This window comes from Pseudomonas sp. JQ36 (assembly GCF_053851495.1).
Map to the genome: position 1 here is coordinate 1,305,129 of NZ_CM132642.1, position 230,686 is coordinate 1,535,814.

The following is a 230,686-nucleotide window of genomic DNA, read 5'->3' on the forward strand; positions in this document are numbered from 1 at the left end:
TGACGCAACGGCGGTTGGAAGTGCGCGACACCAGATTGCACTGGTGCACGCTGTGCTGCGGATGGCGGGGCTGTAGTGAGGCTTTGAGTTGAATCAGCAGGGAGTCATTCATCTCGATCATCTTCTGCAACAGCGGATGATCGTCCGGGCGCGGCAACGAGTCCGGCGGCGGGAAGGTCTGCGGCAGGCCCGCGCTGCCCAGCGCCTTGATCTCGACCACGCTGGCCTGGCGCTCGTCCAGCGTCCATTCGCTGAGATCGACGCGATTGACCGGCACCAGAGTGTCGACCAACTGAAACAGGTTGCTGGCGAAATGATCGTCGCCGGTGCTGGCAATCAGTTCACCCAGTTGCCAGTAGAAATGCGGGTTTTCCATGTTGCGAATGCTGCCGGTCAGATTCATATCCTTGTCATCCCTGGTTCCGAGTCATCACCGAGTCGTCCGCTGTTTATGCAAAAGCCGCCCACGCAATCGTCTCTCCTTGAAACTGATCTGGGGCGGGATTTAAGCCTATGGATTTGTCCTACGTCTGTAGGGGAAAACAGGGACACAAAGTGCCATCATTTCTGAAAGTTGGCGCCGGGCTTCTGACGCCGTTTGGTACAGATGTCGCGCATTGCGTGACTGTTTGGTCACGGCAAGACCCTGAAAACCGGGGCTATTGCGTTTTTGTGAGGTCATCACGCAGGTCGATGGCAGCGCTGGTGTGTGGCATTTTTCCTACAAGATTTTCAGTCTTTCCTCTCCGAACTTTTAGAGGGTTCCCGCCCAATCAGGGTCAACAAGTGCTGACAGGCGTGCACCGGGGGCGGGGTTGTCCGGGTTTTACGTGTCATGTCGGCATCGGGGCCGATGCTTGAATAGGCGCAAAATCACCTGAGAAGGATCTTATGCCGCCTATTTCTGCCCCTGCGGTGGCCACGCCGTCCGCATCGCTCCAGACGTATCCGCTGACCGCTGCGCAGCTGGATATCTGGCTGGATCAGCTGAGTCGCGGTGATTCGCCGCTGTACAACATCGGCGGCTACCTGGACCTCAGCGGGCCGCTGGATCCGGCACGGATGCAGGCTGCGCTGCAAGCGCTGGTGGCCCGGCATGACGCGATGCGCACGGTTCTGCTGCCGGGCGCCGGGGCTGATGGCTTGCCGTTGCAGCAGTTCGCCCGGTCAGTAGCGGTGCCGATGCCGATCAACGATGTGTCGACGCACAGCGACCCGGAATCGGCGGCGCGGGCATTGGTGCAGGCACGCATCGATCAACCCTTCGTGCTGGACGGCGGCTGCCTGTTCCGCTTTCTGTTGATCCGCCTTGATGAGCAGCGACATTGGTTGTCCGTGCAGGCTCACCACTTGATCGTCGATGGCTGGGGTTTCGGCGAAATGTTCAAGTCGCTGGACGAGATCTACAACGCGCTGGCGAGCGGCCAACCGGCACCGGTCGCCGCGCCGTCGTACATCGACTTCATTGAGGACAATGCGCGCTATCACGCGTCGCCGCGTTATGCGCAGGATCGCGCCTACTGGCTGGACAAATACCAACACTTGCCCGAGCCGCTGTTGCTGCCGCGGCATCAGCAGAGCCTGGCCGGCCAAACCGCGCAGACGCAGGTCTACGCGCAGCCTTTGCCGGCGCTGCTGCACGAGCGCATGCAGCAGGTGGCCCGGGTGTTCGGCGCCTCGGCATTCCATGTACTGCTGGCGGCGCTGCATGTCTACTTCAGCCGCACTGAGCAACGGGACGAATGGGTGGTGGGGCTGCCGATTCTCAACCGCTCCGGCGCGCGCTTCAAATCCACCCTCGGGCTGTTCGCCCAGGTCAGTGCGGTGCGCATGGGCTTCGGTCGCCAATGCACGTTCGCCGAACTGATCACGGCGATCCGTGATGAGTTGCGCCAGGACTTTCGCCATCAGCGCTACCCGGTGAGTGAGATGAACCGTGCCTTGGGTTTGCTGCGCGAGGAGCGCTCGCAGCTGTTCGAGGTCACGGTGTCCTACGAGCAGGGCACTCACGATTATCGCTACGGCGAGGCGTCGGGACGGATCATCAAGGCTTCGAACGTCGAAGAGGCCACACCGCTGGCGGTGCACCTGCTGAGCAATCTGGCCAATGACGACGCGCGGCTGTACCTGATCTACAGCGAGGCGTATTTCAATGCCGATGAAGTCAAGGCATTGACCGAGCGCTGGTTGCTGATTCTGGAGCAGGGGCTGGAAGCGGTGAATCTGGCGGTGGTCGATTTCGATCTGAGCACGCCGGAAGAAATCGCGCTGCTGCAGCAGTGGAATGCCACGCGGGTGGACTACCCGGCTCCGACGACCATTCAGCAGCGTATCGAAGCGCAGGCGACGCTACGGCCGCAGGCGCTGGCGGCGGTGGATCAAGGGCAAGGCCTGACCTATGCCGAACTCAATCAACGCGCCAACGCGCTCGCTCATCATCTGCTCGATCTCGGGGTGCGCGCGGATGACCGGGTGGCGATCGTCGCCCGACGCGGCCTCGACACACTGGTCGGGCTGTTGGCGATCCTCAAGGCCGGGGCCGCGTATGTACCGCTGGATCCGGCGCATCCGGGCGAGCGCCTGAGCTATCTGCTGGAGGACAGCGCGCCAATCGCGGTGCTGACCCAGCGTGCGTTGCGCGGGCATTTGCCGGCGCTGTCGGTACCGGTGATCCAGCTGGATCAGCCGAGCTGGTCCGCCGCCCATGTCGGCGCGCCGAAGGTGCCGGGGCTGCCCCCGGCCAACCTCGCTTACGTGATTTACACCTCCGGCTCGACCGGTCTGCCCAAGGGGGTGATGGTCGAGCACCGCACCCTGTGCAATCTGGTCGATTGGCACGCTGATGTCTTTGACCTGCATGCCGGCAGCCATACCTCAAGCCTGGCTGGTTTCGGTTTCGATGCGATGGCCTGGGAAGTCTGGCCGGCGCTGTGCGTGGGTGCGACCCTGCACCTGGCGCCGGTCAGCGAGGGCAACGAAGACATCGATGCGCTGCTCGACTGGTGGCGTGCGCAGCCGCTGGAGGTGAGCTTTTTGCCGACGCCGATCGCCGAATACGCGTTCAGCCGCCAGCTCGATCACCCGACGTTGCGCACGCTGCTGATCGGTGGCGATCGCCTGCGCCAGTTCCCGCGTCAGCCATCGTTCGAAGTGATCAACAACTACGGCCCGACCGAAGCCACGGTGGTGGCGACCTCGGGGCGCATCAGCGCCGGGCAGGCGCTGCACATCGGCAAACCGGTGAGCAACGCCACGGTGTATCTGCTCGACGAGCAGCAGCAACCGGTGCCGCTTGGCGTGACGGGCGAGTTGTACGTCGGCGGGGCCGGGGTAGCCCGTGGTTACCTGAACCGCGCCGACCTGAGCGCCGAGCGTTTCCTGCGCGACCCGTTCAGCGCTGAGCCGGGCGCGCGCATGTATCGCACCGGCGACCTCGCGCGCTGGCGCGCCGACGGCAATCTGGAGTATCTGGGGCGCAACGATGATCAGGTGAAAATCCGTGGCATCCGGATCGAGCCGGGGGAGATCGAGAGCGCACTCGCCAGCCATGCGGCGGTGCGCGAAGCGGTGGTGCTGGTGCGCGACGGGCAATTGCTGGCGTGGTTCACCGAGCAAGCGCCGCTGGACATCAACGAGCTGCACGCGCAGCTGAAAACCCGCCTGAGCAGCGCCATGCTGCCGAGCGCCTACGTGCGTCTTCCGGCTCTGCCGCTGACCGCCAACGGCAAGGTCGATCGCAAGGCACTGCCGGCGCCCGGGCCGGAAGATTTGATCCGCCACGAATACGAGGCGCCGCAGGGCGAGGTCGAAATTGCCCTGGCGCAGATCTGGGCCGAAGTCCTGCAAGTCGAACGGGTCGGGCGTCACGACCATTTCTTCGAACTCGGCGGGCATTCGTTGCTGGCGGTGATCTTGATCGAGCGCATGCGTCAGCTCGATCTGAGCAGCGACGTGCGCGTGCTGTTCAGTCAGCCGACTCTGGCGGCGCTGGCTGCTTCCGTCGGCAGCGGTCGGGAAATCGAAGTGCCGGCCAACCGCATCGCCGCCGATTGCACCTGCATCACGCCAGAGATGCTGCCGCTGGTACAACTGCAGCAGGCGGACATCGAGCGGATCGTCGCCACGGTACCGGGCGGCGCGGCCAACGTGCAGGACATCTATCCGCTGGCACCGCTGCAGGAAGGCATTCTCTACCACCACATCACCGCTGAGCAGGGCGATCCGTACCTGCTGCAATCGCAACTGGCGTTCGACAGTCTTGAACGCGTCGAGGCTTTCGCTGCAGCACTGCGCGAGGTCATGGCGCGCCACGACATTCTGCGCACTTCGGTGCTCTGGGAAGGCCTGAGCACCCCGGTGCAAGTGGTGTGGCGCGAGGCGATTCTGCCGGTGCAGGAGGTCGAACTGGATCCGGCCAACGGCCCGGTCATCGAGCAGTTGCACGAGCGCTTCAACGCCCGGAGTTATCGCCTCGACGTCAGCCAGGCGCCGCTGATGCGCCTGGTGTTTGCCCGTGACCCGGCGCTGGATCGGGTGGTGGGGATTCTGCTGTTCCATCATCTGGCCATGGATCACATCGCTCTGGAAGTGATGCGCGGCGAGATGCAGGCCAGCCTGTCGGGGCAGGTCGTGGCGCTGGCGCCGCCGGTGCCGTATCGCAATTACGTGGCGCAGACGCGGCTGGGCGTCAGCGAGCAGGAACATGAGGCGTTTTTCCGCGCGCAACTGGCGGACATCGACGAGCCGACCCTGCCATTCGGGCTGCAGGAAGTGCAGGGCGACGGGCGAGGCATCGACGAAGCGCAGCAGGCGCTGCCGGCTGACGTCTATCAGCGCTTGCGCACCCAGGCGCGACAGGCCGGGGTCAGTGTGGCGAGCCTGATTCATCTGGCGTGGGCGCGGGTGCTGGCAGCGACTTCGGGCCAGCAGCGCGTAGTGTTCGGCACGGTGCTGATGGGGCGTATGCAAGGCGGCCAGGGCGCCGACCGGGCTTTGGGCGTGTTCATCAACAGCTTGCCGCTGCGCATCGATGTCGACGCCGGGGTGCTCGACGCGGTGCGCGCCACCCATGCGCGGCTGACCGCGCTGCTCGGGCATGAGCATGCGTCGCTGGCATTGGCTCAGCGCTGCAGCGGCGTGGCCTCGCCGTCACCGTTATTCAGCGCGCTGCTCAACTACCGCCACAGCGATGAGTCCGAACTGCTGGAGCCGTCCAGCCAAGCCTGGCAGGGCATCGAGACCCTGGCCAACGAGGAACGCACCAACTATCCGCTGACCATGAGCGTGGATGATTTTGGCAACGGCTTGCGCCTCACCGGCCGGACCGTGGTGCAGATCGGCGCGCAACGGATTTGCGGTTACATGCAGGCGGCGTTGAGCGGCCTGGTGCAGGCGTTGGAGCAGACCCCGCAACAGCCGTTGCACCGTTTGCCGATCCTGCAAGCCGAGGAGTTGCAACGCTTGCTGATCACGTTCAACGCCACCGACGTCGATTGTCCGCTGGAGCAGCCGTTGCACAGGTTGTTCGAAGCACAGGTGCGGCGTAAACCTGAAGCTGTCGCGCTGCAATCCGCGCAAGGCAATCTGACTTATCGCGAACTCAACGAGCGCGCCAACCGTCTGGCCCATCACCTGCGTGAACTCGGCGTGCAACCGGACTCGCGCGTAGCGATCTGCGTCGAGCGCGGGCTGGATCTGATCGTTGGTCTGCTCGGCATCCTCAAGGCTGGCGGCGCCTATGTGCCGCTGGATCCGGACTATCCGCTGGAGCGCCTGAACTACATGTTGCAGGACAGCGCGCCGGTCGCACTGCTGGTGCATGGCGCTACGCGGCAATTGCTGGGCGAGCCGGGTGTGCCATTGATCAATCTGGATCACGGCAGTTGGGAACAGCAGCCGTCAGGCGATCTGCAGGTACCGGGCCTGAGTGCTTCGAACCTCGCGTACATGATCTACACCTCGGGTTCTACCGGGTTGCCGAAAGGCGTGATGATCGAGCATCGCAGCGCCTGCAACATGGTGCATTGGGGTTCGCAGCTCAGTCAGCCGACCGAACACGGTGCGTTGCTGCAAAAGGCACCGTTCAGCTTCGACAGTTCGGTGTGGGAGATCTTCTGGCCGCTGTGCTCCGGCATGCGTCTGGTACTGGCGCGGCCGGACGGCAACCGCGATTCGGCGTATGTGGTGCAGACCATTTGCGAGCAGCAGGTCACAGTGGTCAAGTTCGTCCCTGCGTTGCTTCAGCAGTTCATCGAGCAGGACGGTGTCGAGCAGTGCACCAGCCTGACCGATGTGCTCAACGGTGGTGGCGAGCTCAGCGCGGCGCTGGCCCGCCAAGTGCGTGATCGCCTGCCGTGGGTGCGTTTGCACAATGTTTACGGCCCGACTGAAACCACAGTGGACAGCACGAGCTGGACGCTGGAGCCGCACATCCCGGTGCCGGACAACGTGGTGCCGATCGGTACAGCCTTGAGCAATACACGGCTTTACGTGCTTGATGCGTACGGTCAACCGGTACCACAAGGCGTCAGCGGTGAGTTGCACATCGGCGGCGTCGGCGTGGCGCGTGGTTATCACGGACTGCCGCAAATGCAGGCCGAGCGCTTCATCAATAACCCGTTTGTTGCGAGTGATCGCCTGTATCGAACGGGGGATCTGGCGCGCTACAACAATCATGGGGAACTGGAATTCCTCGGCCGCAATGACTTCCAGATCAAGCTGCGTGGCTTGCGTCTAGAACCGGGGGAAATCGAGGCACGGTTGATCGAACATCCGGCGATTCGCCAAGCGGTGGTGATGGTGCGCGATGAGCGTCTGGTGGCCTGGTACACCGTTCGCTCGGGTGTAGAAGCACCCAGTCTGGAGGCCTTGCGCGCGCATGTGCTGGAGCGTTTGCCCGAGTACATGGTGCCCGGCGCGTTCGTACTGCTCGACGCGTTGCCGCTGACACCGAACGACAAGATCGACCGCAAAGCCCTGCCGGAACCGGGGGCAGATGCAGTCATCAATCGCCCATACGTGGCGCCGCAGGGGGATGTCGAAACCGCGCTGGCGCAGATCTGGAGCGAGGTGCTTGGCGTCGAACAGGTCGGTCGCCATGACAACTTCTTCGAACTCGGTGGGCACTCGCTGCTGGCAGTGAGTCTCGTAGCACGGATGCGTCAGAGCGGCCTGCACACCGACGCCCGGGCGCTGTTCAGCCAGCCGACGCTGGCGGCACTGGCGCTCAGCACCGCACCCGAGGCGCAGCAAGTGTTCATCCCGCAAACCACCATCCCGAGCCTCAATCGCAAACGGCGGCTCTGACGCCGAACCCTGTAGGAGCTGCCGCAGGCTGCGATCTTTTGATTTGGCTTTAACAGCAAGATCAAAAGATCGCAGCCTGCGGCAGCTCCTACAGGGGGGTATTGCGGCGGCCGAGCCGGCGGCTTGTCCCCGCTTCCCATGTCAGCCCCCCAGGCCCCGATGTTTTAGTTTTTCCAGGCTGCGCACAGCAGGCACGGACTCGCGGCTGCGCGCTCCTTTTTCTCGTATTTACAGCAGGTTATCCCATGCATTTCAGCGAACTGATGGCTGTTCTTTCCACCCATGCGATCCGCCTTCAACAGGAAGATGAAGACCTGGTCATTCTGGGCAGCGACGACGCGCTGGACGATGCGTTGTGGGACAGCCTCAGCGAACACAAAGCGCAGCTGCTGGAGCTGGTCGCCCGGCACGGTGGCGACTGGTTGAGCCCGGCGTTTCGCATCACCCCGGACATGCTGCCGCTGGTGACCCTGGATCAGCCGACCATCGACCGGCTGGTGGCCAATGTGCCTGGCGGCGCCGCCAACCTGCAGGACATTTACCCGCTGGCGCCGCTGCAGGAAGGCATGCTCTATCTGCACCTGTCGGCGCCCGCCGGTGACCCCTACGTGTCGCAAGCGCGATTCGCCTTCGACAGCCGCGAACGGCTGGAGGCCTTCGCCGAGGCGCTGCAATGGATGATCGAACGCCACGACATTCTGCGCACTTCGTTCGTCTGGGAACGCCTGGACGAACCCCTGCAAGTGGTGCAGCGGCAGGCTCGTCTGCACTGCGAGGAAATCGTCCTCGCGCCGGGCGCGGATGCACTGACGCAGCTGCTGGAGCGCCACGACCCTCGGTTCTTCCGCCTCGACATCCAGCAGGCGCCGCTGCTGCGTCTGGTGTACGCCATGGACCCGGCCAACGGTCGCGTGGTCGCGCTGTTGCTGTTCCATCACCTGATCATGGACCACGTCGCCCTCGACGTGGTGCGCCGCGAAACCCGCGCGCACCTGCTCGGCCAGACCGCGCAGGTCGGGCCGCCGGTGCCGTATCGCGATCACCTGGCCAAGGCCCGTCTGCGTCTGGACGAGCAGGTTCACGAAGGGTTTTTCCGCGAGATGCTCGCCGACATCGACGAGCCGACCTTGCCCTGTGGTCTGCAGGATGTGCAAGGCGACGGGCAAAGCATCGAAGAAGCCTTGCTGATGCTCGACACCGATATCAGCCGGCAACTGCGCGGCCAGGCGCGTCAGCTCGGCGTCAGTGTCGCAAGCCTGATGCACCTGGCGCTGGCGCGGGTGCTCGGCCAGTTGTCTGGCCGCACCGCCGTGGTGTTCGGCACCGTGCTGTTGGGGCGAATGGAGGCGGGCGAGGGCGGCGAACAGGCGCTGGGAATGTTCATCAACACCTTGCCGCTGCGGGTGGATGTCGGGCAGGACGGCGTGCGCGCCGGGGTGCTGGCCACCCATCGACGCCTGACCGCGTTGCTCGGCCATGAACAGACCTCACTGGCACTGGCTCAGCGTTGCAGCGCGGTGGCAGTGCCGACGCCGTTGTTCAGCGCGATCCTCAACTATCGCCACAGCAGCAGTGAAGAGATCGCCGAGGTCAGTGAACTGGCCCCCGGCGTGCAAGTGCTGGGCGCCCGCGAGCGCACCAATTACCCGCTGACGATCAACATCGACGACCTCGGCGAAGATTTGCGCATTACCGCGCTGGCCGATGCGGCGCTGGGTGCCGAACGCATCGCCGCTTATCTGCACACCGCGTTGCACAGCCTGCTGCAGGCCTTGCAATCGACCCCGGATGCGCCGCTGCAACGCCTGAATATTCTGCCGGCGACCGAGCGCGATTATCTGCTGCACGGGGTCAACTCGCCGTTGCCGCAGTTCCCGGAAACCCCGCTGATTCACCAGCAGTTCGAAGCCCACGCGGCGGCACGCCCCGAGGCCACAGCGCTGCTGTTCGAGGAGCAGACGTTGAGCTACGGCGAACTCAATCGCCGCGCCAATCAACTTGCGCATCACCTGCTGGCGCGGGGGATTCGCCCGGATCAGCGCGTGGCGATTTGTGTCGAGCGTGGCCCGCAAATGCTCATCGGCCTGCTCGGTGTGCTCAAGGCTGGCGCCGGTTATGTGCCGATCGACCCGGCGTATCCACTGGAGCGCATCGCCTACACCTTGCAGGACAGCGCCCCGGTGGCGGTGCTGACCCAGGCCGATACGCTGGACCGGGTTGGCGCGCTCAATGTGCCGATCATCGATCTGGACAGCCTGCAGTTGCAGGCTGAACTCGGCAGCAATCCGCAGATCCCCGAGCTGACTCCAAGCCATCTCGCCTACGTGATCTACACCTCCGGTTCCACCGGGTTGCCCAAAGGCGTGATGGTCGAACACCGCAACGTGGTGCGACTGTTTTCGGCGACCCACGACTGGTTCAACTTCAACCAACAGGACGTGTGGGCGCTGTTCCATTCCTTCGCCTTCGACTTCTCGGTGTGGGAAATCTGGGGTGCGCTGGCGTTTGGCGGACAATTGTTGCTGGTGCCGCAGGCCGTCAGCCGCTCGCCGGACGACTGCTACGCGCTGCTGTGCCGCACTGGCGTGACCGTGCTCAATCAGACCCCGAGCGCCTTCCGCCAGTTGATCGCGGCGCAGGGCCGCAGCCCGTTGCAGCACTCGTTGCGCGAAGTGATTTTCGGCGGCGAAGCGCTGGAACCGGGCCTGCTCAAACCGTGGTACGCGCGGGTCGGCAATGCCGGTACACGGTTGGTGAACATGTACGGCATCACCGAAACCACGGTGCACGTGACCTATCGGCCACTGGAAGCAGCGGACACGCAACTGGTCGGGCGCAGCCCGATCGGTGTGGGCATCCCCGACCTGCAACTGTACGTGCTCGACGCGCAGCGCGAACCGGTGCCGGCCGGCGTGATCGGCGAGTTGTACGTCGGTGGCGCCGGGGTTGCACGGGGTTACCTCAACCGCGAGACGCTGACCGCCGAGCGCTTTATTGCCGACCCGTTCAGCGGCCGTGCCGAGGCGCGCCTGTACAAGACCGGTGATTTGGCGCGCTGGACCGCCGATGGCAGCCTCGAATACCTCGGTCGCAACGACGATCAAGTGAAGATCCGTGGTTTCCGCATCGAACTCGGTGAAATCGAAGCTCGCCTGGCAGCCTGCGCCGGGGTGCGCGAAGCGGTGGTGATCGCCCGCGAAGACAGCCCCGGTGACAAGCGTCTGGTGGCCTACTGGCTGGCCGCCGCAGGAACTGAGCCGAGCGCCGCGCAACTGCGCGACGAGTTGCTGCTGTCGCTCGCCGACTACATGGTGCCGAGCGCGTTTGTGCACCTCGACGCGTTACCGTTGACCACCAACGGCAAGCTCGATCGCAAAGCCTTGCCGCAACCGGACAGCGATGCGTTCGCCCGGCGCGGTTTCGAAGCCCCGCTGGGGCCGGTGGAAACCCTGATCGCCGGAATCTGGCAGACCCTGCTCGGTGTCGAGCAGGTCGGGCGGCACGACAACTTCTTCGAACTCGGCGGCCATTCGCTGCTGGCGGTGAAACTGATCGAACGCATGCGCCAGCACGACTTGCAGTGCGACGTACGTGTTCTGTTCGGCCAGCCGAGTGTGGCGGCACTGGCGGCGACCCTGAGCCACAGTCACGCCCTGCGGGTGCCGGACAATCTGATTCCTGCCGATTGCATGCGGATCACCCCGGACATGCTGCCGCTGGCCACGCTGGATCAGGCCGCCATCGACCGCGTGGTCGCCAGCGTGCCCGGCGGCGTTGCCAATGTGCAGGACATCTATGGTCTGGCACCGTTGCAGGCGGGGATTCTCTACCACCATCTGGCGACCAGCGCCGGTGACCCCTACGTGCTGCAGGCGCAATTCGCCTTCGCCGGTCTGGCGCAGATCAAGGCCTTCGTCCGTGCGTTGAACGCGGTGATCACACGCCACGACATTCTGCGCACCAGCGTGATCTGGGAAGGGCTTGAGGAGCCGGTGCAAGTGGTCTGGCGCGAGGCGCCGCTGGCGCTGGAACGAGTCGATGCCGACCTGCTTGAGGGTGATGTGCTGGAGCAGATGCAGGCGCGCTTCGATCCACGGCACTACCGCCTCGACCTGTGCCGGGCGCCGCTGATGCGTCTGGCCTACACCGAAGACCGAGCACAGCAGCGCTGGGTCGGCATCCTGTTGCTGCACCACATCGTGCTCGATCACACCGCACTGGAAGTGCTGCTCGCGGAAATGAACGACAGCCTGTACCCGAACGGTGCTGATCTGCCGGCGCCGGTGCAGTACCGTAACTACGTGGCGCAGGCGCAACAGCACGCCGATACCCAGGCGCATGAAGCGTTCTTCCGCGACATGCTCGGCGACATCGACGAGCCGACCGTGGCCTTCGGTGTGCAGGACGTACATGGCGATGGCAGCAGCATCGTCGACAGCGAGCAGGCGCTGGATTCGAGCGTGGCCGAGCGGTTGCGCGAGCAGGCGCGCCGCCTCGGCATCAGCGCGGCCAGCCTGGTGCACCAGGCCTGGGGCCAGGTGCTGGCGCAGGTTTCGGGGCGTGAAGAGGTGGTGTTCGGCACCGTGCTGCTCGGGCGCATGCAGGGTGGCGAGGGCGCCGATCGCGCACTCGGCATGTTCATTAACACCTTGCCGTTGCGGGTCAGTGTCGGTGCGACCGCGGTGGAGCAAGGCGTGCACGCTACTCATGAGCGTCTGGCGCAACTGCTGGCGCATGAGCAGGCCCCGCTGTCGCTGGCACAGCGTTGCAGCGGTGTTGCCGCATCGCTGCCGCTGTTCAGCAGCTTGCTCAACTATCGCCACAGCGCGGCCGAACCGGCAGGTGTGGCCTGGGACGGGATCGAGATTCTCAGCTCGCGCGAGCGCAGCAACTATCCGCTGGTGGTCAGCGTCGATGACCTCGGCACAGGTTTCCGCCTGAGCGTGCAGGCAGTGCCACAAGTGGACGGCGTGCGGGTCTGCGATTACCTGCAGACCGCGCTGCACAATCTGCTGACCGCCCTCGAGCACAATCCGGCCACGCCGCTGCGGCAGATCTCGGTGCTGTCGCCGAGCGAACGGCAGCGGGTCCTGGTCGGGTTCAACATCACCGGTCGCGACTACCCGCAGGCGCAGACCGTGCAGCGTTTGTTCGAGGCCCGGGCGGCCGCGCACCCTGAAGCGTTGGCGGCGGTGCAAGGTACCCGGCAGTTGAGCTATGGCGAGCTCAATCAGCGGGCCAATCGCCTGGCGCATCACCTGATCGGCCTTGGCGTGCAGCCCGATGACCGGGTCGCCCTGTGTGCCCGGCGCAGCCCGGACATGCTGGTCGCGCTGCTGGCGATCCTCAAGGCCGGCGCCGGTTATGTGCCGGTTGATCCGGCGTATCCACCAGAACGCATCGCCTACCTGTTGCAGGACTGCGCCCCGGTGGCCGTCGTGGCGCAGGCATCGACCCGCGATCTGCTCGGTGGCGTGCCGGTCATCGATCTGGACAACGACCTCTGGCAGCACCTGTCGGATGCCAATCCGCAGCTGCCGGCATTGACGCCGAAGCATCTGGCTTACGTGATCTACACCTCCGGCTCCACCGGCCAACCGAAAGGCGTGATGGTCGAGCATGCGACCCTGGAAAACCTTGTGCACTGGCACGCTGAAGCCTTCGACTTGCAGGCCGGCAGCCAGACCGCGAGCGTCGCCGGCTTCGGTTTCGATGCGATGGCCTGGGAAGTCTGGCCGGCACTGTGTGTCGGCGCGACCTTGCACCTGCCGCCGCAGTCGATCCGCAACGAGCACCTCGACGAGCTGCTCGACTGGTGGTGCGCGCAGCCGTTGCAGGTCAGCTTCTTGCCGACGCCCGTGGCCGAATACGCGTTCAGCCGGCAATTGCAGCACCCGACCTTGCGCACGCTGCTGATCGGTGGCGACCGCCTGCGTCAGTTCAGTCGTCAGCAAACCTTCGCAGTGATCAACAATTATGGCCCGACCGAAGCCACGGTGGTCGCCACCTCGGGGCCGGTCGAACTGGATCAGCCGCTGCATATCGGCCGCCCGATCGCCAACGCCAAGGTCTATGTACTGGACGCCGAGCAGCGCCCGGTGCCGGTGGGTGTGGCGGGCGAGTTGTATGTCGGCGGGGCAGGCGTGGCGCGCGGTTATCTGAATCGCCCCGAGCTGAGCGCTGCGCAGTTTCTCTTCGATCCGTTCAGCGACGAGCCACAGGCGCGCATGTACCGTACCGGCGATCAGGCGCGTTGGCTGGCCGACGGCAACATCGAGTACCTGGGGCGCAACGATGATCAGGTCAAACTGCGTGGCGTGCGTATCGAACTCGGTGAAATCGAAGCCGCGCTCGGCAGCCACGCTGCGCTGCAGGAAGCGGTGGTGCTGGTTCGCGACGGGCGACTGATTGCCTGGTTCACTGAGCGCACGGCGGTCGATATTCAGCAGTTGCACTCGCATTTACAAGCACGCTTGCCGGATGCGCTGTTGCCGGCGGCTTACGTGCGGCTGGACGCATTGCCGTTGACCGCCAACGGCAAGATCGACCGCAAGGCCTTGCCGGAACCGGAGCAGGGCGCGTGGCTCAGCCGCGAATATGAAGCGCCACAAGGTGCGGTGGAAACCGCGCTGGCACAGATCTGGATCGACGTGCTGAAAGTCGAGCGAGTCGGGCGTCACGACAACTTCTTCGAACTGGGCGGGCATTCGCTGTTGGCGGTGAGCCTGATCGAGCGCATGCGCCAGATCGACCTCGCCGCTGACGTGCGCGTGCTGTTCAATCAGCCGACCCTGGCCGCACTGGCCACCGCAGTCGGCAGCGGTCGCGAAATCGAGGTGCCGGCCAACCGCATTCCGCCGGGCTGCACGCACATCACCCCGGACATGCTCAGCCTGACCGAACTCGATCAGGCCAGCATCGAGCGCATCGTCGCCACGGTGCCGGGCGGGGCCGCCAACGTGCAGGACATTTATCCGCTGGCACCGTTGCAGGAAGGCATTCTTTACCATCACTTGAGCGCCGAACAGGGCGATCCGTACCTGCTGCAATCGCGGCTGATCTTCGACAGCGTCGAGCGCTTGCGCACCTTCAGCCAAGCCTTGCAGCAGGTCATCGCGCGTCACGACATTCTGCGCACCAGTGTGGTCTGGGAAGGGCTGGCGAGTCCGCAGCAAGTGGTCTGGCGTCAGGCGCCGCTGGTGGTGCAGGCGGTGCCGCTGGATCCGGCGCAGGGCGACGTTCTCGAACAGTTGCACGCGCGCTTCGATGCCCGGCACAACCGCCTCGACCTGAGCCAGGCGCCGCTGATGCGCATTGTCTATGCCGAAGACCCGGCACAGCAACGGGTGGTGGCGATCATCCTGTTCCAGCACTTGATTCTCGACCACACCGCCATGGAGGTGGTGGGCCAGGAAATGCGTGCTTTCATGTTCGATCAGGCCGACAGCCTCGGCACGCCGATGCCGTACCGCAACTACGTGGCGCAGGCGCGTCTGGGTGCCAGCGAGCAGGAACACGAAACGTTCTTCCGTGACATGCTCGGCGATATCGACGAACCGACCTTGCCGTTCGGTCTGCACGACGTGCAAGGCGATGGCGGCGACATTGAGGAGGCGCAGCAAGCCGTCGATGCCGGGTTGACCCTGCGCCTGCGTGAACAGGCGCGGCAGTTGGGTGTCAGCCCGGCGAGCGTGATGCACCTGGCCTGGGCGCAGGTGGTGGGGGTACTTGCCAACCGCCGCGACGTGGTGTTCGGCACGGTGCTGTTGGGTCGTTTGCAGGGCGGTGAAGGCGCGGATCGCACCCTCGGCGTGTTTATCAACACCTTGCCGCTGCGGGTGGATGTCAGCGAAGGTGTGCGCTCTGCGGTCAAGACCACCCACGCTCGGCTGACCGCGCTGCTGGCCCATGAACACGCGCCACTGGCGCTGGCCCAGCGCTGCAGCGCAGTGTCCGGGGCGCCGCTGTTCAGTGCACTGCTCAACTACCGGCATACCGCTGCCGAGGCGCAGCCGCGTGACGGTCAGGGCATCTGGGAAGGCGTGCAATTGCTGGGTGGCGAAGAGCGCAGCAACTATCCGCTGACCCTCAGCGTCGACGATCTCGGCGAAGACTTTTCCCTGTCCGTGCTGGCGCTGGCGCAGATCGGCGCGCAACGGATCTGCGGCTACATGCACACCGCGCTGGAGCATCTGGTGCACGCGCTGGAACAGGCGCCACAGCGTGCGCTCAACCGCTTGCCGATTCTTGCGGTCGAGGAATACGAACGCCTGGTGGTCGGTTTCAACCCGACGGCGGCGGCATACCCGCGCGGCGCAACGATTCAGGCGCTGGTGCAAGCGCAGGCCGAGCAGCAGCCACAGGCGCTGGCGGTGGTGCAGGGCACGCAGCAACTGACCTACGCGCAGCTCAATCAGCAGGCCAATCGCCTGGCCCAGCACTTGCTCGGCCTCGGCGTGCAGCCGGACGACCGGATTGCCGTGTGCCTGCAGCGCAGCCCGCAGATGCTGGTGGCGCTGCTGGCGATTCTCAAGGCCGGCGCCGGTTATGTGCCGGTCGATCCGGCGTACCCGGCCGACCGCATCGCCTACCTGTTGCAGGACAGCGATCCGGTGGCGGTGCTGGCGCAGGGTTCGACCCGCGAGTTGCTGGGCCGGGTGCCGGTGATTGATCTGGACAATGTCACTTGGCAGCACCTGTCCGATTGCAATCCGCAACTGCCGACGCTGACCCCGGCGCATCTGGCCTACGTGATTTACACCTCGGGCTCGACCGGTCAGCCGAAAGGCGTGATGGTCGAACACGCGACCCTGGAAAACCTTGTGCACTGGCACTGCGAGGCATTCGACCTGCGCGCCGGCAGCCACACCGCCAGCGTCGCCGGTTGCGGTTTCGACGCGATGGCCTGGGAGGTCTGGCCGGCGCTGTGTGTCGGCGCGACCCTGCACCTGCCGCCGCCGTCGATCAGCAACGAACACCTGGATGAACTGCTCGACTGGTGGCGCGCGCAGCCGTTGCAAGTGAGCTTCCTGCCGACGCCGATTGCCGAATACGCCTTCATTCGTGAGCTGGGTCACCCGACCTTGCGCACGCTGTTGATCGGTGGCGACAAGTTGCGGCAGTTCCCGCGTGAGCAGACCTTTGCCGTGATCAACAACTACGGCCCGACCGAGGCCACGGTGGTCGCGACATCAGGGCAGATCCATGTCGGGCAATCGCTGCACATCGGCCGGCCGATGAGCAACGCCAGGGTTTACCTGCTCGATGAACAGCAACGTCCGGTGCCGGTGGGGGTTGCCGGTGAACTGTACGTCGGTGGCGCGGGTGTCGCCCGTGGTTATCTGAACCGTCCCGAGCTGACTGCCGAACGCTTCCTCGAAGACCCGTTCAGTGACGAACCGCAGGCGCGCATGTACCGCACCGGCGATCTCGCGCGCTGGCTGGCCGACGGCAATATCGAGTACCTGGGGCGCAACGACGATCAGGTCAAACTGCGCGGTGTGCGGGTGGAACTGGGTGAAATCGAAGCTGCGCTGTCCAGCCATGCGGCGGTGCAGGACGCGGTGGTGCTGGTGCGCGAGGCGCGGTTGATCGCCTGGTTCACCGCCCGCACAACAGTCGATATCGAGGCGCTGCGCGCGCATCTGCAGGCGCGTCTGCCACAGGCACTGGTGCCGGCAGCTTACGTGCGGCTTGAGGCGCTGCCGCTGACCGCCAACGGCAAACTCGACCGCAAGGGCTTGCCCGAACCGGATCAGGACGCCTGGCTCAGCCGCGAATACGCAGCCCCGCAAGGGCCGGTGGAAACCGCGCTGGCGCAGGTCTGGGCCGAGGTGTTGCAGGTCGAACAGGTCGGGCGGCACGACAACTTCTTTGAGCTGGGCGGGCATTCGCTGCTGGCGGTGACCCTGATCGAGCGCATGCGTCAGCTCGGCCTGAGCACCGACGTACGCGTGCTGTTCAGCCAGCCGACCCTCGCCGCGTTGGCAGCTGCGGTGGGCAGTGGTCGCGAAGTCGCGGTGCCGGACAACCTGATTCCGCTTGGTTGCACGCATATCACGCCAGACATGCTGACCCTGGTGCAACTGGATCAGGCCAGCATCGAGCGTATCGTTGCCACGGTGCCGGGCGGTGCCGCCAACGTGCAGGATATTTATCCGCTGGCGCCGTTGCAGGAAGGCATTCTTTATCACCACTTGAGCGCCGCGCACGGCGATCCATACCTGCTGCAATCGCGCCTGGCATTCGACAGCCTTGAACGCTTGCAGGCCTTTGCCGCTGCGCTGCGTCAGGTCATGAGTCGCCATGACATCCTGCGCACCGGGGTGGTCTGGGAAGGGCTGGCGACGCCGGTGCAAGTGGTCTGGCGTGAAGCTGAGCTGCCGGTGCAGGAGGTTGCATTCGATACGGCGGGCGGTGATGTTCTGGCGCAGTTGTATGAGCGTTTCGACGCGCGGCATTACCGCATCGACCTCAGTCAGGCGCCGCTGATTCGTCTGGTGTATGCGCAAGATCCGGCCAACAATCGGGTGGTCGCCATGCTGCTGTTCCATCACATCGCCATGGATCACACGGCGCTGGAAGTGGTGCAGCAGGAACTGCAGGCGCTGCTCTTCGGTCACGGCGAAGTGCTGATACCCGCCGTGCCGTATCGCAATTACGTGGCACAAACCCGGCTGGGCGTCAGCGAGCAGGAACACGAAGCGTTCTTCCGCGCGATGCTCGGCGAGATCGACGAGCCAACGCTGCCATTCGGTCTGCTGGACGTGCACGGTGACGGCCATGACATCGAAGAAGTCCGTCAGCGCGTGCCCGACGCCGTGGCGCAGCGCCTGCGCAGCCAGGCGCGGCAGATGGGCGTGAGTGTCGCGAGCCTGTTCCATCTGGCATTTGCCCAGGTATTGGCGGCGACTTCCGGACATGCGCGCGTGGTGTTCGGCACCGTGTTGCTGGGGCGGATGCAGGGCGGTACCGGCGCTGATCGTGGTCTGGGAATGTTCATCAACACGCTGCCGCTGCGGGTGGATTTAGGCGATGTTTCGGTACGGGCCGGGGTGCGCGCCACTCATGCGCAACTGACGGCATTGCTCGGCCATGAACATGCGTCACTGGCGCTGGCCCAGCGTTGCAGCGGGGTGGCGGCGCCGTCGCCGCTGTTCAGCGCCATGCTCAACTACCGGCACAGCGTCAGCGCGGAACAGTTGCAAGCCAATCGCCTGGCCTGGCAAGGCATCGAGAACCTGTCCAGCGAGGAGCGCACCAACTATCCGCTGAGCTTCAACGTCGATGACCTGGGTCAGGGTTTTGACCTCACGGCCATGATCTCTTCGCAGATTGGCGCGGCGCGGCTGTGTGGCTACATGCAGCAGGCGTTGGCGGGGCTGGTCGAGGCGCTGGAGCAGACTCCGCAGCAGGCCTTGAACCGCCTGCCGGTGCTGGCGGATGCCGAGCGCCAGCAGGTGCTGTTCGGTCTCAATGCCACTGACGTCGATTACGACCTTGAGCAGACCATTCACGGCTTGTTCGAGGCGCAAGTGGCGCGCTCGCCGCAGGCGCCCGCCGTGGTTGCGGGTGAGCAGCAACTGAGCTACGCCGAACTCAATGCCCGGGCCAATCAACTGGCACGGCATCTGCGTGAATTGGGCGTAGGGCCGGATGCGCGGGTGGCGCTCTGCGTCGAGCGCGGTCTGGACATGGTGATCGGGCTGCTGGCGATCCTCAAGGCCGGCGGCGGTTATGTGCCGCTGGATCCGGCGTATCCGCTGGAACGTCTGGCCTACATGCTGGAGGACAGCGCGCCGCTGGCGGTGCTGGTGCAGGGAACGACGCGTTCGTTGCTCGGTGACGTTGGCGTGCCGGTGATCGACCTGGATCAGCCGCATTGGCAAGCGCTGCCGACAGACAATCTTGCGATAGCCGAACTGGCCCCGCAGCACACCGCTTACGTGATCTACACCTCCGGTTCCACCGGCCAACCGAAAGGCGTGATCAACGAACACAGCGGGGTGGTCAACCGTCTGCTGTGGATGCAGGACGCTTATCAACTGACTTCTGCCGACACGGTGTTGCAGAAAACCCCGTTCAGCTTCGACGTCTCGGTCTGGGAATTCTTCTGGCCGCTGATGACTGGCGCTCGATTGGTCATGGCCCGGCCCGAGGGGCACAAGGATCCGCAGTACCTCAGTGAAGTGATCGAGCGTGAACACATCACCACGCTGCACTTTGTCCCATCGATGCTCGACGTTTTCCTCGCTCACGCCGACACCGCACGCTGCAACAGCCTGCGGCAAGTCATGTGCAGCGGCGAAGCCCTGCCGGGCAGCGTGGTGCGACGCTTCAAACAGCAACTGCCGGGCAGCCAATTGCACAACCTCTACGGCCCGACCGAAGCGGCGGTGGACGTGACCGCGTGGAACTGCGCCGGGCCGCTGGAACAAACGCCAGACAACACGCCGATCGGCAAACCGATCGCCAACACCCGCATGTACATCCTCGATGCCCAGCAGCAACCGGTGCCGCACGGCGTGGTCGGCGAGCTGTACATCGGCGGCGTGCAGGTGGCGCGTGGTTATCTGAATCGCCCGGAACTGAACGCCGAACGCTTCCTCACCGATCCGTTTCACGCCAATGGGCGGATGTACCGCACCGGCGATGTCGCCCGCTATCTGGCGGACGGCAATATCGAATATCTGGGCCGCAACGACGATCAAGTGAAGATCCGTGGCCTGCGCATCGAACTCGGTGAAATCCAAGCGCGCCTGACCCAGATCGACGGCATTCAGGAAGCCGCCGTGCTCGCCCGCGAAGACGCATCCGGCGACAAGCGTCTGGTGGCGTACTACACCGGGGCACGCCTGGAAATCGACGTGCTGCGCAGCCATCTGATGGAAAACCTGCCGGACTACATGGTGCCCGCGCTGTTCGTGCATCTCGATACACTGCCGCTGAGCCCCAACGGCAAACTCGACCGCAAGGCGCTGCCGGCGCCGGATCAGGGCGCATTGCCGGTGCGCGAATACGAAGCCCCGGTGGGCGACGTCGAAATCACCCTCGCACGGCTCTGGGCCGAGTTGCTCAACGTCGAGCGGGTAGGGCGCCACGATCATTTCTTTGAACTGGGTGGTCACTCGCTGCTGGCGGTCAGTCTGATCGGCCGGCTGCGTCAGGAAGGCATGGAAGCCGATGTCAGGTCGCTGTTCGAACATCCGACCCTGGCCGGCTACGCCGCAATTACCGAACGAATGGAGATCGTCCTGTGAACGTGATCGAACTGTTGGCCACATTGAAGGCTAAAGATATTCAGCTGGCGGTCGCGGACGACCAATTGCGGGTCAACGGCAACAAGCAGGCGTTGAACGACCCGGCGTTGCTGGCGCTGTTGCGCGAGCACAAACCGGCGCTGATCGAACTGATCAAGGCCGGGCAGTACTCGGCCAGCAAGCATGGTCAGGTCGAGGTGCCGGCCAACGGCATCGTCTCTGGCACCACGCGCATCACCCCGACGATGCTGACGCTGGTCGAACTCGATCAAACCACCATCGACCACCTCGTCGCACAAGTCCCCGGCGGCGCAGCCAACGTGCAGGACATCTACCCGCTGGCGCCGCTGCAGGAAGGCATCCTGTATCACCACGTCAGTGGCGGTGACGGTGATCCGTATGTCATGCAGTCGCATTTCGCTTTCGCCAGCCGTGAGCGTTTTCAAGCGTTCGCTCAAGCGCTGCAAGCGGTGATCGATCGCCATGACATTCTGCGCACCGCTGTGCATTGGGCAGGGCTGGACGCGCCGGTGCAGGTGGTCTGGCGCCGGGCCGAACTGCCGGTGGAAGAGGTGACGTTGCCTGATGCAAATGGCGACGTGCTGGCGTATCTGCACGAGCGCTTCGATGCCCGGCATTTCCGCCTCGACGTTACCCAGGCGCCGCTGATGCGTCTGGCCCACGCCTGGGATGAGGCCGGGCAACGGGTGATCGCCACGCTGCTGTTCCATCACATGGCCCTCGACCACTCGGCGCTCGACGTGGTGCGCCACGAAATGCGCGCCTGCCTCACCGGGCAGCGTGAACTGCTCGGGCGCCCGGTGCCGTTTCGCAACTACGTGGCGCAGGCGCGTCTGGGTGTCAGCGAGGCCGAGCACGAGGCGTTTTTCCGCGAGATGCTCAGCGACATCGACGAACCGACGCTGCCTTACGGCCTGCAGGATGTGCAAGGCGACGGCAGCGAAATCGTCGAACTCAGTGTGCCGGTTGCGGCGCTATTGGGCCAGCGTTTGCGGGCGCAGGCACGAACGCTCGGCGTCAGTGTCGCGAGCCTGTTCCATCTCGGCTGGGCGCAAGTGCTGGCCGCGCTGACCGGCAAGCAGCAAGTGGTGTTCGGCACGGTGCTGATGGGTCGCATGCAGGGCGCCGAAGCGATTGACCGGGCGCTGGGGATTTTCATCAACACCTTGCCGTTGCGGGTGAACATCGACGGCCAGGACGTGCGCGCGGCGGTCAACGCCACCCACGCCCGGCTGACCACGCTGATGCGTCACGAGCACGCACCGCTGGCCCTGGCTCAGCGCTGCAGTCACGTGGTGGCGCCGACGCCGCTGTTCAGCACGCTGCTCAACTATCGCCACAGCCACAACATGGCCACCGCCAGCGCCGAAACCCTCGCGGCGTGGGACGGTATCTCCACGTTGCACTCCGAAGAGCGCAGCAACTATCCGTTGACGATGAGTGTCGATGACCTCGGTGACGCCTTCAGCCTGACCTTGCTGGCCAGCACCCAGACCGATCCGCAGCGTATCTGCGATTACCTGCACTGCGCGCTGGAAAACCTCGTGCTTGCGCTGGAGCAGGCGCCGCAGACACCGATCAACCAACTGCCGATTCTGCCGGCGGCAGAGCTTGAACAGGTGCTGCTCGGCTTCAATGCCACCCATGTGGATTTCCCGACGGCACAGACCATCCAGCAGCGTTTCGAGGCGCAGGTGGCCGCACGGCCGGACGCGCTGGCGGCAGTGTTTGCCGACGCGCAACTGACCTACGCCGAACTCAATCGTCAGGCCAACGCCTTGGCGCAGCACCTGATCGGCTTGGGCGTGAAGCCTGACGACCGAGTCGCCATCGTCGCCCGTCGCGGGCTGGACACCCTGGTCGGGCTGGTGGCGATCCTCAAGGCCGGCGCCGGTTATGTGCCGATTGATCCGGCGCATCCGGCGGAGCGCTTGAACTACCTGCTCGGCGACAGCGCGCCAGTCGCCGTACTGACCCAAAGTCATCTGCGCGAGCGACTGCCGGCGCTAAACGTCCCGGTGCTCGACCTCGATCACTGCAACTGGCCACTGACTGCCACACAAAACCCGCAGGTACCGGGCCTGAGTACCGCGCACCTGGCCTACGTGATCTACACCTCCGGTTCCACCGGCCTGCCCAAGGGGGTGATGGTCGAGCATCACACCTTGAGCAATCTGGTCGACTGGCACTGCAGCGCGTTCGACCTTTGTGCCGGGCGCCACACCTCAAGCCTCGCCGGCTTCGGCTTCGATGCGATGGCCTGGGAAGTCTGGCCGGCGCTGTGCGCGGGCGCGACCCTGCATCTGGCGCCGACTCAGGAGGGCGGCGAAGACATTGATGCCTTGCTCGCGTGGTGGTGCGCGCAGCCGCTGGACGTGAGTTTCCTGCCGACCCCGGTGGCCGAATACGCCTTCAGCCAGAACCTCGAACACCCGACCCTGCGCACGCTGCTGATCGGCGGCGACCGCTTGCGTCAGTTCAACCGCAACCAGCATTTCGACGTGATCAACAACTACGGCCCGACCGAGGCCACAGTGGTCGCGACCTCAGGGCGGGTAGCAAGCGGCGACGCGCTGCACATCGGCAAACCGCTGAGCAATGCCACGGTGTACCTGCTCGACGAACAACAGCGCCCGGTGCCGCTTGGCGTTGCCGGTGAGCTGTATGTCGGCGGTGCCGGGGTCGCCCGTGGCTATCTGAATCGCCCGGACATGACCGCCGAGCGCTTTCTGCGCGACCCGTTCAGCCCCTTGCCGAATGCGCGGATGTACCGCACCGGCGACATTGCACGCTGGCGCGAGGACGGCAACATTGAGTACCTGGGGCGCAACGACGATCAGGTGAAAATCCGTGGCGTGCGCATCGAGCTGGGCGAGATTGAAACCTGCCTCAACCAGTTGCCGGGCATTCAGGAGGCGGTGCTGCTCGCTCGCGAAGATCAACCCGGTCAGCCGCGACTGGTGGCGTACTTCACCGAGCAGGCGCAGGTCGAAGCGCTGCCGGTGGGCGAGTTGCGCGCGCAACTGCTCAGCCGGTTGCCGGAGTACATGGTGCCGACCGCGTTCGTCAAACTCGCCGCGTTGCCGCTGACCGCCAATGGCAAGGTCGACCGCAAGGCCTTGCCGGCGCCGGATCTGGCAGCGCTGTTCACCCGCGAGTACGCAGCGCCCGAAGGCGAGGTGGAAACCGCGCTGGCGCAGATCTGGGCCGACGTGCTGCAGGTCGAGCGGGTCGGGCGTCAGGATCACTTTTTCGAACTCGGCGGGCATTCGTTGCTGGCGATGCGCATGGTCTCGCAAGTGCGCCAGCGCCTGGGTGTCGAGCTGGCGCTGAGCGATCTGTTTGCCAACGCCGAACTGGCGGCGGTCGCGTCAGTGCTGAGCGAGGCCGGCCGCTGTGCCCAGCCGCAGATCGTGTCCGTCCCGCGTGACGGCGCGTTGCCGCTGTCGTTCGCCCAACAACGCCTGTGGTTCCTCGCGCAAATGGAAGGCGCCAACACCGCCTACAACATTCCCGTGGCCCTGCGCCTGCGTGGCCGTCTCGACGACGCGGCGCTGCAACGCGCACTGGCACGGATCGTCGCGCGCCACGAAACCCTGCGCAGCCGCTTCGCCCAATTCAACGACGAAGCGCAGGTGCTGATCGCCCCGGTGGACACCGGCCTGCTGCTGCGGGTCGAAGACCTGCGCCAGCACCCGCAACCCGAGGAAACCCTGCAGGCGCTGATTCAGGGCGAAGCCTCGGGGCCGTTCGACTTGCAGGACGATCCGTTGATTCGCGGGCGACTGGTACGCCTGGCGGATGATCACCATGTGCTGTTGCTGACCCTGCACCACATCATCTCTGACGGTTGGTCGATGGGCGTTTTGACCCGCGAACTGATGGCGCTGTATCAGGCGTTCAGTCACGGCCAGCCGGATCCACTGCCGCCGCTGGCGCTGCAATACACCGACTACGCGGTGTGGCAGCGGCGCTGGCTCAGCGGCGAGGTGCTGCAACGCCAGAGCGAATACTGGCAACGGACCCTCGCTGGCGCCCCGGCGCTGTTGATGCTGCCGACCGATCGCCCGCGCCCGGCGCAGCAGGACTATGCCGGCAGCAGCGTTGCCGTAGTGCTCGACGAGCGTCTGAGCGCCGGGCTCAAAGCCTTGGGCCAGCGCCACGGCGTGACCCTGTACATGACGCTGATGAGTGCCTGGGCGATGCTGCTCAGCCGCTTGTCCGGGCAGGCTGAAGTGGTGATCGGTTCGCCAGTGGCCAACCGCACCCGCGCCGAGATCGAAGGCCTGATCGGCATGTTCGTCAACACCCTGGCGCTGCGCATCGACACCTCGGGCGAGCTGAGCGTCGAAGCGCTGTTGGCGCGGGTCAAGGCGCAAACCCTGCAAGCGCAGGCGCATCAGGATCTGCCGTTCGAGCAAGTGGTGGAAATCACCCGGCCCTTGCGTAGCATGGTGCACAGCCCGTTGTTCCAGACCTTGCTCAGTTGGGATGGCCTCGAAAGCCCGGCGCTGGCCCTCGGCGAACTGACGCTGGAAGGCGTGGCCGAGCCTAGCCATTTTGCCAAGTTCGACCTGTCGCTGAGCCTCAGTGAGTCCAACGGCATCATTCGCGGATCGCTGGAATACGCCACGGCGTTGTTCGACCAGAGCACGGTCGAGCGCTTCGTCGGCTACTTCCAGCGCCTGTTGCAGGCGATGGTCGCCAACGATCAGGCGCTGCTGGAACAGGCGCCGCTGCTGGCGCCGGAAGAAGAGCAGCGTTTGCTGGTCGAGTTCAATGCCACCGAGGTCGATTACAACCTTGAGCAGACCATTCACGGCTTGTTCGAGGCGCAAGTGGTGCGCTCGCCGCAGGCACCAGCGGTGGTCGCTGATGAACAGCAACTGACTTATGCCGAGCTCAATGCCCGGGCCAATCAACTGGCGCGGCATCTGCGTGAGTTGGGCGTAGGCCCGGATGCGCGGGTGGCGCTCTGCGTCGAGCGTGGTCTGGACATGGTGGTCGGGCTGTTGGCGATCCTTAAGGCCGGCAGCGGTTACGTGCCGCTGGATCCGGCGTATCCGCTGGAGCGTCTGGCTTACATGCTCGAGGACAGCGCGCCGCTGGCGGTGCTGGTGCAGGGTTCGACGCGTTCGTTGCTCGGCGAAGTCTCAGTGCCGGTGATCGATCTGGATCAGCCGCACTGGCAAGCGCTGCCGACGGAAAACCTTTCGCTCGCTGAATTGACCCCGCAGCACACTGCCTACGTGATTTATACCTCCGGTTCCACTGGCCAACCGAAAGGTGTGATCAACGAACACGCCGGGGTGGTCAACCGCCTGCTGTGGATGCAGGACGCCTATCAACTCACCGCCAGCGACACGGTGTTGCAGAAAACCCCGTTCAGCTTCGACGTCTCGGTCTGGGAGTTCTTCTGGCCGCTGATGACCGGCGCCCGATTGGTCATGGCTCGGCCCGAGGGACACAAAGATCCGCAATACCTCAGCGAAATCATCGAACGCGAACACATCACCACGCTGCACTTCGTACCGTCGATGCTCGATGTATTCCTCGCTCATGCAGACACCGCACGCTGCACCAGTCTGCGCCAAGTGATGTGCAGTGGCGAAGCGCTGCCGGGCAGCGTCGTGCGGCGCTTCAAACAGCAACTGCCGGGCAGCGAACTGCACAACCTCTACGGCCCGACCGAAGCCGCGGTGGACGTGACCGCATGGAATTGCGCCGGGCCGCTGGAGCAAACCCCGGACAACACACCGATCGGAAAACCGATCGCCAACACCCGCATGTACATCCTCGATGCCCAGCAACAACCGGTGCCGCACGGCGTGGTCGGCGAGCTGTACATCGGCGGCGTGCAGGTGGCGCGTGGTTATCTGAATCGCCCGGAACTGAACGCCGAACGCTTCCTCACCGATCCGTTCCAGTCCAATGGGCGGATGTACCGCACCGGCGACGTCGCCCGCTATTTGCCGGACGGCAATATCGAATACCTGGGCCGCAACGACGATCAGGTGAAGATCCGTGGCCTGCGCATTGAACTCGGTGAAATCCAGGCACGCCTGACCCAGATCGATGGCGTGCAGGAAGGCGCCGTACTCGCCCGCGAAGACGTTCCGGGCGACAAGCGTTTGGTCGCGTACTACACCGGCGCACCGCTGGAAATCGAAACGCTGCGCCGCCATCTGCTGGAAAACCTGCCGGACTACATGGTGCCCGCGCTATTCGTGCATCTCGATGCACTGCCGCTGAGCCCCAACGGCAAACTCGACCGCAAGGCGCTGCCGGCCCCCGATCTGGCGGCGCAGACCGCCCGTGAATATGAAGCGCCGATCGGCGAAGTGGAAATCGCGCTCGCGCAGCTTTGGGCTGAACTGCTCAAGGTTGAGCGGGTAGGGCGCCACGATCATTTCTTCGAACTCGGTGGCCACTCGCTGTTGGCGGTGAATCTGGTGGCGCGGATGCGCCGTGCCGGCCTGAGCGCCGACATTCGCGTGCTGTTCAACCAGCCGACCCTCGCCGCGCTGGCCGCTGCCGTGGGCGGTGAACCGGAGGCCGAAGTCCCGGCCAACCTGATCACTGCGGACTGCACGCGCATCACTCCCGAGCTGCTGTCACTGGTGACGCTCGACCAGCCAAGCATTGACCGCATCGTCGCCAGCATCCCCGGCGGCGTGGCCAACGTGCAGGATATTTATCCGCTGGCGCCGTTGCAGACCGGCATCCTGTTCCACCATTTGTCCGCCGCACAGGGCGATCCGTACGTGTTGCAGGCGCAGTTCGCGTTTGCCGATGAGCAACGCCTGAACAGCTTCACCCAAGCCTTGCAGAACGTAATCCAGCGCCACGACATCCTGCGCACTTCGCTGTTTTGGGACGGGCTGCAAGACCCCGTGCAAGTGGTCTGGCGTGAGGCGCCGCTGGCGTGCGAAGCGCTGGAGCTGAATGGCGCGAACGGCGATGTACTGGAGCAATTGCGCCGGCGTTTCGACGCCACGCAGTACCGCATGGCCGTCAATCAGGCGCCACTGATGCGCGTGGTGCACGCCTGGGACGCAGACAATCAGCGGGTGGTGGCGTTGTTGCTGTTCCATCACCTGGTGATGGACCACGTTGCGCTGGAAGTGCTGCAACATGAAATGCAGGCGTTCCTGAGCGGTCAGCCGCAACGTCTGGCCGAGCCGGTGCCGTATCGCAATTACGTGGCGCACACCCTGTCGGGGATGAGCGAACAGCAGCACGAAGCGTTCTTCGGCGAGATGCTCGGCGACGTCGACGAACCAACCTTGCCTTACGGGCAGAGCCCGGCGCAGGAAGGGCTGGCCACGCAGGCACAGTTGAGCCTCGACACCGCGCTGAGCCGCGACCTGCGCAGTCAGGCGCGGCGTCTGGGTGTCAGCGCGGCGAGCCTGATGCACCTGGCGTGGGCGCAGGTGCTGGGGCAGTTGTCCGGTCGCGATGACGTGGTGTTCGGCACGGTATTGCTTGGTCGTTTGCAGGGCGGCGAGGGCGCGGAACGGGCGCTCGGGGTGTTCATCAACACCTTGCCATTGCGCATCGATCTGCGTGCGCACAGCGTCAAGGGCGCGGCACTGGTGACGCATCAACGGCTCAGTCAGTTACTGCAGCACGAACACGCGCAACTGGCGCGCATCCAGCTTTGCAGCACCATGGCGCCAAGCACGCCGCTGTTCAGTTCGTTGTTCAATTATCGTCATGGTGCCTCGGCGCAGGGCAGTTCTGCCGAGGCCCAAACGGCTTGGCAGGGCATGCAATTGCTTGAGGCCGAGGAACACAGCAACTATCGCCTGACCCTCAGCGTCGACGATCTCGGCGAAGGCTTCAGCCTGACCGCACTGGCCGGTGCCGGTATCGATGCACAGCGCACCTGCGACTATCTGCAATGCGCCTTGCACAGGCTGGTGGATGCGCTGGAGCACGCGCCGCATCAAGGTTTCGAGCACCTGTCGATCCTGCCGGACGCGGAGCGCGAGCAGTTGTTGCACAGCTTCAACGCGACCCGCGCCAATTACCCACAGGGACTGACGATTGCCCAGCGTTTCGAGCAGCAAGCGCTTGAGCGACCGCAGGCGCTGGCGGCGGTGTTTGCCGATGCTTCGCTGAGCTATGCCGAGTTGAACCGCCAGGCCAACATGCTGGCGCATCACCTGATTGCGTCGGGTGTACAGCCTGACGACCGCGTGGCCATCGTCGCCCGACGCGGCCTTGATACGCTGGTCGGGCTGGTGGCGATTCTCAAGGCCGGCGCCGGTTATGTGCCGGTGGATCCGGCGCACCCGGCAGAGCGCCTGAGCTATCTGCTGCAAGACAGTGCGCCCGTCGCGGTGCTGAGCCAAAGCGATCTGCGTGAACGCCTGCCGGCATTGTCGGTGCCGCTGATCGACCTTGATCTGCACCAGTGGCCAAACGAGCCAATCGACAACCCGTCGCTGTCGGCCCTGACCCCGCAGCACCTGGCTTACGTGATCTACACCTCCGGCTCCACCGGTCTGCCGAAAGGCGTGATGGTCGAGCACCAGACGCTGAGCAATCTCGTGGACTGGCACTGCGCGGCCTTTGATCTGCACGCCGGCAGCCATACCTCAAGCCTGGCCGGGTTCGGTTTCGACGCCATGGCCTGGGAAGTCTGGCCGGCGCTGTGCGTGGGTGCGACCGTGCATCTGGCGCCAAACCATGACGGCAACGAAGACATCGACGCGTTGCTCGCCTGGTGGCGGGCGCAGCCGCTGGACGTGAGCTTCCTGCCGACCCCGGTGGCCGAATACGCCTTCAGTCAGGAGCCGGCGCATCCGACCCTGAAAACCCTGTTGATCGGTGGCGATCGTCTGCGCCAGTTCAACCGCAACCAGCCGTTCCGGGTGATCAACAACTATGGCCCGACCGAGGCTACGGTGGTCGCCACCTCCGGTTTGATTGCGGCGGGCGACGTGCTGCATATCGGTAAACCGGTGAGCAATGCCACGGTGTATCTGCTCGACGCACGGCAACGCCCGGTACCGCTGGGGGTGATCGGCGAGTTGTATGTCGGTGGTGCCGGCGTGGCCCGTGGTTACCTGAACCGTCCGCAGATGACCGCCGAACGCTTCCTGCGCGATCCGTTCAGCAGCGTGCCGAATGCACGTATGTACCGCACCGGTGACCTTGCGCGCTGGCGCGAGGACGGCACGCTCGAATACCTCGGGCGCAACGACGATCAGGTGAAAATCCGTGGCGTGCGTATCGAGTTGGGCGAGATCGAAACCCGGCTCAATCAGCTCCCCGGTGTTCAGGATGCGGTGTTGCTGGCCCGTGAGGACGAACCCGGTCAGCCACGGTTGGTGGCGTATTACACCGAGCAGGGCGCATCGTTGAGCGTCGCTGATCTGCGCGCGCACCTGCTCACGCAATTGCCTGAGTACATGGTGCCGGCGGCGTTTGTCCGGCTCGACGCGTTACCCCTGACCGCCAATGGCAAGGTTGATCGCAAGGCATTGCCGAAACCTGACCTGACTGCGCTATTCACCCGCGAATACATCGAGCCGCAAGGTGAGCTGGAAACCGCGCTGGCGCAGATCTGGGCCGAGGTGCTGCAGGTCGAACGGGTCGGCCGGCATGATCACTTTTTCGAACTCGGCGGCCACTCGCTGCTGGCCATGCGCATGGTCGCGCAGGTGCGTCAGCAACTGGGACTGGAGCTGGTGCTGGCTGATCTGTTCGCCAACCCTGAACTGGCGGCGGTCGCCGAATGCCTGGCGCAAGCTGGCCTCAGCACTCAGCCGCCGATCGTGTCAGTCACCCGTGACGGCACGCTGTCCTTCGCCCAGCAACGCCTGTGGTTCCTCGCGCAAATGGACGGCGGCAATTCGGCGTACAACATTCCGCTTGGCCTGCGCCTGCGCGGGCAACTCGATGTCGAAGCTTTGCAGCGCGCGCTGACGCAGATCGTTGCGCGCCACGCAACCCTGCGCAGCCGCTTCGTCAGCGTCGACGATCAGGCACAGGTGATGATTGCACCGGTCGATAGCGGCCTGCTGTTGCAGGTGGAGGACCTGCGCCAGGATCCACAGGCCGAAGCTACGGTGCAGGCACTGCTCGCGCAGGAAGCCGCGACTGCCTTCGATCTGCAACACGATCCACTGATTCGCGGACGCCTGCTGCGTCTGGCTGACGAGCATCATGTGCTGTTGCTGACCGTGCATCACATCGTCGCCGACGGTTGGTCGATGGGCGTGTTGACCCGTGAGCTGATGGCGCTGTATCAGGCCTTCAGTCACGGTCAGCCGGATCCATTGCCGCCGTTGACCCTGCAATACGGCGACTACGCCGTGTGGCAGCGGCGCTGGCTCAGCGGTGAAGTGTTGCAGCGACAGAGCGATTACTGGCAGCAGACCCTCGACGGCGCGCCGGCCTTGCTGACCCTGCCCACCGACCGTCCGCGTCCGCCACAGCAGAACTTTGCCGGCAGCAGCGTCGAAGTACGCCTGGATGAGCGTCTGAGCACCGGGCTCAAAGCCTTGAGTCAGCGTCACGGCGTGACCCTGTTCATGACCCTGATGAGTGCCTGGTCGCTGTTGCTGAGTCGTCTGTCCGGGCAGTCCGACGTGGTGATCGGCTCGCCGGTGGCCAACCGCACCCGGGCCGAGATCGAAGGCCTGATCGGCATGTTCGTCAACACCCTGGCCCTGCGCATCGACACCTCGGGCGAGCCGAGCGTGGCCACGCTGCTGGCGCGGGTCAAGGCGCGCACGCTGGAGGCACAGGCGCATCAGGATCTGCCGTTCGAGCAAGTGGTGGAAATCACCCGGCCGGCACGCAGTCTGGCGCACAGCCCGTTGTTCCAGAGCACGCTGAGCTGGGACAGCAGCGTCGGCCCGCACCTGGCGCTGGGCGATCTGAGTCTTGAAGGGGTGGCCGCGCCGGGCCGGGTGGCCAAGTTCGACCTGACCCTGACCCTGGGTGAGGTCAACGGGGTGATTCGCGGTTCGCTGGGATACGCCACGGCGTTGTTCGATCAAGCGACCGTCGAGCGTTATGTCGGCTACTTGCAGCGCCTGCTGGCGGCGATGGTCAACGATGAGCACACCGTGTTGGAGCGGGTGCAATTGCTCGCCGAGTCTGAGCGTCAGCGCTTGCTCTACGACTTCAACGCCACTGCATGCGATTACCCGCAAACCCTGACCGTGCACGGGATTTTCCAGCAGCAGGCAGCGGCGCATCCTAAAGCGGTGGCGGTGGTGCATGGCGAGCATTCGCTGAGCTACTTTGAACTGAACGCCCAGGCCAACCGTCTAGCGCATCACTTGCTCAGCCAAGGCGTGCAGCCGGGCGACCACGTGGCGATCCTGTTGCCGCGTTCGCTGGAATTGCTGGTGGCGCAACTGGCGATTGCCAAGTGCGCGGCGGCCTATGTGCCGCTGGATATCAATGCGCCGAGCGAGCGGCAGGCGTTCATGGTCGAGGACTGTCAGGCCGCAGCGTTGCTGACCCTCAGCAGCGAAGTCATCGACTACGCCGCACCACGCATCGACCTCGACCGCGTGACCCTCAGCGGCCAACCGACGCACAACCCGAACCTGGCGCAGTCCTCGGAGTCGCTGGCGTACATCATGTACACCTCCGGCTCCACCGGCACCCCGAAAGGCGTGATGGTGCCGCACCGCGCCATCGGCCGCCTGGTGCTGAACAACGGTTACGCCGATTTCAATGCGCAGGACCGCGTGGTGTTCGCCTCCAACCCGGCGTTCGATGCGAGCACCATGGACATCTGGGGGCCGCTGCTCAACGGCGGGTGCGTCGTGGTGATCGATCACCAGACCCTGCTTGATCCGAACGCGTTCGGCCATGAGTTGAGCGCCAGCGGGGCGACCGTGCTGTTCGTCACCACTGCACTGTTCAACCAGTACGTGCAGTTGATTCCGCAGGCGCTCAAAGACCTGCGCATTCTGTTGTGTGGCGGTGAGCGTGGCGATCCGGCGGCGTTCCGTCGACTGCTGGCCGAGGCGCCGGCACTGCGTATCGTGCATTGCTACGGCCCGACCGAAACCACCACTTACGCGACGACGTTTGAAGTGCGTGAAGTGGCGGAAAACGCCGAGAGCGTGCCGATTGGCGCGCCGATCTCCAACACTCAGGTGTATGTGCTCGACGCGCATCAGCAACCGGTGCCGATGGGCGTGACCGGCGAGTTGTACATCGGCGGGCAGGGCGTGGCGCTGGGTTATCTGAACCGCGCCGATCTGACCGCCGAGAAGTTTCTGCGTGATCCGTTCAGCGAGCAGCCGGGTGCGTTGCTGTATCGCACCGGCGACCTCGCACGCTGGCTGGCCCCGGGGCAGCTCGATTGCATCGGGCGCAATGACGATCAGGTGAAGATTCGCGGTTTCCGTATCGAGTTGGGCGAAATCGAAAACCGCCTGCTCAACTGCCAGGGGATCAAGGAAGCCGTGGTGCTGGCGCGCCGCGATGGTCAGGACATCACCCGCCTGGTGGCGTACTACACCGCGCACGCCGGGCGCCTGGACAGCGCCGATCTGCATGCGCAGTTGCTGGCGCGACTGCCGGAATACATGGTGCCGAGCGCGTGGGTGCAACTGGATGTCCTGCCGTTGAACAACAACGGCAAGGTCGACCGCAAGGCGCTGCCGGCGCCGACGCAGGCAGCGATGCTCAGTCGGGTGTATGTCGCGCCGATCTCGGCGCTGGAACAACATTTGGCGCGGATCTGGGCCGGTTTGCTGCAGCTCGAACAGGTCGGTCGTCACGACAACTTCTTCGAACTGGGCGGGCATTCGTTGCTGGCGATGCGCATGCTGTCGCAGGTGCGCCAGCAGTTGGGCGTCGAGCTGACACTCGCCGAGCTGTTCGCCAACCCCGAGCTGGCCGCTGTCGCCGAGGTGTTGAGCCGGGCGGGGCGCAGCACCTTGCCGGAGATTTTGCCGGCACCGCGTGATCAGCTATTGCCGCTGTCCTTCGCCCAGCAACGCCTGTGGTTCCTGGCGCAGATGGACGGCGGCCACAGCGCCTACAACATCCCGGTCGGTTTGCGCCTGCGCGGTCGGCTGGATGAAGACGCGCTGCAACGGGCACTGGCACGCATCGTCGCCCGTCACGAAACCCTGCGCAGCCGCTTCAGCCAGATCGACGATCAGCCGCAGGTGCTTATTCTGCCGGCCGAGAGCGGTCTGTTGCTGGCGGTAGAAGACTTGCGTCAGCACCCGCAGGCTGACAACGCCTTGCGCGGTCTGATCGAAGAGCAGGCCTGCGCCTCCTTCAATCTGCAGCACGATGCGCTGCTGCGCGGACGTCTGGTGCGTCTGGCTGATGATCATCATGTGCTGTTGTTGACGCTGCACCACATCATCGCCGATGGCTGGTCGATGGGCGTGCTGACTCGCGAGCTGGCGGCGTTGTATCAGGCCTTCAGCCGTGGCGAAGACGATCCGCTGCCGCCGCTGGCGCTGCAATACACCGATTACGCGGTGTGGCAGCGGCGCTGGCTCAGCGACGAGGTGCTGCAGCGTCAAAGCGATTACTGGCAGCAGACCCTGGCCGGCGCCCCGGCCTTGCTGACCCTGCCCACTGATCGTCCGCGTCCGCCCCACCAGGACTACTCCGGCAGCCGCGTCGATATGCTGCTCGATGAACAGTTGAGCGCCGGTTTGAAAGCGTTGTGTCAGCGTCGTGCAGTGACGCCGTACATGGTGATCATGAGCGCCTGGGCGATGTTGCTCAGTCGTTTGTCCGGGCAGAACGACGTGGTGATCGGCTCGCCGGTGGCCAACCGCACCCGGGCCGAGATCGAAGGCCTGATCGGCATGTTCGTCAACACCCTGGCGCTGCGCATCGACACCTCGGGCGAGCCGAGCGGCGAGGCGCTGCTGGCGCGAGTCAAAGCGCAAACCCTGGACGCTCAGGCGCATCAGGATCTGCCGTTCGAGCAAGTGGTGGACATCAGCAAACCGCTGCGCAGCCTGTCGCACAGCGCGTTGTTCCAGACCATGCTCAGTTGGGACAACAACGACGGCCCGAGCCTGACCCTCGGCGACCTGACCCTGGAAGGCGTGGCCGGCGACAGCCACTTTGTGAAATTCGACCTGTCGCTGAGTCTTGGCGATTCGCACGACGGGATTCGCGGCTCATTGCGCTACGCCACGGCGTTGTTCGATGAATCGACGGTGCAGCGTTTCGTCGGCTATTTCCAGCGGCTGCTGGCCGCGCTGATCAACGACGATCAGGCCGTGCTGGCGCAAGTGCCGTTGCTGGCACCGCAGGAGCAGCAGCGCTTGCTGATCGATTTCAATGCCAGCGCCGTCGATTGCCCGCTGGAGCAACCGTTGCACGGCTTGTTTGAAGCGCAAGTGCGGCGCAAACCGGAGGCTGTCGCGCTGCAATCCGAGCAGGGAAACCTGACCTACCGCGAGCTCAATCAGCGCGCCAACCGCCTCGCGCAGCATTTGCGCGAACTCGGTGTGCAGCCGGATGCGCGGGTGGCGATCTGCGTCGAGCGTGGGCTGGATCTGGTGGTCGGTCTGCTCGGCATCCTCAAGGCCGGTGGTGCCTTTGTGCCGCTGGACCCGAGTTACCCGACGGAACGCCTGGCGTACATGCTCAAGGACAGTGCGCCGACCGCGGTGCTGGTGCAGACCGCTACTCGCGGGTTGTTCGATGACGCGGTCGCCACGGTGATCGACCTTGACCGCTGTACATGGCAGCACCTGCCGGATCACGATTTGCCAGTGCCGGGCCTCAGTGCTTCGAATCTTGCGTACATGATCTACACCTCGGGTTCTACCGGGTTGCCGAAAGGCGTGATGATCGAACACCGCAGCGCCTGCAACATGGTGCATTGGGGTTCGCAGCTCAGTCAGCCGACCGAACACGGTGCGTTGCTGCAAAAAGCGCCGTTCAGCTTCGACAGTTCGGTGTGGGAGATCTTCTGGCCGCTGTGCTCCGGGATGCGTCTGGTACTGGCACGACCGGACGGCAATCGCGATTCGGCGTATGTGGTGCAGACCATTCGCGAGCAGCAAGTGACGGTGGTCAAGTTCGTCCCGGCGCTGTTGCAGCAGTTCATCGAACAGGACGGTGTCGAGCAGTGCACCAGCCTGACCGATGTGCTCAACGGTGGCGGCGAACTCAGCGCGGCGTTGGCGCGGCAGGTGCGTGATCGCCTGCCGTGGGTGCGTTTGCATAACGTTTACGGGCCGACTGAAACCACGGTCGACAGCACGGGCTGGACGCTGGAGCCGGACATGCCGGTGCCGGACAACGTGGTGCCGATCGGCAAGGCTCTGAGCAACACGCGTTTGTACGTGCTCGATGCTTACGGTCAACCGGTGCCACAAGGTGTCAGTGGTGAGTTGCACATTGGTGGCGTCGGCGTGGCGCGTGGTTATCACGGTTTGCCGGAGATGCAGGCCGAGCGCTTCATCGACAGCCCGTTTGTTGCGGGTGATCGCCTGTATCGAACGGGGGATCTGGCGCGCTACAACAACCACGGGGAACTTGAATTCCTCGGCCGCAACGACTTCCAGATCAAGCTGCGTGGCTTGCGTCTGGAGCCGGGAGAAATCGAGGCGCGGTTGATCGAACATCCGGCGATTCGTCAAGCGGTGGTGATGGTGCGCGATGAGCGTCTGGTGGCCTGGTACACCGTGCGCTCGGGTGTAGAAACACCCAGTCTGGAGGCCTTGCGCGCGCATGTGCTGGAGCGTCTGCCGGAGTACATGGTGCCGGGCGCGTTCGTATTGCTCGACGCTTTGCCGCTGACACCGAACGACAAGATCGACCGCAAAGCCCTGCCGGAACCGGGGGCAGATGCAGTCATCAATCGCCCATACGTGGCGCCCGAGGGTGAAGTCGAAACCGCGTTGGCGCAGATCTGGAGCGAGGTGCTTGGCGTCGAACAGGTCGGCCGTCACGACAACTTCTTCGAGTTGGGCGGGCATTCCTTGCTGGCGGTGAAGCTGGTCAATCTGCTGCACCGGGCCGGACTGCAATTGTCGCTGGCCGAACTGTTCCAGCATCCGAGTATCGAGTCTGCCGCCGCGCTACTCAGTCAGGGCGAGGCGCCCGGCCAGCCTGACGGGCTGGTCGTGGTGCGTGCCGGGGCGCACGGTACGCCGCTGTTCCTGCTGCATGAATTCAGCGGCAGGGACGTGTACTTCCCGACGCTGGCCCAGCACATCGGTGGCGAGTTCCCGATTTACGGCCTGCCCGGCGTCCCCTTTGGGCAGGCGCAATTGCGCACGCTTGAGTGCATGGCGCAGCGCATGGTCGGGATCATCCGCGCGGTACAGCCACACGGCCCGTATCGTCTGGCAGGCTGGTCGTTCGGCGGGGTGCTGGCGCATGAGGTCGCGCAGCAATTGCTCGGCCTCGATGAGCCGGTGGAATTCATCGGCATGCTCGACAGCTATGCGCCAAACCCTCTCGCCCAGGACAAGGCCATGTGGAGCGGCGAGGGCCTCGACAAGCGTCAGTTGCTCGGCCATTGCCGTGGGCGTTCGTTGATGCTCGGTGCCGAAAGCGAGGCAGCATTGGCGGCGGTGCAAGCGCTGGAAGCGCAAGTCGAACAACTGGATTTCCCCGAGCTGTTCAAGCGCTGTCAGGCGCAGCAACTGACCGATCCGGAACTGGCCACGGTCAGCGCGGCGGACGCCTGGCATTACTTTGATCGCGAAGCGGCGCATCGTCTGGCGCTGGCGCATTATCGGGTCAGCCCGGCGAGCCAGCCGATCCACCTGTTTCGTGCCCAGGAGCTGATGGACGGCCAGTCATTGCCGAGCCCGACTCGGGGCTGGGAAGAGCGCTTCGACATTGGCTTGCTGCGTTGCATCGACATCCCCGGCGATCACCGGACCATGATGAAGCACCCGCACATTCAGGCACTCGGCCAGGCCATCACTCAGGCGCTGGAAACCCTGGTGACGCCGGAGCCGACACCGTATCAACCGCTGCTGACGATTCAGACCGGGCAGCCGGGGCATGCGCCGATTTTCTGTGTGCCGGGGGCGGGTGACAGTGTCACCGGGTTCATTCACCTGACCGAGGCCATCGGCCCGGAATGGCCGATCATCGGCCTGCAACCGCGCGGGCTGGACGGCGTCAGTGTGCCGCACAGCGCGGTCGAAGCCGCTGCGGCGTTCTACCTGCAAGCCATCGAGCAGATTCACCCGCAGGGGCCGCTGCACCTGATCGGTCATTCGTTCGGCGGCTGGGTCGCGCATGCCATGGCCGCGCAGTTGCAGGCGGCCGGGCGCGAGGTGGCTTCGCTGACGTTGATCGACAGCGAGGCGCCGGGCGGTGACGGCACGGCGGGCAAGCCGTACACGGCCACTGCCGCGTTGCAACGGCTGATCGACACCCTGCAATTGTCCTGTGGCAAATCGCTGGGCATCGATCCTGCGTCCTTCGCCAACGCCGACGACACCACGCAATTGCGTCTGCTGCACACAGGCATGGTGCGCGCCGGGGTGTTGTCGGAGCGGGCGGCGCCGGACGCGATGCACGGCCCGGTACGCACATTCGCCAGCGCCTTGCGCACGGTCTATCAACCGCGTCTGGCCTACACCGGGCCGGTGCGGCTGGTGCTGGTCGATGACCCGACGCTGGACGAGTGGGGCAATCAGCGCGAACAGGCGGCGGTGCTTGAAGGCTGGCAGCGGCAGGTCAGCGATCTGGCGGTGTGGTACGGGCCGGGCAACCACTTCACGATTCTCAAGGCGCCCAACGTCTTCAGTTTCGCCGCGTGGTGGCATGACGGTCTGACGCTGGCGGTCGACCAAGTGCTGTCCTGAGTGTGGTTGTTCTATCAAGACCCGGCCGCTGGCCGGGTTCATCCCTGAACGGACTTGTGGTTATTTATGGAAAAGTCGAAGTTGCGCAAAGTCGGTATGGGGTTGGCGTTGGCGGCGGTGGCCGGGTTGGTGCTGTACACGGTGCAGGCACCGGCCGAAGCGCCGAAATACCAGACCGCCCCGGTCGAACGCTCGGATATCGAAAACACCGTGCTCGCCACCGGTTTACTGGAAGGCGTCAAGCAGGTGGACGTCGGCGCTCAGGTGTCGGGGCAGTTGAAGTCGCTCAAGGTCAAGGTTGGCGACAAGGTGAAGAAGGGCCAGTGGCTGGCCGAGATCGATCCGCTGGTGCTGCAGAACACCCTGCGTCAGGCGCAGGTCGATGAGGAGAACCTGCAAGCGCAAAAGCGCGCCACGCAAGCCCAGCTGAAACAGACCAAAGCGATCTACGAGCGCTATCAGAACCTGCAGGAAGATGCGTCGATCTCGCGTCAGGATTTCGAGACCGCGCAATCGAACTACGAGGTGCAGCAAGCCAATCTGTTGTCGCTGGACGCGCAGATCAAGAGTGCGCATATCCAGATCGACACCGCCAAGGTCAACCTCGCCTATACGCGGATCATCGCGCCGATTGATGGCGACGTGGTCGGCATCGTCACCCAGGAAGGCCAGACCGTGATCGCCAACCAGTTGGCGCCGGTGCTGCTGAAACTGGCGGATCTGGACACCATGACCATCAAGGCCCAGGTCTCGGAGGCGGACGTGATTCATATCGCGCCGGGACAGCAGGTGTATTTCACTATTCTGGGGGAGGACAAACGCTATTACGGCAAGCTGCGCGGCACCGAACCGGCGCCACAGAACTTCCTCGAAACGCCACCGGCCGGTACGCCGAAACAAAACACCGCAGTGTTTTACAACGCGCTGTTCGAGGTGCCCAATCCCGACCATCGTTTGCGCATTTCGATGACCGCGCAGGTGCGCATCGTCCTCGACACCGCGCAATCGGTGTTGACCGTGCCGGTGGCCGCGCTCGGCCCACGCAACACCGATGGCAGCTTTCCGGTGCGGGTGCTGGACGCCAAGGGCCAGGCGCAGTCACGCAACGTGCAGACCGGAATCAACAACAACGTCAAAGTGCAGATCAATCAGGGCCTCAGCGAAGGCGAACGGGTGGTGATCGGTGATCCGCTGCCCGCCGTGGCGGGGGCTTGAGCATGACGCAGCCGTTACTGCAATTGACCGGCATCACCCGCAGTTTCACCGCCGGCGACCGCGAGTTTCTCGCGCTGAAGGACATCAACCTGACGATCAATGCCGGGGAAATGGTGGCGATCATCGGCGCCTCCGGCTCCGGCAAATCAACCCTGATGAACATCCTCGGTTGCCTCGACTATGCGACCGCCGGCAGTTACAAGATCAACGGCCAGGAGACCCGCGACCTCGACGATCAGGCGCTGGCCGAACTGCGCCGCGATTACTTCGGTTTCATCTTCCAGCGCTATCACTTGCTGCCGCACCTGAGCGCGATGCACAACGTCGAGATGCCTGCGATCTACGCCGGCATCCCCGCGCCGCAACGCCACGCCCGCGCCCGCGAGTTGTTGGCGCGACTGGGTCTCGATGGGCACCTGACCCACCGGCCGAGTCAGCTCTCCGGCGGTCAGCAACAACGGGTGAGTATCGCCCGGGCCTTGATGAACGGCGGCGAGGTGATCCTCGCCGACGAACCCACCGGCGCTCTCGACACCGCCAGCGGCAAGGAAGTGATGCGCATCCTGCTGGAGCTGCACGCGGCCGGGCACACGGTGATTCTGGTGACCCACGACCCGAAAGTCGCGGCCAACGCCGAGCGCATCATCGAAGTCAGCGACGGTGAAATCCTCAGCGACCGCCTCAACGAGCGCGATAGCGGGCAACTGGCCGGCGAAGAGGACGTGCCGCCCAAGCCTGCGGCGACCCGCCGCCTGGTCGCCAGTCTCGGGCTGTTCAAGGAAGCCTTCAACATGGCCTGGGTGGCGCTGATTTCGCACCGCATGCGCACTTTGCTGACCATGCTCGGGATCGTCATCGGCATCACCTCGGTGGTGTCGATTTCGGCGATCGGCGAGGGCGCCAAACGCTACGTGCTCAAGGACATTTCGGCAATCGGCAGCAACACCATCGATATCTATTCCGGCACCAGTTTCGGCGACAAGCGCGCGGCCTCGATCGAAACGCTGGTGCCGGCCGACGTCACCGCGTTGAATCAGCTGTACTACGTCGACAGCGCCACCCCGGTGGTCGGTCGCAGCATGCTCTTGCGCTATCGCAACATCGACCTCGACGCGCAGATCAACGGTGTCAGCGACCAGTATTTTCAGGTGCGCGGGATCAAACTGGAGGCGGGCATCACCTTCAGCGAAAACGACGCCCGGCGTCAGGCGCAGGTGGTGGTGATCGACTACAACACTCGACATCGGCTGTTCGCCGAGGGCGTTGATCCGCTGGGCCAGGTGATCCTGATCGGCAACCTGCCGTGCACGGTGATTGGCGTGGCAGCGGAGAACAAAAATCTGTTTGCCTCGGGCAAGACCCTCAACGTCTGGGTACCCTACGAAACCGCCGCCGGCCGTATCCTGGGCCAACGCTTCCTCGACAGCATCAGCGTGCGGATGAAGGACGGGCAGTCGAGCAAAGTGGTGGAAGAGCACGTCAACCAGTTGATGCTGCAACGCCACGGCATCAAGGATTTCTACACCAACAACCTCGACAGCGTGCTGCAGACGGTGCAGAAAACCAGTCGTTCGCTGGCGCTGCTGCTGTCGCTGATCGCGGTGATTTCGCTGGTGGTCGGCGGCATCGGGGTGATGAACATCATGCTGGTGTCGGTCACCGAGCGTACGCGCGAGATCGGCATTCGCATGGCGGTCGGCGCGCGCCAGTCGGACATTCGTCAGCAGTTTCTGGTGGAGGCGGTGATGGTCTGCCTGCTCGGCGGGGTCATCGGCATTTCCCTGTCGTACGCCATCGGCCACCTGTTTTCGCTGTTCATCAAGGAATGGGAAATGGTTTTCTCCATGGCCTCGGTGTTGACGGCGGTGATCTGCTCGACGCTGATCGGCATCGTCTTCGGCTTCGTCCCCGCGCGTAATGCATCGCGCCTCGATCCGATCGAAGCGCTGGCGCGGGACTGATTGCCGGAGCTGATTGACCGGGCTCGTGCACTGAAGTGCACAAATCGAAAGGGACGGGTCACGAACCCGTCCCTGTTTTTCGTCCTCATTCCAACTGTGGGAGCGAACCTGCTCGCGAAAGCGGCCTCACAGCCGACCAATCCCTGACTGAATGCACTCGGTCAAATGGTGGGAGCTGGCTTGCCAGCGATGGCGGCCTACCAGCCGACCAATTCCCACCTGAATGCACTCAATCCAACTGTGGGAGCGAGCTTGCTCGCGAAAGCGGCCTCACAGTCGACCAATCCCCAACTGAATACACTCGGTCAAATTGTGGGAGCTGGCTTGCCAGCGATGGCGGCCTACCAGCCGACCAACCTCCCACCTGAATGCACTCATTCCAACTGTGGGAGCGGGCTTGCTCGCGAAAGCGGCCTACCAGACAAAATCAAAACAACAGAGCAAACCCCGCAAATAAACATAACCCCGCAACCACGTTTAAAGTACACGAACCGTTACGCCATAACGGCTACAACGCCTTGCGCCGTTACCTACGCGTACGCCAGAATCCGCCGGCTTACACGGCTATGCGTTGGGCTTATCGTTTCCCTGTCACTGGAAAGCAGTGATCGGGTTTGGTAGCCCATTTCGGTACGGTCGTATGGCGTCACCTTATGCAGCCTCTTTTTTGCGGCTCAGTTTTATATGGTGGACATGCGTGGGGCTCATTCGTGAGCGCCGGGTTCCGTATCGACCGGTCTACCAACCCGCGCATGGCCGCCACCCATCGTTTGGTAGCGAGGGTGATGGCTCCTATTTCTCGATACGGAGTTTCATCCATGTTCAAAGCCACACCCAACCCCCCGGACACCTCGATCCCGTACGACCCGGCCCTCGACCCGCAGAAGATAAAAGCGGCAACCGACCGCGCCATCAACTTCTACCTCAACCCCGGCGCACTGAAGATCTCGATCCCTTCAGCCTCGTCACGCCAATCGAACAGAATCTTCCTCATCGACCCCACCGTGGACGAAGAAACGTTGCTCGTCGAAGCCTGCGAATCATTAGCCGCCGCCAGCGACATGGCCCGCGATATTGGCGACACCGTCGACCACCCACAGCGCCGGGCCATGCTGATGCTGCATCAGGTGATCATGCTCAGTGAACTGATGGTCAACCGGGTACTGGACGGCCGCCGCGTGCCGAACTAACTGCCCGGTCCCCCTGTAGGAGCTGCCGAAGGCTGCGATCTTTTGATGTTGTTTTTTAAAAGCAACCTCAAAAGATCGTCCGAACGCGGCCCGAACCTTCGGCAGCTCCTACAGGGAGTCATTCTTCCAAAGTGCCTCGATCGGAGTTCCATCTGATGTCCGAAACCCCACCTAATCCGCCAGTCACAGACCCGCTATCACCCTACGAAGCTCTCAACTCCAGAAAACTCCACGAAGCCGCCGAACGCGCCCTCGACCACTACCTCGCGCCCGCGCAAATCATGGCAACGCCATACACCCCTAGCAGCATGTTCCTCGTCAATCCACAAACCGACACCGAATCCCTGCTGGCTAACGCCTGCGAATCCCTGGCCTCGGCCACGGTCATGCTCGGTGATTTCGCCGGCACGCTGGAGGGGCCGAGTCGTAATACGGTGTTGGGCATTGCGCAGGTGGTGATGCTGGGGGAGTTGGCGGTGAATCAGGCGCTGGATAATGTTGTGCCCAAGGAATAGGCGCTGACAGTTCTGGCCTCTTCGCGAGCAAGCCCGCTCCCACAGTGGATCTTCGTTGGTCACAGGTTATGTGCCCGGCAAAGATCCCTTGCAGGCGTGAGTCTATTAAATAAATTCGTCCCCTTCTCCCGCCTTATTCCAGATTGTTTTTCGCAGGCCAAGAATTGGCCTGCATATGTTTTGAGTAATGTAGGTGAGTATTCGGATACAGCTGTGCTCGGGTCAATTGATCGGGGTAACACTATCGTGGGAAATCGTTACCCCGGCCAATAACCTCCTGGGTTCACTTCAGTTCATTGAAAACACACCAGCTTTAGGCGAAAGTGCTAAGCACCTCCCCACCAAGGAGAGGTGCCTAGCGTGGATTACCCGTTTTCGGGCAGTGATGCTCTTGGATAGGTCACGGGAACTGTTTAGCTTTTGAATGTGACCCTACCGATGTCAATCCAATGCGCGGATTCATTCCCAAAATTCGTAGTCACCACGAACCTGAGTGTATCGAACGCTTGGCCATTGTCTGGGGCGACGTCCCGTTCATAATATTCTTCAGGTGGCTTACCCTCGTAATACAACATTGAGTACACCACAACATTGTTCCGTAGGAACTCAAGCTGGACGCGGATAGAAAGAGTTATGGAAAAGATGCCGTAGATTGTTGCGCTCTTGGCACTCCCTTGTTTCAATCCTAAGGAGTACGCAAGTGTGGCTGAACTATTCGCGCCATGCATACTGCCCCGAAACCACAGTGTCGAACCCATGTCGGTCACCAAAACGCCCTGGTGCCGCATCCCCCCTGTATTTGTATTCAACGTTACTTTGGTGTGCGTCCCCTCGAGAGATCCCCCTGGATTTGAAATCAGTACTTCTTTTGGATATGACTTAAAGTCTTCGACGAGGTCAACGAAATCGACCACGTTCACTATCCACTCTCCCGACTCCGTCCCGCTGCCATATAACGCCTTGGCTTTGAACACATGCTTTGTACGCGTCAGCCCGGTCAGTTCAACGGTCCATATGCCATTTCCATTGGCCTCGACCCTTTTGCCTGTGGAGCTGTTACCGTCGAAAATTTCCACCTCAAGATACTTGGTCGCCGTCCCCCTCAGACGAACAGTGGTGTCACCGGTGCTTCCATCATTGCTGATTGGCTGCCCTTTGGAATCTTCCGCACCGGTGATGGCCGGCCGGACCCCATTCAATACGGTCAGGCGCCAGGTATTCGACGGCGGGTTATTTGCGTATTGACCAATGGCCTTGAAGGTATGCAACACGTCCAGCGATAACCCGCTCACGGTACGGGTCCAGATGGAGTTGCTCTCTGCCTTGGCCTTGCCTTTGGAGACCGCACCGAGGAAAACTTCCACCTCCTGGCCGGCCGGCGCGGAGCCAGTGAGCGTGACGCTGGTGTGCACGGTGTAACCGTTTTCGCGGATGTTCCAGTTGCTCTCGTCTTTTACTGATGTGATGGCCGGTGTGTCGGCAGCCACCACGACCACGATCCGCGGAAGCGATACCTCCTCATTACCATACCGCGCAGTAGCGGTGAAACTATGGGTGTCGGCGCTCAGCCCCGTCACCGGGAACTCCCAGTCACCACTCTGTGGATCGACGTCGGCAATGCCTATCTCGATATTGCCGTCTTTGATCAGGACTTTCTGGCCTTTAGCCCCTTTGCCTTTAAGCGTGATCGAGGTGTCAACGGTCGTGGCGCCTGGGAGAATTTCTTCCCCTTTGGAGTTTTCCACCCGAGTGATAGTTGGCGCGGTAGGAGCGGTCACGACCACGACCCACGGATCCGATATCTGCCCATTGCCGTACTGGGCAGTGGCGGTGAAACTATGGGAGACAAGGGCCAGCCCCGTCACCGGAAACTCCCAGTCACCACTTTGTGGATCGACGTCGGCTGTACCTTTGACGGTGGTGCCATCCTTGATCAGGACTTTCTGGCCTTTAGCCCCTTTGCCTTTAAGCGTGATCGAGGTGTCAACGGTCGTGGCGCCCGGGAGAATTTCTTCCCCTTTGGAGTCTTCCACACGGGTAATTTCTGGCCGCACATCCTCAATCGCTTTGATCGTATAAGTGCGCACTGGAAACTCCACCGCCTCACTCTCCACCGTGCTCTGACCAAGCGCCGCTTTAAACACCAATTCCAGATCGCTGCCATCCTGCAGAGCTTTGAGCTCATCGGCTGGAAGCGGAGCAGTGAAGAACTGGTCAGCGATCCAGTCGGGGTTGGTGCCGGCTGTCGGCGCACTCCAGATCTCGCGCAGGTAGGCGCTGCCGTCGGCATTGGTCCCGTGCAAGCGCAACCAGACGTACTGGCCGAGGGCGATCAGCGGCCAGTCACCCATGCGTACGGAAGCTTGGGTCAGGTTGCCGGTATGCAGTTCCGGGCCGGCGCCGTCGTTGTCGGCCTGCTCGATGGTGGGGCTGGCCAGCGCGCTCTGCGGCATTGCTTGCACCGTCAGGTCAAATACCCGGGACGGTGTTGGATGACCATCAATGATGACGACGTAGGAGATTTTTACCTGCTTACCCAGATTGAACGCCACCACGCTGTTGGGGATCGCAAACTCAAGCCCTTCGCTTACCGCGCGCGGCACTGAGGTATGCGACCCGCCGGCCGGCGTGCCGTCAGCGCCAGTCCAGGTGACGCTGATTTCATCAGTTGGCAGCAACGCGCTGTTGTCCGGCACCACGATGGTCAAGGTGTCCCTGACCAGCAGCGGGTTGAGTGCGCTGTCGCCGTTGTTCTCCTTGATCCAGGGGGCGAGCAGTTCCAGCGCGACGCCCACGGTGAACACCAATGGATTCGAAAGGCTGGTCTCATCTGTGGCATGGCGCCAGAGCTGGTAGCGGACGGTGATCTTGCTGCCGCGGTTCGGTTCGATGTGTTGGGCGACGAAGGCGGCGTCCAGGTTGATGACCCAGTCTTGCTGGGCGGTTACGGCATTGAATGTGCGGAACCCGGGTTCTTCGCCGGAGATGTCGCCCACCCACTTCCAGGTGGCCTCGTCGTTGGCTACCCATGGCTTCACCACAGGCCTGGGGATGGTCAGTCTACTGGTACCGCCGGGCAGTGTGGCCGGGTCGAGGAAGCCGTTCGCCACCCCGAGGACAATCGGGGCGTCCAGCTCGAATTTCGGTTCACCCACATTGAGCAATTTCGTGTGCAGCGACTCGCGTCTGAGGATCTCGTCGCCTTCGGCTATCAGCAGGTCGTACCACCCCTTCAGGGTGCCGCCGTCAAGGAGCTTGAGGTTGTAGTCATCGACGGTGATGACGAAACCTTCGGGATTCTCGACTTCATACTCCTCCGGAATGTGCCACTCCAACTCAGGCAGGAAGGTGCTGCCGTCCGGACTTTTACCCAACAGGAACAGCTCAATGCCCATGCCGTACTCAATGGCCGGATCGAACGGAATGCGGACGTTGATGGGGGTCTTCGTGGGATCGATGAAGTCACCCTCGGCTTCTTCGATGATCGGTGCGGCCAGGCGGTGGGCTGCGCCGGTGACTTGTACAAATTGCCCTTTTGAGCGTAACGGGTCACTGCTGCCGCTGCGTTCCAGCCGATAGAAGAAACTGACCTGGGTATTGACCAGTTTACGCACGGCCGCAATGGACAGCTTGAACTCGTAGTTATGCGGAATATTGTCGACGGTCTGGGGCAGGGCGGTGACTTCGACTTTTTCGCCCTCCAGGGTGGTGCCGAGCATGGTCAAGTGAATGATGTCATCCATCTCGAAGTCTGGCCGTGTGGCCGTGACATGCACCGTGATGTCGTTATCGCCCTGTTTATCGGCGTCGAGTTCATTATTGACAGCCTCCTGAACAATCGGTGCGGCCAGCAGGTCGATGCCGGTGGTGACGACGATGCGGGTTGCCTTGCACCAGTCTTCCGATTCATTGCCGACGATGTCGCGCACCTTGAAGGTGACCGCCAGACCGAAGAGGTCGGTGTCACCAGCCCGTTCAATAGTGGCTTTGGAGACCGTGATCAATATCGGGTTTGCCGCTGGATCGTTGATCTGCTCCAGGGTCACCGGTGTGGAATACTCAAAAAAGCCGCCCCAACTGAGATGAATGACGTCGCCCTGCGCGATGTCAGGGTAAGGCAAGCCGCCGGCTGCGGACCTGATGACAATCGGCACTCCCGCTTCGGCAACGTCTTTGTCCACGCCGCCGTTGACGATTTCCGGGGGAATGTACATGTACAGGTTGGAGTGACCAGGGCCCGGGTCGATGTCCTGGCCAGCGGGGAGTTCCAGTTTGACGAAGAGGTTGAGGGGCTTGTCCGGACGCTCTTCTTTTTGATTGGGCTGTTTGATTTCGTAGGTGAGTTCGTAAGGACCTGTCTGCAGATGACGAGGAGCCACCCACAAGAGGGTCGGTTGCTTGAGCTCGGCCGCGTCAATGATGGGACGCCCGTCGACCTCACGGTCATTGAGCAGCAGCTTGACGGTATCTCCAACGGCCTTGCTGGCCCAGATGGGGATCACGACTTGCAGACCGTCATCGGGAAAGGTGAGCAGCGCCGCCCGGTTGATCCCCCACTGGCCGGAAGGCAGGAGGCGCCCGGGGACTAGCGGGTCCAGCAGTGAATGGAGGGCAGAGATTTTCATCTTGGGCTGAACGAGCATGGACGGAACTCCGTGCGAACTGTCGGGAGACAAAGGGCGTGGAGTTATTCAGCGCTGAAGATGACGGCTCTGGCTACTGTCAGAAATTACAGGTACGAAGCCTTTTCGGATGAGCGGTAAGACGCGGCCCGACGGATAAAAAGACGCTGCCCGGCATCCCCTCGGAGACTTCTGTGCCCGTCGCGGGCAGTGCCTGCAGGACTTGAATGAGAGGGTTGCCAGCCGTACCGGCCTCTTCGCGAGCAAGCCCGCTCCCACAGTATTAGCCGGGTGTTGCCGTAACCATTGGCTCAGCGCATACCAATGTGGGAGCGGGCTTGCTCGCGAATGCGGTGTGCCAGCCAACACCTTAAGTGCCTGACACGGCCTCTTCGCGAGCAAGCCCGCTCCCACAGTTTTAGCCGGGTGTTGCCGTAACCATTGGCTCAGCGCATACCAATGTGGGAGCGGGCTTGCTCGCGAATGCGGTGTGCCAGCCAACACCTTAAGTGCCTGACACGGTCTCTTCGCGAGCAAGCCCGCTCCCACAGTTTTAACCGGGTGTTGCCGTAACCATTGGCTCAGCGCATACCAATGTGGGAGCGGGCTTGCTCGCGAATGCGGTGTGCCAGCCAACACCTTAAGTGCCTGACACGGCCTCTTCGCGAGCAAGCCCGCTCCCACAGTTTTAACCGGGTGTTGCTGTAACCATCGGCTCAGCGCATTTCGATGTGGGAGCGGGCTTACTCGCAGTGGCAGTTCCTGCAGATCGGGCACTATCAGGCGGCGTGGGGTGAGCCGGGCAGGGTGGCGGTATGTTCGGGCGAATACATCCAGCGCATCAGTGAATGCCGGCCGCTGATCCCCAGTTTGATCGCGGCGCGCTTGAGGTAGCTTTCCACCGTGTTGACCTTCAACTGCAACTGTTCGGCCAGCTCCGGCGCGGTACGCCCGGCGAGCAGGCCGATGCACACTTCGGTTTCGCGATTGGACAGGCTCAGGCCCAGTTGCTGCAAACGCTCGTTGAAGCGCAGCCGCAGGTTTTCCAGGCCCTGTTGCGCGCCGTCAGCGCCGGGCGACAGGTCTTCTGTACTGGTCTGCTGAGGTTGCAGGGCGTGAATATGTTTTTCCACCATTGGCAGCAGTACTGGAGAAATATCCTGCAACAAACTTCGTTCCTGAGCCGAGAAGTGTTGTGACTGATCGTGGCGATACACCGAGATCACATAGCGGTAGCCGTCCTTGCGCCGGGTCAGGTGCAGTTGCGAGGCGTCGGTACTGGCCGGTTGCGCGTCGACCGGCTCGGCGCTGCGCGCGGCACTGTGCTCGGAGAACACCGTTTCGGCCAGTTGCGACGGGTCTTTGCCGATCTCCGGCTGGCTGCGATTCGCGGTACGACCCACCGGCTCAACGCGCATCTGGCGAATGTGCATGGCGTCCACTGCCAGTTGAGTCTGGATCAGGTCATGCAGCATTCGCGGAAAGTGCCGGCTGCCGGTGCTGGCGATGACTTTACCGATGTGGGGAAACAGGTATGAGTTCATAAGCGTCATCCATGATTTACAGGTGAAACGATCCTTTCCTGACGCTGTGCCATCCGTGTTCCGTTGGACGACGCAATGTCGGGAATTGGATCCTATCCTAGTACAACGATTGAAAGACGGTTTAATGAAGGTGTTATTAGCTCATAACCTTTGACTGTCCGCTTTGGGTTGACAGTGAAACGCTTTTCAACCGATTTATCCGTTCAGGCGGTATCCGTAATCTGTGCCCATGTTCAACGCAACGCCCACTACCTCAACCAAGAAAAGGGATTCAAACATGAGCACTGCAACCTACAACCGCCTGAACAAAGACGACGCCGTAGTCCTGCTGGTCGACCACCAGACCGGTCTGATTTCTCTGGTTCAGGACTTCTCGCCGAACGAGTTCAAGAACAACGTGCTGGCTCTGGCCGATCTGGCGAAATTCTTCAACCTGCCGACCATCCTCACCACCAGTTTCGAACAAGGCCCCAACGGCCCGCTGGTCCCGGAACTGAAAGAAATGTTCCCGGACGCGCCGTACATCGCCCGCCCAGGCCAGATCAACGCCTGGGACAACGAAGACTTCGTCAAGGCGATCAAGGCCACCGGCCGCAAGCAGATCATCATCGCCGGCGTGGTGACCGACGTCTGCGTCGCATTCCCGACCCTGTCGGCACTGGCCGAAGGCTTCGACGTCTTCGTCGTCACCGACGCCTCGGGTACCTTCAATACCACCGTGCAGCAAGCCGCCTGGAGCCGCATGACTCAGGCCGGCGCCCAAATGATGAACTGGTTCTCGGTCGCCTGTGAGCTGCACCGCGACTGGCGCAACGACATCGAAGGGCTGGGCAATCTGCTGTCGCAGCGGATTCCGAACTACCGGAACCTGATGAACAGTTACTCGGCGTTGACCGCGCAGCAGAAGTGATTGCAGTGTTGTGAACGTGAAGGCCTGCCCTGAAAAGCAGGCTTTCTTTGTTTGCGCCGCGGCATCAGCGTTACTACCCGGCGCGATGAACCGAGCGCTGGCTTCTGCGTTTTTTTGATCAGACTCAGCTGGGTTTTCCGTGACGTTTACGGCTAATCTGCGCACTCGCTGATGACAACAAGATAAAAACAGGAGTCACTGATGCAACCGATCCGTCTCGGTCTGGTGGGCTACGGCAAGATTGCCCAGGATCAACATGTTCCGGCGATCAACGCCAATCCCGGATTTCGTCTGGTGGCGGTCGCCACGCAAGGTGCACCCTGTGCCGGGGTGGAGAACTTTCACTCGTTGAGCGAGTTGCTGGAAAACGGCCCCGAGGTGGATGCGATTGCGTTTTGTACGCCGCCGCAAGGTCGGTTCGCACTGGTGCAGCAGGCGCTGGCCGCCGGCAAACATGTGTTGGTGGAAAAACCGCCGTGCGCCACGCTGGGCGAGGCGCTTGCCCTGGTCAGTCAAGCGCAGCAGCAGGGCGTCAGTGCGTTGTTCGCCTGGCATTCGCGCTACGCCCCCGGTATTGAAGCGGCCCGCGACTGGCTCGCCAGCCGCACGTTGCAAAGCGTGCAGATCGACTGGAAGGAAGACGTGCGCAAGTGGCATCCCGGTCAGACGTGGATCTGGCAACCCGGTGGTATGGGCGTTTTCGATCCGGGCATCAATGCCTTGTCGATTGTCACTCATTTGTTGTCGCAGCCACTGTTTGTGAAGTCTGCCGAACTGCGCGTACCGGACAACTGCCAGTCGCCGATTGCCGCGTCGATCAAGATGTCCGATGCGCACAGGCTCGACGTGCAGGCGGAGTTCGATTTCGACCATGGTCACGACGAACTCTGGAGTATCGAGATTCGCTGCGCCGAAGGAGTGCTGCGTCTGGACAACGGCGGGGCGCTGCTGAGCATCGACGGCGTGCGCCAAACGGTGTCGGAAGAGGGCGAGTACACGGCGGTGTACCGACACTTCCGGCATCTGATTGGAGACCGGGCCAGCGACGTCGATCTGCAGCCGCTGCGGCTGGTGGCTGACAGTTTCTTTGTCGGCAGCCGGGTGGCAGTCGAGGCTTTTTATGACCCGGCACGTTGATCCGTTGAAGCGCGATTAGCATTGTGAAAAGGTCGGCGCTCAGGAAAGCGCTCAGTTCATCCAGCACTGCGTCGGGATGACTGCAAACCTGAGCGTCAGGCCTAAGCTAATGCAAAAAGGGTATTTGTTCGTGGTTTTTAAGATCGTTTAGTTTTGTCTCACGACGAATCAAACGCATCAAACCGATAGATCCCCGATTGCCATGACGGCACACGCTGAATCGATCAAAGGCTCTTCAGGTTTGGTTCACACGGGAGTGAATCATGCCGCATACCCTGGATATCACTGCACTGCCGACGCTGGACCTTTCGTTGTTCGAAGGCACCGCGCAACAGCGTTATGAATTTCTTGAAAACCTGCGTCACGCCGCGCGTGACGTCGGCTTTTTCTATCTCACCGGCCATGGCATCGACAGCGACCTGCTCAAGCAGGTGCAGGATCACGCCCGGCAGTTCTTCGCCTTGGCCGAGCAAGAAAAGACCGCCGTCGGCATGATCAATTCACCACATTTTCGCGGTTACAACCGTGCCGCTTCCGAGATCACCCGTGGTCAACCCGATTGGCGTGAGCAGTTCGATCTCGGCGCCGAGCGCGAAGCGTTGCCGCTGGACGCGGACAGTCCGTTGTGGGCTCGGTTGCAGGGGCCCAACCAATGGCCGGCGGCGCTGCCAGAACTGAAAACGCTGCTGCTCGAATGGCAACAGGCGATGACGCGCATGGCGTTGCGTCTGTTGCGTGCCTTTGCCCAGGCGCTGTCGCTGCGGGCGGACGCGTTCGATCAGTTGTACGGCGACAAGCCCAACGAACACATCAAGTTGATGCGCTATCCAGGCCAAGCCGCCAACGCGAGCCAGCAGGGCGTCGGCGCGCACAAGGATACCGGGTTCCTCAGCTTTCTCCTGCAAGACCAGCAGGCCGGGTTGCAAGTGGAGGTCGAGGAGGGGCGCTGGATCGATGCGCTACCGCGTGAAAACACCTTGGTGGTGAACATCGGCGAACTGCTGGAGCTGGCCACCAACGGTTATCTGCGCGCCACAGTGCATCGCGTGGTGTCGCCGCCCGCAGGCAGCGAGCGCTTGTCCATCGCCTTCTTCCTCGGCGCGCAACTCGATGCCGTGGTGCCGCTGTATCCGTTGCCCACCGCGCTGCTGCGCGAAGCGCGTGGCCCGGCGAGTAATCCGCTCAATCCGTTGTTTCGCGATGTCGGCTGGAACTACCTCAAGGGTCGGTTGCGTTCGCACCCCGACGTCGCCCGCCGCTTCTATGCCGATGCGCTGATGCCCGCCGCATCCGTTCGCAAGACCGCCAACGCCTGATTCATCCCTCGCTCAAGGACTCCGCTCATGTTGAAGAAAGCAGGTATGACCCTGGCCGTGCTCGGCGCGCTGGTGACTTCGTTCGGCGCGCAGGCACTGGAGCCGTTGCGGGTGGCCGCTGACCCGGTGCCCCACGCGCAGATTCTCGCGTACATCCAGACAATCGATCCGCAACTCAAGCTCAAGGTCATCGAGATTCCCAACGGCGTGAACTCCAACGAGCTGTTGGTGCATGGCGATGTCGATGCCAATTACTTCCAGCATCTGCCGTACCTGAAATCCCAAGAGCAAGCGCTGGGGCAGAAACTCGCGGTGGCCGCCACGGTGCATATCGAGCCGTTGGGCATCTATTCGCGCCGACACAAAAGCTTCGCCGACTTGCCGGAAAAAGGCACCGTCGCCGTGCCCAACAACGTCACCAACCTGAGCCGTGCGCTGTACCTGTTGCAGGACAACGGGTTGATCAAACTCAAGCCCGGCTTCAAGGATCCGGCAGCCGATCAGGCCACACCCAAGGACATCGCCGAAAACCCGAAACAGCTGAAGATCCTTGAAATCGAATCGCCGCAAATCCCTCGGGCACTGGACGATGTCGACTTTGCGGTGATCAACGGCAACTACGCACTGGAGGCCGGACTGGTGCCCACCCACGATGCGCTGGGGCTGGAAAAGGCCGAGCACAATCCGTACGCCAACATTCTGGTGACCACGCCGACACTGCAGAACGATCCGCGCATTGCGCAACTGGCCAAGGACCTGACCTCGCCGCAAGTGGCGAAGTACATCAGCGATAACTTCAAGGGCTCGGTGATTCCGGTGGAGGATGGCAAGCCATGATCGTCGTCGAGCAGTTGCGCAAGACCTACCCGACTGCGTCGGCACCGGCACTGGATCAGGTGTCGCTGAGTATTCCCGACGGCGCGATCTACGGCATTCTCGGGCGGAGCGGGGCAGGCAAGTCGACCCTGTTGCGCTGTCTCAATCTGCTCGAACGCCCAGACAGCGGGCAAATTCTCATCGACGGCGTGGACTTGCTGACCCTGTCGCCCAGCGACCTGCGCCGCCAGCGGCAGCGCATCGGCATGATTTTCCAGGGTTTCAATCTGCTGCATTCGCGCACCGTGTTCGACAACATCGCCGTGCCGCTGGAAATCGCCAACGTTGGCAAACCGTGGCGCCATGTGCGGGTGCGCGAACTGCTGGAACTGGTTGGTTTGACGGACAAGGCGCAAGCCTTTCCCTCGCAGTTGTCCGGTGGGCAAAAGCAGCGGGTGGGGATTGCCCGCGCCCTGGCCGCCGAGCCTGCGTATCTGCTGTCGGACGAAGCCACCAGTGCACTGGACCCGGAAACCACCGCGTCGATTCTTGACCTGCTGCGCGACATTAACCGGCAACTGGGTGTGACCATAGTGCTGATCACCCATGAGCTGGAGGTGGTCAAGTCGATCTGCGATCACGCGGCGTACATGGCGGACGGGCGTCTGGTGGAGGCCGGCCCGGTGCCGCGTTTGCTCGCCGATGCGCAATCGAATCTCGGCACTTCGTTGCGTCCGACCTGCGGCCTGCCGCTGGGCCACGACATCCCCGGGCTCAGCTTCCTCAAGCAATACGGCGTGCGGGCGGCCCAATCATGAACCGCACGATCAACTGGGATGAATTCCTGCAACTGCTGTTCAACGCCACTGGCGAAACCCTGTACATGGTCTTGCTCGCCGGGCTGTTCACGCTGCTGATCGGTTTGCCGCTGGGGGTGTTGCTGTTTGTCAGTCGGCGCGATGGACTGTGGCCGCTGCCACGCCTCAATGCCGCGCTGGGTTCGCTGGTCAATCTGGGGCGTTCGCTGCCGTTTGTGGTGATGCTGATTGCGCTGATTCCGCTGACCCGACTGGTGGTCGGCACGACGTTGGGCAGCACCGCTGCGGTGGTGCCGATCACCATCGGCGCGTTTCCGTTTTTTGCACGGATCGTCGAGAACGCCCTGGATGAAGTCGACAAGGGCCGGATCGAAGCGATCCTCGCCATGGGCGGCGATATCCGTCATGTGATTTTCAAAGTGCTGCTGCCCGAAGCGCTGCCCGCGCTGCTGGCGGGGATCACTTTGACGCTGGTGATGCTGATCGGTTTCTCCTCGATGGCCGGCGTGATTGGCGGTGGCGGCCTCGGTGATCTGGCGATCCGTTATGGCTATCAGCGTTTCAACAATGAAGTGATGGTCGCCACCGTGGTGGTGCTGGTCATTCTGGTGCAGGGTGTGCAGAGCCTGGGCGACCGGCTGGTGCGTTCGCTGGCCCATCGACGTTAAGGAAATTTATGAGTGTAGCGGTGCCCGCCAGGCCGCCGAGAACACTGTGGGAGCGGGCTTGCTCGCGAAAGCGCTGTGTCAATCGCCGGAGATTTTGCCTGTGCCGACGTCTTCGCGAGCAAGCTCGCTCCCACAGTGGATTTTTGCCAGCCAGCGAGCCAGTGGTTGCCACGAAATCCTGTGGGAGCTGGCCTGCCAGCGATGAGGCCAGGTCAGCCAGCACAATGTCTGGGCTGATATCCATTGTAAGGATCACCGCTAACCCCTGTGGGAGCGGGCTTGCTCGCGAAAGCGCTGTGTCAGTCACCGGAGATTTTGCCTGTGCCGGCGTCTTCGCGAGCAAGCCCGCTCCCACAGTGGATTTTTGCCAGCCAGCGATCCAGTGGTTGCCACGAAATCCTGTGGGAGCTGGCCTGCCAGCGATGAGGCCAGGTCAGCCAGCACAATGTCTGGGCTGATATCCATTGTAAGGATCACCGCTAACCCGTGTGGGAGCGGGCTTGCTCGCGAAAGCGCTGTGTCAGTCGCCGGAGATTTTGCCTGTGCCGGCGTCTTCGCGAGCAAGCCCGCTCCCACAGTGGATTTTTGTCAGCTAGCGATCCAGTGGTTGCCACGAAATCCTGTGGGAGCTGGCCTGCCAGCGATGAGGCCAGGTCAGCCAGCACAATGCCCAGGCTGATATCCATTGTATGGATCACTGCTAACCCCTGTGGGAGCGGGCTTGCTCGCGAAAGCGCTGTGTCAGTCGCCGGAGATTTTGCCTGTGCTGACGTCTTCGCGAGCAAGCCCGCTCCCACAGTGGATTTTTGCCAGCCAGCGATCCAGTGGTTGCCACGAAATCCTGTGGGAGCTGGCCTGCCAGCGATGAGGCCAGGTCAGCCAGCACAATGACCAGGCTGATAGCCATTGTATGGATCACCACTAACCCGTGTGGGAGCGGGCTTGCGCGCGAAAGCGCTGTGTCAGTCACCGGAGATTTTGCCTGTGCCGACGTCTTCGCGAGCAAGCCCGCTCCCACAGTGGATTTTTGCCAGCCAGCGATCCAGTGGTTGCCACGAAATCCTGTGGGAGCTGGCCTGCCAGCGATGAGGCCAGGTCAGCCAGCACAATGCCCAGGCTGATAACCATTGTAAGGATCACCGCTAACCCGTGTGGGAGCGGGCTTGCTCGCGAAAGCGCTGTGTCAATCGCCGGAGATTTTGCCTGTGCCGGTGTCTTCGCGAGCAAGCCCGCTCCCACAGTGGATTTTTGCCAGCCAGCGATCCAGTGGTTGCCACGAAATCCTGTGGGAGCTGGCCTGCCAGCGATGAGGCCAGGTCAGCCAGCACAATGTCTGGGCTGATATCCATTGTAAGGATCACCGCTAACCCGTGTGGGAGCGGGCTTGCTCGCGAAAGCGCTGTGTCAGTCGCCGGAGATTTTGCCTGTGCTGACGTCTTCGCGAGCAAGCCCGCTCCCACAGGGGGGGCTGTTACGGGGCGGCGGCTGGTTTCGCCAGCGCAATCCCCGCATCCCCCAGCCGCTTGAGTATCTCGAACAGCAGATCACTCTTGGTCCCGCCGACAATCCGCGGGCTGCCGACGTAGCCCGTCACAGTCAAGGTGATGCCATCGGGTGACAGCTTGCTGAAGCGCACGTACGACGCCGGTTTGTCGAGGATGTTTTCGTTTTCGCGGTAGGTGTTCAGCAACAGTTCCTTGACCTGTTCGGGGTCGATGTCCAGCGGGAACATCAGCTCCAGGCTCGCCACCCCTTGGGCGCTGCCGCCGAGGGTGACGTTGCGCAGGTTTTGCGAGATCAGTTGCGAGTTGGGCACGATCACGATGGAGCGGTCGCTGAGCTGGATTTCCGTGGCGCGCACGTTGATCCGGCGGATATCGCCTTCGACGCCGCTGATACTGATCAGGTCGCCGACCTTCACCGGCCGTTCTGTGAGCAGGATCAGCCCGGAGACGAAGTTTTTGACGATCTCCTGCAAACCGAAACCGATCCCCACCGACAGAGCACTGACGATCCATGCCAGATTGGTCCAGCGCACGCCCAGCGACGACAAGGTCAGGAGGATGACGGTGGCATAACCGATGTTGGAAAACAGCGTGCTCAACGACGCGCACATGCCCGGGTCCATGTCGGTCTTGGGCAGGAATTCGTTGTCGAGCCAGCGGCGCAGGGCGCGGATCAGGTAGATGCCGATCAGCAGCGCCAGTACCGCATTGATCAGATGCGCCGGGACGATGTTCAGCTTGCGCAACCCGGCGCCGCCGAGAATGCCCATGACATTGGTGGTCAGTTGCCCGAACGTGGTGCCGATGCCGCCGACGAACAGGGTGATCACCGCCAGCAACAGCAACCCGGCACGGCTGGCACCGGACAGCACAATCGATATCTGCTCCAGCCGCCGGTCGCCCATGCCCAGGGTCTGCTTGATGGTCTTGCCGGCGGAGTAGCGCGGCGAGAACAGGTATTCGCAGGCATCCTTGACCACTTGATTCAGCAAATAGAACCCGGCCAACACGATATAGGCCCATACCAACTCATAGGTGACAAAGCGGGCCAGCGACACGTAGCCGGTGAGCAAGGCCAGCGCCGACACGCACATGCACACCGTGGCAATGCTGTAGATTGCCCCGGCAAACGTGCTGCCGGCCTCCGGGTCATTGGCGGTGAGCAACGCCTTGCGCACTTTACCGACGCGCAACAGCAGCGGCACCAGAATCACGATCACCACGATGGCGATCACCCCGCGCTGGGCGATCACGATCTGGCCGCTCATGCCGGTGGCATTGCTGACCTGCACCAGGGTCACCAATACCAGCAGGGTGGCGGCGAGAATCCGTGGATAGGGTTGAAGCGCCAGTGCCACCGAGTCGGCAATCGCCGGCAGCCGCCACGATGGATGCTGGGTCGACAGCAGTGCGCGGCTCAGCGCGGTGATCAGGACGCAGGCGTAAACGGCTTTTTCGAACTCCTCGGAAAAAGTCTGCAGCATGGGCGTCAGTGGTTCGTGGCGGGTGCCGGCATAGAACAGCAGATGCAGAGCGATGGCCGTGGTGCCCAGGGTCGCCAGCGCCGAAGCGAATGCCAGCGCGCTGCGGCGCAGGCGCCCCTCCGGCATGCGGTGGATGCACAGCCAGGTCAACCCGCGCTCGGCGAGCCGGCGGCCGACCGTCCAGAAAGCCAGCGCCAGCAGCACCAGCACGCAGGTGAAAAAACGCTGCCCGGGTGCCCAGACCGTGGCCCAGGTGACGCTGACCTGATCGATGAAAAACTTCAGGCGCTGACGGTCATCCGGCTCCGGCACCACCAACGGCGACCAGAAGGCCGGACTCAAAATGCTGTCGGTACGCAGCGTCAGTTCGCTTTCGAGCAGCGTGCGGCGAATGCCGGCGATTTGCGTGATCAGCTCGGCGGCGCTTTGTTTGAGCGCGGCAAGGCTTTTGAGCGTGGCATCGACCTTGTTTTTCTGCTCGTTGAGATGCGCCCGTTGTGCGGCGATTTCCGCCTGTTCGGCGGCAATCTGCGTATCCGGCGCCGCGCCGAGAACCCCCAACTGCACTGCCAGTTGCGCCTGCTGCGGCAACAACGACGCCGACAACCGATCGACATCGAGAATGAACGTCTGTACCCGGTCCTGCGGGCCTTCGAGCTGGTTGTAGTTATTGGCAGCGGAAATCTGCTGCTTCAACCCGTCGAGGCGCAGTTGCAGCGCTTGCAGATCACTTTGCGAAACCTCCACCAGTGGCGCCGGAGTCGTCGCCGAAGACGCCGGCAAATCCGCCGCCCACAACGCCGAACTGCTCGGAGCGAGCAGGAGCAGCGCGATAAAAAACAATGACTTCAATGTGTTGCGCATGAGAGGGGCCGGTTCTTGTAGATCACACAAGCTATGAGGTTAGGTGATCGAACCGGGCGCGGCGGAAAATTTCAGGGCCCGTGGCGGTGCCCTGGCTGGCGGCGTCCTCGGCGCATTTCTTGCCAACTTGTTCGAACTGCAGAGAGCGTGGCATTGAATGTCCTTATACGTTGAATCAGGAAAGGTCTTTTACGCGGATGGATTCGGATCACGGCAGCTGGTTGTCAGGTGCCTGGTTCTGGTCGCTGTCCACGACATTTCGATATGCGTTTCCGTCGCGCCAGTCTGGCGAAAGCCCAGCCGTTCATAGAGCTTCTGCGCCAAAGTGTTCGTACGAAAAGCGCCCAATTGCAACGGCACTTGACGTGCGGCAGCTTCCAGCTGGAGGTTCTTCAGAATGCGCGAGCCAATGCCCTTGCCTTGGTATTCGGGCGAAATAGCGATGTTCTGAATATGGATTTGATCTTCCTTATCCAGAATCTGCACGTATCCAACAATCCCGCCGTCTTGTTCAATAACCGAAGTGGCTGCGCATGCGAATTCCGCTGCGAAATTTGCGCGTTGCCAACTCTCATTCCAGCCCCATATTTTCTCGATGTGTTCGCGCAAGACTGCTCGATGCAAGTCGAAGAGGGCTGTCAGATCGCTATCGGTGGCGGGGCGTACCGTCATGCTGATCTCCGATTTGTGCTTTTGGATTGGTGAGGCTAGTGGCTGCAACAATAAACGGCAATTCGGATCGATATGCCCCGCAGCATCTGATTGCCCCAAGTACGTCGAATGACGAAGACAGTTGCGCGGCGTGGAAGCGCAGGGTGGTCTGTCGATAAAGCGGCCCGGGGGAGAACGGCGCCAGCGCGGCCAGTGTTTTCAGCAGGAGCGAGGTGATTGGGCTTTCAGTACCCAGGCTGCCAAATGCCCGTCGATGTCGGATGGTAATGTACCCATGACAATTTTTTGATTGTGATGAGCGGCAGATTTTACGATGAGTCATCGCCCATTTAGAGACTCACCATGCACATCGCCATCCTGACCTTTGAAGGCTTCAACGAACTCGATTCGCTTATCGCGTTCAGCATTCTCAACCGGGTGAAACAGCCCGATTGGCGCGTGTCGATCGCCAGCCCGACGGAAAAAGTGCGTTCGATGAATGGCCTGGTGATCGAGGCTCAGGTGTCATTGGAGGAGGCGAGCGACGCGGACGCGGTGTTGGTGGGCAGCGGAAGTCTGACCCGGGATATCGTGGCGGATACCGAACTGATGGCGCGGCTGCGGCTCGATCCGCAGCGCCAGCTCTTGGGCGCCCAGTGCTCGGGTACGCTGATCCTGGCAAAACTCGGCCTGCTTGAAGATGTACCGGCCTGTACCGATCTGATCACCAAGCCCTGGGTGGAGGAGGCCGGCGTGGCAGTGCTCAATCAGCCGTTCATGGCCAAGGGCAATGTCGCCACCGCTGGCGGTTGCCTGTCCTCACAATATATGGCGGCCTGGTTCATTGCCCGCCTGGCCGGTGTGGAGGCTACCCGCAACGCGTTTCATTATGTGACGCCCGTTGGCGAGAAAGAGCTCTACATCGATCGGGCGATCGCGAACATCGAGGCGTATCTGTAAAGCACGTTTAATTGAGGCCTGATGCAGCGAATCAGCTCTCGCTGGTCTCAACCGGTTCTGCCGCCGCTTCGGCAGCCAGTTTCGCGCGGTCAGCCTTGCTGATGTACTTAGGCTTTTTCGGCGCCAGTTTGGCGCTGGCCTTTTTGGCCTTTTCCTTGAACAACTGCTGCAGTTTCTTTTGGCGGTTCATGTTTCTACTCAATTTGAAAGTACGGTGATGAGGATGGCAGCCTGAGCACTAAGCCCGAGGCTCGAGGCTCGAGATAAGGCTTCACGGCGTCCTCAAGAATGTCCACCAGCTCGGGATCCATGAAGCGATAGTCATCTGGAATATTCAGCGTGTGGATCGGCTTGTGCTCAAGTAATCGGGCGTATTCGGCTTGCAGGCGATTGAGGTGCTTGCGTTCCATGACAAAGATGACATCGGCCCAGCGGATATCCGCCGGGCCGATGGGTTTGCGTGCGTTGGGGCTGGTGCCTGCCGAGCGGGCTTCGAACCCGGGCCGACGGCGCCAGATCGCTTCCGCCGTCGGACTGCGCCATTGGTTGCGGCTGCAAACGAACAGGAGATTGGTCACACTTGATCCAGCAATTGGCGGGTGGTGCGGATGGGATAGCTCATGCCCAGTTGACGTGCCCTGGCCAGTTTGTCGGCACGGGTATACATCAGCTTCCAGTTCTTTTGCGGTTTGAACTTCAGCGGATCAGCCGCTTTGCCGTTGCCGCGTTTACGGGCCTGATGACGTCTCCAGGCGCGGGTTCTTTCCATGCTTCATTTCCTCGTGAGTACCGGGTTCAGCAGCCGCGGTAATACGAGTTGTGGGTATGGTAAGCGTGAATCGACGCAGTGGCTAGGTGGTTGAGCCGTTGAAGCCTTGCCTCTGCAGCCACTGGTCACACCAACGCAGTAAGGCGCTTGCCCGGATTTGAAATAGCCACTGATGCCCGCTAGAGTCGCGCCCCTTGTCCGGCAGCAGCGCCGGCGATGGCTGGGGAAGAGGGCGGCAGTTGAACGAACACACATTGTCCATGCGACTGGAACGCGTCGCGGCGCATGTACCGGCCGGCGCGCGCTTGGCGGATATCGGCTCGGATCACGGCTATCTGCCGGTGGCGCTGATGCGCCGTGGCGCCATCGTTGCGGCGGTGGCCGGCGAGGTGGCGTTGACGCCGTTCCATGCCGCGGTGCGCACGGTGCGCGACAACGATCTGCAGCAGCACATCAGCGTGCGTCTGGCCAGTGGTCTGGCGGCGATCGAACCTGATGACGGAATCACCGCGATCAGCCTCTGCGGCATGGGCGGCGAGACGATTCGCGACATCCTCGACAGTGACAAGGCGCGCTTGAGCGGGCACGAACGGCTGATCCTGCAACCCAACGGCGGCGAGCAACCCCTGCGCCAATGGCTGATGGACAACGGCTACCGCATCCTCGACGAGGAAGTGCTGCAGGAAAACCGTTTCTTCTACGAAATCATCGTCGCCGAGCGCGGCGGGCCGGTGCGCTACAGCGCCGAACAGCTGTACTTCGGCCCGTTGCTGATGCAAGCACGCAGTCCGGCATTCCTCGTCAAATGGCAACGTTCTTTAAGGCAGCAACAGAAAACCCTGAACAGCTTCAAACAGGCGCGCCAGGCTGTGCCCGAGGAAAAGCTGGAAGAGGTCGCGCGGCAGGTGCAGTGGATTACTGAGTTGCTGGCGTGATGGATGTTGCGGTCAATCTGCCGATAAACGCAGCGATCTGCCGGTTACCTCGCAAGTGCACCACGGGAACGTCCGGACCGATGGCCTGACGTACCTTTTCAATTCCCGGCCGGTAGCCGCGATCAAACGTCCAGACGAATTTCAGAAAGCCGAGGAACGCGCGGTCAAGTTTCTCTTCACAGCCTATCGGTTGATCAGGGCGAGGGCGGTTCATCACACTGCGCAAGATCACTCGGGTGAAACAGGTGAGGCGCGGGGTATCGAGCCAGATGATCAGATCAGCGCGAGGCAGGCGCAGATCGAAGGTTCGCCGCGCGTAGTTGCCTTCGCAAATCCATGCATCTGCTGCAACCGCTTCGCTGACCCGAAGGCGGAATTGCTCGGCGTCCGGCTCGACCCAACCTGGTTCCCAGAACAAAGGATCGAGGTGAACCACCGGCAGGTTCAGGCGCTGCCCAAGGGTGCGGGCGAGGGTGGATTTGCCGCTACCGGCGTTGCCCAGAATCACAATCCGTTGCATGGAGACTTCCTGTCGAAAAAAGCCGGCCATTGTGCAGGTTCCGAGGCGGTCAATCAAAGGTGATGGCGGATTGTTGGCTACCGGCGCGTCGATTGGCCGTCAATCCCTTTAGGTTTACAGTCAGCTTCAATATCAACACTTTTGCGGAGTGGAAAATGAGAATCGGTGAACTGGCGAAAATCAGCGGGTTGACGCCTTCTCGCATCCGCTTCTACGAAGCGAGCGGGTTGATCACTTCGGTCGCGCGCAAAGCCAATGGCTATCGCGATTACGCCCCCGAGACACAGTGGGTATTGCAGATCATCACTGGCGCGCAGGCGGCGGGTTTCTCACTGGAGGAAATCCGTCAGTTGATGCCGATGAATGCCAGCGGCTGGCAGCACGACCAGTTGCTCAGTGGGTTGAAGCAAAAGGTCGAAGAAATCGAAGTCCTGCAGCAACGGCTGGCGCAGAACAAAGCGCAACTTCAGCTCGTCATCCAGGGCATTGAAGGCAAACCCGTGGGAGTGGCTTGCGCGGACAATGCGCAAATGCTGATAAATCGACTGCGCGAACAAGGTGTGGTGGGCGCTGCAGAGCGTCGCGATGTGGCGCGTTGAAGCGCGAATCAGCTAAAAAGGCTATTGACCTTAAAGTTGACTTCAATCTTATGGTGGCCTCATCTCCAGTTGAGGACTGCCCCATGAACGTGTTCGACCCCCTGACCTTACCCAACGGTTCGACCATCAAGAACCGCATCGCCAAAGCCGCCATGGAAGAAAACATGGCGGACGCCGAGCAGGCGCCCTCCGCAGAGCTGATGCGTCTGTATCAGGCGTGGGCCGACGGTGGTGCCGGGCTGATCATCACCGGCAATGTGATGGTCGACGGCCGCGCCATGACCGGGCCGGGCGGCGTGGTGCTGCAGGACGATCTGCAACTCGACAAGTTCAAGCGCTGGGCGCGGATTGGCCGTTCTGCCGGTGCGCAGTTCTGGTTGCAGATCAATCATCCGGGCCGCCAGATGCAGTCCAACCTCGGGCAGAAAACCTGGGCGCCATCAGCGGTGCCGCTGGAGCTGGGCAAACTGTCCAAGCGTTTCGCCACACCCCACGCGATGACCGCCAGTGTGATCGAGGACGTCATTCAGCGTTTTGCCAATACCGCACGCCTGGGTGAACAGGCCGGGTTCACTGGGGTGGAAATCCACGCCGCTCACGGCTATCTGTTGAGCCAGTTTCTCTCGCCTCTGACCAATCAAAGGACGGACGAGTGGGGCGGCTCTCTGCAGAACCGCGCGCGATTGTTGGTCGAGATCGTCAAGGCCGTCAGGGCAGTGGTTTCCGCGCATTTTGCGGTGGCGGTGAAGCTCAATTCCGCCGATTTCCAGCGCGGCGGATTCACCGCCGATGACGCGAAAAAGGTGGTTGAGCTGCTCAACGAATTGGGCGTAGATCTGGTGGAACTGTCCGGCGGCAGCTACGAAGCTCCCGCCATGCAAGGTGAGGCGCGCGATGGTCGCACCCTGGCTCGCGAAGCCTATTTCGTCGAATTTGCCCGGGATCTTCAGACCGTTGCCAAAATGCCAGTGATGGTCACCGGCGGCATCCGTCGTCGTCCGGTTGCCGAAAGCGTCGTGCAGAGTGGTGTGGACATGGTCGGCATCGGTACCGCGTTGGCCATCGATCCGTACCTGCCGCGTGACTGGCAGCAGGGCAAGGACAACGCCCCGCAGTTGCCGCCGATTACCTGGAAAAACAAGGCAATTGCGGCCTTGGCGAACATGGCGGTGGTGAAGTTTCAGCTGGGTAAACTCAGCCGGGCGAAAAAGCCTGATCCGAGTGTGTCACCGTTGCGCGCGCTAATTTTGCAGCAGATCGCCATGGCGTTTCGCACCCGGCAATATCGGCGCTGGGTGGAAAAGCGTTCGGCGTGAGTCGGAAGGCATTTCAATCGTGACGTTGGCGGACTCTCTGACGAGAGTCCGGCATCGCCCAGTCGAAAATGGCCGCGACATCAAACTTTGCGCATGACCTCCCCATGGCATTTGCTGTTCGGCAAACTGCCTCGACTCGCCCGCAACGCGACCCAGACAATAAAAAGCCAAGCTGCACCGCAAAAGATTCAATGGTTGGCAGCGTCGCTCAGTTGTTGAAGCTCAAGTTGCCTGGCAGCACTCGCTTCGAGGGCCGCACGCTCTACATCCAGATATCGATGAATGCTTTGGAGGTTGGCAATTTTCTGTTTGATTTCGGCCATCTTCTTTTCAATCAGCTTCGCGCCGTCAGCACAATCGATCAGCTTGTTGCGCTGCGCATCGAGAATCTCGCCTATTTCCCCCAAAGAAAACCCCATGCTTTGGGCGCGCTGGATAAAGTCCAGATCCTGCAGGGTTTGCTCGGTATAGACGCGATAGTTGTTGGTTTGCCGCAGCGGGGAGATCAGGCCGATTTGCTCGTAGTAACGCAACGTATGACGGCTGGCGCCACTGCGGATTTCGAGTTCGCCGATTTTCATGAAAACACCGCTTGACTGTAGAGTTGGGTCGATACTTTACGCTTGATTTCTCACCTTCAACAAGGAACAGGGAAATGAGCGTGGAGTGTTTTGTCACAGGGGGTACTGGCTTCATCGGTCAACATTTGCTGGCGAACCTGAGTGCAAAAGGTCACACCCTTCGGGTGTTGATGCGTCGCCCGGAGCGGCTGGCTGCGTTACGCGAGCAAGTTGATAATCTGGGCGGGTGCGCGGCACGGGTATTTGCCGTCGCTGGCGATCTGGAACAGGACAATCTCGGGCTGAGTCTGGCTGACCAGCAAGTGCTGAGGCGCGCCAGCGTCGTATTCCACTTGGGCGCCCACTTCGCATGGGGGCTTTCAGTTGAGCACTCGCGCGCGGTGAATGTGCAGGGGGCAAAGCGTGTGGCGCTGTTGGCGGCTGAGCAAAAGAGCCGTTTAGTGATGATCGGCGGCTACATGCTGAACAATCATGAACATCTGCAACGCATCGGCATTGATCCTCGTCATCCGGAGTTGACGAACTGGCCCGCCGTCTACCGGCGTGTCGGTGGTTACGAGGCAAGCAAACTGGAGGCGCATTTTGCGACTCTGGAAGTCATGTCGGCCAAGGGCGGGGAGATGACTGTTGTGCACCCTGCGACGGTCTGTGGCCACAGCCGCACGGGGCATATCCTTGACGGTCAGCCGCTGGTGGCGCTGATACGCAACCTGGTGCAGGGCAAGATGACTGCAGTGCCCGGTACCGCCGAGCACTGGCTGCCACTGGTCACCGTGGATTATCTGGTCGAGCTGGTGGCCGCTTGTGCTTTTGATCCTGCCATGGTGGGCGAGGAACTGCTGGCGCTTGATGATCAGACTCCAAACTTGCGAGAACTCCTGGCGCAGGTGGCTAAACCTTTGGGCTTGAAGTCCCCGAAGCATCACGTTTCACTCCGATTGCTGAAGTGGCTACTGAGTATTCCCCCGGTCGCGTGGTTTTTGAATACCAGACCCGAAGCCTTGGACTTTATCCAGACCACTCGTTTTAACACTGCGGCAGTCGAGCAATTTGCCAACAGGCATGGAATCGCCAAACCGGATATACGTCAGGCGTTGCAGCACACGGCAACATTCGTTAACGCGTATTGCATAGCCAAGGGCAGGGCGCTCTGACGTTCAGCTCTATCTCGGTCGACGACAATTGGTCAGCATGGCGGGCAGTTATAGCTGACGCGTAACGATTAAAATCGAACACCCTTGCTTCACCTTGCCAATTGATGGCCAGGTTGACGGTGCCCGCGGTAAAGCGGGCACCGTTTCCTATATGGAAAAAAGGCTTACACGCCGGCTTACCAGTTGTAACTCACTTTGGCGGTAATCTCCCGACCCGGGTTGTAGAAGTTCGCTGTGCCGGAACCGACCACATGCTGCTCATCCAGCAGGTTGCTGACATTCACTGCAAGGTCGGTACCCTTGGCGATCTTGTAGTTGAAGGCGGCGTCGAACAGTGTGGTGCCATCGCTTTTGCCGGAGTTGGCTGCATCGAAGTAATAAGAGCCGACGTAGCGCGCACCCAAGCCAACGCTGACATCAGTGCCGGGTACGTCGTAATAACTCCAGAGCGAAGCGGAATGCTTGGGCGCCGTGGAGAACTCATTACCCTTCAGAGAACTGCCGTCGTACAGCGAACCGCGCAATACCTCGGACTCCATATAGGAATAGCCACCGATCAGGCTGAGGTTCTGCGTCACCTGCGCCTTGGCCTCCAGGTCGAGGCCGCGCGCCCGCGACTCGCCCACTGTCTGTTGCTCAATGATGCCGCTCGGCAGCACCACGGCGATGGTGACGTTTTCTTGGGTCAGGTCGTAAACGGCTGCGGAGAACAGTGCGTCCATCCCCATCGGCGCATACTTCACGCCGATCTCGTACTGCCTGCCCGTCTGCGGTGTCACCCCAACCTGCGGTGGCGAGACGGATTCCACCATGCTCACATAGGTGGACACCTCGTCGTTGACGATATAGGTCAACGCACCTCGGTAGGAGGTTTCGGAGAAGTTGTCCTTCTCAGTGGATTGCAAGCCTTTGCTGGTCAGGTCCATCGAGTCGTTGCGCACACCGCCGGTAACGATGAAACGCTCATAGAACGACAGATTCTGTTGGAGGAATACGGCCTTGGTGGTCGCGTCTCGCTTGTTGACGGCATACGGCGTGATTGAGCGTGAAACGCCAGTAAACACGGGATTGGCAATGTCAATCGAGGTCGTCGGGGCGTAGACCGAGCTTTCCCTGGTGGTCGAATCGAGGTACTCCACGCCCACCAGGCTGCTGCTGTCGATGTTCTCGAAGCGGGCATCGTATTGCAGCATCAGATTGCCGTTGAACTGGTCGGCTTCGGTGTCCGTGCCAAACTGATACCGGTCAACGGTAGTACCGACACGTGCGGCGCTGTCGCTGAGGTAAACGTAGCCGAAATCATCGGTCAACTTGCTGTAACGCAGGTTGCTGCGCAGCACGAAGCCGTTGTCGAAGTCATGGGTGATGTTACCGCTGAGGCTGGTGCGCTCGACATCGTGAAAGTTATAGCTGGGTTCGCCATAGAACTTGCTGCGGTCGTATTCCTTGTCCAGCGGATAGCCACCACTGTTTGGCGAACTTTCGGTCTTGAGATAGTCCAGAATCATCGTCGCCGACGTGTAATCCGTTGGTGCCCAAGTGAGGCCACCCATAAACAACTGGTTGTCGTCCTGCGAGTGATCGTACTCGCGGTCGCTGTTTTGGCCTTTGGCAGTAAAGCGCCCAGCCAGGGTTTTCTCGTCGTTCAGCGCATCTCCGACATCGATGCCTGTCTCGACATGGTTAAACGAACCGTAGGTCACGTAGCCTTGGCCAAACTGCTCGAAACGCGGCTGTTTGGTCACGAAGTTCACCGAACCGCCCGGATCCGCGGGGCCAAACAGCGTGGAGTTGGCGCCACGCAGAATCTCGATGCGCTCATAAGCGAATGGATCTTCGCGTACGCCGCGCATCGAACTCAGGGTCAAGCCGTCGCGGTAGGTGGTGGCCTGGAAGCCGCGGATCTGGAAATAGTCGTTGCGGTCATCCGTACCGTAGAAGTCACTGATCACGCCCGGCGTGTATTGCAGCGCCTCTTCCGTGGTGCTGACGCTGCGTTGCTGCATTTCCTTGTTGGTAACAACCGACACCGATGCCGGTGTATTGAGAATGCTGGTTGCCACCTTGCCGCCCACCCAAAGTTCCTTGGCGACCACCGAGTTGGCATCGTCGTCGGCACTGACCCTGACCTTGGCATTGATGATCAGGGGGGCAAGGCGATAGTCCTCGACGTCCGTTGCGTCGAGCTCCAGCGGGCCGGCGGTCTTTGCTTGAGGGACCAGCAGGTACGCATTCGGGTCTTGCTGTTCGATCTGCAACTCGCTCCCCTGCAACAACGATGACAGCGCTGCCGACGTATCGAGCGTGCCATTCACGCCAGCAGTGGTGCGGTTCGCGACACTCGACGCGTCGAAGGAAAGACTGATGCCAGCCTCGCGCGCAAAGCGGTCAAGCGCCGGCGCCAGTGGGCCCGCAGCGACGTTCCACTGTTTGACTTGATTGCGCGGGGCAGCGCTTGATGTTTGCGCCAGCGACGGCAATGCGTAGCTGCTGACGATCACACCCAAAATCGCACCGTGCAAGGCACGATTTAGTGGATGGCGCTGTGAAACCGGGGACGAACTCATTTTCTCGCTCCAAGAAAGGACATCGGCAGACTGGCCTGTATTCCGGCCTTCCTTAGAGGTCGAACGAGAATGAGAAACCACCTCATTAATTTTCAGATAGCAAAAAGTTTTGATTTACTCAGGTGGCAGCGGTCACGGTGACCCAATAACGGGTCCGGTAATCTAAGTGCAAGTGCAGTGACTGCGCGATCAATGCCAGAACCTGATCGTTGTCTGCGAGCTGGAAGGTGCCGGAAACGCGACGATCAGCGACCTCTTCGGCGCAACGCAATACCCCGGGGCGATAACGCGACAACTCCACGATGAAATCATAGAGGCGCATATTGCGCGCACTGATCACCCCGTCACCCCAGCTCCATAGATCAAGGCCCATGTCACTGAACGTTCGAACGCCACTGGTTGTGAGCAGCAGCTGATTTCCTGCCTCGACGCTGCGGCTCGCAGGCGTTTGACTGGAGCCGGGGAACAGCGTGACTGATCCTTCCTGAGCCGCGACAAGGGTGCCATCGTCACGTTCGCGCGCCAGAAAGCGGGAACTCTGAGCGCGCATGATCCCGTCACGTGATTGCACCCAGAACGGCCGTGCTTGAGGCGAGTGTTGATCCGCGCCGACATTCACGATGATTTCACCACGTCGCAGGATGATCAGGCGTCGCCGGGCGTCGAAATCGCTGTCGACCGCGCTATCGCTATTGAGCTGGATACGGCTGCCATCATTGAGCTGGAAACTTCGTTGCTCGCCGGTGCTGCTGCGCTGCTGCGCAAGCATGGCTGGTACGGGTGTGTAGTCTCGGCCGAGCCAGGCTGCAGTGCCAACAGCAGCAAATATGCCCAGTAGCTTCAGGCTTTCCCGCCGCCGGATTCCATGATTGGTGCCATTAAGGGTTTGTCGGGCCAGTTGAGGTGGCACGCCGGCGAATTCATCCCCAAGCGTTTCCACACGCTGCCACGCCAACGCATGCTCTGGGCGCTGCTGCAGCCAGTGCTCAAAAGTGTGCTGTGTTTGTTCATCGGCTTGATTGAAGCGAAGGCGCACCAGCCATTGAATCGCCTGCTCAACGATGGCCGGATCCAGCGCCTGCGGCTCACGCCTCGACATAACGCAAGCGATAGCAGTGCTGCAGAGCCGTGGCAAGGTCGCGTTCCACGGTCGCGCGGGAAACACCCAGCTTTTCGGCTATTTGCGCGCACGTCAGACCGTCGAGTCGGGCAAACAAAAACGCCTGACGAACTCTTGGTTTAAGCATACCGAGCATGCGGTCTATGCGCTCGAGCGCATCAAGAATCATCAGCCGGCTTTCCTCCGAGGGAACCTCGTGTTGAGGCAGCAACATGACGCTTTCCAGGTAGGCGCGTTCGAGTTCACGACGACGATACTGATCAATCATCAGCCCGCGGGCGATACTGCTCAAATAGGCGCGTGGTTCGCGCAAGGGGCTGGACTGACGGGATTTGAGCAGTCGCACGAAGGTGTCCTGCGCCAGATCTGCTGCGTTATCGCGACATCCAGTGCGTCGGATCAGCCAGCCGTGTAACCACGAGTGGTGGGTGCGATAGAGCAGCCCTAGATCTGCAGTGCCTAGTGTTTCATCGCTGCGCATCGGAATCCCGGCAAGTACACAATTGATAATTAATCGCATTCTACTCAGGGGATAGGTCTTAGGCAAATACGTGGCGCTCAGTGTTCGCTCTTGGGCAAACGTCATCATTCTGTAGAGGCTGCGAGTGGACGCGCGCAATGAATGGGCTTGACTGCCGCGCAGCCTCGGACGCGCGGCAGGAGCTTGTTTCGATACTCAGGAACTATCGCGAGACTCGCGTTGTTTCTACAACGCAAACGTCGTCCCACGAGTGTTCACAAACAGCGAGTAGATCGAGTGACTACTGGCCATGAACAGGCGATTGCCTTCGCGCCCGCCGAAGCACAAGTTCGGGCAGCGCTCTGGCAGGGAAATGTGCCCGATGGCCTTGCCCTGCGAATTGAAAACACGCACGCCGTCGAGTTTTTCCAGGTCGGCCTTGGGATCACCATTGCCGCCCCAGCCGCACCACAGGTTGCCCGCTTCGTCGCATTTGATGCCGTCAATCGCGGCATAGTCCAACCCCTCAATGTGCTTGCGGCGTTCGCCCAGGGTGCCGTCGTCCTTCACCGCGATCGCCCAGATCAGGCGATTGGGCTTGGCGCGACCTTCGACGACATACAGGGTCTTTTCATCGGGAGAAAAGCACAGGCCGTTGGGGCCGTTGAGGTCGTCGATTACCCGAGTGACTTTTTGGCTCTCGCCGTCGATGCGGTACACCGCGTGGGGTTGGGTCGGGGTGACTTTGTGGCCTTCGTAGTTATTGCTGGTCTGGAATGGCGGGTCGGTGAACCAGATCGAGCCGTCACTTTTGCAGACGATGTCGTTGGGCGAGTTGAAGGGCTTGCCGTCGAAACTGTCGGCCAGCACGGTGATCGTGCCATTGTGTTCGGTGCGCGTGATGCGGCGGCCTTCGCTTGTGGTCGTGGAGCCTTCGCAAACGATCAGACGCCCTTGGCGATCCCGGCACATGCCGTTGGAAAAGTTTGAGTGTTCGCGGTACACGGTGAAGGTGTCGGTTATTTCGTCCCAGCGCATGATGCGATTATTGGGGATGTCGCTGACTAACAAATAGCGGCCATCACCGACCCACACCGGCCCTTCGGCCCAGCGCATGCCGGTGGCGAGTTTTTCCACACTGGCGTTGAAAACCCGTAGCTCAAGGAAGCTGTCGTCGAGGATGTGAATCAGTGGGTCAGGGTAGCGTTGACTCAAGGGTTCGGCGGCATCGGAGAAGCGGGGTAGTGCGGCGCTGCCGACGGTGGCGAGCGTGGCGGAAACAGCGAGAGATTTTTTCAGGAAACTGCGGCGGGTATTGCCTTTCGCTTGGTCAAGGCTTTCAGGCTTGGCGGACAGGAATGAATCCATGTAGCGATCTCCGTGGTTTTATTTTTGTTGAGGAGACGTAGTAATACCTTGTGATAAGACATCGTACAAGTCGGCATGCCATCGCCAGCGCTGCATTTTATCGCGGGAGAGTTGCTCAAGCCGGTGATTGGAATCGATCTGGCCGACACGGCGCTAACGCGGTCGCAAAGCCCCCCGACGATCTCCTCGGCCACCAGTCGTCCTACGACTGCCGCCAGTGTCACGCCCGGATGCATGACGCAAACATAGGCACCGCTGAGGTTCGGCAGATAGCCAATGACTGGAATGCCATCGACCGGCATCGGTCTCAGGCCGACGCACGCCAGTTGCGGCTCTATGGATAGCACCCTGTGCAGCGCGTGCTGGATGGCGTTGGCCGTTCTCTGCGCGATGGCTTGCGCACTGTTTTGCGGCGCTTCATCTATATAGTCTTCCGCAGCGAGCAGATTACCGTCGGCGTCGTGCCTGATTTCCATGTCAGGGCTGGAGATGATCGTGTTCACTCGCTGCGGTTGGGTTTGGTAACGGATGAATATTGCGGGTGAGGCGTCGATGGGCAGGGTGACGTTCAGTTGATCTGCCAACAGCGGGGTCGCAGTTCCCGCTGCCAGCACGACAACGTCGGCGTCGTGCTTGCCGGTCGCAGTGACCACGCCAGTGACGGTGCGGTCCAGAATCTGCCAACCGAGCACTGGCGTATGGGTGAGGAGAGTCGCTCCATGCACCTGCGCACCCGCAATCAAGGCCCGCGTTGCCTGCACGGCATCCAGCGCGCCTTCTTCGGCGGCAAAGAACGCTCGTTCTGGAGGATGTTTGAGGTTGGGTTCAAGCTCGAGAATCTGCGCGCTATATATAGAAGGCGCTTGAAACCGGCCATCGCCGTAAGACAGCGCACCGGTCCAGCGCACCTTCAGCCCCGGCAGTTCGGATTCAAGTCGGCGGTATTCTGCGATGGCCGCTGCGCGCAGCGGCGCAACGGAGTCGTGACCGCCGTGCGAAGTGTTGATCCAGGCAAATGAGCAGCCCGTCACACCGGAGGCAATCTCACCGGCCTCGATCACAACCACTTTTGCACCTTTTGCGGCGAGGTGATACGCCAGTGACGCGCCGACGATTCCCGCGCCGATGACGATGATTCGTTTACTCATATCAACCTCCGTTGTCGAGGCGCTGACGTTACTACATCGCGGCCCTTTGGCGCAGGCTTGCCTGGCCCGGTGATATCAGGGAAGCTGCGCCGAACCCGGTTATGGGCAGAGTTGAATCGTTCAGGGAAGCGTTGATGGCAGTCAGGGTGTTGGTGGTTGGCGGGTATGGAAACTTTGGCAGTATCGTTTGTCGGCATCTGATCGACATGCCGGGCATCGAACTGGCGATCTCGGGGCGCGATCCGCAGAAGCTGGGGCGCAAGGTCGCTGAATTGGGGGCGAGCTGCGAAAGCTGGTGTGGTGATGCGATGGGCGCCGGTTTCACCGCTGCTCTGCGCGCAATGAATATTCAACTGGTGATTCACACGGGCGGCCCGTTTCAGGGGCAATCCTATGCGGTGGCCGAAAGCTGCGTCGAGGCGGGCGTCAACTATTGCGATCTGGCGGACTGCCGGACGTTCGTCAATGGCATCGGCATACTCGATGCCCGAGCGAAAGAGGCCGGTGTCGCCATCCTCAGTGGTTGCAGTTCGGTGCCGACGCTGTCGTCGGCGATCATCGATGAGCAGCGCTATCGCTTCAAACGCATCGATTCGATCGAACACGGCATTTCCTCGTCAGCGAAAATGCCGGGATTGTCGACGATCGAGGGTGTGCTGGCGTATGCGGGCAAACCGATCCGCCAGTTGCGCAATGGTCAAGTGCATGAGGTGATGGGCTGGGAAGACCTGACCCTGCGCAAGCTGCAGAACCTGGGCACTCGCGCGCTGGCCAATGTTGATGTACCGGACATGGACATCTTTGCCAGCCGCTTTGGTGCGCACACGCTGAGTTTCAAGGCAGGCGCTGGCCTCAAGCTCGGCGGCGTGGCCAATTATCTGTTTGCACTGGCGATGAGGAAAGGGCTGGTGCGTGACCACAGGGTGTGGGCGGCCCGGTTGCATCGGTGGGGGACATGGTTTGAGCGTTTCGGTGATGGCAAAAGTGCAATGTATATAGATGTGCGGGGTGTCGGCTTAAACGACCAGCCGTTGTCGATGATGGCGCAACTGACCGCGCTGAATGACAAGGGGCCGGAGATTCCTAGTTGTGCTGCCGTCGCTCTGGCCGCGAAGATCGCCCGAGGTTACTTGCCCGAACCGGGGGCTCGTCCATGTGTTGGTGAGATCAGCGTCGACGAATACATGGCAGCGATCAACGATCCGCAGAATCTTGGCCTGTCCGTGATTTTCTCTGGCGGGATGCGTTGAGCATGCTTTATCTGAGCGTGAAGTACTTGCATGTCATCGCTGCGATTTTCCTCTTCGGCTTCGGCATGGGTTCCTATCTATACCTGATCGCCGCCAGTCGCACGGCCAATCCGCAAGTGATTGCGCATGTGGCGAAAATGGTCGTGCGCTATGACGCCTGGATCACCACGCCGGCGGGCTTCATCCAGATCGCGACGGGTTATTGGCTGACAAGGCTTTCCGGGTTGCCCTTGACCACGGACTGGGTGCTGATGTCGCTGATCCTGCTCTTTATAGTGGGCTCGCTTTGGCTGCCGGTGCTGTTACTGCAGAAACGTTTGCAAGGGATGGCGGCGGGCGCGGTGCAATGTGGTTCAGGGACTGATGCTGATTACCGGGCTGTTTATCAGCAGTGGTTCTGGATGGGCGTTTGCGGGTTTCTCGGGATGTTTGTGATTGTCTTGATGATGGTTACGAAGATGACGCCGGGGCAGTGGCTGCAGTTGATGTTGTAGGTGAGCAGTCACACTGGCGACTTGAGAAAGCGTCGTTCGTGATCGGGGTCGGGTAACAGGCAGCTGTCGTACTTGCCGAAGATCCGATAGCGATTCAGTGCGACGCGGTCGTAGGCCCAATCTCTAAGTGCTCGTGGGAAAACTCGCAGAAGCCTGACCGGCGACCAACGAGCCGGCAGTTGTGCAATGACTTCGAAGAACGCATCGGAGCGCACCCAGTAATGCTCGTCGCGGATCACCGCCATAGTGTCGAATTCGTCCACCGGGAGACCGGCCCATGCCAGCAAGGCCTGACCTTCTGGCGATTGCACTGCCGCCAGGCGCACTCGCTGTTTGTTGTCGTGGCGAATCAGAAAACGCGCCCAGCCGTTGCATAGCTTGCAGACGCCGTCGAACAGCACCACGGTCTCGCCTGGATTGAGTAGGGGGGCGGGGGTAGGGCGGACTCGGGAGCCGGGCATGGGGGAAGATCCAGGAAGTTGGGCTGTCATTGTGAGGCATCATCGCAAATTGTTTCAGGCGATGGACCGTATGCTGCGCATCCGCTGACGGTGCGTCTATATATAAGCAGGCTTTTTCGGTGCATTGATAGAAAACTGAAATTAACGGTTGACGGCAGATTCAGGAGGTCTATAATTCGCCCCACTTCCGGCGCAGTCGAAACGGAAAACTCCTTGAAATTCAATGAGTTACGTAGTTTTTGGCAGCAAGTTGCTTCAGTTCATCGAAGCCAAAAGGAAGTTGAAAAAGAGGTGTTGACAGCAGCGTGTAACGCTGTAGAATTCGCCTCCCGCTGACGAGAGATCGGAGGCGCAAGTGGTTGAAGTTGTTGAAGAATTCTTCGAAAACTTCTGAAAATAATCACTTGACAGCAAATGAGGCTGCTGTAGAATGCGCGCCTCGGTTGAGACGAAAGATCTTAACCAATCGCTCTTTAACAACTGAATCAAGCAATTCGTGTGGGTGCTTGTGGAGTCAGACTGATAGTCAACAAGATTATCAGCATCACAAGTTACTCCGCGAGAAATCAAAGATGTAACCAACGATTGCTGAGCCAAGTTTAGGGTTTCTTAAAAACCCAAAGATGTTTGAACTGAAGAGTTTGATCATGGCTCAGATTGAACGCTGGCGGCAGGCCTAACACATGCAAGTCGAGCGGATGAAAGGAGCTTGCTCCTGGATTCAGCGGCGGACGGGTGAGTAATGCCTAGGAATCTGCCTGGTAGTGGGGGACAACGTTTCGAAAGGAACGCTAATACCGCATACGTCCTACGGGAGAAAGCAGGGGACCTTCGGGCCTTGCGCTATCAGATGAGCCTAGGTCGGATTAGCTAGTTGGTGAGGTAATGGCTCACCAAGGCGACGATCCGTAACTGGTCTGAGAGGATGATCAGTCACACTGGAACTGAGACACGGTCCAGACTCCTACGGGAGGCAGCAGTGGGGAATATTGGACAATGGGCGAAAGCCTGATCCAGCCATGCCGCGTGTGTGAAGAAGGTCTTCGGATTGTAAAGCACTTTAAGTTGGGAGGAAGGGTTGTAGATTAATACTCTGCAATTTTGACGTTACCGACAGAATAAGCACCGGCTAACTCTGTGCCAGCAGCCGCGGTAATACAGAGGGTGCAAGCGTTAATCGGAATTACTGGGCGTAAAGCGCGCGTAGGTGGTTTGTTAAGTTGGATGTGAAATCCCCGGGCTCAACCTGGGAACTGCATCCAAAACTGGCAAGCTAGAGTATGGTAGAGGGTGGTGGAATTTCCTGTGTAGCGGTGAAATGCGTAGATATAGGAAGGAACACCAGTGGCGAAGGCGACCACCTGGACTGATACTGACACTGAGGTGCGAAAGCGTGGGGAGCAAACAGGATTAGATACCCTGGTAGTCCACGCCGTAAACGATGTCAACTAGCCGTTGGGAGCCTTGAGCTCTTAGTGGCGCAGCTAACGCATTAAGTTGACCGCCTGGGGAGTACGGCCGCAAGGTTAAAACTCAAATGAATTGACGGGGGCCCGCACAAGCGGTGGAGCATGTGGTTTAATTCGAAGCAACGCGAAGAACCTTACCAGGCCTTGACATCCAATGAACTTTCCAGAGATGGATTGGTGCCTTCGGGAACATTGAGACAGGTGCTGCATGGCTGTCGTCAGCTCGTGTCGTGAGATGTTGGGTTAAGTCCCGTAACGAGCGCAACCCTTGTCCTTAGTTACCAGCACGTAATGGTGGGCACTCTAAGGAGACTGCCGGTGACAAACCGGAGGAAGGTGGGGATGACGTCAAGTCATCATGGCCCTTACGGCCTGGGCTACACACGTGCTACAATGGTCGGTACAGAGGGTTGCCAAGCCGCGAGGTGGAGCTAATCCCACAAAACCGATCGTAGTCCGGATCGCAGTCTGCAACTCGACTGCGTGAAGTCGGAATCGCTAGTAATCGCGAATCAGAATGTCGCGGTGAATACGTTCCCGGGCCTTGTACACACCGCCCGTCACACCATGGGAGTGGGTTGCACCAGAAGTAGCTAGTCTAACCTTCGGGAGGACGGTTACCACGGTGTGATTCATGACTGGGGTGAAGTCGTAACAAGGTAGCCGTAGGGGAACCTGCGGCTGGATCACCTCCTTAATCGACGACATCAGCTGCTCCATAAGTTCCCACACGAATTGCTTGATTCATTGAAGAAGACGATAGAAGCAGCCCGAAATTGGGTCTGTAGCTCAGTTGGTTAGAGCGCACCCCTGATAAGGGTGAGGTCGGCAGTTCGAATCTGCCCAGACCCACCAATTTTTGTGTGGGAAACCTGTAGAAATACGGGGCCATAGCTCAGCTGGGAGAGCGCCTGCCTTGCACGCAGGAGGTCAGCGGTTCGATCCCGCTTGGCTCCACCACCACTGCTTCTGAAGTTTGAAAGCTTAGAAATGAGCATTCCATCGCTGTGATGGTGAATGCTGATTTCTAGTCTTTTGATTAGATCGTTCTTTAAAAATTTGGGTATGTGATAGAAAGATAGACTGAACGTTACTTTCACTGGTAACGGATCAGGCTAAGGTAAAATTTGTGAGTGACTCTTAAGAGTTTTGCGAATTTTCGGCGAATGTCGTCTTCACAGTATAACCAGATTGCTTGGGGTTATATGGTCAAGTGAAGAAGCGCATACGGTGGATGCCTTGGCAGTCAGAGGCGATGAAAGACGTGGTAGCCTGCGAAAAGCTTCGGGGAGTCGGCAAACAGACTTTGATCCGGAGATGTCTGAATGGGGGAACCCAGCCATCATAAGATGGTTATCTTGTACTGAATACATAGGTGCAAGAGGCGAACCAGGGGAACTGAAACATCTAAGTACCCTGAGGAAAAGAAATCAACCGAGATTCCCTTAGTAGTGGCGAGCGAACGGGGACTAGCCCTTAAGTGGCTTTGAGATTAGCGGAACGCTCTGGAAAGTGCGGCCATAGTGGGTGATAGCCCTGTACGCGAAAATCTCTTAGTCATGAAATCGAGTAGGACGGAGCACGAGAAACTTTGTCTGAATATGGGGGGACCATCCTCCAAGGCTAAATACTACTGACTGACCGATAGTGAACTAGTACCGTGAGGGAAAGGCGAAAAGAACCCCGGAGAGGGGAGTGAAATAGATCCTGAAACCGTATGCGTACAAGCAGTGGGAGCCCACTTTGTTGGGTGACTGCGTACCTTTTGTATAATGGGTCAGCGACTTATTTTCAGTGGCGAGCTTAACCGAATATGGGAGGCGTAGCGAAAGCGAGTCTTAATAGGGCGTCTAGTCGCTGGGAATAGACCCGAAACCGGGCGATCTATCCATGGGCAGGTTGAAGGTTAGGTAACACTGACTGGAGGACCGAACCGACTACCGTTGAAAAGTTAGCGGATGACCTGTGGATCGGAGTGAAAGGCTAATCAAGCTCGGAGATAGCTGGTTCTCCTCGAAAGCTATTTAGGTAGCGCCTCATGTATCACTGTATGGGGTAGAGCACTGTTTCGGCTAGGGGGTCATCCCGACTTACCAAACCGATGCAAACTCCGAATACCTACAAGTGCCGAGCATGGGAGACACACGGCGGGTGCTAACGTCCGTCGTGAAAAGGGAAACAACCCAGACCGTCAGCTAAGGTCCCAAAGTTATGGTTAAGTGGGAAACGATGTGGGAAGGCTTAGACAGCTAGGAGGTTGGCTTAGAAGCAGCCACCCTTTAAAGAAAGCGTAATAGCTCACTAGTCGAGTCGGCCTGCGCGGAAGATGTAACGGGGCTCAAACCATACACCGAAGCTACGGGTATCACGCAAGTGATGCGGTAGAGGAGCGTTCTGTAAGCCTGTGAAGGTGAGTTGAGAAGCTTGCTGGAGGTATCAGAAGTGCGAATGCTGACATGAGTAACGACAATGGGTGTGAAAAACACCCACGCCGAAAGACCAAGGTTTCCTGCGCAACGTTAATCGACGCAGGGTTAGTCGGTCCCTAAGGCGAGGCTGAAAAGCGTAGTCGATGGAAAACAGGTTAATATTCCTGTACTTCTGGTTATTGCGATGGAGGGACGGAGAAGGCTAGGCCAGCTTGGCGTTGGTTGTCCAAGTTTAAGGTGGTAGGCTGAGATCTTAGGTAAATCCGGGATCTTAAGGCCGAGAGCTGATGACGAGTTACCCTTTGGGTGACGAAGTGGTTGATGCCATGCTTCCAAGAAAAGCTTCTAAGCTTCAGGTAACCAGGAACCGTACCCCAAACCGACACAGGTGGTTGGGTAGAGAATACCAAGGCGCTTGAGAGAACTCGGGTGAAGGAACTAGGCAAAATGGCACCGTAACTTCGGGAGAAGGTGCGCCGGTGAGGGTGAAGGACTTGCTCCGTAAGCTCATGCCGGTCGAAGATACCAGGCCGCTGCGACTGTTTATTAAAAACACAGCACTCTGCAAACACGAAAGTGGACGTATAGGGTGTGACGCCTGCCCGGTGCCGGAAGGTTAATTGATGGGGTTAGCTAACGCGAAGCTCTTGATCGAAGCCCCGGTAAACGGCGGCCGTAACTATAACGGTCCTAAGGTAGCGAAATTCCTTGTCGGGTAAGTTCCGACCTGCACGAATGGCGTAACGATGGCGGCGCTGTCTCCACCCGAGACTCAGTGAAATTGAAATCGCTGTGAAGATGCAGTGTATCCGCGGCTAGACGGAAAGACCCCGTGAACCTTTACTATAGCTTTGCACTGGACTTTGAATTTGCTTGTGTAGGATAGGTGGGAGGCTTTGAAGCGTGGACGCCAGTTCGCGTGGAGCCATCCTTGAAATACCACCCTGGCAACTTTGAGGTTCTAACTCAGGTCCGTTATCCGGATCGAGGACAGTGTATGGTGGGTAGTTTGACTGGGGCGGTCTCCTCCTAAAGAGTAACGGAGGAGTACGAAGGTGCGCTCAGACCGGTCGGAAATCGGTCGTAGAGTATAAAGGCAAAAGCGCGCTTGACTGCGAGACAGACACGTCGAGCAGGTACGAAAGTAGGTCTTAGTGATCCGGTGGTTCTGTATGGAAGGGCCATCGCTCAACGGATAAAAGGTACTCCGGGGATAACAGGCTGATACCGCCCAAGAGTTCATATCGACGGCGGTGTTTGGCACCTCGATGTCGGCTCATCACATCCTGGGGCTGAAGCCGGTCCCAAGGGTATGGCTGTTCGCCATTTAAAGTGGTACGCGAGCTGGGTTTAGAACGTCGTGAGACAGTTCGGTCCCTATCTGCCGTGGACGTTTGAGATTTGAGAGGGGCTGCTCCTAGTACGAGAGGACCGGAGTGGACGAACCTCTGGTGTTCCGGTTGTCACGCCAGTGGCATTGCCGGGTAGCTATGTTCGGGAAAGATAACCGCTGAAAGCATCTAAGCGGGAAACTTGCCTCAAGATGAGATCTCACTGGAACCTTGAGTTCCCTGAAGGGCCGTCGAAGACTACGACGTTGATAGGTTGGGTGTGTAAGCGCTGTGAGGCGTTGAGCTAACCAATACTAATTGCCCGTGAGGCTTGACCATATAACACCCAAGCAATCTGAATGCTCGAAAGAGACCAGATTGCGGTGTGTGAAGACGCAATGAACCGAAAGTTTGCGATGCTCACAAGACACCTGTATCACATACCCGATTTGCTGAAGCGAGGCCAACGTGCCACGAGTCAGTACCCGAATTTCTTGACGACCATAGAGCGTTGGAACCACCTGATCCCATCCCGAACTCAGAAGTGAAACGATGCATCGCCGATGGTAGTGTGGGGTTTCCCCATGTGAGAGTAGGTCATCGTCAAGATTAAATTCCGAAACCCCAATTGCGAAAGCAGTTGGGGTTTTGTTTTGCCCGCAGGAAAGTGGTTTGCCTGCCAATACAGGCCCTAACTGCTTGTTTTTGCCCCGATCTGACGTGAAAGCCACGCCCGGCTATAGGCCAAAACACGGCTAGCCATGGTGGTCGGAAAATGGATAAAGCCATGGGCGGACGAGGGCAGCAGATGTACTTCAACCGGTGCTGATTGTTGCCAGCGCTCAGCCAGTTCCAGCGTGTCATCGCGCAGAGGATCCAGTTCACCGGTGAACATCAACGCCGGTGGCAATCCGCTCAAGTCGCCGTACAGCGGAGACAGTGGCGGCTGCCGGCGTTCATCATCGCTCAAACCTGGCGTCAGCAGGCGCAGCGCCTCGGCCATGCCCGGGCCGTCGAGTACCAGCGTTTCAGCAGAGGCCGAGTGCACGCTCGGGGTGCCCGCGAGATCGTAGACGCCGTAATAGAGCAGGGCACCGCTGACCCGCTGCAGCAAATCGGGTGATGCTTTAAGCGCTAACAGGGTGGCGGCTGCCAGATGCGCGCCCGCCGATTCTCCGACAACGATCACAGGCAGGCCGACGAACTCCGTGCAATCGTCGCTCAGCAGCCAGCGTGCGGCGCACAGACAATCCTGCATCAGATCCTCAACTGGCGTATTGACTGCCAATCGATAGTCGACCGATACCACCGCTACGTTGCATGCCTTGACCATGCCGATATTAAGGTCGTCGTTCATCCGCGCATTGCCGATCACCCAGCCGCCACCGTGGTAATCCAGCACCACACCTTGAGCCTTTCCCTGCGGGCGGATGATTCGGACGGGTACTGAAGTGCCTTGCGAATACACCACAGTGTTTTGCGCACGCAGGTCATGTTTGAGCGGTTTGTCCGCGCTGACAATTTGACTGGCGCGCAGCAATGTCTGGATCAAGCGCGGCGTTAGCCGATTGCGGATGCGAAACCGCGGTAGCCAGGCAAGTTTGCGGTTGAAGCGCTGCATCTGTGCCAGATCACTTTCGCTGAACTCAAGCGTGTTATCAGCCAAATTCTTTCACCCTCATCAGCAATTCCCACTTAACAATACATGCCGTTACGGCGCAGCGCCGAAAGGCGCTTCGCGGTCAGGAACACTTGCATCATTCCCCACACGCTGCAATGTTTCCGGCACCGTCAGCCACAACAGCACAAGCGCCACCCCGGCAATCACGGCCAGGGTCAGAAACGCCGCGTTGTAACCGGCCTCCTGCAACACAATTCCCGCGACACTACTGCTCAACGCCGCCCCCAGACCGAAGACGGTCGAGAGGGCGCCAAGGCTGATGTTGAAGTGTCCGGTGCCCAGCGTCAGGTCTTTCACTAACACCGGGAACAGCGCCCCGAAGATCCCCGCGCCGATGCCGTCGAGCATCTGTACGGCAACCAGCCAGTAAGGATCGGCGGACAAGGTATAGAGCACGCCACGCAACGGCAGAATCAGGAAGCCTGCAAGCAGCAGCGGCTTGCGTCCCCACACATCGGCTTTGGCCCCGACCAGCAAGGCGACCGGCACCATGACCAGTTGCGCGGCGACGATACAGGCCGAAGTCAGTGGCGTCGCCATCTGCAAGTTGACTTGCGCGAGTTTCTGGCTCACCAGCGGCAGCATCGCCGCGTTGGCCAAGTGGAAGAGGGCACAACAGATGGCGAACATCAGCAGCGCCTTGTTGGTCAGTAACACTGTCAACCCGGAAGGCGCCTTGCCGTGCCCGACATCGCTTGGGTCAAGGCCTCGTGCGAGATCATGGTTGATGGCGTTGCTGTCGACGAAGCTCACGGCGATAACACTGCACAGCGCCATGACCGCCATCAGATAGAACACCGCCACCGGCCCGAACAGGTAAGCGAATCCACCGGCCAGCAGTGCCGCGCAGGCATTGCCGGCGTGGTTGAAGGTCTCGTTGCGTCCGGTGCGCCGGGTGAATGCGCGTGGCCCGGTGATGCCCAGGGTGATCGCCGAGATTGCCGGAGCGAATACCGACGCGGCTGCGGCGCTCAGCGCTTGGGTGATCGCCACCAGACTGAAGGACGTAACGAAGGGCAACACCACGCAACTGCCGGTCACCAGTAAAGCGGCAATCGCGATCACCGCTCGTTTACGGCGTGTGTTGTCGACCAGGGCCCCGGCGGGTGTCTGGGTGACAAGGGCGGCGATGCCAGCGAGGGTCATCACCAGCCCGATGCTGGCCGGCTCCCAGTGATGAACGGCCAGCAAGTAAATGGCCAGGTACGGCCCGAGTCCGTCGCGCACATCGGCGAGGAAGAAATTCAGGCTGTCCAGCGAGAGGTTGTTGCGACGATCGGTATGAGTGACCACGCTGGCATCTTCAATAAACGAGGTTCGGCGAAATGCCTCAACCTCCGCTAAGTCAGTGACTTGTGGCCTGCGGATTTAGTTTCCTGGCGGATGCCGACGGCACACACTTTTTCGATCGGCGCTCGCCCCAGCAATGGCAACCCTACCAGGGTCAGACCGATGCCGAGTAGCGCGCTGGCACTCAGCGGATCGCCAAACTGCATCCACGCCCACAACAGTGTCACCGGTGGCGTCAGAAACAGCGCGCCACTGATGCGCTGCATGCTGAAACGCTGCAGGCACAGCCAATAAAATCCGTAGCCGCCAAAAGTCGAGAAGATCACCAGCCACAGCACGCCACTGACGAAGTCTGCACTGATCGGCGGGCGCAATTCACCCTCAAAGCCTGCCAGCAGCGCAAACACAGGAATCACCGCACACACCTGAAAAAACAGCGCCGTGGTGGCCGGCATCGCAACGCCCGGCCGGGCTTTCTCAAACAAGGTCGCCGCCGCCAGCGACAATACCGCCAGTAACGGCAAGCAGTAGGCCCACAACCCCGCACTGGCCCACTCGACACTCGCAGCGCTGGCCAGCAGCATGCCGATCACGCACAGCGCCAAACCCAACCATTGCCAGCCACGTGTGCGCTGCCCCGGAACGCTGCCGGCCAGCAGCACAATCGTCAGCGGCAACAGATTGGCAAACAGCGACGCAGTGCCCGGCGTGACGCCAAGTTGAATCGAGGCGGCAATCGGTCCGATGTAGCCACCCATCGCGAACAGCCCAAGCAGTGCCTGATGCCACATGCCTTTACCGCGCAAACCACGTAGGCCAGCCCAGGTGAACGGCAGCAACAACAATGCCGCCAAAACAAAACGCCACAACGAGGCCAGGTACACGCTGCCTTGATCGGCGACGTAGCGATAGCCAATGAACCCGGAACTCCAGCTGACCACCATTGCCATCAGCAGTAAAAAACGAACAGGCATGACGTTCATCGCATGGCACCTGACAGAGGATTGAATTCGATGATATGAATCTGGCGCTGATGCATTCAAACGATACGATTCGCACCACTGATGCAGGAATCCTCAAGCATGGCCGAAGCCCTTGATATCGAACTGTTGCGCACCTTTCAGGCGATCGTGCGCTTCGGGCAATTTCTTGCCGCCGCGAGTTTCCTCAACAAGAGCCCGTCAGCGGTCAGCCTGCATGTGCGGCGTCTGGAAGCGCTGGCGGGCGGGCGCTTGCTGGAACGCGATAACCAGACGGTCAACCTCACCCCACTGGGTCGACGCTTCGCCCTGCAGAGCGCCGAATTGCTGCGTCACCACGATCAATTGCTGGCGAGCTTCAGCACGCCACTGGCCAGCGGGCGGATCCGTCTGGGGATTTCCGAGGAGTACGCCGGCGCAGTACTGGGCTGTACGTTGCCGCACTTGTCGGCAGATTTTCCGCACATCGAGCTGGAAGTCGAAACGGGTGCCAGCGGCCGTTTGAGTGCGCGTCTGGAGCGCGGGCAACTGGATCTGGCGTTGCTGGTGGTCGTCGCCAATGCGCCGCCATCGTCGCGTTGCGTAAGGATGCTGGGCCTGACCCAGCCAGTGTGGGTCGCCGCGCACAACTACACGCAGGATCTCACCCGGCCGGTACCGCTGGCCTTGCACGGCAAGGGTTGTCCCTATCGCAGCGTTGCCGTGGATGCATTGAGCGAGCAGGGACGCCGGTGGCGCGCGGTGATTGTCAGCGCCGGTGCCAGCGCGCTGGAAACAGCCATCGAGGCCGGACTGGCGGTGGGCATTGTTGATCGGGCGCAAGTGCGCCCCGGCATGCGTGTGTTGAGCAGTGAGGAGGGATTACCCGAGTTGCCGCTGCACGAGTTGCGCCTGATGCAGGCACCGGGTGAATTGAGTGAGGCGGGGGAGGTTCTGGTGCGCTTGATCGGTGACGGCTTCGTGCTGTGACGTGTTGATCGACGGCAGCCCCAGGCAGGGCCGCCGTCGGGCACCACATCAGTTAATGCGCGGATGCTGTTGCACCAACTCCTTGCGTTTGGCTTCCAGTTCGGCGATTTCGGCGTCGATGTCTTCGATTTTCTGCTCGATGTTGTCGTGGTGTTCCTTGAGCAGTTCCTTGGCTTCTTCAATGTCCGACGCGGCCGGCGCGGCACCGCGCAGGGGCTTGTTGGCGGTCTCTTTCATGGTCACGCCAGTAATCAGACCGACCACGGCAATTACCATCAGGTAATACGCCGGCATGTACAGGTTGTTGGTGCTTTCCACCAGCCAGGCCACGGCCGTCGGGGTCAGGCCGGCAATCAACACCGAGACGTTGAACGCGGCGGCCAGTGCGCTGTAGCGGATGTGCGTGGGGAACATCGCCGGCAGGGTCGAAGCCATGACGCCGATGAAGAAATTCAGCAACACCGCGAGCATCAGCAAGCCGGAGAAGATCAGGCCGATCTTGCCGCTGTTGATCAGCATGAACGCCGGAATCGCCAGCAGAAACAGACCGATGCTGCCGACCACAATGAAAGGCTTGCGGCCGATCTTGTCGCTGATAAAACCGATCGCCGGTTGCACGAACAGCATGCCGACCATGATTGCGATGATGATCAGCACGCCACGGTTTTCGCTGTAGTGCAGATTGTGCGACAGGTAGCTCGGCATGTAGGTCAGCAGCATGTAATAGGTGACGTTGGTCACCGCCACTACGCCGATGCAGGTCATCAGGCTGCGCCAGTGTTTGGTCGCAACTTCCTTGAACGAGACCTTCGGCCCGCCCGCCAATCCTTCACGGTCGCCTTCTTCGAGTTTCTCGACGTGCTGTTGAAACGCCGGGGTTTCTTCCAGCGCATGCCGCAGATAGAGGCCGATCATGCCCAGCGGCAGGGCGAGGAAAAACGGCAGGCGCCAGCCCCATTCGAGGAATTTCTCTTCGCCGATGATCGTCGAAATCAGCACCACCACACCTGCGCCGAGGACGAAACCGGCAATCGAACCGAAGTCCAGCCAACTGCCGAGGAAGCCGCGTTTGCGGTCGGGGGCGTATTCGGCGACGAAAATCGAGGCGCCGGTGTACTCACCGCCGACCGAGAAACCCTGGGCCATTTTCGCCAGCAACAGCAGGATCGGCGCCCAGATGCCAATCGACTCGTAGGACGGTATCAAGCCGATGGCGAAGGTGCTCAGCGACATGATCACGATGGTCGCGGCCAATACTTTCTGCCGCCCGTACTTGTCGCCCAAGGCACCGAAGAACAGCCCGCCCAACGGACGGATCAGGAACGGCACCGAGAAAGTCGCCAGCGCTGCAATCATCTGCACGCCAGGATCGGCGCCGGGGAAGAAGATCTTGCCCAGTGCATAGGCGACGAAGCCGTAGACCCCGAAGTCGAACCATTCCATGGCGTTGCCCAGTGCGGCGGCGGTGATCGCCTTGCGCATCTTGGCGTCGTCGACAATCGTGATGTCTTTCAATCCGATGGGATTGACCTTGTTTTTCCTTGATTTCATGCGGGTCACTCATAGCTGAACGGATTCGATGCCATTGTTTTGGTGGCATGGGTTCTTTCCGTCAGATACAAGAAGACACGAAATAATTCACTGCTCGCGGCATTTTTGTCGTTCGCACCCGCGAAGACGCAGCAGCGCCCACCCGGCGGCGATTACGCAAAAGCACAAGACGTCAGGCTGAAAACCCGGATAATGGCCGCCAATTCGTTTTTGCTCTCTGGTAAACCCGCATGGAAATCAAGGTCAACTTTCTCGACAACCTTCGACTTGAAGCCAAGTTCGACGACTTCACGGTGATCGCCGATCAGCCTATCCGTTACAAGGGCGATGGCTCGGCACCAGGGCCGTTCGACTACTTCCTGGCGTCGTCGGCCTTGTGCGCGGCTTACTTCGTGAAGCTGTACTGCGAAACGCGCAACATCCCGACCGAGAATATTCGCCTGTCGCAGAACAACATCGTCGACCCGGAAAACCGCTACAACCAGATCTTCAAGATCCAGGTCGAATTGCCCGCGGACATTTCCGAGAAGGATCGTCTGGGCATCCTGCGTTCGATTGATCGCTGCACAGTGAAGAAGGTTGTGCAGACCGGTCCCGAGTTCGTGATCGAGGAAGTCGAGAACCTCGACGCCGATGCGCAGGCCTTGCTGATGCCGCATTCGACCTCTGAAGCGGGCACCTACATCGCCGGTAAAGATCTGCCGCTGGAGCAGACCATCGCCAACATGTCGGGGATCCTCGCCGATCTGGGGATGAAGATCGAAATCGCCTCGTGGCGCAACATCGTGCCTAACGTCTGGTCGCTGCACATCCGCGACGCGCACTCGCCAATGTGTTTCACCAACGGCAAGGGCGCGACCAAAGAGGGCGCACTGGCCTCGGCACTGGGCGAGTTCATCGAGCGCCTGAACTGCAACTTCTTCTACAACGACCAGTTCTGGGGCGAGGACATCGCCACCGCCGAGTTCGTGCATTACCCGAACGAGCGCTGGTTCAAACCCGGCCCGAAAGACGAGCTGCCGCCAGAGATTCTCGATCAGTACTGTCTGGACATTTACAACCGCGACGGCGAGCTCAAAGGCTCGCACCTGTTCGACACCAACTCCGGCAACACCCAGCGTGGCATCTGCTCGCTGCCGTTCGTGCGCCAGTCGGATGGCGAGGTGGTGTACTTCCCGTCCAACCTGATCGAAAACCTGTTCCTGAGCAACGGCATGAGCGCCGGCAATACCCTGGCTGAAGCCCAGGTGCAATGCCTGTCGGAGATCTTCGAGCGCGCAGTCAAACGCGAAATCCTCGAAGGCGAAATGGCCTTGCCCGATGTGCCGCAGGAAGTGCTGGAGAAGTACCCGAGCATTCTCGCCGGGATCAAGGGTCTGGAAGAGCAGGGCTTCCCGGTGCTGGTCAAGGATGCGTCGCTGGGCGGAGAGTTTCCGGTGATGTGCGTGACCCTGATGAACCCGCGCACTGGCGGTGTGTTCGCCTCGTTCGGCGCGCACCCGAGCCTGGAAGTGGCACTGGAACGCAGCCTGACCGAACTGCTGCAGGGCCGCAGTTTTGAAGGTCTGAACGATTTGCCGCAGCCGACGTTCTCCGGCCAGGCAGTGACCGAACCGAACAACTTCGTCGAGCACTTCATCGACTCCAGCGGCGTGGTGTCGTGGCGCTTCTTCAGTGCCAAGTCTGACTTCGAATTCGTCGAGTGGGACTTCTCGGGTCAAGGCGAAAACTCCAACGCCGAAGAAGCCGCAACGCTGTTCGGCATCCTCGAAGACATGGGCAAAGAAGCCTACATGGCGGTCTACGACGACCTCGGCGCCAACGCCTGCCGGATCCTGGTGCCGGACTACTCGGAAATCTACCCGGTGGACGACCTGATCTGGGACAACACCAACAAGGCCCTGCAATTCCGCGCCGACATCCTCAACCTGCACAGCTTGAGCAAGGTCGGCCTGCGTAACCTCGCTCAAGGCCTGGAAAACAGCGAGCTGGACGATTACACCGACATCACCACGCTGATCGGCATCGAGTTCGACGACAACACGCCGTGGGGCAAGCTGACGATTCTGGAACTGCGCCTGCTGATCTACCTCGCCCTGCAGAAATTCGAGCAGGCCAAGGATCTGGTCGAAGCCTTCCTGCAATACAACGACAACACCGTCGAACGCGGCTTGTTCTATCAGGCGGTGAACGTGTGCCTGGAAATGGAACTGGACGAGGATCTGGAACTGGCCGATTACGAAGCCAACTTCCGCCGCATGTTCGGTGACGAGCGCATGGACGCGGCGATTGGTTCGGTCAACGGCAGTGTGCGTTTCTATGGTCTGACACCGACCAGCATGAAACTCGAAGGGCTGGATCGTCACCTGCGTCTGATCGACAGCTACAAGAAGCTGCATGCGGCGCGGGCTAATGCGGCGGCGTTGAATCGCTGATAGCCGACGGTCATTTTGCGCTGAGTGAATTTGTAGTGAGGGGATTCATCCCCGATGGCGCGCGAAGCGAGCCCGGCCTCTTCAACCAATAAAGAAGCGGGCCTGCTGCGCAGTCCATCGGGGATAAATCCCCTCACCACGGGTGAATATTCTGGGGACATGGAGATTCAAGGATGGAAGAGAAGGTCGTGAAGTCGAAGCTGGTCAACTTTCTGGTGGCTGACGTCGAGGTGGATTACGAAGGTGTCGGCGATTTTTACGATGCTGCCGGCAGTGGTAATGTCGGCGCATTGGCCGGCGTGCTGGAAGGTTTCAAGGAGGTGTACGGCGGGCTGTGGGTCGGCGGCAAAATGACCCTGACCAATACTGCTGTGTACCTGAATGCCAACGCCATGAATCGTATGGTTCAGGACGGCACACTGGACATCAGAGTGCCGCTGGGGATGATCCGCAAGGTCACGCTTGAAGGTGGCTTCATCACTAAAATCGTCTGTCTAGACACCGATGCAGGGAGCATTCTGTTCCGCTGCTATGGCGCCAGGGACGTCGTCGCATTGATCGAGAAGTCGATCCAGCCACGGGTGTCGACAGCGGTGCTCAAGCGGGCTCAGTAAGCAAACGCTGCCGGGCGCGACATTCAAACGCGCTCAAGCGCCGAAAACTGACTGCTCAACCACGTATACAGTTGAGACACCGCGGGCGATATCTGCTTGCGGTGCGGGCATACCATGCTCAGAGGGGAGGCGCTGCCGGGATGCTCGGGAAGTAACACGACCAGTCGACCGGCCAATACGTCCGCACTGACATCCAGCCAGGATTTGCAGGCAATTCCTTCGCCTTCCACGGCCCAGCGCCGGACGACATCGGCGTCGTCGCTGAACAGCGGTCCCGAGACTTGAATGGTTTGCTCGCCCAGACTCCACTTATCGAAAACCCGGCCATTCTGCAGATAGAGCAGGCAAGGATGTGCGCTCAGCTCTTGCGGTGTAGTCGGTTGTCCATGGCGCTCGATGTACTGCGGTGAGGCGACCAGTACACGACGGTTACCGGGAGCCAGAGGCAGCGCGACATAGTTGGCATCCGCATTCGAGCCATAGCGGATGGCGACGTCCACCGGGTCGCGAAACAGGTCGGCGACCTGGTCGGACAGGACCAGACGCAAGGTCAGTTCCGGATGCTTGCGGCGGAACTCCGAAAGCCAGGGCAGCAGCACATTGCGCCCCAGGTCGGAGGGCGCGGTCACCTGCAGTACACCGCGAAGTGGCGTGTTTTCGCCGCGCAGATTTTCCTTTCCCTGTTGGAGCGCTTCCAGCACCGCGTGAGCGGTCGGCAGGTATTGCTCGCCTTCGGCCGTCAGACGCAGGCTGCGCGTAGTGCGGGCGAACAGGCGCACGTCCAGTTCGCGCTCCAGGCGCTTGATGGCGGCGGCGACCTGCCCGGGCAACAGATCAGCCTCCAATGCGGCGGCGGTAAAACTGCCCAGCGCGGCACTGCGCGTGAACAGACCCAGATCATCAATGCGGATCATCTTCACTCCAGGGGTGAAAGAGTTGGCGGATTCTGACGGTTTTTCTTTGTGCTCGTGAGCTTGAAACTGTTTGCAAGTGTGTGCGTCATCCCTTCAAACAGTGAGTGTTCATGAAAGTCTTCACCTTTACGCCTCCGGCTCTGACTATCGAAGCAGCGAGTGCATTGCTCCACGCCGAAAAATCCGTTTCAACCCTCGGTTTCAGGGGGCTGCTGATAGAAATTGGCGCGATTTCGGTGGGGGCGGCCGATATCGCTGCGCAGTCCCTGACACTGAGCAAGGAACCGCCAATATTGGGCTGGGGAGCGTCGGGGACTGTCCGCGAAGTCGGTAGCGGCGTAAGTCTGTTCCAGCCGGGTGATGAGGTTTACTACATGCACGCCGGCTCCTTGGCCAGCCCCGGCGGATACCAGCGATTTCATCGGGTGGATGAGCGCATTGTCGGTCACAGGCCACGCTCGTTGAGTGCCACCGAGGCGGCGGCGCTGCCGTTCGCAGCGCTCATCGCCTGGGAGTTGCTGTTCGATCGCCTTGGCGTCGAGCAGGATTCGGGCGACGGTGATTGTCTGTTGATCATCGGGGACGCCGCTGGCGCAGCTTCAATGCTGGTGCAGCTGGCCCGGCAATTGACTCGCCTGACCGTGATTGCCAGTGCTAATAGTCCCGACCAGGCTGCGCGACTGCGGCAGTGGGGGGCACACCATGTGATTGATTGCACACAACCGCTGATGGAGCAGTTGCAGGCAGTGGCCATTGCCGACGTCAGTCACGTCGTCAGCCTGGCCCGCACCGACCAGCACTTCTTGCAGTTGATTGAGGTGCTGCGGCCACAGGGACGCATCGGCGTGATCGACGATCCGCGCAACCTGGACGCGCTACTGCTCAAGAGCAAATCGTTGTCGCTGCACTGGGAAATGATCTTCACCCGGCCCCTGTACGCAACCGCCGATATGATCAACCAGCATTACCTGCTCAATCGCGTCTCCACGCTGTTCGACCAGGGGCTTCTGCAAACCTGCCCAGAGGCAGATGTCAGCGGCACAGCGGGCGATGACATGGATCGCGCACAGGCGCTGATTGAACGCTTCAAGGGTTCATTTTCATTTTTAAAGTGAAAGTGTTGGTGCGTTTTGCAGGTTTTTCTTTGCCAGGGGGCAGTTGAAGATGGCTGCAAGTGAGTGCCACAGCCCATCCGACAGCGAGTTCCCATGAAAGCCATCACGTTTACCCAACACGCTTTACCCATTGAAGATCCACAGTCATTGATCGATACCGACATCCCCGTGCCGACCCCGGGCCCGCGAGACCTGCTGGTCGAAGTGCGTGCGGTGTCGGTCAACCCGGTCGATACCAAGGTGCGCGCCGGTACTTTCACCAAGGAACCGAAAATCCTCGGCTGGGATGCTGCCGGCGTGGTGCGTTCGGTCGGTTCCGATGTGAGCCTGTTCCAGCCCGGTGATGAAGTGTTTTACGCCGGTTCGATTGCCCGCACCGGCAGTTACAGCGAGTACCACCTGGTGGATGAACGCATTGTCGGGCACAAACCGCGCTCGCTGAGTGCCGCCGACGCGGCGGCGCTGCCGCTGACTTCGATTACGGCGTGGGAGTTGTTATTCGATCGGCTCGGAGTCGCCGAGGGCACAGGGGAGGGCAAGTGCCTGCTGATCACCGGGGCCGCCGGAGGCGTGGGGTCGATGTTGGTGCAACTGGCTCGGCAATTGACCCGGCTGACCGTCATCGGTACCGCTTCACGGCAGGAGACGGCGGACTGGGTTCGCCAGTCAGGCGCGCATCATGTGATCGATCACAGCGCGCCACTGCTCGGTCAATTGCAGGCACTGGGTATCGACGAAGTCAGCTACGTCGCCAGCCTGACCCACACTGAGCAGCACTTCGCGCAGTTGATCGAAGTCCTGCGGCCACAGGGGCGTCTGGGCGTGATCGATGACCCGGACACCCTCGATGTGATGCCGCTCAAGCGCAAGTCGCTGTCGTTGCACTGGGAGCTGATGTTCACCCGCTCGTTGTACGAAACCCAGGACATGATCAATCAGCATGAATTGCTCAACCGCGTCTCGGACCTGATCGATTCGGGCGTGTTGCACACCACTGTGGGTGAGCACTTCGGTGCGATCAACGCGGCGAATATGCGCCGTGCCCATGCGCTGGTCGAGAGCGGCAAGGCCCGGGGCAAGATCGTTCTCGAAGGTTTCTGAGCAGCATCCACCCGAACATTCAGCCCGGCCCTGTAGCGGGCCGGTCAGGAGCACTTTATGCGTTTGAAAAAACTTCCCGCGGTGTTGGCGCTGACATCGGCGTGCGCCTTGGCCATGCCGTTCGCCCATGCTATCGACGCGGTTGCGGTGCCGGCCAACGCCCCAGCCGATAATGCTTTCGGCAAACTGGAACAGGTGCACGCGTTCTACGATGCGATGCCCACCGGGGTGACGGTCAGCGAGACCGGGCGGATCTTCGTCAACTTCCCGCGGTGGGGCGATGACGTCCCGTTCACTGTCGGCGAGCTTCGCGACGGCAAGGTCGTGGCTTATCCCGATGCTGCGATCAACCGGGAAAACCCCCTTGATCCCAGTGATGGCCTGATCAGCGTGCAAAGCGTGGTCGCCGACGGTCAGGGCCGTGTCTGGCTGCTCGACACCGCGGCTCCGGGCTTCTCGGACCCCAAACCGCGCGGCGCGAAACTGGTGGCGGTGGATCTGGCAAGCAACCGCGTGGTCAAGCGTCTGGTGTTCCCGGACAACGTGATGCTGCCCAGCACCTATGTCAACGACATGCGTTTTGACTTTCGTACTGGCACAGAGGGGACTGTTTACCTGACCGATTCGTCCTTGCGTGGCCCCGGCGCCATTATCGTCATGGACATCGCCAGCGGCCGTGCCATGCGCCGCTTGAGCGGAGCGCCATCGACCTCGGTTGATCCGGCATTCGTGCCGGTGGTGGAGGGTTTGCCGGTCACGGTGGAAGCGGCGGATGGCAAGCGCAGACCGCTGGCAGTGGCTTCGGACGGCATCGCGCTGTCGGCGGACGGCCAGACGCTGTACTTCACGCCGCTGTCCAGTAGGCACCTGTATTCGGTTGCCACGGCGCTGCTGCGCGATGCCAGCGTCAGCGAAGCGCAACTGGCCGCCGCCGTTCAGGATCTGGGCGAGAAGGGCGCGTCCGATGGCATGGAGGCCGATGCTGCCGGTGCGTTGTACGCCGGTGACTACGAGCACAACTCGATCCGCAAACGCCTGCCCGATGGCCAATGGCAGACGCTGGTGCATGACCCGCGACTGCTCTGGCCCGACACTCTGTCCATCGGCCCGGATGGCTACCTGTATTTCACCGCTAACCAGCTGCATCGTCAGGCGGTGTTTCGCGGCGGCCAGGATCAGCGGCAAAAACCCTACAGCCTGATGCGTCTGAAAATCGATGCGGCGCCTGCGCCTACCCGTTGAAAACTGTTTTCACTATTGGAGAAATGACGATGAATGCGTCCACTGAGGTGTTGGTTTCGATTGCCGTGCTCAAGGCCAAGGCCGGTCAGGAGCAGGCATTGAAAGAGGGGCTGTTGGCACTGGTTGAGCCGACACGCGCAGAGCCGGGCAATCTTGACTATGTATTGTTCGAGCTGCGCGACGCACGCGGGACGTTCTACATGCGCGAGGCTTTCAAGAATCAGGCGGCGCTGGATGCGCATTTCTCCATGCCATATTTCCAGCGCTTTGCCGCCACGGCGGATGACCTGCTCGAAGAGCCGCTGCAATTGATCTTCCTTGAGCAAGTTTCGTCCTGAGAACGCTTTGACGTTCAACTGTTCATTCAATCTTTCGGGGTGTTCTGCAATGAAAGAGTCTGTGCCAGGGCCGAAGCATTCACTGCCGGTGCCACAAGACAGCGACGAGGTCGAAACCCGCGAATGGCTGGAAGCCCTGGCCGGGGTCGCGCGGGTCGGTGGCAGGTCGCGAGTCAGATACTTGCTGCAACGTCTGGCCGAGCAGGCGGACCGGTTGGGCGTGCAGGGCGCCAGCAGTGCCTATTCGCTGTACCAGAACACCCTCGCGCGCGAGCAACAGGACGACTATCCCGGCGACCTGGTGATGGAAGAGCGGATCACCTCGATCATCCGCTGGAACGCCTTGGCGATGGTGGCGAAGGCCAACAAGGCTTACGGTGAGTTGGGTGGGCACATCGCGAGTTTTGCCTCGGCTGCCGAGATATTCGAAGTCGGCTTCAATCACTTCTTCCGCGCGGACAGCGAGGCCGGGCGCGGCGACCTGGTGTACTTCCAGGCGCATTCGGCACCGGGTGTTTACGCGCGGGCGTTTCTGGAAGGTCGCTTGCAGGAAGCGCAATTGCAGCGCTACCGGCAAGAGGTGGACGGCGGCGGTTTGTGTTCGTATCCGCACCCTTGGTTGATGCCCGATTTCTGGCAGTTTCCCACCGGCTCGATGGGCATCGGCCCGATCAATGCGATTTACCAGGCGCGGTTCCTGCGCTATCTGCAACATCGTGAGATTGCGCCGACGCACGGGCGGCATGTCTGGGGTGTGTTCGGTGATGGAGAGATGGATGAGCCGGAATCGATTGCCGCGCTGTCGCTGGCCGCCCGGGAAAATCTCGATAACCTGACCTTCGTGATCAACTGCAATCTGCAGCGCCTCGATGGCCCGGTGCGCGGTAACGGGCAGATCGTCCAGGAGCTCGCCGCGTTGTTCAGCGGCGCCGGCTGGAACGTGATCAAGGTGCTCTGGGGTTCCGATTGGGATCCGTTGTTTGCCCGGGACGAGGGGCATGCGCTGTTACGCCATTTCGCCGCCATGGTCGATGGCGAGTATCAGAACCTGGGGGCCAATGACGGTGAGTACAACCTCAGTCATTTCTTCAACCAGGATCCACAGCTGCGGGCGCTGGTGGCAAACATGAGCGCGCAGCAGATCGATGCGCTGCGCCGCGGCGGCCACGACTTTCGCAAACTGCACGCGGCGTTTGCAGCGGCGAAACAGCACAAGGGCAGGCCGACGGTCATTCTGGCGAAAACCAAGAAAGGCTTTGGCATGGGCCGGATCGGCGAGTCGCGCAACACCTCGCACCAGCAGAAGAAACTCGATGTCGAGGCACTCAAGGCGTTTCGTGATCGCTTTGGTTTGCCGCTGGATGATCAGGCCGTCGAAGAGCTGCGTTTCTATCGCCCGGCAGCCGACAGCGCCGAGCTGCAATACTTGCAGCAGCGGCGCCAGGCATTGGGCGGGTATTTGCCCAGGCGCAACAGTCAGGCGCCGGTCATCAATGTTCCGCCACTCGACAGTTACGCGCGTTTCGCGCTGACGCCGGATGCCCGGGAAAACTCCACGACCATGGCGGTGGTGCGCCTGTTCACCCAACTGATCAAGGACCCAGAGCTGGGGCCACGCATCGTTCCGATCGTCGCCGATGAGGCACGCACATTTGGCATGGCGAACCTGTTTCGGCAGATCGGCATCTACTCGTCCGTGGGGCAGTTGTACGAGCCGGAAGACGCTGGCGCCTTGCTCTACTACAAGGAATCCACCGACGGCCAATTGCTCGAAGAGGGCATCACCGAGGCCGGGGCGATTTCTTCCTGGGGCGCGGCAGCGACGTCCTACAGCGTCAGCGGCGAGCCGATGCTGCCGTTCTACATCTACTATTCGATGTTCGGCTTTCAGCGGGTTGGCGATCTGATCTGGGCGGCGGCCGATCAACGTGCCCGGGGCTTTTTGATCGGGGCGACGTCCGGGCGTACGACCCTTGCCGGCGAAGGGCTGCAGCATCAGGACGGCTCCAGCCAATTGATCGCCGCGACGGTGCCCAACTGCCGCGCCTACGACCCGGCCTTCGCCAGTGAGGCGGCGGTGATCATCGACCATGGCAGCCGGCGCATGCTGGAGCAGCAACAGGATGAGTTCTATTACCTGACCGTAACCAACGAAAACTACGTGCAGGCGCCGCTGGAACCCGAGCAGTACGACGACGTGATTCGCGGAATGCGCCTGTACGCCCGGCACGGGGATGGCTCAGCGGCAGTGCGCCTGCTGGGCTCGGGGGCGATTCTGCAGGAAGTGATTGTCGCCGCGCAGATGCTGGAGGACGACTGGCAGATCAGCAGCGAGGTCTGGAGTGTCAGCAGTTTTGCCGAGCTGGCCCGTGATGCCCGCGAGGTGCAGCGCCAACAGATGTTCGCCGCGCAGTGCGAAGCGCAAAGTCATCTGCAACGTTGTCTGCCCGGCAGCGCACCGATTGTGGCGGCGAGCGACTACGTTCGGGCCTATGCGCAACTGGTAGCGCCCTACCTGCAGGCACCGTACGTGGCGCTGGGCACCGATGGCTTCGGGCGCAGCGACACGCGCTCGGCACTGCGCCGGTTCTTCGAGGTGGGTCGCCTGCACATTGTGTTGGCGGCACTGGCTTCGCTTGATCCGCAAGCTCACGTCCGGGCGCTGGAGAAGTACGGCATTGATGCGCGCGATCCGGCGCCGTGGAATCGCTGATGGCGGGCTATCAGTGAGCGAGTTCGCCGCTGTTTCCCGGAGCCATCGTGTGAAACGCGCCGTCTGCACCTTTGGCACAGAATTGTTTCGGGACTGGGGTTTCCACGGTGTTATTGCCGACGACAGAGAGCTTGTTCAATTCGACAATGCAGCCTGCGCTGAAGGTGCTGAGTTTGACGATCTTCAACTGCATCTCATAATCCTGCCCCGGTTGCGGAATGAACGACACGGGTTTGGGCGAGCAGGCAATCGAACCCACCATGCCGAAAACCGCCAAAAACGGTTTATTAGCTTGCACCACGTATTCATCGAACTGTTTGGTGGTGCTGTTGATATTCCGGCTTGTCTGGCTGGCCGGCATGCCGACCACGCTGTTGCGATGGTCCGAGTCCCTGAATGGATAGACCCCCGAGGAATCGCTATGCGCCATTTTCCAGCCGGACTCCTCAGGCGAACCACCCTTGAACGTTTCATTCATGAACTTTTCACAGCTTTGGCCGTTGAAGTACGCGCCGTGGGCGTTATCGCCCGTGATCAATCGCACCCGGGCACCGGTGACCGGATCGTACCTGGCAGCCTCGGCCTCATTGCGGACATCGACTTTACTGGTGGCGCAGCCGATCAGAGTCAGGCTGAGGGCGAGGGGGAGAAGTTGACGCATGGATGACCTTTCTGTGCTGTGAAGATGTTGAGCGCTGCATCCGCAGGCCTCGGGAAGACACCGGATACGTGATGGTCGCCCGGGTTATAGCGGCCTGATGGCGCGAAGGTTTAGAAGAAAGGGCACTGATGCGCTGTTGACGCAATTTTGACTGGCCTGCTCAGGGAGCCAGGCAGCTTGGTGCAGTGTGCGGCGATCAACGTTTGCACTGCGCCTGCACCACCTGGCAGGTGTTCGGTGTTCCGCCGGAGCGGCCCGCATAACGCATGCAGTTATTCATCGATTTCTTGCGCGCCATGCTCAAGGTGTCGCCCCAGGCCAGACCACCTTCGCCGGAAGTGGGCACGGCTTTGGCGTAGCAGTTCGAGCCGATGGTGGCGTAGCGCTTGCTTGAACAGCCGGCTGTCAGCGCCAGGGTGGTGGCGAGCAGGGTGAGTAGCAGCCAGGACGAGCATTGGCGTGCGGTGATTGTGGTCATCTGGGTTCCTCGTTGGGGCATGCGCCTCAATTGCCTCGCTGACAGGTGTTGGGCATTATCCAGCAATCGACATAAGGAAACGTCCCCAATGCGTGTACCCACACTACACCTGATGTGCGGCAAGATCGCCTCGGGCAAATCGACACTGGCCAAATCACTGGCTGAGGAGCACGGCGCGCTTGTGATCAGTGAGGATCAGTGGCTGTCGCGGCTGTATCCGGAGCAGATCAAATCCGTGGCCGATTACGTTCGATGTGCGCGGCAGATTCGCGGAGTGCTGGGGCCGTTGGTGATTGATGTGCTTAGCGCGGGGGTGAGTGTGGTGCTGGATTTTCCGGCCAATACCGTGGCGGATCGGCAATGGCTGCGAGGGCTGGCGGATAGCGCGCGAGTGCCGCACTGCCTGCATTACCTGGAAGTGGATGACGCCACCTGCCGTGCTCGTCTGCATGCGCGTAATACGCTGGCGGAGCACGAGTTTGCCGCTTCGGATGCAGAGTTTGATTTGATCACCCGTTACTTTCAGGTGCCGGAGGTGGGCGAGGGGCTGGAGATCGTCATGCACCGCAATCGCCAGCAGGGCTAGCTCCCACGATGATCTTCACCGCCTGATCCACGGAGAGACTCGCGGTGTCGAGCCGAAGGATCGGCTGCGTCCAGGCCTCATATTCGTGATTCACAACAGAAGACCAGCTCGGGGGAGTCTGCCCCGTTATGTCTGATTGCCGATGCTCCACCCGGCGACGATGCTCATGTGGGTCAGAGCAAATCACTTCGATGTTGAGCAACGGCGCGCCCGAGCGAACCGCGATGTCGGCCCACGCTTGCCGGCTCTCAGCGACCGGATTCACGCAATCAACCACGACACTGTGGCCGGGACGCAAATTGTTCATGGCCAGCTCGTTGGCGACCCGGTAACCGCTGGTACCGACATCATTAGCCAGAACCCCGGCGTTGCGGATGGCTTGCTCGATCGTGTCGATACGCAGGTAGGTCGCATCCAGCCGGGTCGCGAGTGATCTGGCGATGGTGGTCTTTCCGGTTCCCGGCAGGCCGCTGAAGACAATTAGCATTGGCAGTCCTTGTTCGCAGTGGCCCATGTCGCGTTCAGAAGTGGATGAAGACCTGACTTACAACGCCCACATCCGAATCAGGGCAAATTGCAGATCCACGGTGACGCATGTCCGGCCATCTACCCACTCATCTTCGCGAAGACGGCGTCCGGTATTGGTTTCGCGCTCGCCTTTGGCGATGACCAGGACGAACAGGCGGGTGGGGCATTCGAAAGAGCGCAAGCGGTCGACATCGGCCCGCACTGACCAATCGCCTTCCAGGCACTTGGCTTGCGAGACATCGCCCAGGCATTTGATTTCGGCGACCATCCTCGGAGCGCCGTTGTCGTCCAATGAGTACAGGTCTGCCTTGCGTCGGTCGCCTATCGGCAGATCCGTCCAGATCTCGACCTCATCTTCGAACCAGGCTTGAAGGCTTATCTGGGCTTGAATCCAATGCTCGCGGCAACTGTTGAGTTGCAGCACTTGCTCCAGGTTCTTCTCCATGCCGCGAAAGGCGCGCTCGAACAATCCGAGCCATTGAGTGGTGTCCATTTCACATTTCCTGTGTCAGTCCATTTGGGGGAGGGATTATGGACGGAATCGCCTTCAACCGAAAACTCCACATCATCACCGAACCCTGTAGGAGTGAGCCTGCTCGCGATAGCGGTATATCGCTGACATTTGCGTTGTCTGACACACCGCTATCGCGAGCAGGCTCACTCCTACAGTGGCTCTCCGGCAGATACGGACAAAAAACGCGGCCCACGGCCCGATCGCGCAGCCATTTCCTTGCGCAGTCGTTCTGTCATATTCGGTATCAGTTGATTGCAGATAGTAGCCAGCCCAACGGTAATTCCAATGAGGCTGCACTGTGTTTCAACGTCTTGTGTGTTCGCTTTCCGTTTTGAGCCTGTCCATCGCCGCTGCCCACGCCGCCGAACCTGTGGTGCTCGACACGCCGCGCCTGCAAAGCATCGACAACTTCCGCGATGTCGCCGGCCTGACCACCGCGTATTCCACGGCCCACGATGGCAACATGCGTGGCGGCGTGTTCTACCGCTCCAACGCGATCACGCCGTCGGCAGCGGATCTGGCGACCCTCAACAGTCTCGGCATTAAAGCCGTCTATGACCTGCGCACGCCGAGCGAAATCGCCGGTACGCCGGACACGATGCTGACCGGCGCGACCTACCAGAACATCGACATCATCGGCAGCACCACCTCGGGCGCGAACATCACCACCGTGTCGTTCAAAAGCGCTGCCGACGCCATCGCCATGATGGAGCAGACCAACCGCGCCTTCGTCAGCGATGCGGGGATGCGCGGTCAGTTCGGCAAGCTGTTCAACGAGCTGGCCAGCACCGATGGCGCTCAACTGTTTCACTGCACCGCCGGCAAGGACCGTACCGGCTGGACCGCCGCCGTGCTGCAAAGCATCGCCGGTGTCGACAATGCGACCATCATGGCCAACTACCTGGCGACCAACGACTACACCGCCGCCCGCGTCGCCGCGACTCTTAAAGCGATGCCGCCAAGCATGGCCTCGGTCTACGCGCCGCTGCTGGGGGTGCAGGCCAGTTACCTCCAGGCCGGTCTCGACGAGGTCACCGCCGAATACGGCAGCATGGACAACTACCTCAAGCAAGGCCTCGGCCTGTCGCAGGAAACCATTTACGTCCTGCGCGGCAAACTGGTCGAGTACAACAGCCTGCCGGGTCAGGCCGGGCTGATCGGCAACGCCGCTGCCGGTGCCGAATTGCTCCGCGAATTGCAGAACAGCAACCTGTCCGGCACCTACAGCGCCTACAACTACTACCTGCAATCGGCGATCGACGCCGGCACCCTCGGCGGTGTCGAGTCCCAGGTCGGCGGCCAGGTTCACGCCGACGCCGCCAGCTACTTGCTGCGGCAGAACGCGTTGATCGAACAAGCCGCCGCACCTTACGCCAGCGGCTCCGATCTGAAAGTCGGGCAATACCGTTTGTGGACCACCGCGCTCGCCGGTTACCTCGGCACCGACGGCTCGTCTCACGCCGAAAGCAGCAACGAACACAGCCAAGGCCTGATGGTCGGCATCACCCAGCGCTTCTCCGAACAACTCAGCGCACGCGGCGGTTTCGGCTACAGCAAAGGCACCGTCGGCGGCGCGGGCGGCGAGGCCGATACCGATTTCACCTTCTTCAACCTCGGTGCGCGTTACGGCTTCACCAGTCTGGAACGCGGGCTCTTCGTCGACGCCAATGCCAGCGCCGGCTACGTCGATTACGACAGCAAACGCGACCTCGGCGGCGGCCTCGGCACGGCCAAGGGCGACACCCACGGCAACCTCACCGGCGCGACGCTGGCGCTGGGTTACCGCGCGCCGGTCAACGGCATGATCCTCGAACCGAGCCTTGGCGTGCGCATCAGCCACCTCGACCTCAAAGGCTTCAAAGAGAAGGGCAGCGAACTGTCACTCGACGTCGACGACAACACTGCCACCCGCCGCAGCGCCGTCGCCAACCTCAACGTGGCGTTCGCCCCGGTAGCGATGGGCGCGTGGCAACTGGTGCCGGGCGTACAAGTTGGCTACGAACGCACCCTGGGCAACAACGACGTCAACAGCCAAAGCCACCTGCTGGGCCTCGACATCGAACAACGCGCCGCCTTCGACAACCGCGACCAGTTCAGCGGCGGCGTCAACCTGATGGCCAGCCTCGGCGCGGTCAGCGTCGGCGCAGAAGCCGGGGCCAGCGGCGGCGGTGACAGCCACGGCTTCAGCGGCAGCCTCAAGGCCAGTTACGCGTTCTAAAGCAGGGACAAACAGCGCAAGGTCAAGGATGACCACCATTCACAAAGCACCACCAAACCCGTTGGAACGGCCAATCGCCAATCCTGAGTCCACTGCATATTCCTGTGGGAGCGGGCTTGCTCGCGAAGAGGCCATGTCAGTCACCATCACCTCGCCTGATCCACCGCATTCGCGAGCAAGCCCGCTCCCACATTCAGATCCCGGCCAGCCGCCAACCCTGAGTCCAGCACATCAGCCGTGTCACCGACCAGCCGCCAATCCTGAGCCCACCAACTAACCCTGTGGGAGCGGGCTTGCTCGCGAAGGCGCCATGTCAGCCAACATCACCATCAACTGACCCACCGCATTCGCGAGCAAGCCCGCTCCCACATTTGGATCCCGGCCAGCCGCCAACCCTGAGTCCAGCACATCAGCCGTGTCACCGACCAGCCGCCAATCTTGAGTCCACCAACTAACCCTGTGGGAGCGGGCTTGCTCGCGAAGGCGCCATGTCAGCCAACATCACCATCAACTGACCCACCGCATTCGCGAGCAAGCCCGCTCCCACATTCAGATCCCGGCCAGACGCCAAACCTGAGTCCAGCACATCAGCCGTGTCACCGACCAGCCGCCAAACCTGATTCCACCAACTAACCCTGTGGGAGCGGGCTTGCTCGCGAAGGCGCCATGTCAGCCAACATCACCTTGGCTGACCCACCGCATTCGCGAGCAAGCCCGCTCCCACATTCAGATCCCGGCCAGCCGCCAATCCTGAGTCCAGCACATCAGCCGTGTCACCGACCAGCCGCCAATCCTGAGTCCACCAACTAACCCTGTGGGAGCGAGCTTGCTCGCGAAGGCGCCATGTCAGTCAACATCACCTTGGCTGATCCACCGCATTCGCGAGCAAGCCCGCTCCCACATTTGGATCCCGGCCAGCCGCCAAACCTGAGTCCAGCACATCAGCCGTGTCACCGACCAGCCGCCAATCTTGAGTCCACCAACTAACCCTGTGGGAGCGAGCTTGCTCGCGAAGGCGCCATGTCAGTCACCATCACCTTGGCTGACCCACCGCATTCGCGAGCAAGCCCGCTCCCACATTCAGATCCCGGCCAGCCGCCAAACCTGAGTCCGCCACATAACCCCATGGCACCGACCAGCCGCCAATCCTGAGTCCACCAACTAACCCTGTGGGAGCGGGCTTGCTCGCGAAGGCGCCATGTCAGCCAACATCACCATCAACTGACCCACCGCATTCGCGAGCAAGCCCGCTCCCACATTCAGATCCCGGCCAGCCGCCAACCCTGAGTCCAGCACATCAGCCGTGTCACCGACCAGCCGCCAATCCTGAGCCCACCAACTAACCCTGTGGGAGCGGGCTTGCTCGCGAAGGCGCCATGTCAGCCAACATCACCATCAACTGACCCACCAGCATCCCCGCCGATAAACCAATCAACCCCGCCCCCTCAGCTGCGCCGGACTCACCCCATACGCCTGCTGAAAATACTGACAAAACCGCCCGACATTACTGAAGCCAAAGCGCAACGCCACCTCCGACACCGACGCCGAATGCCGCTGCCCCAGCGCCTGGAAAGCCCGCTCCAGCCGCACCTGCCGCTGATACGCCACAATCGGCATCCCGACAAACCGCCGAAACCCCTCCTGCAATGCGCGCTGACTGACATTGCTCAACCGCGCCAACTCCACGCCACTCACCAGTTGCTCCGGATGCGCCTGAATAAACTCCATCGCCAACTTCACATGCCGCGGCGCCACCCTCGGCGCCGGCTGGCGCAACGCGTCGGTAAAATTGTGCGGCCACGCCTCCAGCACCGCATCGATCAACATCTCGCGCAACCGCGACGGCATCAGCGTGCCGCTGTTGAGCAACAGATCAAACTCCGTCCCCGTCGCCAGATCAATCAACGCCTTTATCCCGCCAAAGGCCGCCGAGTGCAGATCCACCACCGGCTCAAACACAATCTTCTGCACAACCGGCCGCCCCAACAACGCCGCCAACCGCTCAGTCAACTGCCCCCGATTCACCGAAATCCCGTGCTGCGCGTGATTGTCGAGAAACCGCATCGAACGGATATCCGCCTTATCAATCGCCAACCCCACCTGTGCCACACCGACGGACTCGGTGCGGTGGTTGAACACAATCTTGCCCGCCGTGGGAATCACAAAAGTGATCTCGTCCTGCGGGTCGGGGAAGGTGACGGTGAAATCACCGTGGTAATGCATACGCCGGAAACTGACCCCGTCGTGCCGCCCGTAGACGCCGCCGATGATGATGTTGGAGGGGATCGGCGGGGTTTCGGCGTAGCGATTGCCGAAGAGCCGGGAGAAGAGGGCGCCGAAGTCTTCGGAGTGGAGGTTTTCGGAGCGGAGGATGATTTTTTGGCGAGGTGGGGCGACGGAGTACACCTTGGGGCACCTTTTGTTGGGGCTCTTGGGTAAGTGGGGGGGAGGCGGAGGGGAGGTTAGCAGGTTGGGGGTGACAGGTTTGTGACGGGAGATTGAGTCACTGGAGATCGGGCCGCTTTCGGCCAATAATCCCCAGGATATCCGGCAGCAACGGGCAGATACTTCAGGTAATTGCTTGCTTAGGTGTCATCTAAAAAGCTAAGGGTTTTTAAATATCTGCTCTGTCATTTTCATGGTTGGAATGATCAATGACTTTGTGTAATAGGTTTTATATCCATACGCGGTAATGCGTACCTTGCAGGGTATGAAAGCTTTATTGGCTAGTAGCGGTCGGACGGCTTCGTAATCATTCAGATCGAGTTGCGTCCCATCGGGTCTTGTATTGTAAAAAACAAGTTCTGAAATGAAGGTGTAATTTGGTCTGGTTTGGCTGCTCGCGTTCACAAGGCCTTCAGCCTTTATATTGATTGAATGCTCGGACGAAATATCCATATCGCCGTCTAACGAGCAGGTCAGCGTTGGTGTGAGCTGATTAGAGTTTTCGAAATCATTGAATGCGCTAGCCAAATCTACTGTTGAAGTGAATTTCACAGTAAAAAGATTGTTCGGCCCTAATTCGAAAGACGACAGAGTAAGATCGGCGGGCGGGATGTTGGCTGTTTTTACACAGCCAGCGCAGAGAAATAATGTCAGGTAAACGAAGCCGCGATAGAGATTCATTGACCGAAAATACCATTGATGGAATCAAAAATCAGATCGAGCGCTGATTTTGTTTCCTGAACAGGTTGAATGAACATCCAGTCTGCGGAGGCGTGGTGGATGTCGATGGTTTTGTTCATGGCCGGACCGGATTTTATATTCCAGCGCTCGCCGAAATCAGCGACGCTGTCAGAAGAGTCGGGTTTGCTTGAGTTGGCTCGAATGTTAATCCAGGTCTCTGCGATAGGTTGCGGCTCTGACATGTAGATATCCGAGCCCAGCCATACCCAAAAACCTTCGCCGACAGGGTCAAGTGTCACCAGAAATTTAATGCTGTAACCCGCTTCAGATAAAATTTTAGAAAGATGTGCTCCGTTCCATCCACCCAAGCTGTGACCCACGATATACACCGGGCTTGATTTGCTGGGTATTTTGTCGATGAAGTTGGTTTTGATGTCTCCGGAACCTTTGGCGTCGTTGTAGCCTCTGGCCCAACTGGTGTATTTGGTTTTCAGTTTTGCGTTTGAGCTTATTCTATTGTCGAGCAGATTTTTTGCGGCATCGATGTTGTGATAGGCACCTTGGAAGTAATACTTTTCCTGGTCTGCGGCGCCACCGATAAAGAAGACGATGGCTTTCTTTTCCGGAACTGGTACTGCTTTGACGGTTGAGTCATTTGCAGCTGTCAATGTTTTCGTTGCTGCCAGGCTTGCGGTGTTGCCGTTTGGAAGAACAATTTGCTCTGCAGCCATTACTTAGTCTTCCAGAAAGATTTTGATGGTTTCTGCCAAGTGCGAACTCACCATATGGGTGAAGCCCATTGAATCGCTAACGCCATGTTCCAGGCTTCCATCCTCACGTTGGATGGCGTAACCGTGATTAGGCATTGGCTCGCCGGTCGTGCCGTCGACCAGTTTGATCTTGTCGCTGAAGTGCACCGGCATTGGCAGTAAACCGCTGAACGGCGCTGATACAACGGTGTCGCCGATGATGACGGTGCCGGAGCCGCCAATGACAATGTTGCCGTGGCCTCCGGTGCTGTCTATTGTCGCGGCGTTCAGGCCGTTGATGAATACAGTCGAACTGATGCCCCCGGTAATCGGGCTACCGCAGGCGGATTTGTCGGTCATGCGAGCAGCTGCGAGGCCGTCGAAGAATACGTTCGGCGAGCCGCTGGCAATAGGATTGGTACCGTGTCCTGGAAGTGGGCAACTGGTGGGGTCTGAGACGCGAGCAGCTGGTTTTCCACTCATGGGAGGTTCCGTTTCGAAATGTGAGTAGGCGAGCTCGAGATTCTCGAGCGAGAGTTGGGCGGCAGTTTGATTAGGCGATTGCTGTTTTTACGAGCAGCAGCTCTACGTAGCCGTCGCCCAAGAAGGGATGGCTTTCAGTTCTGAAATGCGGGGGCGTATCTGAGGAGTTGTGGCGCGGTGTCGCTTCCGTACGCAGGGCATTCATAAAAATAAATCGTCCTTGAAAAATCGCCGTGAAGGATGCCCGAGGTGAAGGTCTCGTTCAACGAGATTTTCGCGCGTACTCGTACTTTTTGATCTCGTTCCAGAACTTTTTTGCAGAGCGTAATAGGCCGCTGCCGTCATTACTGAATTCAGGCTGAGGGAAACTCCAGGCTGTCGAGATCGATTTCGGCATAGGTCCCGAGTTCGCCCTTGTAGAGGGATACTCTGGATACTCTTAGCTCAGATTGTAGAAAACCAACGAGTACCCTGAGACTTGAGTGTTTGGACATGCTTGTTGGATGCACCACGGTAGCCTTGCCGGGCTCATCGTCGTAGGTTCGGATCATAAAAGTGTCTTCGCCGTTCTGGATGACGTAGTTAACCCCACGGTATTCATAGCCAGCGTCATGGTCGACATCATCGAAACGAGTAGCGGTTGTTATTTTCAATATAGATTTCCGTTGAATTTGACTCGTGGCAGGTAGCTTTTCGAACCGTTCGTGTTGATGTCCACTAGGCAACACCCTCTGTGGCACCAAGCTAACTAGCGGCCACAGAGGTCTTACGAGTTATTACGTCGGCACAACATTATCCAACGCCTGATTCACCGCCAGTTCCCCCAGCATCACCACCTGCGCAATGCCCAGCAGCGTCTTGCGAATCGGCCCCTCAACCAGCGCAGCCACATCCCCCAACATCACCGTCGCTGAACCCAGTGATTCACTGGCGTTCGCCAGCAATTCCTCGGTGGCGATTTTGGGGTTGGCGAGGAACATGGCGTTAGGTGTGTAGGGCGTGGCCATGATCTGGCTGGCGGGATTCAGGTAGTGGTCGAGGGCGCGTTCGGCGGCTTCGCTGAGCTTTCGGGAATCGGGGGATTCGTAGGGGGAGACGGTTTCGGTTTCGGGTGGGTTCGGTGTGACTTTGAACATGATGAAACTCCTGGGAAAGCGATTAAGGAGCTATCACGCTTCGCTACCAAACGAAGGGTGGCGGCCATGCACAGGTTGGTAGACCGGCCCAGGAGCCCGGCGCGCCCTAAGACGCCCTACGCATGACCACCATAAAACAGGGACGAGAGATCGACCTCTGCATAAGGGGAGCTATGCGACCTGGAAGTGCCGGGCTACCAAACCCGATCGCTGCTTTTCAGCGACCGACCCACGATAGAACCCGCACTCTAGGCGCACAAGCCGGCGGATTCTGGCGTAGTCGTAGGCAATGGCGCAAGGCGTTGTAGCCTGGGATGACGTAACACTGGGTGTCTTTAAACGACTCTGGCAAAACCTTAAACACGAGCGAGAAACTGACCGATTCGCGGCTTGAGCATTTCGATCGCGGTGATACGATCATGGCGTCGCCATACGCGCCGCAGAGCAGAATCGGTCACGATGAAACCCAGTTTCGAAAAAGTCCCCACTGCAACCACTGCTTCCTGGACGCTGCTGAACCGGCGTTTGCCGGAGGCGATTCCGTTCGAATGGCATCACCATCCCGAGTACGAGCTGACGCTGACGTTGAACAGTCGTGGCCATCGCTACATCGGCAATGACGTGGCGCCTTACGATGACGGCGATCTGATTCTGGTCGGGCCGAATGTGCCGCACAGCTGGTCGTCGGCGGAGCGGGTCGACCATGGGCAACCGCATGTGGCGCTGGTGATCTGGTTTTCGGCGGAGTGGGCGGAGTCGCTTGTGGCGTTGTTTCCGGAGCTGGGGTCGCTGCGGCAATTGCTCGCGGCGGCGCGGCAGGCGTTGAGTTTCAGTGCGGTGGCGTCGCGGGAGATTCGGCCGCTGATCGAGGCGATGGTCGAGCAGGAGCCGGCCGAGCGTCTGATCGCGCTGTTGACCGTGTTGAGCAAACTGACGCGGGACGTCGATGCCAGGCGAATCCTCTCTGCGTCGGACTCGCAGGCTGGCAGCCAAATTGTTGAAGACCCGCGCATTCATCGGGTTCTCGATTACGTGCATGGTCACTACGCCGAGGCGATCAGCATTCCAGCGTTGGCCGAGATGGCGTGCGTGAGTGTGTCGGCGTTCCATCGGATGTTCCGCCGTCATACGCGCTGTACGGCGCTGGACTACATCGTGCGGCTAAGAGTCGGACACGCCTGTGCGCTGTTGATGCAGGGGCACTCGACGGTTTCGTTGATTGCCGAGGCAGTGGGGTATTCGTCGCTGGCGCTGTTCAATCGGCAGTTCAAGGCGTTGAAGGGGCTTACACCTTCAGAGTTTCGCCGTCAGCACGGTCATCACTTTCTGTAAGCGGCGCGCTGCTAAACGCCACAATCGTATTAGCCGACGCGGCAAATCAGGCTGCCGTCGCCACCCTCGGAAGTGATCCCATACCTGCACCAACAACAAGGTCTGTAGGTCCCCCGATGAGCAAATACCAGGCATTCGAGAGCGCAACGCTGCCGGAGAATTACCGCGACAGCATCGTCACAATGAAACGCACCTTGCGCGCGCAGATCGGCGATGTGCAGGGGCTGTTCGCCGAAGTCAGTGAGTTTATTGCCGGCGAGATTGCGTCGATCAAGGCGCAGGAAGCGCAGACCGGGTCGGGCTGGCCGGTGCTGGAGTTCGCCGACATCGCCGGCGGCACAGTGACTGCCGAGCAGTTGGCGTTTATCAAGCGTCGCGGCTGCGTGGTGATCCGCAATCATTTCCCCCGCGGGCAAGTGCTGCAGTGGGACCAAGGCTTGCTGGATTACCTCGACAAGAATCGATTCGATGAGGTGTATCGCGGGCCGGTCGACCAGTTTTTCGGCAGCCTGGAGGCGTCGCGGCCGGAGATCTTTCCGATCTACTGGTCGCGCTCACAGATGCAGTTGCGCCAGCATGAGCGGATGGGCACGGCGCAGGCGTTTCTCAATCGATTGTGGAAGACTCATTCGCACGGTCAGGAGTGGTTCAACCCGGACATCAATGCGCTGTATCCGGATCGGGTGCGCCGGCGTCCGCCGGGTACACACTCAAAAGGCCTTGGGCCGCACACCGATTCCGGGGCGCTGGAGCGCTGGCTGCATCCGGCGTATCTGAAGGTCTTCGACAAAATCTATAACAACGACTTCGCGGCCTACGACCCGTGGGATGCGGCGTTTCGTACCGAGGTCGATGAATACGCCTACAAAGACACGGTCAAGTGTTCGGCGTTTCGCACATTTCAGGGCTGGACTGCGCTGTCGGACATGCAGGCCAATCAAGGCGTGCTGCACACCGTGCCGATCCCCAAGGCGATGGCCTACCTGCTGCTGCGGCCGCTACTCGATGACGTGCCCGAAGATGAGTTGTGTGGTGTGGCGCCGGGCAAGGTGCTGCCGGTATCGAGGCAATGGCATCCGCTGTTGGTGGAGGGCTTGAGCCCGATTCCGGATGTGCAGGCCGGTGATTCGGTGTGGTGGCATTGCGATGTAATCCATAGCGTCGCGCCGGTGCAGAACCAGCAAGGCTGGGGCAACGTGATGTACGTGCCGGCGGCGCCGATGTGTCCGAAGAATCTGCGTTATGCGCGGGATGTGTTCAGGGCATTCGAGCAGGGCGCTTCGCCGGATGATTTTCCGCGTGAGGATTATGAGCGGTCGTGGGAGGAGCGTTTTCCGGTGGAGAGTCTGAATTCGCTGGGGCGTGCGGGGCTTGGGCTGGAGTGAGGGGAGCGCATCTTCGCTCGGCAAAGGCCGGGCGAAGATGCTTTGCGACGCGGTGGTGGGCGAAATGGGCGGGTTCACGCGCGGTGAGGCGGCGCGATGCGGGGCAGTGGTCAGCACACAATTGGCCAGCGACTTGCCTGCGGTATTGGCCGACCGGGTCGAATTGCAGCAAGTCCTGCTCAACCTGATCATCAATGCCCTGGAAGCAATGGAGGTGATGGAGGCGGACGAGCGCAGACTGCTGATGGCGGTCGTCTCGGGTTCTTTGTTGACTGGGCTGGCGCCTTCGCGAGCAAGCCCGCTCCCACATTGGGTTTTGCGGTGTTCGAGAATACTGTGGCGGACGCAAAACCTGTGGGAGCCGGCTTGCTCGCGAAGGGGCATCCACGCGATTCCCAGCACTTGGTCGAAACTTACCGTCCACTGCAATTGGCGTCGTCAGCGCCGAAAATCTAAACATTGCAACTGCGCAAAAAGTTGCGCAGTTGCTTCGCCAATTTCACCCGAGAATCCCCTTAAAGCCTCTCTAAACCAGGCCCTCCAGCCAAGTGCGCAAGAAGTTGCACAGTACTGCGCAACTTTTTGCGCACTTTTTTCTGTTTATCGAAGTTTAAAACCCCGGAACGCGAAGGTATTGCCGCCAACCCATTGATCCGAAATGGCTAGATGATGGCTGGCACGGAACTTGATATCTGAGCAGGTACCCGGGCAGGCAATGGTGCCTGTCGGTTGTGTTTTTTCAGGCAAGGAGAGCATCCCCATGGCAACACCAGCGTACATGTCCGTCACTGGCGAAAAACAAGGTCTGATCACTGCCGGCGCGTTCACCGCCGACTCCGTGGGCAACACCTTCCAGGAAGGTCACGAAGACCAGGTCATGGTTCAGGCCTTCACCCACGACGTGATCATCCCGCGTGACCCGCAATCCGGTCAGCCAACCGGTCAGCGCGTACACAAGCCAGTGGTCATCACCAAGGTATACGACAAGGCTTCGCCTCTGCTGCAAGCGGCGCTGACTTCCGGCGAGCGCATGAGCGAAATCGTTATCCAGTGGTACCGCACTTCGGCTCAAGGTACTCAAGAGCACTACTACACCACCAAACTGGAAGACGCGATCATCGTCGCCATCAACAACAAGATGCACAACTGCCAGGACCCGTCGAACGCCCACTTCACCCACCTGGAAGAAGTGCAGTTCACCTACCGCAAAATCACCTGGACCCACGAAGTCTCCGGTACTTCGGGTTCTGATGACTGGCGTGCTCCAGTCGTTTAATCGCGACTGATGGTTGTACCACCCCGGCCAGTGCGGCTGGCCGGGGTGGCTTGTACCTACAGATTTTTTTGCGTGCGCCACGCTTCATGGAATGGCGTCAGTCGCAGCATTGCGCGAGGAACAAGGGATGTTCTCACCGGCCAATCAGCCTCATTTCAATCTGACCATCGATGGCGCGGACAGCGATTTCCAGGTGCTGTCGTTCACCGGGAAAGAGGCGCTCAACAGCCCCTTCGAGTTCGAGCTGGAACTGGTCAGTGAGAAGGCCTCGATCAACCTCGAAAGCCTGCTGCACAAACTCGCGTTCCTGCAGCTGTCGCCCAGCGGCACGGGAATTCACGGGCTGATCTACAGCATCGCCCAGGGCGAGGCCGGCAAGCGCCTGACCCGCTATAAAATCTCCCTGCGCCCGCAGCTGTCGTACCTCGCGCATCGGGTCAACCAGCGCATTTTCCAGCAGATGACCGTGCAGCAGATCATCAGCAAGGTCCTGGAAGAACACGGCATCCTCGCCAGCGATTACCACTTCCAGCTGAGCGCGATTTATCCGGAGCGCATCTACTGCGTGCAGTACGACGAAAGCGATCTGCATTTCGTCCAGCGCCTGTGTGAGGAGGAGGGGATTCACTACCACTTCCAGCACACCGCCAGCGGCCACAAACTGATGTTCGGCGATGACCAGACGGTGTTCCCGAAACTGGCGCCGGTGGCCTATCAGCAGGACTCCGGACTGGTCGCCGATCAACCGGTGGTCAAGCGTTTCGGCCTGCGTCTGGTCACGCGCACCAGCCGCACCACTCGGCGTGATTACGACTTCGTCAAACCGAAGATCGAGCTCGAAAGCGATGCCAAGAGCAGCGCCCAGCCGGATCTGGAAGATTACGATTACCCGGGGCGTTTCGTTGACCGCGAGCGCGGCAAGCACCTGGCCAATCGCGCACTGGAACGCCATCGCACTGACTATCGTCTGGCCGAGGGCAACAGCGACCAGCCGATTCTGGTCAGCGGGCATTTTCTCGCTCTCACCGAACACGCCAACCCGACCTGGAACGATCTGTGGCTGCTGACCGAGATCTTCCACGAAGGCAAACAGCCGCAAGTGCTCGAAGAGTCGGTGACCAGCGACACCACCGATAACAAGGACGATTTCCACCAAGGCTACCGCAACCGCTTCAACGCGATTCCGTGGGACGTGCCGTACCGGCCGCCGCTCGATCATCCGAAACCGAAAGTCCTCGGCACTCAGAGCGCCGTGGTCTGCGGCCCCGAGGGCGAAGAGATCTACTGCGACCAGTACGGCCGGGTGAAGGTGCAGTTCTTCTGGGATCGCGAAGGCGAGCACGACGACAAGACCAGTTGCTGGATGCGCGTGGCCTCGAACTGGGCCGCGGAAACCTTTGGCGCGATCAACATTCCGCGGGTTGGCATGGAGGTGTTGATCACCTTCCTCGAAGGCGATCCCGATCAGCCGCTGATCACTGGTTGCCTGTACCACGGCGCGAACCTGCCGCCGTACAAACTGCCGGACTTCAAGACCCTGGCCACGGTCAAGAGCAAGGAATACAAGGGCAGCCGCGCCAACGAACTGCGCATCGACGACACCACCAGTGAGATCAGTATTGCGCTGCGCAGTGACCACGGCGCCAGTGCGATCAACCTCGGCTACCTGACCCATCCACGCCCGAGCGGCGGTCAGCCGCGTGGCGAAGGTTTCGAGTTGCGCACCGACCGCCATGGCGCGGTGCGTGCCGGCGCCGGTCTGTTGATCACCACCGAGCCGCGCCCGAACGAATCGAAGCACCACAAGGACCTGCCGGAAACCGCCGAGCGCCTCGCCACCGCCAGCGATCAGCAAGACGGTTTCGCCACCCAGGCCAAAGAGCTTCAAGCGCAGGAGGCGGGCGATCAGGACGACGTGGCCAAGGCCTTGCACGCGCAGCATCAAGGCGTGCTCGGCAGTGGCCCGGCGAACATGACTGCCAATGAATTCCCTGAATTCACCGAGCCGCATCTAGTGCTCGCGAGTCCCGCCGGTATCGCCCTGACCACGCCGCGCTCCAGCCATATCGCCACCGGTGAACACCTGGCGCTGAGCAGCACCGGGCACACCAGTTTTTCCATCGGCAAACGCCTGCTGGCCAGTGCCAGTCGCGGCATGCGTCTGTTCGTGCAGAGCATGGGCTGGCGTCTGGTCGCGGCCTCCGGCGACATCGACGTCAAGGCCCTCAAGGACAGCATCAACCTGCTGGCCAAACTCAACATCACTGCCAATGCCGACCGCATCACCATCACCGCCAAGACCGAACTGGTGATCCAGGGCGGCGGCAGCGCGACCACCTACAACGCCGGCGGCATCACCCACGCCACCACCGGCCCGTACACCGCGCACGCGGCGAACTTCGCCTACACCGGGGCGAAGAGTCTGGCCGGTGTATTCCCGGAACCGCCGAAACCGGGCAAGGGCAATCTGGAGCTGTTCAACCAGTACGCCGGACGTCAGGGCATCAAGGAAGGCGATTACGAAGTCATCGACGCCCTCGGCAAAAGCATCAAGGGCAAGCTTGACGCCAAGGGTTTCGCCAGCGTTTCTGGCGCCGCACCGGGGCCGGCCCGCGTGCTGTTCGGCAAGGACCCGGCGGACACCTGGAGCGACGGCAGCTACATCGGCGAAGCAGAGTGGCCGCTGAATCCGCCAGGCACTGAAGACGTGCCGAGCCAGGTGCAGGCGATGGTTGCGCAGGCTCTACCGAACAAGAATTGGGACATGTTGGAGAAGGGCAAGGACATGGCGCAAACAGGGATGAATGCGATGCAGACTGCGCAAGGCGCAATGCAAACGGCGCAGCAGGTGAAAGGGGCGGTGCAGGGTGGGCCGGCCGGGTTGCCGAAACTGGCGAGTGCGGCGCTGCCGAGTGCTGCGGGGATTCTGGGGGCGGCGAGCAAGAGCGGCAAGTTGCCGGGGCTGCCGGCGCCGACGCTACCGAAGCCTTCCTTGAAAACCCCGGATTTGAGTTCCGTTTCCACTCTGCTGCCCGGTGAGAAGTTGTCATGACTGCACCAACTCCTGTTGTGAAAAAACGCGAGCCGCAAGTCGCGGTCGTACCGCTCAACACTATCGATATCAAGGACGTCGGGCGTGGGGCTGCCAGGTTCGATGCGTGGCTGCAGTCGATCAGCGGTGGCGTGGTCACGCTTGAACGGGTCAAGAACGTTGCCGGCGCGCTCCCGGTAGTGGGCAATATCATGGCTCTGGTTGACGCCCTCGGAGACATTGTCACCTTGGCGAAGAGCAAGCAGCGTCATTTGCTGGATTGGGTCAGCCTGGGTATCAATCTGATCGGTGTGCTGCCGGCACCACCGACCATGGCGTCGGCGCGGATGACCTTGCGTCCGACGTTATCACTGGTTCGTCAGGAACTGCGCAACAGCGCGAAGATGTTGTTGGGCGACTCATTGATCGAGGTGTTGATCGGGCATTTGAATGCCACCATCGTTGGTACGATCGATGACTTTGTGGAGCAAGCCAAGCCCAAGCTGGCAAGCATCCTCGATGATGCGGGAGAGCTGGGTCAGAAGGCGGTGAACGAGATCGCCAAGGGCCTGGAAACCGTGGTTAACGGCAAACTCGACGCCAAGGGTGACCTCAAGGCGGCGGGTGCCAAAATGAGTGCCGCAGGCAACCAGTTCTGGCATGACCCCAAAGCATCAATCGGTAACTTTCTTGGGGCCACATACAGTGCCTATAAGGCGGCGGGGAAAGGTGTCGCCAACAGTGCGGCGAAGCATTTGCTGCCGCAAGACGCCAAGGCACTGGTGCTCAGCAACACCGGCATGCTGCGTACCTTGGGTGTGGAGCTTAGAACGCAGATGAAAAAGCTCGGTGATCCGGGCGTACAGCACTCCATCGGTTGGTTGCTGCAGATGTTGGCGGGTGCTGTCGTGACCTGGCGCAAACGACGCTCCCATGGGCAAGGCGCAAGCGTCAAACCGGGAACGACCTCGAAGTCTCAACATCTGGCGGGAAAGGGTCGCCTGGAATCCACCAATCAACAGGTTCAGGCAACTCACGCACCGGACCCGCAGAAAAACGGCACCTGTAGCAGTACCTGTAACAGCATCAATTTTGCATTGGGTTCGGAAACCCTCAGTCATACCGATTTCAGTTTGCCTGGGCCGTTTCCGGTCGAGTGGACGCGAATCTACCACTCACGCCTCGGGGCTTATGATCAGGGCGAACTTGGCGCGCGCTGGATTAGCGAGTTCACCACGCGTTTTGATTGCGTTGACGATGGCCTGACGTTCCACGATGCCGACGGTCGCAGCCATTCGTATCCTCTGCCCAAGGCAGGCTTGTCCCATTACGACGCCATCGAAAACACTACCCTGATTCGGGCCAGCGACGATCAGTTGTTGCTGTGCCGTGGCTTCGAACGCAAGGAAACCTATGTCCGGCGTGGTCAAACCTATGTGTTGACCGGCATCGTGTTGCGCAATGGCGCCGGGATCATGCTGCATTACGAGCATCGTCACGGCGAGCGAGCGGTGCTCTCGGACCTGATGACCTATCAGGAAAACGACATCAGCAAAGTCCACTTGCACCTCGGCACCCTGATCGATCATCACGGACGCCTCACTGGCCTTTGGGAAATTTGCAATGGCGCACCGCTGCGCCAACTCTGCGCTTACCGCTACGACGATTTTGGCGATCTGATTCAGGCGCAGGATGAGAATGGTGCGGCATGGACGTATGAATACCAGCATCACTTGATTACCCGTTACACCGATCGTACCCACCGTGGAATGAACCTGCAGTGGCAGGGTACAGGTGCCGATGCCAGAGCCATTCGTGAATGGGCAGACGATGGCAGCTTCGATACACGTCTGGAGTGGGACGAAAACATTCGCCTGACTTATGTCACCGACGCGCACGGCGGCGAGACCTGGCATTACTACGACATTCTTGGTTACACGTACCGCATTCGATACCCGGATGAGCGTTCGGAATGGTTGTTCCGGGATGAAGCCAAGAACGTGATTCGTCATGTACATGCCGATGGCAGCACGGATCAGTATCGCTACGATGAGCGCGGCAACCGTCTCGAACACATCCAGGCCGATCACACGGTAGTGCATTTTGCTTACAACGATCAGGACTTGCTGATCAAGATAAGTGACGCGGAGGGCGGCCAATGGCTGCGTGCCTACGATGATCAGGGCAATCTCGTCGAAACTGTCGATCCGTTGGGCAACAAGACGGAATACGCCTACGACAAGGCTGGCCGGCCGACCGCGATCAAGGATGCCAACGGCAACGAGAAAACGCTGGCCTACAACGATGCCGGACAGTTGGTGGAGTATGTCGATTGCTCGGGCAAGACCAGCGCCTGGGAATACAACGAACTGGGCCAGATGGTTTGCTTCACCGATGCGCTCGGGAACAGCACTGAATATCAATACAAGGCTGGGCACCTGGTATTGATCAAGCATCCGGACAAGACCGAGGAGCGCTTTCAGCGCGATGCCGAGGGGCGGTTGCTGGCTTACACCGATGGACTGGACCGTTGCACCACCTGGAGTTACACCGCCGCCGGATTGATTTCCGAACGAGTCGATGCAGCCGAACAGACCTTGCGTTATCGCTGGGATCGGCTCGGAAGACTGACGAATCTGGAAAACGAAAACCAAAGCAGTGCGCAGTTCCACTACGACCCGGTGGGGCGTCTACTGATGGAGACCGGCTTCGACGGTCGAACGACACGCTATCAGTACGACTCCACCTCAGGTCGGCTGGTCGAAACCCGCACCGCAGAGCGCAGCATTGCACTGAGCTACGATCCGATGGGCCGCATAACGGAGCGCCGCGCCAGTCTGGGCGATCAACAGCAAAGCGAGACCTTCGCCTATGACGGCAATGGAAACCTGGTCATGGCGAGCAATGCTGACAGCCGACTGCAATGGTTCCATGACCCTGCCGGGAACCTGCTGCGTGAGCACCAACACTACCTTGGCCTGGAAAAGCCATTGGTTGCGGTCTGGCAGCACGAGTACGACGTACTCAATCAGCGTGTCGCAACGACGCGTCCTGATGGGCATCGGGTCAGCTGGCTCACGTATGGCAGCGGCCATTTGTTGGGGCTGCGGCTGGACGAGCACGAACTGGTCGGTTATGAGCGCGATGATTTGCATCGAGAGGTGGTTCGTCATCAGGGTAATCACCTGCTGCAAACCCAAAAATGGGATCCGGCCGGCAAGTTGCAACAGCAACTGCTCATACACGGCGACAGCAAAACAGCCGTATTGAAGCGTGAGTACAAATACGATGCCGTGGGTGAACTGACGGATCTGGACGACAGTTTTCATGGTTTGTCGTCCTACCGTTATGACCCGGTGGGACGCTTGCTTGCAGCCACTACTCGACAGGGCGTGGAAACCTTCGACTTCGATCCGGCCGGTAACCTCCTGGACAACCAGGCCACGCAGATCCGTCGACCGCTGGAACAGACGCCGCTACGCAGCAAACTGATCGATAACTTGCTGCGCCACTATGCGGGTACGCATTACGAATACGACGAGCGCGGCAATGAGACGGTACGTTGGCACAACGGTAGCCGCCGCGAGATGCGCTGGGATCTTTTCGATCGACTGGTGCATTTTGACGACGCTCGCCTGGCCGTGGATTTTGCTTACGATGCTCTGGGCCGACGTCTCTATAAAAACTCCAGCGTGCATTTCAAACAGCGCCCGGAAGCTGGGTCGCTGTGGAATCAAAGTGAATATGCTCGAAAACAGCGGGAGTCTGGCTGCGGTTTCACATTGTATGGATGGGACGGTGACAATCTTGCCTGGGAAAGCAGTCCGTCCCGACAGGACGTCGGCACCGGGCGCACCGTGCATTACATCTTTGAACCCGGCACTTTTGTCCCGGTTGCCCAGGCGCTGATCCATAGAGCCATCGACCTGCCTGGATCGGCTGATTCCAGTGGTGAGTACAGTCTGGAAGATGATCCGTTATGGAATCTTAAAGTTGCCATTCAGCCTGTTGATGTATTGAACTGGTATCAATGCGACCATCTGGGAACTCCGCGCGAGTTGACCGATGCGCAGGGTGAGATCGCCTGGACTGCCGAATACAAGGCTTGGGGCTCGGTTGTGGAGCAACGCTCTTCGGTTGCCCGGCGAGAGGGTGTAACCAATCCGATTCGGTTTCAGGGGCAGTACCATGACCACGAAACCGGACTTCATTACAATCGACACCGCTATTACGATCCTGATACCGGACGATTTATCGGGCAGGATCCGATCAGCTACGTCGGTGGATTGAATCTTTACAGTTATGCACCCAATCCTACCGGCTGGATCGATCCGCTCGGGCTGGCCAAAACCTGTTGCTGTGGTGAGCCTTACGTCAACCAGGACACACGCTGGCGCCAGGTCATGGAAGATCCGAATACACCGTCTTCAATGCGCGGCTGGATCAAAAATCAGGCAAGCCGAGTAGATGCCGGCAAGCAAGCCAATATCAAGGCACCGCCAGGCTATGAGTTGGCACACCGCCCACGGTTCGAGAATGACTCAGGGTATGACTATTCTCACGCCGATCCGATGCTGGCAGCCGATCACCGCGGCATTCAACACCGTTACTGGCGAAAACGCGGCGGATGCTGGAATGCGAGAATGCCTAAATCCGGTTTCCCCGGAACGGGTAAGTTAAGTCTGCCTAAACGAGGGGCGCTTCCATAAGCGAGGATTTATGTCTAAGACACGTGTGATTGGTACAACGACAGACGCTATTCAGGAAGAAGAAAAGAAACTGGGCCGAACACTGCCAAAGTCCTTTTCCGATTGGCTTCTTTCAAATAACGGAAAGTCACTGGGGGCGTTAACGATTTTCCCCGTTCTGGACGCTCGTGACCGAAGGAAGACCTGGGAATCGATCGATCATCACTTTAAAAAGGACTGGCAGGAGTGGCTGGAGAATTTTTCCGATACCTCTACCGACTTTTCAGGACTTCTGCCGTTCGCTGAGTTTGGCACGGGGGATTATTACTGCTTCAACTACGCGGTGAAGGGTCAGACAGGAGAGCCGGTGGTGGTCTTGTGGTCTCACGAAACCGGTGAAATTGACCAGGTAGCGGAAAGCTTTGCCGCGTTTCTGGTCATGCCGGGGCGACCAGGCTGATGTTTTGATGCTGGCGCTAGTCATGAGTTGTCGCAGCCTGCCCACGTGCGAAATTGATGCTCGACCTCGAATGGTTTGAAGACAGCTGGATGGTGGAGTAACGCCACCCAGCTCAAAGGTCAAAGGAGTGACAACATGAAAGATGCCATTCGCCTGGGAGACTCCACCAGCCACGGTGGCAAGGTTCTCGAGGCCTTCTCTCAAACCGACCTCAACGGCAAGCCGATTGCCGGGCTCGGTCACAAGGTCAGTTGCCCGTTGTGCAAAGGGATTTTCCCGATCGCCGAGGGTAGCAGCACCTACACCGTCGATGGCGTGCCCATCGCACTCGACGGCATGAAAACCGCCTGCGGTGCCGCACTGATTGCCAGTGGTCCGAAAGGGGCTGTTACCAGCTGAATCCATATTTTGCGCATCGATTGCCTTTTGCAGGGCGGCGGGTTCCTGCCGCCTGTTTGAAGGGTACTTGAAGCATGAATGGCGTTGTTCTACTGCATCGCCTGAATATTGATGCCAACCAACAAACCGTTGGTTTTGCATGCTGGATCAAAGTCAGGCTGTACGAGTAGGTCGGGCATTGAAGTAACGATGGAACTCAAAACTCTCTGGATGTTAAAGGAATAAATATGAAAGCCACTTCTTTGATCCTCGCACTGACCGCCACTTTCGGCCTCTCCACTCTGGCCCGCGCAGAAGCGCCAGATCCCGCTACCCTGAAAGGCATGTACGACACTGGTCGCAACATGTCGGGCCTGATCAAGCATTGCGTCGACAAGGGCTACCTGAAAGCGGACAGCACGGAAAACGCCAACAAGATGGTGGCGTTCGTTGCGAATATGCCGGGCGCGTTCGACAAGGCTGATGGCGACAAGAACGAAAATCTCGGTCGCAAAGGCGAAGTGTTGGCCGACGGTCAATACAAGAGCCTGAAAAGCAACCTGCCGCCGGATCTGAGCCTCGAACAATGGTGCAAGCAAGCGGATCAAGGGATGCGTGAGGGGCTCAAGCAAATCGGCTTGTAAACCACATCGAAGAGAACACTCGCCATGAGACCTGAAAAACCACCCACTGACGCCTCGGCACTCATCGACGCACGAATCGCTGAACTGGACGCTTGGCGCGGTGCCATCCTCGGCGAGATTCGCAAGGTCATTCATCAGGCCGATCCCGAGGTGGTGGAGGAGTGGAAGTGGCGCGGTGTTCCAGTGTGGTCACGGGACGGGATTATTTGTACCGGGGAGACCTACAAGGCGGCAGTCAAAATAACCTTCGCCAAGGGCGCGGCGCTGGCCGATCCTGCGCGGTTGTTCAACGCCAGTCTTGAGGGCAACACCCGCCGGGCGATAGATTTTCATGAGGGCGACCAGGTCGATGAGCCGGCCTTGAAAGCACTGGTTCGCGAGGCGATTGCGCTGAATCTCTCGAGGTGAATCGTGGCGTTTGCCTTGGCTCAGAAATAACTGGCTGTTTTAAAACAAATTTTTTTGCACTCAGGGCTTCCCAGATCAAAAAAAGGTTGGTAAATTGCGGCCCATTCTCGCAGAGCTTGTTACAGAGCTTGAGATACAGGGGCGTCGCCAAGCGGTAAGGCAGCAGGTTTTGATCCTGCCATGCGTTGGTTCGAATCCAGCCGCCCCTGCCATATTCAGAAAAAACGCCAGTCCGAAAGGGCTGGCGTTTTTTTATGCGCGCGATTTGTGGCTGGGGCTGACAGTTGCCTGAGCCAAAGCGGGGGACTGTTGTAAACTCCCCGGCGAAAAGTCCCGGTGCGTTGCTGGCCGGCGCCCCTCAATCTCTCCAGACAAGAGACTTTCATGGCTAATCAAGACCTCAGCTTCACCCCTGATCCGGATGCAGATTCAATTTCCAGCGACGTTGTCGGTTTCAACGGCATTCTGGTTTCGACCCAGATCCCGACCCGCGCCGACGGCAGCCTGGAGCTGGGCGATATCACCCTGCAAAGCGAATGCACCCTGCAGGCGCTGAAAGTGGCGCTGGAGCGGGCGGGCAGTTCGATGGATCGCGTGATGCACCTGACCATCTACCTCACCGACATGGCCGATCGCGCGGCTTTCAACGAAGTCTACAAGCGCTTCTTCGCCAAGCCATGGCCGGTGCGCGCCGCGGTGGGCGTGGCGTCGCTGGCGGTGGAAGGCATGCGCGTGGAAGTCACCGCGATGGCCGCCAAGGCCTGACCGCCCCCTGTAGGAGTGAGCCTGCTCGCGATAGCGGTAAATCAGCCACCATCAACGTTGACTGTGCCACCATCATCGCGAGCAGGCTCACTCCTACGGGAGACTCTCGTGTCGGATTGGAGCGAGGTCATCTGCCACTTGGCAGCACAGGCGTGCCGCTCGGGCGTTTCGCGGCTACAATGCGCGCCTTAACCGTGACAGCCTGACTAAAAAAACTATGTCCTTGCCCAAGCATCATCTGGAATTGCTCAGCCCCGCCCGTGACGTGGCGATTGCCCGCGAGGCGATCCTGCACGGCGCCGACGCCGTGTACATCGGTGGCCCGAGCTTCGGCGCGCGCCATAACGCCTGCAACGAGGTGAGCGAAATCGCCGAGCTGGTGGAATTTGCCCGCCGTTATCACGCGCGCATTTTCACCACCATCAACACCATCCTGCACGACAACGAACTGGAGCCGGCGCGCAAGCTGATCCACCAGTTGTACGATGCCGGTGTCGACGCGCTGATCGTCCAGGACCTGGGCGTGATGGAACTGGACATTCCGCCGATCGAGCTGCATGCCAGTACCCAGACCGACATCCGCACGCTGGAGCGGGCGAAGTTCCTCGATCAGGCCGGTTTCTCGCAACTGGTACTGGCCCGCGAGCTGAACCTCAAAGAAATCCGCGCCATCGCCGACGAAACCGATGCCGCGATCGAATTCTTCATCCACGGCGCACTGTGCGTGGCGTTCTCCGGGCAGTGCAACATCTCTCACGCGCAGACCGGGCGCAGCGCCAACCGTGGCGACTGCTCCCAGGCCTGCCGTTTGCCGTACACCCTGAAAGACGAAAAGGGTGGGGTGATCGCCTACGAAAAACACCTGCTGTCGATGAAGGACAACAACCAGAGCGCCAACATCCGCGCGCTGGTCGAAGCCGGTGTGCGTTCGTTCAAGATCGAAGGTCGCTACAAGGACATGGGCTATGTGAAGAACATCACTGCCTACTACCGCCAGCGCCTCGACGACGTGCTCGAAGACCGCCCGGACCTGGCCCGCGCTTCCAGCGGCCGCACCGCGCACTTCTTCCTGCCGGACCCGGAAAAGACCTTCCACCGTGGCAGCACCGACTACTTCGTCACCGATCGCAAGATCGACATCGGCGCGTTCGACTCGCCGACCTTCACCGGCCTGCCAGTGGGCACCGTCGAGAAAGTCGGCAAGCGTGACCTGCAGGTGGTGACGCAGGAGCCGCTGTCCAACGGCGACGGCCTCAATGTGCTGGTCAAGCGTGAAGTCGTGGGTTTCCGGGCCAACATCGCCGAGCCCAAAGGCGAGTTCGAAGAAGACGGCGAGAAGCGCTATCGCTACCGCGTCGAGCCGAACGAAATGCCCGAAGGCCTGTACAAGCTGCGGCCGAACCATCCGCTGAACCGCAACCTCGACCACAACTGGCAACAGGCGCTGCAGAAGACCTCTGCCGAGCGTCGTGTCGCATTGAGCTGGGTCGCACGTCTGCGTGAAGAGCAACTGGAAGTGACTGCGACCAGTGAAGAGGGCATCAGCGCCAGCGTGACTCTGAACGGCCCGTTCGGTGTCGCCAACAAGCCGGAACAGGCGCTGGAGCAATTGCAGGATCTGCTCGGTCAGCTCGGTACCACCCAGTACCACGCCACCGACATCAAGCTCGATGCGCCGCAGGCGTTTTTCATTCCGAACTCTCAGCTCAAGGCCTTGCGCCGTGAAGTCATCGAAGCCCTGACCGCCGCCCGCGTCGCCGCGCATCCACGTGGCAGCCGCAAGGCCGAAACCACGCCGCCGCCGGTGTACCCGGAATCGCACCTGTCGTTCCTGGCCAACGTCTACAACCAGAAGGCCCGCGACTTCTACCACCGTCATGGCGTGAAGCTGATCGATGCGGCGTACGAGGCGCACGAAGAGGCCGGTGAAGTGCCGGTGATGATCACCAAGCACTGCCTGCGTTTCTCGTTCAACCTGTGCCCGAAACAGGCCAAAGGCGTGACCGGCGTGCGCACCAAAGTCGCGCCGATGCAGCTGATTCACGGCGACGAAGTGCTGACCCTGAAGTTCGACTGCAAGCCGTGCGAGATGCACATCATCGGCAAGATGAAAGGCCACATCCTCAACATGCCGCAACCGGGCAGCGTGGTTGGCCACATCAGTCCGGAAGACCTGCTGAAAACCATCCCGCGCGCGCCACACTGAGTGACGGGCGGGCGTGGCGCTACGGTGTCACGCCTGCGCGGGCTCGCGCTCCGCGAGGTCTTCGAGCAAGTCGGCTGACGGCACAAAGAACAGCCCCCCGGTGACTGCGGTGCTGAAGTCCAGCAAACGGTCGTAGTTGCCGACGGGTTTGCCGACAAACATGTTCTCCAGCATCTGCTCGATCGGTTCCGGCGAGCGCGCGTAACCAATGAAATAGGTGCCGAACTCGCCAGCCCCCGGGCGGCCGAACGGCATGTTGTCGCGCAGGATCTTCTGCTCCTGACCGTCCTTGGTAATGGTGGTCAGTGCGCTGTGGGAATTGCTCGGTTTCACCTCTTCACCGAGTTCGATGTCGGCAAGCTTGGTGCGGCCGATCACCTTCTCCTGAGCCTCGACGCTCAAGGCATTCCACGCCTCCATCTTGTGCAGATACTTCTGCACCAGCACATAACTGCCGGATTCGAACGCCGGGTCTTCATTACCGATCAGGGTGAAGTGGTCTGCCTTGCGTCCCACCGGATTCTCGGTGCCATCGACGAAACCGATGATGCTGCGCATGTCGAAGTAGCGGAACCCCTGCACCTCATCCACCACGGTGATCGCGCCATTGAGCGCGCTGCACAACTGGGTCGCCAGTTCGAAACACAGGTCCATCTGATCGGCACGGATGTGCAGCAGGATGTCGCCCGGCGTTGCGACGGCACGACGGCCCTCGACACCGAACTCACGGAACGGATGCAGCGACGCCGGGCGCGGGCTGCCGAACAGGGCGTCCCAGGCGCTGGCGCTGAACCCGCAGACACACGACAGATTGCCATTGGGCACGCGTTTGCCGACCGAGCGGGTGAGGGCGGCGATGTCACCGCACCAGCCGCGCACCTGAGTGGCGGCGTCGCTACCGGGCAGCAGCGTGGCGACGATGAAAATTGCGCTGCTGGTGATCGGGTTGCAGATCGCTTGTGGCTCGGGTGTCTGGGTATCCATTGATGAAGTCATAGTCGGTTCCATATGCGCGGGGCCAAGGTCGGCGCTCAGTATGAAACCAAAAACGTTTCATCGATATCTCAGAAGCGATCCAGTCGATAGGCATCCAGTGTAGGCACGCCGGAATTGGCCGAGGGAGATGTCAACTGAGTAATCATCTGCGCAGTCACCGCCGCCTGCGTCAGCCCCAAATGCTGATGCCCGAACGCGAGCAGCACCTTGCCGTCGCAGACCTTGTCGATGACCGGCAACGAATCCGGCAGCGACGGACGAAAACCCATCCACGGCGTCGCGTCCTCCACATTCAAATCATGGCGGAACAAGCCCTTGCTCAAGTGATGCAATTGCCAGGCGCGCTCCATGAACGGTGGGCGCTGCAGGCCGGCGAACTCCACCGTACCGGCCAGGCGCAGGCCGCCGGTCATTGGCGTCATGATGAACTTGCGCTCCAGCGAGGTGACGGCGAACGGCAGGCGTCCGTGCTCGTGCGGCAACATCAGGTGATAGCCGCGCTCGGTGTCCAGCGGCACGCGTTTACCGGTCAGCGCAGTGGTGAGCTTCGCCGAATGCGCGCCACAGGCGATCAGCACCTGCCGTGCGGTGACGCGGCCCTGATCGGTGATCAGCGACACGCCATGCTCCTGCAACTGGCCGCCCTGAACTTCCTGCTGGAAGAACTGCACGCCGGCCGTTTTGGCGGCGCTCACCAGTTCACACACCACTTGATACGGATCGAGAAAATGCCCGGTGCGCGGGTAGAACAATCCGCCCTGAATCTGTTCACTGAGCTGCGGCGCGCGCTTCCTTACGGCGTTGGCCGACCACAACTCCACCGGCACCTGCTGCTGACGCATGCGCGCCTGCAAGGCATCGATGGCTGGCCGCGACTCGGCGCGCTCGAACACCAGCAGCGAGCCATCCTCCTTGAGCAGGTCGGGACGGGCGATGCTGTGCAGCAAGTGCTTCCACGCGTCGAGGCTGCTTTCATTCAGCGCGCGCAAACCGGCCACGGTGCGCTGAAACGGCGCGGGGCGCAGGTTCAGCAGCAGGCGGGTGAACCACGGTATGGCGCGCGGCATGTACTTCCAGTCCAGACGCAGCGGCCCCATCGGGTCCATCAGCATCGCCGGCAGACGCTTGAGGATCGACGCATCGGCAATCGGAAACACCTGCTCGGTGGCCAGATGCCCGGCGTTGCCGAACGAGGCGCCATGACCGGGCGGTTGCTTGTCGATGACCACCACCCGTTTACCCTGACGCGCCAGTTGCAGGGCGCAGGCGACACCGATGATGCCGGCGCCGATCACCGCGATATCGGCGTTGTCCGCTGTGAGGTTGTCGAGCATGTTCAGGCTTCCCTCTGACCGTCGAGCAAGCGTCGTAACTGCAGCGGATTCGCCTGTTTCAGCGGCTGCGGCAGCAGGCTGTCGGGGAAGTCCTGATAACACACCGGACGCAGGAAACGCAGGATCGCCGCCGTGCCGACCGAGGTGCTGCGCGAATCCGACGTGGCCGGGAACGGCCCGCCATGCACCATCGCATCGCACACTTCGACCCCGGTCGGCCAGCCGTTGACCAGTAGGCGTCCGGCCTTGCGCTCCAGTGTTGGCAACAAGGCCCGGGCGTGATCCAGATCGGCGTCATCCAGGTGCAGGGTGGCGGTCAATTGGCCTTCGAGGTGCTCGCAGACCTGACGGATTTCATCGTCGTTGGCGCACTGTACGATCAGCGACGCGGCGCCGAAGATTTCACCTTGCAGGCGTGCGTCAGCGAGGAAGTCCTGCGCCTGAGTGACGAACAACTGCGCCTGACACTGGTTCGGCCCTTCAGTCGCGAGACCGCTCGCCACGCGTTGCGCCTGAGGATGTTCGGCCAACGCGGCGACAGCGCTTGAATAGGCCCGGAAAATCCCCGGCGTAAGCATGGTCTGCGCCGGGCTGCGCTGGACTCCTTCGGCGGCAGCGGCGATGAAACTGTCCAGTGCCGGCCCTTGGCGAGCAATGACCAGCCCGGGATTGGTGCAGAACTGCCCGGCGCCCTGAGTCAGCGAGGTGACAAAGCCCTGCGCCAACGCTTCGCCCCGTGCGGCAAGCGCTGCGGGAAACAGCAGCACCGGATTGATCGAACTCATTTCCGCATACACCGGAATCGGTTCCGGCCGCGCTTGCGCCGCTCGGCTCAGGGCGAGGCCGCCACTGCGCGAGCCGGTGAAGCCCACGGCCTTGATGCGCCAATCGCTGACCAACGCAATGCCGACCTCGTTACCGGAGCCGAACAGCAGCGAAAACACGCCTTCAGGCAAACCGCATTTTTTCACCGCGCGAGTCAGCGCCTGGCCGACCAGTTCACTGGTGCCGGGATGTGCGCTGTGTGCCTTGACGATCACCGGGCAGCCGGCGGCGAGTGCCGAAGCGGTGTCACCGCCTGCCACCGAGAACGCCAGCGGAAAGTTGCTGGCGCCGAACACCGCCACTGGCCCCAGCGCGATCTGCCGCTGGCGCAGATCAGAACGTGGCAGTGGCTGGCGCTGGGGTTGTGATTGGTCGACCCGCACGTCCAGCCATTCGCCGGCACGCACGGTGCGGGCGAAGGTGCGCAGTTGCCCGCAGGTGCGTCCGCGTTCGCCCTGGATACGGGCGCGTGGCAGGCCGCTTTCGGCCACGGCACGGTCGATCAGCGCATCGCCAAGGGCTTCGATCTCATTGGCGATGGTTTCGAGAAATTCGGCGCGAGCCTCCAGGGACGTCTCGCGATAACGATCAAAGGCTTGCCACGCCAGTGCGCAGGCCTGTTCGACATGCTCGCTGCTGCCTCCGGCATAGGCCGGTTCCAGCACCGCGTCAGTGGCGGGATTGATCGCGCGGATCGCTTCACGGCTGCCGGCGATGGCTTGGCCGCCGATCAACATGTGGCCTGTCAGAGTCATGGCGCTTCCTTGATAAAAAAGGTGAAGCCCCGGCATCACACCGGGGCAGGGGTTGCGGTCAGGCGAGGTTCTGTTCGGCGGACCAGTTTTTGTACCACTGGCGGAACAGCGCGTACTGGGTCTCGGCGTAACGACGCTGGGCATCGCTGAGGGCGTCGGTTTCGTTGAAGTGCAGGGCGTACTCATGGTCGCCGTTGAGCACCATCAGGTGTTTGTAATACAGCACCAGATCGCAGCCTTCATCGAACGACGACAGCACCGCCAGCGCCGCTTCCAGTTCGCGCGCCAGGCGTCGGGCCTTGGCGTCACCCTTGGCCGCTTGTTTGCTCAGCGCCACCAGTTGCAGCACTTCGCGCGGCAGGGCGTTGCCGATGCCGGTGATCGCGCCGGTGGCATTGCAGTTGACGAAGCCGTGCACCACTTGCGTATCGACACCGACCATCAGGGTCACGGCATCGTCCTGCGAGGTGATGTTTTCGGCGGCGTAGCGCAAGTCGGCGCCACCGCCGAACTCCTTGAAGCCGATCAGGTTCGGGTGTTCGCGGCGCAGTTCGAAGAACAGGTCGGCGCGGGTGGCGAAGCCGTAGTAGGGGCTGTTGTAGATCACCGCCGGCAAGTTCGGCGCGGCGTTGAGGATTGCGGCGAAGTGGGCTTTTTGCGCGGTGGCCGAGGCACCACGGGACAAGACGCGGGGAATTACCATCAAGCCATGGGCGCCGACTTTCGCGGCATGCGCGGCGTGGGATACCGCTTCACGGCTGTTGACCGCGCCAGTGCCGACGATGGTCGGCACCCCGGCGGCCACCAGACGCGCCACGCCTTCCTGACGCTCAGCCTCGGTCAGCAACGGCCAGTCGCCCATCGAACCGCAGTAAACCACCGCGCTCATGCCGATATCGATCAGCTCGCGACCCTTGGCCACCAGTGCGTCGAAATCAGGTTTGCGCGCGGCGGTGCACGGGGTCATCAGCGCGGGAATGCAGCCAGTGAAGATGTTATCGCTCATTGTTGTAGCTCCTCGGGACATTCATTCAGATCGGTAGAAAGCGGGGCACTCAGATGCCCCAGGCGAAAGGATCCTGCTCGTCGATCAGCAGGGTGGCGTCGGCGGTCATGTAGGCGCGGCCGGTGATGAACGGGCGCACGCGTTCGCCATGCCATTCGAAGCGCCCTTCGAACTGGCTGCCGGTGATGCTCGCTTGCGTCCAGACCTGGCCTTCGGCGAGTTTGCCGTCGGCGGCCAGGCAGGCGAGTTTGGCGCTGGTGCCGGTGCCGCAGGGCGAGCGGTCGTAGGCCTTGCCCGGGCACATGACGAAGTTGCGGCTGTCGGCGTGGGCGTCGTCGGCAAACAGTTCGACGTGGTCGATCAGCGCGCCGTCCTCACCGTGAATGCCTTGGGCTTCGAGGGCCTTGAGCATCGCCCAGGTGTAATCGGTGAGGGCTTCGACGTTGCTCATCTGCAGGTCCTGGCCGTGTTCGGAAACCAGGAAAAACCAGTTGCCGCCCCAGGCGACGTCACCGAAAACGTGACCGTAACCGGGCACATCGACCGGCACCTGTTTGCGGTAGCGCCAGGCCGGGACGTTGCCCAGGGTCACCGCGCCGTCCTCGTGCAGGGTGGCGCTGACCGGGCCGACCGGGGTGTCGATCTTGTGCACGCCCGGTTCGATCTGCCCCAGGTAATGCAGCGAGTTGACCAGGCCGATGGTGCCGTGGCCGCACATGCCGAGGTAGCCGGCGTTGTTGAAGAAAATCACCCCGCAGGTGGCATCCGGCGAGACCGGCGCGCAGTACAGCGCACCGACCAGCACGTCGTTGCCACGGGGCTCCAGCAGGCAGGCGCGGCGCCATTGATCGTGGCCCTCGCGCAGGGCATCGCGCTTCTCGGCCATGCTGTTGCCGGGCAGCTCGGGGAAGCCTTTCATCACCAGACGCGTGGGTTCGCCGCCGGTATGGGAGTCGATGATGTGCAGTCGTTTCATGGGTTCGTCCCTTGAGTGAAGGTCAGGCGTGAGCCGGGCGCTGGCCCGCTGCCGAATGGGTGGAGGACTCAGCGGCTTCGCTTTCGTCATCTTCGGTTTCCAGACGAATCAGGTGTGCCGGTACGCCGGTGGCCGCGCCCCAGTAGTAGATGCCCAGTGCGCAGACCGCGACGATCACCGTGTCGAACGGATGGCTGAGCACGCCGATACCGCCGAAACTGCCGAGCTTGGAGAGGACGATGGTCAACGCGTAGAAGCCGATCAGCCACGCCGACGAGCGCACTTGCTGGCCGAGGTTGAGGTGCGCGGTCGGCACCATGCGCCCGCACAACAGGTAGATGACAAACATCAGGATTTGCAGGCCGAGCAACCACGACACGGTTTTCCAGCCCGACCAGTAGACGATCAGCGCGGCGATGATGAACGACAGCGGCCCAAGCACGCTCATGCCCTTGACCCGGAACGGACGCGGCATGTCCGGCGCATTGCGACGCAGTGCGGCCACCGTCACCGGGGCCACGGCGTAGCTCAATACCAGCGCGGCGGAGACCACGTTGATCAGCGCTTCCCACGACGGGAACGGCAGGGTCCAGAACACCGACAAGCCAAAGGTCAACCACAGCGCCGGACGCGGGATGCCGGACTTCTCATCGATGCGGGTGAAGATCTTGAAGAAGGTCCCGGTCTGCGCCCAGCCGTAGATCACCCGTGGCGTGGCGTTCATGTAGATGTTGCCGCAGCCGCTGGGCGAGATCACCGCATCGGCCACCACCAGATACGCCAGCCAGCCGACACCCAGCGCCAGGGCGATGTCGCGGTACGGCAGGGCCAGTTCCTTGGCGACGCCGGCCCAGCCATTGGCGAGCATTTCCGTCGGGATGCCACCGAGGAAAGCCGTCTGCAGCAGCACGTAGATCGCGGTGGACAGCAGCACCGACAGGATCAGCGCAATCGGGATCGTGCGTTGCGGATTCTTCACTTCACTGGCCACGGAAATGATCGGCGTCAGGCCCAGATACGCGAAGATCACCCCGCCGGCCGACACGGCCATTTCGATGCCGGACAGACCGAACGGCGCAAAGCCGTGCACTTGGAAGTTGGCCGGTTTGAAGAAGGTGAATAGCACGCCAATCACCAGCAGCGGCACGATGAACTTGAACACGCTGACCAGATTGTTGGCCATCGCGAAGGTCTTCACGCTGCGGTAATTGAGCAGGAAAAACAGGCACAACAGCCCGAACTGTACGAACCAGCCCAGCACGGTCGGGTCGCTGGAGCCGACCTTGGTCAACTCGGGAAACCACGCCGCCGCATATTGCCGCGAGGCGACCACTTCGATTGCCACCAGGCTGGAAAACGCGATCAGCGTAATGAAGCCCATCAAGTAGCCGAGCAGTGGCCCGTGGGAGTAAACCGGGTAACGCACCACACCGCCGGCACGGGGCAACGCTGCGCCCAATTCGCAGTAGACGATGCCCAGCAGCAACACGGCGAAACCACCGAGCAGCCAGGAAAAGATCCCCGCCGGACCGGCGATGGCCGACACGTGACTGGCGGCGAACAACCAGCCCGAACCGAAGATCGCCCCCAGCCCGATGAACGTGAGGTCTGTCAGTGAAAGTTGTTTCTTGAACTTGCCTTGGCCTGTCATAGCGTCGCCTTCTTGTTGGTTGTTGGAGGGGCGTGCAGTGGCGCTACAGTGAACTGATCAGGCGATGGGCGATTGATGTTTTTTGCCGGTGACGATGACGAAATCAGCACAGTGGTCAACGGCAAAGGCCCGGCTCGACAGGCTGTCGGCCATGGGGCAATCTGCGTGCAAGTGATAAAGCCGAGTGGGGAGTGAGAGGCATGCCGCAGAACGCGTTTGCGATCCTGAGCCAGCACAACGAAGCGAGCCGACCGCAATGCCTCGACGATCTGCTCGCCGGCGTGGCGCTGCTGTTGCCGATGCTCGACGTGATTCCCAACGCGGCGATCTTCATCAAGGATCTGCAGGCGCGCTACGTCATGGCCAACCAGACGCTGGTGCAGCGCTGCGGTTTGAAAGACCTGCGACCGTTACTGGGCAAGACCAGCGCCGAGGTGTTTCCGGCGCAATTGGGCCCGGGCTACACCGAGCAGGATCGGCGCGTGCTGGAAGAAGGGTTTGTGCTGGAAGATCAGCTGGAGCTGCATCTGTACGGTAGCCGCGAACCGGGCTGGTGCCTGACCCACAAGCGTCCGCTGTACGACCGCGACAACCGGATCATCGGCCTGGCGGGAATTTCCGTCGACCTGCAAACCGCCAGCGAAACCCATCCGGCGTATCAGCGACTGGCGGCGGTGGACGAGTACATTCGGGCGAATTTCGCCAGCCGCGTCAGCCTCGGCGAACTGACGCGCATCGCCGGGATTTCCGTGGCGCAACTGGAGCGTTACTGCAAGCGAGTGTTCCACCTGACGCCGCGGCAGATGATCCAGAAAGTCCGTCTTGAGCATGCGCATCGGCTGTTGCACGGCGAGTTGCCGATCACCGAAGTGGCGCTGCAGTGCGGTTATACCGACCACAGCGCATTCACCCGTCAGTTCAAGGCTTCGACCGGATTTACCCCGCGCCAGTATCGCTTGGCGACAGCGCCCTGAGGCTTGCCCGTCAGGCCTTGACCCAGCGCTGCCGGCTCCAGGCACTCAGCGAATCCACGCCCAGCACCAGAATCAGCATCGCCAGAATCACCGTGCTCGCCTGCGCTTCCTGAAACAGGCTGAGGCTGACATACAGCATCTGCCCCAAACCCCCGGCACCGACGAAGCCCAGCACGCTGGCCATGCGGATGTTGTTTTCCCAGCGATACAGGCAATACGCGAGCAATTGTGGGGCAAGGTTGGGCAGGGTGCCGTAGCAGAACGCGAGCACCGGGTTGCCGCCCTGCAAGCGGATCGCTTCGGCCGGTTCCGGCGGGGTGTTTTCCAGTGCTTCGGCGAACAACCGGCCGAGCACGCCGGTGGTGTGCAGGGCCAGCGCCAGGGTGCCGGCATTCGGGCCGAGGCCGGCGGCGAGCACCATCAGTGCCGCCCACACCAGTTCCGGAATCGCTCGCAGGCCGTTGAGCAGCAGGCGCGAAGCGCTTTTCAGCGGCCAGCCGAAGCGTCCGGCGGCGGGCAGCGCGAGGAGGATGCCGAACACCGCTGCGAGCAGGGTGCCGAGGGCCGACATGGCGAGGGTTTCCAGCGCGCCCTTGAGGATCGCCTGCAAATGTGTGGCGCTCAAATCCGGGCTGAGAAAGCGCTGCGCATAGGCACCCATCTGCTTGAGGCTGGTGGCGCTGCCGAGTTCACCGAGGTCGAGTTCGAGGTAGCCGAACGAGGCGATGACCGCGACGCCAATGCCGACAATCAGCAACAGATTGATCAGGCGATTCATGTCAGCCTCCAGCGCAGCAGGCGGCTGAGTTGGTCGGCACCGAGCACCAGAATCAGGAACGTCAGCAACATGCTCGCCACTTCACCGCCGGCGAACATGCGCAACGACAGGTCGATCTGCTGGCCGAGGCCACCGGCGCCGACAAACCCCATCACCACTGACGCACGAATCGCGCACTCCCAGCGATACACCGTGTACGACAGCAGCTCCGCCGCGACATTCGGCAGAATCCCGTAGGCGAACGCCGCGAGCCGTCCGCTGCCGGCCTGCATCAAGGCGTGTGCCGGACGCTGGTCGGTGGACTCGAAAATCTCCGCGTAGACCTTGCCGAGCATGCCGCTGTAGGTGATGGCGATCGCCAGTACACCGGCCGCCGGGCCGAGGCCCACGGCGCGCACGAACAGCAGCGCCCAGACGATCTCCGGCACGCTGCGCAGGAAGATCAGCAGCCCGCGCACCGGCCAGCGCAGCAAGCGCCCGATTCGACTCGGAATGCCGCCGCGCGACGCGGCCGACAGCGACAGCGCGCGACTGGCAACCAGGCTGGCCGGCACCGCCAGCAGCAACGCCAACGCCATGCCGGCGGTTGCGATGGCCAGGGTTTGCAGGGTGGCCTTGAGCAGTAATTGAAGAAAATCGTGGTCATGCGCAGGTGGCCAGAAGCCTGCGATGAAGCGACCCATTTCGGTCTGGCTGTCGCTGTGCAGCAGCACGCCAAGGTCCAGTTCGCTGAGCTGGATCCCCGGCCACAGCAGGGCGATCGCCAGCAGGGTCAGCAACAATCGCGGCGCGGCGGCCGGGTCGCGTGAATCGGCCCTCAGCATCGCGGGATCTGCACAATCAGCGGCGCACTGGGCGTCGTCGGGCTTTGCAATTGCTCGTTGGCGTACAGCGTATCGAGCATCTCGCGGCTGACCTGTTCGGCCGGGCTGTCAAACAGGATCTGGCCGTCGCGCAAACCGATGATGCGCGGAAAGTGCGCCAGCGCCAGTTCCACCGCATGCAGGCTCGCCACCAGCGTGACGTTATGTGCCCGGGCGTGCTGCGAGAGGATCGACAGGGTGTGCCCGGCGAGCACCGGGTCCATCGCCGACACCGGTTCGTCCGCCAGCAGAATCTCCGGTGCCTGATACAGCACTCGGGCAATGCCCACGCGCTGCAATTGGCCGCCGGACAATTGCTGGCAGTAAGCGAAGAGTTTGTCGCCCAGATCCAGCCGGGCGAGGGCCGCACGGGCACCGGGAATATCCGTGGGATGCAGCAGATTCAGCAGGCTCTTGCCTAAACTCCACTGGCCGAGTTTGCCGGCCAGCACCGCCGTCACCACGCGCTGGCGCGGCGGCAGCGGTGGGGCTTGATGCACCAGGCCAATACGTGCGCGCAGGCGTTGCCGTTGACCGGCGGAGAGGTGCCAAGGGCGTTCGCCCAGCACCTCGATTTCACCGCTGCTGGGGCGCAATGCGGTGGCCAGCAAGTTCAACAGACTGGATTTGCCGGCCCCGGAAGGGCCGATGATCGCCACCTGTTCGCCCGCGCCAATCTGCAGGTCGATGCCACGCAGCGCATCGACCCCGTTGGCGTGGTGCAGACGGGCTTGTGTGAGGCTCAGGGTCATTTCAACAGTTCGGCAGCGCGAGCAGCTTCCTCGATACCCTTGTAGTTTTCGGGCTTGGTGTCGATGAAGCGGCTGGCCGCCTGCAGATCAAGAATCTTCTTCTGCTCGGGGTTGGCCGGGTCGAGGTCGAGGAAGGCTTTTTTGATCTTTGCCGCCAGCGCCGGGTCGAGGGTGCCGCGCACGGTCCAGTTGTAATCGAAGTAGGCCGGGGTGGTGGCGAAAACCTTGACCTTGCTGGTGTCGACCTTGCCGGCGTCCACCAGTTTCTGCCAGACGCTTGCATTCAGCACACCGGCATCGACCTTGCCGGCTTGGACCCAGGCGACAGTGGCGTCATGCGCGCCGGAATAGGCGACGCGACTGAAATAGGCTTCCGGCTTGATGTTGTCGTTCTTCAGCATGAAGTAACGCGGCATCAGGCTGCCGGAGGTGGACGACACCGAACCGAAGGCAAAGGTCTTGCCCTTGAGGTCGGCCAGGCTCTTCACGTTCGGGTCGGCGGTGATGAATTTGCTGGTGAACTGCGCGTCCTGCTCGCGCTGCACCAGCGGGATCACCGGGGTGGTGGCGTCGGTCTTCAGGCGTGCCTGAACAAAGGTGAAACCGCCCAGCCAGGCCATGTCGAGGCGGTCGGTCGCCAGCGCTTCGACCACCGCCGGATAGTCGGCCACGGGAACGAACTGCACTTTCATGCCCAACTGCTGCTCCAGATACGCGCCCAGCGGCTCGAACTTGCGCAGCAATTCGGTCGGGGCTTCGTCGGGGATCGCGCTGACCCGCAACACATCGGCGGCATGTGCCACCAGAGCAGAAAAAGACAGGGCCAGACCAGCAGTCAGTGCCAGGGTTCGTTTGAGCATGGAAATCTCCGTTTCATGAGCGTCGCATTCTAAGCGCCACCGGGCGCGGTGTCGCGCGCGGGCGCTCAATCAGGTTAGACGAAACGGCGAGGTTATACGCAGCCGCGCTGTCAATGACCAGCGCGGGTGCTCGGTGATGTTTTGCTCCACGTTTCTTGCCAGTGGATTGATCCGAGATGAATCGGCCTATTCAGGATCGCTCGTTGCCGTTTTGACCGTCGCTGATGCGCTGTCGCGTATCTTGGTCGATCAGCTCACGCAGGGTGGCGAAGACCGGGTCGGCGCTGGTGTACTTCTTGCCATAGCCCAGATTGAAACCGTAATCGAAATCCGCCGGGTTCAGCCCCTGGTTGTGTTGCAGCAGCGTCTCCAGTTTATCCAGTGCCTTGACCGCTTTGGCTTCGGCGGACTGCGCATTTTCGTAGTCGTCCCACAGCGCCAGAATTTCGCTGCGCAGCGCCTCATCAAGCGCACGGGTCAGCAGCAGAAGGTCGTTGCGTTCCTGTTCACCCTTGTCGGGGAACGCGGCCTGATTGACCGCTGGAATGTCACCATTGATGGCTTCGCCCAAATCGTGAATCACGCACATCTTCAGGACTTTGAGCAGGTCGAGGCCGGCCAGTTGATCGGCGAAGACAATCGCCATCAGGCATAGGCGCCAGCTGTGTTCGGCGGTGCTTTCAGTGCGGCCGCTGGAGGTGTGCGCGCTGCGCAGCACGTCCTTGAGTTTTTCTGCTTCGCGCAGGAATTCGAGGCGGCCCTTGATCATTTCGAGGTTCATTTGTCTGCCTGGCTTATTACGCCGAAAAGCTCAGCCTAGAACCGCAAGGACTCGGCGTCCACGCATAAAATATGCGTTCAGAGAGTTTCCACCAGCCGCGCGGCGCTGCCGTCGGAGAGCGCAATGCGCGTCCAGCGGCACCGGCCGGCGCGGATCGGCACGAGGTCGGAGGCATTGCTGCCGGTGCTGAATTCCACGGCCGGCGGCGCCTGGATCTCGTGCCAGCCGATGGATGCCAGGGCCGACTCTCTGAGCACAATTTCCGGCGTTGCGAAGCGCCACAGCGACTGCCCCAGCAACGTACTCAAGGGGCGGGTGAACTCGGCAGCACGCGCGGGAGAGCAGGCCAGCAGACGATGGGTGAGGTCGCAGATCAGGTGCATCGGCCGCTGACTTTCCCCGACCAGACGCGCCAATACCTGATCGGCGGCGCTGTCCAGGCGCGCAGCCAGCAAGCGCTCCAGCTGTTGCTGCGCGGCAGGTTCCATCGCCTGCACACCACTTTCCCAGCGGGAAATGGTCGACTGGGTGACGTTGAACAACTGCGCCGCGTGAGTCTGTTTGACGCGATGCAGCAGGCGCCAGCGTCGCAGGGCGATACCGGGCAGGGCGGGCTTCAATAACAGGTCTGACATGGCGGTTGTCGAGAAAAGGCTGGCGGGCCGGACAGTCTGAAGACTGCCGGCCCTCGGCGCAAATCCGCCGGACGATCAGGCCGTTTCGCGCAGCTTGGCAATCACCTTGATCTCGAACTGAAACCCGGCCAGCCAGGTCACGCCCACCGCAGTAATCGTCGGATACGGTGCGCTGCCCCAGAACTCCGGCACCACTTCCCAGATGGTTTCGAAGGTCGATTGCGGATCGATCATGAACACCGTGACGTCCACCGCGTCGGCGAAGCTGCAACCGGCGGCATCGAGGATCGCATTGAGGTTGTTGAAGGCCAGGCGCACCTGGTCCTGCAGCTCTGGTTCGGGCGAACCATCTTCACGGCTGCCGACTTGCCCGGAGACGAACAGAAAGCCGTTGGAACGAATCGCCGGCGAATAACGATGGCGCTCGTAAAGCGCATGGCGGGCTGGTGGGAAAACGACGTCGCGCTGGGTCATGGGTGTCTCCATCATTGTTTGGTGGTTGTTGATGGAGTGACTGTAGGGACTTGCGCAGTGGCGATAAACGCGCAAGCTTGGCGTTCACTGTTTGCAGATTCCAAACAATCCGAGGGCGCAAAGTGGACCGTTTCGATGCAATGCAGGCGTTCGCCCGGGTGGTCGAGGCGGGCAGTTTCACCAAGGCGGCCGAGACCTTGCACATGAGCAAGACCACCGTCACTCAGCTCGTCCAGCAGCTGGAAGCCCGGCTGCGGGTCAAGTTGCTCAATCGCACCACACGCAAGGTCAACGTCACTGCCGATGGCGCGATCTATTACGAGCGAGTCATCAAGCTGTTGGCCGATATGGACGACGCCGAAACCGGTCTGTCCGGCGCCTCGGCATTGCCCAGAGGACGTTTGCGCGTAGATGTGCCGAGCCCGTTGGCGAGGCTGATTCTGGTGCCGGCATTGCCTGAGTTCCATGCGCGTTATCCGGATATTCAGATCGACATGGGCGTCAGCGACCGCATCGTCGACATCATCGATGAGAACGTTGACTGCGTGGTGCGCGGCGGCGAATTGCTCGATCAGTCGCTGATGGCGCGGCGGGTGGCCGATCTTCAGCTCGGGGTCTTCGCCGCGCCGAGTTATCTGGCCCGCGCCGGCACGCCGCAGCATCCACGCGAGCTGGAAGACTCGCATCATCGGGTGGTCGGTTTTCTCTGGGCGCGCACCGGCAAACCGGTGCCTTACGCCTTGCACAATGGCAGCGAACACCTGCAGATCAAGGGCCGCCACGTGCTCGCCGTCGATGACGGCAACGCCTACCTTGCGGCAGGTCTGGCCGGCATGGGCGTGCTGTGGTTGCCCAGGTACATGTCGCACGCGCATCAGGCTCGGGGCGAGTTGGTGCCGCTGTTCGAAGACTGGCAACTTGAGCCGATGCCGCTCTATGTGGCGTACCCGCCGAACCGGCATATCAGCCAAAAGCTAAGGGTATTTATCAATTGGATCGTGGAATTGATGGCGCTCCATGGCAATGGCCCGGAACTTGCTGAGCCGCGCTCCGGGACTGTCAAATAACTAACGAATAATGCCAACCATGACAGTCGCCAGCTGTGGATGCACCGCTATTCACTCAAGGAGCGTCACCCGTCATGAACATGTACATCGATATTGTCGGTGCGTGCAATTTAAGCTGCCCTTCGTGCCCGATGGGCAACTCGGAAAACGTCAACTTCAAGAAAGCCATGCAAGTCGACATGTTCCGCAAGATCGTCGAGAAGGCCCGCAACGAAGGGGTCGAGACGATCTTTCTGTACAACTGGACCGAGCCGTTGATCCACCCGCGAATCGGTGAGTTTGTCGAGATCATCAATGCCGCCGGTTTGCAGAGCGGTATCAGTTCCAACTTGAACCTGGCCAAGAACATGGAAACCGCCATGCTGGCCAACCCGTGGTTCTTCCGTATTTCGTTGTCCGGGTTTTACCAGGAGACTTACCAGCAGGGGCACGTGGGCGGCGACATTGCAGTGGTCAAGGCCAACATGATCAAACTGCATGAACTCAAGCAGCAACATGGCTTGAGTACGCGCATCGAGGTTTACTACCACCGTTATCTGGACAACATGGAAGAAGAAGGGCTGATGCGCGAATTCAGCCAGAGTCTGGGTTTCGAGTTCTCCACTGGGTATTCAGTGATGATGCCGCTGGAGAAAACGCTGGCGCTGATCGAGCGCGACCCTTCGGTGACAGATACCGATCATGAAACCCTGAAAAGGCTGGCGCTGCCGCCCTTCGACGATCTGGTCAATCTGGTCCGTCAGTATCCCAAGCAAGCGTGCTCGCTCAAGGATGACTGGCTGGTGCTTGACTGCAACGGCAATACCGTTTTGTGCTGTTCCGTTTTCAATCAGACCGAATACCAGGTCGGCAAGTATCTGGATATGCCTCTGGCGCAATTGACCGGCCTGAAGTCCACCCAGAAAAATTGCGTCGACATGTGCAATCGCTGCGCAAAAAACGGCTTGCACATCTACTCGACGCAATCCAATCGGGGGCCGCTGGAAAGTCACGCCGTCAACCGCATTATCGACTTCCAGCGGCGCACGATCATGGGGCTGCCGGTCGAAAGCGAAAAGCTTGGGCGAACCGGTGAAGTCAGTGCGGAGAACTTCGATGAAGCGCAATACCTGCATATGAACCAGGACGTCAAAAACGCGATTTCCACGGGCGCGTTCACCAGCGGTTATCAGCATTACGTGCTGTTCGGTCGTCTGGAAGGCCGGCTCGGTGCGGGTTATCTAACGGTCGTCTGACCGTGCGGATCAGGTCCCGCCAATTCAGTTGCCACAAGCGTGATTGACTCTTTGGCCCATCGAGCCAACTATCGGCGCATAACAACATGACCGATGGGCCAGACCTTGATCGAACGACGTCAATTCAGCGGAGGCATGAAGGGTAAAAACCTCCGCTATCTGAATGAGCAATCCGCCGAGACCCGCATCACCCGCACCGGTTTTCTGCTGCTGGAACACTTTTCGCTGCCGGCCTTCACCCAGGCGCTGGACACCATCATCACCGCCAACCTGTTGCGCGCCGAACTGTTCAGCTCGCGCACGTTCGGTTTGGGCGAGGGTGAAGTGATCAGCGATCTGGGGCTGGTGATTCGCCCGGATGCGCGGATTGATATGGCCAGCCTTGCGGATCTGGACTTGTTGGTGGTGTGCGGCGGCTACCGCACCGAGCTGAAGGCGGGTGAGGAGTTGATCAGCCTGCTGCGCTCGGCGGCGGAGCGCGGGGTCAGTCTGGCCGGTTTGTGGAACGGTGCGTGGTTTCTCGGCCGCGCCGGACTGCTCGATGGCTATCGTTGCGCGATCCACCCGGAGCATCGCCCCGCGCTGACCGAAATTGCCAAAGCCACGCAGGTCAGCAGCGAACCTTATGTGATCGATCGCGACCGGCTCACGGCGTCGAGTCCTTCCGGGGCTTTCCATATGGCGCTGGACTGGATCAAGAGCCTGCACGGAAAGGCGCTGGTCGAAGGCATCGAGGACATTCTGGCGTTCGAGGAGTCGCGGTACCGGCGGATCAAACCGGATGAAAACCTTTGCGTCAGCGCACCGTTGCGTGAGGTGGTCAAACTGATGGACGCCAACCTCGAGGAACCGCTGGAGCTGGAGCAACTGGCGGTGTACGCCGGTCGCTCGCGGCGGCAGTTGGAGCGCTTGTTCAAGGAGCAACTGGGCACCACACCGCAGCGTTACTACCTGGAACTGCGCATCACCGAAGCCCGGCGCCTGTTGCAGCACACCGAGCTGTCGCAGATGGAAGTGCTGGTGGCCTGTGGTTTCGTTTCGCCGAGCCATTTCAGCAAATGCTACAGCGCGTTTTTCGGCTATCGACCGTCCAGGGAAAAACGCCTGGTCAAATAAACCGAGGCGTTTTCGGCCATTGGCCTCAGAGATGATCGGCGTCGATCACCGCCTGAGCAAACGCCTGCGGATCTTCCTGCGGCAGGTTGTGGCCGATGCCGCCGTTGATCAGGCGGAACTGATACTTGCCGGTGAAACGTTTGGCGTAATCCTCGGGCGCCGGGTGCGGCGCGCCGTTGGCATCGCCCTCGAGGGTGATGGTCGGCACGCTGATCGACGGGGCGCTGGCGAGTTTCTGTTCCAACGCCGCGTATTGCGGTTCGCCCTGCACCAGGCCCAGACGCCAGCGGTAGTTGAACACCGTGATCGCGACGTGATCGGGGTTCTCCAGCGCTTTGGCGCTGCGGTCGAACGTGGCGTCATCGAACGCCCACTTCGGCGAGGCGAGCTGCCAGATCAGCTTGGCGAAGTCGTGGGTGTTTTTCCGGTAACCGTCACGGCCACGTTCGGTGGCGAAGTAGAACTGATACCACCACTGCAATTCGGCCTTGGGCGGCAACGGATTTTGCCCGGCAGCCTGATTGCCGATCAGGTAGCCGCTGACCGACACCAATGCCTTGACCCGTTCCGGCCACAGCGCCGAGACGATGTCTGCCGAGCGTGCGCCCCAGTCGTAGCCACCGAGCACTGCTTGCTTGATGTTCAGGGCATCCATGAAGTCGATTACGTCGCTGGCCAGCGCCGCAGGCTGACCGTTGCGCAATGTCTGGTCCGAGAGGAAATGCGTGTCGCCATACCCCCGCGCATATGGCATCAGCACCCGATACCCCTTGGCGGCAAGCAATGGCGCGACCTCGTCATAGCTATGAATGTCGTACGGCCAGCCGTGCAGCAGAATCACCACCGGCCCCTGCGCCGGACCGGTTTCGGCGTATGCCACATCCAGCAGTCCGGCCTTCACATGCTTGAGCGGGCCGAACGGCGAGGGCGCGGAATAGCTGACGCTGTGCTCGTCGGTTGCCGGTTGCGCGGCGGCGGCCGTTGGCATTTGAGTCGCTGCCATTGCGCCGAACAGCGCCACGGCGAGGATGTTCATACGGTTGAATGTTGCGTTTTTCATGCTGAAGTCTCCTTGGCAAGCCTGTTGGGGGCAGGTGCGGGCCGAGCCCGGCAAACCTTGCAGGCATTTGAACGCCGGGACGTATCTGGCCCATGTCGAAAAAGCGCGGTGATTCAAGTTCATGTATCGCCGGGGTGTCTGTACACACTGTGATACACAGCCGGTGTGCTTTGTATGGCCGTGTATCCAGCATTGCGCGCGATACACGGCGAGACCAAACCTGGGTTTTTCGACACATCGCCGCTACACCCGGCAGTCACAGTGCAGGCCTTCACACCATGACTGTCGAGAGGGTAATTGCATGCAACGCACACTGATTCTGGCCACTGTGGCCGCACTGGTTTCATTCACCGGCCTGGCGCAGGCGGCAGACACTCAAGCCATGAGCTGGCAGCAGGGCCTGAGCCGTACCGACCTGATTCGTCAGGATCTGGGCGATGCGGATCGCGAGGTGATACAGGCGCGGATCGATTTCGAACCGGGTGTCACCGCGCCGCGGCATGCGCATCCCGGTGTCGAGGTGGCGCATGTGCTCAGCGGCACGCTGGAGTATCAGTTGGAGGGGCGGCCGGCAGTCACGCTAAAGGCCGGGGACTCGCTGTTCATCCCGGCTGGCGTGGCCCATGTGGCGAAGAACGTCGGCCAGGACAAAGGCGTGGAACTGGCGACCTATGTGGTGAAAAAGGGCCAGCCACTGCTGGAGCTGAAGCCGTGATAGGGCTTATCTGGCGCGCAACAACTTGCGGTAATCCGCCGGTGAAATCCCGCGTGCCTGACGGAAGGAATGGCTGAAAGAACTGGCCTGCGAGTAACCCAGCATCAGGGCGATGTTCATGATGCTGGTCTCGGTGCGGCGCAGGTAATGGTCGGCCAGTTCCATGCGCATGGTTTCCAGCACCTGATTGAAGTTTTCCCCTTCGGCGGCCAGTTTGCGCTGCAAGGTGCGCGGCGAAATCGCCAACTGCCGGGCCAGACTTTTCAGGCTGAAATCACCGGTCGGCAACTGTTCGGTGAGCAGCGCGCGCAAGCGGTCGGTCACGGAAAATGCCGGGTACGTCAGACATAACTGCCAGTCGGCCTCCAGCAACATGCTGCGATGCATGCGCGGGTCGGCGCCCTGGATTCGTGCCGAGAGTGTCGATTCGGCGAACACCAGCGCGTTGCAACCGGCCTCGAACTGCACCGGACAGCCAAAAAAGTCTTCGTACAGCGCCGGCTCACCCAGCGCCGGATGCATCATCCGGACTTCGAGCATCGGCTGATGACTCGCGATCAACCAGCGGCCGAACGCTGCCCAGCCGACCATCAGCGCTTCCTGATGCAGGGCGCAGTAAGGCTCAAGTTCACTGATGCGCTGATCTTCGAGGGTCACGCGGCCGTCGCCGATGACGATCCGGGTCTGGCTGGAAGGGCTGTCGTAAACGATCTTGCCGAAACGCAGAATCATGTTCAGCGATTCGCCCAGTGTCGCGCTGGTCATCAGCACATAACCCAGCACGCCATAGGTGCCCGGGCGCACGGCGGCGCCGACCAGCAGGCCGAAATGCGGCAGGTTGCTGCTGAGCGCCGCCAGCTCCAGCAAGGTACGCAGCTGGCGCATGGGGATGCGCACAATCGAGTCGGACAACTGCTCGCGTGAAAGTCCGGTTTGCCGCAACAGCCAGTCGCCATCGCAACCGTGTTGCTCGGCGACGTCAAGGACGTGGTTAACGAAGGCAGCGCTGGAGGTGGCGGGTCGCATGGGGGGAGGGGAAGTCCGGTAATCCGGTGATCTTGCTTTTCCGAAAGGTGAAGAAAGCGACGTCGCCAAGGCGCGCGGCGTCAATAGACCCTACATGCGCCCGATCACCGGAATACCGGTGCCGGTGACCGCTGAAGCCTGTTCCGAAATCAGAAACAGGATGACCGCCGCCAGTTGCGCAGGTGTCACCCAGCGCTGGTGCTCGGCGTCGGGCATGGCTTCACGGTTTTGCGGGGTGTCGAGCACGCTCGGTAACACGGCATTGACCGTGATGCTCATGTCCTTGAGTTCTTCGGCGAGGCTTTCGGTCAGGCGCAAAACGCTGGATTTCGACGCGGCGTAAGCACCCATGCCCAACCCGCCCTTCGCCGCCATGCTTGATCCGATATTGACGATGCGTCCCGCTGAGGATTGCAGCAGCAATGGCAGCAAGGCTTTGCTGGCGTTCAATGCGGTTCGAAGGTTCAGCGAGTAGAGCCGATCCCAGGCCTCTATCGCACTGCCCAGCAACGGCTCCCACGCATAGCCGCCGGCGCCGTTGACCAGGGCGTCGAGGCGACCGAAATAGCGATTGATCTGGTGGGCGACGGCCTGGCAATCGGCAAGGGAGGTCAGATCGATGCCGGACAGGACCAGTCGATTGTGGGAACTGGGCATCGCCATTGTCGCCTGATCGATCAGCACCAGATCCGCGCCCTGGGCTGCGGCCATGTCCGCCAGGGTCTCGCCGAGATTCCCCAGGGCGCCGGTAATCGCCACAACGCGCCGTGAGAGTGACTGAGTCATCAAGAGTCCTTTCCTTTTTAAGGGCGCATACTCTAATGACATCGGTGGCCCGTGGCATGCTTTTGGATGTCAACTTGTTGCGCAAAAGTGCCAAAATTTTATGCTTGGCAAAACAACGGGAAAGGGTCGTTAAACAGGCGTCAGAAAGTTGGCTTGAGGCTGGCGGCGCCAAGCGGATTCTGAAAGCCTGGCGATGGTTTGGTCTGGCATTCTTGTCGCTGTTTCGCCAAGCGCAAATCCTGTCCTGAAGTCGTTAGCACGCTTTTTTCCGGACGACGCAGTACATATCAGAAGTATGTTGTTTGCGTCACATAATCTGTTGCTGCAGCAAGTCAGTGCTGCTTGTATCCTTGCGCGCGACAAGGACACGCGGCTGCAGTCATCGAGTCGGTCGACCCGCCGCAGGAACGGAAACCGGACTTTCCCAAAGGTAGTAATGTGAAGCGTGATACCCGCCTGGTTGTGCTTTTGTTGTTGGTGATCGGTTGTTCCCTCGGGTCACTGACGGTATGGAAAGTGTTGGCCTCTCGAGAGCGAGCACTGGAGGAAGTCAACGTTCATGGCTTGAACCTGACCCAGACGCTGGCGACTTATTCCGAAGGGATCGTCCGCCAGAGTTCGTTGCTGCTGCTCGGGATCGTCGAACGTCTGGAAACCGAAGGCAGTGGCCCCGCGCAGATCCAGCGTCTGAGCGCACTGGTCAACCGTCAGGAACCGCTGATGCCACAGCTCAGCGGCATCACCATTTACGACAATCAGGGCCGTTGGCTGATGTCGTCCAACCGACCGATCCCGGCCGGGGCCAACAGCAGTGATCGTGTGTATTTCATTCATCATCGCGATGATCCGAGCCGCGAAACCTTTATCGGTCCGCCGATCCAGAGCCGCTCCAATCAGGAGTGGGTGATCACCGTCAGTCGCCGTTTCAATGACGCGCACGGCGAGTTTGCCGGGGTGGTGGCAGTGACTCTGGGGATCGAAAACTTCCTGCGCCTGTTCGGCAAGATCGATGTGGGCCAGGAGGGTGCTATCGGCTTGTCCTATACCGACGGTACGTTGCTGGTGCGCTATCCGTTCCGCGAGCAGGACATGGGGCGCAACTTTTCCAAGTCGCCCATCTATGCGAAGTATCTGGTTGATCGGTCCGTCGGTACCGCGTCGTTTACCTCCAGCCTCGATGGCGTCGAGCGGCTCTACGCCTTCCGCAAGAGTGACCGGCTGCCGCTGATCACCACCGTCGCCCTGGGCAAGCGCGAAGCCCTTGCGGCATGGCGCATGGAAGCCTGGCTGTCGGCAGTGGTGGTCGCGGGGTTGCTGGGGCTTACCGGGCTCATCGGCTGGCTCCTGATTCTCGATATTCGCAGGCGTACCAGGGCTGAAGACCAATTGCGTGGGACGCAGCAGCAGTTGCTTTCCTCCAATCGTCAGTTGGAGTTGCTGGCGATGAAGGACGCCCTGACCGGTCTGGCCAACCGGCGCTGCTTCGATGAGAGCCTCGCCATGGAAGCCCGGCGCGCGCAACGTGATGGCACGACCTTGGCGTTGCTGATGATCGATATCGATTACTTCAAGCTGTTCAACGATTCATTCGGGCATGTCGCCGGCGATGCCTGCCTGCAGAAGGTCGGGACAATCCTCGAAGGTTGTGTACGGCGCCCGTCGGATCTGGTGGCGCGTTACGGCGGCGAAGAAATGAGCGTGATCATGCCGGCCACCGACAGCGACGGTGCTGCGGTGGTGGCGCAGCTGATCCTGGAACGCTTGGAGCAAGCGAATATCGCACACCCCTCCAGCCCGTTCGGCCGGCTGAGTGTGAGTATCGGCATCGCTACGGCCTCGGGGTCGCAACTGCAATCCTTGCAAGGGTTGATCGAGGTCGCCGATCAGGCGTTGTATAACGCCAAGGCGCTGGGGCGTAACCGGTTTGTGAAGTGATCGGTGGGCATTTATCCGATAGATCGCCGTCGGGCTGACTTTCACGCCGGGCGGCGAACCCGCTGGGTGTCTTTTGATGGCGGGCACCCGAACTGGCGACTGTATTCCCGGCTGAATTGCGACGGGCTTTCGTAGCCCACTCGATAGCAGGCACTCGCCACATCCAGCCCTTCGCCGAGCAATAAGCGGCGGGCTTCCTGCAGGCGGAGCTGTTTTTGGTATTGCAGCGGACTCATGGCCGTCACGGCCTTGAATTGATGATGCAATGTGGAGCTGCCCAGACTGGCGACCCGGGCAAGTTCTTCGATGCGCAAGGGTTGGGTGTAGTGGTTGTTCAGCCAATCGATTGCCCGCGTTACCCGGCGTGTTTGCGAGTCACCTAGGGCAAGCTCATACAGGCGACGACCGTGCACACCTCGCAGGAGCCGGTAATACAGCTCGCGAAGGGCGAGGGGCGCGAGCATGCCGATGTCTTTCGGTGTTTCCAGCAGCCGGACCAGCCGAAGCATTGTTTCCAGCAGAGGCACATCGACCTTTTCAATGAACAGGCCAAGCTCCGGCTCGTCGGGGACGCCCGTCGGGGGCGCATCGGCGATGACCTGCGCGATTTCCGTGGCTTCGAAATCAATGCGGATACACAGATAGGGCGCCTCCGGGCTGGCCATCAGCACGCGCCCGGACACGGGAAGTGTCACTGAGACCACCAGGTAACTGAGCGGGTCGTACAGGTAATGGTCGTCACCCAGGCCGACTTCTTTTTGTCCTTGCACGATCAAGCAAAGTGCCGGCTTGTGCACGGTGTGGATCAGCTCCGAAGGTGCGTCAAAACGGATCACATGCAAGGGCGCTACGGCGGTCTCATAGACCCCGGGTGCGCTAAACCGTTGCGTCAGCAAGCGAACCAGTTCGTCACGGTAGATGGCCGTGTTTTGCAGGATGAAAGCATCGCTCTGTTGCATTTCAGGCTCTCACAAGTGTCCATGAGCGTCTGCCCGGAACTGTCCAGGCAGACGATATTCACCCGACATCATTAAAGTGTTCATTGCCGATAAAGGACCATGCCTGCGTGATACAGCACGTCGTCATGAAAATGCCCGTCAGCGGTGAAGCCGGTGTCGTCCCAGTACTGGATATAGTCACCGGTTATTTCGTAGCGACCTTCATAAGCACTGTTATTTTTACCACGCGCTTCGTCATAACGCCCAGTGGTCAGAAGCTCGTGACGGATGAATCCATCGGCGGTAACCCACATGCCGGCGTAACGATGGTCAGGCGTGGTTTGTTTGGCATTTTTCATCAGCTTTTCTCCTCAGTCCTCATTCAATCCGAGCGGCCTGCCGTGGCCTGTGTCTGCATCCGTTGCGTGCTTTCAGATTACGTAGCCGAGCGCAGAGGTGTCAGAACAAAGCTGCCGCAGATTTGCCTGATCCTCTCGGGCTTGCGGGCGGATCTTTCCTGTAATGGCTCAACCGGCCGTGACGGTCATGCCGCCGTCGGCCATGACCACCGAACCGACCATGAAGCTGGCACGGTCCGAGGCGATGAACGCGACCACTTCGGCGATTTCTTCCGGTTGTGCCGCACGGCCGATCGGCGCGGCCTCGCCGTGTTGGGCGAGAAATGCCGGGCCATCGTCGACTACATTGTTGAGGATGTTGGTCACCACATCTCCGACGCCGACGGCATTGACGCGGATGCCGTGGCCAATGACCTCAAGCGCCAGGGTGCGCGTCAGTTGCGCGAGTGCGCCTTTGGAAGCGGTGTAGGCGGCGATGGTGGGGAAGGCGAAGTAGGAGGCGTAGGACGCGATGTTGACGATCGAACCGGATTTATTCGGCATCATCGCCTTGACTGCTTCGCGGCTATGTAGAAATGCCGCCGTGGCATTGACCGCCTGAATGCGCTCCCAGTCTTCGCGAGTCATGTCGATGACCAGCTTGTTGATGATGATGCCGGCGTTATTGACCAGAATGTCCAGTCGGCCAAATTGCTCGACGGCCAATGCGACTGCGCGTTCGGCGGCCCCGTCCTGAGTGATGTCGGCTACCAGTGGTACCAGCCCGGGGCGAGCCAGCGCCTCTACCTCAGGGTTGATATCTTCGGCGATGACTTTGGCGCCGCGGGCATGCAGCAGTAGTGCGATGGCCTTGCCGATGCCACTGGCCGCGCCAGTGATCAGAGCCACTTTACCGGCCACTTCGTTTGGTGTGCTGTGCTTGATATCGGTCATGATGTTCTCCAGCATTTTGATCGAGTAGGGATTGGCCGGGTCGGCGCCCGCAAGGCGCTGTCATCGGCGACGGGCCTACTGTCTCGCAGCGGGGCGAGGTCGGCTTTCGGGAGATTGCCCAGGCTGTCGGGGGTTTGCGCTGAATCTCAGCAAAAGGACATGTTCATGACCAATACCGGGCGAACGGCGTTGCAACAGAAGTCCACTTCCTCCCAGGACTTGCGCATCACAGGGCAGTCGATGGGAGACTACCTGCCGGGCGAGCCGCAGGCGTTGCCGGCGTGTCCGGAAATCAAGGACATCGTGATCCGGTTTTTTACCCATGGCAGCGTGGTTGAACCCATTCTCGTGCCTGCGGTGGTGGAGCCGCTGCTCGTCCTGGTCCTGGCGGGGTCGGCGAGGGTGGAAGAGCGCGTGCCGGGTGGCGAGTGGGAAGCAGCGGAGGTCAGCGCTGGCGATTTTTTCCTAACCAGTTCCGACGAGCCTTATGAGATGCGCTGGCAGACTCATGGGGGCGATACCTTTGAAGTCATGCACCTTTATCTGGGGCTGCCGCTGATCGAGCACGCGTCGCGTGAGCTGTCGGGTGAGTACGCTGGCGCTGTGCGTTTGCGTGATATTTCCGGGGCACGCGATGCGCGCGTCGCGTTTGTCATGGAGCAGTTGCGCACGGAATTGGTTCTGGAGCGCTCACCCAGCGCTCTGTTTGCCCGCTCGCTGGCACAGGCGCTGGCCGTGCATCTGGTGCGCAGCTATCGCGCCGAGGCCCGAGGCGGACGTCGGAGCAACGCCTTGCAAGCCTACAAACTGCGCAAAGTCACTGACGCCATGAGTGCGGATCTGGGCGCTGAATTCAGTCTGGCAAAACTGGCCGGACTGGCCGAGCTGAGCGAGTACCACTTCAGCCGTCTGTTCAAGCGTGCGACGGGTTTTTCGCCTTCGCAGTACTTCATCCGCTTGCGCATGATTCGCGCGCGGCAACTGTTGCTTGAGACCGGGCGCAGTGTCATCGACATCGGGCTGGAGGTCGGCTATTCAAGCCCCAGTCACTTCTCTCAAGTGTTTCGTCGCGAGGTGGGCGTAACGCCCAGCGAGTTCCGTGGGGCTTGAGCATCGCTGCCTTATCTGTTTTGCAGATTGCTGCACACCGACACGAATAGGCAAAAGTTGCGCAGGTTTCGGCACGCGCCGCACAGACGTGTGCGCTTAATCTTTTCGACGTACCCCCGCAGCAACGCCCGCGACTTCAGCGGTCGCTGCTGAACTTCAATGCTGAGAGCAGGAGCTACGGATATGTCGAACATTCACAACAAAGTCGTGCTGATCACCGGTGCAAGCAGTGGTATTGGCGAAGCGGCGGCCAGGCTGATTGCCAGCAAAGGTGCCCATGTGGTACTCGGTGCCCGCCGTACAGAGCGTCTGGACCAACTGGTCAGCGAGATCCAGGCCGCAGGTGGCTCGGCCAGCGCCCGCGCACTGGATGTCACGGATCTGCAATCGATGCAGGCGTTCGTGACGTTCGCCAAAGCGCAACATGGCAAGGTCGACGTGATCATCAACAACGCGGGCGTGATGCCACTGTCTCCCCTGGCCTCGCTGAAGGTCAACGAGTGGAACCAGATGCTTGATGTCAACGTGCGCGGGGTGCTGCATGGTATCGCTGCGGTCTTGCCGGACATGCAGGCGCAAGGGTACGGGCAGGTTATCAATATCTCGTCGATCGGCGGTCTGGCGGTCTCTCCAACCGCCGCGGTGTACTGCGCGACCAAATTCGCCGTCCGCGCCATCTCGGATGGTTTGCGCCAGGAAACCGACAAGATCCGCGTCACGGTGGTGTGCCCGGGTGTCGTCGAGTCGGAACTGGCCGATACGATTTCCGATGAGGTGGCACGCGAGGCAATGAAAGCCTTCCGGCGTGTGGCGCTCAACGCCGACGCCATTGCACGAGCACTCGCTTATGCCATCGAACAGCCCGACGATGTGGATGTGAGTGAGATTGTGGTACGGCCGACGGCCAGCCCGCACTGATCGGACCTGGCGGGCAATCGTTCTCCGGCCCAAGGCAGTCGTGGATCAACGGCTGCTTTGGGCCGCTTCATTTATTGCGGCACAACGAAAACCATCTGTCGCGCCGTCAGTCGCCGCCGCTGAACACTCCAGAACCGCAGCCCTCTACCGACTTACAAGTCACCCGGGGGTAATCACCATGAGCGACATTCGCAAAGAGCAGGCGTTGGCCGCCTGGCGAAAATTACTGGAAGAGCCGGAGATCCGCATGGACGCCGAGGATCAATACGACGAGTTGCTGAAAATGGCCGATACGATGGAGCAGGAAGGGCTGATTACAGCAACTGAATGGCGCCGGTTGGTGCGCAAGGCCGGGGAGAGGTTCGCCCAGACTACGGAGGGACTCTCGGGCGGAACCTGAAAATTCGGCGGGGCAGGGCGCTGAGCGACGATGTCTCCTTTACCAGGAGTAACGTTGTTAATGGGAATCTGTATTAATTGCGAATAATTTTGTATAGCATGCGCGGGAGTTTTTTGGCGGTTTCACCCCCTGCTTTGGCCTATTCGTAAAGGTTGCTCTCTCCATGCGTCGAACCCTGCTTTCCATTTGTGTGCTGCAAGCATTGTCGCCTGCCTCATGGGCTGATCAAACGGGGGCATCACCCTCAACGCTGGAGCTGGACGCAACCGATGTCATCGGTACGGCGAATTACGAAAGGGCAGACGGCCCGGTGCAGGGATATCGGGCGACACGCTCGGCCAGCGCCACGCGTACCGACAGCTCAATCCACGAAACTCCGCAGTCGATCAGTGTGGTCTCGAAGGATGCGGTCGAAGATCTGGGCGCCACCCGTTTGCAGGACGCGCTGGACTACGCCGGTGGCGTAGGGCGAGCGAACAATTTCGGTGGCCAGGGCCTGACCACGTTTACCGTGCGCGGCTTCACCACTGGCGAGTTTTATCGCAACGGTTTCCCGATCAACCGCGGCTATCCGAACATGCCGGATGCCAACACAATCGAACGCCTCGAAGTGCTGCGCGGCCCGGCCACCATGCTCTACGGTCGGGGTGATCCTGGCGGCACCTTCAACGTGGTGTCCAAGCAGCCGTTGCCTGAAAGCAGCGTCACCCTGGGCAGCCAACTCAACGATCAGGGCATGAAACGCGGCACGCTGGACGCTTCCGGCCCGCTCGACGAAGAGGGGCGTCTGGCCTATCGCTTGAACGTTGTGGGCGAGGGCGGCGACACCTTCCGCGATCACGTCGAAACCGAGCGCTACGGCATCGCACCGGTACTCACCTGGCAGGCAACCGACGCGACCAAGCTGATTTTCGAAGGCGATTTCATGCGCAACAATGCGCCTCTGGATCGCGGCCTTACCCGTTACGCGAAGCAGACCGGAACCGCCTCGCGCGACAGTTTTTTCGGCGAAAAAGACGCTGGCAAACTGCATAACGACAACAACATGGCGCAACTGCGTTTCGAGCACATGCTCAACGACGACTGGACCCTGGGCGGCGGTTTCCAGTGGCTCGACGGTTCGCTCAAGGGCAACGCAATCGAGGCCAATGGCATTGCCGATGACGGCCGCACCCTCGGGCGCAACTTCAACTACCGCAAGCTGGAGTGGACCGACAAGGATACCCAGCTCAATCTGACCGGGCATTTCGATACCGCGGGTTTGCAGCACACGTTGCTGACCGGTATCGAGTACGAAGATTACGACTACAAGTCGATCATCCAGCGCTCCAGCGGCGCCGTCGGTGCGTACCCGATCGACATCTTTGATCCGGTGTACGGCCAGCCGCGCCCGGCACTCACCCGCACGCCGACTAACGACAAGGAAAACCTCAAGACGTATGCCGCGTTCGTGCAGGACCAGGTGGCGTTGACCGATAAACTCAAGGTGCTGGCCGGGGCGCGTTTCGAGCGCTTCGAACATGATTACGAAACTTACGTGCCCGGTGGCAAGAGCTGGCAGGCCAGTGACAACGCGGTGACTCCGCGCATCGGCGTGACCTACGACCTGACCGAGACATTGGCGGTCTATGCCGACACCGCGCGCTCCTTCAAGCCGAACACCGGCGCCAGTCGCCAGGGTGGAGGATTCGAGCCGGAGAAGGGCAAGTCCTATGAAATGGGGATCAAGTGGGAAGCGCTGGATCAGCAGTTGAGTGTCGACGCGGCGATCTACCAGATCGAAAAACGCAACGTTTTGACCACCGACCCGGTTGACTCGACCTTCAGCGTTGCGGCCGGCGAAGTGCGCAGTCGTGGATTCGACGTCAACGTTGCCGGCAACCTCACCCCCGAATGGCGGGTGATTGGTGGTTACGCCTATGTTGATGCCGAGGTGACCAAGGACAACGTACTGCGCTCTGGCACGCGGCTGATGAACATCCCGAAGAACAGCTTCAGCCTGCTGAACATGTATGAGTTCCAGGACGGCACGCTCAAAGGATTGGGGCTGGGCACCGGCCTCAAGTACGTCGACGAGCGCGCCGGCCAAACCGCCAACACTGCGTTTTCGATGGGCAGCTACACGGTCGTCGACTTGCTCAGCTTCTACAAGATCAATGACAAGGTGCGGCTCAATCTCGACGTGAAAAACCTGTTTGACCGGGATTATGAAGAGGGCGCATTCGGCAACGTCTATGCCTACCCAGGGGCGCCGCGAACCGTGCAGGTTGGTGTTTCCTACACCTTGTAGCAAGGTGGAGCAAAATTCTCACAGGCCACAAATGAAACAGCCCTGAATATTCAGGGCTGTTTCTTATTATCCGATAACGCTTGAAACGTTCTTGCTGTAGCCGCTGCCGGCCTCCGTCAGATTCGCGTAAAAGATACAGCCGATCAGTCTCGCGAACAGGCCTAACGTGTCCGCCAGATCCGGGTCGTCGAAAATGACCGCCCTGGAGTCCAGTGCACACAACGCGCCCCAAAGTTGTCCGTCGGGAAGGAAAATCGGCGCACCTGCGTAGCTTTCAATCAAATATTGCTTTACCACCGGGCGTGTGGAAAACCTGCCGTCGCGACTTATCTGCGGCACGAAAAGCACCTGAGGGTCTCTGCGAAATTCGCTGCACAGCGTGGTCTCCAATTCCAGCGTGTCGCCGGAGTTGATCCCAAGTTCGATCGGATCGTAGGCGGAACAGACGATCCAGTCCGTGTCGGTGAATTTTGCGATCGCCGCGAAGCGCGTCCCGGTCATGCGTGTAACGAGTTGCAGAATATTGGTCGTAGCTTCAATTTCAGCGATAGAGGAACGTTCCTCTGCGCTTAGCAACGCTCTGTCAATGGTGTCACTGAGAGGCATGCATTGTTCTCCGGTCATGATTGTTCGAGTTGGCGACTGCTAAACGCTTTTGAAACTGCCGTTTTGATACTAAACAAAACGGATTCGTTCACATGAAAGGTTCCTGATGGCTGCCATAGCGAAGGATCATTGGCGTCAGGCTTGAGGCGCCGTTATCGGCGGCGTAGCCTTGATCACACCATTTAGTTTGATGTCGCATTGAATGCAGGGTGAGGAAAGTGGAAGGCGTAGTATTGAGCGAGAAGATGCAACGTGAAGCTGATCGGCTTCTGGCGCAGATTGTCCGGGCAGACTCGATGATCATCGCTGTGAAGGCGGGGGCTCGTGCGGATGGCTTCGTGCTTGGGCTGGAAACCAGCGAGGTTCTGCGTGCCGGCGATGCTGAAAGGCTGTACGTGATTTTTGAAGCGGCTTTGGTCGAGCGGCTGAAAACGCTTTCTCGCAGTTGAGCTGCAGAACATTTATCTGCTTGAACTAAAGATTGACCGGCAAGTCAGGGTAGTTGTCTGCCACTCTGATTTTGAGGTTATCAATGCGCAATTACACCATCGAGTACCTGTTCAACGGCGAGTCCCGTACGCATCAACTCGCGCTGCAGCAGTCGAAGCTATCCATTCACGACGCTGCCATGCATCTGCTGGAACTGCATTTTGGGGATGGTGAGAACAGTCTGATCATGCCAACGGCGGACTCGACTGCTGAAGAGATTCTGGAGCAGGCCAGTCTGGTGGGTATTTCGCAAATCGACGTGAAGGATGCAGGCGCTGACTGATTTGTGGATTCGGCCTTGAGTCCGCGCCGCCATCCCGCTCATCCAGAATGCATAAAACAGAGTGAACTCGCAGTGGCGGAGTCCTTCCGAATTTGAAGAGAGAGTTCTTCAATTTCATCGTCAGAGGATTGCACCATGCGAGCAATGACCTACCACGGCGCTCACGATGTACGCGTCGAAACCGTGCCGGATCCGATCCTTGAAGCACCGGACGACATCATTCTGCGAGTGACCGCCACAGCCATCTGCGGCTCGGATCTGCACCTGTATCGGGGCAAGATACCGACGGTCGAGCATGGCGATATCTTCGGCCATGAGTTCATGGGCATTGTCGAGGAAACAGGTTCGGCAGTGACCGCGGTGCAGCGCGGCGATCGAGTGGTGATTCCGTTCGTGATTGCTTGCGGCGACTGTTTCTTCTGCCAGCAGGCGCTGTACGCGGCCTGTGAGACAACCAATGCCGGACCGGGCGCGGCGATGAATAAAAAGCGCATACCGCCGCCGGCTGCGCTGTTCGGTTTCAGCCGCATGTACGGCGGAATTCCGGGCGGCCAGGCCGAATTGGTGAGGGTGCCGAAAGCCAATACCGGGCCGTTCAAGGTGCCGGGAACGCTGGCGGACGAGAAGGTCTTGTTCCTTTCCGACATTCTGCCGACCGCGTGGCAGGCGGTGATCAATTCGGGCGTTGGCCAGGGTTCGAGTCTGGCGATCTATGGCGCCGGACCGGTCGGACTGCTCAGTGCGGCGTGCGCCCGCATGCTCGGCGTCGAGCGCATCTTCATGGTTGATCACCATGCCTACCGACTGGCCTATGCGCAACGCACCTACGGTGTCATCCCGATCAATTTCGATGAGGACGACGACCCGGCCGATACCATCATCAGCCAGACACCCGGCAGCCGTGGGGTGGATGGCGTGATTGATGCGGTGGGCTTCGAGGCCAAAGGCAGCACTACCGAAACGGTGCTGGCCACGCTCAAACTCGAAGGCAGCAGCGGCAAGGCACTGCGTCAGTGCATCGCGGCAGTTCGCCGCGGCGGCTCGGTCAGTGTGCCGGGGGTGTACGCGGGGTTTATCCATGGATTCCTGTTCGGTGACGCTTTCGACAAGGGCCTCACGTTCAAGATGGGGCAGACCCATGTGCAGCGTTATCTGCCGGAACTGCTGGGGCATATCGAAACCGGGCGCCTGCAACCGGACGCAATCATCAGTCATCGACTCTCGCTCGAGCAGGCGGCCGAGGGCTACAAGATCTTCGACAAAAAACAGGAAGACTGCCGCAAGGTCATCCTGACGCCGGGCGGCAGTGCTGTGCCGCTGGCCGAGGTGGACGGGACAGCACCGCTGGTGCCGGCCGTCTGAGCAAGCAGACCTGTGGCGAGAGCCCTCGCCACAGAATCATTTAGCGGGAGACGATCATGAAAACAATCTGTGCCTGTCTGGGGCTTTGCTCAATGTTGCTGCTGCAGGGCTGTTTTGAAGGTTCGAATGATGCGCCAAACAAGGATGGCGATAAAAGCAAGGCGTCGCTGCAGATCCAGAAAGACAAAGCGCCCGATTCAGATAAGTGATCGAGGGTGCGGATGTGCGCGCGAAACTGAACTGCATTCGCGTGTGGAGCATCGCGTCCAGTGGTGGTTGGCCAGGCATCTTGTTTTGGTTAACGCTGATGCTGGTTACCGGCCTGCTGCTGATCAGCGGGTACAGCGCACTGGTCGGTGCTGACAAGGGAAATCTGCGTCTGGCTGCACTGGGTGGCCTGTCAGGCTTCGGGGCGACCGCATTGGGTGCTTTGGTGGCGATCTTCCTGCGCGATATCGCTTCACGCACCCAGGACATTATGCTGGGGTTCGCGGCCGGCATGATGCTGGCCGCCAGTTCTTTCTCACTGATTATGCCCGGAATCGAGGCTGCCCAAACGCTGTGTGGCAACCCGCTGCTGGCCGCCGCGGTGGTCGTGTGTGGATTGGCCCTGGGCGTTGCCCTGATGGTCGGTCTGGATCGTTTTGTACCCCATGAGCATCAGCAGATCGGCAGGCGTGGGCCCGACGCTCAACGCATCAATCGCGTCTGGCTCTTCGTCCTGGCGATTACTCTGCACAACTTGCCGGAAGGCATGGCCATCGGCGTCAGTTTTGCGGACGGCGACATGAAAGTGGGCCTGCCGTTAACGACCGCCATCGCGATACAGGACATCCCCGAAGGACTCGCGGTTGCGCTGGCTTTGCGCGTCACCGGGATCTCGGCTTGGCGGGCGGCACTGTTCGCCATTGGCTCCGGTTTGATGGAACCGCTGGGTGCAGTGGTCGGACTGGGTGTGTCGAGTGGCTTCGCCCTGGGCTATCCGATTGCGCTGGGTCTGGCTGCGGGGGCCATGATCTTCGTGGTGTCGCACGAAGTCATCCCCGAGACCCATCGTAATGGTCACGAGACCCCGGCGACCCTCGGCTTGATGCTCGGCTTTGGCGTGATGATGTTCCTCGATACCGCTTTGGGTTGATGGAAGTCTCACTATGGCACGCTGATCGCGATGGCCTAGCACCTGAAACTCAAGGATGCCGCAACGTTGCTGCAGGCCCCGCTTGCAGAAGAAAAGGGCGCGGATGGAAAACTGACGAAAATCGCCGAGCAAGGCGATAACCAGGCGGCGACGCTTGAGAAGTGACCAGACGTTGCAGCGTGCCTGTAAGCGCCACGGCGATCGAGTACGCCGTGGCGATTCAGGACAAGCCTTCGCCTGTGGTGTATGAATCCCACCCCTGACCGTCTTCTGCGGAGCACAACAAGGGTAAATATCATCCCTTGCGTGGGCGTTACGCTGCCGGGCAGGAGGCGGAATGCTCAGACTCAAAAGCGTACTTGTCTCGTTAAAGCGCGCGACCACCATCAACGATAATTTCCGTTCCCACCGTCCAGCGAGATTCGTCCGACGCGAGATACAGCACCGCCTTGGCTACTTCTTCAGGCGTGCCAAAACGGCCAAATGGGATAGTCGCGACAATCTCCTTATTGACCTGCTCGCGGTAGGCATCGGGTATACCCGCCTTGTCATACAGTGGCGTGTCGATCGGACCAGGGCTGACCGCATTGACTCGAATACCACGCGGTAGAAGCTCGCCAGAGAGCGTTTTCGACATGTTCAGGAAGGCAGCCTTGGTTGCAGCATAAACAGATGAATTCGCGGCGCCCAAGTGCGCACTTATCGAGGTGTTAAGAACCACCGATGCAGGATTGGAGAAGGTCGGCAGCAGCGCTTGCAGAAGGAAGTAAGGGCCTTTGACATTGATGTCGAAGGAGCGATCAAACATCTCCTCGTTCCAGTCTTCGATTGGCCTCCAGACGGATACGCCAGCATTGAGGAAGGCAACGTCCAGTTGCCCGTAATGAGACTGAACGGCCTGCGCCAACTCCTTCTGGGCTGCGACGCTGGCTGAGTCGGCGCGCAACACCAGGACTTCGCTACCTAAAATAGCTTGAGCATTTGCCATGGACTCAGGATTGACCCCGGTGACGATCACGCGTGCGCCTTCGGCGAGAAACTGCTTGGCGGTCTCCAGACCGATGCCGCTTGTACCGCCGGTGATCAGGGTACGTTTGCCTTGTAAACGGGACATCTGAATTTCCTCTTTTTTTGGGCCGCCAAACGGACGACTGGCCCTCTGAGAGCAACTATGTATTCATGCCGATGCGCTGATAAGATGGACAAATAGAATAGATCTCATGCGAAATAAGCATGAATAGGGGCGTGATGGACCGGTTGTTACTGATGAACTGCTTTGTGCGCGCTGTCGAGACAGGCAGTTTTTCTGCTGCGGGACGTGATCTGGGTCTAGGGCAACCGAGCGTCAGTCGTTACGTCGCTGCGCTTGAAGACCATTTGCAAACCAGGCTGCTTCACCGATCCACACGAAAGCTGATGCTCACGCCCGAGGGTGAACGGTACTACGCAGATGCGCGGCGTATCCTGGACTCAGTGGAACAATCAGAGTCCTCGCTAAGAGGAAACGTAGCGCCATCCGGATTACTGCGCGTCGCTTGCCCGACCGCATTGGCTCACACTTTCATCGTACCGCACGTCGCGAGTTTTCTAGGGCGCTACCCCGAACTGTCACTCGATCTTCAAATCAATGATCGCTACGTCAATTTGGTCGACGAGGGGGTAGAACTCGCGATTCGTATCGGTCACCTGGAAGACAGTGCAATGCGAGCCCGGCCACTGGCGTGGTTCGAGCGTGTGTGCGTTGCCAGCCGTGCGTACCTGGAGAAACGAGGCACTCCCTCTTCGCCAGACGACCTGAAGGAACACGACTGCCTCATTTATACCCTCCTGTCCACTGGAACCAACTGGCGGTTCAAGGACACTGATGTCCCGATCTCCGGACGACTGCGTGTCAACTCACCTGAGGCGATCCGTGAGTACGTCAATGCAGGGTTGGGCATCGCGCAGGGGCCGCAATGGCTTTATGAGGAAGGGCTGAAGAGTGGCAATCTTCAATTGCTGCTTAACGAATACGTGGCGCCGCCGGTACCGATCCAAATCGTATATCTGGCGAATCGGCTGCTGCCCCAGCGAGCCATCGTTTTCATGGATTTCATGGCGGATGTTTTTGCTGCCTTCCATCAGCGCCCTGAATAGCCTTTTACCTACGGTCAGGGCGCGAGCGGGGAAGAGGAGACTGGCACACGTGTGTCGCCTGCATCGGGCATCTGGAATACGTTAAAGTTTTCGCGCGGGATGGCTGCTTTTGGCCGATAGCTGCCGTCCACAAATGACTGCTTTCGGCCATAGGCAGTATGACGGGACTCCAGTAGAGCGGTCTGTAGGGCACGGACGAAATCGCTAGGGTGCGGCGTCGTCTTGGCATCGCCCACGCCGTAGCCACGGGTGAACAATCAGGCTTGAAAATCGCAGCGTTCGATCTGGCCACCTGCGGTGTCGTGAACGTCCGTAAAAGGGCGGATTTCCAAAACTCGAGACAGCGAAGTCAGCCAGACGGCAACAATGTGATCCTGCTTTTTTTGTTAGATCTGAGTCTGTTTTTAACGGGGCAACGCTCTATAGAGTGTATATCCGACGCACAAGGGGACAGTGATCGGCCCGCTGCTGTTTCTGGCTCTCTGAAGACCGGACGAATCGAGAGTCTTCAGGAATCACCATGAATACTCGTCCAAGCTTTCAGAGCAAGACCTTCCCCCAATCGCAACGTGACATTCTCGGCATGATCGCGACCGATCAGCATCTGGGCGATGTACTCTGCGCCATCTGCCAGATGCTCGACACACAGACTCCCGAAACCTACTGCTCTATCCTGCTGGCGGATGCAGAGGGCAAGCACTTACTCAACGGCGCGGCACCAGGCCTGCCGGCCGAGTACAGCGAGGCGATAGATGGAATGGCCATTGGTCCGCAGGAAGGGACCTGCGGTACAGCAGCGTTCCGGCGCGAGCTTGTAGTCACCGAAGACATCGCACGGGACCCGAACTGGGAACGTTTCCGCAGCCTGGCGCTGGTGCATGACCTGCGTTCCTGCTGGTCAGTCCCTTTGCTCTCCCATGAAGGAACGGTGTTGGGGACATTTGCCCTGTACCAAAAGAGTATCCATGCGCCGGACGAGGTGCAGATTCAGCAGCTGGTGTTTGCCGCGCAACTGGCAGTCATTGCGATCCGTCATGAGCGTGACGGTCGGCGATTGGAGGAGAGCGAACAACGTTTTCGTTCATTGTTCACCTATAACCCCAACCCGGTGTTCGCCCTCGATCTGGCCGGCAACGTCCAGAGCGTCAATCCTGCGGGCCTGAAGCTGAAACCGCAGACGGCCGTCAATTTCATTGGTCATCATTTTTCCCATCTTGTACTCGATGAGGATCTGCAACGGGTCAGTCAGCATTTTTGCGCAGCCCGTGCCGGATCGCCTCAGCGCTTCGAGGCACAGCTTCGCGACGAAAGTGAGCAACTGTTGACCATGGATATCTCCAACCTGCCCATCATGGTCAACGGAGAGATTGTGGGAGTATTCGGAATTGCCCGGGACATCAGCGCACAGAAAAATTTCGAACGCGAATTGAGCTTCAATGCCAGCCATGACCGGCTGACCGGTTTGCTTAACCGTGTTTCGCTTGAAGAGCGACTTGTTCGGGATTGCCACATCAGTCGTCGGCGTAATCGGCGTCTGGCGGTAATGTGCATTGATCTGGATGGATTCAAATCCATCAACGATTCGATCGGGCATTACTTCGGCGATCAGGTGCTGATCGAAGTGTCGCAACGCATGACTCAGCAAGTTCGTCCCGGTGACACCATCGTGCGCATGGGCGGTGACGAATTCATTGTGCTGCTGCCGGACCTGCTATGTGACGAGGACGCAGTGCCAGTCGCCGAGCGCTTGATGGCCAGCATTGCCAGACCCTACTGCATCCAGGGCATTGACCTGCATGTGAGTGCAAGTGTCGGCATCACCCTGAGCGATGGTCACATTGAGCAGCCGATGCAACTGATCCAGCAGGCTGACATGGCCATGTACAAAGCCAAGCAGCAAGGGCGCAACAACTTTCAGTGGTACACCAGCGAGCTCAATCAACGTGTTTGCGAGCACGCGAGCCTGCGCAATGACTTGCAAAAGGCTATCGAAACTCAATCCTTCCAGCTGCATTATCAACCGCAGATAGACGCACGCACGGGGCAGGTGGTCGGGATCGAAGCCTTGCTGCGCTGGGAGCATCCGGAAAAAGGATTTATCTCACCAGCGGTGTTTGTAACAGTGGCTGAAGACAGTGGTCAGATCATCCCGCTGAGCCTTTGGGTACTCGATACGGCCTGCGCGCAGTTGCGTCAACTGGGCGAGCAGGGCATCACAGGCATCTCGATGGCCGTGAATATTTCGCCGATGCATTTCCAGCGTGGGCAGTTCGTCGAGTGTATACAGGCAGTGCTGAACAGGTACGAACTTAGCGCCGGGCAGTTGGAACTGGAGATTACCGAGTCGCTCCTGTTGCATAACGTTGAGCAGGCGATCGACACGTTGCACCAGCTCAAGGCTCTAGGTGTACGCATTGCGCTCGATGATTTCGGCACCGGTTATTCCAGCCTCAGCTACCTCAAGCGCTTACCCATCGACAAGATCAAGATTGACCGTTCTTTCATCCGGGATATCGCTACCGACCATCACGATGCCGCGATCACCCAAGGCATTATTTCCATGGCCCATCACCTCAGCCTGACGGTGGTCGCCGAGGGTGTGGAAACCAAGTCTCAAGTGGATTTTCTCAAGGGCGGTCGCTGCGATGTTTTTCAGGGGTATTACTTTGCTAAACCGATGCCCTATGCGGACCTCGAAGCTTTCCTAAGCCTTCGCGCGTCCCGGTCCCTGATTCCCGATCTTGTCTGTTCCGAAGTTTGAAAAGGCGAATCTTCAGATTCGAACGAGTCCGGTTGCCCTGAACCACACTTCAGTTGCCACTTCGGTCCTGGAGCGTTCCTGTTGAGCGCTTCAGATCTTTTGCCGGGTCCAGAAGCGTTTGGGAAACTGAGCGCTTTAGACCCAAGCTCTGCTCAACACGCCTGGCCGTGGACGCATTAAGCGCGTGACTGTTGTTGGCACTGGAGGGTACCGAAAATTCGTTCAGTTACTACGGTAAGCGTCATCAACGACTATAGTCATTGGTGAGCCAGAGCGAATCCGACCATTCCCCTGCCAACCTGGCCTAATCCAATTCCGCGATTACACGGCGGATCTTCTTGTGTTCCTTGATGCGGAACGTAAACGTTTCGCTGCCGAAATTACTCAGGCTCAGGCTGAGATCGAGGCAGCGTTGTCTTTATTTGAACCCCTTGATGGTGGATGGAGTTATCCCGCCGGGCACGTCGTATCCCACTGAGCACGTCCCAACCACCCATCTATCAAGGTTCAAGCAATGAATACTTTAGAGTTCGATGATGCACAAAAAACCAATGGCGACCTGGTTCAGGGGCCGCTGCCGGCCGGCACTGTCGCTCCCGACTTCACTCTTCACGCGACCCCTGATCAACAGTTGTCGCTGCGTGAGCTAAAGGGAAATCCCGTGATATTGGCGTTTTATCCCGCTGACTGGACTTCGGTGTGTGGTGACCAACTGACCTTGTACAACCAGTTGTTACCCACCTTCAGAGAATACGGTGCGGTGCTATTGGGTATCTCGGTTGACAGCGCCTGGTGTCATCAGGCCTTTGCCAAAGATCGAAATTTCCACTTCAGCCTGCTGGCCGATTTCGAGCCCAAAGGCGCGGTGGCACGACAGTATGGAGCGTACGAGTCCCAGCTCGGAGTTTGTAAGAGGGCACTGTTCGTGATTGACAAGGAGGGGGTGGTCGCCTGGAGCTACATCTCACCAATGGCAATCAACCCTGGGGCGGACGGCATTCTGGATGCGCTGGATGCTCTGGCGAATTCACCACAAAGCACGCCAACCAAAAATTAACAGGTGATTACATGGCCACTCTCAAAGTCCCGGTAAGTGCCAACGACCATCGCCAGGGAAGTGCGCATGCCAAGGTCACCTTGGTGGAATTTGGTGACTATGAATGTCCCTATTGCGGTGAAGCGTATTGGATGGTCAAGAATCTGCAACAGCATTTTCGCGATGATTTGCTGTTCGTGTTCCGTAACTTTCCTCTGACCACCGCTCACCCGCATGCGCTGGGTGCAGCGGTCACCGCGGAGCATGCCGGTAGTCGAGGGTTCTTCTGGGAGGCCCACGACGAATTGTACGAAAATCAGGATCGATTGGGCCTGCCGCTGTATCGCGCCATTGTTCTAAAACACGGCCTTTCCAGCGAAGAACTCGACGTTGCCATGCGAGAGGACACTTACATCCCCAAAATACAATCCGACTTCAATGGCGGTGTACGCAGCGGCGTGAACGGTACTCCGGCGTTTTACTTTGACGGCCTTCGCTATGACGGGGTCCCAGAGTTCAACGAGATGAGTCAGATGATTGAGCTTCTGTTAGTGCGCGGACGAAATCGCTAGATTGCCACATCGGCCTGGCATCACCCATACCAGAGCCGAGGGTAAACCAGCGTTAGCTTCCTTCTACATTAAAGAGGTGTACACGGAGCCGGCAGCTAATGAAATCTTTGAAATATTATGAAAAAAATCGACATGCAACATGGTTGGAGTTGTTTTTTGACCTGACTTTCGTTGTTACGATTGGCCAGGTTACGCACACTCTCGGACATGTTCATGAAGGCCACTTTGAACATAAGCAACTATGGACATTCTTACTGCTTTTTGTACCGTTGTGGTGGATCTGGTCCAGTCACACGATTTACTCCAACAGGTTTGATACAGACAGCAATCTTCACCGTTTGGCAACATTATTCATAATGCTCCTGCTCATTGTGCTATCGGCACGGATCGGGGAAGACCTGGAAGTGAACTACCCGCTTATTATTGCCTGCTATTTTGGTATACGTGCGATCATCAGTGTTATGTATATTTCGTCCATTAGTAAACTCGATTCTCGCGGCGAACTTTCCTCAAGGCTCGGCTTCGCCCTATTAGTTAGCGCAGTTATTAGTCTCTCATCGGTTATTTTTGACCCGCCCTTGCGTTACCTTGTTGCTTATATTGGGATTGTTCTTGATATTCTGTTTCCTGTATTTTTCTGGACTAAATTAAAACCGTTGCCAGCACACACAGAGCACTTGGTTGAGCGCATAGGCCTACTCACCCTAATCTTATTGGGGGAGTCAATTATTAGCCTTTCCGGAGGCTTATCTAACATTCAATGGGGTTATTACAATGTGATGGCGGCCATCACCGGATTCATCATGATTTGCAGTATCTGGTGGATCTATTTTGATAGCTTTTACCTGCTGAGCAAAAATCACAGCAGTATGAGTGGGCACGCCTTGATCTACTCGCACCTTTTTCTTTTTATGGGGCTGGCGCTCCTGGCAAATTTGATCAGGCATGCGATCCTGAATGACATTGCGATGCGCGATTTCCAGATCATGTCGATCATCGGCATGGCATTGTTTTTCCTGGGGAAGCAATATGGCTATTTCATAGCCGTGAGTCGAATAAGGAAATACATACTGCAAAACACCTTGATCGTGCTTTCTTTAGGTGGGTTAGTTATATTTCTACCGCGTGTCGAGTACATATTGGTCGGCCTGACAGTAACCATGATCTGTTATGTTCTCCTGAATTTCAGATATCGTTGAGTCTTGATTATCAGGCCACAGCTCGGGAAAAGTGATCAAGCGGCTGGTCTGCGGTTTGCGCGCTGCCTACTACGTCATTCTCAGTGTCCGAGCGACATGCGGCGCTACCCTTGGTCTCTTTGGGTTTGTAATCGTGGTGTCGTCGACCATAGTTAACAGCCGGATGCCCCTTTTAGCTATTGCGACCAGATAGCACCAGCCGCATCGTAACAACAGGAGCCACGTCATGGTCAAAGTAGCGTTGTTCGTTCGTCTGGAAGCAAAACCTGGGAAAGAGAAAGAGGTGGAGCGCTTTCTCTTGAGCGGCCTTCCTTTAGTGGAGGAGGAGCCAGCCACTACAGCCTGGTTTGGAATCCGCTTGGGGCCGTCTACCTTTGGCATCTTTGACGCATTCCCGGATGAAGCGGGCCGGCAGGCTCATCTTTCGGGCAAGGTCGCGGCGGCGCTTATGGCAAACGCTCCCGAGCTGTTTGCCGAACCGCCATCAATCGAGAAGGTTGACGTCCTTGCGGCCAAGCTGCCCGGTTAAGCAAATCCAACAGGAAGTTCCATTCAGTTCGGGGAGGCCCAGGATGTATTTTGTGAAAATCAGGATCGCCTGGGCCTGCTGCTGTTCCGGGCGGTGATCAATCAAAACACCTGTATTGAAGAAAATGTCATGGCTAAAGTGCCGTGTCCAGGATTCATGCCATGCTCGCGCGCTCGGTATAAGTGAAAGGATACGCGCGCAAATCGTGTCCATGGACGGCGTGGAAGCCGCACAAAATCTGCAAGGCAACGTGCTCATCACGGGTTTAGGCTGGGTAGGGTTGATTGTTTGCCGGGCACCGGTCGCTCATGGCGCGAAGATCTCCATCATTGATATAGAACCGGAGGTCATCCGCGCCGTGACACCTTATGGTTTCGTCAAGTGAGCATTCGTCGGCGTAGCAGTGACCGATGTTCAATGAGCTGCCTGACGCGGCTGCACTCCGAACTGCGCAACGATGTGCGTACCCAATTCCTCGATAACCTCCGCCGCAGGGCGCTTGCCATATTTGAGATTGAGAATGACGTGGTCCACGCCGATTTCCTCAAGCGACTCCAGCAAAAACCGTAGATGGTAACGTCCCAGTCTGAAACCCAAATGGATACGTGTGGGTGGCGTGGACGGATTCTCATCGAGATCGATGTACAGCGACTGAGTAAAGGGCTTGTACACAGAGCCACATTGCCTGGTGACCTCCAATCGCCAATCTTCCACGACCAGCCGCTGCATGTTCGGTATGCGTGGATAGTTGATCCAGCCGTTGCTCTCGCGCGCGATCCAGTCTAGTGACTGGCGACTGTTGCCGGTCACGAGCATTGGAATGAATTGGGTGGTGGGTTTCGGAATCAGGTCTGCGCCGCGCATTTCACCCGTACTCCAGTGGATGGGTTCAAAACTGGTGCTGTGGGCTCGGCGAATCACCTCGTAGTGCTCTCGAAAGATCTCTCCACGCCTTTCTGGATCGACGCCAAACGCCGAAAACTCCACTGGCCGATCTCCCGAAGCAACCCCCAGAATCAAGCGACCAGTGCTCAACTGATCGACGCTGGCTGACGCCTTGGCCGTGTGCAGGGGATGGTGCAGCGGGATGGCGATGGAGGCGGTGCCAAGTGCAATCTCCGAGGTATGGGCGGCCATATAACCCAGGTAAACCCAGGGGTCGAAGACTTGGCCGACATCGCCGAAGCCAGGATCGCGAAGCGGCACGTCGCGAAACCAGAGCGCGCAGAAGCCCAGCATCTCGGCTTGTTTAGCCAGTGTGACCTGGTTGAGCATGCTCGGAGTGTCCCCGTCGAACGCCTCCATGGGAAAGAATAATCCTAGGCTCAAATGCCCCTGAGTGAAGGTTCGGCTGAACCCTCGATGCTGCTGGTAAGGAATCGTGCTCGGCCGATACATACGGATTGACCTCTTGGCAGAACGTGAACAGCGCCCCCCGTTTCCAGAGGTGCTGCGGCATCGGTCGCTTTTGAACGACAGGTGGGGGGACTGGGTCTGGTTTTTACCCGTTGCGCCGTACTGCTGGTCGTGTGGAACGGATTCAGGGGTCAGTTGCTGGCGATAGGCGCGGGTCGGTCCGGGTGGGTGTTAAGTGGACGGTCAAAGGAAGTCAGATCTCTCGGCTCTATACCACCAGATGGGCAAGGCGTTCGAGGAATCATTCTATAAGCGTAGGCGGTTTTGCAGCTCTCCGCCATATTCTTACAATCGAGCCGCTAGCGGGCGAAAGTCGCGTATCGAAGGCAGTTATCGGTCGTTTCCTGCCATTCCAGAACGGCCGCTATTGGCCGTAAGCTGCCTGACGCATAGACAGTGCGAAGCCGCCATAGGGTTCCCTCCACAACTCCTGCTCGGCGTCAGGAAGCAGCGGACTGCCTCGACTGTCGACTTAATCCAGGTGTCTTGCCCGTAATACGTTTGAATGCGCGACTGAAAGCGGCCTGAGAGGTATAGCCCAAACGCTGAGCCACTTCTTCAATGGGCAGCCTTTCAAGCGTCAGCCACTGGCTTGCAAGCCGCATCCGCAACTCAGTGACGTAGCGTAGCGGGGTCATGCCAATAGTCACCTGGAAACGGTCCGCAAAGACTGAGCGCGACGTATTGCATTGCTCCGCCAGCTGCGCAACGGTCCAGTCGCGCCCCGGTTGTTGGTGGAGCGCAAGAAGCGCATTTGCCAAGCGTGGATCGCGCAATGCGGCGACCAGGCCTGAGGCATTACCGCAGGCGCACTCCACCCAGCCGCGAACGACCATAGCAGCCACCACGTCGGCCAGTCGCGCGAGGATGCCGGCGAAGCCGATACGTGCGGCGCTGACTTCGCGCTCCATGGCGGCCAGGATTGGCACCAGTCCGGGGTAACGCTGGCCACCGGCATCAATCAGCATCAGGCCGGGCATAAGGCTGCCCAGGCCATGGATACTGCCCAGCTCAAACTCCATGCAGCTACTGAACAAAATGTTGGTCGGCGTGGGGTTGGCATCGATTCCGGCATCCACCGCGCTGACGGTTTCACCGAGGGGCGCTCCGTCCAAACGGTCGATGTCCTCAACAGGCACGTCCGCATGGGAAAGCAGTTGATGGGCCGCACCATGGGAGATGAGTACGGCGTTGCCGGCAGACAGTCCATACGTTGTCCCGTCCTCCGTCCGTAGCATCGCATTGCCGACTGCCAGGAAGTGGAACCAGGCATGCCCAGGTTTGGCAGCGAAGCCCAGGCCGAAGGTTCGACCGGCTTGGATACGTCGGTGTTCTACGCCACGCAGGCGCATGCCGCGCAACAGCTCGTTGATGAGTTCCGACGAAAGAGCAAACTGATCTGTAGGCATTGTTTCAGGTGTTTCAGTCAAAAAATCGAGGTTTTTGATCATAGATCATCCAGATTCTCGCGCCTAGACTGCGGGTCGCAATGAAGACTTGGAGATCTGTGCAATGACTGACCTTGTGTGTAATGCCGAACCCCACTGCCGTCCCGGCGTCGGACAGGATGTAGAACCTGCAACCCCCGCGTGGATGGCCGTATTCTCGTTGGCAATGGGCGTGTTCGGCTTGCTGACCGCTGAGTACCTTCCGGCCAGCCTGTTAACACTAATGGCTACCGATTTGGGTGTGTCCGAAGCGCTAGCTGGCCAGGCGGTAACGGTGACAGCAGTGGTGGCGCTGTTCGCCGGCCTGTTGGTGCCAGGCCTGACTCGCAGTATCGATCGTCGCTGGGTGCTGCTGGGTTTTTCCACGTTGATGATCGCATCCAATCTGCTGGTCGCTATTTCCTCCAGTTTCGCGGTGCTGTTGTTCATGCGCATCTTGCTGGGTATTGCCCTTGGCGGTTTCTGGAGCATGGCGGCGGCGGTAGCGATGCGCTTGGTGCCGAATGCTCTGTTGCCCCGGGCGCTGTCGATCATTTTCAGCGGCATTGCCATCGGCACGGTCGTGGCTGTGCCGCTGGGCAGCTATCTGGGCGGGTTGTATGGTTGGCGCAGCGCGTTCTTTGCCGCGGCGGCGGTAGGCATGGTGACCCTGGCATTCCAGTCGTTCACCCTGCCGCGCCTTGCGCCGCGCCGGCCGGCCCGCCTGCGTACTGTGCTCGAGGTATTGCAGCGCCCGGGCATCGCCATCGGCATGTTTGGTTGCGTGCTGGTGCACAGTGGCCACTTTGCGATGTTCACCTATGTTCGTCCATTCCTTGAAAGTACGACCGGCATCGGCCCGCAAGGGCTGTCACTGATGCTGCTGGGGTTCGGTGCGGCGAACTTCTTCGGCACGCTGTTAGCCGGCAGGCTGCTGGAGCGCCATCCACTGGCCACTCTGGTGTTGATGCCGGCGCTGGTCGGCGTTGCAGCACTGGCGTTGGTGCTGTTACCGGCCTCGTTGGCGGGGCAGGCGGTACTGCTGGCAGTCTGGGGCTTGGCCTTTGGCGGTGTGCCGGTGGCGTGGTCGAACTGGGTCGCCAGCGCGGTACCTGACCAAGCGGAAAGCGCCGGAGGCATGGTAGTGGCCTCTGTGCAGTCAGCCATTGCAACGGGCGCCGCCGCTGGCGGTGCAGTGTTCAGCTTCGGTGGCAGCGCAGGCGTATTTGTAGCGGCGGCCGTGCTGATGCTGCTGGCCGCGCTGCTGATTGCGTTGCGTGTTCGGGTTCCTTCCCATGGCAGTGCCCAAGCCCGGCCAGCGCTGCACCTTTGATCCGACTCCCCGGGTCGCCTCGATTCTGTCCTTGGCCCGGACATGAAATATGAACAACACGACGTCTCACCAAGGACGCCTGAAATCTATGCGCACAGCAGGTATAGGCAATGCGCTCGGGTGGTTCGACTGGACGCTGTAAGCAACCGTTTCGCTGTATCTGGCAAACAATCTCTTCGACAAGGCCTGTCCAAGCATTCAACCTGGGCACGACATGCTGTAGTGAGAGCGGCAGAGAATGGCCAAAAGCTGTCCGTTGAAGACACCCACATCCCCAGGTGTGTCGATGTCCAACCAGTGATGTCGGAGAGATGGATTGCGGAAATAGCCGACAAGATGTGGAAACGATCCACAAAGCGTACATAAGATGGCGGAGGCGATGGGATTCGAACTCATGGACCTGTTACAGTCGACGGTTTTCAAGACCGCTATGGAAAGCCGCTGAATACGCGGCCTCAGACTCTTTTTCGTTCCAATACTTTTGTTTTGCAGCACCTCTACAGACCGCATTCTACAAGGGGCGCGATTTGAGTTATGGAACGCATTTTTTGCCTATTTTGATGGTTTGGCGATGGCGCCGACGCGACGATAAACTCGCTCGGTAATATCGCCTTTTGTGTGCCCGAGCAGCAGGCTGGCGTCACCCACATCGCTGATTTCCGACGCCGCCTTTGGCCGAATGTCCCGGAACTGAAATTCACCGATCCGCTTCGCCAGCAGTTCGTCTCCCTGCTCAAGCGCTTCCAACTTTGCCTTCTCCCGCGCCGCGTCCCACCGTTTCCTCAGCATCGTCGCCGTCATCCGTTTACCGCTCCGGTTGATGATCAGGTAGCTCGAGACATGCGCAGCGTTTCGCTCTGTGATCGCAGCGATCAGAATGCCCAGGCTGTTCGCCTCTCCGGCGGTCGTCATCTGAATGCGCAGCTTCTTGTGCGTCTTGTTCTGCTGAACAGTCAGATACCCGCCTTCAACATCATCCTTCCGCATAACCAGCACATCTGCCGGCCTTTGCCCGGTCAGATAGGCCAGGTCCATCGCTTCTTTCAGCTCCTGAGCTGCCTGCTCGTACACCGCCTCCCAAACCACATCATTCGCGTAATAGTCCCTCGGCGTCTCCTTGTTTTTGCGCACGCCTTGGCAGGGATTTTCCTTAGTCGTCAGCCCCCACTCTCGGGCGATATTGAAAATGTGGGAGAGGGTAGCGATCTCACGGTTCGCCCGAACCTTCGCCGATCTCGCATCGCGGTACCCGGCAATCGTTGCTGGCGTGATCGAGTCGATCGGGGCGCTATCGAACATCGGCCGAAGCTGCTTGATCTCCGCCAGGTTGTCTTTCTGCGTGCGCGGCGCCTTCTTTGGCACCACATCACGAATGTAACGGTCGAAGATTCCCTTCATGGTGCGCAGGTCGAGCGGCTTTTCCTTGGCTTCCAGCTCGGCCCATTTCAACCGTGCTTTGTCGAGATCCTTGCCCAGAGGGATGTCATTGCCGAGCAGGTCGCGGTAGTAATAGGCGGTCCAGGTGCTACCGTTTTTGCGCTTTCGGGATCGCTTGTACATTCGAGGGGGCAGGTGCTGGTGCTCGGTCTTGCGGGGGCGCATATCAGTTCACCTGCGAATAGTCTGGCGTCCACACCGGCGCGGCCGGCGGCGGATTCGGATCGGCAATAGTGGGGCTAAGCATGCCCAGCTTCATGCGGGCATACATCCGACCCACCAGTGGGCGCTTGCCGCGGCTTTCGACGAACACCCACTGGCGATCAATCAGCCAGCGGCGCTGGTAGGCCCGGGCTTTGTAGCCGGTGAGTTCGGCCAGCTCCTCGTCAGAGAGGATTTCGGTTTCCATGAGGTATTGCTCCATGCCGCGCGTGGCGGCAGAAGGTGGTGATGGGTTATGCGCCGACCTTGGCCAAAGCTGCGTCGGCAACTGCCATTGCGGCTTGGGCGTCGTTCACGTATGCGGGATCGAAGTAGCCGGCCAAGTGGATGGTCGCCTGACAGGCGCGCAGATTCTCGCGGGTGAGCTTCAGCGCGGCGACGAGCTCTTCGTGAAGTCCGCGTTCTTCCCGGCCAATCTCCCAAAACCGTGTTGCCCAATGACTGGATGCCGGCGGGTTACTGTTCTGCGCGCCGAGCGCCAGTGCCCCGACGACACAGTCCAGCAGGTCACTCTTGTAGGAGTTGTTGCCGTCGATGCTCAGGCCGTTTCGGCGCAGCGCGTCGAGCGCGTTATTCAGATTCGCCTCGGGAGACGGCAGCACCAGGTCAAAGTCGACCTTGCCTGGCCGGCAGGCGATGACGAACATCTGGCAGTCGAGCGGCAGGTGCTGGGCGATGTCCATGATCGCTTCGATCATGGCTTCGCGCAGGTGATGTTTTTGATCGGCCATACGAATTCCTCGCCCGCCGTACACCGGCAGGCTGTTGAGTTGGGGGATGGTTATCAGGCGGCGATTCGCGGAATCAGAACGCCGAGATCCGCCAGGCTCTGCAACGCGATCGCGCAATCGTCGCCGAAGGCAAACATCGCACTGCCAGCGCCTGAGCGGCCCTTCTTGTGGCTGTTTTCATGACCAGGCACGAAGGCAATTCGTCCCTTGATCAGGAGGGTCGCTGATGCACTGGCCATCGCCTCCTGAAACCACTCGGCATCCGTGCGGCTGAATACCAGCGCGATGCCGTCGCCATGAGCAATCAGCCGGCGCATCCAGAACCCAGTATCCGGACCGTAGGGCGGGTTCATCCATACTCGGCCTGTCCACTGTTTCGAGAGGCCGTCATCGAAGATCGTATATTTCGTCTTCGCCGGTACCGCCGTTACATAGTCGTGCGGGCTGGAAGGGTCGAGGTCAAACTGCAGCCCGAGCCTGTCGAATATCCAAGCCGGGGTGTACCACTCGACGCTCTTGTGCTTCGGCGGCGCCGCGCGGGCGCCGATCATTCCGGTCATCGCTACGGCCCCCTGTAGATCAGGTAGGCCATGTAGAGCGGGGCGAAGATCATGGCGTCACCTCCAGCTTGCCGAATCGCTCCAAGAGTTCAGCCTCGAGCTGTTCGACCTTCTCTCCGAATTCATCTACTTGAACGGTGCGCTTGCGTTTGCGCTGTTCGTCAAAGCCTTCAGGAACGCCCTGATCGCGCCACCACTGGCGAGCGAACTCGAACACAGCCTTCGCGCGTTGGTCGTCGATCCAGATGATCGAGCCGTTGAAGTCGGTGCGCCAAGGAATCGATCTGGCATTGATCAGCGCAAGAGTGCGGCGCCGCAACTGCGCATAGCTCAGTGGCACGCCCCACGCTCGACGGCTGATCATGTGCAGTCCCTGAGCGTACCGTTGGCTATCGCTACCGCTCAGTGCTTTGCCGCCGCCGACGTAGTTGGTGATGACGCCATTTGCAGTTTTCTTCACCTGAGCGCGCCAGATGGCTTGCAGGATTTCTTCGTCGGTGACTTTCATGGCGTCACTTCGCGGCGAGCCCACCAGCAGACCGGGCCGTTGTCAGTGTCGTGGATGGAAAGGCAGAACCAGCCTTCGCCTTCAGGTTTATCCGGATCCCAGTAGCTGCAATCCGAATCGCCCGCGTCGAAGTAACGGTCTGAGATTGCTTGGTCGCTGTGATACTCGAGCTCGACCATTTTCACTTGCAGGCCTTGCTCGGCGATCCAGGCTTTGCATTTTTCCTGATCGCCCTCATCAAAATCTGGCAGGTCAGGATGTTGGAACATGCCGTCCTCATCGCGCACGACTGGGGCTGGCTGAATCAGTTTTATCGTTTCCATGGGCAAGCTCGTCCTTGCCGCTATAGCGGCTGACTTTGAAGGGGGAGGGAGTAATTTTGTGGGAGGAGTACAGATGTACTCCTTTCAGGCGGTGGCGGACTTTTCCGCTTTCTTCTGCTGACGAGCCCGGTGCCGCTCGTATGGCCCATCCGGCAGATCGGCGATTGCGTTGGCCGCCTTGATGAGCAGGTTGCCCAACTTCTCTTGCGCTTTCGGCACGAAGTGTTTGAAGCGTGAGCCGGCCGGGTAATAGGTGTCGTACGCCATGCGGCTGCACAGGGTCGAGGCCTCATCGAGGCCATTGCTGCGACCGTATGCGATCAGGCTCTCGCGCTCATTGGTCAGTTCATCAATTTGCTGATCCGCTGCGCTCAGGCGCTCCTGCAGGGCATCACGCTCGGCGGTAACTCGATTCAACTCGGCGCGGTCAATCAGCTGGATGTACACGTCATCGGTGCCGGTGACCAGCCGCTGCTGCAGCTCTTCGATCAGCTTCGAATCTGGCTGAATATCGTTCTCGCCAAGCTCGGTTGCGTCGAACGCGCCGCCGAGTACCAGAGTTGCCAGCGTTTGTATTCCGGTCATCATGCAATCCTTTTCAGTTGTCGGTGCCGGTGTAGGTGCGCCAAGGCACCTTCACGCCGTTTACGAGGAATCCCCAGTCACCGCGCCACTTGCTGGTGATGAAGAGGGTGATGACGCCGCCGGGTGATACTTGGTCGATGCGGTGGTATTCGCCGTGGTTGAGGCGGGCGGTTTCTCCGGTCGCTCGACGGCGCCACATGATTTGGCGCTGCTCGATGTACCAGCCGCGCAGGATGATGGTCCGGGCGTTCCACGGGTGATCGTGCAGATCCCGATCTTCGTCCGGCCGCATGATGTGGTGAACGCGGAACGACCACGGGCACCACCACAGCGCAGGCTTGTGCGTCTCCCGGCTGTACGGGTTGAACAGCCACCAGCGGCCCATGTACATCTCGGTGCCGTCGGCGGACATGATGTGCTGGTAGGGGGTGAGCTTGGCGCGGGCGATGAGCCAGTCGGCGATTGCCGGGCGCGCGAGCAGCTTGGCGACCAGGCGCCAGAAGAAATTGATCATTTTGCCTCCGTGTCATGTCCTGGGCAGCCGTTGCCGGCGAAATCGAAACCCTTGCAAGGCGGTCCGAATGGCAGCACTTCTTTGCCTTGGGCCAGCGCCTCGAGCAGGTGATCCTTCGCCTCATCGGCGGTGCAATCGCGGCCGCCCTCCATGCGGAACATGCCTTTGAGCTGACGCTTGCTGAAGTCACGCAGCGCGCCGCGCACGCTCAAATGAATGTGGAAGGTGCGACCGCTGGGGCCGAATGGATCGGCCGTTTTGTTTTCTGTGGGCATGGGGCGTCCTATGCCGGGGCATGCCCGGGCGGTGGAGGGTGGGTTCAGAGTTGTTTGAGGATGCGCCGGCCGATCCAGCGAACGCAGGGCACGGCCTTGCTGTTGCCGATCGCCTTGTAGCGCGGGCCGTCCGGACACTCTTCCGCAGGCTTGCCGCGCCACGGGATCAGCGTGTAGTCGTCGACCATGCCCTGAAGGCGTTCGCACTCTCGCGGTAATAATCGGCGAACGCTTGATCCGCCGACAAGCTGGCCAGTCCATGCATGCTCAGCCTTGATATTTCCATGATTGGCACCGAGTGTGCCGGCGACTTCGGAAACCATGACGGCGTGCTGACTGCCTTGATCTAGCGTGTACATCGGTTCGCCTGGTTCTGCGATACCAAGACCGTTCTGATCTTTCCCACGGGTGGCATTCTGGATCGCAAGTACGGCATTTTCCTGACCGTTGTTGCGCCCAAGCGTATGGGCTTGGTCGTAGCTTACGCAGGGATCTTGAGTTCCGTGCACTACACACGGCACGTCGTCGTAACTGTATCCACCGGACTTGCGAGCACCGCCAGCCAGTGTTGGCGCAACAACAAAATGGCCAGCCGCTGCGCCGTCTGGGCGGCCGCCGGCACCACCGCTAAATGCATGACTGGTTAGAGCCCCGGCCACCTCCGGATGAAGGAAGAACGTCTCGCTTTCCATGTCGAGCCGGCTGTCCTTGGCGGTGAGTGTTGCCGACCGCTCGACTGAGCCAGCCAGGCTGTGACCGCCGAACGCCGGTACGCCGCAGAACACACCAACCGCGGGGCCTTCGTCGCCCTCGCAATTCGGGCAGCCGTACTGCCCTAATGACTCGTCGAAGATGTATCCACATCCGCACTGGAGCGCAGGGCCGAAAGGAGCTGATCCGGTAACGTCTTGCCCCTCGCCTCGGCGCGGCGCAGTATCCCGGCGCACGCCTTCTCGCTCAAAAAGTACCTCGGTGGGATCGAATCCGTCTCGAGCACTTGCGACAACGAACAAACGACGGCGTCGTTGGGCCAGGCCGAAATATTGGGCGTCCAGGATCCGCCACGCGATTGTTCTTTTGGGTCCATACACACAACCAGCGTCCGGCCACTTCTTCCCTGAAGGCTGCAGTTCGCAGTCTTCCCCAGCAAGCGCGCCAAGAAAGCATCCGAAGGCGTTCCCTTTGTCACTGAGGACGCCGGGGACGTTTTCCCAGACGATGACGCAGGGCGGCTTTCGCTGGCCTGCTCGAACATAGTCAACTGCATCTGCGAGCTCCACGTATTTGATGGTGAGGGCGCCACGCGGATCGGTGAGTCCTTCGCGCATCCCGGCCACGCTGAACGCCTGGCACGGCGTGCCGCCGACGAGGATGTCCGGCGCGGCGATCTTGCCGGCCAGCACCTGGGCGCCGAGTTTGGTCATGTCGCCGAGGTTCGGCGTATTCGGGTAGTGGTGAGCCAGCACCGCGCTGGGGAACGCTTCGATCTCGGCGAACCAGGTGGCGCGCATGCCGAGCGGCTTCCATGCAAGGGTTGCCGCCTCGATGCCGGAGCAAACCGAGCCGTATTCGATTTCCATAGGGGATCCTCGCCGGCTGGCGTGATTCGTAGAAGTGGGGTATTTGTGTTCGGCCCGGCATGGAGCCGGATGGAGAGCGAGATGAAAGAACTCGTGCAAAAAAACGACTTGCCTGCTTATTTGCGGGGACTCGCGGCTGCCTCAATGCTTGTCATCAGCCTGAGTTCGCCTGTAATGGAAATCGCCTCGACAGTTAAGTCAACTTATGAGATGGCTTATCTTGTCGAAAATTACGGGCAATATATTGGCGAAGGCCCTTATATGATTGAGAGCCAAGATGGTAAAGAGTGGAAAGAATCGCCACAGCCAGATCCCGTAATCACGGGGTACGCTTTTGCGTTCACGGTGTGCGCACGACTCGTACGCTCTGGGAAGGAAATTGGCGGTCACCATTCTCTTCGGAAATCTCTAGCTGGCTACGAATATATCCAAATGGATAGGCTGGATGATGCAATGGTTTCTTCAATTCTTATTAAAATGCCAACAGACCCCGTTGAACTGCAGGCGCTAAAAGACCTTCTTGCAGAAACTACCGTGATGTTTTCTATCGATGACGGTTCTGGATTTTTTCATCTTGGCAACACGATGATGGGTAATGGTATATACCATTCGTAGTTCCTAACCAATGATACATTCGCTCGCCCGTGCGGTTAGCATTAACCAGATATGCCATCAAAAAGCTGTAGGGCTCGTTAGTATTGCTGGCGTGGGGTATACGGGTACTTTGCATCCATCTGCGACAAGGAGAAGCTATGAATTATTGGGACTCGTATGATTATCCAGAGCATGATCCAAAGGTGAGAATCATTTTTGGCTCGCAGCGCACCGGCGCTCCGGTTGTCGCCTGGCTCGGACTCTACGGTAAAACGGTCGTTCCGCCGAAAGTAAACGTGGAGGCCGAGCACTCGTTGGATTGCTCCGACGAACTACAAGCGAGAGCGGTGATGAATGCACATGCTGATCAGTTCATCAAAGAACGTAATCTTCAATCAATCTTGCTGAAGCCGTAGCGCCTCTCGCTGATAGGCCAGCTTTAGTTTCCGCGACACATTTTCAGGTATTTCGTATTTGTGTCGCGGCGGTGGCTCAAGTAATGGAAGGGCGCCGCCCGGGCCAAGCCTGTGCAGATGGTGAATCATCAGCGTGATTGCCTCGCCTGCTTCCTCGATGCCGCTCCAGACCATCAGCTCAGCAAGTGCTTGTCGCGTGCCGGGCAGGCAGTGCAGCCTGATTTCCTCTTCGCCGCGCTCCTTCCTCTTCGCCGAGGCTTTCGCTGAGCGATCTGCATTGCTCTTGGCCATGGCCTACCTCTTCAATTCCGCTGGCCGGCAAGTCCAGCCAGGTCTGTCGGCGGCGCTGGTTCGCCCTGTTGATGGTTTGTCTCACGCTGCGACCTTCACCTGATGCCAAGCGCCGGCGGCGTAGAACAGCTTCGCTGCCTGGGCTTCATCCATCGAAACCTCGTCCGGAATGGCGATCCAGCCTGATACCACCAGATGGTTCGGGTTGGCGCTGTTGCGCAGCTCCAGGTAGTAATGCTCGATGGCATCGGTCAGGCGCTCGACCTTGTAGATGCCCTCGGGCGATATCTCGACCGACTTGATGTACTCGGCTCCGCGCTCATCTCGACACATGGCGCCGATGTAGATCGTCCAGTGGTAGGAGAAGTCGAAGATAGCGTTGGCGATCGCCAGACTGCGGATCTGCCGGCAGTTCTTCCAGTTCGCCATGATCTGGCTGCCGCTAGGGTCGATGTTCACCACCGCGACGTGGTTGGTGCGCAGCAGCGCCCGGCAACTGCGTTCAGCCCGGGCGAAACCGTTGTTGGGTTTTCGTTTCGACTTCATAGCGAATCCGCCATTTTGCGAAGAGCCCTGCGCTCGGCGGCCGAAATCGGCTTCGGGCGCCGCTTGAGGACCGTTTCAGGGTCTATTTTGTTGGACCGGGGCGGTGGCAGAGGATTGCGCGGCGGGCTTTTCAGCTTGTCGATCCGCCCGCCGGCGGCCAAGTACTGGGCGACCTGGTCATTGATGGCTTCCGCGTTCTGCCGCTGTTGCTCGATCAGGTTGAGGTGGTTGCTGATCATGCCGCCACCTTGACCAGCCTCACGCCGGCCATGCTGAATTTAGAGCCTTGGGCGGCGACCATTGCATCGAGCTTCTCCCAGTCCACGGTTAGAACCGAGATTGGAGCGTGACCGCCAGCAACGGCATGGATCAGCGCTTCCAGATCGAACACCTCAGCTTGCAGGTTCACCGGCGCTGCGGTTGTGGTCGCTGGTTTCGATGAAGACTGAACCGGTGCGGCGGCTTTCACCGGCGCTGGGCTGGTGACTGGTGCAGGCTCGACCGGTGCGCTGGCTTTCGCCTCGTCCGCAATGCGCTGCAGCTCCTGCTTACGGATCTGTTCGCGCTGCGCTTCGGCTTTCTGCTCCTCCGCCTTCTGGTGTTCCGAGATCCGCACCTTGATCAGCGCAACCAGGTCGTCGTTCGCTTTCATCACCAGCTGCTGAACGTCGTTGAACAGGAACATGTAGTCGGCTGCGAGCTCGTCTAGGCTGGCCAAGTTGCTCCGGATGCTGTCGCCGATCTGGCTTGCGGCAATCTTTGCCCGGGCCAGCTCGGAATCGGCAGAGTCGCGCAGGCTGCTGATCGTCTTTTTGCCTTTGATCGCCCCGGCGAAATCTGCAGGCACCGCCGGCATGCGCGCTTTGCCGCCCAGTGAAGCATTGATCTGGTCAATGTGGACCTGCAGCGCCTTGGCTGCATCCATGACGATGTCTTCACGGATGCTGAGCTTGCGAGCCTTCACCAGTTTGTCGAGCATCAGACGCTTGGCGCGGGCCTCGGCGCTAATCTCGTCAATGGTGCGGAACAGCGCGTCAATGCTTTCGGTTTGGCTCAGCGCGTGCTGCTTGGCGGCTTCCAGTCGCTCCTCGACATCGCCACACCACTTGACTGTTTTTTCGGCGTCAGCGAAGTGCTGATCGGTTTCCAGCTCGGTGTTGATTGAGCTGAAGACAGCCAGCGAGTGCGCTTTGAACTGCTCCAGATTGCTGGCGGTGACCATGCCGGTCACTTCGATCCGCAGAGCTGGCAGTGATTCCGGCGTTTTGCCGACGGCTTCCGGCACCACCTCGGCGGGGGTGAAGTACAGCAGGTCAGCTTGGAACTGTTTCCAGCCCGCGACGAGCGTCGCGGCCCGGCCCGGCACCGGCGCGTATTCCATCGACACGAAGTTTTCCTCGGTGCCGTCGGAGCAGACGAAAATTACTTTGTCTGCGCCGCTGACCAGCAGCTGCTGTTCGAGCTGCCAGTAGTAGTGCGGATCCAGCGTGCCGGCGCGAACGTCGACAGCAAGTTGCTCGTTCCACATTTTGTGTTCGAACAACACGTCGCCGAGGATTGTGCAGCCATCGAGGGATGCGAGCAGGTCGCCTTCGGTGCCGACGACGGGAAACAGGTCCTCGCCAATGCGTCCTTCTAGAATCGGCCGAGCAAGTGCCTCGGCTTCGTGGCCTTTATCGAACAGGTTTTTCTGCACCCACCACGACACGTCGCGGTCGAGACCGGTCTTCTTCGCGTGCAGCAGTTCGGTGCGCTTCATCTGTTTCGATGCGCCCATCATTGCCGGCGCTTCTGAAGCAGTGAAGTAGTTGGCGCGGAGCGCGTGCCAGGCTTCGGAGCCCTGAGCGACATTGTGGATTTTCATTCTTGGTCTCCTTCAATAGGCGCGAGCGCTTTGATCTTGGCGATCTGCTCGTCGCTCAGGGTGAATTTGCTACTGACGGTTGCGATTAGGTGATCAGGGGCAGAGCGGCCGGCGTCGACAGCGACTTGCCATTTGGGCAAGTTCTCTGTGAGCTTTTCGTCGGGGTAGGGTGGAAGTACGGTTGGTGCCGCGCCACGTGCCGGTGATACGTCGCGAATGGTTGGTGCGGTTTCTTCCAACTCATCCGGGCTGTACACGCCGAGGATCACGTCCGGGCAGTAGAGGCGCGACCAACGTTTGGTGGCGAGGTATGCCAATTGCTGGCGAGGATCGTCAGCCCAGAGGGTGCTGTTGCGGGTGCGAGCTTGGGCCAGAAGCAGCTCAAGCACGCGCGGCTCGTCTTCGCCCCGGAAGGTCGCCCAGACCTTTACGCCCAGACCTTCCTCGTCCTCAAGCTTCCAGCCCGGGACGCGGTACTCGCCTTTGTCGCTGTTTTTGATAGTGAATTTGCCGATCACCTTTTCCCAAGCGCCGTACCACTCGTAGTGCAGGCGATCCACTACCGGTGCGCAGGTAGTGATCACCGCGTTTACCAGCTGCGCTTCGTAGCCCAGCACGCCGTTCACCAAGTGCGTTTTCTGTGCCACGGCGAACGGGTTCATCTTCCACTGCATCGACTGCATGACGACCGCCAGACAATCCGCTGGGTTGCCGTTGAAGTGCTTCGGCAGCGTGGCGCGGCCGGTGGCCATGACTTCGGCCAGGCGCATCATCTTGTCCAGGCTGTCGCCGTCCAACACCAAAGCACTGGTGCTGGTTGCTGCGTGTGGGAGGACGTGTAGGTTTCGGTCGTGCGCCACCGGCGCCACGCTTTGAGCGGACATGACTGTTCCTTGCCGCGCGGTGCGCAGCGATTGAATACTTTGTTTATTGAGTGATGCGATCGGCGAGTGCGCTGAGCAGCATCAAAAAGGTGAAAACGCCGAGGGAGGAGAACGCGCCACGCCAGATGATCAGGCGGCGCGCCCATTGGCGACCGGTCGCGGCCGAACTCTCACGGCGATGCGCTTACCCTTCATGGAAGGCGCCAAGCGCTGCGGGAGACTCGCGACCAGGACCTCGCGCTTGCGACCGATGACCTCGTTAAAGGGAAGGCCGAAGCCGAGCAGGGCGATCTTGTGTTCGATGTCCTCGAGCTGCTCGTCGATCAGCGATTTAACCGGTGCCGTACTCATGCGTCCTCCTTGCGCCGCTGACGGGTGTCACGCAGGCGTTTGCAGTAGTGGTTGAACTCGTCGGTGGTGATTGCGCCGTCGGTGAAGAGTCGGGTGATCAGCGCCTGTACCAGCAGGCTGATGTCTTCTTCGCCGGCGGGCGCCGACACACCGTCAAGGGCTTGGTCGATCAGGATGTGAGGGCTCAAAACCCACACTCCCGCTCTACGCGATCGCTTTCGCGCTTGGCATCTCGGTACTCGTTGGCGTGCACCGCAACCAGGTCGTTGGCGAGCGACCGAACGATTTGCGGATCACCGCCGACGGCTTCGATGGCCCACTTGTGCAGTACACCCCCATCCCCGCGACAGATCAGCTCGATCAAAATCTTCTCGATGTACCGATCAGGGTCTGGGTTCGCGGCCATGTGATCGGCCAGCGCCTCCGGTAAGTGGTCAGCGTTCACCAGGATCTTGCTTCGCCCAACAGGGTTGGGCGCCTCGACGTGGCGCCGATAAAGCAAATCGTCGACCGACTCGGTCAGCCATTCCTGACCTGCCTCTGTTTCGAGAAAATCGTCTTCCGGGATGGGCTTGCGTAGAGCTGACATGGTCGTCTCCAGAGTGGCGGGGTGTTGATCCAACAAAACTCGGATGCACGCGTTCGCTCCGCTGGTTGCCGTTGGGCGCGGAGGGGGAGTGCATTCGAGATTGGTCGGGAGATTGATGCCTAGCTGCGCGGACTCATTGGGGTACGACACGCAGAAAAAAGCCCGCGAGAGAGGCGGGCTTTGGGGATGGCTTCAGAGGCAGTCGGACTTGCCTATCTGAAACTCGACTATCGGTGAGCTGGTTGAATCTTTGTAGAGGAGGTCAATGGAAAGCCCCGATTTCACGAACTGCCCTAAACCTTTTTCATTACAGAATGCAGAAGCTGCAAGCGCTCTTGCGTCCTTGGTGAATTCATCAGAATCCATTTCGTCTTTCGTAACTTTTGTGAGTGTGTAAGAGATACGCATGACCTCATCGCTGTAGGTCACAGAATCGACGCGGGTTGAATCGTCGGATACTTTTCCGGACTGGACACTCATGATGAGCGCGAGCCCCTTGAGTTGGCGCTCCCGCTCCTGCTTTTTCTCTTCCGGGCCAGATTTTGCGTGCCATACCTGTACCAAGATAAAGAGCAAGGTCATTGCCGAAAAAAATATGATGATTCCGCGACTCTGTTTCAATTGAGATTACCGTAGCAAAAGGCCATTACTCATTTGACCATGCCGGTAGCACCATCTCAAGTCGGAGGAGTTGCGTCATTGATCCCCCAAAAAGCCCGACTGCAGCTATCCGTTCCGGTGAGTGTCTCTTGGCGTAGAGGGGAATCGCGCGCGGGTTGGGCGGAAGGGAAAGCGGTGTAGCGGGGCTGTGGGGCCGGCGGTGGCGTCTTAGTCCGAGCCGCCGGCAACGAGCATGGTTACTCTACGATGCAAATCCAGCGGTGATTTTGCCGATACGGCGCGCGAGTGAAGTGAACATCTGAAACCAGATTCATGCCTCGCTCTTGGAGCGCTTCGGTCAGTTGTACGAGTGTCTCTGCTTGGATAGTCATTGCTGTCACCTCGTCAGATTTACTGCGTTCATAATTCTTGACCGAGCGGGCAAGTAGCTAATTCAATTTATCTACTCGGTCGATTTGTTCAATCCAAACCGCAGAGCTCTCCCTGACTGTCCCCTTCATTCAAGATTCAGGGCAAGGAGGGCTCTGCGCTTTGGACTGATGCCGCCTCATCGAAGCGGCATCAGTAAATCTATCGGTATTGCTCGCGCCTCCTACCGGGTCATTCGCCAGTTCGGTCAACACCTCGTCCGCCGTCGCAGTTCTGCGCGTTGGTAGCCTTTCGGGGCTATCGGATCGCCGGTCGCCGGTAGTGGCAGCGCGATTTTGTTCACCTGACTTCATCTCGCCCCACAGGTGTGGCCGGGGCTGACCTCCCAGCGTGAGCCGGGTAATCGTTTATGGCGCGGGTTGTTAAAGAACGGCGGGTCCGTAGAGTCCCTTCGCAGAGCAGTACGTCGATGCGATGGATGAAATATAGGCAATCCCATATTTTGTGTCAATGGGTATTCCCATAAAATTATCGCCATGTATTTTCGTGTGGGGAAAGCCCGCGTTCGCGGGGGCCTTGATGTTTGGAGGATTAGCTGATGCACCAAGTCCACAACCCCTGAACGACAGGTTCAGTGATGCCTTCTGTAGATGACAGATTTACTCGATAGCCCGCCATAAATGCAGATCGTACAGTTAAGGTGCTAATTACTCGAGGAGCTGGAGAGTGATGCGACGAAACGATAAAGGTGTCAAAGGAGTCCATTAGCGCTAACACTTTTGGAAGCGTGGTTGCCTACTCAGCAGCGCGCAGTGACAGCTGAAGGAGTTGAAGATAGGGCGGAGTAAAAAATTGCAAAGCAGTTGCTCACAAAAAACCCGGTGCACTGACCGGGTTTCCTAGTTAATTATTGTTTCGGTATTCTTCCGCCAGCTGTACTAAATCAAAATTTGAATACCGTTCACTATGTGAGACTGGGTATGTAGAGTAAACAAAATCTATAAAATCATTGAAGTACATGTGTTGGGTTCTGTTAATCAGCCAGTCTAAAATGGCTCTGTCCTGCGTGGCAACCCTGATTAACTGTGGATTTCCAGTGAACCTGACAGTTTGTTTGTCTGATCCATAGTTATTTATTTCATTCGCTATCAAGAAATCGCCACGATTGCGGACGGAGTCTACAACATCATCTACGTATGGCCCGTAATGATTAAAAAGCCAGCGTATGTTCGTCATCTGCTGACCACTTTGAACAGAAGAAAACCAATCTGCTAAATAAACTAATTTTGTTAATCTGGCTTTGGATAGCTCGCTAGGATATGGATACATTACGCAAAGGTAAGCTATCAGATTTTGTAAGTGGTTCATTGCATGCCTCCACCCATTTGCTCTAGAAATTCACTTTCCACACTTTCGGGTTTGTTTCTTACTTTTAGTTTGCCTTCGCGATTTAAATTAAGCCCGTCTCGGAAATACTTTGATAGTATATCTTGGTTTCCCTCGCAGTGTCTTTTTATTTTTGTTATAAGGTCGCCGTTATGTCGATCAAAAAAGTCTTGAGATGTGCTTTCAAATACGATAACCCCGGAATGGGTACCTGCGTCGGAAACGGCAAGCGCGACTATTCGACAGCTTTTCATTCTGAAGCTATTTACAAGGGCTGCATCAAATTTATAAGTTTCAATAAGGTAGTTGAAATAATCTTCGTTGTCCGCCAGATCGTATGTCGGGCAGTTACTTTCAATACATTCAGCATGCTCCCAAGCGATGCTTGTGGCGCCTTCGTCAATTGCAAACTTTTGCCTGTTGACTTTGTTGTATTTTGGATTTTTGGAGTATCTGGCGAGAAGGTTGAATGTATTATCCATCTCGTAATACATTGTTATTCTGTCCGTTGTACCTAACTCAAGTTGCATAGAAAGATTTATCAAATGATTCTTTACAATTGCTGTGTTTAGTTGTCTCAGCTCTGCGTTAAGAAGCTCTTTGTCTTCTAGGCTTGACTTTAGTGCCGATTCTGAAGCATTTAATTTTCTAGCTATCTCTTCTTTGGCTGCGTTCAGTGTCGCTATTCTGTTGTCTAGTTCTATTATTTTGGATTGTTGTTTGTTTTGGTCTTTATAAGTTCCGGTGGCGCCTATACCTAAAAGTGCAATTCCAAAAATAAAAGACATGTAAGGGTTGAAGATTAAAGCGAGGGCTACTCTCAGATACTCCGGTTGAATGGGGCTAAATGTTTTTGAAAAATCCCATCCGCCAACAAAACCACCGCCTAAGCCTAGCAGTACAGTTCCCACCGTCGCCATAACTATGTAGGAGGCTTCGTCACCAAGCAGCCCCATATGAGATAAGTTTTTTGATGTTCCTAAAAAACCTTTCTCGTTTAATAAGTTATTTAACCAACTTTTCTTGATTCCATTCATGCCTGTGAATTCCTAATTCTGTCCGCAGTAGAGATAAATGAAATATTACCTACCGTGAGTACATTGCCCACCAGAAAACATGTCCGAGGATTGAGATCTGCTGTTCCTGGATCTGCTGGAACGTGTAATCCTCGTCCGGGTGCTCGTCACGGTTGAAGCTGCGCAGGCGAATGCCGATCGGGATCCGGTAAACCTGCTTCACTCGGAGTTGGCCGTTGTGGTTGATTGCGTACATTTCGCCATCAACGATATCGCTCAGGGAGTTCTTGCCGACGTTCACGCCTACCGTGGCGCCGTCGCGCAGCACGGGCACCATGCTGTTGCCGCCGACCTTCACACACTTCGCGTTGCTGAACTGAACGCCGTTATGGCGCAGATCCTTCTTGTTGAAGCGTAGGCGCGAGTTGGCGTTTTCCTCAATGGCAAATCTGCCAGATCCGGCCGCCAGTTCGACTTCATGGAGGAAGGGGACGTAGACCTCATCGTCATCAAGCGGCGTTTCGTCGTCCCAGGTTTCGATGGTGCCGAGTTTCACGCTGGGCTGGATACGTTCAGCTTGATGATCAGGCACTGCCTTGAGCATGTCACCGACACCTTCAGCCAGCCACATCGGGGACACGCCACATACAGAGGCGATCTGAGCGGCGAAGGCTGTAGCCTTCGATTTCCCTCTCTCTAAATCCGAGATAGAGGTCTGTGTGAGTCCGGCACGCTCTGCAAGCTCAGTCTGATTGAGCTTTGCGTGGCGACGGGCTGCTTTGAGTCGGTCTTTAAATTCCATCCGCGAAGTATTACGGGTGCTCCCATATTCTTGCAAATCGGTATTCCCATAATTTACTATATGGGTATTCCCGTATGGAGGGGCATCATGAACGCAATTTACAAGGGCCTCGTTGACTACTTCGGCACCCAGGAGGCCACCGCCGAAAAGCTCAAGGTTGATCAAAGCACCGTCTCCGGTTGGGTTCGGGGGAAGCACGGCATGTCTCCGGTTATTGCCAAGCGAGCGGAAGCGCTGACCGGAGGTACTTTCAAAAAAGAAAACCTGTGCCCGTCGTTTCCTTGGGCCGAGATGGCCGCCTAAGCGAAATCCCTGTCCGCCAATCCGTTGAAGCCAGATTAGAAGAGAGCAGTCCCCATGGAAACGTCCAGTCCAAGACACACCGCGCAAACCCGAGACCAGGTTCTGGTGGCGCACGCAGCAAATCAGATCGCCCGTACCAGCCTGAGCCAGGATGACTTTGCCCAGACCTTGAGCCGGGAGATCTACGTGCGCGTCCCTGAGGCGAAGATCAAGGACGCCAAGGTTCCAGACTTCGCTGAGCTGGCACGCCTGAACGACGTCAGCGAATTCGTTAAGGCGACAGGCCGCTGGTTAAAGCGCGTGCAGCGCTGGCTCTCGGGCGATCAGGAAATGCCGTCTTGGTTGGAAGAGGCCTGGGTGAATGCACTGGAGCCTGAGTTTCGCGACAACTGCATCAATGAGCTGGCTGGCCGCCACGGCTTGACCGGCGCCCGCCAAATGCATAGCGACCAATGCGCAAACAAAAGCTTCGGTGCGCTGATCCGCGCGCTGGGCGACGTGATCGACACCGGCAGCGAAGTATTTTACGACCAGGTGATGTGCGAAGAGGACCTGCCGCACCTGCCGGCGTTCGCCGAGCAATGCCGTCAGGTTGAAGCGCGGGCAGGGGAGCTTGGCCGGAAGGCTGAAGCACTGATCGCAAAACACCGACCGAATTTGAAGATCGTCTGATTTCCGCGCATGCGCGGAAATCCTGAGTTCACCACCAAAAAAGTGGTCTTTGGGTTCGCACTCTCAAGTAGCAGCCCCAGAAAGCCCAGGCACAAAAAAGCCGACGGTCGAGGTCGGCTGATTCGTAAACTAGAGAGACCCGAGTATGCAGAGCCAACCCAATTCAAGCAATACCCCCAAAAGTGTCGCGACACGTTTTTCGAATTCTGAAAACGTGTCGCAAACAATGTCGTCGGTGGAAATAGTCGAGCTGACCGGAAAGCTGCACAAGAACGTGCTAGCTGACATCCGCTCGATGTTCTCTGAACTGGAAATCGACTCGGCTGAATTTTCAGCCCAGTACAAAGATGGAACAGGGCGCAGTCTTCCGTGCTTCAACCTCGATCGAGAAATGACTGACACTCTGCTGACCGGTTACAGCGCCAAGATGCGTCTGGCAGTTGTCCGCCGGTGGCGCGAACTGGAAGGGCAGATCGGCCAACCCCGCGAATTCTCCCGCATGGATCTCATCCAGCTCGCCTTCGAGGCTGAGCAGCAGCGTCTGCAGCTGTCGATCCAGGTCGAAGCCCAAGCCTCAAAAATCCACTTCATGGAAAACCTTTTCAAGGAAGGGATGACCCATACCCGATTCTGCAAGGGCCTCAATGGGGTCAACGTCATGCAGGTGGGTAAATTCCTCGAGGGCCGGAGCTGGCTCTACAACGAGAGCAAATCCGGCCTGCGCTTCCGCGTGGCGTCCTACGCTCGCGACAAGTACATGACTGAGCACCAGACCGAAATCGCCCTTCACGGCAAAGAGCCATTCATTGCCTTCACGCCGATCTTGCTCAAGAAGGGCGCAGTACGTCTGTACGATCTGTATCTGACCGGCGCACTACCAATGAAGAAGAACTGGGACGGCTTGTTCACTCATGACAAAGTCTTGCGAGGTGCTGCGTGAGCATGGGCCTTATGGTCGCCGCGATGAAGCTTCGCGTTGGCAATCCATTGCGCAAGCTGGTGCTGATCAAGCTGGCGGACAACGCCAGCGACGTAGGCGAGTGCTGGCCTTCCTACCAGCACATCGCCGATCAGTGCGAGATCAGCAAGCGCTCTGTCATGAACCACATTACCGCTCTGTGTGAGGCAGGACTGCTTCGCAAGGAAATCCGAAAGGGTGGTCCGAAGGGCAACTCGTCGAACGTTTACTTCCTTACCCTTGATGGTGGTGCACCTCCTGCACCAGGGGTGGTGCACAAGATTCACCCGGGTAGTGCAGCAGGTTCACCCCCTAGTGAATCTCCTGCACCAGGGGGTAGTGCAGCAGTTGCACCCAGAATCAGTAACTCTCTTGAACCAGTCATGGAACCGGTCATGGAACCAATTGCACCCCCGGCATCCGCCGAGGTTGTGCCGGCTCACTCCCGCAATCTGGTTCTGGTGGTTGATCGAACCGATGCGCCACGGGTCGAGATCCCTGCCGACATGCCGGGCCCCAAAGACCAGTCCTGCAAAACCTTCAAGGTCTGGGCGAACTACGCCATGGCCTATCGCAAGCGCTACAGCACTTGGCCGGTGTGGAACGCCAAGGTCGGTGGCCAGCTCGGCCAACTGGTCGACCGCCTGGGCGCCGATGTTGCTCATCACGTCGCTGCGCACTACCTGAAAACCAGCGATGCCGCCGTTCTGCGCAAGTGTCACAGCCTCAACGAACTGCTGGCCAACGCCGAGAGCTACCACACCCAGTGGGTGACCGGTCAGAGCATTAACGGGACAACCGCACGCCAGATGGAGCGCACCGAGGCGAACGTCTCCGCCGCCGAACAGGCCGCGCAAATGGTTTTGGCGAAGCGCAAAGCAGGGGAGCGCAATGAGTACCTTTGAAATGAACGATCACCAGGTCGCCGGCCTCGCCGCCGCGATCTGCGCCACCGCCGAGGCCATGGGTCAGGAAATGAACCCAGGCACTGCGGCGATGATGGCTGAAGACCTTTGCGCTTACTCGGTGCCCACCGTGAAAGCTGCGCTGAAGGCCTGCCGCTTCGAGGTGAAGGGCAAGCTGGCGATGGCCGACATTCTCCAGCGAGTGCAGGCCGCTGACGGCCGCCCGGGCAAGGACGAAGCATGGGCGATCGCCATGACCACCAACGATGAATTTGAAACCGTGGTGCTGACCGACGAAATCCAGCTCGCGCTGGCTGCGGCGAAACCTGTCCTCGACGCCGGCGACAAGGTCGGGGCGCGCATGGCGTTTAACAGCGCTTACGAGCGCCTGGTGGGGCAAGCCCGGGAGGACGGCAAGGAGGTGAACTGGCATGTGTCTGTCGGCTTCGACGCAAACCGCCGAACACAGGCGATTACCAAGGCATTGCAAATGCAGCGAATCCCACAGGAGCGCGCTCAGCAGTACCTGGCCGACTTGAGTGTCGCGCCGGTCACTGAAGACGGTCGGGCCGTCGTCGCGCTGCTCACCGGCGAGGTAGCACGGCCTTCGCCAAAATTGCGCGAAAAGCTCGCCGCAGTGAAGGACTCGATGCTGGCCATGCGCAAAGTCTCGGACGAGAAAAAAACAGAACTGCGAATTTTGGCAGCCAACGAGCTTGCCGATCGCCGGGCGCTGCTGATTCGGCAGGCCGAACAATTGAAAGCAGGGAGCGCTGCTCAATGAACATCGATAAACAAAAACTCCAGAAATTGCTCTGGGCTGAGGCCGCGTCATACCGCGCTGATTGCGCGAACTGGAAACGTAACACTGAGGCTCTTCAGGACTTCCTCGGCGAAAAGACTGTGGAGGAGGTGGCACTGGAGCTGTTGGCCGAGAACGAACGACTGACGCATCAACTCGGTGAGTTGATCGACGGATTACCCAACAAGGTGGTCGCCCATGGCTGACAAAATCTCCGTGAACTGTCAGGCCAAGCTTTCCGAGGCTATCACCGCTATTAGTGCAATGTACCGCGACAAGAAGTTCGTGGTCGTCTCGCTGCGCCCCGGCAAGGACCGGACGCTGGACCAGAACCGGCTGTGGTTCGCGATGTACAAGCGCATCGCTGAAATGACGCAGATCGGCGACGAGGCGGACGCTCGCCGGTATTGCAAGTTGCACATCGGCGTGCAGATCCTGCTGAACGAAGACGCCGGATTCCAGGCTGAGTGGTACCGGGTGATGCGCCATCTTCCGTACGCAACAAAGCTGGAAATGATGGGGGGCTGCCATTTGTTCGGCCCGGACGGTTTCCCGGTGACCAGTCTTTTCAATCGAGCCCAAGGCGTGGCGTACACCGACCGCATTGTCGCGCGCTTCGCACCGCAGGGTGTGTACTTCGATGATCTTCTGAGCCAGGAGGCTGCATGACGATTGAAAGGAAGCAGCCGCGCCCGAAAAAGTGCTCAGTCAAAACCTGCAGGGCCTTATTCGTCCCGAAGGTGAGCTTTCAGTCTTGGTGCTCGCCGGACTGCGCTGTTGTCATCGCGCGGGACAAGCAGGAGAAGAAGCGCAAGTTGCTGGCCAGCATCGAGCGCCGCGAGATCAAGGTACGCAAAGAGAAGCTGAAGAGCAGGGCGGATCACCTACGCGAAGCCCAAGCTGCTGTGAACGAGTACGTCCGCCTGCGTGACGCACACCTTCCGTGCATCAGCTGCGACTCGATGCCGAATGACAGTGATCTGATTACCGGCAGCCGCTGGGACGCTGGACACTACCGATCCGTTGGCGCCTGTCCGGAGCTGCGCTTCGAGCCGCTGAACATCCACCGCCAGTGCGTGAAGTGCAACCGCAACCTGTCCGGCAACACAGTCGAGTACCGCATCCGGCTGGTGCTGCGCCTCGGCGCCGAAACCGTGGCCTGGCTGGAGGGGCCTCATGAGCCCCGCAAGTACACCGTCGAAGAAATTAAAACCATCAAGGCCGAATATCGGGAAAAGAACAGAGAACTGAAAAAGGGACAGGCAGCATGAAGATCAACTCAGCGCGCCAGGCTTGGCACGACTGCAAATACAACCCGGCCCCCGGCCAAAGCTCTGACGTCGTGCAGCTCGGCGTGGTTGTGCAGAACACCGAACGCGGTCCAACAGCAAATCACGCGGTGCACGGTGCACTGGCTGGGCACATCCAATCGGCAATCGCTCGACTGCATCCCCAGATCCGCGTGTTCGGCGACTTTATGTACGCCGCTGAGCAGAGCGACGACATCCGCGAGGCGGCGGAAGAGGTGGTGTTCCTGATGGTGGTGGGCAAGTCGCCAAGGATGACGGCAGCTAAGCGCGAGAAGCTGGAATACGTGGTGAAGGGCGTGATGCGCCGGTACCGGCACATGCACCAGGGTGGCCAGTCAGCAAATGAAGATCCCTTCACCAACGCTGAGAGGTTCCGGGCTTGGATGTGGCAGTTTTACGGTGTGCGTTTAGAGTCCTGTGCCTGGGGGCGGGACTGGGAGCCTTACATTGCGCGAGTGTTCGAGTGTTGTGAGGACCTTGATAAGATGGCGTTAAGCCCGGTTGCGGCGGTCATTTATCAGATGAAGAAGGCGGCTTGATTTCATGGAAGGATTGCAGTTGGTTGATGTGATAAAAATTGCCGCAGGTAGTGGAGTCGTCGCTGCTTTTGTCACTGCCGGTATAGGTTTTTTTAAGGATCGCTGGCAAAGCAAGGAGCAGCGACGTTTCGAAGCTGAGTTGCAGGCGATTCATCTAATCTCAAAACTGGACGCGCTAGCTGCGCAATGCGCGAGAAATTACTGGGAATTCCACAGTAGCTGGTCTGAATTGCGAGATCGGGAGGGCGGGGGAGTTTATCCTGGTTGTGCGAAGCCAGAGTTCAGTATCGACCCTGATGGGTTGTCGAAAATTGACCGGGAGCTCGCTTGTAGAATTGCCTGGATCGAAAACGATATCAGTCTTGGCTCGGATGGGATTCGTGCGCGATGGGAGGTTTACCTTGATTCCGAGGATGCAGTTGAAGCAGATGCTGATTTGGTGGGGTACTTCGGATATGAAGCCCTGTCAATCTCAAAGCTGCTTAGATCGAAGTACAAGCTCTCTCACCAAGGCGCCCAGTGGGGCATGCCACGAATTGAAGAGCAGCTCAAAGAGTGCTCAGAAAGTGCGAAAAAATTCTTTGAGGAACATGATTGACTTCCCGCACGGCTGAGGGCATGATTTCTACACAGTTAGTATTTTGCCTGCGGCAAGTTACTAAAGAGCCGGCCAGAAAGCCGGTTTTTTTATGCCCGCTAGAAAGCAAAAAGCCCCGACAAGTTCGGGGCTTTTTTATGCGCGGAGACAAAGAGAGGGCGACTCCAAAGGGTGCGGTAACACCCAGTGGAGACGCCAGATCGCAGATGGTGCCTGCAAGCCAGCCAAGGCCCTCACTGCTCGCGCGAGCGGGACGGAGCCTAGCAGAAAACCAAATGGACTTGCAGATGTTAAAAGAATGCAGATGCGGAAAATGCAACAGACTTCTCGCCCGCGCGGGTGAGTTTACCGAGCTCCAGATCAAATGTTCCCGATGCGGGACGTTGAATCATGAGAAGGCCACGAGCCTCGAGCGATCGCCTTTGAGCGACATGAAAGCGGAAATCTCCGCGAACAATCATTCGACTTAAAAGGTGAAAATTATGGAAGTTCAACAAATCGGCGCTAAACACTTTTCCGGTAGTTCGACCGGTGTGGTTCAGATTGTGAATCCCGCTGACAACGTTTCGGGTGTAGTAATTCGGACTGCGGAAATGTCGAGCGGTAGCTATTCGATTTTGTCGGCGGGCACCGTTAAGCCCAACAACGCATTTGATTTCTCGACCCCGATCCTGTTGATGGCAGGCACTACAGCAATTAGTCAGTTGCAATATCCGATCTCTCTACCCGCTGGCCGAGGGCTTTGGATGGCAACCTCGGCTAACGCTGGTACCGTCTTCGTAACTTACGATCTGCTGCCGTAACGAGCGATGGGGGCTGCGTGGGTGGCCCCTTTTCAGAGTCAGAAATCAACAAGGCCCCGAGCCTCTATCCATCGCCTTTGAGCGACATGAGAGCGGAATCCTCCGCGATAAATCATTCGACTAATAGGTGAAAAAAGATGGCACCAAGTGGACCACCACGCGTTCAATTTACAAACAACGGCAGCCCAGTGTTGCCTCCTCGTAACTCAATGAGCCCTGGTCAGTTCTTGGAGTCGCCGAACAAGCGATTCAAACTGATCCTTCAGCCGGATATGAATCTGGCGCTGTATGACAATGGCGCCGTTGTATGGGTTGCCGACTACAACAACCCATATACGACCACCATCCGCAACCCGGTAGCGGCCGTTCCCAACTCGTTTTACATCTTTGAGTCTGGGGTTCTGGTTGACCATACCCGCAGTCGCTGCTGGAGTACTGTAAATAGCACCCCACCCGACAGCGTTGAAGCTGCTGCGTACCGCAACTTTCTCCAGGTGCAGAACGACGGAAATATCGTGATCATCGACTCTCGAGCGATCTGGAACGGTACTCCAGGCATTCCGCTTGATCCGGGTGGCAGCGCATTTCTGTTCGGCGGTCCGTGCGAGCTGACGATGGGGGTACCTTACTTCGCCGGTGATGGTGCATTGATCTTCCAGGGTGATGGTAACGTAGTGAACTACGGGCCGAACTGGAGCGTTCGCTGGGCGAGTTACACTCAAAACAAAGGCGCCGTGAAGGCAGTATTCCAGGCGGATGGCAACTTTGTAGTTTACGCCGCGAATGACGTTCCTCTGTGGAATTCGGGCACCGGTGGCAACCCTGGCGCTACTCTGCGCTTGCAGCCAAATGGCAGCCTTGCAGTTGTTCAGGAAGTACCAGTCTGGGCTCGCTTTGGCTACACCCCGACGATTCGTCGTCGGAAGATCTATTACCCCGACAACACGAGCGCCGAGCATAACGGTACGGACCCATATCCGACCTACGGCCACATCGGCTGGGAGTTTTAACCGCTTTCCACTCGAGCTGGCGGCTTAATGCCTGGCTCTGCCCGCGCAAATGAGGCGGGAGTAGCAAAAGGGTCGTGCCTGTCTGGGCGACCCTCTTACAAGCGAGAAGTCTCGCACCTATTCAAGGCCTCGAAATTGTTCGGGGCTTTTTCGTTTTCGGCTCCCCACACCCATAGCTCTGAGCTGGGAGTGCAGCGGGGCCGACCTATTCACATGCACCCACGGAGTCGAGCGCATGGATTCTTTACACCGCCTGCTCGAGCTCATCGACAGGTTCGGATTGCTGATCGCGGGATTGGTCGGCGCCGTTGTCGCCAGTTGGTGGCACAAGGACGACCTAACGGATTGGCGTGCTTGGATTGTCTTTCTGATTACGGGAGTTGCCTGCTCGATTTATTTGACGAGCATGGTCAGCGCCTATCTGGGCGTAACAGAGCCGAAGATCGTTGCAGGTATCGGCTTCTTGCTTGGGGCATTCGGTGGGTCGCTCCTTGCAGCCATCAACCGTGCAATCAAGTCCGCTGACCTTTGGGCGCTCATTCGCCAGCGGTTCGGGGGAGGCAATCCACCATGAATTTTGAACTGATCAACTCTATCGCCTGCGGCTTGATTGCCTTGTGGGCGACCTGGTGTGTTCTGAGCGGTCGAGTGCGGGACGGCGTCATCGGCAAGCTGATCTATTCGGCGATCGCCATCAGCGGGTTTGTGGTGATGAGCCGGGAGCAGACCATTTTCATGATGGGACCGACCACCGCCGGAATCACGTTGCACGTCTCGCTGGCCCTTGCCGGCATGCGTCACATCCTCATGGTCATCTGGTGGCAGCGGGTGAAGGCCTGGCTGTGCCGAACGCTGAAATGTGAACACTGCCTGAAGGATTGTCGGCACGGTCCTGACGAGGTTGAGCGGCGCAATCGGTAGCCCGTGCACATTCAAGGGCGGGAAACTGATGATGGCTACATAGTCAACCAGAAAGTTCTTAAGCCCGGCCAATGAACTCAGTAACATCATCGTCGGGAAAATCGTATTCCTCTTTTGCCAGAGCTATCTCGCCGTATAGGTGGCTGAGTTTTTCCGCGTCACGACGACTAGCTAGAACTGGCAGGCACGAAAACCCCATTCCATGCATCGTAAGGCTACGATGGCGCCCATCACTAAATTCGAGGGGCTCCCCGTGTTCTGGTAGATGAACCATCGGTATGTGAAGAACCCGGCGGTGATAAATTTCCCGGCGCACATCATGGATACGTTTTGGTATACATCCGTCTGAGACAAATTGCTGCATGGCGAGATTTGCTGCGATTTCGGCATCCAAAATCAGAATGACCTCCTCATCGTCCTCGGTGAAGGTTTCGATAGTGGCGATCCCCGGTAGGCTGAATCTAACCAAGCATTGAATCTTAGACATAGGTCTTCCTTGTGATGAGTTCCAGATTCTACCTCACCGCATTTTCGCATGCGTCGTTCGATGGCGCGCCCAGACTCAGACCCACAACAAGGTGAAGGCATGACTGCAAAGCTCGTTGAGCTCAAGCGTGAGGGATGGCGCGACGCCGCCAAGACCCTGCGCAAGATCGCAGATGACCTCGATGCCGGTGTGCATCCGGAATGCACGGTAGGCGCGCTGACCCTCATGGGGCCGAAAGGCGAGGTTACTGTGTTCGGTCTCGGGCCGAAGTGCGACGACCTGCAGTGCCTGGGTGCGATGCGCCTTGGTGAACACAAGCTGATTGATGTACTGCTTGACGCCGGGGAAGGGTAGGTGTGCCGCAGGTGAATGCGGCACACATTACTTGCTCATCCGACGAGCCGGAACGCCTTTGCGAGGGCCTGGCTCAGTTCGGAGCGCTCCCAGATTCCGGGCATGAACTGGGTTGAGTGCATCGTGATTGTGCCTATATCAATTTCAAACTGACTCTCGGGTGTCTCTGCAATGATCTTTGAGTAGCGCTCCCTGCCTCTAATGACATCATAGCTGGCCGGAAGCTGTACTTTTGATCCAGTCTCAGTGATGGCAAAAACCGCTATCTCGTGCTTCTTTAGGACGATCCCGCATTTGGCGGCCAGCTCTCTTGCTAGCGGTAGATCGCGGTTGTTAGGGGCTGTCATCCCTTCTTCCATTGAGAGGCTCGCTGCAGACAAAACCTGCGCTATGAGCCAGAGGGCGCCGTTGTTATCCATTACCTTTTCTCCTGTGATTGATTATGGCGTTTGCCGGGCTAGGTCTCGCTACGACGGCGCGCAGATGATACTTGCACCAAAAGGGAATACACACTCATGACAACCAAGCAACCCGACTGGGAGGCGATCGAACGAGCCTACCGGGCCGGTTCGCTTTCCATCCGGACCATCGCTGAGCGCCACGGCGTGAGCGACACCGCCATCAGAAAGAAAGCCAAAGCCCTTGGATGGGCGAGAGACCTTTCTGACCAGGTGCGGAAAGAGGTTCGCAGCAAGCTGGTTCGCGGAGAAGTTCGCAACGACCAAGGCGCGAACTGCGAACTCGACGCCGAGATCATCGAAGAGGCGGCAGAGGAAGGCGCCCGGGTGGTTCGCAGTCACCGTCGCGACATTCGCAAGGCGACAATTCTTGCGAACCTGCTGATGGATGATCTGATGACCACCATCCAGCGCCGCGAAGAGATCGAAGACGCGATCGAAGATGAAACCTCCGAAGACAACAACGGCATTCGTCGGGCCTCGATGCTCGCCGCCGTAGCGCTGCCCAGCAATTCCAAAACACTGTTCCAGCTTTCCTCTGCAATGAAGAACCTGCAGGTTCTGGAGCGTCAGGCATTTGGCCTGGACGAGAAGGAGAAGACGGACGACGCCGACGAACTCTCGAAGATGATGGACGAACTATCGAAGGACGCCTGACATGAAGCCCGAGCACATGAAGCTGCTCCGGGATAAGCGTTGGCGGTTGAACAATCTCTACTTCATCACCGACAAGCAGGGCAAGAAAGTCCGCTTCCGCATGACGGACGAGCAGATTGAATACTTCGACGGGATGCACACCCGGAACATCATCCTGAAGGCTCGCCAGCTCGGCTTCACAACTGAGTGCTGCATTATCCAGCTCGACGCCGCTCTGTTCGAATCGGCAAAGTGTGCGCTGATCGCCCACACCCTGAACGACGCCAAGCGCCTGTTCCGGGAGAAGGTGAAGTACGCCTACGACAATCTGCCGAAAGAGATCCGCGCTGCGAACCCTGCGAGCAACGACGCTGCCGGTGAGTTGGTGTTCAGCAAGGGCGGCTCGCTCTACGTCAGCACCTCGTTCCGGGGCGGCACGCTGCGTTACCTGCACGTCTCAGAGTTCGGGAAGATCTGCGCCAAGTTTCCGCACAAGGCGCGCGAGATCGTTACCGGTGCCTTTGAGGCTGTGGCCACCGATTGCTTTGTCACGATTGAATCAACGGCGGAGGGGCGGGCTGGCTACTTCTTCGACTACTCGCAGAGCGCAGAGAAGCAACTGCTGTCCGGTACGCCACTCGGCAAGCTGGACTGGAAGTTCTTCTTCTTCAGCTGGTGGAAGAACAAGGCCTACTGGCTCGACCCGGCCGAAGCGGTCATTCCGCAGCGACTGACCGACTACTTCAACGAGCTGTTCGCCAAGCACGGCATTGACACCAACCCCGGCCAGCGCGCCTGGTACGCCGCCAAGGAGAAGACTCTCGGCGACGACATGAAGCGGGAATACCCGTCGATCCCGGCCGAAGCCTTCCAGCAATCGATTGAGGGCGCTTATTACGCCCAGCAGTTCACCAAGCTGTATGCCGCTCAGCGCATCGGCACGCTGCCAGACAACAGTCATCTGCCGGTTCACACGATTTGGGATATCGGCGTCGGCGACTCCACGGCCATTTGGTTCGTTCGGATTGTCGGCGAGGAATACCACGTCATCGACTTCTACGAGAACAGCGGAGAAGGCCTGCGGCATTACATGAAGGTGCTCAAGGATCGCAAGTACACCTATGGCGATCACTGGGGGCCGCACGACATCGACAACCGCGAATTCGGCAGCGACGGCAAGACCCGCCGCGAACTGGCCCGTGAGGGTTACGAGATCGACGGGCAGAAATACAGCCTCAAGTTCAGCGTAGTTCCGAAGCTTGGCATCGACGAAGGCATTGAGCAGGTGCGGGAGATCCTTCCGGCCTGCGCCTTCGATGAGTCTAGGTGCGAACTGGGTATTTCCTGCCTGGAGAACTACCGCAAGGAGTGGGACGACAAGCGAGGCTGCTGGAAAGACAAACCACTTCACGACTGGTCATCGCACGGCGCGGATGCCTTCCGCTACTTCGCCGTCTCGATGGGCCGACGCAAACGCACAGGCGGAACACGCCGAATTGGAGGCTTGGCCTGATGCCAGTGCAATCTACAAACCCCGACTACGACGCGCACATTGCCGAGTGGGAGATGATGGACGACGCGCTCGAGGGTGAGTGCGCCGTCAAGCGCAACGAGCGCAATCTGCCAAAGCCGAGCGGCATGGTCGAAGCTGAGAAGCTCGACGCCGCCGGTAACAAGTACCTTTACGCGAACTACACGGCCCGGGCTCAGTACGAACACTGGGTGCGCGACTCTCTGCGCTCGATGATGGGGTTGGTGTCTCGGTTGATGCCGGAGATCGAACTGCCCGCAGGTTTGAAAGGGTTGGAGGACAACGCTACGGCGGACGGCTTCGGTCTGAAGCAGCTTTTCTTCCGCATGGTGCGCCAGGCCATCTCGCACGGTCGGGTGCCGCTGGTGGTGAACATCGATGGGCGCGGCGAGCCGTATTTCTCGACGTATGCCACGCGCAACGCCATCAACTGGGACACCGCAGATCAGAGCGGCCGGCAGGATCTGGTCCTTTCGGTGTTCCGCGAGTTTCGCAAGAAGGGCGGCGATCGCTACAGTCACGACTGCGACACTGTTTTCCGTGAGTTCTTCATGAAAGACAGTGTCTGCCACACCGCGGTGCGTAATGAGGGCGGCGAGCTCGTCGAGGGCGAGAAGCCCTTGGGCACCACCGGCACGGACAACCGGCTGGTCAAAGGTTTGCCGTACCTTCCGGTGATCTACTGCGGCTCGACCGACAACTCGCCGGACGTCGACGAGGTGCCGCTGCTGACCATGGCGCGGGCCGCGTTGAAGTCGTATCAGCTGAGTGCCGACTACTTCACCGCGCTGCACCAAACCAGCCATCCGCAGCCGTGGGTATCCGGCCTCGATGACTCCGTAGAGCTCAGCGTGACGGGGCCATCAGCGGCATGGGATCTTGGCCCCAGCGGACAGTGCGGCTATCTGGAGTTCCAGGGTGCAGGCGTCGAGGCTGTTCGCAAGGCCATGGATGCCCAGAAGAACGCCGCGCTTGAGGCTGGTGCCAAAGTAATGGACGTGGGCGGAACTGAGTCGGGTGAGGCGCGCAAGACACGCCAGAACGATCAGCACGCCACGCTGCACAGCATTGTCGTTACGGTGGGAGAGGCGGTGGAGCAGGGGCTGCGGTACGCAGCTGAGTGGAAGGGCTACGACCCGAAGCAGGTCAAGTTCAAGGTAAGTCCTGAGTTCGTGACCTCGGTGGTCGACGCCCAGGTGCTCGCCGAACTGCTGAAAGGTGTGATGGCCGGAACGATCAGCGCCGATACCTACTGGCATTACCTCACCACCGGCAAGCTGCCGGACCGCCCATACGAAGACGAAGCCGACCTGATCAGCGATGAGCGCGAGTCGGCCGGCATCAACCTGGATAAAGACGATGCCATCGACAAACCAGGCGCAGGCAGACAGCCAAATGCTGGAGCAGACGACGCGCCACTCGGTAATGCTGGAGCGGCTTAAGGCCGGCGAGGTCAAGAAGTTCGAGAAGTACCTTCGCCAGATCGACACGCTCGTGCGGGTGCAGTTGACCCGCAAGGAGCTGACCACCTACAGCCGAGACCGCCTTGAGCAGATCCTGACTCGGGTGGACGGCAAGCTGCTGGATATCTACAAGGCCTACGGCGACCTTGTGCAGGCCGATCTGGTCGACATCGCGCTGTACGAGTCGACCTTCGAGGCAAAAAGCCTGAGCAACGCGCTGTCAATTGACGCGGTCGTCCCGACCAACGCCGTGATCCGAGCGGCGGTGTTCTCCTATCCGCTGCAGGTGAAGGGAATCGATGGCGGCAAGCTGCTGAAGAGCTTCGTCAGTGGCTGGACGCGGACTGAGACGATGCGGGTCACGAACACTATCCGGCTTGGCTTCGGCCAAGGCCAGACCAACGCTCAGATCATCCAGGCTATCCGCGGCACCGCGGCGCAGAACTTCACGGACGGTGTCTTGGCGGTGAGTAACCGCAACGCCGCCTCTGTGGTGCAGACTGCGATCCAACATGTGGCCACCACGGCCCGGATGGAAACGCTGAAGGCCAACAGCGATGTGGTGCTGGGCTATCGTTGGGTGTCGACGCTCGACCGCAAGACCTCGCAGCAGTGCAAGGGCCTGGACGGCATGCGCTTCGATCTGGGTAAAGGGCCGCTGCCGCCGGCGCACATCAACTGCCGGTCGACTACGGTGCCGACCACCAGGCTTTCGGAGATGTTTGCCAAGGGCGCCACGCGCGCATCGGTAGGCGCCAACGGCGGAACACAGGTCAGCGCAAGCCTGAATTATTACGAATGGCTGGCAACGCAGCCGGCGAACTTTCAGGATCATGCGCTCGGCCCGGTACGGGCCAAGTTGTTTCGCGATGGCGGCCTGACGCCTGAGAAGTTCGCCAAGCTGCAGCTCGACAAGTCGTTCAAGCCGCTGACCTTGGCGCAATTGAAAGATGCAGAGCCAGACATGTTCATCCGAGCAGGCGTTACACTCGGCGCTCAACCAGGCTGAGATACCGCATGCAGATCATCGTTGAGGACGGGAAGGGAAGGCCGGACGCGAATAGCTTCGTGCCGCTGGAGAAGCTGACCTTCTACCGCGACTACTACGGTTTCCGGATCCCTGAAGCTGAGGCCGATCAAGTCGAACTGCTGCTGCGCGCCGCAGCTGATATCAACGCTCGTCAATGGAAGGGCAGCAAGGCCAATCCCGATCAGGCTATGGCCTGGCCCCGGCGTGACTGCAAGATCGAATACCAGACGCTCTCCGAGACATTCGTGCCCTTTGAGCTTGAATGGGGCCAGGTACGGCTGGCCGTCGAGCTATACGCTGTCGAACAGGGCTTCCTGATCGAGGAGCCGACGCATTGCACTGAGCCGAATGGCCGGCGCACGCGGCTCAACCGAGATACGCCAGGCTTTCGCATGCGGCCGCCGCCATACGCGCCGAGCAGGGCGCAATTCGCTGATTTCTTGCTGACACGAGGGTTACGATTAGTGTGGTGGCGCAATGATGGTAAGAGCTTCAGTGGCCTGATATAAAGCTCCCTTCCAAAAAGGAGCTTCTATGAACATTACGTTTATCCTAATCGCTGTTATTGCCTGTGTTGTTTCCGTTGTCTTAGGTTTGACAGCGGGAATTAATTTAAACCCAAGCTCGACCGTCAAGTATGTGTGGGTATGGGGCAGTGCTGGCGATTGGGTGTCCGGGGTTGGTGCACTCATCGCAGTCCTATCTACTCTATATCTCCATAAACGAAACGAGGCGCAGCAGGCTGTAGCGCGAAAAGACGAAATAACAATCGAACAGGGTGCATCCAGTAGCTACGCACTCATGAGATTCACATCTCATGGACACTTCACCTCTAAGGTCAGAGGTGTTCTGCTTGCCAAAAGTGACGGTGTCTCTATTTCACTCTTCGGCCATGATTTGACTGGTACCGAGCCGAAGCTTCCTCAATATCTAGGATTCAAAGACGATTTCCAACTGGAATGGCATGTTAGTAAGATGCGGCCCTTACTCATGGCAATCAATACCCTCCAATGCACAAGCATTGATGATTTAAGCGTTGAGGTACTTACATCAGTTGATGCTTTTGTATTTCCTTTAGACATCAAAGTGAAAGCTCTTTTGAGAGAAGTTGCTGCATTTGAGCAGATACGAATAGAAAATTAATTGAAATTAAATAACCCGGCATCGCCGGGTTTTTTTATGTCCGTAAAACGGGCTTACCAAACCCAAGGGGTGCACCAAGTGGCAGACGAAAACCAGATTGATCTTGAAGACCCGGCAGTTCAGACCGCCATTGCTGCAGCTGTCGAGGCTGCGACCCTGGGCCTCAAGAACAAAAACACCGAGCTGCTTGGCTCGCTCCGGACCACTAAAACAGAGCTGGAAGGCTTTAAGGGCCAGTTCGAAGGCCTGGACATCGCAGCCGTAAAAGGGCTCTTGACCAAAGTTGGACAGGATGAAGAGACCAAGCTGATTGCCGAGGGCAAGCTGGACGAGGTCATCACCCGCCGAACCGAACGCCTGCGCACCGACTACGACACCAAGCTGGCCGCCGAGAAAGCCCGTGCCGACAAGGCCGAGCAGTTCGCTGCCAAATACAGCGACAAGGTGCTGGCTGATTCAATCCGCGCCGCTGCCATCAAGGCCGGAGCGCTCCCTGAGGCTACCGAGGACATCATCCTGCGCGCCCGGGGCACTTTCAAACTCAGTGAAGACGGCGAGGCGATTGCCACCGACCGTGACGGCGAGGTCGTTTACGGGAAGGACGGAAAGACCCCGCTGTCGCCGCTCGAATGGGCGGAATCTCTGCGTGAAACAGCAACACACCTGTGGCCAAGGGCTCAGGGTGCCGGGCAGACCGGCGACAACGGTGGCAAGGCCACGAAAAAGTGGGGTGAGTACACCGAGCAGGAGCGCGCCGCGCTGGCCCGGGATAACCCCGACGCATTCAAAAAACTCCAGGCCACCAAAGGAACTTAATCCATGGCAACTACCCAACTGACCGACATCTTCGTCGGCGATTACTACGCCTCGCTGGCACCGGTTAACAGCCCGGAAAAGACTGCTGTTTACGAGTCGGGCATTGTGACTCGCTCGCCTGTGCTGGATGCGATCGCTTCCGGCAGCCAAGGTACCGCCGAGATCAGCTACTGGCAGGATCTCAACGCCGATGAAGCCCCGAACATCAGCAACGATGACCCGAACGACCAGGGTGAGGTAGGCAAGGTCGAGCAGGACAGCATGCGTGCTCGCGTCCTGTACCTCAACAAAGGCTACGGCGTAACGGATTTGACTGCGGAGCTGGCCAACACCGAGCCACAGCAGCAGATCCGCAACCGCTTCGGCACCTACTGGACCCGCCAGTGGCAGCGCTACACCTTGGGCGCCGCTCGCGGCATCATCGCCTCGAACATCGCCAATAACGGCGGTGACATGGTTATCGACGCGGGCGCGACTATCAACGCCAATGCCTTCCAAGACGCCGCGTTCACTGCGGGCGATGCGGCTGATCAGTTCGGCGCGATCGGCGTGCACTCGGTCGTGATGAACCAGATGGTCAAGCAAGACCTGATCGAGTACCTGCGTGACTCCGACGGCAAAATCATCCTGGCCACCTATCTGGGTAAACCGGTGTTCATGGATGACGGTCTGGTCTATGGCGCTGGCAAATACCTGTCCGTGTTCTTCGGCCAGGGCGCTTTCGGCTACGGCGAAGGTGCCCCGAAGGTGCCAGTCGAGCTCGAACGTAAGCCAGGCGGCGGCAACGGTGGCGGTGCTGAAGTGCTGTGGGAGCGGAAGACCTACATCCTCCAGCCTGCTGGTTTCAGCTGGAAAGGTTCTGAAGCCCAGAACGCCAGCCCGACCGCGACCCAGTACGCCGCCGCAGCCAATTGGCAGCGCGTGTTCAGCCGCAAGCAGGTTCCATTCGCCGCCGTGATCAGCGGTACCACCACGCCTTAATTCGGCCCACACAACCTGGCGCCCGTATGGCGTCAGGATACTTTTGAGGTGACTTATGAAAGTGATCTACACGGACAAGCCGGGCAAAGAGCGCGGCGTGTGCTACCGCCTGCTGAGCGAATTCTTCGGTGTCATCGGCTCCGCTACCGAGGTGGTCGTCGATGGCGATGCCCCGGATATCGTCGATGCCTACCAAGCGGCTGGCATCAAGGTATCCGACGGCAATGAGCAGGAAACCCCGGAAACTGACCCTCTGAAAATGAAGGTTCCCCAACTGAAAGAATGGCTGACTGAGAAGGGCATCACCTTCGATCCGACCGCCAAGAAAGAAGACCTGCAGGCCTTGGTGCCGGCGGAATAAGGACAAGCACATGACTGACTTTATCACCGTAGCCGATGTTGACGCTCAGCTCGGTCCTGGCTGGGCCGGCACCGGTGATCCGGTCCTTGCCGTGACCATGGCCAATGCCTGGCTCACGACCAAGATTAAGCGGGCTGTTCCAGATCCCGTTCCGACTGAGATCAAAACAGCCGGCGCTCAGGTCGCCAAAGAGGCGGCGACGGGCAAGCTGTACACGTCCACGCAGAAGGAAGTGCAGAGCAAGACCGTATCGGCTCAGCCCGGCACGTCGGTGAGCAAGACCTACGTGGCGGGCTCTACCGATCAGTCAGCGGGTGTGAACTTCGCACTGGCGCTGCTCGATCCTTGGATCAAGCGCTCCGGCGTAATGATGCTCAAGAGGACCTGATCATGGGCATGCGTGAAGAGATACAGGCCGAAATGGCGGAAGCGTTCGATGATCCTGATGGCCTTGCCGACGCGGTGAAGCCAGTGACAGGTGTCCGCAAGGTTGTTGGCGAGTATGACCCTGACCTCGGCGGCGCGCCTGAGGTGACCACCACCTACGGCGGTCGTGGAGTATTTGGCAGCTACCTGGCCAAAGAAATCGACGGTTCCTTGATCCAGAAGACCGACGAAAAGCTGCTAGTACTGCAGAACGAGCTTTTCATCACCGTGATTGGAGAGCCAACAGCAGAGGCTGCCACTCCAAAAATTGGCGACATCATTGGCGGCAAGCGCGCGCTCAACGTCGCCCAGGATCCTGCAGGTGCCACTTGGACCATTCAGTTGAGGGTCTGACGTGAGTAAATACACAGGCTTCAACGGCAGCTTTGCCGAGAGCATCCATCAGTTTGCCGAGCAGGTTCAGGCCGGGATCAACGCCACCTTCCGCGAAATCGTGATCGAGATTGGCAGTAGCGTCATCCGGATGTCTCCGGTGGGCAACCCCGAGATCTGGGCTGCGAACGTGGCGCATCGCGCTACCAACACCCGCGCTGCCGATGACTACGATTTCAAGGTCGCCGTGCGCAACACCCTCATCAATCTCGATGAGAGTAATTTCACCAAGGCCGGGAAGCTGAAGCGCGGCGTGAAGTACGCCAAGCCGCTGACAAAGACCGAGCGCGACCAGAACTTCAGCGTGAATGGACTGGTTGCTGGCAAGGATTACGTCGGGGGCCGATTCCGCGGTAACTGGCAATTCTCGATTGGAACGCCGGCTGAAGGTGAGCTTGATCAGGTCGATCCGGCCGGCGGCGTCACGCTGGCGAAGCTCAGGCTTCAGGTCGAGCAGCTGACCATCGGGCAAACGGCGTACATCGTGAACAACCTGCCATATGCGGTACCGCTCGAGTACGGCCATTCGAAACAGGCACCGGGCGGAATGGTGCGCATCACGCTCGCACGGTTCCAGCAGATCGTCGACGAAGCCATCAGGAACAATCAGGTATGAGCCACAACACTATTGCCTCGATCTATGAGGCCAAGTTGATCGCCTGGGCGAAGGCCTTGCCGACACCGCTCAAGGTTGTGGTGGAGAACGAGGCATACACGCCAGTGGACGGCGCTACCTACCTGAAGGCGTTCACGCTGCCGGGCGATACCACGAGCAGCACGCTTGCCGGAGACCACAAGCTGTACACCGGCGTGTTCCAGGTCAGCATCGTGACGCCGTCCGGCAAGTACCGCGGTGCCGCCGGCACGCTGGCCGACCAGATCGCCGCGCTGTTTCCGCTGTACGAGCGAACCACGAAGGGCGTGCTGACCGTGGTGACCATGACACCGGTCGAGCAGGGCCCCGGCATTTCTGGCGACACAATCTACACAGTACCGGTGTCGTTCATGTACCGAGCCGATACCGACTGATCTGCTGAGGTAGAATTCCATCATCAACTCTTAAGAGCGGACTGATGATGGATGAAAATCGGAAGCAACGGCTTCAATACCTCAGCGAATTGGTGGATGCCCACTGCTATCGAAACCGTGAGGAAATTGGCGGGAGCGACCGGTGCCTATGTACTGGGTGCGGCGCATGGCTGATGCCGGCCGAAATCATCAAATGGTACGAAGAACTGCATGCTTGTTGTCCACACTGCGGACTCACCGGCGTGGTTGTCGGTTCGAAGTCCGGCATACCGCTGGATGAAGTGCGTAGCAATATGAAGCTTGAGTAGCACTATCTAATCCGCCCATTGGGCAAACCCAGAACCCGCCATCGAGCGGGTTTTGTCATTTCTGGAAGAGAGGAAAAACCTCATGGCCGGCATTCAAATGCCCAACGGCGCAACGTTCGAAATTGCTTCCGCCTATGGCGCTGCAATCCCATTCACTGCCCTGACCAATGCCAACCCGGCAGTGGCGACCGCGGCAGCGCACGGACTGGCCGAGGGCGACATCGTCGCCGTCAACTCCGGTTGGACCCGCCTGGACGGCCGCGCCGTGCAAGTCGGCGAGATTGCCAGCGGCACCTTTGCGCTCGATGGCGTGAACACCACGAACATTCAGCAATATCCGGCCGGCTCGGGCGTCGGTGCCGCCCGCGAGGTGACGACCTTCACCGAGATCTCGAAAATCACCGAGCTCGGGTCGAGCGGCGGCGACCAGCAATTTCTGACGTTCGGCTTCCTGGCTGACGATGACGACCGCCAGATGCCGACCACCAAGAATCCGATCACTCTGACCATCACGGTCGCCGACGATCCGTCGCAGCCCTATGTCGATGTATGCGAGGCCGCGGACGACGACAAACAGGCCCGCGTTCTGCGCCTGAACCTGCCGGGCGGTAGCCGGATCATCTACAACGGCTACGTTTCGATCACTTCGACCCCGACCATGTCGCGCAACAACCTGATGACCCGCGTTATCAGCATCGCGCTGACCGGCCGCCCAACCCGTTACAGCGCCTCGGCGTAAGGAAGGAACATGGCAAAGTTCACACTCGCCCGGAATCCAACCTTCAACCATGTCGTCATGCTGCCAACGGTTGGTGGTGACCCGGTCAGCGTTGAGTTCGAATTCAAATATCGCGATCGCACCGAACTGGCTGGGCTCTACGCGGAGTGGGGTGAGCGTCACAAGGCGCTCAAGGAGAAAGCGGAAGAGGCTGGCATTGAGCAGTTCACGGCTTTACTGATTGATCTGCAGGTCGAGCAGCTGAAGGCGATCGTCGCCGGCTGGGATATCGCTGAAGAGTTCACCGACGAAAATCTGCGCGTCTTGGTCAGTTCCATTGCCGCCACGCCGGGCGCGGTGCTGGCCGCTTATTCCGATGCGTTCAGCAAGGCGCGCCTGGGAAACTCCTAAGCGTCTCCCGCAAGCTGTACGAGCCGGGGCCGTCAGCCGAATCGCTGGCGGCCTTCGGCCTTTCTCTTCGTGACATACCCGATGAGATCTGTGAGGTCTGGCCTGATGTCTGGCAGGCCTTCAAGGTCTTCGAGGCGATGGGCACCCAGTGGCGTACAGGCGCGTGCGGCGCTACCGGACTCGATTACACGTCAATTCGCCATGTCGCCGGATTCCTCGGGCTTTCCCGGTCGGAGGTCGCCTATGTCTTTCCAGATATCCGCGTCATGGAAGCCGAAGCCCTGCGGGTGATGGCGGAACAGAGGGACAGTAAATGAGCACCACCTTCGCGTCCCTCGGTATCGAGGTGAACTCCTCGTCGGCATCCAAGGCGGCTGACGATCTCGACAAGCTGGTCGACTCGGCAGTTGATGCCGAAAAGGCGATTGATGATCTCGGTAAGTCTGGCGAGGACCTGGCCAACACTGGCAAGAAGATCAGCCAGGCCGAGAACGAGGCTGCTCAGGGCATCGACAAGGCTACGGGCGCCAAAGAGCGCCAGGTCGATGCCAGCCGCAAGGCAGGTGCCAGCGCGGCCAGTGAAATCGCAATCATCAGCCAGCTCGACAAGGCGATGTCCGGCAACATTGGCAGCATGGAGCAACTGATCCAGGCTGAAGGCTTGCTGGAACGCGCTCGCAAGGGCGGTCTCGTCACCATCGAGCAGCAGGAGTCCTATCAGGATCGGCTTGGCAAGGCGTATGAGCGGATCGAGAAAGCCGAATCCAAGGAGATGGCGCAGAAGCAGCGGCTGATCGACGCTGAAAACCGTCAGATCGAAGCGTTGAAGCGCACTGTCAACGGCATCGACCCGGTCACTGCGAAGTTGGCAAAGCTGGAGGCGCAGGAGAAAGCGCTCAACGATCTGTACAAGGCCGGCCAGATCGACGCGACTCGTTACGGTGAGGCGCTGGCGAAGATCGGCAAAGACCGTGACGGCCTGACCGCGACAGAAACTGCATTCGACAAGCTGAAGCTCGGCACCCGCCAGGCGCAAGAAAACGTGATGCAGCTGACCAATGCCCTGCAGTCTGGGGATTGGGGGAGTGGTGCGCGGGCTGTCGCTCAGTTGGGCGCTGGTGCCGGCGCGTCTGCCAAGAGCCTGGCCGCAGCGCTGATTCCCGCCGGATTGCTGGCCGGTGTCCTCGGCGCGCTGGGTTATGCCTACTTCGACGCACAGAAGCAGGCCCGCGAGTTCAACGTCGCCATCAACGGCGGATCGAATGATGCCGGTCAGAGCATAGCCAGCCTCAAGTTGATGGCCGAAACCGCCGGGGCGATCACTGAGAACTTTGCAGGCGCTCGCGAGGCGGTGATCGCACTGGCTTCCGGTGCCGCTACCAGCGGCGTCCAAATGCAGAACCTGGCTCAGGCCGCGGCAGCAATTGGTGAGGTGACAGGGAAGGGCGCTGGAGACCTCGCCAAGTCGCTCGCGAATGCCGGCGACACCGCTACAGAAGCGGCGGAGAAGATCAGCGACCAGTATGGGCTACTCACCTACGAACAGTACCAGACGATCAAGGCGATTGATGATCAGGGCGACCATCAGCGAGCGCTTGACACCCTCAGTGAAGATCTAAATCAGTCCGCCCAGGAGCGCCTGAAGAGCTACCGAGAATCGCTGTCCGATATCGAACGCGATTGGGATCGAGTGAAGGCGGCTATCAAGGGCGCCTACGCTGAAGTCAGGTCAGAGATTTTCCCTGACCTGGCAAAGCAGATCGAGATCACCCAGCGCGTGCTGGAAACCCGGAAAGGGGGTGGGGTTACAGGAGCGATTTCAAACGGGCTGAGCTCGCTCAATTCCTTTCTGGGGTTGAACGACGGTGAGAACGACGACTCGACGCCGGCACTGGAGTCCAAGCTTGCGGGGCTGAAGGCGCGTCTGTCGGCGAGCGAAAGCAATGCTGCCGCGACCGGCGAGGAGATGCGGGCGAACAAGGAGTTGATCGCTGTCCAGAAGGAACTGGACAAGCAGATGGATAACCTGAACCCGCTCGCGAAGCGTAAGGATGCGTACAAGAAGCTCGATGACCAGTTCACCAAGCTCTATCAGAACGCGGAGAAGACTGGCCAAAAGTCGCCGCTACTGGATGGTGTTCAGTTTGACGGGAAGAAATTTTCCGGTGGCGCCTACGACCAGTTGCGCAAGTCAATCGACGAGCAGAATAAGGATTCCAAAACAGCCCCAGGGAGCGTCGATCTATCCGGCTTCAATGACTCGAAAAATGCGCTCAATACCGTGCTCGCCGAGTACAAGAATGCTCAGAAGGAACTGGATGCTTCGCAAAAGGCTGGACTGATTTCGCAGGCTGACTACCTGCAAGCGCGTGAAGCCATGATCAGCAACGAGCGCGACGAGGTCACTGCAGCTTATGAGGCTGAGATCGCCGCACTGGAAGCGGCGAAGAGCAAAGCCGGAACATCGGCCGCGCAGCGCATCCAGCTTGACCAGAAAATCGCCGACGCCCGGGCCGCCATGGTCAAGGTGCAGCAGGATGCTGACACCGAACTGAGCGTCCTGGCGAAGAACGAAGAGGGCCGGCTGAAGAAGCAGACCGAGGCCGTCAACACCTATAGCAGCGCGCTGCAGCAACAAGTCAAAACTCTGCGTGAGCAAGGCCAGCGTGCAGCGGCGGGCATCGGCCTGGGAGATCGCCAGCGCGATCTGATGAGCCAGCAGAACGGCATCGACGATCGCTTCAATCAGCAGAAGCTGGATCTGGCGAACCAGTACGGCGATGGCTCGCGCGGCATGAGCCTTGACGAGTACACGCAGAAGCTGGCGGCGCTGAAGGCAACCCAGCAGGACCTGCACGACACGGTTCAAGCCAACTACGACGAGATGACGGCAGCCCAGAGCGACTGGAGTGCCGGAGCCTCGTCGGCATGGCAGAACTATCTGGAGTCCGCACAGAATGCGGCGGGGCAGACGAAAAGCCTGCTCACTAATGCATTCAGCTCGGCAGAGGACGCAGTAGCCAGTTTCGCCATCAACGGCAAATTCTCGTTTTCTGACTTCACCAAATCGGTGTTGGCGGATATGGCGAAGATCGCCACTCGGCAGGCTACTTCTCAAGGACTCAGCGCTCTGTTCGGTATTGCTGCATCAGCAGCTGGCTCCTACTTCGGTGGCGGCGGCGGGAATGGATTGGCCGCTGGATCTGCCGGTGCCGTGTCTTCAGATCTCGGAGCATCGCAGGCCGGCTACACAGGGTTTGATCTCTCCGGATATCGGGCTGCTGGCGGGCCTGTTGCGCCGAACTCTCTGTACGAAGTCAACGAACTGGGACCGGAGCTCTACAACGAGGGCGGCCGGTCGTTCCTGATGACCGGTGCCAACGGCGGCAGCGTCACGCCGTTGACCACCGGCGGCGGGCCTGCTCTGGCCGCAATGTCCGGCGGTGGCGGCAACACGTACAACTTTCCGGTAGCGGTCTCGGTGCAGACTTCTGGGAGCGACGGGGTGGGTGTTTCGCAAGAGACAACCAACCAACTTGGCAAGAGCATCCAGCAGGCTGCGAAAACCGAAGCGGAAACTGCGATTGCCCGAGCGCTGCAGCCGGGCGGTTCGATCTGGCGCCTGACAAATGGGAGGGCCTGATGGCCATCGAGAAATTCAACTGGCCGACCGAGCGCGGGGAAACACCCGATATTAACTATCGGGTGCGCACCTCGAAATTCGGCAACGGCTACGCGCAGAACGTCGGCGACGGCCCGAACAACAAAGAGGACTCCTACCCGGTTACCTGCGTCGGCCAAAAGGCCACGGTGCTGGAGATCATGAAGTTCCTCGACCGGCACGCCGGCGCGAAAGCGTTTCTCTGGACAACGCCGCTCGGCGAGCTCGGGCTTTTCACCTGCAAAAATCCCGCTCCCACACCAATGGGCGGCGGGGTCTTCAAACTCACAGCCACTTTCGAGCGGGCATTCCAACCATAAGGGGCAATCATGCCGCTGATCAGTGACATCCAGGTGCTTGAGCCTGGCAGCGAAGTGCTGCTCTTTGAATTGGACGGTACGGACTATGGCGCGGACGTTCTGCGCTTTCACGGGCACGCGATACCGCACACGGCGGCCGAGTTGATCGCCGCCGGCGACAACGCGGACCAGCTGCCGGCGAAGGCGATCTACTGGCAGGGCAACGAGTACAGCGCCTGGCCGATGCAGATCGACGGCATTGAGGCGAACGGTGACGGCACGGCGGTTCGGCCGACATTGTCGGTGGGCAACGTCAACGGGCGCATCACCGCGCTCTGTCTGGCTTTCGAGGATCTGCTCGAGTTCAAGCTGACCATGCGTCATACGCTGGGCACCTACCTCGACGCGGCGAACTTCCCGGTCGGCAATCCGACGGCAGACCCAACCCAAGAGACGATTGAGGTCTGGTACATCGACCAGAAGACGAACGAGGACGGGGAAAACGTCAGTTGGGAGCTGGCCAGCCCGGGCGACGTCGGCAGCGAGTCGATTGGGCGGCAGGCCACAACGTTGTGCCACTGGTGCCTCACCGGCGGCTACCGAGGGCCGAACTGTGGCTACACCGGCCCGTACGTAAGCAAGGACGGAATCGTCACTGATAACCCCGAACTGGATGAATGCGATGCCACGCTGGGAAAGGGCTGTATCCCGCGCTTCGGCGAAGGAAACCCGCTGCCGTTCGGTGGCTTCCCGGCCGTCTCGCTGATCGCACGGAGCTGATATGCGTAAACACATTTTGAATGCGATCCAGGCGCACGCGGCTGCCGAGTACCCGAAAGAGTGCTGCGGGCTGCTGCTGGGCATCGGTCGCAAACAACAGTATTACCCGTGCCGCAATGTTTCGACCGAGCCGAACGAGGAGTTTCGCATCGACCCGGAGGAGTACGCCCAAGCCGAAGATATCGGCGAAGTAATCGGCGTAGTTCATTCGCATCCGGACGCCACCAGCCGGCCTTCGCCGCGCGATCTCGCTATGTGCGAAGCGACTGCATTGCCCTGGCACATCCTGAGCTGGCCCGAAGGCGATCTTCGGACGGTCATGCCGGCCGGTGAGGTGCCGCTGCTCAAACGGCCTTTCGTCCACGGCGCATGGGACTGCTGGCAGGTCTGCGCGGACTGGTACAAGCGTGAATGGGGACTGGAGTTCGAAGCTTTCAAGCGCGCCGATGGCTGGTGGGAGAGCAAGGAAAACGCCAGCCTGTACGAGGCGAACTACGAGGCCGCCGGGTTCTACCGGGTCGATCAGCCGCAGCGCGGCGACATGATCGTGATGGAAGTGGGGCGCACCGTGTACCCAAACCACGCCGGGATTTTTCTCGGCGCTGACCCGGCGCTGCCAGGGGAGGATGCGGCGACGTTCGGCCCCGGGCCGTTCCTGCTGCACCATCTGTACGGCAGGCCCTCCGAGGTCATCGTTTTCGGCGGACCGTGGGGTGAGCGCACGCGCCTGGTGCTGCGCCACAAGTACGCACGGTGATATCGTGAGCCATTTCCACAGGAGTGACCTGCATGAAATTGATCGTAGGAGCGTTGGCTGTAGCGCTGTTGGCGGGGTGTTCCTCTCCATCGGACCTCATGTCTGAGGCGCCGACAATTACCGTTTCTTCTGCAAAAACACCGAAAGCCTTCGCGCTCTGTGTTTTTCCTGCGTGGCAAGAGCACAACTCAAATGCCAGCATGAGCGAAACGACTACCGGTTACCGCCTGGTCAGCGGTTTTGCCCAGCAGACAGATGATGTGCTGGACATCAGCAATGCCAAAGCTGGGAGCGTGGCGAAGCTCTATCAGCGGGTCGCATGGTCGCAAATCGGGCGTGGATCCTTGCGAGACTCAATTCAAAAATGCAAATGAATACAAGACCGCCGAAAGGCGGTTTTTTGTGAAAGGAGAACAATTGTGGCCGTCATTACCGGCATGACAACCATCAAGCTATCGGGCTCTCTTGCGCAGAAGTTTGGCAGGTCTCACGCCAAGAAGATCGATTCAGGCACATCCCGCGAAGTGTTCAAGGCCATGAGCTGCACTATCGAAGGCTTCGAGGCGGAAATCAAAAGGCTTGCCGCTCTGGGTATGCGCTTTGCAGTTTTTCGAAATCGGGTGAACGTTGGCGAAGCTGAATTGGATCTTGGTGGGACCAGAGAGATTCGAATAGTGCCGGTTGTCGAGGGGAGCAAGCGCGCAGGTGTTCTGCAAACTGTCGTTGGTGTTGTGCTCTTGGCAATTTCCTACGCGCTTCCCTTCACTGCGCCCTATTTGACACCCGCCGGTATTGGCCTTATCGCGGGCGGCGTAATTCAAATGCTCAGCCCCCAAGCCTCCGGGCTGAAACAGAGCGCATCCCCCGAAAACGCCCCGTCCTACGCCTTCGGCAGCGCCAAGAACACCACGGCCAGCGGCAATCCGGTACCGATCTGCATCGGCGAGCGCCGTTGGGGCGGAATGATCATCTCGGCCTCGATCCTGGCTGAAGACAAAGCGTAATTTTTTTGAGGCGTACGCTAGGATATGCTCAAGAAAATTTCACGGAGTTGATCACATGGCTTTCGGCGTGCGGCTTGTTGCGGCAGACGGTGAGGAACTACAGATGCCGGGCTGGTCGTTGAACTTGGAAACTAATCCTCCTTGCGTGTTTAAGGGCAGTCGAAAAATAGACCTGCCGTGGAAAGGCCTTGAGGTAAAGGTCACCAACGAGGAGCTTGCTGAAATCCGCCGGCAATTTGAGCTCGCCGAATCGCCATAAAAATTATCGGATTTACGAGAACCCGCCATTGAGCGGGTTTTTTTATGCCTGGAGGAAAGCATGGGCGCAGCAGCACAGATCGATATCAGTGGCGAGAAGGGCGGCAGCAGCAAGCCGAAGTCGCCGGTCGAAGCCAGCGATAGCCTGCGCTCGACCAACCTTGCGAAATTGCTGATCGCCGTGGGCGAGGGCGAGTTCGACAGCGTCCCGACCGATTACGACATCTACCTGGACAACACGCCGATCCGCGATGCCAGCGGCAACTACAACTTCCCGAACGTGAAGTGGGACTGGCGCCCGGGCTCGGTGGATCAGGCCTACATCCCGGGCATCCCGTCCGTGGAGAACGAGACCTCGCTGAACATTGAGCTGCGCAGCGATTCGCCGTGGGTGCGCTCGATCAGCAATACCCAGTTGTCGGCGGTACGGATGCGCCTCGCTTGGCCGGCGCTGCAACGGTCAGACGACGAAGGCAACGTTGGCGGTTACCGGATCGAGTACGCCATCGACGTGGCCACCGACGGCGGCGCCTATCAGCAGGTTCTTGTGGACGCTGTCGACGGAAAGACCACTACGCGCTACGAGCGCTCGCGCCGCATTGACCTGCCGACCGCCACCACGGGCTGGCAGATCCGCGTGCGCCGCCTGACGCCGAACCAGAACAGCAATAAGGTTGCCGACACAATGCTGGTGGCCGGCTACACCGAAGTCATCGACGCCAAGCTGCGGTACCCAAACACCGCGCTGCTCTACATCGAGTTCGACGCCGAGCAGTTCACCAACATCCCGGCGGTGACCGTGAAGTGCAAGGCGCGGCGCTGGATGGTGCCGAGCAACTACGACCCGATTCAGCGCACCTACACCGGGACATGGGATGGCTCGATGAAGTCGGCCTGGACCAACAACCCGGCGTGGATCACCTACGGCATCTGCACCGAAGACCGTTTCGGCCTGGGCAAGCGCATCAAGCCGTTCATGGTCGACAAGTGGGAGCTGTACCGGATCGCCCAGTACTGCGACCAACTGGTGCCGGATGGCCTCAACGGTCAGGAGCCGCGCTTCCTCTGTGACATGAACCTGCAGGGCAAGGCTGACGCCTGGTCGCTGCTGCGCGATATCTCGGCAATTTATCGGGGCATGACCTACTGGGCGCAGGGCCAACTAGTGATGCAGGCCGACATGCCGCGGGCGCAGGACTTCGACTACGTCTTCACCCGGGCCAACGTGATCGACGGCAAGTTTTCGTACGGCAGCGCCTCGGCGAAAACCCGGTACACCCGGGCGCTGGTCAGCTACGACAACCCGGCGAACAACTACGACACCGACGTCATACCGTTCGCTGACCTGGACCTTCAGCGCCGCTACGGCGACCGGCCGACCGAGCTGAGTGCCATTGGCTGCACCCGCGCCTCCGAGGCCCAGCGCCGTGGCAAGTGGGCGATCTTGAGCAACAACCAAGACCGCACCGTATCGTTCAAGACCGGTATGGAAGGCGTTATCCCGCTGCCGGGCCACATCATTCCGGTGGCGGACTCACTGCTGGCCGGGCGGGAGGTCGGCGGGCGAATCTCGTCAGCGGCTGGCCGCGTTGTCACGCTCGATCGCGACACCCAAGCCAAGGCCGGTGATCGATTGATCATCAACCTTCCGGGCGGCCGCGCCGAAGGGCGCACCGTGCAGAGCGTCAACGGCCGTGCCGTGACCGTCACGGTCGCCTACAGCGAGCCGCCGGCCGCGCAACTGCAGTGGGCGCTCGACGCTGACGACCTGGCAATTCCGCTGTACCGCGTGTTGCGCACCAAGCGTACCACCGAGGGCGACTTCGAGATCAGCGCGCTGCAGTTCGAGCCGAGCAAATTCGCTCACATCGATACCGGTGCGCGCCTGGAAGAGCGGCCGATCAGCGTGATTCCGATCACCGTTGTTCCGGCTCCGGCGAGCGTGTCCCTCGCATCGACGTCGTCGGTGGTGCAGGGCTTGTCCGTGGCGACCATGACCATCAGTTGGCCTGCCGTGGATGGCGCGGTCGGGTATGACGTTGAATGGCGCAAGGACAGCGGCAACTGGATCAAGCTGCAGCGCACCGGCATGACCAACGTGGACGTGGTCGGTATTTATGCCGGCGCCTACGTGGCCCGAGTCCGCGCGGTGAGTGCGTTCGACATCTCGTCGCAATGGCGTAACTCGATCCTGACCAACCTCAGCGGAAAGCAGGGGTTGCCGCCGGCGCTGTCGTACTTGACGGCCACACCGCTGCTGTTCGGTATCTATCTAAAGTGGGGATTCCCTGCTGGTGCGGAGGACAGCCAACGAACTGAAATCTGGTACGGGCCGACCACCGAACTGGATGCCGCGACCAAGCTGACCGACTTGGCTTATCCGCAGAGTGACTTCTCCATGCTCGGCCTGCGCGCAGGCGTGACGTTCTACTTCTGGGGTCGGATCGTCGACAAGATCGGCAACATCGGGCCGTGGTACCCGATTGGAATAGGTGTGCAGGGGCAGTCCAGCGCGAACGCTGGTGACATTCTGGAAATGATCGCCGGAGAGATCGGTCGCACTGAGCTGGGCCAGGACATCCTAGACGAGATCGATAAGATTCCCGGTCTTCAGGAGCAGATCGACAACATCGCCGACGCGCTCGAGTACGACCCTGAGTCAACTTACCTGAAAGGGGAAACGGTGCGAGTGGGGCGACGCTTGTATCAGGCAGCGCAGACAGTTCCAGTCAACACTCCACCGCCGAACCCTACCTTCTGGGATGACATTGGCCAGGTCTTGGAGGAGGCCAATGCACTGGCCGCTCAGGTCTCGAAAAACACGCTGGATATCGAGCATCAGGGCGATCAGTTGATCGCTCAGGCGTCGAAGCTCGACGGTGTGTATGTGCAGGTGAATCCCGCGCTCGCGGGCGACACAGGCGGGTACGCGGGTTCAGATCAGGTCTACGCCGGGGTGTGGTCCGAGCAGTCGGCGCGGTTTGAGGACGGCATTGCCACGGCCAAGAAATTCGAAACGGTCGAGGCTCAGGTAAACCAGACCAACGCGGTCGTTCAAACCACCAGCCAGGCTGTGGCCACTTTGGACGGCAAGGCCTCGACCATGTGGTCGGTGAAGATGCAGGTCACGGCGGGCGGGCAGTACGTCGCCGCTGGCATTGGCCTGGGCATCGAGAACACCGGCGCCGGCCTGCAGAGCCAATTCCTGGTCAGCGCTGATCGCTTCGCCATCGTCAACACCATCGCCGGTGGCGCGATCTCTGTGCCGTTTGCGGTGCAGGGCGGTCAGGTGTTCATGAACTCCGCCTTCATCCAGGACGGCAGCATCACCATGCTGAAGATTGGTCAGTACCTGCAATCGGACAACTACATCGCGAACGTACAAGGCTGGAGGCTCGATAAGGCCGGCAATCTTGAGTTCAACGGACCGGCACCGGGTGGCGGGCGACTGACAATGACCAACCGGGCGATCAAGGTGTACGACTCGAACGGCGTGAAACGTGTGCAACTGGGAGATCTCGACGCATGAGCCATGGACTAAGGATCTGGGGTGGCGATGGGACTCTCCAATTCAACACGGATACGGCGACTTGGCGAATCGTCCTGTCCTCTCTGGTGTCATTCGCGGGCGCAGCAGGAAAGAGCACTCAGCAATTCTCTGCGCCCGGATGTAACGCAAATAACGCTGTCGCAATGGTTCTCCCAATAGGCGCAGCAGCTGCAGATGATCGTCAGCTGGAAACTGAAGTATTAGATGGCGTTGTCAATGTCAGGAACTACATCAACGGGTACGCGGGGGCGATGTTTTCCCACAGCACCATGCGATTGATCGTTATGAGGTGGTACTGATGCCCGGATTTGGTCTTTCGGTTGTAAATGATGCTGGAGTGATCAGTATCGACTCGGAGTACTCCAGGCTGTGCGTTCTCCAGATTGGGACCTACTCAGGCGGCGCCGGCAGCGCGACGATCAGCTTCAATCCTGTAATTACCACGCAAGAGCCGCCGCTGGTATTCCTCAGACCTAACAACAACGGAGGCTTGGTCACAATTGGGTGCAGCATCCTCGGTTCTGCTGGGAATTGGACAGGCATCAATATCACTGGCCCAACCAACTATGCCCCGAACGGCAAATACTTTATCGGCGGGTTTGCACCAACTCCAACCGCTTCGTTCGGGCTTCGATTGTGGGATGGGGCCTCAAAGCTCCTGTTCGACAGCGGAAAGCAGGCCGCGGTGTTCACTCGGTTTTATCAGAATTGGACGTATGTGAAGTCGACCCAGGACGCGCAAGGCTTCTACACGAACTGGTATTCATCACCGTTCAGCACTTCGGCTGATGAGTATTTGATGATCAACAACGCAGGGATGCGGATGTTGTCCGGCGACAACGTGGGAAGGGGAACAGGGATCACCTACGACTTCGCCGCCTCTCAGCTCTGGTTCACCACTTCTGCGCTGAACAACCCGTTCAGCTTTTCACTGCCTGCTGTCTTCGCCAAGCCCATCGCCTAGCAGTTTCAACTATGTCGACGTCGCTTCATAACGGGAAAAACCATGTCAAAACAGACGATTAACCTCGGCACTGTGCCTACGGGGGCGGGCGGCGATACGCCGCGCAGCGCCTTCCTCAAGACCCAGTCGAACTTCGACGAGCTGTACGCAAAGTTTGATGGTAGCGCCGATCCCTGGGCGCTCCAGCCCATTGGCGTGCCCATCCCGGTCTACGACCATTATGGCGGCGCGGCGCCGCCCACCGGCAATGCCTACCGCTACATCAAGCTCACTGCCTCGGATTCGTACAACGCCGGGTTGCTGACGGGGGAGTCCGTTTCCGGCTCGGCCCCGCTGGTTGTGGCGACGGCAACACTGTCCTTGGCTGGGAGCCCGATCAATGGCGCGTTCATCAGCCTGATCAACACCGAGCGCCGGGTGATTCGTGCGGGCGCGTCAGGCACTGCTGAGCAAGATGCGCTGCAGGGCCACGGTCATCGACAGACTGTCGGCACCCCCGGTGCTATCGCGGACAGCGGCGCCACGGGTGTGGGTTATGACGCCGGTGCCAGCAGCAACGGTTTTGGAATTCGTTCCTCGACGGGCACAACCGGTAACGACCTGGCCATCGGTGTGCCCATCATCAACGGTGCCAACGGTTCACCGAGGGTTTCGACTGAAACTCGGGCGAAGTCCATTGGCGCAACCTTTTACATGAGGGTCAAATAATGCCGTACGCCATTGACGGGCAGATCAGCCAGGACCCACTGGTTGGCGGGATTGAAATTTCGGACGCGCAGTACGCCGCAGCGATTGAGGGGATGGTGGCCGGCTTGGTCGTGACCATTAGCGGAGGATTCAACGTTGGACCAGCCGTTGAAGAGTCGCCAATCGAGCCTGCACCAGTGGACCCAGTTGCCGTGGCGGTGGCTGAGTGCGCGCGCCGCCGCGCAATTGCTGACTATGCAATCCCGCCGTTGCAGGACGCAGTCGACATCGACGACGCAACGACCGCTGACATTGCTCTGCTGAAGGCCTGGAAGAAATACCGCGTTGAGCTGAACCGCCTACCTGACCAGGCAGGGTGGCCTGACAGCATCAACTGGCCCGTTGCCCCGCCTGAGGAAAATTCCCCATGAACCCGCAACCCTTTCTTGAGCGGGATTTTGCCTGGAGAACGCCTATGTACATCACTCAGCAGCTGCTGCAGATCCTACCGAGAGGTTAGGGTTTCCGGTCTAATCTCGATTCTTTCTGCCTATTTTGCTCCACTACTACGGCTGGAGCGGGACGACTGGAGCACGCTTTAACCTTTCTATGGATAATCGAGCACCATAAATTCTCAACGGTGTTTCGATCAGTCGATAGGAAAATTCTGAGATCATTATTGTCGCCGTCATGGCGGCTATAAGCGCCATAAGCGTGGAGCCCTTGCTTTGTAGTTCGGATATTTCCAGCTGCAGTATCAGCTCTCTTGTAATGGCGAACACAGGGTTGTGAATAAGGTATATAGAATAGGATCTTGAGCCAATGTACATAGCGGCTGCGTGGAGCTTTCCTTGTCTTCCAAGCAAGCTGAGATTTGCGGAAGCCAACAGAATTAATGAAGTGGCAGAAATCGAAACAAGTCCCATGTAGTAAGGTGACCAGCTGGTCTTTGAAAGTAGGACGGGAAGTGGTAGCAATATAACCATCAAGATGGTCAAAGAGCTTTTTCGTCTCCCAATAAAGAAATTGCGTATTTGATCTGGATAGTATTGCCATAATATGGCGATCGTCACTCCGTACAACAAGGCGTCACTGCGAGTGAACCACCATATAGTGCCCCAAGGTCTGATAGTGAGCGTCTGATAGAGCGCGAAAGCCAGAATCGGAGCAATTAAGAATCTCTTATCTTTGACAAAGTACAGTGTTGCCGGAAGCAATAAGTAAAATTGCTCTTCAAGTGAGAGACTCCAATAATGCCAAATCGGTGTAGGGTGTTCTGCGTTTCCGATCATCCAAATGTGGATATTCTCAATGTTGAGAATTCCGTAAATCCATGATTGCAGTACTAAGTCTTGAGGCCCGAAAGTTCTCGCAACATCAAACGATTCAGATATGAAGAGGGTTACGGTGGCCCATAGAATTGCTGCTGGCCACAAGCGGAATGCGCGTTTTACAAGAAATGAAGATGCATAGCGTACGAACCCAATGCTCTGTGAACTTCTCATTAATGTTCCGGCAATTAAGAAGCCGGATATACAAAAGAAAAGGTCTACTCCGCCTCCGAGCCAGAAGTACGCGGTTACCCCATACCATTGAGGGATCAGAATGTTGAGGTGCGCAATAACTGTGATAGCGATGGCATAGGCACGCAGAACCTCGATGTCAGTGTTTTTGTTATCGATTGGTACGTGCGTCATCTTGCTTTTGCGCTCTTGCTGGAAAAAAGGAGCCGATTCTACAACTGAAAATACAGTCTGTGTGGACTGGTCTGTGTGACCTACCGTTTTCTGATCCAAACCGAATACCCGCCATCGAGCGGGATTTTTTTTGCCTGGAGAACACCCATGCCCATTACTCAGCAGCAGTTGCTGCAGATCCTCCCGAACGCCGGCACCAAAGCCGGCGTTTTTGTACCCGCCCTGAACACGGCGATGCAGCAGTACCAGATTGTCGGCAACAAGCGCGTTGCGGCGTTCATCGCCCAGATTGGCCACGAATCCGGCCAACTGGTCTATGTGCGCGAGATCTGGGGGCCGACCGCCGCCCAGCGCGGTTATGAGGGGCGCAAAGACCTGGGCAATGTCGTCGCCGGCGATGGCTTCAAGTACCGCGGCCGCGGGCTGATTCAGGTCACCGGCCGGGCGAACTACGCAGCGTGCGGCGAGGCCCTGGACCTGGACCTAATCAGCCACCCGGAACTGCTGGAGCTGCCGCAGCATGCCGCGATGTCGGCGGCCTGGTTCTGGGGGATCAACGGCTTGAACACCCTGGCTGATGTCGGCGATAACGCGAACATCGGCAGCATCATCAACACCGGCCGGCGCGGACGGGTGCCAAACGGAGCCGCTGAGCGCGCGGCGTTCTACGAAAAAGCGCTGAAGGTGCTGGCGTGATTGCCGTGCCGTGGCGAGTGATCGGCGCGCTGGCGCTGGTGCTGATCGGTGCCGGCAGCGCCTGGCAGTTCCAGGACTGGCGCTACGGGAAGCAGTTGGCCGAGCAAGCCCAGCAGCACGCCGACGCCATCAGCCAACTGAACCAGGCAGCCGCGACCGCCCAGCAGGCCGAGCAGGACAAGCGCCTGGCCCTGGAACATCGGCTGGCGGCTAGCGAGAAAACCCACTTCGAGAAGATGACCCATGCACAAAAAGACCAGGCTCTGCTGCGCGATCGCCTTGCTACCGCTGATCTGCGGTTGTCAGTCCTCCTCGACGCAACAGACGTTGCCAAGGGCTGCCGTGTGCCAGCCACCGCCGGCGCCAGCGGCGTGGATCATGCAGCCGTACGAGCCCGACTTGACCCGGCGCATGCTCAACGAATTGTCGCCATCACCGACGATGGCGACCGGGGGCTGATCGCGCTGCAGGCGTGCCAGGCCTACATACGGGCGCTCGAACCGAAGAATTCTGAATAGGTTCGAGGGCCTTTCCAGAATGCGCGGATCAGCTGCTGATTGTCTCCCGCATGCTCGCCGTTTTAGAAGGCTGGCCAGCAAGCTTTTCATCGAAGAGATGAGGTGGTTCGTCGTTGGTGAGGCTTGGGCGCTCCTCGCGCCTGCGTTTCTTTGCACGAAGCATCAGCAGCGCAGGAAAGAAAATGACGAGCCCAATCGGCCAAGCGATGATGGAGCAGGTGATTATCAGGCTGTGGGAAAGCCTGTCCCCGTGATTGAGCGCAAAAAAATCCAATACTCGATCCAGCACTGGATTGCGTGGAACTGGAGATGAATCATCGTTGGCCCAGCTTCGGTAAGCATGAACTCCCTGGCTGCACACGCCGAGCAACAATGCTCCAATCCAGGCGAACAACAAGTCCAAGCTGATAATCGAGATCATGTGCATAACATCCATGTTAAATACCTGCAGTAGATATAGGGAGCATTTGTAACTATTTTGTAACACACCACGATTTTTTGTGCGCTTCCGGTGGTCGGATGGCACAACAAAAATTACTTCGCTGAGTTTCAGTCGGGCCCACTGGTCGGTACGCTGAGGGCAAGGCGCTGGAGTTGCTGTTCCGGGATGGCTCAACCATCATATTTCGAACCTTTGTATTCGGTGCACATGGACACGCAGCTACTTGGTTACTCAATCGTGATGACGATTATCTGGGTTGCAGTCGTCCTTTCTGTCATTTATTGGATGTCGTAGTGAAGGTAATAGGTGGCTCACGTGGAAGGTGTGGTGCTGAGCGAGAAGATGCAGCGGGAGGCGGACCGGCTGCTGGCGCAGATTGTCCGGGCTGATTCGATGATCATCGCGGTGAAGGCGGGCGCGCGGGCGGATGGCTTCGTGCTGGGGCTGGAAACCGGCGGGGCTTTGCGTTCCGGAGATGCTGAAAGGCTGTACATCATTTTCGAAGCCGCCCTGGTCGAGCGCCTGAAAACGCTGACGCAGGTTTGAGTCATTTGATCGGCTTGATCAGGTCGGGGCCCTGATTCCGGACGTTCCCCACGGCCCGGTCAACCTTGTACCACTCGAACACCTCTGTCGGCTCGCCCTGGTGCAGCACCATTTGCTCGGCGCGCTCTTTCGGCGTGGCCGGGTCCAGCCATTCCCGAGCCAGCTCCGGTGACAGTGCTACCGGCCGCCGGTCGTGGATATCGACCATGCCCCCGGCGCTGTCGGCTGTGATGATCACGAAGCCATCATGCTCGCCTGGGCCGTGCTCCTCGTTCGGGTATTGGCCGATGGCAGCACACAGAATCGGGGAGCCGTCCCGGTGCCGGATCAGGTAGGGCTGCTTTTTCGGCCCACCTTCGTCGACCCACTCGAACCAGTTGTTGATGGCGATGATCGCCCGGTGCGGCCAGATGGCACGGAAGAACGGGCCGTGGGCCACTTTCTCCACTCGAGCGTTGATCGGCGCGGCGCGATCCTTCGCCCAGTGTGGGCGCCATCCCCAGCGAACCATGTCGGCGTGCAGGACCTGTCCTTCCTGGTGGAAGAGGGCGAGTTGAGCGGTCGGCGCGGCGTTATAACGCTCGAATGGCTGCTCTCCGATCGTGTTGATCAGGGCATTCGGCATGCTCAGCGCCGCCACGAAGTCGTGAATGCCGCTGTACTGGGTTAGTCGTCCACACATTGCCCGTTCCTCGCATGGTTCCTTCAGCGTAGACCCGCCTGTGCCGTCTTCATCACAAAACCTTTTCCGGTGCAAGTTGGGCAGTCATCACGCGCATCAAATCGATCGAGGCAGGTGGGGCAAATGCAAAAAGCCGCCGACTCGATATGAGGGCGCATCTTTTCAAAGGCGTGTAGGTTGCGCTCTTCCTGGGCGACTTGAGCAACATCAATCAGAGCGCGGTAAGCGTCTGGATCATCCATTGGCGTGTAATCAACCCCGCGAACAACCCGCTCGGTTTCAACCAGTTGGTACCGGTGCCCATTCAGTTCCAACATCAGGCCTGAGATTGTCCCAATCTTCCGGGAAAGCCCCAAGGTCAGCCGCACACCGTCTGCGCCAGAGTAAACCTTGCCGTCGTAGGTAAAGGAGGCGCCGCGTGGTTCGTCGCTTTCGAAGTTGAATATCGATCGGTTTATTTTGCCAAGCAGCCTTCCGGTGTCGATCTGAACGACATCGTAGGTCGACGCTCCTCGGTACTGACCCGGCGAGTTTTGCAGCTCCTCGACAGAATGCCAGTAGGCAGCGTCTGCCATCTCGTTCATATCGAACTGCTCAAGCTGGTCGATCAGTCCCTCTGTACGCAGGGCAGCAGCCATTTGATGAAGCGTTTCCCGGTGCGCCTCCGGGTTCTGCATGCGGAAGTCCTGGTCGTCGAGAGTCGCGCGCCATTGCTGGAGCCGGAGAGATTTGACTGTGTCGAAATTCATGGAAGGAGATTCGCTGTACAGAAGCTGTATGTATGTACAGTAATCGAGGTGAGCCGAGCGGACGAGGGGAAGGCGACGAGCTGTCAGTCGGGCGCCATCAAAACCGCCAGGGTCATCTTGATGAACTCTTCGTTTTTGTCGATCGTCCAGAGCGCGCCGCGGACGTTCTCGGCGACATCGGCCGAACCGCGCTGCTCGACCCAGTTGGACAGCTCCATGATGGCGGCTTCGAGGGCGAGCTGGTTTTCGTTGATCTTGTAGAGCAGTGACGGGAGCAGGTCGGAGTTGGGCATTTTGGTTTCCTTGGCAGCGAAGGAATCAGCGTAGCACCGTGTTACATGAAGAGTGTTTTAACGATTGGCAGGACGCCGGAGATGGGGAAACTCGGTCGAGTTATGGAACGCGTCCACAAAAGTTATGGAACACATACCGAAAAGCAGAAATTTTCGTAAACCCCAGAAACGACAAAGCCCTGAATAATCAGGGCTTTGTCGTATCAAATATGGCGGAGGCGATGGGATTCGAACTCATGGACCTGTTACAGTCGACGGTTTTCAAGACCGTTGCCTTAAACCACTCGGCCACACCTCCGTTTGCGTTGCGGGCGCCATAATACCTGAATGAAACACACTGTCAAACTCTGTGCATGGCTTGTTACAGAGCGTCTGTTATGATCTTTGCGACTGAACGTTTCAAACCAACAGGAGTGTCGCCATGCGCGAACAGGATTACGCAGTTCACAACAGCGTGCAGGCTGAGCAGCTAGAGGTTAGCCGCGTCCTGCGCAACACATACGGCCTACTGGCGCTCACCCTCGCATTCAGCGGTGTGATGGCGTTCGTGGCGCAGCAGATGCGCGTCGGCTACCCGAACATTTTCGTGGTGCTGATCGGCTTCTACGGGCTGTTCTTCCTCACCAACAAACTCCGTGATTCCGCGTGGGGCCTGGTGTCCGCCTTTGCGCTGACCGGTTTCATGGGTTTCCTGCTCGGCCCGATCCTCAACCGTTACCTGGGCATGCAGGGCGGCGCTGAAGTGGTCAGCTCGGCATTCGCCATGACCGCGCTGGTGTTCGGTGGTCTGTCGGCCTACGTGCTGATCACCCGTAAGGACATGAGCTTCCTCGGTGGTTTCATCACCGCCGGTTTCTTCGTCCTGCTGGGTGCAACGCTGGCGAGCCTGTTCTTCCAGATCAGCGGCCTGCAACTGGCGATCAGCGCCGGTTTCGTGCTGTTCTCGTCGGTGTGCATTCTGTTCCAGACCAGCGCGATCATCCACGGTGGCGAGCGTAACTACATCATGGCGACCATCAGCCTGTATGTATCGATCTACAACCTGTTCGTCAGCTTGTTGCAGATCTTCGGCATCATGAGCCGCGACGACTGATCGCTGTTTGTGAATCAACAAAAAACCCGCTTCGGCGGGTTTTTTGTCGTCTGCGAAAAGCGGATCAGTTGATCACCATGCTGCCATCGGCCTGTTGCTTATAAATCGTGTAGGGCAACAGAAACGTATCCAGCACACCCGAAACCGCTGCATCGACCACCAGACCAAAAGAAGCGTTGTTGTAATTGAACGCGTCGACGTCATCCGGCTTTTCGGCGTGCAGCATGCAGAAGTCGTAGGTTGCACCGCTGTAAATGCGCGGGACCGCGCCGCAGTAGCTTTTTTTGGTTTTCAACTGGTCTACGGAAGCCTTGTCGCTAAGCACAACGGTCTGCACCGTCCCGCACCCGCTGAGCATCAACACTGTCAGCATCACTGCCTGAATTCTCATTACCGCCAATCCTTCGCCGGAAAAACCTCAATCTACGCCGAGCAGGCGCAAAAAGCACTCACGCCATCGGCGGCAATCGGCGTTTGACCGGGGTTTTCTTGACGATCGCGGTGTTGGTTTCAGCCAGCGTATTGAGGCGGTCGAGCAGGGTGTCCAGCTGTTCCATCGAGCGCACGTGCAGGCGGGCGATGAAGCAATCCTCGCCCGTGACCTTGTCGCATTCGGTGAACTCCGGGATCAACATGATCTGCCGCTCCACCTCCTGCAGTTGACCCGGCAGCGGCCGTACACGAACGATCGCCTGGAGCTGATAGCCGAAGCATTTGGGGTCGATTTCGACGGTATAGCCCTTGAGCACGCCGCGCTCCTCCAGGCGGCGCAAGCGCTCGGCCACGCTGGGCGACGACAGGCCGCTGATCTGCGCCAATGCCTTGAGCGAGCGGCGCGAGTCTTCCATCAAGGCGCTGATGAGGATCTGGTCGATATCGTCGGTCATGGCGCAACTCCGGTATTAGGCATTTGCGGGAAACCACCCGCGATAAAAAAGGCAGAATCCGAGTTTAGCCTGCTTTTTGCACTGGAGGCGCTCGGGGTCGGCTTGGCATACTTTTGCCATGCTTTCGTCAAACGCTTAGGGAGATCGATGATGGACAACACAATCCGCCGTGGTTCATTGGAAATGACCGCCGCCATGCTGATTTCCGGGACCATCGGCTGGTTCGTGCTGGTGTCCGGGCAACCGGTGCTGGACGTGGTGTTCTGGCGTTGCGTGTTCGGCGCCGGCACCTTGCTGCTGATCTGCGCGGCATTCGGCTTCTTGCGTCCGGGTATTTTGATCCGCACCACGTTCCTGCTCGCGGTGCTCAGCGGGGTGGCGATTGTCGGCAACTGGGTGTTGTTGTTCGGCTCCTATTCCCGGGCCTCGATCGCCATCGGCACGGCGGTCTACAACGTGCAGCCGTTCATGCTGGTCGGCCTGGCGGCGCTGTTTCTCGGCGAGAAAATCACCTTGCAAAAGCTGTTCTGGCTGGCGATTTCCTTTCTCGGCATGCTGGCAATCGTCAGCGCCCATGGCGGGCAGGGCGAGGGCGGTAGTGACTATCTGCTGGGCATTGCGCTGGCGTTGGGTGCGGCGTTGCTCTACGCGATTGCGGCGCTGATCATCAAGCGCCTGACCGGCACGCCGCCGCATCTGATCGCGCTGATCCAGGTCTGCACCGGAGTGCTGTTGCTCGCGCCGTTCGCGCACTTCAACAGCCTGCCGCAAACCAACGGAGCCTGGGCCAGTCTGGTGACGCTGGGCATCGTCCACACCGGTCTGATGTATGTGCTGCTGTACGGCGCGATCCAGAAACTGCCGACTGCCCTGACCGGTGCGCTGTCCTTCATCTACCCGATTGCAGCGATCTTCGTCGACTGGTTCGCCTTCGGCCATCGACTGGAGATCCTGCAATGGATCGGGGTGGCAGCGATTCTGCTGGCCGCCGCCGGGATGCAACAGGGCTGGGGCCTGAAAGCCCGACGCCAGCTCAAATCGGCTTGATCAGATCCTTGAACAGGCCTTTGAGCTGCTGATTGCCGGCATCCACCAGATGATTGTCGTCAAAGTACAGCGGCACGCCGTCCATGGAACCCATGCAATTGCCGTTGGGGCACAGGTACGGTATCGGATCGATCACCGTCGCGTTGCAGCGGCTGGCGGCGGATTCGATGGTTGCGATGGCGATGCGGTTGCGTTTCTCGTATGCCTGCAACGGCAGGGAAATGTCCGTGGTTTGCCGGAACAACCGCTGATTCAGATTCAGGCCTTTGTAGACGCTGAAGGGCATCTCCGGGATCGGTTTGACGATATACACCGGATGGTTTTCAGCGATCGAGCAGATCGTGCTGACGTACTCTTCGGTATAGGCTTCGGCAAACGCGGTCTGGCGCTCGGGAAAGGAAATCCGATAGCTGTTTTCCCGCCCTGAATCCGCGTACAGCGCCGCACGGCTAAACAGCACCACCGGCACGCCGGCGTACGCGGTTTTCAGTTGTTGCAGCTTTTCCTGATTGAAGCCCCGGCACTGGCTTTCGACGGTCTTGTCGTGCATGGCAAAGTGCGCCAGGGTCGGGCAACCGCCCCGTGACCATGACAGTGCCGCTTGCGGGTTGTGCATTTGCACCGCTGCTGCGGTGGATTGCGCATGACTGTCGCCGTACAGAATTACCGACACATCACCCGTGCCCAGTTTGCAATCCGCCGCCGCATAGGCATTCGGGTAGCACTCCTGCGGATACAGCTTGCTGGTGTATTCCGGCTGGCCGAGTTCGACCAGCGCCGGGCGCCAGTCGGGGTGTTGCTTGACCAGCGACGACGTCGTTGCCGACATGGCCACCACCGCTACCGTCAGCGACGCGAACTTGATCACTGTTCGAGTAGCGGTCGTACCTTTCTTCACCTTCGATTCCACCAGGTAAAAGGACAGGGTGCCGAGGGCGAACGAGGCGATGATTGCGCCGATCACGTGCGGCCAACTGCTCAACAGCCCGCACAGATAAAGCAGTACCACCAGCGGCCAATGCCAGAGGTACACCGAGTAGGAAATGCTCCCGACAAACTGCAGCGCAGGACTTGTGCTGAACACGGATCGGGTGTTGCCGTGAATCACCAGCATCGTCCCCAGTACCGGCACCAGTGCCAGGTAGCCCGGCCACAGATCCGCTTCAGAAAAGCCCAGCACGCCAAGAGCAATCGCCAACAGTCCAAGCCCTTCGCAAATCGCGCCGCCGCGCTGGCTCAATCGTAGGGGAAACATAAAAACCAGCCCGCCAGCGATCATTTCCCAGGCGCGGGTGGGTAGCATGTAGAAGGCGAACGTCGGGTTGAAGCGGGTCACAACGATGGACGCCAGCAGCGAAATCAGCGCCACGACCAGCAAGGCAAAGCGGGTTTTATCGGCACCGAAGAACCGGTGCAGTCCCATTAACAACACGGGATAGAGCAGGTAGAACTGCCACTCCACCGACAATGACCAGGTGTGCAACAACCAGTTTTCATGCAGCGGCGCCGCAAAATAATTGCCGCTTTCAGCAAAGCTGAAGTTCGAGCTGAACAGCAGGCTGCTCTTGATCGTGCGGATCGTCTGGCGCAAATCGTCCAGCGGCAGATACAGATAGCCGAAGATCAGCAGCGCAACGCACAGAACCAGCAGGGCGGGAATGATGCGGCGGGCGCGGGAGGCGTAGAAACCGAGGAGGGAAAAGTTCTGCTGTTGCACACCCTTGAAGATGATGCCGGTCATCAGGAACCCGGAGATGACGAAGAACACGTCTACGCCGACGAATCCGCCTGCGAACCCGGGCACCTTGAAATGGAACAGCACCACCGACAAAACGGCGAGCGCGCGTAACGCGTTGATATTCGTCCTGAACTGCATTTTGCATCCA

At 59.7% G+C, this 230,686-nt stretch carries 198 protein-coding genes, 4 tRNA genes, 3 rRNA genes and 4 pseudogenes (1 of these 209 running past the window's edge); 122 read left to right on the forward strand and 87 right to left on the reverse strand.

The annotated features are described in order from the left end of the window. Positions 1-403, reverse strand: the 5' portion of a protein-coding gene (locus ACS4NR_RS05885) for a helix-turn-helix transcriptional regulator (protein ID WP_095139606.1). The gene continues 392 nt to the left of window position 1, outside the view; the window shows 403 of its 795 coding nt (coding positions 1-403); it begins with the start codon at positions 401-403; the stop codon falls past the left edge of the window. 488 nt (positions 404-891) lie between these two features. On the opposite strand from ACS4NR_RS05885, the pseudogene ACS4NR_RS05890 reads away from it, so the two are divergent. The 7 genes and pseudogenes from ACS4NR_RS05890 to ACS4NR_RS05920 form a co-directional block, all read left to right on the forward strand. Further along, positions 892-7,224 (forward strand): annotated as a pseudogene (locus ACS4NR_RS05890) (amino acid adenylation domain-containing protein); the annotation flags it as partial. Positions 7,225-7,550: 326 nt separating this feature from the next. Further along, positions 7,551-20,564 (forward strand): amino acid adenylation domain-containing protein, encoded by a 13,014-nt coding sequence (locus tag ACS4NR_RS05895; RefSeq protein WP_456019357.1) that lies wholly within the window; start codon positions 7,551-7,553, stop codon positions 20,562-20,564. Continuing rightward, entirely contained in the window at positions 20,561-38,383 is a 17,823-nt protein-coding gene (locus tag ACS4NR_RS05900) for a non-ribosomal peptide synthase/polyketide synthase (protein WP_456019358.1), read from the forward strand. The genes ACS4NR_RS05895 and ACS4NR_RS05900 overlap by 4 nt, the downstream gene beginning before the upstream one ends. A gap of 66 nt (positions 38,384-38,449) precedes the next feature. After that, a complete protein-coding gene (gene macA, locus ACS4NR_RS05905) occupies positions 38,450-39,598 on the forward strand; it encodes a macrolide transporter subunit MacA (protein ID WP_456019359.1) in 1,149 nt (382 codons plus the stop codon). Positions 39,599-39,600: 2 nt separating this feature from the next. Continuing rightward, entirely contained in the window at positions 39,601-41,559 is a 1,959-nt protein-coding gene (locus ACS4NR_RS05910) for a MacB family efflux pump subunit (RefSeq protein WP_456019360.1), read from the forward strand. An 818-nt stretch (positions 41,560-42,377) separates the two neighbouring features. Further along, positions 42,378-42,749, forward strand: coding sequence for a DUF6124 family protein (locus tag ACS4NR_RS05915; RefSeq protein ID WP_456019361.1), 372 nt, complete (start codon positions 42,378-42,380; stop codon positions 42,747-42,749). Between the two features lie 155 nt (positions 42,750-42,904). Next, on the forward strand, positions 42,905-43,264 hold the full coding sequence (locus ACS4NR_RS05920; protein WP_456019362.1) for a DUF6124 family protein: 360 nt from the start codon (positions 42,905-42,907) through the stop codon (positions 43,262-43,264). A 413-nt stretch (positions 43,265-43,677) separates the two neighbouring features. On the opposite strand, the gene ACS4NR_RS05925 is transcribed toward ACS4NR_RS05920, so the two are convergent. After that, on the reverse strand, positions 43,678-47,907 hold the full coding sequence (locus tag ACS4NR_RS05925) for a hypothetical protein (protein ID WP_456019363.1): 4,230 nt from the start codon (positions 47,905-47,907) through the stop codon (positions 43,678-43,680). Positions 47,908-48,665: 758 nt separating this feature from the next. Then, positions 48,666-49,430 (reverse strand): helix-turn-helix transcriptional regulator, encoded by a 765-nt coding sequence (locus ACS4NR_RS05930; RefSeq protein WP_456019364.1) that lies wholly within the window; start codon positions 49,428-49,430, stop codon positions 48,666-48,668. A 277-nt stretch (positions 49,431-49,707) separates the two neighbouring features. Between ACS4NR_RS05930 and ycaC the strand changes: the two genes are divergently transcribed. The 6 genes from ycaC to ACS4NR_RS05960 all read left to right on the forward strand — a co-directional run bounded on the left by ycaC (position 49,708) and on the right by ACS4NR_RS05960 (position 55,095). Continuing rightward, positions 49,708-50,340 (forward strand): isochorismate family cysteine hydrolase YcaC, encoded by a 633-nt coding sequence (gene ycaC, locus ACS4NR_RS05935; protein ID WP_007966399.1) that lies wholly within the window; start codon positions 49,708-49,710, stop codon positions 50,338-50,340. Positions 50,341-50,541: 201 nt separating this feature from the next. Beyond that, on the forward strand, positions 50,542-51,477 hold the full coding sequence (locus ACS4NR_RS05940) for a Gfo/Idh/MocA family protein (RefSeq protein WP_456019365.1): 936 nt from the start codon (positions 50,542-50,544) through the stop codon (positions 51,475-51,477). Positions 51,478-51,740: 263 nt separating this feature from the next. Continuing rightward, complete coding sequence (locus ACS4NR_RS05945; RefSeq protein ID WP_456019366.1) at positions 51,741-52,793, forward strand: isopenicillin N synthase family dioxygenase; 1,053 nt, start codon at positions 51,741-51,743, stop codon at positions 52,791-52,793. A gap of 27 nt (positions 52,794-52,820) precedes the next feature. Then, the gene (locus tag ACS4NR_RS05950) at positions 52,821-53,630 is read left to right on the forward strand and encodes a MetQ/NlpA family ABC transporter substrate-binding protein (RefSeq protein WP_456019367.1); all 810 of its coding nucleotides are present in this window, start codon (positions 52,821-52,823) and stop codon (positions 53,628-53,630) included. Beyond that, on the forward strand, positions 53,627-54,427 hold the full coding sequence (locus tag ACS4NR_RS05955) for a methionine ABC transporter ATP-binding protein (protein WP_456019368.1): 801 nt from the start codon (positions 53,627-53,629) through the stop codon (positions 54,425-54,427). Before ACS4NR_RS05950 ends, ACS4NR_RS05955 begins: the two co-directional genes overlap by 4 nt. After that, positions 54,424-55,095, forward strand: coding sequence for a methionine ABC transporter permease (locus ACS4NR_RS05960; protein WP_456019369.1), 672 nt, complete (start codon positions 54,424-54,426; stop codon positions 55,093-55,095). Before ACS4NR_RS05955 ends, ACS4NR_RS05960 begins: the two co-directional genes overlap by 4 nt. A 1,471-nt stretch (positions 55,096-56,566) precedes the next feature. On the opposite strand, the gene ACS4NR_RS05965 is transcribed toward ACS4NR_RS05960, so the two are convergent. Together ACS4NR_RS05965 and ACS4NR_RS05970 are read right to left on the reverse strand one after the other, a co-directional pair. After that, positions 56,567-58,948, reverse strand: coding sequence for a DUF3772 domain-containing protein (locus tag ACS4NR_RS05965; RefSeq protein ID WP_456019370.1), 2,382 nt, complete (start codon positions 58,946-58,948; stop codon positions 56,567-56,569). Between the two features lie 189 nt (positions 58,949-59,137). After that, entirely contained in the window at positions 59,138-59,620 is a 483-nt protein-coding gene (locus ACS4NR_RS05970) for a GNAT family N-acetyltransferase (protein WP_456019371.1), read from the reverse strand. Positions 59,621-59,962: 342 nt separating this feature from the next. Here ACS4NR_RS05970 and ACS4NR_RS05975 point away from each other — a divergent pair, with 342 nt between their 5' ends. Then, positions 59,963-60,559 carry a DJ-1/PfpI family protein gene (locus ACS4NR_RS05975; protein ID WP_095140104.1) on the forward strand — a complete coding sequence of 199 codons (597 nt, stop codon included), beginning with the start codon at positions 59,963-59,965 and terminating at the stop codon, positions 60,557-60,559. A gap of 31 nt (positions 60,560-60,590) precedes the next feature. Here the strand turns inward: ACS4NR_RS05975 and ACS4NR_RS05980 are convergent, their stop codons facing one another. Genes ACS4NR_RS05980 through ACS4NR_RS05990 form a run of 3 tightly spaced genes read right to left on the reverse strand, consistent with a single transcriptional unit; the run spans position 60,591 to position 61,328 of the window. Continuing rightward, a complete protein-coding gene (locus ACS4NR_RS05980) occupies positions 60,591-60,749 on the reverse strand; it encodes a DUF2986 domain-containing protein (protein ID WP_456019372.1) in 159 nt (52 codons plus the stop codon). A 4-nt stretch (positions 60,750-60,753) separates the two neighbouring features. Continuing rightward, positions 60,754-61,137 carry a low molecular weight protein tyrosine phosphatase family protein gene (locus ACS4NR_RS05985; RefSeq protein ID WP_456019373.1) on the reverse strand — a complete coding sequence of 128 codons (384 nt, stop codon included), beginning with the start codon at positions 61,135-61,137 and terminating at the stop codon, positions 60,754-60,756. Next, positions 61,134-61,328, reverse strand: a complete 195-nt coding sequence (locus ACS4NR_RS05990) for a hypothetical protein (protein ID WP_183785205.1) — start codon at positions 61,326-61,328, stop codon at positions 61,134-61,136. The genes ACS4NR_RS05985 and ACS4NR_RS05990 overlap by 4 nt, the downstream gene beginning before the upstream one ends. Positions 61,329-61,567: 239 nt before the next feature. On the opposite strand from ACS4NR_RS05990, the gene ACS4NR_RS05995 reads away from it, so the two are divergent. Further along, positions 61,568-62,263, forward strand: a complete 696-nt coding sequence (locus ACS4NR_RS05995) for a tRNA (adenine(22)-N(1))-methyltransferase (RefSeq protein WP_456019374.1) — start codon at positions 61,568-61,570, stop codon at positions 62,261-62,263. Here ACS4NR_RS05995 and ACS4NR_RS06000 read toward each other — a convergent pair. Further along, positions 62,244-62,783, reverse strand: coding sequence for a P-loop NTPase family protein (locus tag ACS4NR_RS06000; protein ID WP_095140107.1), 540 nt, complete (start codon positions 62,781-62,783; stop codon positions 62,244-62,246). The genes ACS4NR_RS05995 and ACS4NR_RS06000 overlap by 20 nt on opposite strands. A 155-nt stretch (positions 62,784-62,938) precedes the next feature. Between ACS4NR_RS06000 and ACS4NR_RS06005 the strand changes: the two genes are divergently transcribed. Both ACS4NR_RS06005 and ACS4NR_RS06010 read left to right on the forward strand, forming a co-directional pair. After that, positions 62,939-63,382 carry a MerR family transcriptional regulator gene (locus ACS4NR_RS06005; protein WP_456020358.1) on the forward strand — a complete coding sequence of 148 codons (444 nt, stop codon included), beginning with the start codon at positions 62,939-62,941 and terminating at the stop codon, positions 63,380-63,382. Positions 63,383-63,465: 83 nt separating this feature from the next. Continuing rightward, positions 63,466-64,698, forward strand: a complete 1,233-nt coding sequence (locus tag ACS4NR_RS06010) for an NADH:flavin oxidoreductase/NADH oxidase family protein (protein WP_456019375.1) — start codon at positions 63,466-63,468, stop codon at positions 64,696-64,698. Positions 64,699-64,886: 188 nt separating this feature from the next. Here ACS4NR_RS06010 and ACS4NR_RS06015 read toward each other — a convergent pair whose 3' ends face one another. Beyond that, positions 64,887-65,279 (reverse strand): MerR family transcriptional regulator, encoded by a 393-nt coding sequence (locus ACS4NR_RS06015; RefSeq protein ID WP_095140111.1) that lies wholly within the window; start codon positions 65,277-65,279, stop codon positions 64,887-64,889. 74 nt (positions 65,280-65,353) lie between these two features. Between ACS4NR_RS06015 and ACS4NR_RS06020 the strand changes: the two genes are divergently transcribed. Beyond that, positions 65,354-66,433: an SDR family oxidoreductase gene (locus tag ACS4NR_RS06020; protein WP_456019376.1), complete on the forward strand. Its 1,080-nt coding sequence runs from the start codon at positions 65,354-65,356 to the stop codon at positions 66,431-66,433. 176 nt (positions 66,434-66,609) lie between these two features. Here ACS4NR_RS06020 and ACS4NR_RS06025 read toward each other — a convergent pair whose 3' ends face one another. The 5 genes and pseudogenes from ACS4NR_RS06025 to ACS4NR_RS06045 form a co-directional block, all read right to left on the reverse strand. Beyond that, complete coding sequence (locus ACS4NR_RS06025; protein ID WP_456019377.1) at positions 66,610-69,000, reverse strand: TonB-dependent siderophore receptor; 2,391 nt, start codon at positions 68,998-69,000, stop codon at positions 66,610-66,612. 118 nt (positions 69,001-69,118) lie between these two features. Continuing rightward, positions 69,119-70,099 carry a FecR domain-containing protein gene (locus tag ACS4NR_RS06030; protein ID WP_456019378.1) on the reverse strand — a complete coding sequence of 327 codons (981 nt, stop codon included), beginning with the start codon at positions 70,097-70,099 and terminating at the stop codon, positions 69,119-69,121. Then, the gene (locus tag ACS4NR_RS06035) at positions 70,086-70,601 is read right to left on the reverse strand and encodes a sigma-70 family RNA polymerase sigma factor (protein ID WP_253151017.1); all 516 of its coding nucleotides are present in this window, start codon (positions 70,599-70,601) and stop codon (positions 70,086-70,088) included. The genes ACS4NR_RS06030 and ACS4NR_RS06035 overlap by 14 nt, the downstream gene beginning before the upstream one ends. A 225-nt stretch (positions 70,602-70,826) precedes the next feature. Continuing rightward, complete coding sequence (locus tag ACS4NR_RS06040) at positions 70,827-71,948, reverse strand: SMP-30/gluconolactonase/LRE family protein (RefSeq protein ID WP_456019379.1); 1,122 nt, start codon at positions 71,946-71,948, stop codon at positions 70,827-70,829. 115 nt (positions 71,949-72,063) lie between these two features. Then, positions 72,064-73,096: pseudogene (locus ACS4NR_RS06045) on the reverse strand (NAD(P)/FAD-dependent oxidoreductase). Between the two features lie 134 nt (positions 73,097-73,230). On the opposite strand from ACS4NR_RS06045, the gene ACS4NR_RS06050 reads away from it, so the two are divergent. Next, positions 73,231-74,346: a saccharopine dehydrogenase family protein gene (locus ACS4NR_RS06050; protein WP_456019380.1), complete on the forward strand. Its 1,116-nt coding sequence runs from the start codon at positions 73,231-73,233 to the stop codon at positions 74,344-74,346. 2 nt (positions 74,347-74,348) lie between these two features. Further along, positions 74,349-74,840 carry a DUF2269 family protein gene (locus ACS4NR_RS06055; RefSeq protein WP_456019381.1) on the forward strand — a complete coding sequence of 164 codons (492 nt, stop codon included), beginning with the start codon at positions 74,349-74,351 and terminating at the stop codon, positions 74,838-74,840. A gap of 8 nt (positions 74,841-74,848) precedes the next feature. Here the strand turns inward: ACS4NR_RS06055 and ACS4NR_RS06060 are convergent, their stop codons facing one another. After that, a complete protein-coding gene (locus ACS4NR_RS06060; RefSeq protein WP_456019382.1) occupies positions 74,849-75,301 on the reverse strand; it encodes a thiol-disulfide oxidoreductase DCC family protein in 453 nt (150 codons plus the stop codon). Between the two features lie 629 nt (positions 75,302-75,930). On the opposite strand from ACS4NR_RS06060, the gene ACS4NR_RS06065 reads away from it, so the two are divergent. The 5 genes from ACS4NR_RS06065 (at position 75,931) to rrf (ending at position 81,139) form a co-directional block, all read left to right on the forward strand. Beyond that, positions 75,931-77,467, forward strand: a 16S ribosomal RNA gene (locus ACS4NR_RS06065). An 81-nt stretch (positions 77,468-77,548) separates the two neighbouring features. Next, positions 77,549-77,625, forward strand: a tRNA-Ile gene (locus tag ACS4NR_RS06070). 29 nt (positions 77,626-77,654) lie between these two features. Continuing rightward, positions 77,655-77,730 (forward strand) — tRNA-Ala (locus ACS4NR_RS06075). A gap of 247 nt (positions 77,731-77,977) precedes the next feature. Continuing rightward, positions 77,978-80,869: ribosomal RNA gene (locus tag ACS4NR_RS06080) — 23S ribosomal RNA — on the forward strand. A 154-nt stretch (positions 80,870-81,023) separates the two neighbouring features. Further along, positions 81,024-81,139 (forward strand): 5S ribosomal RNA (rrf, locus tag ACS4NR_RS06085). The 16S, 23S and 5S rRNA genes sit together here with 2 tRNA genes alongside, the layout of an rRNA operon. Before the next feature lie 82 nt (positions 81,140-81,221). Here rrf and ACS4NR_RS06090 read toward each other — a convergent pair. The 3 genes from ACS4NR_RS06090 to ACS4NR_RS06100 all read right to left on the reverse strand — a co-directional run bounded on the left by ACS4NR_RS06090 (position 81,222) and on the right by ACS4NR_RS06100 (position 84,484). Next, positions 81,222-82,151, reverse strand: a complete 930-nt coding sequence (locus ACS4NR_RS06090; RefSeq protein ID WP_456020359.1) for an alpha/beta hydrolase fold domain-containing protein — start codon at positions 82,149-82,151, stop codon at positions 81,222-81,224. A 90-nt stretch (positions 82,152-82,241) separates the two neighbouring features. Continuing rightward, the gene (locus ACS4NR_RS06095) at positions 82,242-83,504 is read right to left on the reverse strand and encodes an MFS transporter (RefSeq protein WP_456019383.1); all 1,263 of its coding nucleotides are present in this window, start codon (positions 83,502-83,504) and stop codon (positions 82,242-82,244) included. Between the two features lie 47 nt (positions 83,505-83,551). Further along, the gene (locus ACS4NR_RS06100; protein WP_456019384.1) at positions 83,552-84,484 is read right to left on the reverse strand and encodes a DMT family transporter; all 933 of its coding nucleotides are present in this window, start codon (positions 84,482-84,484) and stop codon (positions 83,552-83,554) included. 99 nt (positions 84,485-84,583) lie between these two features. Here ACS4NR_RS06100 and ACS4NR_RS06105 point away from each other — a divergent pair, with 99 nt between their 5' ends. Continuing rightward, the gene (locus ACS4NR_RS06105; protein ID WP_095135278.1) at positions 84,584-85,450 is read left to right on the forward strand and encodes a LysR substrate-binding domain-containing protein; all 867 of its coding nucleotides are present in this window, start codon (positions 84,584-84,586) and stop codon (positions 85,448-85,450) included. Positions 85,451-85,498: 48 nt separating this feature from the next. On the opposite strand, the gene proP is transcribed toward ACS4NR_RS06105, so the two are convergent. Beyond that, positions 85,499-87,001: a glycine betaine/L-proline transporter ProP gene (gene proP, locus ACS4NR_RS06110; RefSeq protein ID WP_047602059.1), complete on the reverse strand. Its 1,503-nt coding sequence runs from the start codon at positions 86,999-87,001 to the stop codon at positions 85,499-85,501. Between the two features lie 230 nt (positions 87,002-87,231). Here proP and ACS4NR_RS06115 point away from each other — a divergent pair, with 230 nt between their 5' ends. Beyond that, positions 87,232-89,436 (forward strand): OsmC domain/YcaO domain-containing protein, encoded by a 2,205-nt coding sequence (locus tag ACS4NR_RS06115; protein ID WP_456019385.1) that lies wholly within the window; start codon positions 87,232-87,234, stop codon positions 89,434-89,436. 173 nt (positions 89,437-89,609) lie between these two features. Further along, positions 89,610-90,050 (forward strand): hypothetical protein, encoded by a 441-nt coding sequence (locus ACS4NR_RS06120; RefSeq protein WP_443536265.1) that lies wholly within the window; start codon positions 89,610-89,612, stop codon positions 90,048-90,050. Between the two features lie 23 nt (positions 90,051-90,073). On the opposite strand, the gene ACS4NR_RS06125 is transcribed toward ACS4NR_RS06120, so the two are convergent. Beyond that, positions 90,074-90,964, reverse strand: a complete 891-nt coding sequence (locus ACS4NR_RS06125; RefSeq protein ID WP_443536263.1) for a LysR family transcriptional regulator — start codon at positions 90,962-90,964, stop codon at positions 90,074-90,076. Positions 90,965-91,074: 110 nt separating this feature from the next. Here ACS4NR_RS06125 and ACS4NR_RS06130 point away from each other — a divergent pair, with 110 nt between their 5' ends. The 5 genes from ACS4NR_RS06130 (at position 91,075) to mdeB (ending at position 97,473) form a co-directional block, all read left to right on the forward strand. Next, positions 91,075-92,079 (forward strand): zinc-binding alcohol dehydrogenase family protein, encoded by a 1,005-nt coding sequence (locus tag ACS4NR_RS06130; RefSeq protein WP_456019386.1) that lies wholly within the window; start codon positions 91,075-91,077, stop codon positions 92,077-92,079. A 93-nt stretch (positions 92,080-92,172) separates the two neighbouring features. After that, on the forward strand, positions 92,173-93,180 hold the full coding sequence (locus ACS4NR_RS06135; RefSeq protein ID WP_095135300.1) for a zinc-binding alcohol dehydrogenase family protein: 1,008 nt from the start codon (positions 92,173-92,175) through the stop codon (positions 93,178-93,180). A gap of 57 nt (positions 93,181-93,237) precedes the next feature. Then, entirely contained in the window at positions 93,238-94,422 is a 1,185-nt protein-coding gene (locus tag ACS4NR_RS06140; RefSeq protein WP_456019387.1) for an L-dopachrome tautomerase-related protein, read from the forward strand. 29 nt (positions 94,423-94,451) lie between these two features. Further along, a complete protein-coding gene (locus ACS4NR_RS06145; protein WP_443536258.1) occupies positions 94,452-94,760 on the forward strand; it encodes a putative quinol monooxygenase in 309 nt (102 codons plus the stop codon). Positions 94,761-94,809: 49 nt separating this feature from the next. Beyond that, positions 94,810-97,473: an alpha-ketoglutarate dehydrogenase gene (gene mdeB / locus ACS4NR_RS06150; RefSeq protein WP_456019388.1), complete on the forward strand. Its 2,664-nt coding sequence runs from the start codon at positions 94,810-94,812 to the stop codon at positions 97,471-97,473. Positions 97,474-97,483: 10 nt separating this feature from the next. On the opposite strand, the gene ACS4NR_RS06155 is transcribed toward mdeB, so the two are convergent. Both ACS4NR_RS06155 and ACS4NR_RS06160 read right to left on the reverse strand, forming a co-directional pair. Next, on the reverse strand, positions 97,484-98,134 hold the full coding sequence (locus ACS4NR_RS06155; RefSeq protein ID WP_456019389.1) for a hypothetical protein: 651 nt from the start codon (positions 98,132-98,134) through the stop codon (positions 97,484-97,486). A gap of 196 nt (positions 98,135-98,330) precedes the next feature. Continuing rightward, entirely contained in the window at positions 98,331-98,612 is a 282-nt protein-coding gene (locus ACS4NR_RS06160) for a hypothetical protein (protein WP_095135309.1), read from the reverse strand. A gap of 88 nt (positions 98,613-98,700) precedes the next feature. Between ACS4NR_RS06160 and ACS4NR_RS06165 the strand changes: the two genes are divergently transcribed. Then, on the forward strand, positions 98,701-99,198 hold the full coding sequence (locus tag ACS4NR_RS06165) for an AAA family ATPase (RefSeq protein ID WP_456019390.1): 498 nt from the start codon (positions 98,701-98,703) through the stop codon (positions 99,196-99,198). On the opposite strand, the gene ACS4NR_RS06170 is transcribed toward ACS4NR_RS06165, so the two are convergent. Beyond that, positions 99,170-99,685 carry an AAA family ATPase gene (locus ACS4NR_RS06170; RefSeq protein ID WP_456019391.1) on the reverse strand — a complete coding sequence of 172 codons (516 nt, stop codon included), beginning with the start codon at positions 99,683-99,685 and terminating at the stop codon, positions 99,170-99,172. The genes ACS4NR_RS06165 and ACS4NR_RS06170 overlap by 29 nt on opposite strands. Positions 99,686-99,742: 57 nt before the next feature. Beyond that, a complete protein-coding gene (locus tag ACS4NR_RS06175) occupies positions 99,743-100,219 on the reverse strand; it encodes a hypothetical protein (RefSeq protein WP_456019392.1) in 477 nt (158 codons plus the stop codon). Positions 100,220-100,538: 319 nt separating this feature from the next. Between ACS4NR_RS06175 and ACS4NR_RS06180 the strand changes: the two genes are divergently transcribed. Next, positions 100,539-102,458, forward strand: coding sequence for a tyrosine-protein phosphatase (locus ACS4NR_RS06180; RefSeq protein WP_456019393.1), 1,920 nt, complete (start codon positions 100,539-100,541; stop codon positions 102,456-102,458). 1,431 nt (positions 102,459-103,889) lie between these two features. Here the strand turns inward: ACS4NR_RS06180 and ACS4NR_RS06185 are convergent. The 6 genes from ACS4NR_RS06185 to ACS4NR_RS06210 form a co-directional block, all read right to left on the reverse strand. After that, complete coding sequence (locus ACS4NR_RS06185; RefSeq protein WP_456019394.1) at positions 103,890-104,864, reverse strand: AraC family transcriptional regulator; 975 nt, start codon at positions 104,862-104,864, stop codon at positions 103,890-103,892. A 198-nt stretch (positions 104,865-105,062) separates the two neighbouring features. Beyond that, positions 105,063-105,584 carry a hypothetical protein gene (locus tag ACS4NR_RS06190; protein WP_456019395.1) on the reverse strand — a complete coding sequence of 174 codons (522 nt, stop codon included), beginning with the start codon at positions 105,582-105,584 and terminating at the stop codon, positions 105,063-105,065. Then, positions 105,581-106,315 carry an alpha/beta hydrolase gene (locus ACS4NR_RS06195; RefSeq protein ID WP_456019396.1) on the reverse strand — a complete coding sequence of 245 codons (735 nt, stop codon included), beginning with the start codon at positions 106,313-106,315 and terminating at the stop codon, positions 105,581-105,583. The genes ACS4NR_RS06190 and ACS4NR_RS06195 overlap by 4 nt, the downstream gene beginning before the upstream one ends. A 3-nt stretch (positions 106,316-106,318) precedes the next feature. Continuing rightward, positions 106,319-106,816, reverse strand: a complete 498-nt coding sequence (locus ACS4NR_RS06200) for a PAAR domain-containing protein (RefSeq protein WP_456019397.1) — start codon at positions 106,814-106,816, stop codon at positions 106,319-106,321. Between the two features lie 353 nt (positions 106,817-107,169). Further along, positions 107,170-107,469 (reverse strand): hypothetical protein, encoded by a 300-nt coding sequence (locus ACS4NR_RS06205; RefSeq protein ID WP_456019398.1) that lies wholly within the window; start codon positions 107,467-107,469, stop codon positions 107,170-107,172. 123 nt (positions 107,470-107,592) lie between these two features. Beyond that, complete coding sequence (locus ACS4NR_RS06210) at positions 107,593-107,952, reverse strand: DUF6124 family protein (RefSeq protein WP_456019399.1); 360 nt, start codon at positions 107,950-107,952, stop codon at positions 107,593-107,595. A 459-nt stretch (positions 107,953-108,411) separates the two neighbouring features. Here ACS4NR_RS06210 and ACS4NR_RS06215 point away from each other — a divergent pair, with 459 nt between their 5' ends. The 12 genes from ACS4NR_RS06215 to ACS4NR_RS06270 all read left to right on the forward strand — a co-directional run bounded on the left by ACS4NR_RS06215 (position 108,412) and on the right by ACS4NR_RS06270 (position 124,525). Further along, positions 108,412-109,284 carry a helix-turn-helix domain-containing protein gene (locus tag ACS4NR_RS06215; protein ID WP_456019400.1) on the forward strand — a complete coding sequence of 291 codons (873 nt, stop codon included), beginning with the start codon at positions 108,412-108,414 and terminating at the stop codon, positions 109,282-109,284. A gap of 116 nt (positions 109,285-109,400) precedes the next feature. After that, complete coding sequence (locus ACS4NR_RS06220; RefSeq protein WP_456019401.1) at positions 109,401-110,669, forward strand: DUF1479 domain-containing protein; 1,269 nt, start codon at positions 109,401-109,403, stop codon at positions 110,667-110,669. Positions 110,670-111,429: 760 nt separating this feature from the next. Further along, positions 111,430-111,945, forward strand: coding sequence for an Hcp family type VI secretion system effector (locus tag ACS4NR_RS06225; protein ID WP_027613808.1), 516 nt, complete (start codon positions 111,430-111,432; stop codon positions 111,943-111,945). 127 nt (positions 111,946-112,072) lie between these two features. After that, positions 112,073-114,997 (forward strand): type VI secretion system Vgr family protein, encoded by a 2,925-nt coding sequence (locus ACS4NR_RS06230; RefSeq protein WP_456019402.1) that lies wholly within the window; start codon positions 112,073-112,075, stop codon positions 114,995-114,997. Beyond that, positions 114,994-119,685, forward strand: coding sequence for an RHS repeat-associated core domain-containing protein (locus ACS4NR_RS06235; protein WP_456019403.1), 4,692 nt, complete (start codon positions 114,994-114,996; stop codon positions 119,683-119,685). The genes ACS4NR_RS06230 and ACS4NR_RS06235 overlap by 4 nt, the downstream gene beginning before the upstream one ends. 10 nt (positions 119,686-119,695) lie before the next feature. Further along, the gene (locus tag ACS4NR_RS06240) at positions 119,696-120,124 is read left to right on the forward strand and encodes an SMI1/KNR4 family protein (protein ID WP_456019404.1); all 429 of its coding nucleotides are present in this window, start codon (positions 119,696-119,698) and stop codon (positions 120,122-120,124) included. A gap of 135 nt (positions 120,125-120,259) precedes the next feature. Continuing rightward, entirely contained in the window at positions 120,260-120,523 is a 264-nt protein-coding gene (locus tag ACS4NR_RS06245) for a PAAR domain-containing protein (RefSeq protein ID WP_456019405.1), read from the forward strand. 227 nt (positions 120,524-120,750) lie between these two features. Further along, positions 120,751-121,146 carry a hypothetical protein gene (locus ACS4NR_RS06250; RefSeq protein ID WP_456019406.1) on the forward strand — a complete coding sequence of 132 codons (396 nt, stop codon included), beginning with the start codon at positions 120,751-120,753 and terminating at the stop codon, positions 121,144-121,146. 24 nt (positions 121,147-121,170) lie between these two features. Continuing rightward, the gene (locus tag ACS4NR_RS06255; protein ID WP_456019407.1) at positions 121,171-121,554 is read left to right on the forward strand and encodes a DUF1801 domain-containing protein; all 384 of its coding nucleotides are present in this window, start codon (positions 121,171-121,173) and stop codon (positions 121,552-121,554) included. Positions 121,555-121,691: 137 nt separating this feature from the next. Then, a tRNA-Gln gene (locus ACS4NR_RS06260) sits at positions 121,692-121,766 on the forward strand. A 172-nt stretch (positions 121,767-121,938) separates the two neighbouring features. Further along, positions 121,939-122,319: a RidA family protein gene (locus tag ACS4NR_RS06265; RefSeq protein ID WP_003224376.1), complete on the forward strand. Its 381-nt coding sequence runs from the start codon at positions 121,939-121,941 to the stop codon at positions 122,317-122,319. A 217-nt stretch (positions 122,320-122,536) separates the two neighbouring features. Further along, positions 122,537-124,525: a peptidase U32 family protein gene (locus tag ACS4NR_RS06270; protein ID WP_047602089.1), complete on the forward strand. Its 1,989-nt coding sequence runs from the start codon at positions 122,537-122,539 to the stop codon at positions 124,523-124,525. A gap of 27 nt (positions 124,526-124,552) precedes the next feature. Here ACS4NR_RS06270 and ACS4NR_RS06275 read toward each other — a convergent pair whose 3' ends face one another. The 6 genes from ACS4NR_RS06275 to ACS4NR_RS06300 all read right to left on the reverse strand — a co-directional run bounded on the left by ACS4NR_RS06275 (position 124,553) and on the right by ACS4NR_RS06300 (position 132,068). Continuing rightward, on the reverse strand, positions 124,553-125,521 hold the full coding sequence (locus tag ACS4NR_RS06275) for a Dyp-type peroxidase (RefSeq protein WP_456019408.1): 969 nt from the start codon (positions 125,519-125,521) through the stop codon (positions 124,553-124,555). A gap of 68 nt (positions 125,522-125,589) precedes the next feature. Beyond that, positions 125,590-126,855: an FAD-dependent oxidoreductase gene (locus tag ACS4NR_RS06280; protein WP_456019409.1), complete on the reverse strand. Its 1,266-nt coding sequence runs from the start codon at positions 126,853-126,855 to the stop codon at positions 125,590-125,592. A gap of 2 nt (positions 126,856-126,857) precedes the next feature. Then, positions 126,858-128,435: an aldehyde dehydrogenase (NADP(+)) gene (locus ACS4NR_RS06285; protein WP_456019410.1), complete on the reverse strand. Its 1,578-nt coding sequence runs from the start codon at positions 128,433-128,435 to the stop codon at positions 126,858-126,860. A 58-nt stretch (positions 128,436-128,493) separates the two neighbouring features. Next, positions 128,494-129,441 carry a dihydrodipicolinate synthase family protein gene (locus tag ACS4NR_RS06290; protein WP_095135350.1) on the reverse strand — a complete coding sequence of 316 codons (948 nt, stop codon included), beginning with the start codon at positions 129,439-129,441 and terminating at the stop codon, positions 128,494-128,496. A 49-nt stretch (positions 129,442-129,490) separates the two neighbouring features. Beyond that, positions 129,491-130,417 (reverse strand): 4-hydroxyproline epimerase, encoded by a 927-nt coding sequence (locus ACS4NR_RS06295; protein ID WP_456019411.1) that lies wholly within the window; start codon positions 130,415-130,417, stop codon positions 129,491-129,493. Between the two features lie 22 nt (positions 130,418-130,439). Further along, positions 130,440-132,068 carry an APC family permease gene (locus tag ACS4NR_RS06300; RefSeq protein ID WP_456019412.1) on the reverse strand — a complete coding sequence of 543 codons (1,629 nt, stop codon included), beginning with the start codon at positions 132,066-132,068 and terminating at the stop codon, positions 130,440-130,442. A gap of 200 nt (positions 132,069-132,268) precedes the next feature. Between ACS4NR_RS06300 and ACS4NR_RS06305 the strand changes: the two genes are divergently transcribed. After that, positions 132,269-133,042: a helix-turn-helix domain-containing protein gene (locus ACS4NR_RS06305; protein ID WP_456019413.1), complete on the forward strand. Its 774-nt coding sequence runs from the start codon at positions 132,269-132,271 to the stop codon at positions 133,040-133,042. Positions 133,043-133,052: 10 nt separating this feature from the next. Here ACS4NR_RS06305 and phnE read toward each other — a convergent pair whose 3' ends face one another. The 7 genes from phnE to ACS4NR_RS06340 form a co-directional block, all read right to left on the reverse strand. Beyond that, positions 133,053-133,820: a phosphonate ABC transporter, permease protein PhnE gene (gene phnE, locus ACS4NR_RS06310; protein ID WP_456019414.1), complete on the reverse strand. Its 768-nt coding sequence runs from the start codon at positions 133,818-133,820 to the stop codon at positions 133,053-133,055. Then, complete coding sequence (locus ACS4NR_RS06315) at positions 133,817-134,644, reverse strand: PhnE/PtxC family ABC transporter permease (RefSeq protein ID WP_456019415.1); 828 nt, start codon at positions 134,642-134,644, stop codon at positions 133,817-133,819. Before ACS4NR_RS06315 ends, phnE begins: the two co-directional genes overlap by 4 nt. Beyond that, positions 134,638-135,435 (reverse strand): phosphonate ABC transporter ATP-binding protein, encoded by a 798-nt coding sequence (locus ACS4NR_RS06320; protein ID WP_456019416.1) that lies wholly within the window; start codon positions 135,433-135,435, stop codon positions 134,638-134,640. Before ACS4NR_RS06320 ends, ACS4NR_RS06315 begins: the two co-directional genes overlap by 7 nt. Next, positions 135,432-136,295: a putative selenate ABC transporter substrate-binding protein gene (locus ACS4NR_RS06325; RefSeq protein WP_095135363.1), complete on the reverse strand. Its 864-nt coding sequence runs from the start codon at positions 136,293-136,295 to the stop codon at positions 135,432-135,434. The genes ACS4NR_RS06320 and ACS4NR_RS06325 overlap by 4 nt, the downstream gene beginning before the upstream one ends. A 190-nt stretch (positions 136,296-136,485) precedes the next feature. Further along, positions 136,486-137,076 carry an HD domain-containing protein gene (locus ACS4NR_RS06330; protein WP_166496958.1) on the reverse strand — a complete coding sequence of 197 codons (591 nt, stop codon included), beginning with the start codon at positions 137,074-137,076 and terminating at the stop codon, positions 136,486-136,488. Between the two features lie 77 nt (positions 137,077-137,153). Beyond that, positions 137,154-137,711: a helix-turn-helix domain-containing protein gene (locus ACS4NR_RS06335; RefSeq protein ID WP_456019417.1), complete on the reverse strand. Its 558-nt coding sequence runs from the start codon at positions 137,709-137,711 to the stop codon at positions 137,154-137,156. 75 nt (positions 137,712-137,786) lie between these two features. Further along, positions 137,787-138,185 (reverse strand): RidA family protein, encoded by a 399-nt coding sequence (locus tag ACS4NR_RS06340; protein WP_095135371.1) that lies wholly within the window; start codon positions 138,183-138,185, stop codon positions 137,787-137,789. A 122-nt stretch (positions 138,186-138,307) separates the two neighbouring features. Between ACS4NR_RS06340 and ACS4NR_RS06345 the strand changes: the two genes are divergently transcribed. The 3 genes from ACS4NR_RS06345 to ACS4NR_RS06355 all read left to right on the forward strand — a co-directional run bounded on the left by ACS4NR_RS06345 (position 138,308) and on the right by ACS4NR_RS06355 (position 141,603). Next, positions 138,308-139,252 (forward strand): LysR substrate-binding domain-containing protein, encoded by a 945-nt coding sequence (locus tag ACS4NR_RS06345; protein ID WP_456019418.1) that lies wholly within the window; start codon positions 138,308-138,310, stop codon positions 139,250-139,252. Positions 139,253-139,326: 74 nt separating this feature from the next. After that, on the forward strand, positions 139,327-140,487 hold the full coding sequence (locus ACS4NR_RS06350; protein WP_456019419.1) for a radical SAM protein: 1,161 nt from the start codon (positions 139,327-139,329) through the stop codon (positions 140,485-140,487). 93 nt (positions 140,488-140,580) lie between these two features. Further along, entirely contained in the window at positions 140,581-141,603 is a 1,023-nt protein-coding gene (locus tag ACS4NR_RS06355; RefSeq protein WP_443534525.1) for a GlxA family transcriptional regulator, read from the forward strand. Between the two features lie 25 nt (positions 141,604-141,628). On the opposite strand, the gene ACS4NR_RS06360 is transcribed toward ACS4NR_RS06355, so the two are convergent. After that, positions 141,629-142,663, reverse strand: coding sequence for an alpha/beta fold hydrolase (locus ACS4NR_RS06360; protein WP_456019420.1), 1,035 nt, complete (start codon positions 142,661-142,663; stop codon positions 141,629-141,631). A 301-nt stretch (positions 142,664-142,964) separates the two neighbouring features. Between ACS4NR_RS06360 and ACS4NR_RS06365 the strand changes: the two genes are divergently transcribed. Continuing rightward, entirely contained in the window at positions 142,965-143,378 is a 414-nt protein-coding gene (locus tag ACS4NR_RS06365; RefSeq protein ID WP_095135391.1) for a cupin domain-containing protein, read from the forward strand. 6 nt (positions 143,379-143,384) lie between these two features. Here the strand turns inward: ACS4NR_RS06365 and ACS4NR_RS06370 are convergent, their stop codons facing one another. Both ACS4NR_RS06370 and ACS4NR_RS06375 read right to left on the reverse strand, forming a co-directional pair. Beyond that, positions 143,385-144,404 carry an AraC family transcriptional regulator gene (locus ACS4NR_RS06370; RefSeq protein WP_456019421.1) on the reverse strand — a complete coding sequence of 340 codons (1,020 nt, stop codon included), beginning with the start codon at positions 144,402-144,404 and terminating at the stop codon, positions 143,385-143,387. Positions 144,405-144,494: 90 nt separating this feature from the next. Next, positions 144,495-145,190 (reverse strand): SDR family NAD(P)-dependent oxidoreductase, encoded by a 696-nt coding sequence (locus tag ACS4NR_RS06375; protein ID WP_456019422.1) that lies wholly within the window; start codon positions 145,188-145,190, stop codon positions 144,495-144,497. Between the two features lie 438 nt (positions 145,191-145,628). Here ACS4NR_RS06375 and ACS4NR_RS06380 point away from each other — a divergent pair, with 438 nt between their 5' ends. Then, positions 145,629-147,125 carry a sensor domain-containing diguanylate cyclase gene (locus ACS4NR_RS06380; protein WP_456019423.1) on the forward strand — a complete coding sequence of 499 codons (1,497 nt, stop codon included), beginning with the start codon at positions 145,629-145,631 and terminating at the stop codon, positions 147,123-147,125. Positions 147,126-147,166: 41 nt separating this feature from the next. On the opposite strand, the gene ACS4NR_RS06385 is transcribed toward ACS4NR_RS06380, so the two are convergent. The 3 genes from ACS4NR_RS06385 to ACS4NR_RS06395 form a co-directional block, all read right to left on the reverse strand. After that, positions 147,167-148,084, reverse strand: a complete 918-nt coding sequence (locus ACS4NR_RS06385; RefSeq protein ID WP_096796854.1) for an AraC family transcriptional regulator — start codon at positions 148,082-148,084, stop codon at positions 147,167-147,169. 80 nt (positions 148,085-148,164) lie between these two features. After that, positions 148,165-148,422 carry an Atu4866 domain-containing protein gene (locus ACS4NR_RS06390; protein WP_456019424.1) on the reverse strand — a complete coding sequence of 86 codons (258 nt, stop codon included), beginning with the start codon at positions 148,420-148,422 and terminating at the stop codon, positions 148,165-148,167. Between the two features lie 168 nt (positions 148,423-148,590). Next, on the reverse strand, positions 148,591-149,355 hold the full coding sequence (locus ACS4NR_RS06395; RefSeq protein WP_204895496.1) for an SDR family NAD(P)-dependent oxidoreductase: 765 nt from the start codon (positions 149,353-149,355) through the stop codon (positions 148,591-148,593). Positions 149,356-149,520: 165 nt separating this feature from the next. Here ACS4NR_RS06395 and ACS4NR_RS06400 point away from each other — a divergent pair, with 165 nt between their 5' ends. The 4 genes from ACS4NR_RS06400 (at position 149,521) to ACS4NR_RS06415 (ending at position 154,073) form a co-directional block, all read left to right on the forward strand. Beyond that, on the forward strand, positions 149,521-150,465 hold the full coding sequence (locus tag ACS4NR_RS06400) for a helix-turn-helix domain-containing protein (protein WP_456020360.1): 945 nt from the start codon (positions 149,521-149,523) through the stop codon (positions 150,463-150,465). 183 nt (positions 150,466-150,648) lie between these two features. Then, the gene (locus ACS4NR_RS06405; protein WP_095135408.1) at positions 150,649-151,383 is read left to right on the forward strand and encodes an SDR family oxidoreductase; all 735 of its coding nucleotides are present in this window, start codon (positions 150,649-150,651) and stop codon (positions 151,381-151,383) included. A 178-nt stretch (positions 151,384-151,561) separates the two neighbouring features. Beyond that, a complete protein-coding gene (locus ACS4NR_RS06410; RefSeq protein ID WP_456019425.1) occupies positions 151,562-151,783 on the forward strand; it encodes a hypothetical protein in 222 nt (73 codons plus the stop codon). A gap of 163 nt (positions 151,784-151,946) precedes the next feature. Further along, complete coding sequence (locus tag ACS4NR_RS06415; protein WP_456019426.1) at positions 151,947-154,073, forward strand: TonB-dependent siderophore receptor; 2,127 nt, start codon at positions 151,947-151,949, stop codon at positions 154,071-154,073. A 66-nt stretch (positions 154,074-154,139) separates the two neighbouring features. Here ACS4NR_RS06415 and ACS4NR_RS06420 read toward each other — a convergent pair whose 3' ends face one another. Further along, entirely contained in the window at positions 154,140-154,679 is a 540-nt protein-coding gene (locus ACS4NR_RS06420; RefSeq protein WP_095135414.1) for a GAF domain-containing protein, read from the reverse strand. A gap of 218 nt (positions 154,680-154,897) precedes the next feature. On the opposite strand from ACS4NR_RS06420, the gene ACS4NR_RS06425 reads away from it, so the two are divergent. The 6 genes and pseudogenes from ACS4NR_RS06425 to ACS4NR_RS06450 form a co-directional block, all read left to right on the forward strand. Further along, positions 154,898-155,128: a hypothetical protein gene (locus tag ACS4NR_RS06425; protein WP_096796848.1), complete on the forward strand. Its 231-nt coding sequence runs from the start codon at positions 154,898-154,900 to the stop codon at positions 155,126-155,128. 83 nt (positions 155,129-155,211) lie between these two features. Beyond that, a complete protein-coding gene (locus ACS4NR_RS06430; RefSeq protein WP_456019427.1) occupies positions 155,212-155,451 on the forward strand; it encodes a hypothetical protein in 240 nt (79 codons plus the stop codon). A gap of 135 nt (positions 155,452-155,586) precedes the next feature. Next, entirely contained in the window at positions 155,587-156,813 is a 1,227-nt protein-coding gene (locus ACS4NR_RS06435; protein ID WP_095135418.1) for a zinc-dependent alcohol dehydrogenase, read from the forward strand. A 56-nt stretch (positions 156,814-156,869) separates the two neighbouring features. Continuing rightward, entirely contained in the window at positions 156,870-157,022 is a 153-nt protein-coding gene (locus tag ACS4NR_RS06440) for a hypothetical protein (protein ID WP_166496978.1), read from the forward strand. A gap of 98 nt (positions 157,023-157,120) precedes the next feature. After that, positions 157,121-157,951, forward strand: a complete 831-nt coding sequence (locus ACS4NR_RS06445; RefSeq protein ID WP_456020361.1) for a ZIP family metal transporter — start codon at positions 157,121-157,123, stop codon at positions 157,949-157,951. A gap of 12 nt (positions 157,952-157,963) precedes the next feature. After that, positions 157,964-158,116 (forward strand): annotated as a pseudogene (locus tag ACS4NR_RS06450) (DUF892 family protein); the annotation flags it as partial. A 202-nt stretch (positions 158,117-158,318) separates the two neighbouring features. Here the strand turns inward: ACS4NR_RS06450 and ACS4NR_RS06455 are convergent. Further along, a complete protein-coding gene (locus ACS4NR_RS06455) occupies positions 158,319-159,065 on the reverse strand; it encodes an SDR family oxidoreductase (protein ID WP_115987525.1) in 747 nt (248 codons plus the stop codon). 134 nt (positions 159,066-159,199) lie between these two features. Here ACS4NR_RS06455 and ACS4NR_RS06460 point away from each other — a divergent pair, with 134 nt between their 5' ends. The 7 genes and pseudogenes from ACS4NR_RS06460 to ACS4NR_RS06490 form a co-directional block, all read left to right on the forward strand. After that, a complete protein-coding gene (locus tag ACS4NR_RS06460; RefSeq protein WP_456019428.1) occupies positions 159,200-160,087 on the forward strand; it encodes a LysR family transcriptional regulator in 888 nt (295 codons plus the stop codon). Positions 160,088-160,607: 520 nt separating this feature from the next. Beyond that, positions 160,608-162,848, forward strand: coding sequence for a putative bifunctional diguanylate cyclase/phosphodiesterase (locus ACS4NR_RS06465; RefSeq protein ID WP_456019429.1), 2,241 nt, complete (start codon positions 160,608-160,610; stop codon positions 162,846-162,848). 514 nt (positions 162,849-163,362) lie between these two features. Further along, positions 163,363-163,905, forward strand: a complete 543-nt coding sequence (locus ACS4NR_RS06470; protein WP_007967055.1) for a redoxin domain-containing protein — start codon at positions 163,363-163,365, stop codon at positions 163,903-163,905. Between the two features lie 11 nt (positions 163,906-163,916). Further along, positions 163,917-164,456 carry a DsbA family protein gene (locus ACS4NR_RS06475; RefSeq protein WP_007967054.1) on the forward strand — a complete coding sequence of 180 codons (540 nt, stop codon included), beginning with the start codon at positions 163,917-163,919 and terminating at the stop codon, positions 164,454-164,456. Positions 164,457-164,554: 98 nt separating this feature from the next. Beyond that, positions 164,555-165,655 (forward strand): low temperature requirement protein A, encoded by a 1,101-nt coding sequence (locus ACS4NR_RS06480; RefSeq protein ID WP_456019430.1) that lies wholly within the window; start codon positions 164,555-164,557, stop codon positions 165,653-165,655. A gap of 226 nt (positions 165,656-165,881) precedes the next feature. After that, a complete protein-coding gene (locus tag ACS4NR_RS06485; RefSeq protein WP_456019431.1) occupies positions 165,882-166,184 on the forward strand; it encodes a putative quinol monooxygenase in 303 nt (100 codons plus the stop codon). Between the two features lie 193 nt (positions 166,185-166,377). Beyond that, positions 166,378-166,560, forward strand: a pseudogene (locus ACS4NR_RS06490) (monovalent cation:proton antiporter-2 (CPA2) family protein); the annotation flags it as partial. A 38-nt stretch (positions 166,561-166,598) separates the two neighbouring features. Here ACS4NR_RS06490 and ACS4NR_RS06495 read toward each other — a convergent pair. Then, positions 166,599-167,582: an LLM class oxidoreductase gene (locus ACS4NR_RS06495; RefSeq protein WP_456019432.1), complete on the reverse strand. Its 984-nt coding sequence runs from the start codon at positions 167,580-167,582 to the stop codon at positions 166,599-166,601. Between the two features lie 458 nt (positions 167,583-168,040). Further along, positions 168,041-169,009 carry an AraC family transcriptional regulator gene (locus ACS4NR_RS06500; protein ID WP_456020362.1) on the reverse strand — a complete coding sequence of 323 codons (969 nt, stop codon included), beginning with the start codon at positions 169,007-169,009 and terminating at the stop codon, positions 168,041-168,043. 103 nt (positions 169,010-169,112) lie between these two features. On the opposite strand from ACS4NR_RS06500, the gene ACS4NR_RS06505 reads away from it, so the two are divergent. Next, complete coding sequence (locus tag ACS4NR_RS06505) at positions 169,113-170,360, forward strand: MFS transporter (RefSeq protein WP_456019433.1); 1,248 nt, start codon at positions 169,113-169,115, stop codon at positions 170,358-170,360. Positions 170,361-170,912: 552 nt separating this feature from the next. Here ACS4NR_RS06505 and ACS4NR_RS06510 read toward each other — a convergent pair. From ACS4NR_RS06510 to ACS4NR_RS06555, 10 genes are all read right to left on the reverse strand, one after another. Further along, positions 170,913-171,962, reverse strand: a complete 1,050-nt coding sequence (locus ACS4NR_RS06510; RefSeq protein WP_456019434.1) for a tyrosine-type recombinase/integrase — start codon at positions 171,960-171,962, stop codon at positions 170,913-170,915. Between the two features lies 1 nt (position 171,963). Then, the gene (locus tag ACS4NR_RS06515) at positions 171,964-172,206 is read right to left on the reverse strand and encodes a DUF4224 domain-containing protein (protein WP_456019435.1); all 243 of its coding nucleotides are present in this window, start codon (positions 172,204-172,206) and stop codon (positions 171,964-171,966) included. 46 nt (positions 172,207-172,252) lie between these two features. Continuing rightward, positions 172,253-172,750 carry a hypothetical protein gene (locus ACS4NR_RS06520; protein ID WP_456019436.1) on the reverse strand — a complete coding sequence of 166 codons (498 nt, stop codon included), beginning with the start codon at positions 172,748-172,750 and terminating at the stop codon, positions 172,253-172,255. 53 nt (positions 172,751-172,803) lie between these two features. Next, positions 172,804-173,310, reverse strand: coding sequence for a DNA N-6-adenine-methyltransferase (locus tag ACS4NR_RS06525; protein ID WP_456019437.1), 507 nt, complete (start codon positions 173,308-173,310; stop codon positions 172,804-172,806). A 49-nt stretch (positions 173,311-173,359) separates the two neighbouring features. Continuing rightward, entirely contained in the window at positions 173,360-173,818 is a 459-nt protein-coding gene (locus ACS4NR_RS06530) for a hypothetical protein (RefSeq protein WP_456019438.1), read from the reverse strand. Next, positions 173,815-174,141 carry a hypothetical protein gene (locus ACS4NR_RS06535; RefSeq protein ID WP_456019439.1) on the reverse strand — a complete coding sequence of 109 codons (327 nt, stop codon included), beginning with the start codon at positions 174,139-174,141 and terminating at the stop codon, positions 173,815-173,817. Before ACS4NR_RS06535 ends, ACS4NR_RS06530 begins: the two co-directional genes overlap by 4 nt. Positions 174,142-174,225: 84 nt before the next feature. Beyond that, a complete protein-coding gene (locus tag ACS4NR_RS06540; protein WP_456019440.1) occupies positions 174,226-174,726 on the reverse strand; it encodes a hypothetical protein in 501 nt (166 codons plus the stop codon). A 13-nt stretch (positions 174,727-174,739) separates the two neighbouring features. Next, on the reverse strand, positions 174,740-175,240 hold the full coding sequence (locus ACS4NR_RS06545) for a hypothetical protein (protein ID WP_456019441.1): 501 nt from the start codon (positions 175,238-175,240) through the stop codon (positions 174,740-174,742). Next, on the reverse strand, positions 175,237-175,515 hold the full coding sequence (locus ACS4NR_RS06550; RefSeq protein WP_456019442.1) for a hypothetical protein: 279 nt from the start codon (positions 175,513-175,515) through the stop codon (positions 175,237-175,239). Before ACS4NR_RS06550 ends, ACS4NR_RS06545 begins: the two co-directional genes overlap by 4 nt. A gap of 44 nt (positions 175,516-175,559) precedes the next feature. After that, on the reverse strand, positions 175,560-177,095 hold the full coding sequence (locus ACS4NR_RS06555) for a DNA cytosine methyltransferase (RefSeq protein ID WP_456019443.1): 1,536 nt from the start codon (positions 177,093-177,095) through the stop codon (positions 175,560-175,562). A gap of 81 nt (positions 177,096-177,176) precedes the next feature. On the opposite strand from ACS4NR_RS06555, the gene ACS4NR_RS06560 reads away from it, so the two are divergent. Together ACS4NR_RS06560 and ACS4NR_RS06565 are read left to right on the forward strand one after the other, a co-directional pair. Further along, entirely contained in the window at positions 177,177-177,710 is a 534-nt protein-coding gene (locus ACS4NR_RS06560) for a hypothetical protein (protein WP_456019444.1), read from the forward strand. Between the two features lie 137 nt (positions 177,711-177,847). Further along, entirely contained in the window at positions 177,848-178,105 is a 258-nt protein-coding gene (locus ACS4NR_RS06565; RefSeq protein ID WP_456019445.1) for a hypothetical protein, read from the forward strand. On the opposite strand, the gene ACS4NR_RS06570 is transcribed toward ACS4NR_RS06565, so the two are convergent. The 12 genes from ACS4NR_RS06570 to ACS4NR_RS06625 all read right to left on the reverse strand — a co-directional run bounded on the left by ACS4NR_RS06570 (position 178,085) and on the right by ACS4NR_RS06625 (position 186,824). Then, complete coding sequence (locus tag ACS4NR_RS06570) at positions 178,085-178,396, reverse strand: hypothetical protein (protein ID WP_456019446.1); 312 nt, start codon at positions 178,394-178,396, stop codon at positions 178,085-178,087. The two genes, ACS4NR_RS06565 and ACS4NR_RS06570, sit on opposite strands and share 21 nt — an antisense overlap. Before the next feature lie 81 nt (positions 178,397-178,477). Further along, entirely contained in the window at positions 178,478-178,942 is a 465-nt protein-coding gene (locus ACS4NR_RS06575; protein ID WP_456019447.1) for a hypothetical protein, read from the reverse strand. Further along, positions 178,939-179,181 carry a hypothetical protein gene (locus tag ACS4NR_RS06580; RefSeq protein WP_456019448.1) on the reverse strand — a complete coding sequence of 81 codons (243 nt, stop codon included), beginning with the start codon at positions 179,179-179,181 and terminating at the stop codon, positions 178,939-178,941. Before ACS4NR_RS06580 ends, ACS4NR_RS06575 begins: the two co-directional genes overlap by 4 nt. Then, complete coding sequence (locus ACS4NR_RS06585) at positions 179,178-180,806, reverse strand: YqaJ viral recombinase family protein (RefSeq protein ID WP_456019449.1); 1,629 nt, start codon at positions 180,804-180,806, stop codon at positions 179,178-179,180. The genes ACS4NR_RS06580 and ACS4NR_RS06585 overlap by 4 nt, the downstream gene beginning before the upstream one ends. Next, positions 180,803-181,690, reverse strand: a complete 888-nt coding sequence (gene recT, locus ACS4NR_RS06590; RefSeq protein WP_456019450.1) for a recombinase RecT — start codon at positions 181,688-181,690, stop codon at positions 180,803-180,805. The genes ACS4NR_RS06585 and recT overlap by 4 nt, the downstream gene beginning before the upstream one ends. 129 nt (positions 181,691-181,819) lie before the next feature. Next, positions 181,820-182,041, reverse strand: coding sequence for a hypothetical protein (locus tag ACS4NR_RS06595; protein ID WP_456019451.1), 222 nt, complete (start codon positions 182,039-182,041; stop codon positions 181,820-181,822). After that, entirely contained in the window at positions 182,038-182,229 is a 192-nt protein-coding gene (locus ACS4NR_RS06600; RefSeq protein ID WP_456019452.1) for a hypothetical protein, read from the reverse strand. The genes ACS4NR_RS06595 and ACS4NR_RS06600 overlap by 4 nt, the downstream gene beginning before the upstream one ends. Beyond that, entirely contained in the window at positions 182,226-182,630 is a 405-nt protein-coding gene (locus ACS4NR_RS06605; protein ID WP_456019453.1) for a hypothetical protein, read from the reverse strand. Before ACS4NR_RS06605 ends, ACS4NR_RS06600 begins: the two co-directional genes overlap by 4 nt. A 192-nt stretch (positions 182,631-182,822) precedes the next feature. After that, positions 182,823-183,251 (reverse strand): hypothetical protein, encoded by a 429-nt coding sequence (locus ACS4NR_RS06610; protein WP_456019454.1) that lies wholly within the window; start codon positions 183,249-183,251, stop codon positions 182,823-182,825. A gap of 1,272 nt (positions 183,252-184,523) precedes the next feature. Beyond that, complete coding sequence (locus tag ACS4NR_RS06615; RefSeq protein WP_456019455.1) at positions 184,524-184,988, reverse strand: Panacea domain-containing protein; 465 nt, start codon at positions 184,986-184,988, stop codon at positions 184,524-184,526. Beyond that, entirely contained in the window at positions 184,985-186,043 is a 1,059-nt protein-coding gene (locus ACS4NR_RS06620; protein WP_456019456.1) for a hypothetical protein, read from the reverse strand. The genes ACS4NR_RS06615 and ACS4NR_RS06620 overlap by 4 nt, the downstream gene beginning before the upstream one ends. Before the next feature lie 49 nt (positions 186,044-186,092). Beyond that, positions 186,093-186,824, reverse strand: a complete 732-nt coding sequence (locus ACS4NR_RS06625; protein ID WP_456019457.1) for an XRE family transcriptional regulator — start codon at positions 186,822-186,824, stop codon at positions 186,093-186,095. Positions 186,825-186,911: 87 nt separating this feature from the next. On the opposite strand from ACS4NR_RS06625, the gene ACS4NR_RS06630 reads away from it, so the two are divergent. The 15 genes from ACS4NR_RS06630 to ACS4NR_RS06700 all read left to right on the forward strand — a co-directional run bounded on the left by ACS4NR_RS06630 (position 186,912) and on the right by ACS4NR_RS06700 (position 195,645). Continuing rightward, a complete protein-coding gene (locus ACS4NR_RS06630) occupies positions 186,912-187,127 on the forward strand; it encodes a YdaS family helix-turn-helix protein (protein ID WP_456019458.1) in 216 nt (71 codons plus the stop codon). A 54-nt stretch (positions 187,128-187,181) separates the two neighbouring features. After that, positions 187,182-187,799 (forward strand): hypothetical protein, encoded by a 618-nt coding sequence (locus ACS4NR_RS06635; RefSeq protein ID WP_456019459.1) that lies wholly within the window; start codon positions 187,182-187,184, stop codon positions 187,797-187,799. A 145-nt stretch (positions 187,800-187,944) separates the two neighbouring features. Next, positions 187,945-188,739 carry a Rha family transcriptional regulator gene (locus ACS4NR_RS06640; RefSeq protein ID WP_456019460.1) on the forward strand — a complete coding sequence of 265 codons (795 nt, stop codon included), beginning with the start codon at positions 187,945-187,947 and terminating at the stop codon, positions 188,737-188,739. Next, positions 188,736-189,662, forward strand: coding sequence for a helix-turn-helix domain-containing protein (locus ACS4NR_RS06645; RefSeq protein WP_456019461.1), 927 nt, complete (start codon positions 188,736-188,738; stop codon positions 189,660-189,662). The genes ACS4NR_RS06640 and ACS4NR_RS06645 overlap by 4 nt, the downstream gene beginning before the upstream one ends. Further along, positions 189,649-190,446: a hypothetical protein gene (locus ACS4NR_RS06650; RefSeq protein ID WP_456019462.1), complete on the forward strand. Its 798-nt coding sequence runs from the start codon at positions 189,649-189,651 to the stop codon at positions 190,444-190,446. Before ACS4NR_RS06645 ends, ACS4NR_RS06650 begins: the two co-directional genes overlap by 14 nt. Continuing rightward, a complete protein-coding gene (locus ACS4NR_RS06655) occupies positions 190,443-190,670 on the forward strand; it encodes a hypothetical protein (protein WP_456019463.1) in 228 nt (75 codons plus the stop codon). Before ACS4NR_RS06650 ends, ACS4NR_RS06655 begins: the two co-directional genes overlap by 4 nt. Continuing rightward, positions 190,663-191,133: a hypothetical protein gene (locus ACS4NR_RS06660; RefSeq protein ID WP_007965021.1), complete on the forward strand. Its 471-nt coding sequence runs from the start codon at positions 190,663-190,665 to the stop codon at positions 191,131-191,133. Before ACS4NR_RS06655 ends, ACS4NR_RS06660 begins: the two co-directional genes overlap by 8 nt. After that, positions 191,130-191,735: a recombination protein NinG gene (locus ACS4NR_RS06665; RefSeq protein ID WP_456019464.1), complete on the forward strand. Its 606-nt coding sequence runs from the start codon at positions 191,130-191,132 to the stop codon at positions 191,733-191,735. Before ACS4NR_RS06660 ends, ACS4NR_RS06665 begins: the two co-directional genes overlap by 4 nt. Beyond that, positions 191,732-192,313 carry a hypothetical protein gene (locus tag ACS4NR_RS06670; RefSeq protein WP_456019465.1) on the forward strand — a complete coding sequence of 194 codons (582 nt, stop codon included), beginning with the start codon at positions 191,732-191,734 and terminating at the stop codon, positions 192,311-192,313. Before ACS4NR_RS06665 ends, ACS4NR_RS06670 begins: the two co-directional genes overlap by 4 nt. A gap of 4 nt (positions 192,314-192,317) precedes the next feature. Then, positions 192,318-192,911 carry a hypothetical protein gene (locus ACS4NR_RS06675; RefSeq protein ID WP_456019466.1) on the forward strand — a complete coding sequence of 198 codons (594 nt, stop codon included), beginning with the start codon at positions 192,318-192,320 and terminating at the stop codon, positions 192,909-192,911. A 281-nt stretch (positions 192,912-193,192) separates the two neighbouring features. Continuing rightward, a complete protein-coding gene (locus ACS4NR_RS06680) occupies positions 193,193-193,381 on the forward strand; it encodes a Com family DNA-binding transcriptional regulator (protein ID WP_456020363.1) in 189 nt (62 codons plus the stop codon). A 12-nt stretch (positions 193,382-193,393) separates the two neighbouring features. After that, a complete protein-coding gene (locus ACS4NR_RS06685; RefSeq protein ID WP_456019467.1) occupies positions 193,394-193,714 on the forward strand; it encodes a hypothetical protein in 321 nt (106 codons plus the stop codon). 137 nt (positions 193,715-193,851) lie between these two features. Further along, positions 193,852-194,724, forward strand: coding sequence for a putidacin L1 family lectin-like bacteriocin (locus ACS4NR_RS06690; RefSeq protein ID WP_456019468.1), 873 nt, complete (start codon positions 193,852-193,854; stop codon positions 194,722-194,724). A 235-nt stretch (positions 194,725-194,959) separates the two neighbouring features. Next, positions 194,960-195,298, forward strand: a complete 339-nt coding sequence (locus tag ACS4NR_RS06695; RefSeq protein WP_025110102.1) for a hypothetical protein — start codon at positions 194,960-194,962, stop codon at positions 195,296-195,298. Beyond that, positions 195,295-195,645, forward strand: a complete 351-nt coding sequence (locus ACS4NR_RS06700) for a hypothetical protein (RefSeq protein ID WP_456019469.1) — start codon at positions 195,295-195,297, stop codon at positions 195,643-195,645. The genes ACS4NR_RS06695 and ACS4NR_RS06700 overlap by 4 nt, the downstream gene beginning before the upstream one ends. Positions 195,646-195,703: 58 nt before the next feature. Here the strand turns inward: ACS4NR_RS06700 and ACS4NR_RS06705 are convergent, their stop codons facing one another. Continuing rightward, the gene (locus tag ACS4NR_RS06705; protein ID WP_456019470.1) at positions 195,704-196,132 is read right to left on the reverse strand and encodes a hypothetical protein; all 429 of its coding nucleotides are present in this window, start codon (positions 196,130-196,132) and stop codon (positions 195,704-195,706) included. A 99-nt stretch (positions 196,133-196,231) separates the two neighbouring features. On the opposite strand from ACS4NR_RS06705, the gene ACS4NR_RS06710 reads away from it, so the two are divergent. Next, entirely contained in the window at positions 196,232-196,486 is a 255-nt protein-coding gene (locus ACS4NR_RS06710) for a hypothetical protein (RefSeq protein ID WP_456019471.1), read from the forward strand. A 35-nt stretch (positions 196,487-196,521) separates the two neighbouring features. Here the strand turns inward: ACS4NR_RS06710 and ACS4NR_RS06715 are convergent, their stop codons facing one another. Further along, entirely contained in the window at positions 196,522-196,905 is a 384-nt protein-coding gene (locus ACS4NR_RS06715) for a hypothetical protein (protein ID WP_456019472.1), read from the reverse strand. A gap of 96 nt (positions 196,906-197,001) precedes the next feature. Here ACS4NR_RS06715 and ACS4NR_RS06720 point away from each other — a divergent pair, with 96 nt between their 5' ends. From ACS4NR_RS06720 to ACS4NR_RS06855, 28 genes are all read left to right on the forward strand, one after another. Further along, complete coding sequence (locus ACS4NR_RS06720; RefSeq protein ID WP_456019473.1) at positions 197,002-197,601, forward strand: hypothetical protein; 600 nt, start codon at positions 197,002-197,004, stop codon at positions 197,599-197,601. Between the two features lies 1 nt (position 197,602). Beyond that, a complete protein-coding gene (locus tag ACS4NR_RS06725; RefSeq protein WP_456019474.1) occupies positions 197,603-199,093 on the forward strand; it encodes a terminase in 1,491 nt (496 codons plus the stop codon). Continuing rightward, entirely contained in the window at positions 199,093-200,553 is a 1,461-nt protein-coding gene (locus ACS4NR_RS06730) for a DUF4055 domain-containing protein (protein ID WP_456019475.1), read from the forward strand. Before ACS4NR_RS06725 ends, ACS4NR_RS06730 begins: the two co-directional genes overlap by 1 nt. Then, the gene (locus tag ACS4NR_RS06735; protein ID WP_456019476.1) at positions 200,507-201,583 is read left to right on the forward strand and encodes a minor capsid protein; all 1,077 of its coding nucleotides are present in this window, start codon (positions 200,507-200,509) and stop codon (positions 201,581-201,583) included. The genes ACS4NR_RS06730 and ACS4NR_RS06735 overlap by 47 nt, the downstream gene beginning before the upstream one ends. 8 nt (positions 201,584-201,591) lie before the next feature. Continuing rightward, complete coding sequence (locus ACS4NR_RS06740; RefSeq protein WP_456019477.1) at positions 201,592-202,113, forward strand: DnaT-like ssDNA-binding protein; 522 nt, start codon at positions 201,592-201,594, stop codon at positions 202,111-202,113. A 25-nt stretch (positions 202,114-202,138) separates the two neighbouring features. Next, complete coding sequence (locus tag ACS4NR_RS06745; protein WP_456019478.1) at positions 202,139-202,747, forward strand: hypothetical protein; 609 nt, start codon at positions 202,139-202,141, stop codon at positions 202,745-202,747. 78 nt (positions 202,748-202,825) lie between these two features. Continuing rightward, positions 202,826-203,563, forward strand: coding sequence for a hypothetical protein (locus ACS4NR_RS06750; RefSeq protein WP_456020364.1), 738 nt, complete (start codon positions 202,826-202,828; stop codon positions 203,561-203,563). Between the two features lie 3 nt (positions 203,564-203,566). Further along, the gene (locus ACS4NR_RS06755; RefSeq protein ID WP_103485001.1) at positions 203,567-204,544 is read left to right on the forward strand and encodes a major capsid protein; all 978 of its coding nucleotides are present in this window, start codon (positions 203,567-203,569) and stop codon (positions 204,542-204,544) included. A gap of 55 nt (positions 204,545-204,599) precedes the next feature. Further along, on the forward strand, positions 204,600-204,905 hold the full coding sequence (locus ACS4NR_RS06760; protein WP_456019479.1) for a HeH/LEM domain-containing protein: 306 nt from the start codon (positions 204,600-204,602) through the stop codon (positions 204,903-204,905). Positions 204,906-204,915: 10 nt separating this feature from the next. Further along, positions 204,916-205,293, forward strand: coding sequence for a hypothetical protein (locus tag ACS4NR_RS06765; RefSeq protein WP_456019480.1), 378 nt, complete (start codon positions 204,916-204,918; stop codon positions 205,291-205,293). Between the two features lie 2 nt (positions 205,294-205,295). Further along, on the forward strand, positions 205,296-205,685 hold the full coding sequence (locus ACS4NR_RS06770; protein ID WP_456019481.1) for a hypothetical protein: 390 nt from the start codon (positions 205,296-205,298) through the stop codon (positions 205,683-205,685). 1 nt (position 205,686) lies between these two features. Next, on the forward strand, positions 205,687-206,340 hold the full coding sequence (locus ACS4NR_RS06775; RefSeq protein WP_456019482.1) for a hypothetical protein: 654 nt from the start codon (positions 205,687-205,689) through the stop codon (positions 206,338-206,340). Further along, positions 206,337-206,753: a phage tail terminator-like protein gene (locus ACS4NR_RS06780; RefSeq protein WP_456019483.1), complete on the forward strand. Its 417-nt coding sequence runs from the start codon at positions 206,337-206,339 to the stop codon at positions 206,751-206,753. Before ACS4NR_RS06775 ends, ACS4NR_RS06780 begins: the two co-directional genes overlap by 4 nt. A 44-nt stretch (positions 206,754-206,797) precedes the next feature. Then, the gene (locus tag ACS4NR_RS06785) at positions 206,798-207,061 is read left to right on the forward strand and encodes a hypothetical protein (protein WP_256584874.1); all 264 of its coding nucleotides are present in this window, start codon (positions 206,798-206,800) and stop codon (positions 207,059-207,061) included. A gap of 82 nt (positions 207,062-207,143) precedes the next feature. Further along, the gene (locus ACS4NR_RS06790; protein ID WP_456019484.1) at positions 207,144-207,800 is read left to right on the forward strand and encodes a phage tail protein; all 657 of its coding nucleotides are present in this window, start codon (positions 207,144-207,146) and stop codon (positions 207,798-207,800) included. A 9-nt stretch (positions 207,801-207,809) separates the two neighbouring features. Next, entirely contained in the window at positions 207,810-208,190 is a 381-nt protein-coding gene (locus ACS4NR_RS06795; RefSeq protein ID WP_456019485.1) for a phage tail assembly chaperone, read from the forward strand. 14 nt (positions 208,191-208,204) lie between these two features. Continuing rightward, positions 208,205-208,507 carry a DUF1799 domain-containing protein gene (locus ACS4NR_RS06800; RefSeq protein ID WP_456020365.1) on the forward strand — a complete coding sequence of 101 codons (303 nt, stop codon included), beginning with the start codon at positions 208,205-208,207 and terminating at the stop codon, positions 208,505-208,507. Then, positions 208,504-211,833 carry a phage tail tape measure protein gene (locus ACS4NR_RS06805; RefSeq protein WP_456019486.1) on the forward strand — a complete coding sequence of 1,110 codons (3,330 nt, stop codon included), beginning with the start codon at positions 208,504-208,506 and terminating at the stop codon, positions 211,831-211,833. The genes ACS4NR_RS06800 and ACS4NR_RS06805 overlap by 4 nt, the downstream gene beginning before the upstream one ends. After that, complete coding sequence (locus ACS4NR_RS06810; protein ID WP_456019487.1) at positions 211,833-212,171, forward strand: phage tail protein; 339 nt, start codon at positions 211,833-211,835, stop codon at positions 212,169-212,171. Before ACS4NR_RS06805 ends, ACS4NR_RS06810 begins: the two co-directional genes overlap by 1 nt. A gap of 9 nt (positions 212,172-212,180) precedes the next feature. Then, a complete protein-coding gene (locus tag ACS4NR_RS06815) occupies positions 212,181-212,930 on the forward strand; it encodes a phage minor tail protein L (protein ID WP_456019488.1) in 750 nt (249 codons plus the stop codon). A 1-nt stretch (position 212,931) separates the two neighbouring features. Next, positions 212,932-213,687 carry a C40 family peptidase gene (locus ACS4NR_RS06820; RefSeq protein WP_456019489.1) on the forward strand — a complete coding sequence of 252 codons (756 nt, stop codon included), beginning with the start codon at positions 212,932-212,934 and terminating at the stop codon, positions 213,685-213,687. Positions 213,688-213,719: 32 nt separating this feature from the next. Further along, complete coding sequence (locus ACS4NR_RS06825) at positions 213,720-214,061, forward strand: hypothetical protein (RefSeq protein ID WP_456019490.1); 342 nt, start codon at positions 213,720-213,722, stop codon at positions 214,059-214,061. A 63-nt stretch (positions 214,062-214,124) separates the two neighbouring features. Continuing rightward, on the forward strand, positions 214,125-214,691 hold the full coding sequence (locus ACS4NR_RS06830) for a tail assembly protein (RefSeq protein WP_456020366.1): 567 nt from the start codon (positions 214,125-214,127) through the stop codon (positions 214,689-214,691). A gap of 55 nt (positions 214,692-214,746) precedes the next feature. Then, positions 214,747-214,950 (forward strand): hypothetical protein, encoded by a 204-nt coding sequence (locus tag ACS4NR_RS06835; RefSeq protein ID WP_456019491.1) that lies wholly within the window; start codon positions 214,747-214,749, stop codon positions 214,948-214,950. A 60-nt stretch (positions 214,951-215,010) separates the two neighbouring features. Further along, positions 215,011-218,478 carry a host specificity protein J gene (locus tag ACS4NR_RS06840; RefSeq protein ID WP_456019492.1) on the forward strand — a complete coding sequence of 1,156 codons (3,468 nt, stop codon included), beginning with the start codon at positions 215,011-215,013 and terminating at the stop codon, positions 218,476-218,478. Positions 218,479-218,797: 319 nt separating this feature from the next. Then, a complete protein-coding gene (locus tag ACS4NR_RS06845; RefSeq protein WP_456019493.1) occupies positions 218,798-219,463 on the forward strand; it encodes a hypothetical protein in 666 nt (221 codons plus the stop codon). 42 nt (positions 219,464-219,505) lie between these two features. Further along, positions 219,506-220,171, forward strand: a complete 666-nt coding sequence (locus ACS4NR_RS06850) for a hypothetical protein (RefSeq protein WP_456019494.1) — start codon at positions 219,506-219,508, stop codon at positions 220,169-220,171. Further along, positions 220,171-220,581 carry a tail fiber assembly protein gene (locus ACS4NR_RS06855; protein WP_456019495.1) on the forward strand — a complete coding sequence of 137 codons (411 nt, stop codon included), beginning with the start codon at positions 220,171-220,173 and terminating at the stop codon, positions 220,579-220,581. The genes ACS4NR_RS06850 and ACS4NR_RS06855 overlap by 1 nt, the downstream gene beginning before the upstream one ends. A 135-nt stretch (positions 220,582-220,716) precedes the next feature. On the opposite strand, the gene ACS4NR_RS06860 is transcribed toward ACS4NR_RS06855, so the two are convergent. Continuing rightward, positions 220,717-221,946, reverse strand: a complete 1,230-nt coding sequence (locus tag ACS4NR_RS06860; RefSeq protein ID WP_456019496.1) for an acyltransferase family protein — start codon at positions 221,944-221,946, stop codon at positions 220,717-220,719. A 48-nt stretch (positions 221,947-221,994) separates the two neighbouring features. Here ACS4NR_RS06860 and ACS4NR_RS06865 point away from each other — a divergent pair, with 48 nt between their 5' ends. After that, positions 221,995-222,543 (forward strand): glycoside hydrolase family 19 protein, encoded by a 549-nt coding sequence (locus tag ACS4NR_RS06865; RefSeq protein ID WP_456019497.1) that lies wholly within the window; start codon positions 221,995-221,997, stop codon positions 222,541-222,543. Continuing rightward, entirely contained in the window at positions 222,543-223,061 is a 519-nt protein-coding gene (locus tag ACS4NR_RS06870; protein WP_456020367.1) for a lysis system i-spanin subunit Rz, read from the forward strand. The genes ACS4NR_RS06865 and ACS4NR_RS06870 overlap by 1 nt, the downstream gene beginning before the upstream one ends. A 28-nt stretch (positions 223,062-223,089) precedes the next feature. Here ACS4NR_RS06870 and ACS4NR_RS06875 read toward each other — a convergent pair whose 3' ends face one another. Further along, a complete protein-coding gene (locus tag ACS4NR_RS06875; protein ID WP_456019498.1) occupies positions 223,090-223,497 on the reverse strand; it encodes a hypothetical protein in 408 nt (135 codons plus the stop codon). A gap of 321 nt (positions 223,498-223,818) precedes the next feature. Here ACS4NR_RS06875 and ACS4NR_RS06880 point away from each other — a divergent pair, with 321 nt between their 5' ends. Beyond that, positions 223,819-224,049: a hypothetical protein gene (locus tag ACS4NR_RS06880; protein WP_456019499.1), complete on the forward strand. Its 231-nt coding sequence runs from the start codon at positions 223,819-223,821 to the stop codon at positions 224,047-224,049. A gap of 1 nt (position 224,050) precedes the next feature. On the opposite strand, the gene ACS4NR_RS06885 is transcribed toward ACS4NR_RS06880, so the two are convergent. The 4 genes from ACS4NR_RS06885 to ACS4NR_RS06900 form a co-directional block, all read right to left on the reverse strand. Beyond that, positions 224,051-224,731, reverse strand: a complete 681-nt coding sequence (locus ACS4NR_RS06885) for an SOS response-associated peptidase family protein (protein ID WP_456019500.1) — start codon at positions 224,729-224,731, stop codon at positions 224,051-224,053. Positions 224,732-224,754: 23 nt separating this feature from the next. Then, positions 224,755-225,480, reverse strand: coding sequence for a hypothetical protein (locus ACS4NR_RS06890; RefSeq protein WP_456019501.1), 726 nt, complete (start codon positions 225,478-225,480; stop codon positions 224,755-224,757). 83 nt (positions 225,481-225,563) lie between these two features. Next, on the reverse strand, positions 225,564-225,773 hold the full coding sequence (locus tag ACS4NR_RS06895) for a hypothetical protein (protein ID WP_456019502.1): 210 nt from the start codon (positions 225,771-225,773) through the stop codon (positions 225,564-225,566). A 210-nt stretch (positions 225,774-225,983) separates the two neighbouring features. Beyond that, a tRNA-Ser gene (locus tag ACS4NR_RS06900) sits at positions 225,984-226,071 on the reverse strand. Between the two features lie 123 nt (positions 226,072-226,194). On the opposite strand from ACS4NR_RS06900, the gene ACS4NR_RS06905 reads away from it, so the two are divergent. Continuing rightward, positions 226,195-226,866 (forward strand): Bax inhibitor-1/YccA family protein, encoded by a 672-nt coding sequence (locus tag ACS4NR_RS06905; protein WP_095135472.1) that lies wholly within the window; start codon positions 226,195-226,197, stop codon positions 226,864-226,866. 64 nt (positions 226,867-226,930) lie between these two features. Here the strand turns inward: ACS4NR_RS06905 and ACS4NR_RS06910 are convergent, their stop codons facing one another. Together ACS4NR_RS06910 and ACS4NR_RS06915 are read right to left on the reverse strand one after the other, a co-directional pair. Continuing rightward, on the reverse strand, positions 226,931-227,257 hold the full coding sequence (locus tag ACS4NR_RS06910; RefSeq protein ID WP_095135474.1) for a YceK/YidQ family lipoprotein: 327 nt from the start codon (positions 227,255-227,257) through the stop codon (positions 226,931-226,933). 58 nt (positions 227,258-227,315) lie between these two features. Then, on the reverse strand, positions 227,316-227,753 hold the full coding sequence (locus ACS4NR_RS06915; protein ID WP_115987521.1) for an Lrp/AsnC family transcriptional regulator: 438 nt from the start codon (positions 227,751-227,753) through the stop codon (positions 227,316-227,318). 150 nt (positions 227,754-227,903) lie between these two features. Here ACS4NR_RS06915 and ACS4NR_RS06920 point away from each other — a divergent pair, with 150 nt between their 5' ends. Next, complete coding sequence (locus ACS4NR_RS06920) at positions 227,904-228,800, forward strand: DMT family transporter (protein ID WP_456019503.1); 897 nt, start codon at positions 227,904-227,906, stop codon at positions 228,798-228,800. Here the strand turns inward: ACS4NR_RS06920 and ACS4NR_RS06925 are convergent. Then, positions 228,787-230,676 (reverse strand): acyltransferase family protein, encoded by a 1,890-nt coding sequence (locus ACS4NR_RS06925; protein WP_456019504.1) that lies wholly within the window; start codon positions 230,674-230,676, stop codon positions 228,787-228,789. The two genes, ACS4NR_RS06920 and ACS4NR_RS06925, sit on opposite strands and share 14 nt — an antisense overlap. Positions 230,677-230,686 lie beyond the last annotated feature (10 nt).

Coding starts and splice junctions, on each gene's coding strand:
- ACS4NR_RS05895 (WP_456019357.1), top strand. CDS start 7,551: ATGCATTTCAGCGAACTGATGGCTGTTCTTTCCACCCATGCGATCCGC.
- macA (WP_456019359.1), top strand. CDS start 38,450: ATGGAAAAGTCGAAGTTGCGCAAAGTCGGTATGGGGTTGGCGTTGGCG.
- ACS4NR_RS05910 (WP_456019360.1), top strand. CDS start 39,601: ATGACGCAGCCGTTACTGCAATTGACCGGCATCACCCGCAGTTTCACC.
- ACS4NR_RS05915 (WP_456019361.1), top strand. CDS start 42,378: ATGTTCAAAGCCACACCCAACCCCCCGGACACCTCGATCCCGTACGAC.
- ACS4NR_RS05920 (WP_456019362.1), top strand. CDS start 42,905: ATGTCCGAAACCCCACCTAATCCGCCAGTCACAGACCCGCTATCACCC.
- ACS4NR_RS05925 (WP_456019363.1), bottom strand. CDS start 47,907: ATGCTCGTTCAGCCCAAGATGAAAATCTCTGCCCTCCATTCACTGCTG.
- ACS4NR_RS05930 (WP_456019364.1), bottom strand. CDS start 49,430: ATGAACTCATACCTGTTTCCCCACATCGGTAAAGTCATCGCCAGCACC.
- ycaC (WP_007966399.1), top strand. CDS start 49,708: ATGAGCACTGCAACCTACAACCGCCTGAACAAAGACGACGCCGTAGTC.
- ACS4NR_RS05940 (WP_456019365.1), top strand. CDS start 50,542: ATGCAACCGATCCGTCTCGGTCTGGTGGGCTACGGCAAGATTGCCCAG.
- ACS4NR_RS05945 (WP_456019366.1), top strand. CDS start 51,741: ATGCCGCATACCCTGGATATCACTGCACTGCCGACGCTGGACCTTTCG.
- ACS4NR_RS05950 (WP_456019367.1), top strand. CDS start 52,821: ATGTTGAAGAAAGCAGGTATGACCCTGGCCGTGCTCGGCGCGCTGGTG.
- ACS4NR_RS05955 (WP_456019368.1), top strand. CDS start 53,627: ATGATCGTCGTCGAGCAGTTGCGCAAGACCTACCCGACTGCGTCGGCA.
- ACS4NR_RS05960 (WP_456019369.1), top strand. CDS start 54,424: ATGAACCGCACGATCAACTGGGATGAATTCCTGCAACTGCTGTTCAAC.
- ACS4NR_RS05965 (WP_456019370.1), bottom strand. CDS start 58,948: ATGCGCAACACATTGAAGTCATTGTTTTTTATCGCGCTGCTCCTGCTC.
- ACS4NR_RS05970 (WP_456019371.1), bottom strand. CDS start 59,620: ATGACGGTACGCCCCGCCACCGATAGCGATCTGACAGCCCTCTTCGAC.
- ACS4NR_RS05975 (WP_095140104.1), top strand. CDS start 59,963: ATGCACATCGCCATCCTGACCTTTGAAGGCTTCAACGAACTCGATTCG.
- ACS4NR_RS05980 (WP_456019372.1), bottom strand. CDS start 60,749: ATGAACCGCCAAAAGAAACTGCAGCAGTTGTTCAAGGAAAAGGCCAAA.
- ACS4NR_RS05990 (WP_183785205.1), bottom strand. CDS start 61,328: ATGGAAAGAACCCGCGCCTGGAGACGTCATCAGGCCCGTAAACGCGGC.
- ACS4NR_RS06000 (WP_095140107.1), bottom strand. CDS start 62,783: ATGCAACGGATTGTGATTCTGGGCAACGCCGGTAGCGGCAAATCCACC.
- ACS4NR_RS06005 (WP_456020358.1), top strand. CDS start 62,939: ATGAGAATCGGTGAACTGGCGAAAATCAGCGGGTTGACGCCTTCTCGC.
- ACS4NR_RS06010 (WP_456019375.1), top strand. CDS start 63,466: ATGAACGTGTTCGACCCCCTGACCTTACCCAACGGTTCGACCATCAAG.
- ACS4NR_RS06015 (WP_095140111.1), bottom strand. CDS start 65,279: ATGAAAATCGGCGAACTCGAAATCCGCAGTGGCGCCAGCCGTCATACG.
- ACS4NR_RS06020 (WP_456019376.1), top strand. CDS start 65,354: ATGAGCGTGGAGTGTTTTGTCACAGGGGGTACTGGCTTCATCGGTCAA.
- ACS4NR_RS06025 (WP_456019377.1), bottom strand. CDS start 69,000: ATGAGTTCGTCCCCGGTTTCACAGCGCCATCCACTAAATCGTGCCTTG.
- ACS4NR_RS06030 (WP_456019378.1), bottom strand. CDS start 70,099: ATGTCGAGGCGTGAGCCGCAGGCGCTGGATCCGGCCATCGTTGAGCAG.
- ACS4NR_RS06035 (WP_253151017.1), bottom strand. CDS start 70,601: ATGCGCAGCGATGAAACACTAGGCACTGCAGATCTAGGGCTGCTCTAT.
- ACS4NR_RS06040 (WP_456019379.1), bottom strand. CDS start 71,948: ATGGATTCATTCCTGTCCGCCAAGCCTGAAAGCCTTGACCAAGCGAAA.
- ACS4NR_RS06050 (WP_456019380.1), top strand. CDS start 73,231: ATGGCAGTCAGGGTGTTGGTGGTTGGCGGGTATGGAAACTTTGGCAGT.
- ACS4NR_RS06055 (WP_456019381.1), top strand. CDS start 74,349: ATGCTTTATCTGAGCGTGAAGTACTTGCATGTCATCGCTGCGATTTTC.
- ACS4NR_RS06060 (WP_456019382.1), bottom strand. CDS start 75,301: ATGCCCGGCTCCCGAGTCCGCCCTACCCCCGCCCCCCTACTCAATCCA.
- ACS4NR_RS06090 (WP_456020359.1), bottom strand. CDS start 82,151: ATGCAGCGCTTCAACCGCAAACTTGCCTGGCTACCGCGGTTTCGCATC.
- ACS4NR_RS06100 (WP_456019384.1), bottom strand. CDS start 84,484: ATGAACGTCATGCCTGTTCGTTTTTTACTGCTGATGGCAATGGTGGTC.
- ACS4NR_RS06105 (WP_095135278.1), top strand. CDS start 84,584: ATGGCCGAAGCCCTTGATATCGAACTGTTGCGCACCTTTCAGGCGATC.
- proP (WP_047602059.1), bottom strand. CDS start 87,001: ATGAAATCAAGGAAAAACAAGGTCAATCCCATCGGATTGAAAGACATC.
- ACS4NR_RS06115 (WP_456019385.1), top strand. CDS start 87,232: ATGGAAATCAAGGTCAACTTTCTCGACAACCTTCGACTTGAAGCCAAG.
- ACS4NR_RS06120 (WP_443536265.1), top strand. CDS start 89,610: ATGGAAGAGAAGGTCGTGAAGTCGAAGCTGGTCAACTTTCTGGTGGCT.
- ACS4NR_RS06125 (WP_443536263.1), bottom strand. CDS start 90,964: ATGATCCGCATTGATGATCTGGGTCTGTTCACGCGCAGTGCCGCGCTG.
- ACS4NR_RS06130 (WP_456019386.1), top strand. CDS start 91,075: ATGAAAGTCTTCACCTTTACGCCTCCGGCTCTGACTATCGAAGCAGCG.
- ACS4NR_RS06135 (WP_095135300.1), top strand. CDS start 92,173: ATGAAAGCCATCACGTTTACCCAACACGCTTTACCCATTGAAGATCCA.
- ACS4NR_RS06140 (WP_456019387.1), top strand. CDS start 93,238: ATGCGTTTGAAAAAACTTCCCGCGGTGTTGGCGCTGACATCGGCGTGC.
- ACS4NR_RS06145 (WP_443536258.1), top strand. CDS start 94,452: ATGAATGCGTCCACTGAGGTGTTGGTTTCGATTGCCGTGCTCAAGGCC.
- mdeB (WP_456019388.1), top strand. CDS start 94,810: ATGAAAGAGTCTGTGCCAGGGCCGAAGCATTCACTGCCGGTGCCACAA.
- ACS4NR_RS06155 (WP_456019389.1), bottom strand. CDS start 98,134: ATGCGTCAACTTCTCCCCCTCGCCCTCAGCCTGACTCTGATCGGCTGC.
- ACS4NR_RS06160 (WP_095135309.1), bottom strand. CDS start 98,612: ATGACCACAATCACCGCACGCCAATGCTCGTCCTGGCTGCTACTCACC.
- ACS4NR_RS06165 (WP_456019390.1), top strand. CDS start 98,701: ATGCGTGTACCCACACTACACCTGATGTGCGGCAAGATCGCCTCGGGC.
- ACS4NR_RS06170 (WP_456019391.1), bottom strand. CDS start 99,685: ATGCTAATTGTCTTCAGCGGCCTGCCGGGAACCGGAAAGACCACCATC.
- ACS4NR_RS06175 (WP_456019392.1), bottom strand. CDS start 100,219: ATGGACACCACTCAATGGCTCGGATTGTTCGAGCGCGCCTTTCGCGGC.
- ACS4NR_RS06190 (WP_456019395.1), bottom strand. CDS start 105,584: ATGAATCTCTATCGCGGCTTCGTTTACCTGACATTATTTCTCTGCGCT.
- ACS4NR_RS06195 (WP_456019396.1), bottom strand. CDS start 106,315: ATGGCTGCAGAGCAAATTGTTCTTCCAAACGGCAACACCGCAAGCCTG.
- ACS4NR_RS06200 (WP_456019397.1), bottom strand. CDS start 106,816: ATGAGTGGAAAACCAGCTGCTCGCGTCTCAGACCCCACCAGTTGCCCA.
- ACS4NR_RS06210 (WP_456019399.1), bottom strand. CDS start 107,952: ATGTTCAAAGTCACACCGAACCCACCCGAAACCGAAACCGTCTCCCCC.
- ACS4NR_RS06215 (WP_456019400.1), top strand. CDS start 108,412: ATGAAACCCAGTTTCGAAAAAGTCCCCACTGCAACCACTGCTTCCTGG.
- ACS4NR_RS06220 (WP_456019401.1), top strand. CDS start 109,401: ATGAGCAAATACCAGGCATTCGAGAGCGCAACGCTGCCGGAGAATTAC.
- ACS4NR_RS06225 (WP_027613808.1), top strand. CDS start 111,430: ATGGCAACACCAGCGTACATGTCCGTCACTGGCGAAAAACAAGGTCTG.
- ACS4NR_RS06230 (WP_456019402.1), top strand. CDS start 112,073: ATGTTCTCACCGGCCAATCAGCCTCATTTCAATCTGACCATCGATGGC.
- ACS4NR_RS06235 (WP_456019403.1), top strand. CDS start 114,994: ATGACTGCACCAACTCCTGTTGTGAAAAAACGCGAGCCGCAAGTCGCG.
- ACS4NR_RS06240 (WP_456019404.1), top strand. CDS start 119,696: ATGTCTAAGACACGTGTGATTGGTACAACGACAGACGCTATTCAGGAA.
- ACS4NR_RS06245 (WP_456019405.1), top strand. CDS start 120,260: ATGAAAGATGCCATTCGCCTGGGAGACTCCACCAGCCACGGTGGCAAG.
- ACS4NR_RS06250 (WP_456019406.1), top strand. CDS start 120,751: ATGAAAGCCACTTCTTTGATCCTCGCACTGACCGCCACTTTCGGCCTC.
- ACS4NR_RS06255 (WP_456019407.1), top strand. CDS start 121,171: ATGAGACCTGAAAAACCACCCACTGACGCCTCGGCACTCATCGACGCA.
- ACS4NR_RS06265 (WP_003224376.1), top strand. CDS start 121,939: ATGGCTAATCAAGACCTCAGCTTCACCCCTGATCCGGATGCAGATTCA.
- ACS4NR_RS06270 (WP_047602089.1), top strand. CDS start 122,537: ATGTCCTTGCCCAAGCATCATCTGGAATTGCTCAGCCCCGCCCGTGAC.
- ACS4NR_RS06275 (WP_456019408.1), bottom strand. CDS start 125,521: ATGACTTCATCAATGGATACCCAGACACCCGAGCCACAAGCGATCTGC.
- ACS4NR_RS06280 (WP_456019409.1), bottom strand. CDS start 126,855: ATGCTCGACAACCTCACAGCGGACAACGCCGATATCGCGGTGATCGGC.
- ACS4NR_RS06285 (WP_456019410.1), bottom strand. CDS start 128,435: ATGACTCTGACAGGCCACATGTTGATCGGCGGCCAAGCCATCGCCGGC.
- ACS4NR_RS06290 (WP_095135350.1), bottom strand. CDS start 129,441: ATGAGCGATAACATCTTCACTGGCTGCATTCCCGCGCTGATGACCCCG.
- ACS4NR_RS06295 (WP_456019411.1), bottom strand. CDS start 130,417: ATGAAACGACTGCACATCATCGACTCCCATACCGGCGGCGAACCCACG.
- ACS4NR_RS06300 (WP_456019412.1), bottom strand. CDS start 132,068: ATGACAGGCCAAGGCAAGTTCAAGAAACAACTTTCACTGACAGACCTC.
- ACS4NR_RS06305 (WP_456019413.1), top strand. CDS start 132,269: ATGCCGCAGAACGCGTTTGCGATCCTGAGCCAGCACAACGAAGCGAGC.
- phnE (WP_456019414.1), bottom strand. CDS start 133,820: ATGAATCGCCTGATCAATCTGTTGCTGATTGTCGGCATTGGCGTCGCG.
- ACS4NR_RS06315 (WP_456019415.1), bottom strand. CDS start 134,644: ATGCTGAGGGCCGATTCACGCGACCCGGCCGCCGCGCCGCGATTGTTG.
- ACS4NR_RS06320 (WP_456019416.1), bottom strand. CDS start 135,435: ATGACCCTGAGCCTCACACAAGCCCGTCTGCACCACGCCAACGGGGTC.
- ACS4NR_RS06325 (WP_095135363.1), bottom strand. CDS start 136,295: ATGCTCAAACGAACCCTGGCACTGACTGCTGGTCTGGCCCTGTCTTTT.
- ACS4NR_RS06330 (WP_166496958.1), bottom strand. CDS start 137,076: ATGAACCTCGAAATGATCAAGGGCCGCCTCGAATTCCTGCGCGAAGCA.
- ACS4NR_RS06335 (WP_456019417.1), bottom strand. CDS start 137,711: ATGTCAGACCTGTTATTGAAGCCCGCCCTGCCCGGTATCGCCCTGCGA.
- ACS4NR_RS06340 (WP_095135371.1), bottom strand. CDS start 138,185: ATGACCCAGCGCGACGTCGTTTTCCCACCAGCCCGCCATGCGCTTTAC.
- ACS4NR_RS06350 (WP_456019419.1), top strand. CDS start 139,327: ATGAACATGTACATCGATATTGTCGGTGCGTGCAATTTAAGCTGCCCT.
- ACS4NR_RS06355 (WP_443534525.1), top strand. CDS start 140,581: ATGGGCCAGACCTTGATCGAACGACGTCAATTCAGCGGAGGCATGAAG.
- ACS4NR_RS06360 (WP_456019420.1), bottom strand. CDS start 142,663: ATGAAAAACGCAACATTCAACCGTATGAACATCCTCGCCGTGGCGCTG.
- ACS4NR_RS06365 (WP_095135391.1), top strand. CDS start 142,965: ATGCAACGCACACTGATTCTGGCCACTGTGGCCGCACTGGTTTCATTC.
- ACS4NR_RS06370 (WP_456019421.1), bottom strand. CDS start 144,404: ATGCGACCCGCCACCTCCAGCGCTGCCTTCGTTAACCACGTCCTTGAC.
- ACS4NR_RS06375 (WP_456019422.1), bottom strand. CDS start 145,190: ATGACTCAGTCACTCTCACGGCGCGTTGTGGCGATTACCGGCGCCCTG.
- ACS4NR_RS06385 (WP_096796854.1), bottom strand. CDS start 148,084: ATGCAACAGAGCGATGCTTTCATCCTGCAAAACACGGCCATCTACCGT.
- ACS4NR_RS06390 (WP_456019424.1), bottom strand. CDS start 148,422: ATGAAAAATGCCAAACAAACCACGCCTGACCATCGTTACGCCGGCATG.
- ACS4NR_RS06395 (WP_204895496.1), bottom strand. CDS start 149,355: ATGACCGATATCAAGCACAGCACACCAAACGAAGTGGCCGGTAAAGTG.
- ACS4NR_RS06400 (WP_456020360.1), top strand. CDS start 149,521: ATGACCAATACCGGGCGAACGGCGTTGCAACAGAAGTCCACTTCCTCC.
- ACS4NR_RS06405 (WP_095135408.1), top strand. CDS start 150,649: ATGTCGAACATTCACAACAAAGTCGTGCTGATCACCGGTGCAAGCAGT.
- ACS4NR_RS06410 (WP_456019425.1), top strand. CDS start 151,562: ATGAGCGACATTCGCAAAGAGCAGGCGTTGGCCGCCTGGCGAAAATTA.
- ACS4NR_RS06415 (WP_456019426.1), top strand. CDS start 151,947: ATGCGTCGAACCCTGCTTTCCATTTGTGTGCTGCAAGCATTGTCGCCT.
- ACS4NR_RS06420 (WP_095135414.1), bottom strand. CDS start 154,679: ATGCCTCTCAGTGACACCATTGACAGAGCGTTGCTAAGCGCAGAGGAA.
- ACS4NR_RS06430 (WP_456019427.1), top strand. CDS start 155,212: ATGCGCAATTACACCATCGAGTACCTGTTCAACGGCGAGTCCCGTACG.
- ACS4NR_RS06435 (WP_095135418.1), top strand. CDS start 155,587: ATGCGAGCAATGACCTACCACGGCGCTCACGATGTACGCGTCGAAACC.
- ACS4NR_RS06440 (WP_166496978.1), top strand. CDS start 156,870: ATGAAAACAATCTGTGCCTGTCTGGGGCTTTGCTCAATGTTGCTGCTG.
- ACS4NR_RS06445 (WP_456020361.1), top strand. CDS start 157,121: ATGCTGGTTACCGGCCTGCTGCTGATCAGCGGGTACAGCGCACTGGTC.
- ACS4NR_RS06455 (WP_115987525.1), bottom strand. CDS start 159,065: ATGTCCCGTTTACAAGGCAAACGTACCCTGATCACCGGCGGTACAAGC.
- ACS4NR_RS06460 (WP_456019428.1), top strand. CDS start 159,200: ATGGACCGGTTGTTACTGATGAACTGCTTTGTGCGCGCTGTCGAGACA.
- ACS4NR_RS06465 (WP_456019429.1), top strand. CDS start 160,608: ATGAATACTCGTCCAAGCTTTCAGAGCAAGACCTTCCCCCAATCGCAA.
- ACS4NR_RS06470 (WP_007967055.1), top strand. CDS start 163,363: ATGAATACTTTAGAGTTCGATGATGCACAAAAAACCAATGGCGACCTG.
- ACS4NR_RS06475 (WP_007967054.1), top strand. CDS start 163,917: ATGGCCACTCTCAAAGTCCCGGTAAGTGCCAACGACCATCGCCAGGGA.
- ACS4NR_RS06480 (WP_456019430.1), top strand. CDS start 164,555: ATGAAATCTTTGAAATATTATGAAAAAAATCGACATGCAACATGGTTG.
- ACS4NR_RS06485 (WP_456019431.1), top strand. CDS start 165,882: ATGGTCAAAGTAGCGTTGTTCGTTCGTCTGGAAGCAAAACCTGGGAAA.
- ACS4NR_RS06495 (WP_456019432.1), bottom strand. CDS start 167,582: ATGTATCGGCCGAGCACGATTCCTTACCAGCAGCATCGAGGGTTCAGC.
- ACS4NR_RS06500 (WP_456020362.1), bottom strand. CDS start 169,009: ATGCCTACAGATCAGTTTGCTCTTTCGTCGGAACTCATCAACGAGCTG.
- ACS4NR_RS06505 (WP_456019433.1), top strand. CDS start 169,113: ATGACTGACCTTGTGTGTAATGCCGAACCCCACTGCCGTCCCGGCGTC.
- ACS4NR_RS06510 (WP_456019434.1), bottom strand. CDS start 171,962: ATGCGCCCCCGCAAGACCGAGCACCAGCACCTGCCCCCTCGAATGTAC.
- ACS4NR_RS06515 (WP_456019435.1), bottom strand. CDS start 172,206: ATGGAAACCGAAATCCTCTCTGACGAGGAGCTGGCCGAACTCACCGGC.
- ACS4NR_RS06520 (WP_456019436.1), bottom strand. CDS start 172,750: ATGGCCGATCAAAAACATCACCTGCGCGAAGCCATGATCGAAGCGATC.
- ACS4NR_RS06525 (WP_456019437.1), bottom strand. CDS start 173,310: ATGACCGGAATGATCGGCGCCCGCGCGGCGCCGCCGAAGCACAAGAGC.
- ACS4NR_RS06530 (WP_456019438.1), bottom strand. CDS start 173,818: ATGAAAGTCACCGACGAAGAAATCCTGCAAGCCATCTGGCGCGCTCAG.
- ACS4NR_RS06535 (WP_456019439.1), bottom strand. CDS start 174,141: ATGGAAACGATAAAACTGATTCAGCCAGCCCCAGTCGTGCGCGATGAG.
- ACS4NR_RS06540 (WP_456019440.1), bottom strand. CDS start 174,726: ATGACCGGAATACAAACGCTGGCAACTCTGGTACTCGGCGGCGCGTTC.
- ACS4NR_RS06545 (WP_456019441.1), bottom strand. CDS start 175,240: ATGATCAATTTCTTCTGGCGCCTGGTCGCCAAGCTGCTCGCGCGCCCG.
- ACS4NR_RS06550 (WP_456019442.1), bottom strand. CDS start 175,515: ATGCCCACAGAAAACAAAACGGCCGATCCATTCGGCCCCAGCGGTCGC.
- ACS4NR_RS06555 (WP_456019443.1), bottom strand. CDS start 177,095: ATGGAAATCGAATACGGCTCGGTTTGCTCCGGCATCGAGGCGGCAACC.
- ACS4NR_RS06560 (WP_456019444.1), top strand. CDS start 177,177: ATGAAAGAACTCGTGCAAAAAAACGACTTGCCTGCTTATTTGCGGGGA.
- ACS4NR_RS06565 (WP_456019445.1), top strand. CDS start 177,848: ATGAATTATTGGGACTCGTATGATTATCCAGAGCATGATCCAAAGGTG.
- ACS4NR_RS06570 (WP_456019446.1), bottom strand. CDS start 178,396: ATGGCCAAGAGCAATGCAGATCGCTCAGCGAAAGCCTCGGCGAAGAGG.
- ACS4NR_RS06575 (WP_456019447.1), bottom strand. CDS start 178,942: ATGAAGTCGAAACGAAAACCCAACAACGGTTTCGCCCGGGCTGAACGC.
- ACS4NR_RS06580 (WP_456019448.1), bottom strand. CDS start 179,181: ATGATCAGCAACCACCTCAACCTGATCGAGCAACAGCGGCAGAACGCG.
- ACS4NR_RS06585 (WP_456019449.1), bottom strand. CDS start 180,806: ATGAAAATCCACAATGTCGCTCAGGGCTCCGAAGCCTGGCACGCGCTC.
- recT (WP_456019450.1), bottom strand. CDS start 181,690: ATGTCCGCTCAAAGCGTGGCGCCGGTGGCGCACGACCGAAACCTACAC.
- ACS4NR_RS06595 (WP_456019451.1), bottom strand. CDS start 182,041: ATGAGTACGGCACCGGTTAAATCGCTGATCGACGAGCAGCTCGAGGAC.
- ACS4NR_RS06605 (WP_456019453.1), bottom strand. CDS start 182,630: ATGTCAGCTCTACGCAAGCCCATCCCGGAAGACGATTTTCTCGAAACA.
- ACS4NR_RS06615 (WP_456019455.1), bottom strand. CDS start 184,988: ATGAACCACTTACAAAATCTGATAGCTTACCTTTGCGTAATGTATCCA.
- ACS4NR_RS06620 (WP_456019456.1), bottom strand. CDS start 186,043: ATGAATGGAATCAAGAAAAGTTGGTTAAATAACTTATTAAACGAGAAA.
- ACS4NR_RS06625 (WP_456019457.1), bottom strand. CDS start 186,824: ATGGAATTTAAAGACCGACTCAAAGCAGCCCGTCGCCACGCAAAGCTC.
- ACS4NR_RS06630 (WP_456019458.1), top strand. CDS start 186,912: ATGAACGCAATTTACAAGGGCCTCGTTGACTACTTCGGCACCCAGGAG.
- ACS4NR_RS06635 (WP_456019459.1), top strand. CDS start 187,182: ATGGAAACGTCCAGTCCAAGACACACCGCGCAAACCCGAGACCAGGTT.
- ACS4NR_RS06640 (WP_456019460.1), top strand. CDS start 187,945: ATGCAGAGCCAACCCAATTCAAGCAATACCCCCAAAAGTGTCGCGACA.
- ACS4NR_RS06650 (WP_456019462.1), top strand. CDS start 189,649: ATGAGTACCTTTGAAATGAACGATCACCAGGTCGCCGGCCTCGCCGCC.
- ACS4NR_RS06655 (WP_456019463.1), top strand. CDS start 190,443: ATGAACATCGATAAACAAAAACTCCAGAAATTGCTCTGGGCTGAGGCC.
- ACS4NR_RS06660 (WP_007965021.1), top strand. CDS start 190,663: ATGGCTGACAAAATCTCCGTGAACTGTCAGGCCAAGCTTTCCGAGGCT.
- ACS4NR_RS06665 (WP_456019464.1), top strand. CDS start 191,130: ATGACGATTGAAAGGAAGCAGCCGCGCCCGAAAAAGTGCTCAGTCAAA.
- ACS4NR_RS06670 (WP_456019465.1), top strand. CDS start 191,732: ATGAAGATCAACTCAGCGCGCCAGGCTTGGCACGACTGCAAATACAAC.
- ACS4NR_RS06675 (WP_456019466.1), top strand. CDS start 192,318: ATGGAAGGATTGCAGTTGGTTGATGTGATAAAAATTGCCGCAGGTAGT.
- ACS4NR_RS06685 (WP_456019467.1), top strand. CDS start 193,394: ATGGAAGTTCAACAAATCGGCGCTAAACACTTTTCCGGTAGTTCGACC.
- ACS4NR_RS06690 (WP_456019468.1), top strand. CDS start 193,852: ATGGCACCAAGTGGACCACCACGCGTTCAATTTACAAACAACGGCAGC.
- ACS4NR_RS06695 (WP_025110102.1), top strand. CDS start 194,960: ATGGATTCTTTACACCGCCTGCTCGAGCTCATCGACAGGTTCGGATTG.
- ACS4NR_RS06700 (WP_456019469.1), top strand. CDS start 195,295: ATGAATTTTGAACTGATCAACTCTATCGCCTGCGGCTTGATTGCCTTG.
- ACS4NR_RS06705 (WP_456019470.1), bottom strand. CDS start 196,132: ATGTCTAAGATTCAATGCTTGGTTAGATTCAGCCTACCGGGGATCGCC.
- ACS4NR_RS06710 (WP_456019471.1), top strand. CDS start 196,232: ATGACTGCAAAGCTCGTTGAGCTCAAGCGTGAGGGATGGCGCGACGCC.
- ACS4NR_RS06715 (WP_456019472.1), bottom strand. CDS start 196,905: ATGGATAACAACGGCGCCCTCTGGCTCATAGCGCAGGTTTTGTCTGCA.
- ACS4NR_RS06720 (WP_456019473.1), top strand. CDS start 197,002: ATGACAACCAAGCAACCCGACTGGGAGGCGATCGAACGAGCCTACCGG.
- ACS4NR_RS06725 (WP_456019474.1), top strand. CDS start 197,603: ATGAAGCCCGAGCACATGAAGCTGCTCCGGGATAAGCGTTGGCGGTTG.
- ACS4NR_RS06730 (WP_456019475.1), top strand. CDS start 199,093: ATGCCAGTGCAATCTACAAACCCCGACTACGACGCGCACATTGCCGAG.
- ACS4NR_RS06735 (WP_456019476.1), top strand. CDS start 200,507: ATGCTGGAGCAGACGACGCGCCACTCGGTAATGCTGGAGCGGCTTAAG.
- ACS4NR_RS06740 (WP_456019477.1), top strand. CDS start 201,592: ATGCAGATCATCGTTGAGGACGGGAAGGGAAGGCCGGACGCGAATAGC.
- ACS4NR_RS06745 (WP_456019478.1), top strand. CDS start 202,139: ATGAACATTACGTTTATCCTAATCGCTGTTATTGCCTGTGTTGTTTCC.
- ACS4NR_RS06755 (WP_103485001.1), top strand. CDS start 203,567: ATGGCAACTACCCAACTGACCGACATCTTCGTCGGCGATTACTACGCC.
- ACS4NR_RS06760 (WP_456019479.1), top strand. CDS start 204,600: ATGAAAGTGATCTACACGGACAAGCCGGGCAAAGAGCGCGGCGTGTGC.
- ACS4NR_RS06765 (WP_456019480.1), top strand. CDS start 204,916: ATGACTGACTTTATCACCGTAGCCGATGTTGACGCTCAGCTCGGTCCT.
- ACS4NR_RS06770 (WP_456019481.1), top strand. CDS start 205,296: ATGGGCATGCGTGAAGAGATACAGGCCGAAATGGCGGAAGCGTTCGAT.
- ACS4NR_RS06780 (WP_456019483.1), top strand. CDS start 206,337: ATGAGCCACAACACTATTGCCTCGATCTATGAGGCCAAGTTGATCGCC.
- ACS4NR_RS06785 (WP_256584874.1), top strand. CDS start 206,798: ATGATGGATGAAAATCGGAAGCAACGGCTTCAATACCTCAGCGAATTG.
- ACS4NR_RS06790 (WP_456019484.1), top strand. CDS start 207,144: ATGGCCGGCATTCAAATGCCCAACGGCGCAACGTTCGAAATTGCTTCC.
- ACS4NR_RS06795 (WP_456019485.1), top strand. CDS start 207,810: ATGGCAAAGTTCACACTCGCCCGGAATCCAACCTTCAACCATGTCGTC.
- ACS4NR_RS06805 (WP_456019486.1), top strand. CDS start 208,504: ATGAGCACCACCTTCGCGTCCCTCGGTATCGAGGTGAACTCCTCGTCG.
- ACS4NR_RS06810 (WP_456019487.1), top strand. CDS start 211,833: ATGGCCATCGAGAAATTCAACTGGCCGACCGAGCGCGGGGAAACACCC.
- ACS4NR_RS06815 (WP_456019488.1), top strand. CDS start 212,181: ATGCCGCTGATCAGTGACATCCAGGTGCTTGAGCCTGGCAGCGAAGTG.
- ACS4NR_RS06820 (WP_456019489.1), top strand. CDS start 212,932: ATGCGTAAACACATTTTGAATGCGATCCAGGCGCACGCGGCTGCCGAG.
- ACS4NR_RS06825 (WP_456019490.1), top strand. CDS start 213,720: ATGAAATTGATCGTAGGAGCGTTGGCTGTAGCGCTGTTGGCGGGGTGT.
- ACS4NR_RS06830 (WP_456020366.1), top strand. CDS start 214,125: ATGACAACCATCAAGCTATCGGGCTCTCTTGCGCAGAAGTTTGGCAGG.
- ACS4NR_RS06835 (WP_456019491.1), top strand. CDS start 214,747: ATGGCTTTCGGCGTGCGGCTTGTTGCGGCAGACGGTGAGGAACTACAG.
- ACS4NR_RS06840 (WP_456019492.1), top strand. CDS start 215,011: ATGGGCGCAGCAGCACAGATCGATATCAGTGGCGAGAAGGGCGGCAGC.
- ACS4NR_RS06845 (WP_456019493.1), top strand. CDS start 218,798: ATGCCCGGATTTGGTCTTTCGGTTGTAAATGATGCTGGAGTGATCAGT.
- ACS4NR_RS06850 (WP_456019494.1), top strand. CDS start 219,506: ATGTCAAAACAGACGATTAACCTCGGCACTGTGCCTACGGGGGCGGGC.
- ACS4NR_RS06855 (WP_456019495.1), top strand. CDS start 220,171: ATGCCGTACGCCATTGACGGGCAGATCAGCCAGGACCCACTGGTTGGC.
- ACS4NR_RS06865 (WP_456019497.1), top strand. CDS start 221,995: ATGCCCATTACTCAGCAGCAGTTGCTGCAGATCCTCCCGAACGCCGGC.
- ACS4NR_RS06875 (WP_456019498.1), bottom strand. CDS start 223,497: ATGGATGTTATGCACATGATCTCGATTATCAGCTTGGACTTGTTGTTC.
- ACS4NR_RS06885 (WP_456019500.1), bottom strand. CDS start 224,731: ATGTGTGGACGACTAACCCAGTACAGCGGCATTCACGACTTCGTGGCG.
- ACS4NR_RS06890 (WP_456019501.1), bottom strand. CDS start 225,480: ATGAATTTCGACACAGTCAAATCTCTCCGGCTCCAGCAATGGCGCGCG.
- ACS4NR_RS06895 (WP_456019502.1), bottom strand. CDS start 225,773: ATGCCCAACTCCGACCTGCTCCCGTCACTGCTCTACAAGATCAACGAA.
- ACS4NR_RS06905 (WP_095135472.1), top strand. CDS start 226,195: ATGCGCGAACAGGATTACGCAGTTCACAACAGCGTGCAGGCTGAGCAG.
- ACS4NR_RS06910 (WP_095135474.1), bottom strand. CDS start 227,257: ATGAGAATTCAGGCAGTGATGCTGACAGTGTTGATGCTCAGCGGGTGC.
- ACS4NR_RS06915 (WP_115987521.1), bottom strand. CDS start 227,753: ATGACCGACGATATCGACCAGATCCTCATCAGCGCCTTGATGGAAGAC.
- ACS4NR_RS06920 (WP_456019503.1), top strand. CDS start 227,904: ATGGACAACACAATCCGCCGTGGTTCATTGGAAATGACCGCCGCCATG.
- ACS4NR_RS06925 (WP_456019504.1), bottom strand. CDS start 230,676: ATGCAGTTCAGGACGAATATCAACGCGTTACGCGCGCTCGCCGTTTTG.